Origin of the sequence: Sinomonas gamaensis, from assembly GCF_005876955.1 — a bacterium.
GTDB lineage: Bacteria > Actinomycetota > Actinomycetes > Actinomycetales > Micrococcaceae > Sinomonas > Sinomonas gamaensis.
Window position 1 is genome coordinate 286,061 of sequence record NZ_SSCL01000002.1, and the last position, 211,428, is coordinate 497,488.

At 68.3% G+C, this 211,428-nt stretch carries 188 protein-coding genes, 7 tRNA genes, 1 rRNA gene and 1 riboswitch (1 of these 197 running past the window's edge); of the genes, 70 read left to right on the forward strand and 126 right to left on the reverse strand.

Translation table 11 applies throughout. The features are described 5' to 3' along the window. The 10 genes from pyk to hisI form a co-directional block, all read right to left on the reverse strand. Nucleotides 1-1,469, reverse strand: the 5' portion of a protein-coding gene (gene pyk / locus E5679_RS03830) for a pyruvate kinase (RefSeq protein ID WP_138413755.1). The gene continues 16 nt to the left of window position 1, outside the view; the window shows 1,469 of its 1,485 coding nt (coding positions 1-1,469); its start codon is at nt 1,467-1,469; the stop codon falls past the left edge of the window. Between the two features lie 141 nt (nt 1,470-1,610). After that, nucleotides 1,611-3,068: a glutamate synthase subunit beta gene (locus E5679_RS03835; protein ID WP_138413756.1), complete on the reverse strand. Its 1,458-nt coding sequence runs from the start codon at nt 3,066-3,068 to the stop codon at nt 1,611-1,613. After that, the gene (gltB, locus tag E5679_RS03840) at nt 3,061-7,671 is read right to left on the reverse strand and encodes a glutamate synthase large subunit (RefSeq protein ID WP_138413757.1); all 4,611 of its coding nucleotides are present in this window, start codon (nt 7,669-7,671) and stop codon (nt 3,061-3,063) included. The genes E5679_RS03835 and gltB overlap by 8 nt, the downstream gene beginning before the upstream one ends. Nucleotides 7,672-8,146: 475 nt before the next feature. Beyond that, on the reverse strand, nt 8,147-8,983 hold the full coding sequence (gene trpA, locus E5679_RS03845; RefSeq protein WP_138413758.1) for a tryptophan synthase subunit alpha: 837 nt from the start codon (nt 8,981-8,983) through the stop codon (nt 8,147-8,149). Continuing rightward, a complete protein-coding gene (trpB, locus tag E5679_RS03850; protein ID WP_138413940.1) occupies nt 8,980-10,350 on the reverse strand; it encodes a tryptophan synthase subunit beta in 1,371 nt (456 codons plus the stop codon). Before trpB ends, trpA begins: the two co-directional genes overlap by 4 nt. 94 nt (nt 10,351-10,444) lie before the next feature. Further along, a complete protein-coding gene (gene trpC / locus E5679_RS03855; RefSeq protein ID WP_138413759.1) occupies nt 10,445-11,275 on the reverse strand; it encodes an indole-3-glycerol phosphate synthase TrpC in 831 nt (276 codons plus the stop codon). Beyond that, nucleotides 11,275-11,538, reverse strand: coding sequence for an HGxxPAAW family protein (locus E5679_RS03860; RefSeq protein WP_138413941.1), 264 nt, complete (start codon nt 11,536-11,538; stop codon nt 11,275-11,277). Before E5679_RS03860 ends, trpC begins: the two co-directional genes overlap by 1 nt. Before the next feature lie 63 nt (nt 11,539-11,601). After that, complete coding sequence (locus E5679_RS03865; protein ID WP_138413760.1) at nt 11,602-12,294, reverse strand: Trp biosynthesis-associated membrane protein; 693 nt, start codon at nt 12,292-12,294, stop codon at nt 11,602-11,604. Next, the gene (locus E5679_RS03870) at nt 12,294-13,850 is read right to left on the reverse strand and encodes an anthranilate synthase component I (protein ID WP_138413761.1); all 1,557 of its coding nucleotides are present in this window, start codon (nt 13,848-13,850) and stop codon (nt 12,294-12,296) included. Before E5679_RS03870 ends, E5679_RS03865 begins: the two co-directional genes overlap by 1 nt. Before the next feature lie 59 nt (nt 13,851-13,909). Continuing rightward, on the reverse strand, nt 13,910-14,311 hold the full coding sequence (hisI, locus tag E5679_RS03875; protein ID WP_138413762.1) for a phosphoribosyl-AMP cyclohydrolase: 402 nt from the start codon (nt 14,309-14,311) through the stop codon (nt 13,910-13,912). A 77-nt stretch (nt 14,312-14,388) separates the two neighbouring features. On the opposite strand from hisI, the gene E5679_RS03880 reads away from it, so the two are divergent. Further along, nucleotides 14,389-15,033, forward strand: coding sequence for a TIGR03085 family metal-binding protein (locus tag E5679_RS03880; RefSeq protein WP_138413763.1), 645 nt, complete (start codon nt 14,389-14,391; stop codon nt 15,031-15,033). A gap of 42 nt (nt 15,034-15,075) precedes the next feature. Then, nucleotides 15,076-15,513: a hypothetical protein gene (locus E5679_RS03885; RefSeq protein ID WP_138413764.1), complete on the forward strand. Its 438-nt coding sequence runs from the start codon at nt 15,076-15,078 to the stop codon at nt 15,511-15,513. Between the two features lie 40 nt (nt 15,514-15,553). On the opposite strand, the gene hisF is transcribed toward E5679_RS03885, so the two are convergent. The 8 genes from hisF to ribD form a co-directional block, all read right to left on the reverse strand. Further along, nucleotides 15,554-16,327 (reverse strand): imidazole glycerol phosphate synthase subunit HisF, encoded by a 774-nt coding sequence (gene hisF / locus E5679_RS03890; protein WP_138413765.1) that lies wholly within the window; start codon nt 16,325-16,327, stop codon nt 15,554-15,556. A gap of 29 nt (nt 16,328-16,356) precedes the next feature. Then, a complete protein-coding gene (gene hisG / locus E5679_RS03895; protein WP_138413766.1) occupies nt 16,357-17,202 on the reverse strand; it encodes an ATP phosphoribosyltransferase in 846 nt (281 codons plus the stop codon). Nucleotides 17,203-17,289: 87 nt separating this feature from the next. After that, entirely contained in the window at nt 17,290-17,553 is a 264-nt protein-coding gene (locus E5679_RS03900) for a phosphoribosyl-ATP diphosphatase (RefSeq protein ID WP_138413767.1), read from the reverse strand. Nucleotides 17,554-17,612: 59 nt separating this feature from the next. Further along, nucleotides 17,613-18,086: a 6,7-dimethyl-8-ribityllumazine synthase gene (gene ribH, locus E5679_RS03905; RefSeq protein ID WP_138413768.1), complete on the reverse strand. Its 474-nt coding sequence runs from the start codon at nt 18,084-18,086 to the stop codon at nt 17,613-17,615. Nucleotides 18,087-18,159: 73 nt separating this feature from the next. After that, a complete protein-coding gene (gene ribA, locus E5679_RS03910) occupies nt 18,160-18,843 on the reverse strand; it encodes a GTP cyclohydrolase II (RefSeq protein ID WP_138413769.1) in 684 nt (227 codons plus the stop codon). 1 nt (nt 18,844) lies between these two features. After that, entirely contained in the window at nt 18,845-19,492 is a 648-nt protein-coding gene (gene ribB, locus E5679_RS03915; protein ID WP_138413770.1) for a 3,4-dihydroxy-2-butanone-4-phosphate synthase, read from the reverse strand. Next, a complete protein-coding gene (locus tag E5679_RS03920) occupies nt 19,489-20,106 on the reverse strand; it encodes a riboflavin synthase (protein WP_138413771.1) in 618 nt (205 codons plus the stop codon). Before E5679_RS03920 ends, ribB begins: the two co-directional genes overlap by 4 nt. Beyond that, a complete protein-coding gene (gene ribD, locus E5679_RS03925; protein WP_138413772.1) occupies nt 20,106-21,236 on the reverse strand; it encodes a bifunctional diaminohydroxyphosphoribosylaminopyrimidine deaminase/5-amino-6-(5-phosphoribosylamino)uracil reductase RibD in 1,131 nt (376 codons plus the stop codon). The genes E5679_RS03920 and ribD overlap by 1 nt, the downstream gene beginning before the upstream one ends. A gap of 144 nt (nt 21,237-21,380) precedes the next feature. Continuing rightward, a riboswitch (FMN riboswitch) is annotated at nt 21,381-21,522 on the reverse strand. A gap of 81 nt (nt 21,523-21,603) precedes the next feature. On the opposite strand from ribD, the gene E5679_RS03930 reads away from it, so the two are divergent. Beyond that, on the forward strand, nt 21,604-21,924 hold the full coding sequence (locus E5679_RS03930) for a hypothetical protein (protein WP_138413773.1): 321 nt from the start codon (nt 21,604-21,606) through the stop codon (nt 21,922-21,924). Nucleotides 21,925-22,161: 237 nt separating this feature from the next. Here the strand turns inward: E5679_RS03930 and rpe are convergent, their stop codons facing one another. The 6 genes from rpe to E5679_RS03960 all read right to left on the reverse strand — a co-directional run bounded on the left by rpe (nt 22,162) and on the right by E5679_RS03960 (nt 26,933). After that, the gene (gene rpe, locus E5679_RS03935) at nt 22,162-22,830 is read right to left on the reverse strand and encodes a ribulose-phosphate 3-epimerase (RefSeq protein ID WP_138413774.1); all 669 of its coding nucleotides are present in this window, start codon (nt 22,828-22,830) and stop codon (nt 22,162-22,164) included. Further along, nucleotides 22,831-24,363, reverse strand: coding sequence for an RsmB/NOP family class I SAM-dependent RNA methyltransferase (locus tag E5679_RS03940; RefSeq protein WP_138413775.1), 1,533 nt, complete (start codon nt 24,361-24,363; stop codon nt 22,831-22,833). It lies immediately after the preceding gene. Then, on the reverse strand, nt 24,318-25,241 hold the full coding sequence (gene fmt / locus E5679_RS03945) for a methionyl-tRNA formyltransferase (protein ID WP_138413776.1): 924 nt from the start codon (nt 25,239-25,241) through the stop codon (nt 24,318-24,320). The genes E5679_RS03940 and fmt overlap by 46 nt, the downstream gene beginning before the upstream one ends. Next, nucleotides 25,238-25,834 (reverse strand): peptide deformylase, encoded by a 597-nt coding sequence (gene def, locus E5679_RS03950; protein ID WP_138413777.1) that lies wholly within the window; start codon nt 25,832-25,834, stop codon nt 25,238-25,240. The genes fmt and def overlap by 4 nt, the downstream gene beginning before the upstream one ends. Before the next feature lie 76 nt (nt 25,835-25,910). Beyond that, complete coding sequence (locus E5679_RS03955) at nt 25,911-26,762, reverse strand: cytochrome (protein WP_138413778.1); 852 nt, start codon at nt 26,760-26,762, stop codon at nt 25,911-25,913. 99 nt (nt 26,763-26,861) lie between these two features. Next, nucleotides 26,862-26,933 (reverse strand) — tRNA-Val (locus E5679_RS03960). 197 nt (nt 26,934-27,130) lie between these two features. On the opposite strand from E5679_RS03960, the gene E5679_RS03965 reads away from it, so the two are divergent. The 5 genes from E5679_RS03965 (at nt 27,131) to E5679_RS03985 (ending at nt 27,615) form a co-directional block, all read left to right on the forward strand. Then, nucleotides 27,131-27,203, forward strand: a tRNA-Gly gene (locus E5679_RS03965). A gap of 40 nt (nt 27,204-27,243) precedes the next feature. After that, nucleotides 27,244-27,314, forward strand: a tRNA-Cys gene (locus E5679_RS03970). A 36-nt stretch (nt 27,315-27,350) separates the two neighbouring features. Then, nucleotides 27,351-27,422: transfer RNA gene (locus E5679_RS03975), tRNA-Val, on the forward strand. 22 nt (nt 27,423-27,444) lie between these two features. Beyond that, a tRNA-Gly gene (locus E5679_RS03980) sits at nt 27,445-27,517 on the forward strand. A 26-nt stretch (nt 27,518-27,543) separates the two neighbouring features. After that, nucleotides 27,544-27,615 (forward strand) — tRNA-Val (locus E5679_RS03985). A gap of 354 nt (nt 27,616-27,969) precedes the next feature. On the opposite strand, the gene zapE is transcribed toward E5679_RS03985, so the two are convergent. Beyond that, nucleotides 27,970-29,013, reverse strand: a complete 1,044-nt coding sequence (gene zapE / locus E5679_RS03990) for a cell division protein ZapE (RefSeq protein ID WP_138413779.1) — start codon at nt 29,011-29,013, stop codon at nt 27,970-27,972. A gap of 214 nt (nt 29,014-29,227) precedes the next feature. Between zapE and E5679_RS03995 the strand changes: the two genes are divergently transcribed. The 3 genes from E5679_RS03995 to ybaK all read left to right on the forward strand — a co-directional run bounded on the left by E5679_RS03995 (nt 29,228) and on the right by ybaK (nt 31,210). Beyond that, on the forward strand, nt 29,228-30,142 hold the full coding sequence (locus E5679_RS03995; protein WP_138413780.1) for a sulfurtransferase: 915 nt from the start codon (nt 29,228-29,230) through the stop codon (nt 30,140-30,142). A gap of 76 nt (nt 30,143-30,218) precedes the next feature. Further along, nucleotides 30,219-30,689 carry a SufE family protein gene (locus E5679_RS04000; RefSeq protein WP_138413781.1) on the forward strand — a complete coding sequence of 157 codons (471 nt, stop codon included), beginning with the start codon at nt 30,219-30,221 and terminating at the stop codon, nt 30,687-30,689. A gap of 77 nt (nt 30,690-30,766) precedes the next feature. Then, nucleotides 30,767-31,210: a Cys-tRNA(Pro) deacylase gene (gene ybaK / locus E5679_RS04005; RefSeq protein WP_249335935.1), complete on the forward strand. Its 444-nt coding sequence runs from the start codon at nt 30,767-30,769 to the stop codon at nt 31,208-31,210. Here the strand turns inward: ybaK and E5679_RS04010 are convergent. After that, nucleotides 31,184-32,524 (reverse strand): alpha/beta hydrolase family protein, encoded by a 1,341-nt coding sequence (locus E5679_RS04010; RefSeq protein ID WP_138413783.1) that lies wholly within the window; start codon nt 32,522-32,524, stop codon nt 31,184-31,186. The two genes, ybaK and E5679_RS04010, sit on opposite strands and share 27 nt — an antisense overlap. 33 nt (nt 32,525-32,557) lie before the next feature. Here E5679_RS04010 and E5679_RS04015 point away from each other — a divergent pair, with 33 nt between their 5' ends. The 8 genes from E5679_RS04015 to E5679_RS04050 all read left to right on the forward strand — a co-directional run bounded on the left by E5679_RS04015 (nt 32,558) and on the right by E5679_RS04050 (nt 41,223). Continuing rightward, complete coding sequence (locus E5679_RS04015) at nt 32,558-33,046, forward strand: hypothetical protein (RefSeq protein WP_138413784.1); 489 nt, start codon at nt 32,558-32,560, stop codon at nt 33,044-33,046. 14 nt (nt 33,047-33,060) lie between these two features. Next, a complete protein-coding gene (msrB, locus tag E5679_RS04020) occupies nt 33,061-33,519 on the forward strand; it encodes a peptide-methionine (R)-S-oxide reductase MsrB (RefSeq protein ID WP_138413785.1) in 459 nt (152 codons plus the stop codon). Nucleotides 33,520-33,643: 124 nt separating this feature from the next. Continuing rightward, entirely contained in the window at nt 33,644-35,068 is a 1,425-nt protein-coding gene (locus E5679_RS04025) for a DUF6421 family protein (RefSeq protein WP_138413786.1), read from the forward strand. After that, nucleotides 35,065-35,826, forward strand: coding sequence for an SDR family oxidoreductase (locus E5679_RS04030; RefSeq protein ID WP_249335936.1), 762 nt, complete (start codon nt 35,065-35,067; stop codon nt 35,824-35,826). The genes E5679_RS04025 and E5679_RS04030 overlap by 4 nt, the downstream gene beginning before the upstream one ends. 33 nt (nt 35,827-35,859) lie before the next feature. Beyond that, entirely contained in the window at nt 35,860-36,948 is a 1,089-nt protein-coding gene (locus tag E5679_RS04035) for a threonine aldolase family protein (RefSeq protein ID WP_420821041.1), read from the forward strand. A 68-nt stretch (nt 36,949-37,016) separates the two neighbouring features. Continuing rightward, nucleotides 37,017-37,634 carry a DUF3000 domain-containing protein gene (locus tag E5679_RS04040; protein WP_138413788.1) on the forward strand — a complete coding sequence of 206 codons (618 nt, stop codon included), beginning with the start codon at nt 37,017-37,019 and terminating at the stop codon, nt 37,632-37,634. A gap of 27 nt (nt 37,635-37,661) precedes the next feature. Next, nucleotides 37,662-39,032: a ribonuclease D gene (locus E5679_RS04045; protein WP_138413789.1), complete on the forward strand. Its 1,371-nt coding sequence runs from the start codon at nt 37,662-37,664 to the stop codon at nt 39,030-39,032. A gap of 61 nt (nt 39,033-39,093) precedes the next feature. After that, the gene (locus E5679_RS04050) at nt 39,094-41,223 is read left to right on the forward strand and encodes a 3-hydroxyacyl-CoA dehydrogenase NAD-binding domain-containing protein (RefSeq protein ID WP_138413790.1); all 2,130 of its coding nucleotides are present in this window, start codon (nt 39,094-39,096) and stop codon (nt 41,221-41,223) included. An 18-nt stretch (nt 41,224-41,241) separates the two neighbouring features. Here the strand turns inward: E5679_RS04050 and E5679_RS04055 are convergent, their stop codons facing one another. The 12 genes from E5679_RS04055 to E5679_RS04110 all read right to left on the reverse strand — a co-directional run bounded on the left by E5679_RS04055 (nt 41,242) and on the right by E5679_RS04110 (nt 56,847). Beyond that, on the reverse strand, nt 41,242-41,853 hold the full coding sequence (locus E5679_RS04055) for a hypothetical protein (protein WP_138413791.1): 612 nt from the start codon (nt 41,851-41,853) through the stop codon (nt 41,242-41,244). Next, nucleotides 41,853-43,397 carry an ABC transporter ATP-binding protein gene (locus tag E5679_RS04060; protein ID WP_138413792.1) on the reverse strand — a complete coding sequence of 515 codons (1,545 nt, stop codon included), beginning with the start codon at nt 43,395-43,397 and terminating at the stop codon, nt 41,853-41,855. The genes E5679_RS04055 and E5679_RS04060 overlap by 1 nt, the downstream gene beginning before the upstream one ends. Then, complete coding sequence (locus E5679_RS04065; RefSeq protein WP_138413793.1) at nt 43,394-44,209, reverse strand: energy-coupling factor transporter transmembrane component T family protein; 816 nt, start codon at nt 44,207-44,209, stop codon at nt 43,394-43,396. Before E5679_RS04065 ends, E5679_RS04060 begins: the two co-directional genes overlap by 4 nt. 1 nt (nt 44,210) lies before the next feature. Further along, entirely contained in the window at nt 44,211-45,062 is an 852-nt protein-coding gene (locus E5679_RS04070) for an ECF transporter S component (RefSeq protein WP_138413794.1), read from the reverse strand. Nucleotides 45,063-45,171: 109 nt separating this feature from the next. After that, nucleotides 45,172-46,182 carry a nucleoside hydrolase gene (locus E5679_RS04075; protein WP_138413943.1) on the reverse strand — a complete coding sequence of 337 codons (1,011 nt, stop codon included), beginning with the start codon at nt 46,180-46,182 and terminating at the stop codon, nt 45,172-45,174. Nucleotides 46,183-46,244: 62 nt separating this feature from the next. Next, entirely contained in the window at nt 46,245-47,222 is a 978-nt protein-coding gene (locus E5679_RS04080) for an aldo/keto reductase (protein ID WP_138413795.1), read from the reverse strand. A gap of 30 nt (nt 47,223-47,252) precedes the next feature. Beyond that, on the reverse strand, nt 47,253-47,810 hold the full coding sequence (locus E5679_RS04085) for a hypothetical protein (RefSeq protein ID WP_249335938.1): 558 nt from the start codon (nt 47,808-47,810) through the stop codon (nt 47,253-47,255). Next, nucleotides 47,807-48,412, reverse strand: a complete 606-nt coding sequence (locus tag E5679_RS04090) for a DUF402 domain-containing protein (RefSeq protein ID WP_249335939.1) — start codon at nt 48,410-48,412, stop codon at nt 47,807-47,809. The genes E5679_RS04085 and E5679_RS04090 overlap by 4 nt, the downstream gene beginning before the upstream one ends. Continuing rightward, nucleotides 48,409-50,391 (reverse strand): 1-deoxy-D-xylulose-5-phosphate synthase, encoded by a 1,983-nt coding sequence (gene dxs / locus E5679_RS04095; protein ID WP_138413797.1) that lies wholly within the window; start codon nt 50,389-50,391, stop codon nt 48,409-48,411. The genes E5679_RS04090 and dxs overlap by 4 nt, the downstream gene beginning before the upstream one ends. A gap of 133 nt (nt 50,392-50,524) precedes the next feature. Then, the gene (locus E5679_RS04100) at nt 50,525-53,374 is read right to left on the reverse strand and encodes an aconitate hydratase (RefSeq protein ID WP_138413798.1); all 2,850 of its coding nucleotides are present in this window, start codon (nt 53,372-53,374) and stop codon (nt 50,525-50,527) included. 171 nt (nt 53,375-53,545) lie between these two features. Beyond that, nucleotides 53,546-54,877: a class I SAM-dependent RNA methyltransferase gene (locus E5679_RS04105; protein WP_138413799.1), complete on the reverse strand. Its 1,332-nt coding sequence runs from the start codon at nt 54,875-54,877 to the stop codon at nt 53,546-53,548. Continuing rightward, nucleotides 54,874-56,847 (reverse strand): APC family permease, encoded by a 1,974-nt coding sequence (locus E5679_RS04110; protein WP_249335940.1) that lies wholly within the window; start codon nt 56,845-56,847, stop codon nt 54,874-54,876. Before E5679_RS04110 ends, E5679_RS04105 begins: the two co-directional genes overlap by 4 nt. 78 nt (nt 56,848-56,925) lie before the next feature. Here E5679_RS04110 and E5679_RS04115 point away from each other — a divergent pair, with 78 nt between their 5' ends. Further along, a complete protein-coding gene (locus tag E5679_RS04115; RefSeq protein ID WP_138413800.1) occupies nt 56,926-57,600 on the forward strand; it encodes a potassium channel family protein in 675 nt (224 codons plus the stop codon). After that, a complete protein-coding gene (locus tag E5679_RS04120) occupies nt 57,597-58,316 on the forward strand; it encodes a potassium channel family protein (RefSeq protein ID WP_138413801.1) in 720 nt (239 codons plus the stop codon). The genes E5679_RS04115 and E5679_RS04120 overlap by 4 nt, the downstream gene beginning before the upstream one ends. A gap of 27 nt (nt 58,317-58,343) precedes the next feature. Here E5679_RS04120 and E5679_RS04125 read toward each other — a convergent pair whose 3' ends face one another. The 4 genes from E5679_RS04125 to dut all read right to left on the reverse strand — a co-directional run bounded on the left by E5679_RS04125 (nt 58,344) and on the right by dut (nt 60,654). Further along, the gene (locus E5679_RS04125) at nt 58,344-59,039 is read right to left on the reverse strand and encodes a DUF3159 domain-containing protein (protein ID WP_138413802.1); all 696 of its coding nucleotides are present in this window, start codon (nt 59,037-59,039) and stop codon (nt 58,344-58,346) included. Beyond that, nucleotides 59,040-59,351: a single stranded DNA-binding domain-containing protein gene (locus E5679_RS04130; RefSeq protein WP_249335941.1), complete on the reverse strand. Its 312-nt coding sequence runs from the start codon at nt 59,349-59,351 to the stop codon at nt 59,040-59,042. Next, nucleotides 59,344-60,054, reverse strand: a complete 711-nt coding sequence (locus tag E5679_RS04135; RefSeq protein WP_138413803.1) for a DUF3710 domain-containing protein — start codon at nt 60,052-60,054, stop codon at nt 59,344-59,346. The genes E5679_RS04130 and E5679_RS04135 overlap by 8 nt, the downstream gene beginning before the upstream one ends. Before the next feature lie 63 nt (nt 60,055-60,117). Next, nucleotides 60,118-60,654 carry a dUTP diphosphatase gene (gene dut, locus E5679_RS04140; protein ID WP_138413804.1) on the reverse strand — a complete coding sequence of 179 codons (537 nt, stop codon included), beginning with the start codon at nt 60,652-60,654 and terminating at the stop codon, nt 60,118-60,120. Between the two features lie 24 nt (nt 60,655-60,678). Here dut and E5679_RS04145 point away from each other — a divergent pair, with 24 nt between their 5' ends. Next, entirely contained in the window at nt 60,679-61,161 is a 483-nt protein-coding gene (locus E5679_RS04145) for a DUF3093 domain-containing protein (protein ID WP_138413805.1), read from the forward strand. A 25-nt stretch (nt 61,162-61,186) separates the two neighbouring features. Here the strand turns inward: E5679_RS04145 and E5679_RS04150 are convergent, their stop codons facing one another. After that, a complete protein-coding gene (locus E5679_RS04150; protein WP_043122976.1) occupies nt 61,187-61,486 on the reverse strand; it encodes a DUF4193 domain-containing protein in 300 nt (99 codons plus the stop codon). Between the two features lie 233 nt (nt 61,487-61,719). Between E5679_RS04150 and sepH the strand changes: the two genes are divergently transcribed. Then, a complete protein-coding gene (gene sepH / locus E5679_RS04155; RefSeq protein WP_249335942.1) occupies nt 61,720-63,045 on the forward strand; it encodes a septation protein SepH in 1,326 nt (441 codons plus the stop codon). A 2-nt stretch (nt 63,046-63,047) separates the two neighbouring features. Here sepH and E5679_RS04160 read toward each other — a convergent pair whose 3' ends face one another. The 4 genes from E5679_RS04160 to E5679_RS04175 are packed head-to-tail and all read right to left on the reverse strand — an operon-like array spanning nt 63,048 to nt 68,329. Then, a complete protein-coding gene (locus E5679_RS04160; protein ID WP_138413806.1) occupies nt 63,048-63,704 on the reverse strand; it encodes a thymidine kinase in 657 nt (218 codons plus the stop codon). Beyond that, a complete protein-coding gene (locus E5679_RS04165) occupies nt 63,697-64,914 on the reverse strand; it encodes an alkaline phosphatase family protein (protein WP_249335943.1) in 1,218 nt (405 codons plus the stop codon). Before E5679_RS04165 ends, E5679_RS04160 begins: the two co-directional genes overlap by 8 nt. After that, nucleotides 64,911-65,669, reverse strand: coding sequence for a DUF5998 family protein (locus E5679_RS04170; protein ID WP_420821042.1), 759 nt, complete (start codon nt 65,667-65,669; stop codon nt 64,911-64,913). The genes E5679_RS04165 and E5679_RS04170 overlap by 4 nt, the downstream gene beginning before the upstream one ends. Then, nucleotides 65,609-68,329, reverse strand: coding sequence for a bifunctional acetate--CoA ligase family protein/GNAT family N-acetyltransferase (locus E5679_RS04175; RefSeq protein ID WP_138413807.1), 2,721 nt, complete (start codon nt 68,327-68,329; stop codon nt 65,609-65,611). Before E5679_RS04175 ends, E5679_RS04170 begins: the two co-directional genes overlap by 61 nt. Before the next feature lie 51 nt (nt 68,330-68,380). Between E5679_RS04175 and E5679_RS04180 the strand changes: the two genes are divergently transcribed. Continuing rightward, nucleotides 68,381-70,897 (forward strand): DNA gyrase/topoisomerase IV subunit A, encoded by a 2,517-nt coding sequence (locus tag E5679_RS04180; protein ID WP_420821036.1) that lies wholly within the window; start codon nt 68,381-68,383, stop codon nt 70,895-70,897. Nucleotides 70,898-70,926: 29 nt separating this feature from the next. Here the strand turns inward: E5679_RS04180 and E5679_RS04185 are convergent, their stop codons facing one another. Further along, nucleotides 70,927-72,603, reverse strand: a complete 1,677-nt coding sequence (locus E5679_RS04185) for an MFS transporter (RefSeq protein ID WP_138413808.1) — start codon at nt 72,601-72,603, stop codon at nt 70,927-70,929. Nucleotides 72,604-72,872: 269 nt separating this feature from the next. Here E5679_RS04185 and E5679_RS04190 point away from each other — a divergent pair, with 269 nt between their 5' ends. Then, complete coding sequence (locus E5679_RS04190; protein ID WP_138413809.1) at nt 72,873-73,391, forward strand: DinB family protein; 519 nt, start codon at nt 72,873-72,875, stop codon at nt 73,389-73,391. Between the two features lie 3 nt (nt 73,392-73,394). Here E5679_RS04190 and cydD read toward each other — a convergent pair whose 3' ends face one another. From cydD to E5679_RS04205, 3 genes are read right to left on the reverse strand one after another with little or no spacing between them, the layout of a single operon-like run. After that, nucleotides 73,395-76,799: a thiol reductant ABC exporter subunit CydD gene (cydD, locus tag E5679_RS04195; protein ID WP_138413810.1), complete on the reverse strand. Its 3,405-nt coding sequence runs from the start codon at nt 76,797-76,799 to the stop codon at nt 73,395-73,397. Between the two features lie 4 nt (nt 76,800-76,803). Then, nucleotides 76,804-77,907, reverse strand: a complete 1,104-nt coding sequence (gene cydB / locus E5679_RS04200; RefSeq protein WP_138413811.1) for a cytochrome d ubiquinol oxidase subunit II — start codon at nt 77,905-77,907, stop codon at nt 76,804-76,806. A gap of 10 nt (nt 77,908-77,917) precedes the next feature. Then, on the reverse strand, nt 77,918-79,489 hold the full coding sequence (locus E5679_RS04205; RefSeq protein WP_138413812.1) for a cytochrome ubiquinol oxidase subunit I: 1,572 nt from the start codon (nt 79,487-79,489) through the stop codon (nt 77,918-77,920). Between the two features lie 169 nt (nt 79,490-79,658). On the opposite strand from E5679_RS04205, the gene E5679_RS04210 reads away from it, so the two are divergent. Together E5679_RS04210 and E5679_RS04215 are read left to right on the forward strand one after the other, a co-directional pair. Then, on the forward strand, nt 79,659-80,021 hold the full coding sequence (locus E5679_RS04210; protein ID WP_138413813.1) for a BlaI/MecI/CopY family transcriptional regulator: 363 nt from the start codon (nt 79,659-79,661) through the stop codon (nt 80,019-80,021). A gap of 25 nt (nt 80,022-80,046) precedes the next feature. Beyond that, a complete protein-coding gene (locus E5679_RS04215; protein WP_138413814.1) occupies nt 80,047-81,024 on the forward strand; it encodes a M56 family metallopeptidase in 978 nt (325 codons plus the stop codon). Between the two features lie 12 nt (nt 81,025-81,036). On the opposite strand, the gene E5679_RS04220 is transcribed toward E5679_RS04215, so the two are convergent. Next, entirely contained in the window at nt 81,037-83,145 is a 2,109-nt protein-coding gene (locus E5679_RS04220) for a DNA gyrase/topoisomerase IV subunit B (RefSeq protein WP_138413815.1), read from the reverse strand. A 268-nt stretch (nt 83,146-83,413) separates the two neighbouring features. Here E5679_RS04220 and E5679_RS04225 point away from each other — a divergent pair, with 268 nt between their 5' ends. Further along, nucleotides 83,414-83,635 carry a DUF7455 domain-containing protein gene (locus E5679_RS04225; RefSeq protein WP_138413816.1) on the forward strand — a complete coding sequence of 74 codons (222 nt, stop codon included), beginning with the start codon at nt 83,414-83,416 and terminating at the stop codon, nt 83,633-83,635. Between the two features lie 201 nt (nt 83,636-83,836). Here the strand turns inward: E5679_RS04225 and E5679_RS04230 are convergent, their stop codons facing one another. From E5679_RS04230 to E5679_RS04245, 4 genes are all read right to left on the reverse strand, one after another. Then, nucleotides 83,837-85,144 (reverse strand): RNA polymerase sigma factor, encoded by a 1,308-nt coding sequence (locus tag E5679_RS04230; protein ID WP_138413817.1) that lies wholly within the window; start codon nt 85,142-85,144, stop codon nt 83,837-83,839. Nucleotides 85,145-85,435: 291 nt separating this feature from the next. Next, nucleotides 85,436-86,722: a DUF4192 family protein gene (locus E5679_RS04235; protein ID WP_138413818.1), complete on the reverse strand. Its 1,287-nt coding sequence runs from the start codon at nt 86,720-86,722 to the stop codon at nt 85,436-85,438. A 116-nt stretch (nt 86,723-86,838) separates the two neighbouring features. Beyond that, on the reverse strand, nt 86,839-88,170 hold the full coding sequence (locus tag E5679_RS04240) for an MFS transporter (protein WP_138413819.1): 1,332 nt from the start codon (nt 88,168-88,170) through the stop codon (nt 86,839-86,841). Between the two features lie 10 nt (nt 88,171-88,180). Continuing rightward, nucleotides 88,181-89,170 (reverse strand): proteasome assembly chaperone family protein, encoded by a 990-nt coding sequence (locus E5679_RS04245; RefSeq protein WP_138413820.1) that lies wholly within the window; start codon nt 89,168-89,170, stop codon nt 88,181-88,183. Nucleotides 89,171-89,347: 177 nt separating this feature from the next. On the opposite strand from E5679_RS04245, the gene E5679_RS04250 reads away from it, so the two are divergent. The 5 genes from E5679_RS04250 to E5679_RS04270 all read left to right on the forward strand — a co-directional run bounded on the left by E5679_RS04250 (nt 89,348) and on the right by E5679_RS04270 (nt 95,587). Continuing rightward, complete coding sequence (locus E5679_RS04250; protein ID WP_138413821.1) at nt 89,348-90,913, forward strand: leucyl aminopeptidase; 1,566 nt, start codon at nt 89,348-89,350, stop codon at nt 90,911-90,913. 322 nt (nt 90,914-91,235) lie between these two features. Further along, nucleotides 91,236-92,618, forward strand: coding sequence for a dihydrolipoyl dehydrogenase (gene lpdA / locus E5679_RS04255; RefSeq protein WP_138413822.1), 1,383 nt, complete (start codon nt 91,236-91,238; stop codon nt 92,616-92,618). A 57-nt stretch (nt 92,619-92,675) separates the two neighbouring features. Then, nucleotides 92,676-94,493 (forward strand): 2-oxoglutarate dehydrogenase, E2 component, dihydrolipoamide succinyltransferase, encoded by a 1,818-nt coding sequence (sucB, locus tag E5679_RS04260; protein ID WP_138413823.1) that lies wholly within the window; start codon nt 92,676-92,678, stop codon nt 94,491-94,493. A 142-nt stretch (nt 94,494-94,635) separates the two neighbouring features. Further along, nucleotides 94,636-95,004 (forward strand): hypothetical protein, encoded by a 369-nt coding sequence (locus tag E5679_RS04265; protein ID WP_138413824.1) that lies wholly within the window; start codon nt 94,636-94,638, stop codon nt 95,002-95,004. A 154-nt stretch (nt 95,005-95,158) separates the two neighbouring features. Then, nucleotides 95,159-95,587, forward strand: a complete 429-nt coding sequence (locus E5679_RS04270; protein WP_138413825.1) for an OsmC family protein — start codon at nt 95,159-95,161, stop codon at nt 95,585-95,587. A 107-nt stretch (nt 95,588-95,694) separates the two neighbouring features. On the opposite strand, the gene E5679_RS04275 is transcribed toward E5679_RS04270, so the two are convergent. Together E5679_RS04275 and E5679_RS04280 are read right to left on the reverse strand one after the other, a co-directional pair. Then, entirely contained in the window at nt 95,695-99,189 is a 3,495-nt protein-coding gene (locus E5679_RS04275; RefSeq protein ID WP_138413826.1) for a S41 family peptidase, read from the reverse strand. 22 nt (nt 99,190-99,211) lie between these two features. After that, nucleotides 99,212-100,654 (reverse strand): serine/threonine-protein kinase, encoded by a 1,443-nt coding sequence (locus E5679_RS04280; protein WP_171042238.1) that lies wholly within the window; start codon nt 100,652-100,654, stop codon nt 99,212-99,214. Between the two features lie 146 nt (nt 100,655-100,800). Between E5679_RS04280 and lipB the strand changes: the two genes are divergently transcribed. The 3 genes from lipB to E5679_RS04295 all read left to right on the forward strand — a co-directional run bounded on the left by lipB (nt 100,801) and on the right by E5679_RS04295 (nt 103,306). Then, nucleotides 100,801-101,493 carry a lipoyl(octanoyl) transferase LipB gene (lipB, locus tag E5679_RS04285; RefSeq protein ID WP_138413828.1) on the forward strand — a complete coding sequence of 231 codons (693 nt, stop codon included), beginning with the start codon at nt 100,801-100,803 and terminating at the stop codon, nt 101,491-101,493. Beyond that, nucleotides 101,490-102,500, forward strand: a complete 1,011-nt coding sequence (lipA, locus tag E5679_RS04290; protein WP_138413829.1) for a lipoyl synthase — start codon at nt 101,490-101,492, stop codon at nt 102,498-102,500. Before lipB ends, lipA begins: the two co-directional genes overlap by 4 nt. A gap of 86 nt (nt 102,501-102,586) precedes the next feature. Further along, on the forward strand, nt 102,587-103,306 hold the full coding sequence (locus tag E5679_RS04295) for a DUF4191 domain-containing protein (protein WP_138413830.1): 720 nt from the start codon (nt 102,587-102,589) through the stop codon (nt 103,304-103,306). Between the two features lie 66 nt (nt 103,307-103,372). On the opposite strand, the gene E5679_RS04300 is transcribed toward E5679_RS04295, so the two are convergent. Continuing rightward, nucleotides 103,373-103,807, reverse strand: a complete 435-nt coding sequence (locus E5679_RS04300) for an RDD family protein (protein WP_138413831.1) — start codon at nt 103,805-103,807, stop codon at nt 103,373-103,375. 240 nt (nt 103,808-104,047) lie between these two features. On the opposite strand from E5679_RS04300, the gene glnA (E5679_RS04305) reads away from it, so the two are divergent. Further along, nucleotides 104,048-105,472, forward strand: coding sequence for a type I glutamate--ammonia ligase (gene glnA / locus E5679_RS04305; RefSeq protein ID WP_138413832.1), 1,425 nt, complete (start codon nt 104,048-104,050; stop codon nt 105,470-105,472). Between the two features lie 463 nt (nt 105,473-105,935). On the opposite strand, the gene E5679_RS04310 is transcribed toward glnA (E5679_RS04305), so the two are convergent. The 3 genes from E5679_RS04310 to glnA (E5679_RS04320) are packed head-to-tail and all read right to left on the reverse strand — an operon-like array spanning nt 105,936 to nt 110,687. After that, nucleotides 105,936-106,262: a cupin domain-containing protein gene (locus E5679_RS04310; RefSeq protein WP_138413833.1), complete on the reverse strand. Its 327-nt coding sequence runs from the start codon at nt 106,260-106,262 to the stop codon at nt 105,936-105,938. A 33-nt stretch (nt 106,263-106,295) separates the two neighbouring features. Beyond that, nucleotides 106,296-109,325: a bifunctional [glutamine synthetase] adenylyltransferase/[glutamine synthetase]-adenylyl-L-tyrosine phosphorylase gene (locus tag E5679_RS04315; protein ID WP_138413834.1), complete on the reverse strand. Its 3,030-nt coding sequence runs from the start codon at nt 109,323-109,325 to the stop codon at nt 106,296-106,298. A gap of 21 nt (nt 109,326-109,346) precedes the next feature. Then, on the reverse strand, nt 109,347-110,687 hold the full coding sequence (gene glnA, locus E5679_RS04320) for a type I glutamate--ammonia ligase (protein WP_138413835.1): 1,341 nt from the start codon (nt 110,685-110,687) through the stop codon (nt 109,347-109,349). A 72-nt stretch (nt 110,688-110,759) separates the two neighbouring features. Here glnA (E5679_RS04320) and panB point away from each other — a divergent pair, with 72 nt between their 5' ends. Beyond that, the gene (gene panB, locus E5679_RS04325) at nt 110,760-111,650 is read left to right on the forward strand and encodes a 3-methyl-2-oxobutanoate hydroxymethyltransferase (protein WP_138413836.1); all 891 of its coding nucleotides are present in this window, start codon (nt 110,760-110,762) and stop codon (nt 111,648-111,650) included. A 25-nt stretch (nt 111,651-111,675) separates the two neighbouring features. Here the strand turns inward: panB and E5679_RS04330 are convergent, their stop codons facing one another. Continuing rightward, complete coding sequence (locus E5679_RS04330) at nt 111,676-111,864, reverse strand: SPOR domain-containing protein (RefSeq protein WP_138413837.1); 189 nt, start codon at nt 111,862-111,864, stop codon at nt 111,676-111,678. 38 nt (nt 111,865-111,902) lie between these two features. Between E5679_RS04330 and map the strand changes: the two genes are divergently transcribed. Together map and ppgK are read left to right on the forward strand one after the other, a co-directional pair. After that, nucleotides 111,903-112,781: a type I methionyl aminopeptidase gene (gene map / locus E5679_RS04335; RefSeq protein ID WP_138413838.1), complete on the forward strand. Its 879-nt coding sequence runs from the start codon at nt 111,903-111,905 to the stop codon at nt 112,779-112,781. Nucleotides 112,782-112,825: 44 nt separating this feature from the next. Next, entirely contained in the window at nt 112,826-113,623 is a 798-nt protein-coding gene (gene ppgK / locus E5679_RS04340; protein WP_138413839.1) for a polyphosphate--glucose phosphotransferase, read from the forward strand. Nucleotides 113,624-113,662: 39 nt separating this feature from the next. On the opposite strand, the gene nrdR is transcribed toward ppgK, so the two are convergent. From nrdR to dinB, 26 genes are all read right to left on the reverse strand, one after another. Further along, the gene (gene nrdR / locus E5679_RS04345) at nt 113,663-114,130 is read right to left on the reverse strand and encodes a transcriptional regulator NrdR (protein WP_138413840.1); all 468 of its coding nucleotides are present in this window, start codon (nt 114,128-114,130) and stop codon (nt 113,663-113,665) included. An 85-nt stretch (nt 114,131-114,215) separates the two neighbouring features. Further along, nucleotides 114,216-115,595: a histidinol dehydrogenase gene (gene hisD / locus E5679_RS04350; RefSeq protein ID WP_249335945.1), complete on the reverse strand. Its 1,380-nt coding sequence runs from the start codon at nt 115,593-115,595 to the stop codon at nt 114,216-114,218. Nucleotides 115,596-115,623: 28 nt separating this feature from the next. Next, nucleotides 115,624-116,103: a hypothetical protein gene (locus E5679_RS04355; protein WP_138413842.1), complete on the reverse strand. Its 480-nt coding sequence runs from the start codon at nt 116,101-116,103 to the stop codon at nt 115,624-115,626. Continuing rightward, nucleotides 116,096-119,632, reverse strand: coding sequence for a DNA polymerase III subunit alpha (gene dnaE, locus E5679_RS04360; protein WP_138413843.1), 3,537 nt, complete (start codon nt 119,630-119,632; stop codon nt 116,096-116,098). Before dnaE ends, E5679_RS04355 begins: the two co-directional genes overlap by 8 nt. 29 nt (nt 119,633-119,661) lie before the next feature. After that, a complete protein-coding gene (locus tag E5679_RS04365; protein WP_138413844.1) occupies nt 119,662-120,585 on the reverse strand; it encodes an RluA family pseudouridine synthase in 924 nt (307 codons plus the stop codon). Then, nucleotides 120,582-121,196 carry a signal peptidase II gene (gene lspA, locus E5679_RS04370; protein WP_138413845.1) on the reverse strand — a complete coding sequence of 205 codons (615 nt, stop codon included), beginning with the start codon at nt 121,194-121,196 and terminating at the stop codon, nt 120,582-120,584. Before lspA ends, E5679_RS04365 begins: the two co-directional genes overlap by 4 nt. Before the next feature lie 52 nt (nt 121,197-121,248). Continuing rightward, a complete protein-coding gene (locus tag E5679_RS04375) occupies nt 121,249-121,875 on the reverse strand; it encodes a DivIVA domain-containing protein (protein ID WP_138413846.1) in 627 nt (208 codons plus the stop codon). A 133-nt stretch (nt 121,876-122,008) separates the two neighbouring features. After that, nucleotides 122,009-122,296 (reverse strand): YggT family protein, encoded by a 288-nt coding sequence (locus E5679_RS04380; RefSeq protein ID WP_138413847.1) that lies wholly within the window; start codon nt 122,294-122,296, stop codon nt 122,009-122,011. A gap of 5 nt (nt 122,297-122,301) precedes the next feature. Beyond that, complete coding sequence (locus tag E5679_RS04385) at nt 122,302-122,832, reverse strand: cell division protein SepF (protein ID WP_138413848.1); 531 nt, start codon at nt 122,830-122,832, stop codon at nt 122,302-122,304. A gap of 75 nt (nt 122,833-122,907) precedes the next feature. Next, nucleotides 122,908-123,639, reverse strand: coding sequence for a YggS family pyridoxal phosphate-dependent enzyme (locus E5679_RS04390; protein ID WP_138413849.1), 732 nt, complete (start codon nt 123,637-123,639; stop codon nt 122,908-122,910). Then, nucleotides 123,632-124,372, reverse strand: a complete 741-nt coding sequence (locus E5679_RS04395) for a purine nucleoside phosphorylase YfiH/LACC1 family protein (RefSeq protein WP_249335946.1) — start codon at nt 124,370-124,372, stop codon at nt 123,632-123,634. Before E5679_RS04395 ends, E5679_RS04390 begins: the two co-directional genes overlap by 8 nt. Then, entirely contained in the window at nt 124,369-125,562 is a 1,194-nt protein-coding gene (gene ftsZ / locus E5679_RS04400) for a cell division protein FtsZ (protein ID WP_138413850.1), read from the reverse strand. Before ftsZ ends, E5679_RS04395 begins: the two co-directional genes overlap by 4 nt. Before the next feature lie 196 nt (nt 125,563-125,758). Then, nucleotides 125,759-126,838 carry a cell division protein FtsQ/DivIB gene (locus tag E5679_RS04405; protein WP_138413851.1) on the reverse strand — a complete coding sequence of 360 codons (1,080 nt, stop codon included), beginning with the start codon at nt 126,836-126,838 and terminating at the stop codon, nt 125,759-125,761. Next, the gene (gene murC / locus E5679_RS04410; protein WP_138413852.1) at nt 126,828-128,255 is read right to left on the reverse strand and encodes a UDP-N-acetylmuramate--L-alanine ligase; all 1,428 of its coding nucleotides are present in this window, start codon (nt 128,253-128,255) and stop codon (nt 126,828-126,830) included. Before murC ends, E5679_RS04405 begins: the two co-directional genes overlap by 11 nt. Next, entirely contained in the window at nt 128,252-129,388 is a 1,137-nt protein-coding gene (gene murG / locus E5679_RS04415; protein WP_138413853.1) for an undecaprenyldiphospho-muramoylpentapeptide beta-N-acetylglucosaminyltransferase, read from the reverse strand. The genes murC and murG overlap by 4 nt, the downstream gene beginning before the upstream one ends. Nucleotides 129,389-129,408: 20 nt before the next feature. Continuing rightward, on the reverse strand, nt 129,409-130,665 hold the full coding sequence (gene ftsW, locus E5679_RS04420) for a putative lipid II flippase FtsW (RefSeq protein ID WP_138413854.1): 1,257 nt from the start codon (nt 130,663-130,665) through the stop codon (nt 129,409-129,411). A 3-nt stretch (nt 130,666-130,668) separates the two neighbouring features. After that, complete coding sequence (gene murD, locus E5679_RS04425; protein WP_420821037.1) at nt 130,669-132,234, reverse strand: UDP-N-acetylmuramoyl-L-alanine--D-glutamate ligase; 1,566 nt, start codon at nt 132,232-132,234, stop codon at nt 130,669-130,671. Continuing rightward, a complete protein-coding gene (gene mraY, locus E5679_RS04430; RefSeq protein ID WP_138413856.1) occupies nt 132,216-133,325 on the reverse strand; it encodes a phospho-N-acetylmuramoyl-pentapeptide-transferase in 1,110 nt (369 codons plus the stop codon). Before mraY ends, murD begins: the two co-directional genes overlap by 19 nt. Further along, nucleotides 133,322-134,821 carry a UDP-N-acetylmuramoyl-tripeptide--D-alanyl-D-alanine ligase gene (locus tag E5679_RS04435; RefSeq protein ID WP_138413857.1) on the reverse strand — a complete coding sequence of 500 codons (1,500 nt, stop codon included), beginning with the start codon at nt 134,819-134,821 and terminating at the stop codon, nt 133,322-133,324. The genes mraY and E5679_RS04435 overlap by 4 nt, the downstream gene beginning before the upstream one ends. Next, complete coding sequence (locus E5679_RS04440) at nt 134,814-136,463, reverse strand: UDP-N-acetylmuramoyl-L-alanyl-D-glutamate--2,6-diaminopimelate ligase (RefSeq protein WP_249335947.1); 1,650 nt, start codon at nt 136,461-136,463, stop codon at nt 134,814-134,816. Before E5679_RS04440 ends, E5679_RS04435 begins: the two co-directional genes overlap by 8 nt. Nucleotides 136,464-136,551: 88 nt before the next feature. Then, the gene (locus tag E5679_RS04445; protein ID WP_249335948.1) at nt 136,552-138,366 is read right to left on the reverse strand and encodes a peptidoglycan D,D-transpeptidase FtsI family protein; all 1,815 of its coding nucleotides are present in this window, start codon (nt 138,364-138,366) and stop codon (nt 136,552-136,554) included. 50 nt (nt 138,367-138,416) lie between these two features. Continuing rightward, a complete protein-coding gene (ftsL, locus tag E5679_RS04450) occupies nt 138,417-139,088 on the reverse strand; it encodes a cell division protein FtsL (protein WP_138413859.1) in 672 nt (223 codons plus the stop codon). Continuing rightward, complete coding sequence (gene rsmH / locus E5679_RS04455; RefSeq protein ID WP_138413860.1) at nt 139,085-140,086, reverse strand: 16S rRNA (cytosine(1402)-N(4))-methyltransferase RsmH; 1,002 nt, start codon at nt 140,084-140,086, stop codon at nt 139,085-139,087. The genes ftsL and rsmH overlap by 4 nt, the downstream gene beginning before the upstream one ends. A gap of 159 nt (nt 140,087-140,245) precedes the next feature. Then, nucleotides 140,246-140,677: a division/cell wall cluster transcriptional repressor MraZ gene (gene mraZ / locus E5679_RS04460; RefSeq protein ID WP_138413952.1), complete on the reverse strand. Its 432-nt coding sequence runs from the start codon at nt 140,675-140,677 to the stop codon at nt 140,246-140,248. Nucleotides 140,678-140,984: 307 nt separating this feature from the next. After that, on the reverse strand, nt 140,985-141,344 hold the full coding sequence (locus E5679_RS04465) for a DUF3040 domain-containing protein (RefSeq protein ID WP_138413861.1): 360 nt from the start codon (nt 141,342-141,344) through the stop codon (nt 140,985-140,987). A gap of 230 nt (nt 141,345-141,574) precedes the next feature. Continuing rightward, nucleotides 141,575-142,819 (reverse strand): DNA polymerase IV, encoded by a 1,245-nt coding sequence (dinB, locus tag E5679_RS04470; RefSeq protein ID WP_249335949.1) that lies wholly within the window; start codon nt 142,817-142,819, stop codon nt 141,575-141,577. 263 nt (nt 142,820-143,082) lie between these two features. Here dinB and E5679_RS04475 point away from each other — a divergent pair, with 263 nt between their 5' ends. Together E5679_RS04475 and E5679_RS04480 are read left to right on the forward strand one after the other, a co-directional pair. Beyond that, on the forward strand, nt 143,083-143,481 hold the full coding sequence (locus E5679_RS04475) for a hypothetical protein (RefSeq protein ID WP_138413863.1): 399 nt from the start codon (nt 143,083-143,085) through the stop codon (nt 143,479-143,481). Nucleotides 143,482-143,483: 2 nt separating this feature from the next. After that, entirely contained in the window at nt 143,484-144,584 is a 1,101-nt protein-coding gene (locus E5679_RS04480) for a polyprenyl synthetase family protein (protein WP_138413864.1), read from the forward strand. A gap of 8 nt (nt 144,585-144,592) precedes the next feature. On the opposite strand, the gene E5679_RS04485 is transcribed toward E5679_RS04480, so the two are convergent. After that, nucleotides 144,593-144,946 carry an Rv2175c family DNA-binding protein gene (locus E5679_RS04485; protein ID WP_138413865.1) on the reverse strand — a complete coding sequence of 118 codons (354 nt, stop codon included), beginning with the start codon at nt 144,944-144,946 and terminating at the stop codon, nt 144,593-144,595. 166 nt (nt 144,947-145,112) lie between these two features. Here E5679_RS04485 and E5679_RS04490 point away from each other — a divergent pair, with 166 nt between their 5' ends. Next, complete coding sequence (locus E5679_RS04490) at nt 145,113-146,261, forward strand: lytic transglycosylase (protein WP_138413866.1); 1,149 nt, start codon at nt 145,113-145,115, stop codon at nt 146,259-146,261. Between the two features lie 85 nt (nt 146,262-146,346). Continuing rightward, a complete protein-coding gene (gene pknB, locus E5679_RS04495; protein WP_138413867.1) occupies nt 146,347-148,335 on the forward strand; it encodes a Stk1 family PASTA domain-containing Ser/Thr kinase in 1,989 nt (662 codons plus the stop codon). Between the two features lie 17 nt (nt 148,336-148,352). Here the strand turns inward: pknB and E5679_RS04500 are convergent, their stop codons facing one another. Together E5679_RS04500 and E5679_RS04505 are read right to left on the reverse strand one after the other, a co-directional pair. Then, nucleotides 148,353-149,744 carry a class II 3-deoxy-7-phosphoheptulonate synthase gene (locus E5679_RS04500; RefSeq protein WP_138413868.1) on the reverse strand — a complete coding sequence of 464 codons (1,392 nt, stop codon included), beginning with the start codon at nt 149,742-149,744 and terminating at the stop codon, nt 148,353-148,355. Between the two features lie 52 nt (nt 149,745-149,796). Continuing rightward, the gene (locus E5679_RS04505) at nt 149,797-150,537 is read right to left on the reverse strand and encodes a lysophospholipid acyltransferase family protein (protein ID WP_138413869.1); all 741 of its coding nucleotides are present in this window, start codon (nt 150,535-150,537) and stop codon (nt 149,797-149,799) included. A 61-nt stretch (nt 150,538-150,598) separates the two neighbouring features. Between E5679_RS04505 and E5679_RS04510 the strand changes: the two genes are divergently transcribed. Genes E5679_RS04510 through E5679_RS04520 form a run of 3 tightly spaced genes read left to right on the forward strand, consistent with a single transcriptional unit; the run spans nt 150,599 to nt 152,707 of the window. Then, nucleotides 150,599-151,354 carry an alpha/beta hydrolase gene (locus tag E5679_RS04510; protein ID WP_138413870.1) on the forward strand — a complete coding sequence of 252 codons (756 nt, stop codon included), beginning with the start codon at nt 150,599-150,601 and terminating at the stop codon, nt 151,352-151,354. Between the two features lie 19 nt (nt 151,355-151,373). Beyond that, nucleotides 151,374-152,141, forward strand: a complete 768-nt coding sequence (locus tag E5679_RS04515) for an alpha/beta hydrolase (protein ID WP_249335950.1) — start codon at nt 151,374-151,376, stop codon at nt 152,139-152,141. Beyond that, nucleotides 152,138-152,707 carry a hypothetical protein gene (locus E5679_RS04520; RefSeq protein WP_138413872.1) on the forward strand — a complete coding sequence of 190 codons (570 nt, stop codon included), beginning with the start codon at nt 152,138-152,140 and terminating at the stop codon, nt 152,705-152,707. Before E5679_RS04515 ends, E5679_RS04520 begins: the two co-directional genes overlap by 4 nt. Before the next feature lie 45 nt (nt 152,708-152,752). Here E5679_RS04520 and E5679_RS04525 read toward each other — a convergent pair whose 3' ends face one another. Continuing rightward, on the reverse strand, nt 152,753-153,781 hold the full coding sequence (locus E5679_RS04525) for an ROK family glucokinase (protein WP_138413873.1): 1,029 nt from the start codon (nt 153,779-153,781) through the stop codon (nt 152,753-152,755). Between the two features lie 156 nt (nt 153,782-153,937). Here E5679_RS04525 and E5679_RS04530 point away from each other — a divergent pair, with 156 nt between their 5' ends. Further along, nucleotides 153,938-155,752, forward strand: coding sequence for an AMP-dependent synthetase/ligase (locus tag E5679_RS04530; protein ID WP_138413874.1), 1,815 nt, complete (start codon nt 153,938-153,940; stop codon nt 155,750-155,752). A gap of 92 nt (nt 155,753-155,844) precedes the next feature. Here E5679_RS04530 and E5679_RS04535 read toward each other — a convergent pair whose 3' ends face one another. Then, entirely contained in the window at nt 155,845-159,246 is a 3,402-nt protein-coding gene (locus E5679_RS04535) for a pyruvate carboxylase (RefSeq protein WP_138413875.1), read from the reverse strand. A 214-nt stretch (nt 159,247-159,460) separates the two neighbouring features. Between E5679_RS04535 and E5679_RS04540 the strand changes: the two genes are divergently transcribed. Further along, complete coding sequence (locus tag E5679_RS04540) at nt 159,461-160,285, forward strand: ParA family protein (RefSeq protein WP_138413876.1); 825 nt, start codon at nt 159,461-159,463, stop codon at nt 160,283-160,285. A 105-nt stretch (nt 160,286-160,390) separates the two neighbouring features. Here E5679_RS04540 and E5679_RS04545 read toward each other — a convergent pair whose 3' ends face one another. The 5 genes from E5679_RS04545 to gcvH form a co-directional block, all read right to left on the reverse strand. Further along, a complete protein-coding gene (locus tag E5679_RS04545; protein ID WP_138413877.1) occupies nt 160,391-160,987 on the reverse strand; it encodes a MerR family transcriptional regulator in 597 nt (198 codons plus the stop codon). Between the two features lie 206 nt (nt 160,988-161,193). Beyond that, entirely contained in the window at nt 161,194-161,700 is a 507-nt protein-coding gene (locus E5679_RS04550) for a bifunctional nuclease family protein (RefSeq protein ID WP_138413878.1), read from the reverse strand. Continuing rightward, complete coding sequence (ftsR, locus tag E5679_RS04555; RefSeq protein WP_138413879.1) at nt 161,700-162,425, reverse strand: transcriptional regulator FtsR; 726 nt, start codon at nt 162,423-162,425, stop codon at nt 161,700-161,702. The genes E5679_RS04550 and ftsR overlap by 1 nt, the downstream gene beginning before the upstream one ends. Before the next feature lie 9 nt (nt 162,426-162,434). Continuing rightward, on the reverse strand, nt 162,435-162,920 hold the full coding sequence (locus E5679_RS04560; protein ID WP_249335951.1) for an FHA domain-containing protein: 486 nt from the start codon (nt 162,918-162,920) through the stop codon (nt 162,435-162,437). Nucleotides 162,921-162,951: 31 nt separating this feature from the next. Next, nucleotides 162,952-163,338 carry a glycine cleavage system protein GcvH gene (gene gcvH / locus E5679_RS04565; protein ID WP_138413881.1) on the reverse strand — a complete coding sequence of 129 codons (387 nt, stop codon included), beginning with the start codon at nt 163,336-163,338 and terminating at the stop codon, nt 162,952-162,954. A gap of 195 nt (nt 163,339-163,533) precedes the next feature. Here gcvH and E5679_RS04570 point away from each other — a divergent pair, with 195 nt between their 5' ends. Continuing rightward, nucleotides 163,534-164,442, forward strand: coding sequence for an Fpg/Nei family DNA glycosylase (locus E5679_RS04570; protein WP_138413882.1), 909 nt, complete (start codon nt 163,534-163,536; stop codon nt 164,440-164,442). Between the two features lie 76 nt (nt 164,443-164,518). Here E5679_RS04570 and E5679_RS04575 read toward each other — a convergent pair whose 3' ends face one another. The 3 genes from E5679_RS04575 to E5679_RS04585 form a co-directional block, all read right to left on the reverse strand. Next, entirely contained in the window at nt 164,519-165,934 is a 1,416-nt protein-coding gene (locus E5679_RS04575; protein ID WP_138413883.1) for an MFS transporter, read from the reverse strand. A 123-nt stretch (nt 165,935-166,057) separates the two neighbouring features. Continuing rightward, nucleotides 166,058-167,107: an LLM class flavin-dependent oxidoreductase gene (locus E5679_RS04580; RefSeq protein ID WP_138413884.1), complete on the reverse strand. Its 1,050-nt coding sequence runs from the start codon at nt 167,105-167,107 to the stop codon at nt 166,058-166,060. A gap of 46 nt (nt 167,108-167,153) precedes the next feature. Then, a complete protein-coding gene (locus E5679_RS04585; RefSeq protein WP_138413885.1) occupies nt 167,154-167,699 on the reverse strand; it encodes a DinB family protein in 546 nt (181 codons plus the stop codon). Nucleotides 167,700-167,772: 73 nt separating this feature from the next. Here E5679_RS04585 and E5679_RS04590 point away from each other — a divergent pair, with 73 nt between their 5' ends. From E5679_RS04590 to E5679_RS04610, 5 genes are read left to right on the forward strand one after another with little or no spacing between them, the layout of a single operon-like run. After that, on the forward strand, nt 167,773-169,068 hold the full coding sequence (locus tag E5679_RS04590; RefSeq protein ID WP_138413886.1) for an SWIM zinc finger family protein: 1,296 nt from the start codon (nt 167,773-167,775) through the stop codon (nt 169,066-169,068). Then, nucleotides 169,065-170,516 (forward strand): DUF5691 domain-containing protein, encoded by a 1,452-nt coding sequence (locus tag E5679_RS04595; protein ID WP_138413887.1) that lies wholly within the window; start codon nt 169,065-169,067, stop codon nt 170,514-170,516. Before E5679_RS04590 ends, E5679_RS04595 begins: the two co-directional genes overlap by 4 nt. Beyond that, entirely contained in the window at nt 170,513-171,631 is a 1,119-nt protein-coding gene (locus tag E5679_RS04600) for an ATP-binding protein (protein ID WP_138413888.1), read from the forward strand. Before E5679_RS04595 ends, E5679_RS04600 begins: the two co-directional genes overlap by 4 nt. A gap of 4 nt (nt 171,632-171,635) precedes the next feature. Continuing rightward, the gene (locus E5679_RS04605) at nt 171,636-173,909 is read left to right on the forward strand and encodes a DUF5682 family protein (protein ID WP_138413889.1); all 2,274 of its coding nucleotides are present in this window, start codon (nt 171,636-171,638) and stop codon (nt 173,907-173,909) included. After that, a complete protein-coding gene (locus tag E5679_RS04610; protein ID WP_138413890.1) occupies nt 173,902-175,089 on the forward strand; it encodes a VWA domain-containing protein in 1,188 nt (395 codons plus the stop codon). Before E5679_RS04605 ends, E5679_RS04610 begins: the two co-directional genes overlap by 8 nt. Before the next feature lie 81 nt (nt 175,090-175,170). Here E5679_RS04610 and E5679_RS04615 read toward each other — a convergent pair. Both E5679_RS04615 and E5679_RS04620 read right to left on the reverse strand, forming a co-directional pair. Continuing rightward, nucleotides 175,171-175,247, reverse strand: a tRNA-Pro gene (locus E5679_RS04615). A gap of 106 nt (nt 175,248-175,353) precedes the next feature. Next, nucleotides 175,354-175,950 carry a TetR/AcrR family transcriptional regulator gene (locus E5679_RS04620; RefSeq protein WP_138413891.1) on the reverse strand — a complete coding sequence of 199 codons (597 nt, stop codon included), beginning with the start codon at nt 175,948-175,950 and terminating at the stop codon, nt 175,354-175,356. A gap of 104 nt (nt 175,951-176,054) precedes the next feature. Here E5679_RS04620 and E5679_RS04625 point away from each other — a divergent pair, with 104 nt between their 5' ends. Further along, a complete protein-coding gene (locus E5679_RS04625) occupies nt 176,055-177,173 on the forward strand; it encodes an ABC transporter permease (RefSeq protein WP_138413892.1) in 1,119 nt (372 codons plus the stop codon). Nucleotides 177,174-177,176: 3 nt separating this feature from the next. Here the strand turns inward: E5679_RS04625 and der are convergent, their stop codons facing one another. From der to E5679_RS04665, 8 genes are all read right to left on the reverse strand, one after another. Further along, a complete protein-coding gene (gene der, locus E5679_RS04630) occupies nt 177,177-178,712 on the reverse strand; it encodes a ribosome biogenesis GTPase Der (RefSeq protein ID WP_138413893.1) in 1,536 nt (511 codons plus the stop codon). A gap of 41 nt (nt 178,713-178,753) precedes the next feature. Beyond that, on the reverse strand, nt 178,754-179,554 hold the full coding sequence (gene cmk, locus E5679_RS04635; protein WP_138413894.1) for a (d)CMP kinase: 801 nt from the start codon (nt 179,552-179,554) through the stop codon (nt 178,754-178,756). After that, nucleotides 179,536-180,636, reverse strand: coding sequence for a prephenate dehydrogenase (locus tag E5679_RS04640; protein ID WP_138413895.1), 1,101 nt, complete (start codon nt 180,634-180,636; stop codon nt 179,536-179,538). Before E5679_RS04640 ends, cmk begins: the two co-directional genes overlap by 19 nt. 3 nt (nt 180,637-180,639) lie before the next feature. Then, a complete protein-coding gene (locus tag E5679_RS04645) occupies nt 180,640-181,647 on the reverse strand; it encodes a pseudouridine synthase (RefSeq protein ID WP_138413896.1) in 1,008 nt (335 codons plus the stop codon). Between the two features lie 161 nt (nt 181,648-181,808). Then, the gene (scpB, locus tag E5679_RS04650; protein ID WP_138413897.1) at nt 181,809-182,360 is read right to left on the reverse strand and encodes an SMC-Scp complex subunit ScpB; all 552 of its coding nucleotides are present in this window, start codon (nt 182,358-182,360) and stop codon (nt 181,809-181,811) included. Further along, a complete protein-coding gene (locus tag E5679_RS04655; protein ID WP_171042239.1) occupies nt 182,350-183,219 on the reverse strand; it encodes a segregation and condensation protein A in 870 nt (289 codons plus the stop codon). Before E5679_RS04655 ends, scpB begins: the two co-directional genes overlap by 11 nt. Then, entirely contained in the window at nt 183,206-184,105 is a 900-nt protein-coding gene (locus E5679_RS04660) for a ParA family protein (RefSeq protein WP_138413899.1), read from the reverse strand. The genes E5679_RS04655 and E5679_RS04660 overlap by 14 nt, the downstream gene beginning before the upstream one ends. Before the next feature lie 225 nt (nt 184,106-184,330). After that, entirely contained in the window at nt 184,331-185,722 is a 1,392-nt protein-coding gene (locus E5679_RS04665; RefSeq protein WP_138413900.1) for a cation:dicarboxylate symporter family transporter, read from the reverse strand. Between the two features lie 112 nt (nt 185,723-185,834). On the opposite strand from E5679_RS04665, the gene E5679_RS04670 reads away from it, so the two are divergent. The 7 genes from E5679_RS04670 (at nt 185,835) to E5679_RS04690 (ending at nt 190,411) form a co-directional block, all read left to right on the forward strand. After that, nucleotides 185,835-187,463, forward strand: a complete 1,629-nt coding sequence (locus E5679_RS04670; protein WP_138413901.1) for a sensor histidine kinase — start codon at nt 185,835-185,837, stop codon at nt 187,461-187,463. After that, nucleotides 187,460-188,155 carry a response regulator gene (locus tag E5679_RS04675; RefSeq protein ID WP_138413902.1) on the forward strand — a complete coding sequence of 232 codons (696 nt, stop codon included), beginning with the start codon at nt 187,460-187,462 and terminating at the stop codon, nt 188,153-188,155. Before E5679_RS04670 ends, E5679_RS04675 begins: the two co-directional genes overlap by 4 nt. Before the next feature lie 94 nt (nt 188,156-188,249). After that, nucleotides 188,250-188,399, forward strand: a complete 150-nt coding sequence (locus E5679_RS20760; RefSeq protein ID WP_171042240.1) for a hypothetical protein — start codon at nt 188,250-188,252, stop codon at nt 188,397-188,399. Between the two features lie 33 nt (nt 188,400-188,432). Beyond that, nucleotides 188,433-188,573: a hypothetical protein gene (locus E5679_RS20765; protein WP_171042241.1), complete on the forward strand. Its 141-nt coding sequence runs from the start codon at nt 188,433-188,435 to the stop codon at nt 188,571-188,573. A gap of 190 nt (nt 188,574-188,763) precedes the next feature. After that, complete coding sequence (locus E5679_RS04680) at nt 188,764-188,967, forward strand: cold-shock protein (protein ID WP_138413903.1); 204 nt, start codon at nt 188,764-188,766, stop codon at nt 188,965-188,967. Nucleotides 188,968-189,043: 76 nt separating this feature from the next. Further along, nucleotides 189,044-189,679: a nucleotidyltransferase family protein gene (locus tag E5679_RS04685; protein ID WP_212746904.1), complete on the forward strand. Its 636-nt coding sequence runs from the start codon at nt 189,044-189,046 to the stop codon at nt 189,677-189,679. A 48-nt stretch (nt 189,680-189,727) separates the two neighbouring features. Continuing rightward, nucleotides 189,728-190,411 carry an SGNH/GDSL hydrolase family protein gene (locus E5679_RS04690; RefSeq protein ID WP_138413904.1) on the forward strand — a complete coding sequence of 228 codons (684 nt, stop codon included), beginning with the start codon at nt 189,728-189,730 and terminating at the stop codon, nt 190,409-190,411. An 11-nt stretch (nt 190,412-190,422) separates the two neighbouring features. Here E5679_RS04690 and E5679_RS04695 read toward each other — a convergent pair whose 3' ends face one another. Both E5679_RS04695 and E5679_RS04700 read right to left on the reverse strand, forming a co-directional pair. Beyond that, nucleotides 190,423-191,268: an NAD-dependent epimerase/dehydratase family protein gene (locus E5679_RS04695; protein WP_138413905.1), complete on the reverse strand. Its 846-nt coding sequence runs from the start codon at nt 191,266-191,268 to the stop codon at nt 190,423-190,425. Nucleotides 191,269-191,430: 162 nt separating this feature from the next. Next, complete coding sequence (locus E5679_RS04700) at nt 191,431-191,988, reverse strand: NADPH-dependent FMN reductase (protein WP_138413906.1); 558 nt, start codon at nt 191,986-191,988, stop codon at nt 191,431-191,433. Nucleotides 191,989-192,090: 102 nt separating this feature from the next. On the opposite strand from E5679_RS04700, the gene E5679_RS04705 reads away from it, so the two are divergent. Both E5679_RS04705 and E5679_RS04710 read left to right on the forward strand, forming a co-directional pair. Next, nucleotides 192,091-192,630 (forward strand): MarR family winged helix-turn-helix transcriptional regulator, encoded by a 540-nt coding sequence (locus E5679_RS04705; RefSeq protein ID WP_138413907.1) that lies wholly within the window; start codon nt 192,091-192,093, stop codon nt 192,628-192,630. 9 nt (nt 192,631-192,639) lie between these two features. Next, a complete protein-coding gene (locus E5679_RS04710) occupies nt 192,640-194,046 on the forward strand; it encodes a DUF1731 domain-containing protein (RefSeq protein ID WP_138413908.1) in 1,407 nt (468 codons plus the stop codon). Between the two features lie 13 nt (nt 194,047-194,059). Here the strand turns inward: E5679_RS04710 and E5679_RS04715 are convergent, their stop codons facing one another. Beyond that, nucleotides 194,060-195,889, reverse strand: coding sequence for a gamma-glutamyltransferase family protein (locus tag E5679_RS04715; RefSeq protein ID WP_249335952.1), 1,830 nt, complete (start codon nt 195,887-195,889; stop codon nt 194,060-194,062). Nucleotides 195,890-195,989: 100 nt separating this feature from the next. Between E5679_RS04715 and E5679_RS04720 the strand changes: the two genes are divergently transcribed. Genes E5679_RS04720 through E5679_RS04735 form a run of 4 tightly spaced genes read left to right on the forward strand, consistent with a single transcriptional unit; the run spans nt 195,990 to nt 200,297 of the window. Continuing rightward, nucleotides 195,990-196,676 (forward strand): GntR family transcriptional regulator, encoded by a 687-nt coding sequence (locus E5679_RS04720; protein ID WP_138413909.1) that lies wholly within the window; start codon nt 195,990-195,992, stop codon nt 196,674-196,676. Beyond that, entirely contained in the window at nt 196,669-198,189 is a 1,521-nt protein-coding gene (locus tag E5679_RS04725) for an MmgE/PrpD family protein (protein WP_138413910.1), read from the forward strand. The genes E5679_RS04720 and E5679_RS04725 overlap by 8 nt, the downstream gene beginning before the upstream one ends. Before the next feature lie 4 nt (nt 198,190-198,193). Further along, complete coding sequence (prpB, locus tag E5679_RS04730) at nt 198,194-199,111, forward strand: methylisocitrate lyase (RefSeq protein ID WP_138413911.1); 918 nt, start codon at nt 198,194-198,196, stop codon at nt 199,109-199,111. Between the two features lie 34 nt (nt 199,112-199,145). After that, nucleotides 199,146-200,297 carry a bifunctional 2-methylcitrate synthase/citrate synthase gene (locus tag E5679_RS04735; RefSeq protein ID WP_138413912.1) on the forward strand — a complete coding sequence of 384 codons (1,152 nt, stop codon included), beginning with the start codon at nt 199,146-199,148 and terminating at the stop codon, nt 200,295-200,297. Between the two features lie 4 nt (nt 200,298-200,301). On the opposite strand, the gene E5679_RS04740 is transcribed toward E5679_RS04735, so the two are convergent. From E5679_RS04740 to E5679_RS04780, 10 genes are read right to left on the reverse strand one after another with little or no spacing between them, the layout of a single operon-like run. After that, nucleotides 200,302-200,778 carry an 8-oxo-dGTP diphosphatase gene (locus E5679_RS04740; protein WP_138413913.1) on the reverse strand — a complete coding sequence of 159 codons (477 nt, stop codon included), beginning with the start codon at nt 200,776-200,778 and terminating at the stop codon, nt 200,302-200,304. After that, on the reverse strand, nt 200,778-201,740 hold the full coding sequence (gene xerD / locus E5679_RS04745; protein WP_138413914.1) for a site-specific tyrosine recombinase XerD: 963 nt from the start codon (nt 201,738-201,740) through the stop codon (nt 200,778-200,780). Before xerD ends, E5679_RS04740 begins: the two co-directional genes overlap by 1 nt. Next, nucleotides 201,740-202,390, reverse strand: a complete 651-nt coding sequence (locus E5679_RS04750) for an NUDIX domain-containing protein (protein WP_138413915.1) — start codon at nt 202,388-202,390, stop codon at nt 201,740-201,742. Before E5679_RS04750 ends, xerD begins: the two co-directional genes overlap by 1 nt. Before the next feature lie 9 nt (nt 202,391-202,399). Then, entirely contained in the window at nt 202,400-204,154 is a 1,755-nt protein-coding gene (locus E5679_RS04755) for a CTP synthase (RefSeq protein WP_138413916.1), read from the reverse strand. Continuing rightward, nucleotides 204,151-205,959 (reverse strand): DNA repair protein RecN, encoded by a 1,809-nt coding sequence (gene recN, locus E5679_RS04760; RefSeq protein ID WP_138413917.1) that lies wholly within the window; start codon nt 205,957-205,959, stop codon nt 204,151-204,153. The genes E5679_RS04755 and recN overlap by 4 nt, the downstream gene beginning before the upstream one ends. After that, nucleotides 205,956-206,999 carry an NAD kinase gene (locus tag E5679_RS04765; protein ID WP_138413918.1) on the reverse strand — a complete coding sequence of 348 codons (1,044 nt, stop codon included), beginning with the start codon at nt 206,997-206,999 and terminating at the stop codon, nt 205,956-205,958. The genes recN and E5679_RS04765 overlap by 4 nt, the downstream gene beginning before the upstream one ends. After that, nucleotides 206,996-207,820, reverse strand: coding sequence for a TlyA family RNA methyltransferase (locus E5679_RS04770; protein WP_138413919.1), 825 nt, complete (start codon nt 207,818-207,820; stop codon nt 206,996-206,998). The genes E5679_RS04765 and E5679_RS04770 overlap by 4 nt, the downstream gene beginning before the upstream one ends. A gap of 3 nt (nt 207,821-207,823) precedes the next feature. Continuing rightward, nucleotides 207,824-207,967, reverse strand: coding sequence for a hypothetical protein (locus E5679_RS20770; protein WP_171042242.1), 144 nt, complete (start codon nt 207,965-207,967; stop codon nt 207,824-207,826). A gap of 36 nt (nt 207,968-208,003) precedes the next feature. Beyond that, nucleotides 208,004-209,005, reverse strand: a complete 1,002-nt coding sequence (locus E5679_RS04775; RefSeq protein WP_138413920.1) for an HAD-IIA family hydrolase — start codon at nt 209,003-209,005, stop codon at nt 208,004-208,006. Next, nucleotides 208,998-209,819, reverse strand: coding sequence for a tetratricopeptide repeat protein (locus E5679_RS04780; RefSeq protein ID WP_212746905.1), 822 nt, complete (start codon nt 209,817-209,819; stop codon nt 208,998-209,000). Before E5679_RS04780 ends, E5679_RS04775 begins: the two co-directional genes overlap by 8 nt. 6 nt (nt 209,820-209,825) lie before the next feature. Between E5679_RS04780 and E5679_RS21025 the strand changes: the two genes are divergently transcribed. Next, entirely contained in the window at nt 209,826-211,223 is a 1,398-nt protein-coding gene (locus E5679_RS21025; protein WP_212746906.1) for a hypothetical protein, read from the forward strand. A 130-nt stretch (nt 211,224-211,353) separates the two neighbouring features. Here the strand turns inward: E5679_RS21025 and rrf are convergent. Continuing rightward, nucleotides 211,354-211,428: ribosomal RNA gene (rrf, locus tag E5679_RS21680) — 5S ribosomal RNA — on the reverse strand; the annotation flags it as partial.

A 211,428-nucleotide genomic window follows, 5' to 3' on the forward strand; every position in this document is an offset into this window, starting at 1 on the left:
GGACCGACCTGCTCGCGCACCGGCTTCGTAGCGCCGTCGAGCAGCTGCCCTGCATCCGCCAGGTCTCCGACCTTGTGGACCCGGAGCATGTTGGTGGAACCGGCCACACCGGGAGGGGAACCGGCGGCAACGACGACGAGGTCGTTGGGCTCCGCCATGCCCGCACGGAGGAGGTACTCGTCCACCTGGGCGATCATCTGGTCGGTGTGCTCCGCGAACTCGACCATGCGCGGCTGGATGCCCCAGCAGAGGCTCAAGATGTTGAGAGTCGAGCTCAGCGGCGTGAAGGCGAAGATCGGCTTCTGCGGGCGGAGGCGGCTCAGGCGGCGAGCAGAGTCGCCAGACTGCGTGAACGTGCAGATGTACCGCGCGTCGAGCTGGTCCGCGATCGTGACGGCTGCGCGGGTGATGGCGCCGCCGCGCGTCTTCGGCTGGGTGCCGAGCGCGGGAACCCGCTCAAGACCGTGGTCCTCAGTGGACTCGATGATCTTGGCCATGGTCCGGACGGTCTCGATCGGGTAGGCACCGACGCTCGTCTCGCCCGAGAGCATGACCGCGTCCGCGCCGTCGAGCACCGCGTTGGCACAGTCCGAGGCCTCAGCGCGCGTGGGGCGAGGATTCTCGATCATCGACTCGAGGACCTGCGTGGCGACGATGACCGGCTTGGCCCACCGACGAGCGAGCTCGATGGCCCGCTTCTGGACGAGAGGCACTTCCTCGAGGGGCAGCTCGACGCCCAGGTCACCGCGGGCCACCATGATGGCGTCGAACGCGTCGATGATCTCGTGCAGCTGCTCGACGGCCTGCGGCTTCTCGATCTTGGCGATGACTGGAACGCGCCGGCCTTCCTCGTCCATGATCTCGTGAACGCGCTCGATATCCTTCGCGTCGCGGACGAACGAGAGGGCGATGAAGTCCACACCCCGCCTGAGCGCCCACCGGAGGTCGCCTTCGTCCTTGCCGCTGAGGGCAGGAACGTTGACGGCGACGCCGGGCAGGTTGATGCCCTTGTTGTTCGAGACCATGCCGCCGATCACCACCTCGGTGACGACCTTCACGTCGTCGACGGCCGTGGCCCGCAGGCTGACCTTGCCGTCGTCGATGAGGAGCGTGTCGCCGACGGCGACGTCCTCGGTGAGGCTCTTCAGGGTGGTGGAGCAGATCTCCTTCGTGCCCGGGACGTCCTCGGTGGTGATGGTGAACACATCACCCGGGGCCAGCTCGTAGGGCCCGTCCTCGAACCGGCCCAGACGGATCTTGGGACCCTGGAGGTCGGCCATGATGCCGACGGCCTTGTGGAGTTCCGCCGACGCCTTGCGCACATTCTCGTAGGTGGCGTCGTGCACGGAGTGGTCTCCGTGGCTCATGTTCAGCCGGGCCACGTCCACACCCGCCTCGATGACTGCGAGGGTCTTCTCATAGCTCGAGATCGCGGGGCCGAACGTGGCAACGATTTTCGCTCGTCTCATATACCTCACCCTAGGGGTTGTGTGGGGAACGGGGATGTCCGGGGAATGAACTTTCGTGCTGTGTGAAAGCTGCTGCGAGAGTCCGGCCCCTCACAGCACGCAGGGCCCCCGAGCTGTCGTTCGGGGACCCTGCAGAGCGGATCAGAGGACCGCGATCGCGCGGTCCGTCGGCGCAACCGGCGCCGGCAGGATCGTGCTGCCCATGAGGTACTTGTCCACCTCTGAGGCGCAGGCGCGCCCTTCGGCGATGGCCCAGACAATGAGCGACTGGCCTCGCCCCGCGTCGCCCGCGACGAAGACGCCCGGCGTCGCCGTCATGTACTCGCCGTCGCGCGCGACGTTTCCTCGTTCGTCGAACGGCGCGTTGATCTGCTCGGGAAGGCCCGACTCCTCGGCACCGGTGAAGCCCAGCGAGAGCAGGACGAGGTCCGCGGGGATGATCCGCTCGGTGCCCGCCTTGGGAAGCCTCTTGCCGTCGACGTATTCCGTCTCCGCCACTTTGAGGCCAGTCACCTTGCCGTTCTCGCCGATGTACTCGACGGTGGAGGCGAGGTAGGTCCGCTCCCCGCCCTCCTCGTGGGCGCTCGCGACCTCGAACAGCGTCGGGAACATGGGCCACGGCTGATGACCGGGGCGTTCCGACGGCGGCTGCTTGCCGATGGCGAGAGTCGTCACCGACGCCGCCTGCTGGCGATGAGCGGTGCCGAGGCAGTCGGCGCCTGTGTCACCGCCGCCGAGGATCACCACGTGCTTGCCCCGCGCGTCGATCTGATTCTCGACCTCGTCGCCGGCGACCACCCGGTTGCCCTGCACGAGGTACTCCATGGCGAAGTGGACGCCGTCGAGCTCCCGACCCGGGATCTTGAGGTCGCGCGGCTGGGTTGCGCCAGTGGCCACCACGACGGCGTCGTACCGCCGGCGAAGCTGGTCCCAGCTGACGTCGCGGCCCACGTCGACGCCGGCGCGGAACCGCGTGCCCTCGGCCTTCATCTGCTCGAGGCGGCGGTCCAGGACCTCCTTCTCCATCTTGAAGTCGGGGATCCCGTACCGAAGGAGGCCGCCGATCCGGTCATCGCGCTCGTACACGGCGACGGTGTGCCCGACGCGCGTGAGCTGCTGCGCGGCGGCGAGCCCCGCAGGGCCGGAGCCGACCACGGCGACTGTCTTGCCCGTGAGGCGCGCGGGAGGAAGCGGCTCAACTAGCCCGCCCTCGAACGCCTGCTCCGCGATCGACACCTCGATCTGCTTGATGGTCACGGCCGGCTGGTTGATGCCGAGGACGCAGGCCGACTCGCAGGGAGCAGGACACAGACGCCCCGTGAACTCCGGGAAGTTGTTCGTCGCGTGGAGACGCTCGCTCGCGTCCGCCTCCTTGCCGCGCCACGTGAGGTCGTTCCACTCGGGGATGAGGTTCCCGAGCGGGCAGCCGTGGTGGCAGAAGGGGATCCCGCAGTCCATGCACCGGCTGGCCTGGCGCTTCAGAACGCCGTTCTCCTGGGCCTCGTACACTTCCTTCCAGTCCATGATGCGGACGGGGACGGGACGGCGCGGCTGCGTCTCACGCTGCCGAACCTTCAGGAATCCGCGTGGATCAGCCACCGGTCACCTCCAGAATGCGAGACCAAACTTCCTCCCCGTCCGGATCAAGGCCCTCTTCGAGGGCTCCGAGACGGGTTTGCTGCACCGCCGCGTAGTCACGCGGCAGCACCTTCGTCATGCGGGCAGCGGTGTCGTCGAAGTTGTCGAGCAGGCGCTCTGCGAGCTGCGAGCCCGTTTCCTCGACGTGCGTTGCGATGAGGTTCCGCACGATGTCGCGGTCCTCGTCGTCGAGCTCCAGCAGCAGAAGCTCCCCGGAGTCGACGGCCAGCGTGTTGACCCTCGTGGGCTCCAGGTCGAGCACGAAGGCCGTGCCCCCGGACATCCCCGCGCCGAAGTTGCGGCCCGTGCGGCCCAGGATCACCGCCTGGCCACCGGTCATGTACTCACAGCCATGATCGCCGATGCCCTCGACCACGGCTGTCGCGCCCGAGTTCCGAACGAGGAACCGCTCGCCGACGGTTCCGCGGAGGAAGATCTCGCCGCTCGTTGCGCCGTAGCCGATGACGTTGCCGGCGATCACGTTGTCTTCCGCCGCGAACACGTTCGAACGATCCGGGCGAACGATGACGCGGCCACCCGAGAGGCCCTTTGCGACGTAGTCGTTCGAGTCGCCGAAGAGCCGCAGGGTGATCCCCGCGGGCAGGAACGCCCCAAGGGACTGCCCGGCCGTGCCCGTCAGGGTCACGTCGATCGTGTCCTTAGCCAGGGTGTCCGTCCCAAAGGTGCGCGTGACCTCGTGCCCGAGCATTGTGCCCACAGACCGGTCGGTGTTCACCACCGGGAGGCTGATCTTGACCGGGCTGCGGTCGGTGAGCGCCTCCTGCGCCATCTCAATGAGCTGAACATCGAAGTGCTTGTCGAGCTCGTGGTTCTGCCCCGTGAGGTTCCGGAGCGGCGCATCCTCGTCGAAGTCCAGGCCCGCCAGGATCGGCGAGAGGTCCAGTCCATCGGCCTTCCAGTGGTCGATCGCGTCCTTGGTGTCGAGGAACTCGGAGCGGCCGATCGCCTCCTCGAGCGACCGGAAGCCGAGCTGGGCGAGGATCTCCCGGATCTCCTCCGCGATGAACTCGAAGAAGTTCACCACGAACTCGGGCTTGCCCGAGAAGCGCGCACGGAGCTCGGGATTCTGCGTCGCGACGCCAACCGGGCACGTGTCCAGGTGGCAGACGCGCATCATGATGCAGCCTGACACCACGAGCGGAGCCGTCGCGAAGCCGAACTCCTCGGCCCCCAGCAGCGCAGCGATCACCACATCGCGCCCGGTCTTGAGCTGCCCGTCGACTTGGACCACCACGCGGTCGCGGAGACCGTTGAGCATGAGCGTCTGCTGCGTCTCGGCAAGCCCAAGCTCCCAGGGGACGCCCGCGTGCTTGAGCGAGTTGAGCGGCGAGGCGCCGGTTCCGCCATCGTGCCCCGAGACGAGGACGACGTCGGCCTTCGCCTTGGTCACGCCAGCGGCGACCGTGCCGATCCCCACCTCGGAGACGAGCTTCACGTGGACCCGCGCGCTCGGGTTGGACCGCTTGCAGTCGTAGATCAGCTGCGCAAGGTCCTCGATCGAGTAGATGTCGTGATGCGGAGGCGGAGAGATGAGCGTCACGCCCGGGGTCGAGTGGCGCGTGCGCGCCACCCACGGGTAGACCTTCTGGGCCATGAGCTGGCCGCCCTCGCCGGGCTTCGCACCCTGGGCCATCTTGATCTGGATATCGGTCGCGTTCGTGAGGTACAGGCTCGTGACGCCGAAACGTCCCGACGCAACCTGCTTGATCGCCGAACGCCGCTCAGGATCGAGCAGGCGGTCCACATCCTCGCCGCCCTCGCCCGTATTCGAGCGCGCTCCGAGACGGTTCATCGCGATGGCGAGCGTCTCGTGGGCCTCCTTGGAGATCGAGCCGTAGCTCATGGCACCCGTCGAGAACCTCTTGACGATGCTCGAGACCGGCTCAACCTCGTCGATCGAGATCGGAGCCCGCAGTCCCTCGCGGAAGGCGAGGAGGCCGCGGAGAGTCATCAGGTTCTTCGACTGGTCGTCGACGCCCTGGGTGTACGCCTTGAACACGTCGTAGCGGCGCTCGCGCGTGGAGTGCTGGAGCCGGAAGACGGTCTCGGGATTGAACAGGTGCGGCTCGCCGTCGCGGCGCCACTGGTACTCGCCGCCGTTCATGAGCGGCCGGTGCGGCTGCTCGATCCCCGAGGGCGGATACGCCATCTCGTGGCGCGCGGCTACTTCGGCGGCAATGACGTCGAGGTCCACACCGCCGAGCTGGCTGTGGGTCCCCGCGAAGAACTCGTCCACCAGGTCCTGGGACAGGCCGAGCGCCTCGAAGGTCTGCGCTCCGCAATAGGAGGCCACAGTCGAGATGCCCATCTTGGACATGATCTTGAGGACGCCCTTGCCGAGGCCCTTGATGAGGTTGTAGACGCCGTCCTCTGGCGTGACGCCCGGCAGGTCGCCCGAGCGGATGAGCTCCTCGACCGACTCCATGGCCAGGTAAGGGTTCACCGCCGAGGCGCCGTATCCGATCAGGACCGCGACGTGGTGCACTTCGCGCACGTCGCCAGCCTCGACCACGAGCGCACACTTGGTGCGATTGGCACTGCGGAGCAGGTGATGGTGGACGGCGGAGACGAGCAGCAGCGACGGGATCGGGGCCCACTGGGCATTCGAGTCGCGATCCGAGAGCACCACGTACTGGACGCCCCGGTTGATCGCACCCGAAACCTGCTCGCAGATCTCGGTGAGACGGGCACGGAGGGCCGCCTCACCGCCCTCCGGACGGTAGAGGCCGCGGATCTTGACGGCGATCCTGTCGCCGTCCTGATTCTCGATGTTCGCGACCTTCGCCAGCTGGTCGTTGTTGATCACGGGGAACGGCAGGATGACCTGCTTCTCCTTGACCTGGCCCATGCTGAGCAGGTTTCCGTTCGGGCCAATAGCGCCGTTGAGGCTGGTGACGAGCTCCTCGCGGATCGCGTCGAGCGGCGGGTTCGTCACCTGGGCGAAGGACTGCACGAAGTAGTCGAACAGGAGCCGCGGCCGCTTCGACAGCACCGCAACCGGCGTGTCCGAACCCATGGCACCGATCGGTTCCGCGCCCGTGCGGGCCATCGGGCCGACCAGGATGCGGAGTTCCTCCTGGGTGTAGCCGAAGGTGCGCTGGCGCACGTTGACGGACTGGGGGGTGTGGATGACGTGCTCGCGCTCGGGCAGGTCGGCGAGGCGGATGACGTTCTGGTCCACCCACTCCTGCCACGGGTTCGAGCCGGCGATCTCCGCCTTGACCTCGGAGTCGTCGATGATCCGACCGGCCTCCGTGTCCACGACGAACATCTTGCCGGGCGAGACGCGGCCCTTCTTGACGATCTTCGAGGGCTCGACGTCCACGACGCCGACCTCGGAGGCGAATACCACAAGGCCGTCTTCGGTAACCCAGTACCGGCACGGACGCAGGCCATTGCGGTCGAGCGTGGCCCCGACGAGCGCGCCATCCGTGAACGAGACGGCGGCGGGCCCGTCCCAGGGCTCCATGAGAAGGGAGTGATACTCGTAGAACGCACGCCGGGCAGGATCCATTGTCGCGTGGTTCTCCCACGCCTCAGGGATCATCATCATGATCGCGTGCGTGATCGGACGGCCGGAGAGCCACAGCAGCTCCGCGACCTCGTCGAACGAAGCCGAGTCAGAGGCACCGGGCGTGCAGATCGGGAAGAGCTCCTCGGGAACGTCGCCCAAGAGCGGGCTCGAGAGCTGGGACTGCCGGGCCCGCATCCAGTTCCTGTTGCCCTTGACCGTGTTGATCTCGCCGTTGTGGGCGATGGTGCGGAATGGCTGGGCGAGGGGCCAGGAGGGGAACGTGTTCGTCGAGAAGCGCGAGTGGACGATCGCGAGCTTGGTGGTCAGGCGGTCATCGGACAGGTCCGGGTAGAACGGCTCGAGCTGTGCCGTGGTGAGCATGCCCTTGTACACGATGGTCCGCGACGACAGCGACGGGAAGTAGACCCCGTGCTTGTTCTGGGCCCGCTTGCGTATGCGCCAGACCCGCGCGTCGAGGTCGTTCCGCTCGAGCTGCTCGCCGGTCGCGGAAGCGAAGAACGGCTGGGCGAAGCGCGGCATGCAGGCGCGGGCCATCGAGCCGACGAGCTCGGCCACGACGGGTACCTCGCGCCAGCCCAGAACGGCAAGGCCTTCGGCCTCAGCCAACGCCTCGATGCCGGCGCGCGCTGCAGCGTCCTCGCGATCCTCGGCGGGGAGGAACGCGATGCCGACGGCGTACTGGCCCAGAGCGGGCAGCTCGAAGTCCACGACGGCGCGGAAGAACCCGTCCGGGATCTGGAGCAGGATGCCCGCGCCGTCGCCCGTCCCCTCGTCGGCGCCAACGGCACCGCGGTGCTCGAGCGCCCTCAGGGCGTGCAGGGCGGCGTCGACAATGTCATGCCCGCCTTCGCCCCGGAGGGTCGCAACGATCGCGAGACCGCAGGCGTCCTTCTCCTGGTCCGCACGGTAGAGACCTGCCGAGGGCGGAAGGGCTGAGAATCGCTCGAAGGGCGAGACAGCTCCTCCAGTCGAAGGGTCGACGGCGGTGCCGTGTGTCGGGTGAGTCATGACGAAACGTCCTTCCTCCTGATCGATTCGCGACAGGGGACAACGCTGGCCCCGCGTTGCTCGGCCACGACGGGACCCAGCACGGCGCTGATTACTGGAAATTGTAGGGTCGGCCCCGCGCCGTCGAACAGCGTCGGACTCCCGCCTACGTGGGCCTGGGGAAGGGGTCCCGCGGCCGGTAGTCCACGCCATTGTGGTGCGAGCTTCGCTTGCGGGCGGTGGCCCGGAGCGTGGCTAGCGTGGCCTAAGCCCTACTTGCCGTCGTACATCGCTGAGTGCCTCGCGTCCTGAGATGCGGGACGCGGATCATCGAGTTCGGCTCGGAGGGCAACATTACCATGGCCGTCGTATTTCGAGACGGAAGCGTCCACATGCTGAACCGGCATGGCCTTTCCTGCATCTTCTGTTACCGTGGCCCGAATTCGCAGATGGTCAACCCTGACGAGAAGGGGTGGCACGAATGCCACCCCTTCCGTCACGACGCGGCTGCCGCCCTTGGGAGTCCCCTGCTCAGTTCCGCGGCAAGCTGCCCAACGGCGTCGGGACCACCGTCCCGGAGCGCTCCCACGATCGCGGTGCCGACGATCACGCCGTCAGCGTAGGCGGCGATCTCGCGCACGTGCTCGGCATTGGATACCCCAAGGCCCACGCACACGCGCTCGGCCCCTGCCGCGCGGGCCTCCGCGACGACGCGCTGGGCGCTCTCGTCGACTGCCGCCCTCGCACCGGTGACGCCCATGAGCGAGACGGCATACGTGAAGCCGCGCGTGGCCCCGACGGTCATGGACATCCGTTCAGGGGTCGTCGACGGGGCCACGAGGAAGACCCGGTCCAGGCCGTACTTCTCCGAGGCCTCGAACCACTCCGACGCCTCGTCAGGGATCAGGTCGGGCGTAATGAGGCCTGCGCCTCCGGCCTCCGCGAGACGGCGCGCGAAGTCGTCCACGCCCATGCGCATGACAGGGTTCCAATACGTCATCACCAGGACGGCCGCATCAGTCGCCTCGGTCACGGCCTTCACGACTTCGAACACGCTGGCGACGCGGAAGCCGTTGGCCAATGCCTCCGTGGTCGCGGCCTGGATCACGCTCCCATCCATGACCGGGTCCGAATACGGGATGCCGATCTCGATGATGTCTGCACCGTTCCGTGCCAGCTGGATGGCCGCCTCGATGCTCTCCGGAACGCTCGGATATCCAGCCGGGAGGTAGCCGACGAGGGCCGCTCGACCCTCGGCCTTGGCCCGGTCGATGGCTGCCGCCGCCTTGCTCTCCGTCGCCCTGCCCACGGATGCCTGACCGATGGCGCTCATGCCTGCTCCTCCGTTCCACCGTGCTCCTGAACGAAGCCCTTCGGGCGCCGCGTGGACAGTGTGGTGCCCTTGACCTGGCCGTTCTCGTCCAGCATGCCGAACCACTCGGCCGCCGTCTGGACGTCCTTGTCCCCGCGCCCTGACAGGTTCACGATGATGACGCGTTCGGCGGGGTCGCCGCCCTCGGCTGCGAGCCGCTGCCCGACCTTGATCGCGCCCGCCAGAGCGTGCGAGGACTCGATGGCTGGGATGATGCCCTCGGTCCGGCACAGGACGCTGAAGGCGTCCATGGCTTCCGTGTCTGTAATCGGCTCGTAGGTGACGCGGCCGATGTCGTGGAGGTAGGAGTGCTCCGGGCCGACGCCGGGGTAGTCCAGTCCCGCCGAGATGGAGTGCGATTCGATCGTCTGACCGTCATCGTCCTGCATGAGGTAGGACCGGGCGCCGTGGAGGACGCCGGGGCGGCCGAGCGTGATCGTCGCTGCGTGCTTCCCCGTCTCGACCCCTTCGCCGCCGGCCTCGAAACCGTACAGGCGCACTGATGCATCGTCGAGGAAGCCGTGGAAGATCCCGATGGCGTTCGAACCGCCGCCGATGCACGCGCAGACGGCGTCGGGCAGCCGGCCGGTCTGGGCCAGGACCTGCTCGCGCGCCTCCTCCCCGATGACCTCATGGAAGAAGCGGACCAGAGCCGGGAAGGGGTGGGCGCCGGCCGCGGTGCCGAGCAGGTAGTGCGTCGTGTCCACGTTGGCGACCCAGTCCCGGAGGGCGTCGTTGATGGCGTCCTTGAGGGTCTGCGAGCCATTCGTCACCGGGACTACAGTGGCGCCGAGGAGCTGCATGCGGGCTACGTTGAGGGCCTGCCGCCGGCAGTCCTCAGCCCCCATGTACACCACGCATTCGAGCCCGAGGAAAGCGGCCGCCGTCGCACTGGCTACGCCGTGCTGGCCCGCCCCGGTCTCCGCGATGATGCGGGTCTTGCCCATGCGCTTGGCCAGCAGGGCCTGTCCGAGGACGTTGTTGATCTTGTGCGAACCGGTGTGATTGAGGTCCTCGCGCTTGAGGAAGACCCGAACCCCGCCCGCGTGCTGTGAGAAGCGCTTGGCTTCCGTGAGGAGCGAGGGGCGGCCGGAGTAGTTCCGGTTGAGCTCCGCGATCTCCGCGAGGAAGTCGGGGTCCTGCTTCGCCTTCTCGAAGGTCTCCTCGAGCTCGTCGAGTGCTGCGATGAGCGACTCGGGCATCCATCGGCCCCCGTAGGAGCCAAAGTACGGCCCGGCGGCGTGGCGGAGGCTTCCCGCGAGGAACGCGTCGGCCGGCTGGCCGTTCGCTTCATTCGTTTCCGTGCTCGGGGCCTTGGCTCCCGTCACGGCTGCTTCTGGCACATTCTCGGACACCAGTTTCACCGTCCTTGTTGAGGTCTGCCGGCGGGGGTGCCCGGGTGACCGGGCATGGTTGGCCGGCTCAGTGCGCCGCAAGGCGCCCGGCGATTGCCGCGGCTCCTGCGCGCTGGAATTCTTCGATCCGTTCCCGGGGGGAGCCGTGAGTCACGAGCGCCTCCCCGACGAGAACGGCATTGGCGCCCAGGCCCGCGTACTCCGCGACATCCTCGGGGCTCCGGACGCCGGACTCGGCCACGATCACCGGCCCAGTCGGAATGCGGCTGGCAAGGCGGCCGAAGACTCCGCGGTCGACGTCGAGCGTCTTGAGGTTCCGCACATTGATCCCGAGGATGCGGGCGCCGGCCGCAAGGCCGCGATCGATTTCCTCCTCGGTATGCGTCTCTACGAGAGCGTTCATGCCGAGGTCGTGCGTGAGCTCGAGGAAGCCCTTGAGCTCGGCGTCGTCGAGCGCGGCGACGATGAGCAGCACGAGATCCGCCCCGTGGGCACGGGCCTCGTGGATCTGGTACTCGTCGACCGTGAAGTCCTTGCGCAGGAGCGGGGTCGGGACAGCGGCGCGCACGGCGTCGAAGTCTGCGAGGCTCCCGTTGAACCGCCGCTGCTCGGTGAGGACGCTGATGACGGCAGCTCCCCCGTCGGCGTACTGCCGGGCAAGCTCGGCTGGGTCCCCGATCGCCGCCAGGTCGCCTTTCGACGGGCTGCGGCGCTTGACCTCGGAGATGACCTTGAGCTCGGTTCGAGGGTTCGCGGCCCCACCGAGGGCGGCGAAGGCATCCAGAGCCGGCTGACGGTCCGCCGCGGCTTCCCTGACCTCGTTCAGCGAGAGGGTTCGCCGCCGTGTCTCGAGGTCTTCCCGGACGCCCGCGATGATGTCATCGAGGACCGTCGCCATCAGTGGCTGTTCTTGAGCTTGCTGCCGCCCACGCCGTAGCCCGCGCGACGCATGGCCCAGCCCACAATGAGACCGATCACGACGATCACGACGCCAGCCCAGAAGATCGGGGAGTTCGCGATGACGAACGCGATGCAGGAGACGAGCGAGCCAATCAGCATGATGAAGACGCACGTCCACGCGGCCGGGCTGTTCCCGTGTCCGAGGTCCTCGCCGTGGAGGACCACCTTGGTGCTGCCCTGGGAACCGCTCGCGTTGCTCATGTCCTTCTTCTCCTCGATAGGGGTTCTAACGGCCATTCTGCCATCTTCCGATGGCTGGCCGGCTCAGGTGGTCGGATCCTCGCCCTTGGTGAGGCGGTCCCACCCGTCGATCTCGTCCACGCGGCCTGAGGTGGAGGCAGGCTCCGCGCCGTCGCCCTCGGCGACCTTCGACTCCCTGCCGGGGCGTGGAGAAGCCCCCTGGCCGGCGTCGTACTTCGTTCTGGTTGGCCAGCGGCGGGAGGCGACCAGGGCGAGGACGCCGCAGAGGGCCAGGACGATTCCTGCGGCGGCGGCAGCGGCGGGGAACCAGGTGAGCGTCGTGGAGGCGGGGCCGCCGGACACACCGGTTGCCTTGGCGATGGAGCTGTCTGCCGCTCCACGCGGGTCCGCGATCACCGCAAAGCATGCGGCCGCGACGCCGAAGCCGGCAAGGACGACGACGGCGCTTGAGACCGCGCGCCCGATCCTCCCAGCCACTGCGGCGGCGAGTGTGCCCGCGAGGCCGACGAGCGCGAGAGCGGTCACCGCGGTGGCCGCCTGGCTTCCCGGCACCGTGACAGGCGCGGTCCTCACCGCAGCACCTTGGACTTCCGCATCCACCCACGTCTGGGTCGTTGCGCCAAAAGCGAGCAGCGCGAACAGGACGCTCAGCCCGACCACCGTCGATTTCCGGGCCCACGGCGGGACCGTCCGGGGCTCGACGCGAGGCGGCTCCTGAGCGGGCAGGGATCCGCTGCCGCCGGCTTCGGCCGTCATCAGATCCCGCTCCCGATGCCGGGAAGTGTCGCCGCAGATCGCAGCGCGGACGCGGTGTGCACGGCACGCAAGGGAGCGGCCGCCTTGTTGACGGATTCGAGCGCCTCGGCCACCGGATCTGAGTCGGCCACGATCCCACCTCCGGACTGGACGTACGCCCGGCCCTCGCGCAGCAGCGCTGTCCGGATCGCGATGGCCATGTCCATGTCCCCTGCGAAGTCGAAATACCCCACCACGCCGCCGTACACGCCCCGCCTCCGGGGCTCGACTTCGTCGAGGAGCCGCAGGGCACGGGGTTTGGGGGCACCCGAAAGAGTTCCAGCAGGGAACGCCGCCGCCAAAACGTCGTAGGCCGTGGCGTCCGGCCGGAGGTGGCCGTCGACGGTCGAGACGAGATGCATGATGTGGCTGAAGCGTTCGACCTCCATGAACTCGCTGACCTCGACCGTGCCCGGCCGGCAGACCTTCGACAGGTCGTTGCGAGCGAGGTCGACGAGCATGAGGTGCTCGGCCCGCTCCTTGTCGTCTGCTAGCAGCTCCTCGGCCAGTGCGCGGTCGGCTTCGACGGTCGCACCGCGAGGACGCGAACCGGCAATCGGATGGGTCACCACCTGATCGCCCTTCACGGTCACGAGGGCCTCGGGAGAGGAACCGACGATCGAATACTCGCGGCCGTCGGCGTCTGCGAGGCTCAGCAGATACATGTAGGGGCTCGGGTTCATAGCCCTCAGCACCCGGTAGACGTCGAGCGGCGGCGCGTTGAAGTCGAGCTCGAACCGCCGGGAGATGACCACCTGGAAGACTTCGCCGTCGACGATTGCCTCTTTGCCCCGGGCAATCGCGGACAGGTATCCCGACTCCTCCCAGTTCTCCTCGACCTTGTCGCGGTAGTCCACGATCGGTCCGAGGATGGACACCGCCGACGGCGCAGGCTCGAGGACGCGCTCGACCATCCGGGAGAGCCGCTCGACGGCGTCGCGCCAAGCCTCGTCGACGCGCTCGCTGCTGTTGTCGAAGTTGATCGCGTTGGCGACGAGCGTCACTGTCCCGTCGACGTTGTCGTGGACCGCCAGATCGGTGACCAGGTTCATGGCGAGCTCGGGCAGCTCGAGGTCGTCCTCTGGGGGCGAGAGCAGCTTCTCCCACCGGCGGACCGCCTCCCAGCCCACGAAGCCCACCATCCCCGAGGTGAGGGGCGGCAGCCCGTCGAAACGCTCGGTGCGGAGCGCGGCGACGGTGTCGCGGAGGGCCTCAAGCGGATTTCCGCCGGTGGGGACCCCCACAGGGGGCTCCCCGATCCAGTAGGCCTCGCCGCCTCGGCTCGTGAGCGTGGCCCGCGACCGCGCGCCGATGAACGAATAGCGCGACCACGAACCGCCCACTGCCGCCGACTCGAAGAGGAAGGTGCCGGGGTGCCCGTCTGCGAGCTTCCGGTAGAGGCTGATCGGCGTCTCTGCATCAGCGAGGAGCTTGACGCGCACGGGGATGACTCTTCGGTCCGCGGCAAGCCTGCGGAACTCGCCGAGCGTCGGTTCGATGACTCCAAGGTCCAGCATGGCTTGAGTGGGGTGCCTTTCTGGGGCGGGCGGTGGATGGGAGCTGGAGCTGGCGCCGGTCAGGCCGTTCCGACGACGGCGGGGAGCTCCCGGCCGTCGAAACAGGTCCGAGTGCCGGTGTGGCACGCCGCACCCACCTGATCCACTTGGACGAGGAGGGCGTCGCCGTCGCAGTCGAGCGACACTGCCTTGACCCACTGGACATGCCCGGACGTGTCGCCTTTGCGCCAGTATTCCTGTCGGGACCGCGACCAGAAGGTCACACGCCCGGACGTCAACGTCCGTCGGAGGGCCTCGTCGTCCATCCAGCCCACCATGAGCACTTCGCGACTGTCGAACTGCTGGACGACGGCAGCAACCAGCCCAGCGTCGTCGCGCTTGAGTCGGTCGGCGACGTCAGCTGGGAGGCTCACGGGCGCGCCGTCAGCTTCACGGAGGGAGGGGTCATTCTGTTCAGGCATCCCCACAAGTCTAGTGGGGTCGGGATGTACATTTCGCCCGCGCGCGTGCGCCCGCCCGCATGCTAGTTTCGCTTGTGATGCACTTCGTTCCGCCCTCCCGGGAAGTCTTGGCCGAGACCCTGCTCGCGGCCGGTCCTGCCGCGCCCACCCTCTGCGAAGGGTGGAGCACGAAAGAGCTCGCCGCGCACCTGTATCTGCGCGAGCGAAGTGCGCGGGTGGGGTTCGGCCTGCTGGTGCGAGGCCTTCGAGGCGTCTCGGACGCGGCAGCCTCGCGCCTCGCCGCCGAGCATGCGACGACCGAGAAGTACGGGCAGCTCGTCGCGTCGTTCCGGGCGGGTCCCCCGAAGGCCTCGCCGCTGCGCATCCCGCGGCTCGACGAAGCCGCCAACCTCGCGGAGTTCTTCGTGCATACGGAGGACGTCCGGCGGGCGACGGAGCGCTGGGCGCCCCGCGCGCTCGACGAGGCATATGCGGACGCGCTGTGGGAGCACCTCGTGCGTCAGGCCGCGATCCTCTACCGAGGGGTGGACCTCGGCATCGTCCTCGTGAGCCCGCATGGGCCCAGGCACGTCGCCAAGCGGGCGCCGGTCTCTGTCGCGATTGTCGGAGAGCCCGGCGAGCTTCTGCTGCACGCCACCGGCCGAGGATCGCACGCACTCGTGACGTTCGAAGGCCAGCCCGACGCCGTCGCCCTCCTCACAACGGCCGACGTCGGCCCCTGAGGCTCCGCCCCGCGAGTCCCTGAGGCGTGGCAGGATGAGGTCATGCCCGCCTTCGACGAAGTCTGGAAGTCCGTGGCCCCGTTGTGGCTTGCCGTGAATGGCGAAGAATCCCCTGCCGACGGCGAAGCCACGGTCTTCGCGATCCCCACCTCCGACGTCGACCAGACCGCCAAGCTGCCCGAAGGCGGCGACGTCGTGGGGGCACCGATGGGCGACTTCGACGTCGTCGAGGTGACCCAATTCGGCCGCCCAGCAGGCAGGGCGAGAATCGCGTTCGGGGAGAGACTCGCCGTCGTCGGCCGCTTCGAATTCGAGGCGGGTTTCACCCCCGAGGACTTCGGGCCGGCGCTGCTCGCCGCCCTGGCCGAAGAGGCGTTCCTCGAAGGAGCCGAGACGATCTACACGGTCGCGGACCGCAGTGAGCTGCCGTCGTTCCTCGGCGATCGGTGGTCGGAGTCCGGTCCGGTTCCCCAGGCCTAATCGCGCCTACTCCGCCCAGTCGAGCTCGGCGGGGTCGGCCTCACCGGACGTCGAAGCCAGCCGCGCGAATGGCAGACTTGACCTTCGCAATCATGTCAACGGGGCCGAAGTGGAAGACGGAGGCCGCGAGCACGGCGTCCGCACCCGCCTCGATGGCAGGCGGGAAGTGCTCGGGGGCGCCAGCGCCGCCCGATGCGATGAGCGGAACCGTGACGGCCGCCCGGATCAGGCGGATGAGCTCAAGGTCGAACCCTTCCTTCGTGCCGTCCGCGTCGATGGAGTTGAGGAGGATCTCCCCCACACCCCGATCGGCGGCCTCCTTGGCCCAGGCCACCGCGTCGATGCCGGTTCCGCGCCGACCGCCGTGCGTGGTGACCTCGAAGCCAGAAGCGGTCCTCGTATCGCCCTGCACGCGGCGCGCATCGACTGAGAGGACAAGCACCTGCGACCCGAAGTGACGCGTGATCTCGTCGATGACATCGGGACGCGCGATAGCCGCCGTGTTGATCGACGCCTTGTCCGCCCCATCGCGCAGAAGCCTGTCCACTTCAGCGACCCCGCGGACCCCGCCGCCTACGGTCAGCGGGATGAAGACTTCCTCGGCTGTGCGGCGCACGACGTCGAACGTCGTCTCCCTTTCGGAGGAGGACGCGGTGACATCGAGGAACGTGAGCTCATCGGCGCCGGCCTTGTCGTATCGGTGGGCCAGCTCCACAGGGTCTCCCGCATCGCGGAGGCCCTTGAAGTTGACTCCCTTGACGACGCGTCCCGCATCGACATCGAGGCACGGGATGACGCGGACTGCGACGCCCATGGCTGGCCCCTCCTTCTCAGACTTCCGTGCTAGATCCGGCACGCGTGGATGCTGCTCACCAGGATGGCGCGGGCGCCGAGGCTGTACAGCTCGTCCATGACCCGGTTCGTGTCCTTCTTGGGGACCATCGAGCGCACGGCGACCCACTCCGAGTCGCGCAGCGGCGACACGGTCGGCGACTCGAGTCCTGGAGTGAGGGCAGACGCCTGCTCGACGAGTTCCTTGCGGACGTCGTAGTCCATGAGGACGTACTTGCGGGCCACGAGCACCCCGGTAAGGCGCCTGATGAGAACCTCGATCGCGGGGAGTTCGTGCCCCTTCCGCCCGATGAGGACTGCCTCCGACTGCAGGATCGGCTCTCCGAAGACCTCCATCCCGGCGGCCTTGAGGGTGTTGCCGGTCTCGACGACGTCTGCGATCGCGTCTGCAACGCCGAGGCGGACGGAAGATTCGACTGCTCCGTCGAGGCGCACGATCCGAGCAGGCTTCACGCCCTGGTCGGCGAGGTAGGTCCGCAACAGACCGTCGTAGCTGGTCGCAACACGACGGCCGTCCAGCTCCGCGACCGACGTGAACTCCCCCGCCGGACCGGCGAAGCGGAACGTCGACGAGGCAAAGCCCAGCGGGAGGAGCTCCTCTGCCTCGACCTCGGCATCGATCAGCAGATCACGGCCGGTGATGCCGACGTCAAGCGTTCCCTGCCCCACATATACGGCGATGTCCCTCGGGCGGAGGAAGAAGAACTCGACGTCGTTCTCCGGATCGAGCATGACAAGCTCGCGGCCCTCGCGGCGCTGGCGGTACCCAGCCTCCGAGAGCATGGACGAGGCGGCCTCGGAAAGAGATCCCTTGTTCGGGACGGCTACACGGAGCATGGTGGTCTTTCTGGTTTCGAAGGGTGCAGGACGGCTTCTGGCCGCGGGACGCGCAAGTCCACCGGGGAACAAGCGCAAGCGCCGCGGCTAGAGATGCGTGTACACGTCCTTGAGCGTGAGCCCCTTCGCGATCATGAGCACCTGGACGTGATAGAGGAGCTGGGAGATTTCCTCGGCGGCGGCGACATCGGATTCATACTCTGCCGCCATCCAGACCTCGGCCGCCTCTTCCACAATCTTCTTCCCGATGCCATGGACTCCCGAGTCCAGCTCGGCGACGGTACGCGAGCCCTCCGGACGGCTCTCGGCCTTCTCGCTGAGCTCGGCGAACAGCGACTCGAAATCCTTCACGGGGTCAAGACTACTGGAGCTTGGAGCCCCATCCGGTCGTCGGGGAGGCGTGTGACCTGTCACAGCCCGCGGAGCGTCGCGGCGGTGAGGAGCGCCGCCGTCGTTGCTTCATGCCCCTTGTCCTCGCTCGACCCCGGGAGGCCTGCACGGTCGAGGCCCTGCTGCTCGTTGTCGCACGTGAGCACCCCGAAGCCGACCGGGACGCCTGTTCGGACGCTGACTTCGGTGAGCCCCACCGTCGCGGCCTGGCAGACGTAGTCGAAGTGCGGGGTGCCGCCGCGGATGACCACACCGAGGGCGACGACGGCGTCATGCGCCGTCGCGAGACGCTCGGCGACGACCGGCAGTTCGAAGCTGCCGGGGACGCGCACTACGGTCGGGGCGTCAATGCCCGCATCCTTCGCCGCGCGGAGGGCGCCGTCGAGCAGCCCGTCCATGATCTGGGTGTGCCAGCTTGCGGCGACGATGGCGAGCCGCAGCTCGGCAAGCTGGGGGTCATCGAGGGAAAGGGTGGGTGCGCCGTGTCCGCTCACGAGTCGATCTGGTCCTTGTCTTTGTGGTTGCCTGAGCTGTCTTGCCGGATTGCCGAACCTTGAGGGGCTCGGGTCAGTCGTTGTCCGAGTGGTGGACGGTCGGGAGGGCCGCCTGCACGTCGAGCGTGAGGAGGTGGGACATCCGCTCCTTCTTGGTCTGCAGGTAGCGGATGTTCTCGGCGCGCGAGGGCACCTCGGTCCGCACCATTTCGACGACGTGCACGCCCGCCTGCGCGAGCCGATTCTGCTTGTCAGGATTGTTGCTCAGCAGCCGGATGCGCGTCAGGCCCATTTCCGCCAAGATCTGGGCGGCAGCATGGTACGAACGGGCGTCCACCGGAAGTCCGAGCTGCTCGTTCGCCTCGACCGTGTCGAAGCCCGCCTCCTGAAGGGCGTAGGCCTTGATCTTGTTGGCCAGGCCGATTCCGCGGCCCTCGTGGCCCCGAAGGTACAGGAGCGTGCCGCCTTCCTCACGAATGCGGCCGAGCGCGTACGCGAGCTGTTCGCCGCAATCGCAGCGGTACGAGCCGAAGACATCGCCTGTAAGGCACTCGGAATGGAGGCGCACAAGCGGTGCAACGCCGTCGGCAGGAGGCTCCGGCGCGCTCACGGCGAGGTGCTCGGAACCGGTCTCCTCGTCCACCCACGCCTGCGCCACGAACTCGCCGAACGCCGTCGGGAGTTTGACGATAGGACCTGCAGAGACGGGATGTTTGCGCGGCCTCGCGCCGTTGGCAGGGGCGGTGCTGGTGGTCATATCATTCCTCCCCGGCGCCCGAGCGGGTCGCCACGAACTGTGCCAGGTCCTCGATCGAGATGAGGGGGCATCCGTGCTCGTCAGCGAACTCCCGAAGGGCGGGAAGCCTCATCATCTCTCCGTCGTCATGGACCACTTCTGCAATCACTCCTACAGGAGCCAAGCCTGCCAGACGGCAGAGATCGACGGCCGCCTCGGTGTGGCCCTGGCGAGCCAGCACACCACCATCAACCGCACGCAACGGGAATATATGCCCCGGGCGGGAGAAGTCCGCCGCCGTCGAACTCGCGTCCGCCAAGGCCACCACAGTCTTGGAGCGGTCCGTCGCGCTGATGCCCGTCGAGATGCCAGACCGCAGATCGCACGAGACGGTGTAGGCGGTTCCCTTCGCGTCCTGATTGTCCACGACCATCGGCGGCAGGAGCAGACGGTCCGCGATCTCGCCGGCGAGCGGAACGCAGATCACCCCGGACGTGTGCCTGATCGTCCAGCCCATGAGCGCCGGAGTGGAGAACTGTGCGGCGAAGATGATGTCGCCTTCGTTCTCGCGGTTCTCGTCGTCCACGACGACGACGGCCCTGCCGGCGCGGAGCGCGTCCACGGCGGCCTGAACCGGCTCGAGCCGGATTGCCTGCGCTTGAGCGCTCACGCCGTCACCCCCTGAAAGGCCATCAGGCGTGCGGCGTACTTGGCCATCACGTCCACTTCGAGATTGACCGCCGCCCCGACCGGCTTGCTCCCCAACCCCGTCTCCGAGAGCGTTGCCGGGATCAGCCCGACCTCGAACCACTGGTCGCCCTCCTCTGGGGCGCTCACGGCAGTCACGGTGAGGGAGACGCCGTCGACCGCTATTGATCCCTTCTCTGCGATATAGGGAGCAAGATTCCCGGGCACCGAGAACCGGAGCCTGTGCCAGTTCTCCAGCGGTTCACGTTCGGCAAGGATCCCGACCCCGTCGACGTGCCCCTGCACCACGTGCCCGTCGAGACGGCCGCCCGCGGGGACGCAGCGCTCAAGGTTCACGGTGTCTCCCGCCTGGAGGCCGCCAATCGTGGTCCGCGCGAGGGACTCCCCCATGACGTCTACGGTGAAGGTGTGTCCGTCGTTGCTCGTCGCCGTGAGGCAGCAGCCGTCGACGGCGATCGACCCGCCGAGCGGGAGATCCGCGGCGAGTGTAGGGGCAGAGAGCGTGATGACGGCGCTCTTTCCGGTCGAATCGACCGCGACGACGGTGCCGCGCTCGGCGATGATCCCTGTGAACATCAGTGGATTCCTTCCGCGAGGGGATGGATGTGGTCGGGGGTGACGGATGACGCTGAGGTGACGACGGGTCGGAGGTGGAGGCGAAGATCGTCTCCGAGGCGGCGCACCGCACCCCCGCCGCTCTCGTCCCAGTCCCACCGCTGGGCGTCGGCGAGTGTTCGGATACCGAGGTCCGCGATGGTGTTCTTGCCGGAGCCGAGGATCAGGGGTGCCTGGTAGACGATGAGCTCGTCGACGAGTCCCGCTGCGAGGAACGCGGCAATGATGCGGGAGCCTCCCTCGACCATGACGTGCCGGACGCCTACATCGAACAGCGCCGCGAGTGCCTCTGCCGGGTTCTGGGTTCGCAGGTGGCGGAACCGGCCGTCGTCGCCTCGGACGGCCGCGCCTTCCGGCACGTCACGGAGTCCCATCACCGCGCGCAGGGGCTGATGCTCATGGGGCGTTCCGTCGGAGGATCGCGCGGTGAGCCGCGGATCGTCGATCACGACAGTCTGGCTGCCGACGAGGATGGCGTCGATGCGGGCGCGGAGCGAGTGGTTGTCCGCGAGCGACTCGGGGCACGTGATCCATTGGCTCGTGCCATCCTCTGCCGCGATGCGGGCGTCGAGCGTCTGGGCCATATGGAGCGTCACAAAAGGACGTCTTGCCCTGACCGCTGCGAACCAGCGCTCGTTGAGCGCCTCGGCCTCGTCCGCGAGGAGTCCGGGTTCGACTGCGACCCCTGCTGCCCGCAGAGTACGGGCTCCGCCGGACGCGATGTCGTGCGGGTCATCGACGGCGTACACAACCCGAGAGATGCCTGCCTCGATGAGGGCCTGTGCACACGGCCCTGTTCGCCCTACGTGATTGCACGGTTCGAGAGTGACGTACATCGTTGCCCCAGCAAGCTCCACGCCGTCGCGTGCCGCATTGGCAATCGCATCCGCCTCGGCGTGGGCAGTACCGGCACCCCGGTGAAAGCCTGTGGCGAGAATCGTGCCCTGAGGGTCGACCGCGACCGCTCCGACGAGCGGGTTAGCTCCCCGGACGCCCTGCGTCGCGAGTTGGAGCGCGACGCGCATGAACGACGCGTCGGGTTGCGACCACGACGGGCCAGCTGCTCCTTGAGAGCCTGCGGGATTGCTCATCCGCGGACCGCCGTGGCGGGCGTGGGGTAATTAAGGCTTGAGCAGAGCCACTGCTGAGAGTCCATCGCAACCTTCCTTTCCGGACCGCAGCGGCTCCGGGGTTGCGACAGAGGCGGCACACCGCTGACGGTGCACCGCTGACTGCACGTGCTTCTCCCATCCAGACTTTGACTGTCGGTACCGGAATTCCACCGGTTCAACCGGAAGCCCAGTTCACATCGAGCTGGACCGCCGGGTCGCGGACTGTTACCGCCGGTTCGGACTTTCACCGACCCCGGAGCACGTTCATTCGTGGTGGTCGATGGCTCCCTATCCGAGGACGGAGGACCACGGCCAATGACATTGTGGCATACCCTGAGGCAGGCTCGTGACGTTCGGCGTCACGAACGTCATCTGCGCTGTTGACGTCGGGGCCCCCACCGCCCACATCGGGTCTCCCACCGCCGACATCGGGTCTTCCACCCCCGACATCGGGTCTTCCACCCCCGACATCGGGTCCCCCACCGCCGACATCGGGTCCCCCACCCCCGACATCGGGTCCCCCACCGCCGACATCGGGTCCCCCACCGCCGACATCGGGTCCCCCACCGCCGACATCGGGTCTCCCACCGCCGACATCGGGACTTCCGGGCGCACGAAGACCGGGGGCGGATTTCTCAATGATGCCGCCACCCGTCGTCGGACTTAACCTGCACTTAACCCGCAAGGCCCGACCTCAGCGCCACCAGACCCGACCTCAGCGCCACCAGACCCGACCTCAGCGCCACCAGACCCGACCTCAGCGCCACCAGACCCGACCCTCAGCGCCGCCAGACCCGACCTCAGCGCCGCCAGACCCGACCTCAGCGCCACCAGACCCGACCTCAGCGCCACCGGGCCCGACCTCAGCGCGACCGGGCCCGACCTCGGCGGGGGCGCGGCTGATTCAGGCGCGGACGGTGCCCTCTGCCGCGGCCCGCAGCGCCTCGACGGCGCCTGCGGGGTCGTCGGCGCCGTACACGGCCGAGCCGGCAACGAAGACATTCGCCCCTGCCTCGGCCGCGCGTTCGATCGTCGAAGCCGAGATGCCGCCGTCGACTTGGATTGCCACCTTTGCGCCGCTGCCGTCGACGGCGGCGCGCGCACGACGAATCTTCGGAAGCATCACGTCGAGAAAGGCCTGGCCGCCGAATCCGGGCTCGACGGTCATGATGAGCAGCATGTCGAGTTCTGTCAGCATGTCGAGGTAGGGCTCGACGGCGGTTGCGGGGCGGAGCGCCATCCCGGCTTTGGAGCCGCGGGCGCGCAACTCTCGCGCGAGCTTGATGGGGGCGGCAGCTGCCTCTGCATGGAACGTCACGGACGCGAGCCCGAGGTCAGCGTAGAGCGGGGCCCACCGATCCGCCTCCGAGATCATCAGGTGGGCGTCGAGGGGAACCGGACTCACTTCCTGGATCCGCTCGACAACAGGAAGGCCGAGGGTGAGGTTGGGGACGAAGTGGTTGTCCATGACGTCGACGTGCACGGCATCAGCGGTGGAGATGCGGGCGAGCTCGGCCTCGAGGTTCACGAAGTCAGCGGACAGGATGCTGGGGTGGATGCTGCAGCGGCTCACTCAGGACTCCTCGGTGGGTAGCTTGCGGAAGAGGGCGAGGAACATGGCGTCTGTTCCGTGGACGTGCGGCCAGAGTTGGGCGGTTCCGTCGTGGGCGGCCTCCAGCGGACGGAGCGCCACCGCGTCGAGGACGACGCCGGCGTCGAGCGTCTCCACGTCCCCTCGCCTGCGCAGGGCGTCGGCAACAACGGCGACGGTCTCTGCAGGATGGGGCGAGCACGTCACATAGCCGACGACTCCGCCAGGCGCCGCCGCATCGATGGCGGCGTCGAGCAGCTGCCGTTGGAGCGGTACGAGCTCAGCCACGTCCCCGGGCGTCCTGCGCCAGCGCGATTCAGGACGACGGCGGAGCGCGCCGAGTCCGCTGCACGGCACATCGACAATCACCCGGTCGAACGTTCCTTTGAGCTCGGGCGCGAGAGTCCGCCCGTCTCCGGTTCTCACCGACCAGACATTCTCCGGTACCGGGCGCAGTGCGCGCCGGACGAGCTCGGCCCGATGCTCGGCTGGCTCGTTCGCCAGCAGCGTCGCCCCTCGCTCGGCTGCGAGAGCACCGAGGAGGGCAGCCTTGCCGCCGGGTCCCGCGCAGAGATCGAGCCAGCGTTCGCCGGAATTGCGCGTTCCCTCGACGGGCGCCGCAGCCACCGCCCGCGCCACCAGCTGGGAACCGACGTCCTGGATGCGGAGGGTGCCCCCGCGCACGGCATCCCATCGGCCCAGGTCCCCTCCTGCCGAGAGGGCGGACCCTTCGACGAGCTCCCCCGGCGTCGCGCCGTCCTGCAGGGCCTCGTCGAGCGTTCCTATGCCTGGAAGTGCCACCAGATTGACCACGGGGGCGGCGTTGTCCGCCTCGAGCAGGTCCTCGATCTCGTTCGCTGCCCGGCCGTGCGCGACCAGTGACTGCCGCAGGGCGCGAACGATCCACGATGGGTGAGCGTGGCGCAGCGCTGCCGCCTCGACCTCGTCGCTAGCGCCTGCGACCAGCTCGGCAAGCCAGTCCTCGAGGTCATGCTCGCTCACGCGGCGCAGCACGGCGTTGACCAGAGACGCGGGTCCGGCACCCACCACCGCGCGCGTCAGGGCGACCGTCTGGTTGAGGGCCGCGTGAGGCGGGACGCGCATGCCCAGAAGCTGGTGGGCCCCGAGGCGGAGGACATCGAGCACCGCCGGGTCGAGTCGATCGAGGGGACGGTCGACGCAGCGCGCAAGGATTGCGTCGTAGGTTCCCTGACCACGCAGCGCTCCGTAGGCGAGCTCGGTGGCAAAGCCTGCGTCCCGCCGGTCGAGGCGGTGGTGGCGGATACTCGCGGGCAGCACCAGATTCGCGTAGGCGTCGTCACGCGAGACAGCGCGTAGCACTTCGAACGCCACGAGCCGGGCCGGGTCTGCGAAACGAGACCGCTGACTGGGCGCCTGTTGGCTGAATTGGCGACGAGCCGCTGTGCCGCGATTCCGTTCGCGTCCGCGCTCATTGCGGCGTGAGCCGTTCACGAGAACCTCATTCCCTCGCTGGTCCAGGAGCCCCTGGCCCAATCGGCGGCTGCCATCATCTTCTTCCCTGCCGGCTGGACGCGCATCAGTTCCACCGGATGCGTCGCCGTGCCCACAAGCAGGACCTTCCCATCCCAGGCCAGCTCGCCCATCGGGAGGTCGCCGACGTCGGGGCGGAGCCTTGGTGGCTCAAGCTTGAACCGCTGCCCGTCGAGCACCGTCCAGGCCCCCGGCTCGGGCGTGACCCCCCTCGCGCGCCGGTGGATGGCGACGGCGGGCTGGCTCCAATCGATCCGTCCGTCCTCGATCGTGAGCTTAGGAGCGTACGTAGGTTCCCCCTCTTGCGGGCGCGGCACGAGGCTGCCGTCGGCAATGCCCTCGAGCGTGCGCGCGAGAAGCTCGGCGCCGCTGGCCGCGAGCTCCTCCAGGAGCTCCCCGGAGGTGGCCTCCTGTTCCGGCGTCACCGCCATCGTGCCGTACACGGGCCCTGTATCCAGACCTTCTTCAAGCTTGAAGGTGGACGCTCCTACGACGTCGTCGCCGTGGATCACGGCGTGCTGGACGGGAGCCGCCCCACGCCACGCGGGCAGCAGCGAGAAGTGGAGGTTCACCCATCCGTGCGGGGGGACGGCGAGCGCGGCAGGCGGCACGAGCCCGCCGAACGCGACGATCGCGGCCACATCCGGCTCGAGGTCAGCGATCTCTTGCGTGGTCTCGGCCGTGATGCGGCTTGCCTTGATCACCGGCAGTCCCAGCGCGGCGGCACGAGCGGCGACGGGCGACGGCGTGAGGACGCGTTTGCGTCCAATCGGCGCGTCGGGCCGGGTCAGCACCCCGACGACGTCCATCCCGGGGTCCGTGACGAGCCTTTCCAGGGAGGGGACTGCGACGCGCGGGGTGCCCGCGAACAGGACCCTCACGCGGTCGAGTCCCGGCTGAAGGAAGCCCCGGAAGAGGATCCTCCCGTCCCAAACGCAGAGCCGACGTGCGCGGACCGCTTGGTCACGGTCTGGTCGGCGATCGAGGAGTAGTTCAAACCACGAATGGCGCGGTACGCCGCGCGACGATCATCGCCCTCGAGCCGATCGACAAAAAGGACTCCGTCCAGGTGGTCCGTCTCGTGCTGGAATGCACGGGCAAGCATGCCCTGCGCTTCGATTTCAACCGGATTCCCCTGCAGGTCGAATCCCCTGACGACGACCGAACGCCGCCGACGGACGGGGAACGCAACGCCCGGAATGCTGAGACACCCCTCGACCACGTCATCCTGGAAGTCATCAGACAGCGTCAGCTCCGGGTTGACCACGTGCCCCCGCTGCCCGTCGATCTGGTACGTGAAGACCCGCTGTCCAACGCCAACCTGGGGAGCAGCAAGGCCCGCGCCGTCGACGTCCTCCATGGTCTCCATCATGTCCGCCACGAGCCGTTCGAGCTCCGGCCCGAACTCGGTCACGGGATCCGCGGGCGTCCGCAGCACGGGGTCACCGATGATCCGGATGGGCAGGACTGCCATGGCGAGATGAGCCTTTCGACGAAAGAGGGAAGCAAGAGGGAAGGACGGGGACGAGTCTAGTCGGGAGGGGTTGCTGCTAGGCGATCGGCGGGGGCGGCAGGGGAAGAAGGGTTCGGCCGGCCGCCGCCGTCTCCACCCGGGCGTCCCAGACACGGCGAAGCCTGCAGAAGGTGAGCCAGTGATGACGGCGGACATCCGGGTTCACGCGCACTGCCGCGAATTCGGTCTCTCCCACGGCCACCGCAATGAGCAGGGGGTCCTCGCCGTAGCGCCATGGCTCCCACTCCCCTGCCTCGGCATCGAGAAGGCCTTCTTCGGCTTTCATCCCGGCCACGAGCTGCATGGCGACCTTCTCGTCCGGCGGCTTGACGCGCCCGTCCCGCGTGGTCCCCTTGGTCTTGTAGTCCACGAGGCAGACACGGCCGTTGATGCGCGCCACGAGGTCGAGGGTGCCTGCGTAGCCGAGCGTCGTGTTCCAGACCGTCTGCTCTGCGGCGACCGGCTCGACGGAGAACGCCTCCCACCAGCGCTCGACGTTGAGCGCGAAGGCCTCCTCGCCGTGGGAGCGCAGGAGTTCACGCGCTTCCGCGAGCTGATGTGGACGGCCCAACGCCCGCAGAGCGAGCTGTTCGGCGAACGCGTGAACCCGGTCGCCACGCTGGGCGGCCGCGCGGGCGTACTCCTCCGACGCGTCGACGGCGGTGCGCACGAGCTGGCGAATCCTCGCTGGACTGTCGAGGGCGGTTCGAAGCTCGGGATGATCCGCGAGATGGCGTGCAGCCATATAGCTGCGCCACCCGTCGAGGTCGAGCGGCTGTTGGGCGATGACGGTGGTGATCGACGGAACCGTCGGCTCATCCGAGAGTGAGCGCCTGTACATCCGCCCGAAGCCGTCAGGGGAATCTGCGGCGAGGCCGGGGACTGTCATGCGTGCACCCTCTCACAGGGGTCTGACATCATTAGCGCTCCTCATCGGGGCCCGGGCAACGAGAAAGGACCCCCGGACATAGTCCGGGGGTCCCGCGGGTGGGCGATACTGGGTTCGAACCAGTGACCTCTTCGGTGTGAACGAAGCGCGCTACCACTGCGCCAATCGCCCTCATCTTTCATACGAACACCCGTCGCCGAGCGCTCTCCGACTTTAGCCCACAGCACGGCCGGATCTCAAATCAGGAGGGGGTTGGCTGGGCGCGATGCGATTTGTGCATTGCCCTCCGGTCCTATAGAGTCTTTACTCGTTGAAGCGCGGCCCGAAGCCATCTTCCAGAGGCAAAGTCGGAACGTGCAGAAACCCCCGCGGACGTAGCTCAGTTGGTAGAGCACCACCTTGCCAAGGTGGATGTCGCGAGTTCGAATCTCGTCGTCCGCTCGCAGGACACTGTCGGAAGCATCCTCACGGGTGCCAACACGGTGGGGTGGCCGAGAGGCGAGGCAGCGGCCTGCAAAGCCGTATACGCGGGTTCGAATCCCGTCCCCACCTCGGTGAAACCTGACTCCCAGCACTGTCTGGGAATCCGGGCGATTGGCGCAGCGGTAGCGCGCTTCCCTGACACGGAAGAGGTCACTGGTTCGATCCCAGTATCGCCCACGGAGAGGCCAGCGCCTCCCCTGCGGACGTAGCTCAGTTGGTAGAGCACCACCTTGCCAAGGTGGATGTCGCGAGTTCGAATCTCGTCGTCCGCTCTCTTCTCGTTAACCGGGACAGACCCGGGCGATTGGCGCAGCGGTAGCGCGCTTCCCTGACACGGAAGAGGTCACTGGTTCGATCCCAGTATCGCCCACCCTTGAGATGGCGCCCCTTCGCGGGCGCCATTCGCGTATCCGGGACTCCTCCGTTCGCTCGCGGAAAAAGGGTGTTGGCTTGCGCTCCGTGCGTGGCTACCATCGTTCGTGGTGGAGCGCACTGGCTCCCTGAGGGAAAGGAGGTGGCCGTGTCCTTAGTCGACGCCATCGCGGCCAGTCACGGTAGGAGCGCCCGGGAACTCGATCGCATCGAGCTGCCCGCCCGAGTTGTCGGGGACCAACCCTAGAAACTCAGCCGGCGCCAGGCCGGACTGACCAAGATACGTCACAGGGATGCCGGTACCGCTGAGAGGCGGGACCGGCATTTCTGCGTCCGGAGTGGGCCCGCGTGCCTACGACGCCTCGTGCGTCTGGGCTTCCCGCGCAAGTGCCGTCAGGCGGGAGACGGCACGGAAGTACTTCTTGAGATAGCCCCCCGACATCATCTCTTCGGTGAAGAGCTTGTCGAAGGGCACGCCGGAGGCGAGAATCGGCACGTCCTTGTCGTAGAGGCGGTCGGCCAGCACCACGAACCGGAGGGCCACTGCCTGCTCCTCGATCGTGTGGACGTCCTTCCACACGATTCCGTCCACTCCGTCGATGAGCTGCCGGTAGCGACTCGGGTGGACACCGGCGAGGTGCTTCATGAGCGCACCGAAGTCATCCACGGCGACCACACCGCCGTCGAACTCCGCATTCATGCGCGCATCGAGCTCGTGGTTGTCGAGTGGAGCCGGCGCCTCGGGCAGCCCGCGATGGCGGTAGTCCTCGCCGTCGATCCGGATGACGTCGAATTGGTCGGCGAGCACTTGGATCTCGCGCTGGAAGTCCACTGCCGCGAATCGCCCCTTGCCGAGGGAGCCGGGAAGGGTGTTGGACGTTGCGGCGAGCTTGACGCCGGCGTCAGCGAGCTCGCGCATGAGCCGCGACATGAGCACGGTGTCCCCCGGATCGTCGAGCTCGAACTCATCGATGCACACCAGCCGGTAGGAGCTGAGTGCCTCCACGGTCTTGCGGAACGAGAGGGCCCCCACGAGGTTGGTGTATTCGACGAACGTGCCGAACGCCTTGGGACCGGGGACGGAGTGCCACAGCGAGGCGAGGAGGTGCGTCTTTCCGACGCCGAAGCCGCCGTCGAGATAGACGCCCGCGCGCGAGGCCGGCTTCTTCCCCCCGAACAGCCGCGAGAACACACTGCCTCGGCCCCGCTGCCCATCCATCGAGGCCCCGAACGCCTGGAGGGCGCGCACTGCCGCAGCCTGGGAGGGCTGTGCTGGGTCGGGCCGATAGCTCTCGAACGAGACCTCCCCGAAGCGCGCGGAGGGGTGAAAGCCTGCCAGGAGTTCCTCCACGGAGACTTTCGGCGTGCGGGTGGTCAGGTGTGCGACAGTCGCCAAGGATTCCGTCCGTCATAGGGCCCGAAGGCATTTACATCGGTGTGCGGGGCAGTGGCAAGGATATCGCGGAGCGGGCCCGTCATGTTTCGCCTCATGACAAGGCACGACGGCGGCACTCACCCCCGGGGCGTCCCGTGGCTACGCTGGAAGGGACATCTCAGGAGCGCGTCGTCATCGGCGCACGCCCTGGCTCAGCCGAGCGAAAGGCCTCACCATGAGCTATCCCCTCGATCAGAACGAAAAGTTCGCCGCCTACGCACACCCGGAGCGCCTCGTCTCCACTGAATGGCTTGCCGCGCAGCTCGCCGACGGCGCCCTCGAGGGCGGCAAGCTCGCCGTGGTGGAGTCCGACGAGGACGTCCTGCTCTACGAGACCGGCCACATTCCCGGCGCGGTCAAGATCGACTGGCACACCGACCTGAACGATGAGGTCTCCCGCGACTACGTCGATGGCCCGGCCTTCGCCAAGCTCCTCTCCTCGAAGGGCATCTCGCGGGACACGACCGTGGTCATCTATGGCGACAAGTCGAACTGGTGGGCCGCGTACGCCCTCTGGGTCTTCACCCTGTTCGGCCACGAGGACGTCCGCCTCCTCGATGGCGGACGCGACAAGTGGATCGCCGAGGGCCGCGAGCTCACCACCGACGTGCCCACGCCCATCGAAGGCGACTACCCCGTCGTCGAGCGCAACGACGCCCCGATCCGCGCCTTCAAGGACGACGTCCTCGCGCACCTCGGAAAGCCGCTCATCGACGTCCGCTCCCCTGACGAGTACACCGGCAAGCGCACCCACATGCCCGCCTACCCGGAGGAAGGCGCCCTCCGCGGCGGCCACATCCCCACGGCGGCGTCCATCCCGTGGGCCCGCGCTGCAGCAGAGGACGGCACGTACAAGTCGCGCCAGGAACTCGAGGACCTTTACCTCGGCGAAGCCGGCCTCACTGCCGGCGACGAGGTCGTGGCTTACTGCCGCATCGGGGAGCGCTCGAGCCACACGTGGTTCGCGCTCAAGTACCTCCTCGGCTTCGAGAACGTCCGCAACTACGACGGCTCGTGGACCGAGTGGGGAAATGCGGTGCGGGTTCCGATCGTTAAGGGTGAAGAAAGAGGCACTTGGCCGCTCAGCTAAGTCACCTGCTGCAGCGCGGCAGTCTCAATCTGAGACTGCCGCGCCGTTGCACGGTCCGGCGTAGTCTGGAAGGGATATGACGACGAATACCACCACCCCTGCCGCGCTTGCGGGGATCATCGACGAATTCCAGGGGCTCGAGGAGCGCGAGCGGCTCCAGCTGCTGCTCGAGTTCGCACAGTCCCTTCCCGAGCTCCCGGACCGGTATCAGGACCACCCTGAGCGGCTCGAGCAGGTCGTCGAGTGCCAGTCGCCGGTGTTCATCACCATCGAGACCGAGCCCGGCGCGGATGCGGCGTCTCCGGTGGTGCGCCTGTTCCTCACGGCTCCCCGGGAAGCGCCGACCACGCGCGGCTTCGCGAGCATACTGTTCGAGGGACTCGACGGGCTGCCGGCGAACGAGATCCTGGCTGTTCCGGACGACATCGCGCATGAGCTGGGGCTCGACCGCGCCGTCTCGCCGCTGCGCCTTCGCGGGATGAGCGCGATGCTCGCTCGGATCAAGCGCAAGGTGGCCGGCGAGTGCCACCTCGGACAAACTGCCTGAGGGCCGTGGCAAAGGGAAAATCAACCGCTCTCCACGGGCCGGCAACGCCGGCGACTGCGGCGCTCGATGCAGCCGGGGTGACCTACGTGGCGCGTCCCTATTCGCACGATCCGTCGTCGTCGAGCTACGGGCTCGAGGCCGCGGAGGCGCTCGGCGTCGAGCCGGCGCGCGTCTTCAAGACGCTGGTGATCGACGTCGGGGGCGAAGGGTCCGCGAAACTGTGTGTCGCCGTCGTTCCTGTGAGCGGGTCGTTGGATCTCAAGGCGGCAGCCGCGGCCTTCGGCGCGAAGAAGGCCGCGATGGCGGATCGCGCCGCGGCCGAACGGCGGACCGGGTACGTGCTGGGAGGGATTTCCCCACTGGGGCAGCGCCAGCCGTCGCCCACGGCGATCGACGAATCGGCGCTCGAGCACGAGAGCATCCTGGTGTCAGGCGGACGCCGGGGCTTCGACATCGAACTGTCCCCCGCCGATCTCGTCCGCCTCACCCACGCCTCAGTGGCCCGGCTTCGCAGCACCTGACGACGGAGCAGCACCTGAAGACGTAACAGACGACGACGTCGATCCCCCGGGTGCCGGACGCGGAGCGAGGACATCTCGCAGCCAGGCGACGATGGTTGCTTCCCACCGGTCGGGGTCGACGTTCCACTCCTTCGTGTGCCTGGCCTTCCGGAACGTCTCGAGCGTGACCATCTCAGGATTGCGGCCCGCCAGCAGCGCAGAAGGACCGAAGGGAACGAACTCGTCATCCGCGCTGTGCAGGATCAGCGTGGGGGTCCGGAGCTCCACCGCCCGCGTGACCCAATCCATGGCCCGGAAGTCGAGAGGCGCGGCGAGGCCCGTCAGCCGCCGCCCCAGGGGATGGGCGAGCAGAAACTGCCCGAAGCGCCCGATTCCCCGCGGAATGCGATTCTTCTGCGCCTGGTGCGCGAGCACATCCACCCAGTCCACAACGGGAGCATCCAGCACGAGGGCGCGAATGTACTGACGCAGGCTTGAGCGGTCTGCCGCCGCAAGGCTGATTGCGCCGCCCATGGACCAGCCGAACAGGACGACGTCGGAAGCGCCGTGCTCGAGCGCGTAGGAGATTGCGTCCTCGACGTCCCGCCACTCGGTCATCCCGAGGCCGTAGCGGCCGTCTGCGGTCGCGGGGGCCTCGCCGTCGTTCCGGTACGAGACGACCAGGCTGGTGAGGCCAAGACGCTGGGCAGGCAAGAGCCCTCGCAGGCCCTCCAGACGGGTCGCCCCGCGACCGTGCACCATGATGGCCCAGGTCCGCGAACTGCCGCCCTCCCCCGCCGGGACGAGCCAGGCAGGTGCGGGGCCGAGCGAGGTCTGGATGGCAACGTCCTGCGACTCGTAGCCCACGTCCGCCGGTGAGTTGAAGACGACGCCGCTCCATCTGCCCTTCACCGCGCTGTCCAGGTCGCCGCTGTACTCTGCGACGACCCTCCGCGTGACCGTCTCGTCTCCCGGCTGATAGTCCTCGAGGGGCCCGAGCCGCACGTGGCCGGTGCCGCCGGCGAAGACGAAGCTGTACTCGCCGTCGACCACCGTCTCCGGCGTGGCTTTCAGGATGACCCGCCGTTCGTCGCCGCGGCCCTGAACCGCAAGGAGTTCCTGGTCTTCGACGCGGACTCGCTCGGGAGTGACGATCCGCCGGGCGAAATAGGCGGCGAGGGCCGAACTGGATGCGGCGACCGCTGAGGCCGCCCCGAGGCCGAGGCCAGTGCCAAGGAGAGCCCAGAAGCTCCGAGGCAGGGGTTCGTCCGCGTGCCGGCGGTCGACATGGGCAACCGGGAAGTCCGTGTCCTCGATTATTCGTCTGCGGGGCATGAAACCATTCTTGCAAGCGTCTAGTCTGAACCCATGACGGCGCCGATCCTCATCCTGACCGAAGTCGCCCTCGGCCCTGCCGAACGGAAGGCACTCTCCGAACTCATCGAGGGGACGGACACGCCACTCAACGTCTTGGTTCCGGTGGGCCGCAAGCGCCGGCTCGTGGTGGACTTCCTGGACCATCTCTCCATGCTCGAGTTCCGCAAGGCCGTGGGGGACCTGTCGTCGAAGACGAGCCCAGAGAACGAGCAGGCCGTGGCCCAGACTGCGCTCACCGGCTCCCTCGCAGCCCTCGAGGGCATTGGGGGGCCGCGCTCGGGTGAACTCATCCAAGGGGATCCCGTCGCGGTGCTCGCGGACCGCGCCGCCGAGTCCGGGGCGTCCCAAGCCATCGTCGTCACGCTGCCACACGCCGTCGAGGACACACTTCACACGGACTGGGCCAACCAAGCCCAGCGGAAGCTCGGGATTCCCGTGCTCCACCTCTACGCGGGGACGGGATTCATCGGAGACTCCTGAGCGTTGTGGTGGGTATGGAAGCTTCATTCGAGCCCACAACTCCCCGGCAGCAGAACCCAGACCTCGAGCGGCCCGCAGCGTCCCTCACCGAGGAGGAATGGCGTGAACGCTTGACGCCTGAGGAGTACCACGTCCTCCGGCAGGCGGGCACGGAGCGCGCCTTCACTGGCGAATACTGGGACACCCACACCAAGGGGAGCTACCGGTGCCGCGCGTGCGGGGCTGAGCTCTTCACCAGCCGGGAGAAATTCGACTCGCACTGCGGCTGGCCGTCCTTCTGGGCGCCTCTCGCCGCGGACTCGGTCGTCTACCTGCACGACCGCACTTTCGGCATGGACCGGGTGGAAGTGCGCTGCGCCACCTGCAACTCGCATCTCGGCCACGTGTTCGAGGGCGAGGGCTACGACACCCCAACGGATCAGCGCTATTGCATCAACTCCATTTCGCTGACCCTCGTCCCCGACGAGACCTGATCCACCGTGCCCTCTGAAAAGCCCGGAGCAATCGAGTTCCTATTGCTCAGGGCTTTTCAGCTCCAGCTCAACTTTTGCATGGCTACGCTCATCTCAGTCTTCCGATCGAGAGAAAGCGAGTGCCATGACCACCGTCGCTCCCGCGCCCGAATCCTCCGCGCGTTCCCTTGCCCATGATCCCGCTTGGCTTGCCCTCAAAGACGGCGTGGTGGCGCTGCGGCCCCTCCAGGCCCACGATGGATCGCTTGCCGAAGCCATCGACATTCCGCTGGCAGCCGAGCTGGTGGAGCAGATCATCGGCAGCATTACGGCTCTCGCGCCGGCCTTCCCGCACGATGCGGAGTACCTGAGCCTGCTCGTCGAAGATTTCCGGAAGTGGGCTCAGGCCGGCTTCGGGGTGCCCGACTTCCTCGACTCGCTCGTGGCGTTCCAGCCCCAGCTTCATCGGGTGAACGGCCTCCTCCATCTCGTCGTGTTCCCGATGTACACGCAGAACGGAAGTCGCGATCGGCTGGTGGAGGCGGTTCTCGTCGAGGTCGTGTGGCCAGACTTCATCGCCGAACTCGAGTCCGGGGCGTACAGCAACAAGCTCTTCGTCCCGATCCGCTTCCTCGACTTCACGCCGGGCTACGCGACGAACTCGGCCGTCCTGTTCCCCGAGACCGTCGCTATGCGCGAGGTCCCCACCTTCACGTGGGGCGCCATCTTCGCCGACCGGGAGGCAGCACGCTTCCGGCGGGTCCTCGACGCAGCGGCGAAGGTCACCAACCTCGCGCTCCCGGCGGAGGCCGCCGAACTGGTGGCAGATCAGAAGCTCGCCCAGGAGACGTTCGTCATGTGGGACCTGATCCACGACCGGACCCACATGCGCGGGGACCTGCCGTTCGACCCGTTCATGATCAAGCAGCGGATGCCGTTCTTCCTGTATTCGCTCGAAGAGCTCCGCTGCGATCTCACCGCCTTCCGGGAGTCGGTCAAGATCGAGCGCGATGAATCAGCCGACGCGGAGGCTCGTCGCCACGCCAAGCTCGTCCAGTACGCCGTCATCTTCGACCGGATCTTCCGCTTCGCCATCACCGGCAGCCGAGTCCGGAACTATGACGGGCTGGGAGGGCAGCTGCTGTTCGCGTGGATGCACCAGCACCGGGTTCTCCATTGGACCGACACGAAGCTGACGATCGACTGGGCGGAGGTGCCTGACGTCGTCAGTGCACTCGGCGACGCGATCGACGAGCTGTACTGGCGTTCCATCGACCGGCCCAAGGTGGCACACTGGCTCGCAGCGTACGAGCTCGTCTCCGGGACCGTGACCCCGCATCCCGCCTCCGTGTGGGCCAAGGGGCCCGATGCGCTTCCCCTCGCCGGCACGCCGCGCGAGATCACGGACCAAGTCCTCGATGACGAGTTCCCGCTGTCCATGTTCTACGAGGCACTGGAGAAGAAGATGCGGCACGTCATCGAGTCGACGGCGGGAATCACAGGCGAGACGCCCTTAGTCGAAGCAGCAGGGCCGGTCGGAGCAGCAGGGCTGAACGGGGCATCTGAGTGAGCCCCAGCCCAGGGGACGGCGCCCAGGGTGCGGTTGTCGTCGTCGCCGGCGCCAGCTCGGCCGCCGGCACGGCGATGGTCCGCGCCTTGCGCGCAGCGGGGGCGACAGCGATCGCCGTGGGCAGCAACGCGGAGCGCCTTGCCGCAGCCTTCGGCCGCCCAGCAGGAGCGGACGACGGCGGCGTCCCCCAGCGCGAGTGCGACCTCACCGACTATGCGGGCGTCCAGGCGCTCGCCGAGGACCTGCGGGAGAGCTTCGGAGCGGTCGACGGCGTGATCCACCTCGTCGGCGGATGGCGGGGCGGGCACTCGCTCACCGACCAGTCCGACGAGGACTGGGACTTCCTCGCCAAGACGGGCATCACGACCGTCCGCAACACGAGTCGGGCCTTCTACGATGACCTGCTCGCCTCGCGGCGCGGACGCTTCGTCATCGTGTCCTCGACCCTCATCGAGCATCCTCGGGCGGGGTACGCCAATTACGCGGCGGCGAAGGCCGCCGCCGAAGCATGGACGCGCGCGATGGCCCGCGGCTTCGCCTCCGACCAGGCCGAACGCTCCGGTGACCCCTCGCCTCTGACGAGCGCTGCCGTCGTCCTCGCCGTCAAGGCCCTCCTCGACAATGAGATGCTCGCGGCGCAGCCGGGGCGCCGCTTCCCCGGGTACACCCATGTGGACGCCCTCGCGGCGCGTACCGTCGCCCTGTTCTCGGAGAACGCCGCAAGCGTGAACGGCGCACGCTTCGACCTGACCACCTGAGAAGCCCTGAGGAATACTGTGACAGTGACTTCGATCCACCCTGCCCCGACAACTCCAGCACACGCTCCGGCCGACTGGCCGCTGCACGATCCGAACCGCCGAGGCTTCGCCTCCGACAACTACTCGGGCGCGCATCCGGAAGTCCTTGCTGCCCTCGCTGCCGCCAACGAGGGCCACGTGACCTCATACGGCGGCGACCCATACACGGCCAGGCTGCAGTCCGAGATGGAGCGGCTGTTCGGCAGCGGGGTGCAGGCCTACCCCGTCTTCAACGGGACGGGCGCGAACGTCCTCTCGCTCCAGGCGCTGCTGCCCCGATGGGGAGCGGTCGTCTGCGCCCGGACCGCCCACATCAACGTCGACGAGAACGGCGCGCCCGAGCGTGTGGGTGGCATGAAGCTCCTCTCAGTAACGGCGGACGACGGCAAGCTCACCCCCGAGCTCATCGACCGCGAGGCGTGGGGCTGGGGCGACGAACACCGAGCCCAGCCACTCGCGGTCTCCATCACGCAGACCACCGAGCTCGGAACCCGCTACTCGGTGGACGAGATCCGGACGATCACCGAGCACGCCCACACCCTCGGGATGGCGGTGCACATGGACGGTGCCCGGCTCGCCAATGCGGCAGCCGGACTCGGCCTCCCGGTGCGCGCGTTCACGCGCGATGCGGGGATCGACATCCTCTCCTTCGGTGGGACCAAGAACGGGATGCTGTTCGGCGAATGCGTGGTGGCCCTCAACCCGGAGGCCGCCCCCGGGCTCGAGTTCCTGCGCAAGATGAATATGCAGCTCGCGTCCAAGATGCGCTTCGTCTCGGCTCAGTTCCTGGCGCTCCTCGAGGACGACTTGTGGCTCCGCTCGGCGGCCCACTCGAATGCCATGGCAGCGCGCCTGCGTGCCGCGGTCGAGGGGCTCGACGGCGTGGAGCTCACGCAGGAGACGGAGTCCAACGGGGTCTTCGCGATCCTGCCCGAGGGGGTGGCCGACCGTCTGCGCGAGCGCTTCGCGTTCTACGACTGGGACGCCGCCCGCCGCGAGGTGCGATGGATGTGCTCGTTCGATACGAGCGAGGCCGATGTTGACTCGTTCGCAGCCGCGCTGCGCGAGGAACTCGCCCGCTGACCTGCGGCGACACCGAGGGTCCCGGCGCGCCACGAGGGGCACGCCGGGACCCTCGGACGTACCCTGTGATGGTGACCGCATTAGCTCAGCTGCCTGCGGAGTTCCTGAGTGCCCTGCGCTCGCTGCGCGCCGCCGTCGGCCGCCCCGAGCTGAGGCTCCAGGAGATCCCTGCCCCCGCCAGGCTTGCGCCGTACGCCGTTGCCCTCGAGGCCGAGGTCCTCGACAGCGCTGCACCCTCGGCGAATGATGCGGGACGAAGCGACGACCCCGGCGCGGGGCCCGAGCTCGCCACCGGCCGGTTCATTCTGCTGCACGATCCGGAACCACCCGCAGTGTGGCAGGGGACGTTCCGGATCGTGACGTATATCCGCGCGCGCCTCGAACCCGAGATGGCGGAGGACGCCCTTCTCGGATCAGTGGCCTGGACGTGGCTCGTCGAAGCGCTCGAGAAGCACGGAGCGGACTACACGGCCGCGGGCGGCACTGCCACGCGCGTCCTCTCGGAGAGCTTCGGGACCCTGGAGGGTCGGCGGGAGTCGATCGATATCGAGCTGCGAGCCTCGTGGACGCCCATGAGCTCAGGGGTGAAGACGCATCTCGAGGCGTGGGCGGACATGGTCTGCGCCTTCGCCGGCCTCCCGCCCCTTCCCGACGGGGTCTCGCCGCTGCCGCGCCGCAGAGACTGACCCCTTCGGGCGTAGACTCAGGAAATCATGACCGCACAGTCTCAGGACTCTCCCAGGGCCGGTTCGGAAGCCGACCCTTCCGCAGGTTCCGCATCTCAGACCACGCCAGAGCAGAACGGCGAGCAGACCCACGTCCACGTCCCGGGTTTCGAGGACCCGATTCCCGCCGTCGTGGAGCTTGATGCCCCGCGCGACGGCGTCCCCCTCGTGATCGAGACGCAGGAGGGTCTTGAGCGTGCTGCGCGGGCCATCGCCCGGGGCACCGGCCCCGCCGGAGTCGACGCCGAAAGGGCCTCAGGATTCCGGTACGGGCAGCGGGCGTTCCTCGTGCAGATCCGCCGCGATGGGGCGGGGACCTGGCTGATCGACCCCGAGCCGTTCGCCGATCTGTCGATCCTGGGTGAGGCGCTTCGCGGCGTCGAATGGGTTGTGCACGCCTCAACGCAGGATCTTCCGTGCCTTGCAGAGCTCGGAATGTGGCCGGACCGGCTCTTCGATACCGAGCTGGCCGCCCGGCTCGCCGGCCTTCCCCGCGTGGGGCTCGCCGCCGTCGTCGAGCAGCTCCTCGGGTTCGGCCTCGCGAAAGAGCATTCGGCCGCGGACTGGTCCACCCGCCCGCTCCCCGAGCCGTGGCTGCGGTACGCGGCCCTCGACGTCGAAGTCCTCGTCGAGCTCCGCGACGAGCTCGCCGACCTCCTCGAGGCCCAAGGCAAGCTGGGCTTCGCGGAAGAGGAGTTCGCGGCGATCCTCGCCGCCGGACTCCCCGAACCAAAGCCGGACCCCTGGCGACGAACGTCGGGCGTACACCACATTCGGGACCGCCGCCAACTGGCAGCCGTCCGCGAACTGTGGACCGAGCGGGACGCCTTGGCGCGCAAGCGCGACATCGCGCCGGGCAAGCTCATCCCCGATTCGGCGATCGTCGCCGTCGCCCGCGCCATGCCCTCCACGGTGCCCCAGCTGCTGGCCACAAAAGGCTTCCATGGGCGTGCGGCCCAGCGGGAGGCGCCGCGCTGGCTACGAGCCATCTCCGCCGCGCGCTCGCTCCCAGTCGGCGAGCTGCCGCCCCTGCATCTTCCGACGAATGCACCACCGCCGCCTCGGGTCTGGGAGGACCGCGATCCTGAGGCGGCCGCACGGCTCCAGACGGTGCGACCCCGCATCGCGGCGCTGGCGGAGGAACTCGGAATGCCATCCGAGAACCTTCTGACGCCCGATCACCTCCGGCGTGCGGCGTGGCGTCCGCCTGATCCGCTCAACGCCGAATCGCTTGCCGCCGCGCTCCGCACGCTCGGCGCACGGCAGTGGCAGATCGATCGTGTGCTCCCCACCGTTCTCGACTCGTTCGAGCATCCAAATGAGTTGAGTCCCCGGAAGAAGGCGGCGGCGGAATCCTGAACATTGCCCGCCAAGTTACCGGCCAGTAACATAGGGCGCGGAACTACAGGAAGGGCCAAAGATGACGCCGTCTGCTTTCGATCAGTTCGACCTCCTCGCCTCGCGGGTGCCCGACGAGGCGGTCACCCACTCCCTCGCCGAGGACATCGCGGTACAGGGCGCGAGGATCGCGCTGATCACTCTCGACAACCAGCTCGGGGCATCGAAGCCCACCACTCTGGGGCCGAACACGCTCATCGAGCTCGGCAGGACGCTCGAGACTCTCAGGGATCGTGCGGCGGCCGGTGAGATCGACGCGGTCGCAGTGACGGGCAAGCCCTCGTACTTGGTTGCGGGCGCCGACCTGACGACGGTGAAGCAGCTGGGCGAACCGGCGCTGGGCACCCAGATGGCCCGGCTCGGTCACACCGCCTACGACCTCCTGGCCGACCTCGGCGTGCCGACCTTCGCGTTCATCAACGGAGTCGCCCTCGGCGGCGGCCTCGAGATCGCTCTGGCCTGCACGTATCGAACCGTCTCAGCCGCGGCGCAGGGCATTGGCCTGCCCGAAGCCTTCATCGGGCTCATCCCCGGCTGGGGCGGGGTCTACCGCCTGCCGCGCCTCATCGGCCCCGAAGCCGCGCTCAGGATCATGATCGAGAATCCCCTGAGCAACAACCGGACGATTGGCGGTCGCGAGGCCTTCGACCTCGGAATCGCGGATGCCCTGTTCGGCGCCGAAGACTTCCTCGCCGAGTCGCTCGCCTGGGCCCGCGACGTCCTCGCGGGGAGGACCTCGGTCCAGCGCCCGCACGCCGTTGACCCCGCGTCGGGCGACCCGGATGTGCTCAGCCGGTGGGACATGGCGGCGAAGGCCGCCCGTGCCCTCGTGGCCGTGAAGACGGGCGATGCAGCCCCAGCCCCCGCGAAGGTGCTCGACGTCTTCGAAGCCGGGAAGCTCGCGACGCAGAAGGAGTCGGCCGAGCTCGAGGTCAGAACCCTGACAGAGCTCATGCAGACCCCGCAGTTCCGCGACACCGTCTACGCGTTCCTCGACGTGGTCCAGCGCCGGGGCCGGCGTCCTGCGGGGGCGCCGGACGCAAGGCTCGCCCGGCCGGTGACGAAGGTCGGGGTCGTGGGTGCGGGGCTCATGGCCAGCCAGCTCGCGCTGCTGTTCGCGCGCCAGCTCGGGGTGCCCGTGGTCATGACCGACATCGACCAGGCGCGCGTGGACAAGGGCGTGGCCCACGTCCACAGCGAGGTGGACAAGCTCGTCGCGCGGCGGAGCCTGTCAGCCGATTCGGCGGATCGAGTGAAGGCTCTCGTCACCGGATCCGTGTCGAAGGAGTCCTTTGCAGATGCCGACTTCGTGATCGAGGCCGTGTTCGAGGAACTCTCCGTCAAGAAGCAGGTCTTCGGCGAACTCGAGGCAGTGGTCTCGCCCGAATGCATCCTGGCCACCAACACGTCTTCCCTCTCGGTCACCGCGATGGCCGAGGACCTCGCGCACTCGGAACGGGTCGTCGGCTTCCACTTCTTCAATCCCGTGGCCGTCATGCCGCTCGTGGAGATCGTGCGCGCTCCGAGGACCGACGACGCGGTGCTGGCAACCGCCTTCGTCCTCGCGACCTCGCTCAAGAAGACCGGCGTGCTCGTGCGTGACGCGGCCGCCTTCGTGGTCAACCGGGTCCTCCTCCGCCTGATGGGCGAGGTCACCGCGGCCTTCGACGAGGGAACGCCAGCCGAGGTCGCCGATTCCGCCCTGGCTCCCATGGGCCTCCCCATGACGCCCTTCACACTCGCCTCGATGGTGGGACTCCCGGTCGCGCAGCACGTCTCGGAGTCGCTCCAGGCGGCCTTCGGGGCTCGCTTCCACGTCTCTGCGAATCAGCAGGCCCTCATCGACGCAGGAATCAAGGGGCTCTGGGCCCCCACAGCAGATGGCGGGAAGGAGATCCCGCCATCGACGATGGACCTCCTGAGTTTCGGGGATTCGCCCTCGAGCGCCGAACAGGTGCTGCGGCGCTGCCAGGACGCCTTGGCGGAGGAGATCGGGCTCATCCTCGAGGAAAGCGTGGTTGCCGCACCCGAAGACGTAGACCTGTGCATGATCCTGGGTGCTGGGTGGCCCATGCACCTCGGCGGGATCACGCCGTACCTCGACGGGGTTGGTGCCTCCGAGCGCGTGAACGGGCGCAAGTTCCATCCCTGAAGCCAGCGCGTTCCCCCGTCATTCGGGCCCGAAGCCTCCAATCAGGAAGTCCGTCAGCTGACTGCCGAGGCCAGCCAGGGCTCGGGGGTGCTCGCACGCAAAGGTGAGCACCCCTCCCCACGCGCTGCGCACCGTCACGCCGTCGCGGACCCAATGGATCCCGGCGCGCACGCCGCCCGCCACGACGTCGTAGCGCTCAGCCCGGACTGACCGGCCGTCAGGCGCCTCGACCGATTCAAGCCCCGCACGGCGGATCTCCGCCGGGGCCGGCGGCGCATCGGGCTGAGCTTCATCCACACGGCTGAAGCTCGCCCGGCGCCGCTCCGAGCGCGAGAGCCGCTCGAGCAGAAGGTGCTCGCCCGTAGCCGGGAGGGTGTCCACACCGAGACCAGCCGACTCCCGCCAGACACCAGCAGAAAGCGCCCCGGGTTCCATCCGGTAGCGGAACCCGGCCCACGTGGCCCCCGACGATTCCAAGCGCAGGAGGGTCTCGGACGCAAACGCGGAGCCGCCGCCGTCGTCGAAGGCCACGCGCGTGATGAGAAGTTCGCCGTCGAACCCCCGGAAGACAGCTCCGCGGCGCACCCCTCCGACCCAGAGGCTCTCCCACCGCTCCCACGTCGAACGCACTACCCGACCCGCAGTTCCCTGAGACGTCCGCCGGACAGGCCCACCATCCGATCGGCATGCCTGCGCGCCCAAACGAGGGCGTGCGTCGAGAGGACGACGGCGGCGCCCCCCTCGGCTGCGGACCGCACCACAGCTTCGAGCTGGGTGAGACCGTGCCGGTCCAGGCCCACGGTCGGCTCGTCGAGCAGCAGCACCTTCGGTGCTCGTGCCAAGGCTGTCGCAAGGGCGAGGAGCCTCTGCTCCGAAGCTGAGAACTCGTACGGATGCCGACTGGCCTGAGAGGCGAGGCCGACCGCGTCGAGTGCAGCGAGCGCCCGATCGCGGGAGGACTGCTTCGTCAGCCCGAGTCTGCGCAGTCCGAAGCCGACCTCCCGGAGAGCACTGCGCTCGAAGAGCTGGTCCCGGGGATCCTGGAACAGGGTCCCTACGGTCTCGGCTACCAGCCCGGCAGGAGTGAGGCTGATATCCCGCCCATCGATCCGGACGGTTCCGCTGATCGGGCGGAGCAGACCGGCAAGATGGCGAAGCAGCGTCGACTTCCCCGCTCCATTCGGACCCGTGAGGGCCAGTACTTCACCCGGCCAGACGGAGAAGGAAGCGTCAGCGAGGACAAGCCCATCCCTCCGGTCCACCCCATGGCCCATCGGGTATGAGAAGGTCACGCCGTCCATCTCCGCCGCCGGAGAACCGCTGCTCACGGGATCCCCGCCGGCAAAAGCCGGTGACGAGGGCGGGCAGTTCCCGTCGTCGGGGCGCTGCACGCCCGACCGTGTGAAGGCCGGCGAGGCCAGGACGTCCGCCGGAGCTCCTTCCGCCACGCCGGTTCCCGCCTCGAGGAGAAGGCAATGCGTAGCCCGGAGAGCGAGGCTGTGGGCTGCGGCGGCAAACAGGACGACGGCGGTGCCCGAGGCGCGCAGCTCGTCGATCAGCTGAGCGAGGGCTTCCTCGCCCTCGGCATCGAGTGAGGCCGTCGGCTCGTCGAGCAGCACCACGTCCGGGCGACCAATGATCGCGGCGCCCAGCGCCAACCGCCTCTGCTCACCCCCCGAGAGGCCCTCCGGGCGCCGCCCCAGAAAGGCCTCGAGGCCAACCGACCGGGCCGTCGACCGCACGCGGGCCGTCATCTCCTCCCGCGGCACGCCCTGCTGCTCGAGGGAGAAGGCGAGCTCCTCCCCCACCTCCGAGGCGGCTCCCGTGAGCAGATCCGACGGCCGCTGCGGAACATACGCGACTCGCGCTCCCCATGCCCCGAGGTGAAGGCGAGGATCGGCGTCCGAGCCGGCGAACTCGAGCCGCGCTCCGGGCCCATCGCCAGCAGCAAGGTGGAGCGTTCCCGCGAACCGCGCGTGGCCGGGTGCCACCGCCCAGCCAGCGAGCACTTTGGCGAGTGTCGACTTGCCGCTCCCCGAGGCGCCCAGCACAGCCGTGAGCGAGCCGGGCCGTAGCCCAAGCCGCACGCCGTGGAGCACAGGGGGCGCGCCGTCGTCGTACGAGAAGCTCTTGATGTCCGCGGAGAGGACAGGTCCGGCAGCAGCACCAGTCACCCGGCGCTCCCGAAGATCCCGAGGATCGCCGGGACAACCACCGAGGCGACCACTGCGAGGCTTGCCACGGCGAGGAACCAGCGGGCCGAGCGTTGGAGCCGCGAGTCCGGCTCCTCGACATAGAACGTTCGGCGACCGCGGAGGGAGGAGCCGCGGGCTTCGAGTGCGGTGGCCCGTTCGCCCGCCTCGTCCACCAGCTGAAGGACAAGCGGCACCACCTGGAGCCTCGCGGCGACCACGCGCCCCACGATCCCTCGGCGCACCACGAGACCCCTCGCCTCCTGCGCCTCGCGGATCCTGACGAGGCGCGCGCTCACGTGAGCCGCGAGTCCCAAGGCCGAGGCGAGGACGTACCCAAGCTGTGCGGGTACGCCGCGCCGCACCAGGGCGACACGCAGCGTCGCGACGTCCACCCACAGCGAGAAGGCGAGCATGACGACGACGAGAGTCGCCGTCCGCAGAACGAACAGCGCCGCGTAGACGAGGCCCTCGGTGGTGACCCGGGCGGGGCCGAGCTCGGCAAGTACCGTTCGGCCCTCGGGGAAGAACAGGCCGTGGATCGCGAGCGCCCACAGCGCGAAGGGGACCACCACAACGGAGGCTGCCGCCGCCACCCGCGACAGGATGCGCCCCCGCGACGCAGCCGCGAGGGCGGCGCCCAGGACGGCAAGCCAGACTGCCCAAGACGCCCACGCGAGGCAGACCACTACGGCAGCCCCCGCAAGGACCAGCCCGGTCAGCGGGTTGAGACGACCGTGGGCGGCGGGTCCGTCGTCGGGGCGGTCCGGGCCCGGGGGCTGCGGAAGGGTCACGTCAGGCGGCCGGTGCGGCCTCGCCGTCGGTGCCCCTCGCGGTGCTCTTGGCTCCCGCGAGCACGCGGTGCTTGCGCACGAAGGGGAAACGCTGGGTACTGCGGCGGGGCAGCGCGTAGGCCAGCGCGGCGGCCACGACGAACGTCACAAGCTTGTCGGAGAGGTCCGAGATGATGGCACCCTTCGTGACCGAATCGGCGAGGCTGTCGCCGGCGGCCCGGAAGACCGCGATGACGGCGCCCGTAGCGCCGGTTGCGGTTCCGCCGAACACTGCGACCGCCACCGGCGCGGCGATGAGCGCTGCAATGAGACCCGTCACGATGCCAGCCAGCGGCAGCACGTAGAACCGCCGGACTAGGCCCAGACGCGCTGTGAGTCCCGCCAGAGCACCGATCGCAGCGGCGCCTGCGGCAAACGGGAGGACCGTGGGGTTGAAGAACGACCACACGAGCGTGCTCAGGAGCCCTGTGGCCGCGCCCGCGGCCGGACCTGCGAGGAACCCGACGAGGACGGTCCCGATCGAGTCGAGGTAGATGGGCACAAGCGTGGTGCCGACGAACTGGCCGAGCACGATGTTGAGGACGAGCGCCACGGGGATGAGGGCGAGAGTCGTCGTGGGAAGCGTGGGCAGGATGCCGACGAACAGGAACACCATGGCCAGGCCATAGCCGGTGAGGGCAACGAGCGCCGATGCGGCGGTCGGGCCGTTCACGACGTCGGCCGGCTGGGACACGATGAGGAAGGCGTAGGTCGCGACGACGGCCAGGGCCCCGAGGACGGTGAGCGTGATCCTGAGGGGTGAACGGCCGGGCGCGTCAACCGTCAGCGGATGCGACGTCAGGGGATGCGACATGGGAAGGCGCTGTCCTTCGATGGTGGGAACGTTCTGATGTTGCCCGCCTATGTCACCTCGACGGGGGCCCTGCAAGGCCGTACTTGATTCTAGTCGAGCCGCCGGGATTCTAGTCGAGCCGCCGGGCGAGCGCTCCGAGCGCGGACACCAGTTCCGCAAACGCCTCGGCCGGCCGGTTGTCGCTGACGATCCGCGCATTCGGCGGCTCGCCCCAGAGCCCCCGGTAGTCCGCGACCGTGGTTCCCAGCAGCCGCGGCGCCTCAGCCTCCACGTGCACCGTGGCGGTCCTCGCGGCGTACCAGGCCGTCCCGGCCGCGACGCTCGCGGCGAAGTAGTCGTGGACGTGGGCCACGTAGCCTTGGTCGTAGTCGCGGTGGAACTCGAAGTAGAAGCGCAGCATGTCGCTCACCTGCCGCACCAAGGCGCTGTTCGCGGCGCTTCGCTGGCCTCGCGGCTGCTCGGGGAGCACGAGCTCGGGCGCGCTGCACCCCGCAGCCTCGGCCAGGGCGGCGACGTGCTCGGGACGCATCTCGATGCGCTCCGTCGTCTCGAGCGAGCACACGATCGGCAAGCGCTCCTCCGGCTGCCCTGCGAAGGCCGCGAACACCTCGGCCGCGGCGTGCGGGTCGACGTGGCTGTTCCATTCCGCCGTCGGCGTGGTGTTGCCCTGGTAGTAGTAGGCCCCTCCCATAATGACCACGGACTTGAGCAGCTGGGGAAGCCTGGGCTCCGCGCGCAGAGCAAGAGCGAAGTTCGTCAGCGGCGCCGTCACCAGCGCCGTGAGCTCGCCGGGCCGAGCGCGCGCCGCCTCGACCCACAGCTCGACGGCGTCCGTCGGCTCACACTCTCGCCCGGCTTTCGGGAGTTCCGCGTATCCCATCCCCTGAGGACCGTGGGTCTCAGGAGTGGTGACCAGCGGGATCTGGAGGGGCTTCCGGGCGCCGATGGCGACGGGCACGTCCGTGCGCCCGCACAATTCGAGCAGGGCGAGATTGTTCTGCGCCACCTGGTCGGCATCGACGTTTCCGGGCGTGCTGGTCACCGCGACGAGCTCAACCTGCGGCTGGCTGCAGAGATAGACGAGTGCGAGCGCATCGTCGATGCCCGTGTCGCAGTCCATGAGGATTGAGACCGGCTCGCGGCGCTGCTCGTGGACAACGGGTCGGGAGGCCTCGTGCACGCCTAGAACAGCGCCACTTTGGGCGTGCGCGGGAAGATGTCGTCGAGCTCGTCGAGATCCTCACGGCTCGGCCGCCAGGAGGCCGCCTGGGCGTTCTCGCGGATCTGCTCCGGTTTCGTTGCTCCAGCGATGACGCTCGACACGGACGGCTGCGCAGCGAGCCAAGAGAAGGCCACCTGCAGTTCCGTGAGGCCTCGCGCCTCGGCAAACTCAGAGAAGCGGTCGAGCTGGTCCCAGTCCGCGTCCTGCACGAGGTTGGTGCGGGTATGCGAGAGCCGTGATCCCTCCGGCGCCGTGCCGCGCGAGTACTTGCCCGTGAGCAGTCCATTCGCGAGCGGGAAATACGGCAGGACGCCCAGACCGAACGCCTCCGCGGCCTGCGTCACCTCGAGTTCCGCGCGCCGGTCCAGGAGGTTGTAGTGGTTCTGGCTCGAGACGAACGGAGTGTAGCCGCCCATCCGTGCCACGTATTCAGCTTCGGCGATCTGCCAGCCCGCCCGGTTCGAGTGCCCGATGTAGCGCACCTTGCCCTCGTGGACGAGGTCGTCCAAGGCCGAGAGGGTCTCCTCAACCGGGGTCTGCGGGTCCGGCGTGTGGAACTGGTAGAGATCGATCCACTCCGTGTCGAGCCGTCGCAGCGAGGCTTCCACTGCCTGGGTGATGTACCGCCGCGATCCTCTCGCGCCGAAGTCTTGGCCATTCGCGCCATGCATGTCCATGCCGAACTTCGTGGCGATCACCACGTCATCCCTGCGGCCTTTGAGTGCTCGGCCCAGCATCTCCTCGCTCAGGCCGGGCGTCTTGCCATAAACGTCAGCCACGTCGAAGAGGGTGATGCCCGCGTCGATCGCCGCCTGCACCACGGCATCGGTGCCTTCCTGGGTCTCGGTTGGGGTGTTGGCCCTGCCGAGGTTGTTGCAGCCGAGGCCGACGGTGGACACAGTGAGGCCAGACCGGCCCAAACGGCGGTAGTCAGTCATAGCGCCAGCCTACGCCCGCGAGGAGCGTGGTCAGAGTGAGAAGCTGTGGACTCCGGCCGGGGCGTGCTTGAGCTTGAAGGTCTCCGGCGAATCGGGCGCTGCGGCGGCGATGGAGAGCTTGGTGAAGTCGCTCGTCGCCTCCCGCAGGCACGATTTGATGGCGGTCACGGCCTTGTTCACGTCGACACAGCGCGTGAAGATCGTGAGCTTGCCCTCGTCGATCTGGCTGCCCTCGACCGTGCCGAGGCCACGCCAGGCGAGGTGGGCGGTGAGAGCACGGACGGCTTGTCGCTCGAGGAAGCGATCCCGGTCCGTCCCGGCCTGGGACTTGAGGGCGAACTGGGCGACCACCCGGTGCTGCGCATCCTCGGGGATCTCCACGAAGCCGTCGGCTTCGCACTGGGCCGCGAAGGCGGCGATCAGCTCTTCGCCGGCAGCAGCATCGACGTCGTCCGTCGCGTTCGACGCCGAGAGGTGCCCCACCGTCCCGTGGTTGACCACGAACTGCCTGGCGTCGTCGTCGTGCCAAGCCTCGCGGAACTCCAAGGTGCCGTCCTCTCGACGGCGATAGACGCGCACGTAGCTCACCGGATCTCCTTCCGTCCCCTGGCCATCCATTGGTCGGCTGTGCCGTCGAAGGGCCCTGTAGCGTCCCGGACCGCCGCGAGGATGCGCGCGCACTCCTGTCGGACCGCATCCACCAGGGCCTGCGGATAGTGCATGCTGACGCGATGCTCCTCGAACTCGTCCTCATCGTCGACGAACACTCCCCGCGAGGATGACTGGATGACGTCGAGGTCCATGTCGACCATATGGAATTCCACCGCGCCGGAGGCGTTGGCAGAAGGGTCCCGGATGCGGTGCCAGGACAGATCCCACGCGAGGTCCACATAGACCCGGAATTCCCCCGGGTTCTCATCGTCGTAGAAGGTCGCCGCGTACGCGCCCTGACGCGGGACCAGGAGGACCGCGTCGGTGAGAGTGTGCAGTGCCATCCCCGGTCGGGAAATGAACTCCCCGCGTCCCTGATAGATCCACCAACCGTGCCGGTCCTCGCCGAGGTGCACACCCGGCACAACCCAGTGGGCTCCGCCGTCCCACTTCCGGTTCCGCGCCACGACGAGGTCCCCCGGGCGCGGGAGATCGCTGGGCAGCGGCGCCACGGCTGGTGCGAGGGTCTCGGGAATCACAGCTGCGGGAGGCTCCCGGTGCTTGGCGCAGGCTGCCCGGGGAGCGGGCGCGCGAAGGGGACCTTGGTGCCGAGGACCTGCGCGACGATGTCGTGCGTGACCTGCCGGGCGGTGAGGCCCACTCGTGCGAGCACCTCGGATCGCGTGCCGTGATCGAGGAACTCGGCCGGCAGCCCCACTTCGTTCAGCGCGGTGTCCACCCCCGCGGCCCGCATCTCCTGGCGGATGCGCGAACCCACTCCCCCGGCCCGCACTCCGTCCTCGAGGCACACCACGATCCGGTGCTGGGCCGCCAACCGGACGACGCTTGCCGGGACCGGCAGGACCCAGCGCGGGTCGACGACGGTCGAGCTGATGCCCTGGTGGTCCAGGCGCTCGGCCACCTCGAGTGCGAGGTCGCTCATCGCGCCGACCGCAACGAGGAGGACGTCTGGGCCGCTCCCATCGCTCTCGGAACCAGCCGCCCTGCGCAGGACGTCCACGCCGTCGTCGAGGCGTTCCAGCGCCTCGGTCTCGGGGCCGACCGTGCCCTTCGAGAACCGGACGACCGTCGGGGCGTCAGACACCGCGACCGCCTCCCGGAGCTCTTCCCTCAGACGCGTCGCGTCCCGCGGTGCGGCAAGATGCAGGCCGGGGACGCTCTGGACGAGCGCCATGTCCCACTGGCCGTGGTGGCTGGCTCCATCAGGTCCCGTGACGCCGGCCCGGTCGAGCACCACGGTCACGCCGGCCTTGTGCAGCGCGACATCCATGAGCAGCTGGTCGTACGCGCGGTTGAGGAACGTCGAGTAGACGGCCACCACGGGATGGAGGCCGCCGAAGGCCATGCCCGCGGCGCTGGTCATCGCATGCTGCTCAGCGATGCCGACGTCGAACACCCGGTCTGGGTGCCGCTCTGCGAACTTGTGGAGGCCCACGGGAATGAGCATCGCACCCGTGATACCGACGACGTCCGGCCGCTCGTCCGCGATCGCGGCAATCTCATCTGCGAAGACACTGGTCCACGACGCCGCCCCGCCCGAGCTCACGGGCTCGCCGGTGAGCGGATCGATGACCCCTACGGCGTGGAACTGGTCGGCCTCGTTCGCCCGCGCCGGAGCGTAGCCGCGGCCCTTCTCGGTGATCGCATGCACGATCACCGGCCCGGCGAAGTGCTTCGCGGCTGTGAGCGCGTTCTCGACCGCCCTCTCGTCATGTCCGTCGACGGGACCGAGGTACTTGAGGCCGAGGTCCTCGAACATGCCTTGGGGAGCCCACCAGTCCTTGACGCCCTTCTTGGCCGCATGGAGGCTCTTGTACGCGAAACGGCCCACAGCGCCGCCCTGCTGGAGGCGCTGCTTCCAGAACTCGAGAGTGCCCTCGTAGGCGGGGGCTGCGCGCACGGCGTCGATGGCCGGCCTCAGCGAGGCGAGGTAGTCCGCGAGTCCCCCGACCGTCGGGGCGTACGACCGCCCGTTGTCGTTGACGACGATCACCACGCGGCGGTCCTTGTCCGCGGCGATGTTGTTGAGGGCCTCCCAGGCCATACCGCCGGTGAGGGCACCGTCGCCGACCACCACCACCGTGTACCGGTCGCCCTGGCCCGTGAGCTTGCGGGCCTTCGAGATGCCGTCCGCCCAGGACAGAGACGAGGACGCGTGCGAGGACTCCACGACGTCGTGCTCGCTCTCGGTCCGCGAGGGGTAGCCCGAGAGCCCGCCCTGCTGGCGGAGCGTCGAGAAGTCCTGCCGTCCAGTCAGGAGCTTGTGCACATACGACTGATGGCCGGTGTCGAAGATCACGCTGTCGCGCGGCGAGTCGAAGACCCGATGGATCGCGAGCGTGAGCTCGACGACTCCCAGATTGGGGCCGAGGTGGCCCCCCGTCTGCGCGACGTTGCGAATGAGGAACCGGCGGATCTCTTCGGCCAGATCCGCCAGCTCTTGGGAGGTGAGGCGATCGAGGTCTTTCGGTCCGCGAATGCTCTCCAGAATGCCCAAACGGCGGCTCCTTGCTCGATACATGCTCAACCCACTGTAGCGCCTCGCGCGCCGGGGCCCGGATCCGCCATGGATGCGGGAAGGGCCCCCACCCTTGGGTGGAGGCCCTTCCCGTCAGCCTGTCAGCTGGAGATCACTTCGCCGAGATCTGGCGAAGGACGTACTGCAGGATGCCGCCGTTGCGGTAGTAGTCCGCCTCACCCGGCGTGTCGATGCGGACGACGGCGTCGAAGGACTTGGTGCCACCGTCCTCGGCCGTCGCGGTCACCTTGACGGTCCGTGGGGTGGAGCCCTCATTGAGCCCCGTGATGCCCTGGACCGAGAACACCTCGTTGCCTGTGAGGCCGATGGTCGCGGCGGACTCGCCCTCCGGGAACTGGAGCGGCAGGACGCCCATGCCGATGAGGTTCGAGCGGTGGATGCGCTCGTAGCTCTCGGCGATGACGGCCTTGACGCCGAGGAGGGCCGTGCCCTTGGCGGCCCAGTCGCGGGACGAACCCGAGCCGTATTCCTTGCCCGCGAGGACGACCAGCGGCGTGCCTGCCTTCTGGTAGTTCATCGCTGCGTCGTAGACGTAGGCCTGCGGCGCTCCGTCCTGGGTGAAGTCCTTCGTGAACCCGCCCTCGACGCCGTCGAGGAGCTGGTTCTTGATGCGGATGTTCGCGAAGGTGCCGCGGATCATGACCTCGTGGTTGCCGCGGCGCGAGCCGTAGGAGTTGAAGTCCTTGCGCTCCACGCCGTGCGAGAGGAGGTACTGGCCCGCAGGAGTCTCCGACTTGAACGAGCCGGCCGGAGAGATGTGGTCGGTCGTGACCGAGTCGCCGAGCTTGAGCAGCACACGGGCGCCGTCGATGTCGGCGACAGGCTCCGGCTGTGCCTTCATGCCCTCGAAGTACGGGGGCTTCCGGACGTACGTCGACTCGTCGCTCCACTCGAACGTCGAACCGGTCGGCGTCGGAAGGGACTGCCAGCGCTCGTCGCCGTCGAAGATCGTTGCGTAGGACTTCGTGAACATGTCCTGGTCGATCGAAGCGTCCATGACCTGTTGGACCTCGGTCGGGTTCGGCCAGATGTCCCGGAGGAACACGTCGTTGCCGTCCTGATCCTGGCCGAGGGCCTCCGTCTCGAAGTCGAAGTCCATCGTGCCGGCGAGGGCGTAGGCGATGACGAGCGGCGGGGACGCAAGGTAGTTCATCTTGACGTCCGGGTTGATGCGGCCCTCGAAGTTGCGGTTGCCCGAGAGGACGGACGTGACCGAGAGGTCGTTGGCCTGGATGGCTTCGGAGATCTCGGCTTCGAGCGGGCCCGAGTTGCCGATGCAGGTGGTGCAGCCGTAGCCGACCGTGAAGAAGCCGAGCTTCTCGAGGTACGGAACGAGGCCGGACTTCTCGTAGTAGTCGGTGACGACCTTCGACCCGGGGGCCACGGAGGTCTTGACCCACGGCTTCGAGGTCAGGCCCTTCTCCACGGCGTTGCGGGCGAGGATCGCGGCCGCGAGCATGACCGACGGGTTCGAGGTGTTGGTGCAGGACGTGATCGAGGCGATCGTGACGGCGCCGTGATCGAGCTCGAATTCGCGGCCGTCCGCCATCTTCACGTGGATCGGCTGCGACGCGCGGCCGAAGGCGCCGCTCGCGGCCGACTCGATCGGGTTGGCAAGCCGTGCCGTCTCGTGCACGTGGCTGTCCGCCTGCGTCGTCGACGGCGAATCGGAGGCAGGGAAGGACTCGTCGATCGTCTCGTCGACGGTGCCGGCCTCGGGGTGGCCATTGGAGATCTGGACGTAGTTGTGCAGGTCCTTGCGGAACTGCTCCTTGGCGTCCGAGAGCTCGATGCGGTCCTGCGGACGCTTCGGGCCGGAGATCGAGGGCACCACGGTCGAGAGGTCGAGCTCGAGGTACTCGGAGAAGCGCGGCTCCCGTGAGGGATCGTGCCAGAGGCCCTGCTCCTTGGCGTACGACTCGACGAGGGCAATGCTCTCCTCGGCGCGGCCCGTGAGACGCAGGTAGTCGAGCGTGACCTGGTCGATCGGGAAGATCGCGGCGGTCGAGCCGAACTCGGGGCTCATGTTGCCGATCGTGGCGCGGTTCGCCAGCGGAACCTCCGCCACGCCCTCGCCGTAGAACTCGACGAACTTGCCGACCACACCGTGCTTGCGGAGCATCTCGGTGATGGTGAGGACGACGTCCGTTGCGGTGGCGCCGGCCGGGATCGAGCCGGACAGCTTGAAGCCGACCACCCGCGGGATGAGCATCGAAACCGGCTGGCCGAGCATGGCAGCCTCAGCCTCGATACCGCCCACGCCCCAGCCGAGGACGCCGAGGCCGTTGACCATCGTGGTGTGCGAGTCGGTGCCGACGAGCGTGTCGGGGTAGGCGCGCAGCACCTTGCCCTCGGGCGTCTCGACCTCTCGGGTCATGACGGTGCGGGCGAGGTACTCGATGTTGACCTGGTGCACAATGCCCATGCCCGGGGGGACGACCTTGAAGTCCTCGAACGCGGTCTGGCCCCACCGGAGGAACTGGTACCGCTCGCCGTTGCGCTGGTACTCGATCTCCATGTTCCGCTCGATCGCGCCGGCGTTGCCGAACACGTCGATCTGCACGGAGTGGTCGATGACGAGCTCGGCGGGCGCGAGCGGGTTGACGCGCTCGGGATCGCCGCCGAGGTCCTTGATGGCCTCGCGCATGGTCGCGAGGTCCACGACACATGGCACGCCCGTGAAGTCCTGCATGATGACGCGGGCAGGGGTGAACTGGATTTCAATGCTCGGCTGGGCATTCTGATCCCAGCCAGCCAGCGCACGCACATGCTCGGCAGTGATGTTGGCACCATCTTCGGTGCGGAGAAGGTTCTCGAGCAGAACCTTGAGGCTGAACGGGAGGGTCTCCGAGCCCTCAACCGCGCCCAGACGGAAAATTTCGTAATCGGTTCCTCCGACGTTCAGTACGCCCTTGGACCCGAAGCTGTCCACAGTGCTCAATGCACCACTCCTCTCGCAACATTGCCATCTTTGCCGCGCTCCAAGACCGTTGCTAGTTAGGGAAGCCTAAGCTGGCTTGCGTTGAGCGCGCACAGGCTCACGGCGCCAGCACCATCCTAGTGCGGACGGAGCGAGGAGGAACCGGCCGCTTAGGAAAGGGCCGCAGCTGGCTCAGCTGCCGGGCCGCAGCAGCGCGACAGTCTCTACGTGGTGCGTCTGCGGGTACAGATCGAACGCTCGCAGCCACTCCAGCGTCCACCCGCCATCGCGGAACCAGCCGAGATCGCGGGCGAAGGAGGCAGGATCGCAGGCCACGTAGGCGATGGCGCGCGGGGCGAGGTCGACAAGACCGCGCACGACCTCGCGCCCCGCCCCGGCGCGGGGAGGGTCGAGGACGACGGCGTCGAAGCGAGTCCCAGCATGACGCCGCAGCACCCGCTCGACTCGCCCTTGGACGACGTCGACCTGCGGCTGCCGCTTGAAGGTCCGCCGCGCGTCGCGGCTGGTGCCGGGGGCTCCCTCGACCGAGAGCACGGCGCCCGAGGGACCGACGGCCGCGGCCAGGGGAGCCGTGAACAGGCCGGCCCCAGCGTAGAGGTCGGCTGCCACCGAGCCCTTCAAGAGCACGGGCTCGACCGCCTCAAGCGCCGCGCGCATGAGGGTTTCAGCGGCACGGCGGTGGATCTGCCAGAACCCCTCGCCCGTCACGGTGTAGTGGAAGCCCTCGACCTCCTCTGTGACCGAGCCGCGCCCTCGGAGTGTCAGGGGCGCTCCGCCCTCGGGTCCCACCGCACTCACCGAAGCGCGCGGATCCACGGCCTCGACGAGCCTGGCCAAACGCGAAGAGTCCACGCCGTCCTGCAGCGTGAAGATGACAAGGGGCGCACCGCCGGCGGCCGGAGCGGCCACCTCCACCCGCTCGACGCCGGAGAGGTCCGCGTCCCACAGGCCGAGGTCCTCGATCTCCTCGACGGCGAGTGGCATGTCCCAGATCGGCACCACGGTGTCGGAGCGGTGGGCATGCATCGCGAGCCGCCCCTCGCCGTCGACCGCAAAGCTGCAGCGCGTCCGCCAGTGCAGCCCGTCGCCGGGAGAACTCCCGCCGTAGACGGGCACCGGCTCGACGACGACGTCGAGCTCCACATGCGCAAGCCGCGAGAGCTGCTCACGCACCACGGCGGCCTTGAGCCGGCGCTGCTCGGAGAGCTCGATGTGCCCGAACTCCGCCCCGCCCACCGGAAGAGTCCCGGCGGCATAGGCAGAGGGCGAGTCCGCCGGGGCCCAGACATGCGGACGCCGAGAGGGCGCCGGTTCGAGGACCTCGACGACGTCCGCCCGCCAGAACTTCTTGCCCTCCTCCGCATCCGTGAGCTGCACACGGACGAGCTCTCCGGGAATGCCATGGCGGACGAAGACGACGCGCCCTTCGTGCCTCGCCACGGTGTGTCCCCCGTGGGCGATGGGCCCGAGCCGGAGCTCGAGCAAGGTCGGGGAGTCGCTCACAGTTCCTGCAGCCTCCTCGACGCCTCTGAAGACTTGAGCTGCCACGGCACGCTCGCCACCATCACGCCCGGTTCGAAGTGCAGCCGCGCCTTGATGCGCAATGCCGTCTGGTTGTGGACCAGCTGCTCCCACCATTTGCCCACCACGTACTCGGGGATGTAGACGACGATGAGATCGCGCGGCGACTCGCGCCGCATGCTGTCGATGTACTCCAGCAGCGGCGTGACCGTCTCACGGTAGGGGCTGGCCAGGACGGTCAGGGGAACTGGAATATTGAGCTTCTCCCAGTCCGCAATCGTCTGGGCGGTCTCCTCCGGGCTGATGTCGACCGTCACCGCGTCGAGCCGGGAAGGCCGTGACGCTCGGGCGTACGCGAGGGCGCGGAGCACGGGCTTGCGCACGTGTGAGACGAGGAGGACGGCGTGCACGCGGCTCGGCAGCGCGCGGGCCGAGGCGTCGTCGCCGACCGCGAGCTCGCGGGCCACGCTGACGTAATGCGCCCGGATGCTCCACATGATGAGGAACAGGACGAACATCGCCAGCAGCGCGATCCACGCGCCATGCTCGAACTTCGTGATGAGGACGATCACCAGGACCGTGGCCGTCATGCCGAAGCCAATCGAGTTGACCACCCGGGACCGCTGCATCCTCTGGCGCACACTGCGGTCCTTGACGCGCTTGAGCTCCCTGGTCCAGTGGCGGATCATCCCGAACTGGCTCGCAGTGAACGAGACGAACACTCCGACGATGTAGAGCTGGATGAGTCGGGTCACGTCGGCGTTGAAGGCGACGATGAGCACGAGCGCGCCGGCCGCGAGGAGGATCACACCGTTGCTGAAGGCGAGGCGGTCGCCGCGGGTACGCAGCTGACGCGGAAGGAACCCGTCTTGGGCCAAGATGGACGCGAGAATGGGGAAGCCGTTGAACGCGGTATTCGACGCGAACACCAGGATGACGCCGGTTGCGGCCACCACGATGTAGAACGCAACGCTTCCGTTGCCGAACACGGCATCGGCGATCTGCCCGATGGCCGGCGTCTGGACGTAGTCGGACGGCAGCGGCGCGCCGCCCACCCGGAGCTCGCCCGCGGGGTCCTGGACGATGTGGACGTGGGTCGCGTTGGCGAGGAAGAGGATCCCGGCGAGCATGCTCGCCGCAACGACGCCGAGCAGCAGCAGCGTCCTGGCCGCATTGGCGCTCTTCGGCGGCCGGAAATTGGGGACGCCGTTGCTGATTGCCTCGACGCCCGTGAGCGCGGCAGCGCCGGATGAGAAGGCGCGGAGCAGGAGGAAGGCCCCGGCGAGCCCCACGAGCCCCTGATCGAATTCACTCGACGGGACGATCTCGAAGCCAGCGCTCACGGCAGGCCGGAGGCTCCCCGTGAGGAACTGGAACAGGCCGATGAGCGTCATGCCGATGATCGAGGCCATGAAGATGTAGGTCGGCGCGGCGAACACTGTTCCCGCTTCCTTCACGCCTCGCAGATTGACGAGGGCCAGGATGAGGACGCCGACCACGGCGATCGACGCCTGGTCGCCCTCGAGGGACGGAACAGCCGTCGTGAGGTAGTTCGCTGCGGAGGACATCGACACGGCGACGGTGAGCACGTAGTCGACAAGGAGCGCCGATGCTACGGTGAGGCCGGCGAACCGGCCGAGGTTCGTCGTCGCGATCTCGTAGTCGCCGCCGCCCGAAGGGTAGGCGTGGACGTTCTGGCGGTAGGAGGCTACGACGGTGAGCAGGACGAGCATCACGGCAATGCCCACCCACGGCGAGAGGGCGACGGCGCTCACCCCGGCGAGGGCGAGGGTCAGCAGGATCTCGTCAGGCGCATAGGCCACCGAAGAGAGCGCGTCGGAGGCGAAAATGGGAAGTGCGATCCGCTTCGGGAGGAGCGTGTGGCTCATCCTGTCGTTGCGGAAGGGCCGCCCCACGAGCACCCGTTTCACCGCGTTGAATATCTGCAGCACGAAGACACGGTATGCGCTGGGCGCGGCAAGTCATAGTCGCGCGCAGCTGAGAGGCTGTGGATTCGGTAGATTGAACCTGTGGCTCATTACGTCATCATGGGATGCGGGCGCGTCGGCGTGACCCTCGCCCACACACTCGAGGACTCGGGCCATTCGGTGGCCATCATCGACCAGGACGACCGCGCCTTCCGTCGTCTCCGGCGCACTTTCGGCGGCCGGAAGGTCACGGGCATCGGCTTCGACCGTGACACCATGCGCCAGGCCGGGATCGAAGAGGCCTATGCCTTCGCCGCAGTGTCCAGCGGCGACAACTCCAATATCCTCGCCACGCGCGTAGCACGCGAGACGTTCCACGTGCCGCACGTCGTGGCCCGCATCTATGACCCCGGCCGTGCGGAGATCTACCAGCGGCTCGGCATCCCCACGGTGGCTGCGGTGCGCTGGAGCGCCGACCAGGTCCTGCGGCGGATCCTGCCCGAGGCCGGAATCGCGGGAGACTTCCGCGACGCTTCCGGCAGGCTCGTGCTGACGGAAGTCGACCTCGATGCCGGGTGGCTCGGCGAGCCGATCACGTCGATCGAGAAGGCAGCTCCGGTCAGAGTGGCATATCTCACGCGTTTCGGAGAGGGAATTGTCCCTGCCCCGAGCACGAGCTATCAGGAAGGCGACACCGTCCACGTCATGATGCGGCTCGAAGACTCCTCGGAAGTCAGCCGCATCCTGACGGCGCCGCCGGTGAAGGAGGGGCTGTGAAGGTCATCATCGCGGGCGCGGGCAGCGTCGGCTCATCGATCGCGCGGGAACTCCTCGCCCACCGCCACGATGTGCTGCTCATCGACCCCAAGCCCGAGGTCATCGGCCGCAGCGGACTCCGAGGCGCGAAGTGGCTCGTTGGAGACGCGTGTGAGATTTCGACGCTCAAGGAAGCCCGTGTCGACGAGGCCGACGTCGTGGTATCCGCAACGGGAGACGACAAGGTGAACCTGGTCGTCTCCCTCCTGGCCAAGACCGAATTCGGGGTGGGCCGCACGGTCGGCCGCGTGAACAATCCCAAGAACGACTGGATGTTCGACGGCTCGTGGGGTGTCGACGTGGCCGTCAACACGCCGCGCCTCATGACCGCGCTCGTCGAGGAGGCCGTCGAGATCGGCGACGTCGTGCGCCTTCTGACCCTGCAGACCGGCGTCGCGTCCCTCGTCGAGTTCACCGTCCCGCAGCACTCGGAGCTGATCGGCCGGACGGTCGGGCAGGTCGAGTGGCCTGCCGACGCCGCACTCGTGGCAATTTTGCGGGACCAGTCGCCGATCGCGCCGAGCATCGACGACGTCATCGAGCACCGCGACGAGCTGTTCTTCGTCACAACCCTTCCCGCCGAGGACGAGCTGCGAGACCTGCTGGCCCCGGGCAATGGACAGGAGTCCGAGGAGCTGCCCACAGATGAGAACGAGGACGACCTGTTCGACGGGTGATCCGAAGGCTCGAGCGCTCCGCGCGGCCTAGCGTTCCGCGGCTGAGACGGCTGGCCGCGTGACAAGCCACGCGAGCCAGAGGCCGAGCGCATAGAGCGGCACCCCCAGGATGAGCCGCATGGTTCCGAGGGCCACGAGCCCCGGATCGCCCATGAGGTAGAGGGGAACCTCGACGACGAGCCGCAGGGCGAGGACGGCGACCATGATCCATGTGCCGATCCGATACTGCCGAGACCGCTGGGCGTCCTGGCGCCAGTGGACACCCTCGCTGCGGAGGAATCCGAACACGACGCCCATGAGCGGCCATCGGACTGCGATCGAGATGACGAGAGCCAGGATGTACACGGCGTTCGTGAGGAACCCCGAGACGTAGAAGTTCTCTGCCTTCCCTGTGAAGAGCGCGAGGGCGGCCGAGACCGCGATTCCGACAACGCCTGCGAACGCTTGAGTCAACGGAGTCCGCGTCACAAGGCGCGCGACAACGAAGACCGCCGCGACCACGAGGGAGAAGACGGTCGAGAGCACGAGGTCCCGCAGGACCGTGAAGGCGACGAGGAAGACAACGCCCGGAACCACGCTCTCGAGGACTCCCCTGACGCCGCCGGCGCTCTTGAGGACGTCGATTCGGCCGTCGTCGTGCCGGTGGACCCCTGCCTTCGCAGCGTAGGCCGCCGCCAGCTCGGCGGCGGTCGGCTCTTCGCGGGGCTGTCCCTCGGTGCCCATTCAGTCCTCCTTGGCCAGGATCTCGTACCGTGGGTTGTAGATGGTCGGCTCACCGTGGGGTGTCGAGAGCATTCCCGAGAAGCGGAGGGGAGTCCCCGCTTCGATGCCGCGGATCCGCCTGCGACCGAGCCAGAACAGGCGGATAGCCGGCCCCCGGCCGGGGCGTTCAGCGTCCGGGGACTCGATCATCGCGCTGAAGCTCGGTGGCTGGCTTGGCGGCACAAACGTCACCGACCGGATGACTCCTTCGCCCTGGACCACGCCGCGGTCGGGGATCCGGGAGAAGTCGAGCGATGTGCCCCGATCAGCCAAGATGTGTGATCTCCGGCCCTCGCTCGGGGGCCGCGAGTCCGGGGTCGGCCCCCTGCTCGGGCTGGGCCTGATCGACCGGCAGACGCAGCGGCAGCAGCTCGCTCGGAGGCAGCGGAGCCTCTCCGCGGTCAACGACGACGGAGCGGAAGAGCTCCTTGAGCTCCTCGGCTGCGGCTGGATCGGTCACGGCGTTGCCCGACATGACACCGCGGAGGAACCACCGAGGTCCGTCCACGCCCATGAAGTGCGCCACCCTGTAGCCGCGGCGCCCATCCGCCGTGGAAGTCGGGAGCTTGGCGATCAGCTCGGGACCGAAGCTGCCCTCCACCTCTTCTACCGTGCCGCCCTGGCTCGCCACAGACTGGGCGATCTGGGCGCGGATCTCCCCCCAGAGCCCTTCGGTCCGGGGAGCGGCGAAGGCTTGAACTTGGAGGCTTGAGCCGTTGAGGTCCATGGTGACCGCCACCACGCGGCGCGTTGCCTCTTCGACTTCGAGCCGGATCTGCAGGCCCTCCACGGGCCGGATGAGCAGTGCCCCCAGGTCGACGTAGCCGACCGTCGTGTCCTTCTCGCTCGCGTCGAAGGGCCCGGTGGACGACCTCCCGTAGCCGCTCTTGTCCGGCTCCTGGACTCGCTCGGGCGTGCCGAGCACCGAGGGATCCTCAGCCGTCAGCTTGGCGTTCTTGCCACGTCCGAACAGCACGTCAACAACTCCTTCAGTCAGCCGTCCGGGGCGTGCGCTCAGCGGTCCCCGGCCGTGCAGGCGCTAGTGCGCCCCGAATCCCCCGGTGGAGCCGAAGCCGCCGGTCCCCCGCGCCGACTCGGAAAGCGAGGCGACGGGGACGAAGCGCGCGTACTCGACGCGCTGGATCACCATCTGGGCAATTCTATCGCCGCGGCGAAGCGTAAGTGCCTCGTGCCGGTCCGTGTTCAGCAGGGTCACCGCAATCTCGCCGCGGTAGCCCGCGTCCACGGTGCCGGGCGCATTGACCACCGTGAGTCCGTGTCGCGTGGCGAGGCCGGACCGGGGGTGGATGAGGGCCACGAATCCGAACGGGAGGGCGATGCTCACTCCGGTTGGTACGAGCCGCCGCTCGCCGGGCTCCAGCGTGACATCGATCCGCGAGCAGAGATCGGCGCCCGCGTCGCCGGGGTGGGCGTACGACGGCGGCGGGAGGCCGTCATCGAGCATCACCACTTCGACGTCGAGGCTGGGCTGCCAGGCGAGGGCGAGCCCTGGAGCTTCCGCTGCGGCTTCTAGCGCTGCGGCGTCTGATGAGGAGGTTGTGGCGTCTGAGGTCACCCCACCACTCTATAAGCTGGAGCCATGCCTGAATCGCCCTCCACCGGTCCGCTGCCCCGTGACACCACGGCCGCCGTCTACAACGAGAAGCTGTGGCCGGCCGTGTGGGTCTGGATCGTCGTGGTCGGCATCTCCGGTGCGTGCATCCTTGTGCTCGCCCCCATCAGCATCGCGGCCGGCATCATCGGTGCGATCATCGTCTTCCTCGTCCTGGTCGGAGCCTTGATCGCCACCACGCCCGCCGTCGTCGTCACCCCGCGGGAACTGCGCGCCGGCCGCGCGGTGCTGCCGCGCGAATTCATCGCCTCCGCCGAGCCGTTCACCGGTGACGAGGCCACCGCCGAACGCGGGACACGCTTGGACGGGCGCGCCTATCTCTGCCTGCGCGGCTGGATCTCCCCCGTGGTTCGGATCGAGCTCGACGACCCGGACGATCCGACGCCGTACTGGCTCGTTTCAACACGACGGCCAGCGCAGCTGGTTGCCGCGCTGGCCGAAGGGCGCTGAACGGGACTGCATCAGCAGTCCCCGATCAGCCCTCGCACTCCTTGCAGTAGTAGAGCCCGTTCTTCTCACGGGCAATCTGCGACCGGTGGCGCACGAGGAAGCAGGACGCACACGTGAATTCGTCTGCCTGAGCAGGCAGGACGCGTACGAGCAGCTCCTCGCCGGAGAGGTCAGCGCCGGGCAGCTCATAGCTGTCCGCGGCCTCAGCCTCATCCTCGTCCACCGAGGCGGACTGCTTGTCCGTGCGCCGCGTCTTCAGCTCCTCGATGGAATCCTCGTTGAGCTCTTCTTCATTCTTGCGCGGCGCATCGTAATCGGTCGCCATAGTTATTCGTTCACGCTCCGGTTAGTCACATCAGTCACGTGGACACTCCACGTGGTCCACTCTCTAACGCACTCGGCCCCCATTTTGTGCCCAGTGACGGGGAGATTGTTCCCGATCGGGCGCGGAATTGCCACTCGGGACGCCAGAAGTCGCGGCACACCGAGGGATTGCCCGGAAATCCGGGCTCGAGGATGGCACAGTTCTCGGAGGACTAGGCAAAGCTGGAGGCTTCAATGCGGGAGCAACCGCAGGACAATCTGCAGGACCTTCGCCTCGTCGGCGTGCACGACGACGGGCAGCATCTTCTGCTGAGCGCCAACTCGGGCGAGCTCTTCCGCCTTCGCCTCGACGAAGCCCTGCGCCGCGCAGTCGCCCGTCCGGCTCCCCAACGCCCCATGCTCAGCGACGGCGCCACGATGTCGCCACGCCAGATCCAGGCAGAGATCCGGGCCGGCGCGACTGCCGAGAGCATCGCCGAATCCTCCGGCATCCCCTTGGACCGCGTCCGCCGCTACGAATCACCCGTCCTCGCGGAACGAGAGCACATCGCCCGGCTGGCCCAGGCCGCCGAGATCGGGCCGCCGCCGCCCACCCATTCCGCCTTCGCCGCCGAATTCGGGACAGGCCCTGCCCGCCTCGGAGACATGGTCTCCCACCGTCTCGCCGTCCACGGGATCGATCCGTCGACCGTCGAATGGGACTCGTGGCGGCGCCGAGACGGCATGTGGACCGTGGTCGCGCGGTTCACGCTCCCGGAGGGCGCTCCGGCGTCGATCGGCGAGGAGCCGCCGGCCATGTGGACCTTCAACCCGGTGAGGCGCGGCGTGACGAACGCCAACCGCTGGGCCCAGCAGCTCAGCGAGCTCGAACCGCTCGACGGCCCCATCTCCCCACGCCGGCTCTCCGTGGTGGACAGGCCGTTCGACGTCGAGGCGGCCCCTGAGCCCCTTCCCGAGCCTCGCGACGCGGAGTCCGAACTCCTCGACATGCTCCGGGCGCGCCGAGGCCAGCGCCTGGGTGTGGACGAGAACGGGGACGACGCGCTTGCGCTGCTCCTGACCCAAGGGATTCCTGCTGCCCATCCGCGCCCGGCCGAGACGCCGGCCGAACGCCAACGGCAGGGCGAGGAGCGGGACTCGGAGCCGCAGCGGCAGAGGCGGCTCGAGCCGGTGCGCGACGCGGCGTCTTCGAGGTTTCCGGACCCCACACTGAATGACGACGGCCCGGGCCGCGAGGACAGTCACCTGCGGCTTGCGCCGGGGCTGGGGTCTGCGACGCGGGAGATTACTATCGTCCCGCGGCCGACGCCGCAGCCGGCTGCCCCGACTGAGGATCGGTCCGGGGTCACGCCACGCGAGGATGCCGAGAAGCCGACCCCGCCTACCGCCCCCGACGAGGCGCCTTCGGAGGCAGTGCAGCCAGATGTGGCGGACGGATCCAAGGCTGAGCAAGAGCGACCCTCACTCGGTGCCCCCGAGCCCACGCGGCGTTCGTCGCGGCCCAAGCGATCGTCGATTCCGAGCTGGGACGAGATCGTCTTCGGCACGAAGAGCGAGTAGCCTCACTCCTCGAACGGCAGCAGCTGGTCCTCCTCGTGGAGGATGTTCGCAAGGGCTGCGGTGCGCCTCTCCCGATAGTGGCGACGGCAGAGCGTCTCATACCCGATCTCGGGCGCCGGGAGGCGTTCGGTGCGGACATCGGCGACGAGGACCTGGGCGCCTTCGACGACCATCCGGCCATCCAGCGTGCGGGCATTGTGCGTGGCCCGTCGCCCGCACCAGCAGAGGGTCTCAACCTGCAGGAGCTGGATCCTGTCGGCAAGCTCGACGAGCCGCTGAGACCCCGGGAACAGCTCCGTGCGGAAGTCGGTGAGGATCCCGAAGGCGTAGACGTCAGCGCCGAGTTCGTCCACAACGCGGGCGAGTTCGTCGATCTGCGCCGGGAGGTAGAACTGCGCCTCGTCGCACACGAGATAGTCGACCTCGTGCCCTGTCGTCCTGAGCCGGACGACCTCGTCCCAGAAGCTGGTCTCCGTCGTGACCTCGGTTGCTTCGACCCTGAGGCCGAGGCGACTGGTGATCAGGGCTTCCCCGGCACGGTCGTCCTTGGTGAAGAGGACTCCGTGCCTCCCACCTGCCCGATGGTTGTAGTCCATCTGGAGCGCGAGCGTGGACTTCCCACTGTCCATCGTCCCCGTGAAGAAGACCAGCTCAGCCACGCCGCCGCCGTTTGGACTGTGTACGGCCGGTGGCGCGGAAGACCAAGAGGGGCACCTGCCGTTCGGCCTTGGTGAGCGATCCGTGCTGGCCCACCATCGAGAAGGCCGTGGGTCGGACGCGCCGACCGTCGTAGAGGGCGAGGTCGCCGTGAACGGCGATGAGCACGTCCCCGATCCGTTCGAGGACTTCCGGACGCACCTCTCCGAAGAGTCCGCGTCCGACGGCTTGGGCTTTGGTCATGACCCAGGCCTGGGTCCCGAAATGGTCCCGCCACGTCTCCATGAGGCGCTGAACGCCCGCCTCGTCCGCCGGGTCTTCGACATGGAGGTGGACCATGCGCGGCTCCCCCGCCGTGTGCCGAACGCCGTCGACCAGCTCTGCGTCGGCGCCGAAGTCCACGCGACGGTGCTCGGGGACATCGACCATGCCGTGGTCGCCGGTCACCACGATCAGCGTGTTCGCCGGGAGCTGGCTGTCGAGGCGACGAATGCACGCGTCCACTTCCTCGAGGGCTTCTTCCCATGCGGCGGAGTCACACCCGGAGAGGTGCCCCGCCTTGTCGAGCTCGTTGAGGTAGAAGTAGAGGAGCATGCGGGGCGTCGCGGCGAGCGCCTCGGCAGCCGCCGTCGTCCGCGCGTGAAGAGTCTCCGCGCCGACGAAGCTCCCGCCGCCCAAGGCGGCCCGGGTCATGGCAGAGCCCTCGAACTGCGGCAGGCTGACGGTTGCGACCGGGATGGCCTCGGCGATCCGCTCGAAGACGGTGGGGAACGGCTGCCAGCGCCGGGGGTCGACGTCCGGATCCCAACCGCCCAGCTGATTGACCACCCTCCCCAGATGCGGGGCCAGGACGTCATATCCGACCATCCCGTGCTGCCCGGGGGGCAGGCCTGTGCCGAAGCTCGCGAGCGAGGCCGCGGTCGTGGTGGGGAAAGCGGCATCGAGGGTGGTCGGGATGTTCCCTTGGCCGGTCTGGAGCTTCTCCCGCAGGAACGGGGTGTGGGCGGTGCGCTGGCTCAGAAGCGTCCGGCCCAGCCCGTCGACCATGACTACGCAGACGCGGGGCGACGGCGGAAGGCCCAGGACGTTCTCGAAACCCGACCCACCCAAGGCGGCCGCGCAGCTGGGCAGGACCTCGGCGATGCTGCGACGCCCGTAGGCGGGAGCAGCCGGAAGGGACTCGGTTTCGGCCGAGACGGGCGATCCCGTCACTCGCGGCTCCCGTGACCACGCGAGGGGCGACCGCCGAAGCCGGCGAGGCGAGGCCGCGTCGGAGAGGCGGTGCGCTCGGACACGCTCTGAGTGCGGAGCGGGCTTGCGGCGTTCGCCGCGCGGAGGCGGCGCGCGAAATGCTTGGCCCGAGTCACGGCCTCGGGGCCGTCGGCGTCCGAGCTGATCCGCAGCACAATGTCCTCCTGCGCGATGGTCCCCGTGTAGCCGTGGTCCGCTTCGCAGTTCGGGTCGCCGCACGAGGCGGGCAGGACGTCGATTCGCTGGCCTCCGGACCAGGCGATCGAGAGCGTGACCTCGCGGACCGGATCGCCAGGGGTGTAGCCGGCCGGTTCGGTGAAGACGTAGCTGAGGACGACTGTTGCGATCTGGGCGAGCGGCACGGACTCCGTCGAGACCTGGGCGGTCGTGCGCTGAGGATCGCCGTCGAGCGGGGCTTCGTCGACGTGCGTGATGACGAGCAGCTCGTCGGTGAGTGCCAGGACCGTGATGTGGCGGCGCACCTCGGCGCGTTCGAAATGGGTCTCCAGATGGACGAGGTGCGCCAGTGGAGCGGACCCGTCGAGGGCGTCGTCGACGACATCGGCGACAAGCCGTGGGTAGAAGCCGGTGCGCTCGAGGTCGGCGCTCAGGGGCGTGTGGCTCATAGATCCATTCTCCCAGACGTGTCGGGCGCCTATTGCTCGGACATCGCCCTGCGGGCGCTGTCGGTGCGATGCGCCGCGTTGCCGAGCCAGACGTCGGCCTGCAGGACCGTGAGGCCCTTCTCGCTCACGACGACGGGCTTGAGCTCGAGCACGGACACTTCGGGGTGGCGGTCCTTGAGAAGCGAGACCCGGCCCACGAGGTTCTCGAGGGCATCGACGTCGAGGGGTGGGAGCCCTTCGTAGCCGAAGAGCTTTTCGGCCGCGCGCGGGGTCCGCACCAAGTCGGCCACGTCCTGGAGGGTAAGCGGTGGAGCGCGGTGGGCCCAGTCGTCGAGCAAGGCCACCGCGTCGCCCGCGAGCCCGAACGAGATGACGGGACCGAGAAGGGGATCCTCGATCGCCCGCACCACGCACGCCTGGCCCAAGGGGGCCATGCGCTGAACCTCGAGCCTCGGCAGGCCGCCGGGACCCACGGCGAGCTCGCCGTACCCCTTGAGCGACTGCTCCATGACCTCGACAGCCGTTCGGAGGGACGCCTCGTCCCTGATGTCCAGCCGGACCGTGCCGAGGTCGAGCCGGTGGCGCAGGCTCGCCGACGTCGATTTGAGGGCCACGGGCCATCCGAGGTCGCGCGCCGCTGCGACGGCCTCATCCGCGGTGGCGACCGGTCGGGCAGGGAGCACCGGGATCCCGTAGTGCCCAAGCAGTTCGGCGGACTGCGCTGCGCCGAGCCGCTTGAGCTCGGCTCCGGCGAGCCCGGCGAGCGCCGCATCGATGAGCGCGTCCGCGGCGTCGTCGTCGTACTCCGCCTCGAACGGCTCGCTCGCCTCCCGCGCAAGCCAGTCGCCATAGCGCGCGACGGCGGCCAGCGCGGCCACCGCCGCGCCCGCACTCGTGAAGGCGGCCACCGGAGGGAGGGCGAAGCCCTCGCTTCCGCGATCGGGGATCATGCCCTCCGCACGCTCCGGGTGCACGAGAATCCCGGTGAATGCCGCCACAACGGGTGCCGAGCGCTGCGCCGAGCAGTCCGCAAGCACCTCGGCGATGGCCTCTGGTCGCACGCCCGCCGTGGGCACGAGCGCCACGACGACGGCGTCCGCGACACCCGAATCGATGAGGTCGAGCAGGCGTGAGCGCAACGCCGGCAGCGCGATGGAGGGGCCGGACAGATCGAGGTCGGGCATCGTCTCGGTGACGGTTAGCCCCTGGCCCTCCGCTCCGTCGGCCACAACGCGGGCGAGCGAGAGGGCGTTCGACATGACGGCGACCCGTGAGCCCTGAGGGAGGGGGCCGGAGACAATCTGGGCGACGTCGACGAGCTCCTCGAGCGTCGAGACACGGATGACCCCGGCCTGCCGGAGCATGGCGTCGAGGGCCTCGGGGGGGGCTTGCGACGTCCGGACGGCGTGCCCGGGAGGGAGCCGAACCCCGAGGATGTCGCTTTTGGCGACGATCACGGGTTTGCTGCGGGCGAGGCGGCGGGCGATCCTGGAGAACTTGCGGGGGTTGCCGAACGATTCGAGGTAGAGGGCAACTGCGCTGGTGGCCACGTCGTCCTCCCAGTACTGCATGAGGTCGTTGCCCGAGACGTCCGCTCGGTTGCCTGCGGAGACGAGGGACGAGAAGCCGAGGTGCCGACGGTGGGCGGCGGCGTAGAGTGCGATGCCGATCGCTGACGACTGGCTGAAGAGCCCGAGGCTCCCCTGCCGCGGCATCGACGGCGCCATCGAGGCATTGAGCCGGACGTCGGGGTCAGTGTTGGCGATGCCGAGCGAGCCCGGGCCCACCAGGCGCATGCCATGCGCCCGTGCGTGCCGCACGAGCTCGCGCTGGCGGGCGAGGCCCCGTTCGCCGTCCTCCGCGAAGCCCGATGAGGCCACCACCACGCCCTTGACCCCCGCGGCAGCGCACTCCGCCACGACACCCGCGACGTCGTCATACGGGACGGCGACGATGGCGAGGTCGATCGGGTCCGGAATCTCGCCCACGCTCGAGTATGTGAGCATGCCTCCCAGCTCGAGGGCCTCCTGATTCACGGCGCAGACTCGGCCCTCGAAGCCGCCTTCAACCACGTGGGCGAGCAGCTGGTGGCCGATCGAACCCCATCGGCGGCTCGCCCCGATAACCGCCACCGAGCGGGGCGCGAGGAGCCCTTGCACCGATCGGGCCTCGGCGCGGTGCTCCCGCGACTCCATGACGGCGCGCGACTTCTCCGTCGGATCGATTTCGAACTCCACGCTCACGACCCCGTCGTCGAAGCGCCGGTCGAGGGCGTAGCCGGCCTCCGCGAAGACTGCGAGCATCTTGCGGTTCTCTGGAAGGACCTCGGCGGTGAAGCGCCGGATCCCGCGCTCCCGTGCTGCCGCCGCGAGGTGTTCGAGCAGGATCGAGCCGATCCCGCGGCCCTGATGGCGGTCGGAGATGTTGAAGGCCACCTCGGCCTCGGCAGGGTCCGTCAGGCGGTCATAGCGGCCGACGCCGATGATCTCGTCCCCGATCGTGATGACGAAGGCGACTCTGCTGGAGTAGTCGACCTCCGTGAAGCGCTTGAGCTCGGCGTCGGTGAGCTTCGCCTTGTAGCTGAAGAAGCGCAGATAGATCGAGTTCTCGGACTGGCCCACGTGAAACGCCTGCAGCGCGGCCGCATCCGACGGCCGGATGGGCCTGAGGTGGGCGGTTCCGCCGTCACGGAGGACGACATCGGCCTCCCAGTGCTGGGGATATGCGCTGGCCGTGCCGGGATCCACCATAGGCTTAGGGTAGTTCAGGCCCATTCCCCCCACGTAAGGACTCAGCAAGCGTTGGCACGTCGCTCCAGCCCGTCCGGGAAGTCCTCCGATCTCCTTCCCCTCGGCGAGACCCTGGCCGAGAACATCACGGATATCGACGTCGCCTCGGAGATGGAGACGTCCTTCCTCGAGTACGCGTACTCGGTGATCTACTCGCGCGCGCTTCCCGACGCCAGGGACGGTCTCAAGCCGGTCCAGCGACGCATCCTCTACATGATGAGCGACATGGGGCTGCGGCCCGATCGCGGCCACGTCAAGAGCGCGCGCGTGGTGGGCGAGGTCATGGGCAAGCTCCACCCGCACGGCGACGCCGCCATCTACGACGCCATGGTGCGCATGGCCCAGGACTTCGCGCTGCGCCTGCCCCTCATCGACGGTCACGGGAATTTCGGCTCGCTCGACGACGGCCCGGCGGCGCCCCGCTACACCGAGGCCCGGATGGCCGCTGCGGCACTGGCCCTCACGGATGATCTCGACGAGGACGTCGTCGACTTCGTCCCGAACTACGACAACCAGATCATGCAGCCCGAGGTTCTGCCGGCGGCGTTCCCGAACCTCCTGGTGAACGGCGCCTCGGGCATCGCGGTCGGCATGGCCACCAACATGGCGCCCCACAACCTCGTCGAGGTCGTCGCAGCAGCGCAGCTCGTCATCGCGAACCCCGAGGCGACGCTGGAGGACGTCATGGAGCTGGTCCCTGGCCCGGACCTCCCCTCAGGTGGCCGGATCGTAGGACTCGATGGCATCCGCGACGCCTACCGCACGGGCCGCGGTTCCTTCCGCACCCGGGCAACAGTCGCCGTCGAACAGCTCTCAGCGCGCCGCACGGGCCTTGTGGTCACCGAACTCCCCTACATGGTGGGGCCCGAGAAGGTGATCGAGAAGATCAAGGACGCGGTCGGCTCGAAGAAGCTGCAGGGCATCAGCGACGTCATCGACCTCACGGACCGCAACCACGGCCTGCGGCTCGTCATCGAGCTCAAGAACGGCTTCAACCCCCACGCGGTCCTCGAGCAGCTCTACCGCTACACCCCGCTCGAGGACTCGTTCGGCATCAACAACGTCGCGCTCGTGGACGGTCAGCCGCAGACTCTCGGCCTCCTCGATCTCCTGCGTGTCTACGCCAACCACCGGCTCTCCGTGGTGCGCCGCAGGACGGCCTTCCGTCTCGGCAAGCGCAAGGACAGGCTCCACCTCGTCGAGGGACTCCTCGTTGCGATCATGGACATCGACGAGGTCATCCAGATCATCCGCACGTCGGATGAGGCCGCGGCCGCCCGCCAACGGCTCATGGCGGTCTACGACCTGAGCGAGATCCAGGCCAACTACATCCTGGAGCTGCGGCTGCGTCAGCTCACCAAGTACTCGCGGATCGAACTCGAGAAGGAACAGGACGAGCTGCGCCGCGAGATTGCCGAGCTCGAGGCGATTCTGGGCTCCGACCGGCTGCTTCGCGAGCTCGTGTCCCGCGAACTCGGCGACGTCGCCACCAAGTACGGCACCCCACGCCGAACCCTCCTGCTCGAATCGGAGCAGCAGGCGCCGGCGGCTGCCAAGGCCCTCGCGGCCGCGACGGACAATGGGAAGAAGGCCTCTGCCAAGGCGCCGGCGCTTGCCCTCGAAATCGCAGACGACCCGTGCTGGGCTATCCTCTCCGCGTCGGGCATCATGGCTCGCACGGCGAACGCCGATCCGCTCGTCGAGGACGGACCGCGAACGCGCCACGACGTCTTCCGATCGGTCGTGCCCACGACCGCGCGAGGCGAGCTTGGAGCCGTGACGTCGGCCGGGCGCATGATCAGGCTCCAGGCCGTCGATCTGCCCGCCCTCGCTCCCGCCGCGGGCCTTCCGAATCTCGCAGGCGGCGTGCCGGCGAAGGACTTCGTCACGCTCGAGAAGGGCGAGACGATCGTGGCCCTCGTTCCGCTGGACACGATCGTGGCCCTCGGGACCGAGCAGGGAGTCGTCAAGCGGGTGAGCCCCGACTACCCGCTCAACCGGGAGGATTGGGAGGCCATCACCCTCAAGCCGGGTGACCGCGTGATTGGCGCCGCTGCGGCATCCGACGACGATTCGCTCGTGTTCATCTCAGAGCAGGCACAGCTGCTCCACTACCCGGCCTCGACAGTGCGCCCGCAAGGGCGGCTGGCCGGCGGGATGGCCGGGATCAAGCTCGGGGACGGTGACCGGGCCCTCCACTTCGGCGTCGTCAAGTCCGGGGACGAGGCCGCCGTCGTGGTCACGATCGCGGGAAGCCGCAATGCGCTGCCGGGCACGGCGCCGGGAACAGCCAAGCTGACGCCCTTCGCGGAGTACCCCGCGAAGGGACGCGCCACAGGCGGCGTCCGCGCCCACCGCTATCTCAAGGGCGAAGACGTCCTCTTGGTGGCCTGGGCGGGCCATGGCCCCGCCAAGGCCTCCTCGAGCGCGGGCGTGGCTCGGTCGCTGCCGAACGAGCCGGGCCGCCGCGACGGCTCAGGCGTCCCCCTGTCGCAGGCAGTGGAAGAGGTCGGTCCGAGCTTCGGCTGACGGGCGACGCTCGGACCGACCTCCGGGATTCACACCTTGGCGATCGGGCCCGACGCCACCGGTTCTTCTCCCAACACCTCGGCCTCGAGCGCGGTCGCCTCGAGGTCCACGCCCTCATCCTCGGCGGCTGCGATTGCGGCGGGATGGTCGAGCGGGAGCTGGACGGCCAAGCCGTCCTCGGCCACGGCGACAGGCACCTCGGCGAGGGGCATGTGGTCCAGGTCGATGAGAGGGTCCTCATCCTGATGCTCGACGACGGCGCGCGCCTCCGCGTCCGATTCGACGCTGGGCATGGAGCCGGGGAGCGGACGGCGCGCTGACTCCTGCAGGAAGAACACGGCGGTCCCCCCGATGACTGAGGTTCCCATGAGGTAATAGGCGGGCATCATGTCATCGCCGGTCGCGTGAATGAGCGCGTCCACGATGAACGGGGTCGTCCCACCGAAGATCGCCACGGCGAAGTTGTAGGCGATGCCCATGGCCCCGTAGCGGTTCGCCGTCGGGAACTGGGCCGGAAGGGCGGAGGCGAGGTTGGCCACGTAGAACGTGACCGGGAACGCGATCATCGCGAGACCGCCAAGCGTGGCCGGGATGCTGCCGACGCCGATCAGCATGAAGGCCGGGATCGAGAGGACGATCGTGCTGGCCGCGCCGATCCACAGTACTGGTCGCCGGCCGATCCGGTCGGAGAGTCGGCCGGTGAGCGGGATGCAGAGGCTCATGACCACGAGCACCGGGATCGTCAGGAGCGTGCCGTGGACTTCGTCGTAGCCCTTCGACGCGGTGAGGTAGGTCGGCATGTAGGAGGTCAGGGCGTATCCGACGGTGTTCGCTGCGGCGACGAGCACCATCGCCACGAGGATGGGCCGCCAGTACAGCTTGAGGATCCCCAGAGGCCCCTTGGGTGCCGCCTCGTCGTTCGCGGCAAGCTCGTCAGTGGAGTTCTGCTGCGCGTCGAGCGCCGCCTGAAAGGTAGGGCTCTCCTCGATCCGGAGCCGGAAGTAGATGGCGATGGCGCCGAGCGGACCGGCCGCGAGGAAGGGGATGCGCCAGCCGTAGTCGCCCATAGCCGCCTGTCCGAGCGCCATCTGGAGGACAGAGACCAGCGCGGCGCCGATGGCGAAGCCGAGGTAGCTGCCCATGTCGAGGAAGCTCGCGAAGAACCCCCGTCGGCGATCGGCGGCGTACTCACTCACGAAGGTGGTGGCCCCCGCATACTCGCCACCGGTGGAGAACCCCTGCGCCAGCTTGACCGCCACGAGGAGGACGGCGGCCCAGATCCCGATTTGGGCGTACCCCGGCAGGAGTCCCAAGGCGAAGGTGGAGGCGGCCATCGTGATGAGAGTGGCAGCGAGAACACGCTGGCGCCCGATCTTGTCACCAAGCCAGCCGAAGAACACGCCGCCTGCCGGACGCGCAACGAATGTCGCTGCGAAGGTGCCCAGGAGGAACAGAGTCTGCACCGACGGATCGGCGTCGGGCAGGAACACCGGGCCCATTGTGGTGATGAGGTAGCCGAAGACGCCCACGTCGAACCACTCCATGGTGTTGCCGACGATCGTGCCGCCGATGGCTCGCCGGAGCATCGAGCGGTCCACGACATTCACGTCGTCCACCCGCAGGCGCCGCTTTCGGAAAGCGATACGGCGGCGGGGCGCGGTCTGCTCTGCTTGCTCTCCGGCGAAATGGCTGAGGTCTCTCGGCATTCTCACTTCTCTCGGTGTCTCGGCGAGTCGTTGTGCTGTGACTTCCCCGCTCTCGCGGGCAGCCACTAACTCTAGTTTCGGAAAGCGAGAGATTGCTCTTGGATGATGCGCGGCCCAGATGGCCTGAATCACACTCGGCGAGGACGCAATCAGCTCTTCACAAGGAAAGACGCGGAAAGTCCACTCCAGGTCAACGTTATTTATTTGTTACATCTGGGGCTTTGAAGCAGGCATGGGGCCAGTCGTTCTCCCGGACTAGACTCCCGGACATGGCGATCACCCCGGACACCAAGGACTGGACATGGGTTCTCGGGCGACGATGCCCGGAATGCGGCTTCGAAGCGGACAGCCTCACCCCTCAGGACGTCGCCCGGCGGCTGGATACCGCGCTGCCCCGATGGGACGCCGCCCTGCAGCGGGACAATGTGCTCGAGCGCCCGGATTCCTCGACGTGGTCGCCCCTTGAATACGGCTACCACGTCCGGGACGTCTTCGAGGTATTCCGGCATCGCCTCGAACTCATGCTGACGGAAGATGACGCGCGATTCGAGGACTGGGACCAGGATGCCGCCGCCCTCGAAAAGAGCTATGCAGACGCTGATCCCGTCATCGTGCGCTCCGAACTCGCCACTCAGGGAGCTCTCATCCGCGACGCCTTCGCAGCCGTTCCCGAACGCGCCTACGGACGCAAGGGCCTTCGCAGCAACGGCTCGGAGTTCACGGTGGTCACCCTGGCCCAGTACTTCCTGCACGACGTGGAGCACCACCTCCACGACGTGAACGGCTAGCTCCTAGCCCACGAGTTCAGGTTGCAGCGCATCCAGGCGCAGCAGCACATCACCCTCCCGGAGCTCGGATGCCCGGTGGGTCACCATGACGACCGTGCGATCGGCGAGCGCGGAGTGCAGCCCAGTGATGAGTTGTTGCGCGGCCTCGGGGTCGAGGTGCGCCGTCGGTTCGTCGAGGAGGACGACGGCGGCATCCGCCACGAGCGCGCGGGCGACGGCAAGGCGTTGGCGCTGCCCGCCTGAAAGCTGGGCACCGCGGCTGCCGATCCGGGCGTCCAACCCGCCGGGGAGCGCCTTGACGTGGTCCCCCAGGCCAACGCGATCGAGGACCTCCCAGAGCTCCTCGTCGTCCGGTGCGTCGTCGCGCTCCCTCGCCACGGCCAGATTCCCTCTCACCGTCGAGTCGAAGAGATGGGATTCCTGGGGGCACCAGGCCAAGCTGCCGCGGGCGGAGATGCGGCCTCCCCGTGGTGGGATGAATCCGAGCAGGGCCGCCAGGAGCGTTGACTTCCCGCTTCCGGATGGGCCGGCGACCACGAGCCACTCCCCGGGAGCTGCCGAGGCGGAGAGGTCGCGGAAAACGGAGGGGTGCCCCGGCCAGCCCGCCGCGAGCGACTCCACGGTCAGGCCCGGGGTGGCTTGAGGCGCCGGCGCAGACGGCTCACGGTGGGCCCCCTGTGCTTCGTGTCGGGCGAGGTCCGCACGGGAGAGGGCAGCGCGGGAGAGGGCAGCGCGGGAGAGGGCCGCACGGAGCGCAGGGATGCGCTGGACGGCGACGCTCGCGGCGGCGAAGGGCTCGGCGAGGGCGAGCTGCAGGAGCAGGACGGCGGCCGCGATGCTCGCCGGCGTGCCCTCGGCGGCGGCGGCGAGTGTCGCTACGGCGGCGAGTCCGGTGGCGGCGATGACGATGGCGCGTCCGAGCCCTTCCGCCGCCACGCCGCGCCGTTCGAGCGCAGTGAGCCGCCGGTCGTCCGCCGTGACCGAGCCGAGGACCCGTCCTGCGAGCCGGTTGGCGGCCAGGTCGGGGGCCGCGGCGAGGATCTGCCCGATGCGCTGAATGAGGAAACCGCGAGCCTTCTGGGCGTCCCGGGCCGATCGGCGGTCCGCCCACGCGGCGGCCAGCGGGGCGACCGCAACCGAGGCGATCACGGCAAGTCCGAAGACGGGCAGCTGTGCGGGCAGGAGGACTGCGACGGCCGCGAATGATGCAGTTCCGAGAAGGAGCGCGGTCGCCAGGGGCTGGACGATCCGCGGGAGCTCGTCGCGGACCGCCTCCGCGTCCCCGACGAGACTCTCGAGGGCCGCGCCCGGGACGAGCAGGCGCCGGGCGCTCAGGCCGCGGGAGGCGAGGTCCTGCCAGAGCCAATCCCGCAGGCGGGTGAGCGTCGCGAAGACCGCCGCGTGCGTGGACAGTCGCTCGGCGTACCGCAGCGCCGCGCGGGCGATGCCGAAGAAGCGCACTCCGACGATTGCGGCCAGCAGGTAGAGGATGGGCGGCTGCTCGGCTGCGCGCACGATGAGCCAACCCGACAGGCCCGCAAGGGCCGCCGCGGCGGCGGCGGAACCGAGTCCAGCGAGCGCCGCGAGGAGGTAGCGCGGCAGGTCGGGACGGACGAGGGCCCATAGGGCCCGCACCCACGGTCCCCCGTCGTGCCCGGTGCCGTCCGCAGAAGCGCTCTCGCGCGGCGGAACCGCGCCTGCGATAGCGTCCACAGGCGCGCCGAACCGCTGGGCGGGGGCGCAGAGGTCGTGAGCGGGAGCGAGCTGGACCCGAGTGTGGGCGAGGGCTGCGGTTTCGGGGTCGTGCGCCACCAGCAGGACTGTCGCCCGTCCGCGCAGGCCGGCGATCGCGGTCTCGACAGCGGCTGCCGACTGGGCGTCGAGATGCGCGGTCGGCTCGTCGAGCAGGAGCAGGGTCGCGCCGGCGGCCACGCGGAGGAGCCCGCGGGCGACGGCGATGCGCCGCTGCTGCCCGGGGCTCAGTTCGGCTGGGTTCGCCTCGGCGAGGTCGCCGCAGAGAACCGCGTCCAGGGCGTCACTAACGGAAGCGGATACCAGTCCGGCAGGCATCCCGTCGGCAGACAGCGTGAGTTCTGCGCGGACGGTCGGCTCGGTGAACTGAGGGTGCTGCGGGACGTAGGCGACGCGTTGGGGCGCCGCACCGGCGGCCACCCCGGCCACGCTGGCGCCGGCTCCGTCGCGCAGCAGGCCAGCGACTACGTGGAGCACGGTGGTCTTGCCAGCTCCGCTCGGCCCCTCGAGAAGAGTGATCTCCCCGTTCGGTGCCGTGAACGCCAAGCCGTCCAGCACGGGGCTCGGGCGCCCCGCGTACCGCACGGTGAGTCCCGCAATCCGGAGGTCCACGGGCCGGGCGAGGTCACCGACGTCGTCGGAGGAAAGCCGGCGGCCGCGCGGACGGGCGATCTCCTCCTCAGCGCGCCGGAGGGCCTCTGCCCCATCCTGGCTCGCGTGGTGTGCGGTTCCGAGGTCGCGCAAGGGCTGGAAGCACTCGGGCGCGAGGACGAGGGCCAGGATGCCGGCCTCGAGCGGCATCTCTCCGTGGACGAGTCGAACGCCGATGAACACGGCCACGACCGCGACCGAGATCGTCGAGAGGAACTCGAGCGCGAGCGAGGACATGAAGGCGACGCGCAGCGTGCCCATCGTCCGCTTGGAGAATTCCTCGGACAGCGCCCGGAGGGCGCGGCGCTGCTCGGCGGCCCGGCCCAGGCCCACAAGGACAGGCAGGCCCTGGGCGAGTTCCACCAAGTGCGCACCGAGGCGGGCGAGCGCCCGCTGCGCCGCAGAGACGCGATCCTCGGTGTGCTTGCCGATGAGGATCATGAAGACGGGCACGAGGGGCAGCGTGAGCGCGATGATGACGGCGCTCACCCAGTCCGCACCGAGAATGCGGGCACCGACGATGAGCGGAACGGCGCAGCATTGGACCAGTGCAGGAAGGTAGGCGGTGTAGAACGAGTCGAGTGCATCCAGCCCGCGCACGGCGAGCACCGCGGTCCCGGCGGCCGACGACGCGATCCGGTTGTCGCCGTCGTCCTTGTTGTCGCCGTCGTCCTTGTTGTCGCCGCCGTCCCCTTCCGTCGGCGCGGCGTTGCCGCCGCGCTCGAGAGCGGCCTGGACGAGGCGGGCCCGCAGCTCCTCCCGCACGCCGAGGGCGGCCCAGCGCCCGGTTTGAAGGGCGGCCCACTCCCCCAGGGCGCGGAGCAGGACGCCGAAGGCGGCCATGGCCGCCGGCCAGTCGCCGCCATGCCCGGCAAAGGCACCCGCCAGCCCGGAGGCGACGCCCTGCGCCACGAGGACGAGGGCAACGGCCTTGATGACTGCGAGGATCGTCAGGAACACGAGGGCGGTGCGGGTCGTCCGGCCCGAGGGGATGCTGGGGCGCATGGAGCTAGGCCTCTTTCGCGGGCGCCCGCTCGGCCCCGTGGGATCCAGTGACAAGCCGCGTCAGGAAGGCAGGGACCACGTTGTGGGCTGTGGGGATGCTGCCGACGGTGATGCGCCTCCGGAAGACCCAGTAGGTCCAGCTCTGGTACGCGAGGACGAGCGGGAGGCCGATGAGGGCGACGACCGTCATGAGGCCCAGGGTGTAGGACGAGGATGAGGCCGTCCCGACCGTCAGGCTGTTGGCTGGGTCGAGGGTGGACGGCAGCACCACGGGGTAGACAGCGCTGAAGATCCCCGCCGCCCCCGAGGAGAGGAAGGCGGCCATGAGGAGGAAGGCCCTCCCCTCGGAACCGCGGCGGGCGAGCTGCCACAAGACGAGCGCGGCCAGGGCTGCGAGAGCAGTGAGGGTCCAGCTCCACCACTTGCCGTTCCGCAGCTGGATGTCAACGGCCCAGACGACGAGCGGCAGGATTCCCAGCGGCATCCAGCGGCGGAAGGCGCGGTGGGCCCTGACCCGCACGTCGCCGTCGGTCTTCAGGGCGAGGAAGGCGAGGGCGTGGACGAGCGCGAACCCGACGACGGCGAGGCCGCCGAGCACGGCGTACCAGGTGAACCAGGCGAACGGGCCGCCCACGCGGTCGCCGTTCGCGTCCAGCGGCAGTCCAGTGGTAGTGAGCGCGAGCATCGCGCCGACGCAGAATGCCGCGAGGAAGGAGCCTAGGCCGATCGCCCAGTCCCATGCCGCCGTCCAGCGGGCGGAGGCGATCTTGCCGCGGTACTCGAAGGCGACGGCGCGGAAGATGAGCGCGACGAGCGCGAGCGTGAGCGGAAGGTACAGGCCGGAGAACAGGGAGGCGTACCACCGCGGGAACGCGGCGAAGGTCGCCCCGCCGGCAGTGAGGAGCCAGACCTCGTTGCCGTCCCAGACCGGCCCGACGGTGTTCAGCAGCACGCGCCGCTCGGCCTCGTCGCGGGCGAACAGCTTCATGAGCATGCCGACCCCGAGGTCGAAGCCCTCGAGGAAGAGGTAGCCGATCCAGAGGACGGCAACGGCGCAGAACCACACAGTCGGCAGTGGCGTGGACAGAGCAGTGGGCAGGGTCTCCATCAGTGCGCTCCTAGTAGGCGAAGGCCAGGACGTCGTCGGACTGCTTGTGCTCCCCGTCGTCGTGCTTTTCGGCGAGCTCCGGCATGGCAGAGGCGACGCCGCCGCGCGTGTAGCGCCACAGCAGCCGGACCTCCACGACCATGAGGGCGGCGTACACGAGAGTGAGGATGACGAGCGACGTCAGGATCTCCCCCGCGCTCACCCCCGGCGATACGGCGGCTGCGGTGAACATGAACACCTGGTCCACGCTGCCTGCCATCGACGGGTTCGGGGCCACGACGAACGGTTGGCGTCCCATCTCCGTGAAGATCCAGCCGGCCGCGTTGGCGCCGAACGGCGCAAGGATGCCGACCACGGCGAGGCGCATGAGCCAGCGGGCTTGAGGCACCGTGCCCTTGCGCGTGAGGTAGAGGGCGACGGCGGCAGCGAGGGCGGCGATGCCTCCGAACCCGATCATCATGCGGAAACCCCAATAGGTCACTTCCATGACGGGCACGTACTGGATGGACTGGCCAGCTCGATCGCCGTAGATCGGGTTGTTGGGGAGTGCGGCCCCGTAGGCCTGCTTGTACTCGGTCTGCAGGCTGTTCACGCCCTTGACGTCAGTCGAGAAGTCGCCTTTGGCGAGGAACGAGAGCAGCCCGGGGATCTCAATGACAGCGGCCACGTTCGAGCAGTCCTTCGAGCCGAGGTCGCCGACCGAGAGCACCGAGAAGCTCGTGCCGTCATGGCAAGCGGCCTCGGCAGCCGCCATCTTCATGGGCTGCTGCTCGAACATGAGCTTGCCTTGGAGGTCGCCCGTGATGGCCGTGCCGGCGAAGGAGATCATGGCGACGACGGCCCCGATGCGGAGGCTGCGCAGCCACACGGCGTGGTCCGCACGGTCGCGGCCGGGAAGCTCGGGGTTCGCGCCGGGCACCACCCGTCCGTTGGCGTCGACCGCGTCGATGCCGTCGTGCCGGCGCTGCCAGAGGTGGTACCACGAGATGCCGAGGAGGAAGGCGCCGGCCACGCCCAGTGCGCCGAGCAGCGTGTGCGGGACCGCAACCAGCGCCGTGTTGTTGGTGAAGACGGCCCACGCGTCGGTCATGACGGGCCGCCCGTTCACGAGGGTGACCCCGACGGGGTGCTGCATCCAGCTGTTCGCCACGATGATGAAGTAGGCAGAGACTGCCGAGCCGATGACGGCGCACCACAGCGCGACGAGGTGCAGGCCTGGCCGCAGGAGCTTCCAGCCGAAGATCCACAGGCCCAGGAAGGTCGACTCCACGAAGAACGCAAGGAGCGCCTCCATCGCGAGCGGCGCGCCGAAGACGTCGCCCACGAACCGGCTGTATTCGCTCCAGGCCATCCCGAACTGGAACTCCTGCACGATCCCGGTGGCGACGCCCATGATGAAGTTGATGAGGAAGAGCTTGCCCCAGAACTTGGTCATCCTGAGATACTCGGGCTTCCTGGTGCGGAACCAGACAGTCTGCATCACCGCGACGACGAGCCCGAGCCCGATCGTGAGCGGGACCATCATGAAGTGGTAGACAGTGGTGATCCCGAACTGCCAGCGGGCGATTTCCAAGGCGTCCATCTGCGCTCCTGTCGAGGGCTGAACCCCAATCTTCTACATCCCGTAGAAGACTCGGCTTCTACAGAGTGTAGAACATCTCCCTTTTGTCTTCTACCTCGCGTAGAATGGATACACGGACCCGCAGCGACCGCCTGCAGGAACCCGTTGGATTTCAGGGAAGGACAAGAAGATGGCAAGCCTGGGGGAGCTCGAGCGCTCGGTGATGGACCAGCTGTGGTCGACGTCGGAAGCGTCAACGGCGAACGAGCTGCGTGACCGCCTCGCGCAGAGCGAAGTGCAAAGCAAGGACCTTGCCGTGACGACCGTCCTCACCGTTCTGTCCCGACTCGAGAAGAAGGGCCTCGTCGAGCGTGAGCGCGGCACCCGCCCTCACCGCTACCGGGCGGTTTCGACGCGCGAGGACCACACCGCACGCCTCATGCATGAAGCCTTGGGCACCGCCCCGGACAGGGAGGCCGTCCTCGCCCGCTTCATCGGAAGCGTGACTGAAGCGGAGGCAGCCACGCTGCGCAGACTCCTCGCTCGGGGCTGACCGACCGGCCCACTGGGGAACGGCCGTGCTGCTCACCGCCTATCTCCTTGCGCTGCTGGCAATCCTGCTCGCGTGGCCGGTGCCAGTGGCGCTTTCGCGTGCCCGGTGGACCTCCCGCTCGCCGTTCGCGGCGATGGTGCTGTGGCAGTCGATCGCCCTCGCTGGCGGCCTCTCGATGATCGGCGCCATGCTCGTCTACGGCCTCGAGCCCCTTGGCGACAACCTCCTACAGGCGCTCCGGCGCGCCATCGGCATCGTGCTCGGGAATCGCGCGACGGACGAACTCCACTTCTGGCATCTCTTCGCCCTGTGCGCAGCAGCCCTCCTCGGCACCCACCTCATCTTCACGCTCGGTCTCACTTACGCGCGGATCACGACCCAGCGGCGTCGGCACCGTGCACTCCTCGAAGTGCTGAGCTCGCCCTCCGGAGCGATCGAGCGCACCCTCGTCATCAACCACCCCGCCCCCGTCGCCTACTGCCTCCCGGGTGGGTCCCGGTCAGTGACCGTCCTCTCCGACGGCCTCCTGGAGGCGCTCTCGCCCGCAGAGCTCGCTGCCGTCGTCGACCATGAGCGCGCCCACCTGACCCAGCGGCACCATCTGCTGCTGTGGGCCTTCGAGGCGTGGCGGCAGGCCCTCCCCTGGCTGCCGACCACACGCCTCTCCCGCGCCGCCGTGTCGTCGCTCGTCGAGATGCTCGCGGACGACATTGCGCGGCGGACCACACCCGACGAGACACTCGTCCGAGCCATCGCCCTGGTTGCCCTCGGCGGGGGGGCAGCCGAGGCGCCCCAAGGCCTGCCCGCCGTCGTCCGCCCCGAGCCCGCCATCGAACCTGGAATGCCCGACGAAGGCGAGGCTTCCCTCGCCGCCCGGGTCAGCCGGCTGCTCACCCCGCGCCCGCCGCTCGGCAGAGCGAGGACGACGGCGGTGCTCGCCGGCTCCGGGCTCCTCCTCGCCGTGCCCACCGTCCTCCTGCTGGCGCCGGGGCTCGTGGGGTAAAGCCCCCTCAGGTCAGGCGTCGATGCGCTCGCGATCGAGGTTCGCGCTGCCAGAGACGATGAAATCCTTCCGTGGCGCCACGTCAGAGCCCATGAGCAGCTCGAACACTTCCTCAGCGCGCTGCGCGCTTTCGATGGTCACCCTGCGGAGGCTGCGGTGGCGAGGGTCCATGGTGGTCTCAGCCAGCTGGTCGGCGTCCATCTCGCCGAGCCCCTTGTAGCGCTGGATCGGCTCCTTGTAGCGACGGCCCTCCGACTCGAGGCGCTTGAGCAGGGCGTGGAGCTCGCCCTCCGAGTAGGTGTAGACCATCTCGTTGGCCTTGCTTCCCGGGTTGACGACCTCGACGCGATGCAGCGGCGGGACCGCGGCATACACACGTCCCTCCTCGACCATGGGCCGCATGTAGCGGAAGAACAGAGTCAGGAGGAGCGTGCGGATGTGGGCGCCGTCCACGTCGGCGTCGGTCATGAGGATCACTCGCCCGTACCGGGCCGCCTCGATGTCGAAGCTGCGCCCGGAACCCGCGCCGACAACCTGGATGAGCGCCGCGCACTCGGCGTTCGAGAGCATGTCTCCCACCGAGGCCTTCTGCACGTTCAGGATCTTGCCGCGGATGGGAAGAAGCGCCTGGAACTCCGAGGACCGCGCGTGTCGGGCCGTGCCGAGTGCAGAATCGCCCTCCACGATAAACAGCTCGGAGCGCGTGACGTCGTCCGTCCGGCAGTCGATCAGCTTCGCGGGGAGGGTCGAGGACTCGAGCGCCGTCTTCCGTCGCTGCGTCTCCTTGTGGAGCCGTGCCGTCACCCGAGACTTCATCTCGTTGACGATCTTCTCGAGCAGCACCGAGCTCTGGTTCTTGTCCGCGCGTGAGGTGGAATTCAGCTTGGCGCCGAGCTCCTTCTCAAGGACTCTCGAGACGATCTGGCGCACGGGGGCCGTGCCGAGGATCTCCTTCGTCTGGCCCTCGAACTGCGGTTCGGCGAGCCGAACGGTCAGCACCGCCGTGAGGCCGGCAAGGACGTCATCCTTCTCGATCTTGTCGTTGCCCGCCTTGAGCTTGCGGGCGTTGGCCTCGACGGCCTTCCGGAACACCTTCAGCAGGGCCGTCTCGAAGCCCGCCTGATGCGTTCCGCCCTTCGGGGTCGCAATGATGTTGACGAACGTCCGCACGGTCGTGTCGTAGCCGACCCCCCAGCGCAGGGCGACGTCGACCTCGCAGTTCCGCTCAACCTCGGCGATCTTGCTGTGCCCGCGCTCGTCAAGGACGGGAACGGTCTCCTTGAACGTCCCCGAGCCGTGGAGGCGCCACGTATCCGTGACCGGGGCGTCGATGGCGAGGAAGTCCACGAATTCCGAGATTCCGCCGTCGTGGTGGAACACCTCTTCGTGCGGTCCGCCCTCTCCGGGGGTTCCGGGGAGGCGACGTTCGTCGCGCACCGTGATGCGGAGGCCGGGGACGAGGAACGAGGTCTGCCGCGCGCGGCCCGCGAGCTCGTCATAGGAGAATTTCGCGTCCGGGGTGAAGATCTGCCGGTCCGCCCAGTACCGGATCCTGGTTCCCGTCACGCCCCGCTTCGCCTTGCCGACCACGTCGAGGACAGAGTCGTCCACGAACGGTTCGAACGGCGCGTCTGGGCTCAGCCGCGAGCCCGTGTCCGCGAAGCGCCCGGGCTCTCCGCGGCGGAACGACATCTGATAGGTCTTGCCGCCGCGATCGACCTGGACGTCCAGGCGCGCCGACAGCGCGTTGACAACCGACGCGCCAACACCATGGAGGCCGCCCGAGGCCGTGTACGAGCCCCCGCCGAACTTTCCGCCCGCATGGAGCTTCGTGAAGACGACCTCAACACCGGTGAGGCCCGTCTTCGGCTCGACGTCCACGGGGATGCCGCGGCCGTCGTCGTGCACCTCAACCGACCCGTCCGGATGGAGGATCACCTTGATGTCGTGGCCGAATCCCGCGAGGGCCTCGTCGACGGAGTTGTCGATGATCTCCCAGAGGCAGTGCATGAGCCCGCGCGAATCCGTGGAACCGATGTACATGCCGGGGCGTTTGCGGACCGCTTCGAGCCCTTCGAGGACAGACAGATGTCTGGCGGTGTATTCAGAGCTCGGGGTCACGCTCGAGAAGCTCCTTCATGGCGCACGGGAGGAACGCGGCGAAGCGCGCAGTACACGAACAAGCCTAGTCGCACCTCCGCGACCCCGCGTTGACGCCACTCGCAACGTCTTCAAATCGAGGCCGCGGCCCACCTGAGGCTCGCACTCGTTATGGAACATTGATACGCCGCCAGCGAAAGTGGCCGTTTTGTGGGATTTCCGGCGAATGGCGGGGTGTTAGATGGGTAAGACCGAGGAAACCGCCCGGTACGAGTGAAGGAGGCCCGAGATGACTTCAGCCCTTGCGGACCGCACCCTGACCGCCGTCGACCGCTGCGACAGCTGCGGAGCCCAGGCCTACGTCCGAGTGGTACTCGAGGCGTCTGGTGGAGAGCTCATGTTCTGCGCCCATCACGCGCGCGCTGTCGAAGGGAAGCTTCGCCCGATCGCGTCGCACTGGCACGACGAGACGCGCCGGCTCACCGAGAAGGCAGCCCTCCCCGAAGCCTGAGGTCCAAAGAGGACCAACGTCGCGGGGATAGCCCGCCGACAAGGAGCACGAAGGCCCGGACACCATGAGTGTCCGGGCCTTTCCGTTGCCGGGCTCAACCCATTCGGTGCGGGTGCTCCCCCCGCGTCTAGGCACGAAGGCCCGGACACCATCGGTGTCCGGGCCCTTCCGTTGCCGGGCTGATCGGCGTCGTGCGGCTAATCAGTCCAGATAGTCCCGAAGAACCTGCGAGCGCGACGGGTGCCGCAGCTTCGACATGGTCTTCGACTCTATCTGCCGAATGCGCTCGCGCGTCACCCCGTAGACCTTGCCGATCTCGTCGAGGGTCTTGGGCTGGCCGTCAGTCAGGCCGAAGCGCATCGCCACCACACCGGCCTCCCGCTCCGAGAGCGTATCGAGCACCGAATGGAGCTGCTCTTGGAGGAGCGTGAAGCTCACTGCATCCGCGGGCACAACGGCTTCGGAGTCCTCGATGAGATCGCCGAACTCCGAGTCGCCGTCCTCGCCCAGCGGCGTGTGCAGCGAGATCGGCTCGCGGCCGTACTTCTGCACCTCGACGACCTTCTCCGGGGTCATGTCGAGCTCTTTGGCGAGCTCTTCCGGAGTGGGTTCACGACCGAGATCCTGAAGCATCTGCCGCTGGACGCGTGCGAGCTTGTTGATGACCTCGACCATATGGACCGGAATTCGAATGGTCCGAGCCTGGTCGGCCATGGCGCGCGTGATGGCCTGGCGGATCCACCACGTGGCATAGGTCGAGAACTTGAAGCCCTTCGTGTAGTCGAATTTCTCGACCGCACGGATGAGCCCAAGGTTCCCCTCCTGGATGAGGTCCAGGAAGAGCATTCCGCGACCGGTGTAGCGCTTGGCGAGCGAGACGACAAGGCGCAGGTTTGCCTCGAGCAGGTGGTTCTTGGCCCGCTCGCCGTCGTGCACGATCCGCTCGAGGTCGTGGCGGTACTGGACGTCGTAAGTATCGCCCTCTTCGTCGAGCTTGTGCTTGGCGAACAGGCCGGCCTCGATGCGCAGCGCGAGGTCGACCTCCTGCTCGGCGTTGAGGAGCGCGACCTTGCCGATCTGCTTGAGGTAGTCCTTGACCGGATCCGCGGTTGCACCGGCCGACGTCACCTGCTGGACAGGTGCATCGTCCTCATCTGCGTCCGAGATCACCATGGCGGCGGAGGTCGCCGGGGCTTCCTCCTTCTCGTCTTCCTCGACGTCCGTTTCGGCTGCGAGCTCCTCGTCGGGGGGCGTCACCGCGTCGAGATCGACCGCGTCGCCCTCGACCTCCTCCGCATCGGCGGCACCCTGAACCGCCGAATCCTTCACCGCCGTCTTGGCGCCGTTGGCTTGGCTGCCTGCGGACTTCCGCGCTGTCGGCTTGGCCTTGGTTGCGGTCGTGGTCTTGGAGCGGGAGCCCGCCGAAGCGCGCTTGCTGGATGCAGCCTTGGGCACCTCGGTTTCTACCGCGGCCTTCTCAGCTGTTTCCTTCTCCGTGGGGGGCGTCACGATCACCTTCCTGCCGCTGTCCTGGTGCCACCATGGGGGCAACACCACTATGACCCTGTCAAGTCCGTGCTCTGCGCCATGCGCAACCCGGACCGAAGGGTCTTATGTATCAACCCCTCGGCCGCCCGATTCGTTCCCGCTGATCGAACTGGGGAGAAAATCATGGCTTCCGGTGCTCGGACCCGACCGGGTCTGGCGTCTATTGTCGCACGGTTGCAGCACAGGTAAGCACTCACCGATGCAACATGCGGAACAACTGCAGCGGGATCCCCATCCACACACCCCTGCGCCCTAGGCCGCCTCCCCCACGGGACGCCACGCAGTCTCAGGCCGTCGAGCCCAACCCGCTACCTCGCCCGAGTCCACAATGCGCGCAAAGAGCTCAGCGAAGCGGTACCCGGGCACAGCGGACAGTGCACGGCGCAGATAGGCTGCCGCCCGCGATCCACGGCCGCGAACCCACGAGATCCAGCCGAGAAGAGCGAGGGCGGGGGCTCGCATCTCCGGCTCCTCCAGCTCTGACATCTGCCTGAGCAGTCGCTCGAAACGGCCAATCCGTCCCCAGTCTGGGCGCTCCCTCGTGCCGCCGAGCAGTACGGCGCCGTAGGTAAGGGCGGCTGCGGTGCCCGCTCCCCCACCTCCGGATCGCTCTCCTGCGAGCCAGCCTCTTACTGCTTCCCGCACTCGATGGCTGGCAGCGCCGGGAAGGTCGGACGGTTCGGGCTGGGACGCGAGCTCAGCCGGATCGACCGCGCCGACTTCGACACTCGCGGTCCAGGCTGTCGTGGCACCGACGGCCGCTGCAACGAGGGCGGCGTCCCTCAACGCCGGACGGGTCAAGGACGAGGCAAGGAAGAAGAGCCGCTCGGGTGGGACAGGAGCGCCGGAGAGGGCCTCCTCCCAGTAGGCCAGGGCGCTGGCAAACGCTGCGGCGCTCCACCAGAGTTCAGAGTCTGTCAGGCCCTGCTCACCGGCACAGCCGATCGCCTGATCCCGGGGATCCAGCCTTCGGGGATCGGGCTTCCGGGAATCGCGCCGGACTGGCTCTCCGAAGCTGCTGCCCCGGTACACCATCTCGGCGCCGAGCCTGCTCGATTCGATGGCTTCAATCAGCCGGCCGGGCCAGGGGCAGCACGAAGTGTCACTGCAGAGCATGCTGCGCCAGTGGGTGCTGCCGACGAGCCAGGCGTCGAGAACGGGGATTCCGGCGGCGGCCAGATCATCACCGATCGAAGTCACGAGGTCGATCCACGGAGGTGTACAGGGGTCGGTCCATGGCTGTGAGGTGAAGATGGCGAGCACACAGCTGTCGGCCAGCACATCGCTCGCGAGGTGATCGCGCAACGCGCCTCCAAGCTCTTGGGCGTTCGGGACGCGAGAGCCGTCAGCTGGCAGGTCCACCCGCACGGTTACCCCCACGCTCCCTCCGCCGACAGCGACAGCGATGAGGCTCTCTGTGGGCCACTCGCCGATCGTGTGGGGAATGAAGGCGAGGATGTCTTCGGGTTCGCGGATGCACAACCCGTCCGTGCCGGTTCCTTCTGATGGGCTGTCCTCGCACCCGGTGATCTTCTCCATGCCGAACAGCTTCGCCGCTCGGCAGCCTTGCCCTCGTGACAGGCGGAGCTTATGTGGACAACTCGTTCAATAAATCCCGTGGGGAGGACGAATCGCGAGGGAGAGGCGGTGACAGCTCAGCGCCGCACGAGCCGACGCGAGCGGAAATCCGTCCACGTCAGGAGCAGTGCATCGCGCAGCGGCGGAACCTTCACGCCGCCTGCGGCGAGCTGGCGGCGCACCTTTCGCCTCACTCTGAGGACCATCGCGGAGCCGAAGGCCATGACCACGAGCTGCACTGCCAGCGCGACCCTGAACGCGTCGAGGGAATAGAGGCCTGCGGGTGAGAGGCCGAGGGCATGCTGGAGATCGAGCAGGTAGCCGACGAGGAACATGGTCAGGAGCGCCGCGACGAAACCGCCCGAATTAACGATGCCGGTGGCCGTGCCGAGGCGATGCGAGGGATTGAACGTCCGCGCGAAGTCAAAGCCGATCATGGAGCACGGGCCGCCCAGGGCGAGCACCGCCACGAGGAGAACCATGAGCCACAGCGGCGTCTGGCCAGGATAGAGGAGCACCACCGCCCAGACCACGGCCGTGAGCGCCGTGATGAGGAGGACGAGGGTGGATCGCCGTAATGGATGCCGTGAGACGAAACGTCCCATCGGCGGTCCTGCGAGGAGGGAGACCACGACGAAGAAGGACATGAGCCCCGCCGCGGTGGCCGAGTCATAGCCCTGGCCGGCAACCATGAACGGGAAGCCCCAGGCGAGGGCAAACACGTTTCCGCTGAATTGAACTGTGAAATGGCTCCACATCCCCAACCGGGTTCCCGCCTGCCGCCAGGCGGAAGCGAGTACTGCGCGTGTGCCCTCGGCGGTCTCGCCCCCTCTGGGCGCAGCACCCGCGGGGGCGTTGCGCAGCAGGGAAAGCACGAGGACCACCACGAGCACCGACAGCGAGGCGAGGGAGAAGAACCCTGCGCTCCAGCCCCGGGCATGCAGGAGGGCCAGGAAGGGGATCACGCTCACGAGCTGACCCAGCATCCCGAGCATGCCGGTGAGCTGGGTGAGGAGTGGCGAGCGCTTCGGTTTGAACCACAGCGGGACCAGGCGCAGCACCGAGACGAAGGTCATGGCGTCCCCCATGCCCACGAGCATGCGCCCGATGATCCCCGTGACCACCGATTCGGCCACGGCGATCTGGAGCTGACCCAGCGCCATGAAGATCGCGCCGGTTGCCACCATGATGCGGGACCCGAAACGATCGACGAGCAAGCCGACCGGAACCTGCAGCGAGGCATACACCACGAGCTGGAGCACCGTGAAGGCCGAGAGGACGGCGCCACCGACGTGGAACCGGTCCGAGGCTTCAAGCCCGACGACCCCAAAGGAAGTCCGCTGGACCACAGCCACGAGGTACGCGAAGACCCCTATCCCCCATACGGTCCACGCGCGCCAGCTGTTCACTCCCCCGATCCTAGTCGGGGGGCGTGGCGCCACCCCTGGTGTCGTCGTCGTTTGCGTCAGTGTCCTTCGTCTCCTCCTGGGAAGCAAGGTAGGCCTCGACGGCCGCCCCGAGCTTCTCGGCGTCTGGCAGCTCCCCGCTCATCGCTGCGAGCAGCGAGCGGCGCGGCGCGTCCGCGGAGCGTTCGTCGAAGCGCTCCTCAAGGCCTTCCACGAGCTCTCGGACGTCCTCGGAAGCGGCGACCTGTTCGGCGATCTGGCGTTCGACCTCCCGGTTCGCCTCGCGCAGCCGATCAGTGGGGAGCATGAGAGCACCGGCTGCGCCGAGATGTTCAAGTCCCGCCACGGCGGACGCCGGGTACTCGGCCTCCGCCAGATAGTGCGGAGTGTGGACCACGAATCCGGCGACCCCGCGTCCCGCCTCCGACAGCCTGAGCTCGAGGAGGTGCCCGATGGCGGCCGGAACACTCACAATGGGCTTCCACCGGGAAATTCCCTCGACCAGCTCCGGCCGATTGCCGTGCACCGTCACTCCCAGCGGGCGGGTGTGCGGGACCGGCATGGGGATGGAGTGCGTCCACAGCACAAGGCGCACGTCCAGCCTTTCGACGAGGTCGACGACGGCGCGAGCGAAGCGTTCCCACTGGAAGTCGGGCTCGGGTCCGGCGAGGAGGAGGTAGGGCTGGCCGAGGCCGTCGACAAGTGCATAGAGCGCGAGCCGCGGTGGGCTGTAGTCCTCAAGGTGGTCCTCGACGAAGGTGACGCGGGGCCGTCGTGCGCGGTAATCGAGAAGCGCGTCGACGTCGAATTCCGCGACGGTCCGCGGCTCGCCCGAGCGCAGGAGCTCTGCCGTAATCTGCTCCACGGCGTGTCCGGCGTCCGCAAAGCCCGTGAATCCCATGAGCATCGGCAGCCCCTTGAGGGCGGCGTCGTCCAGCAGCTCCTGGGCGGCTGCGTAGAGGCCAGCTGGATCCTGAAGCGGCCCGCCCCAACGGTCGTCCATGTGAATGTCGCTCCTCTCCTGACGTCACCGGTCCTTGGCGCCTAGGTGTCGGCAACCGCGACACTGAGGTCAACGGCGCACGGCTTTCCATCATTCCATCTGCGGATACGATCGGAATTCGCACTGTCTTCCTACCCGCATTTCCTACCCGCACATGGAGAATTGAGGCCGCATTCCGTGTTCACCAATGCCGAAGCCGCGCTGAGCGCCGTCGCCCGAGACCTTCGCAAGACGCCGAGTGACGCCGTCGTCGTCGGGGTTGCACAGGGGGCTGACGGTCCCGTCCTCCTGGACAGTCCTCTGGGCGCCAGGAATGCGGAGGCGATCCAGAGCACCTTGAGGCTTCTCGGCGTCACGGGCGCGCCGGACTCGCTCGTGCGGCTTCCCGGCGTTCCGGAGCTGAGCACCCAGATCATTGCGCTCGCCGGAGTGGGGAAGGTCGCCGGGGCCAACGCCGAAACAGACAAGAACGACGGCGGAGCACCGTCGCTCGAGCAGCTGCGCCGTGCCGCCGGTTCGGCTGTGCGACAGCTGGCCGGCCTCGACACCGTGGTCCTCGCCCTTCCGGCACGCACGGCAGAGGAATTCGCCGCGGTTGCCGAAGGGGCGGCACTCGGCGCGTATTCCTACACGGAGCACCGCTCCCGCACGGCCGAGGCCGCGAAGCCGAACGTCAAGCGCGTCGTCGTCCTCTCGCCGATCGCAGGCAGCGCGGCCGCGGACCGCGCGCTCGAGCGTGCCGCCGTCGTCGGCCAGGCGGTGAACGCGACTCGGACCCTCGTGAACATGCCGCCCAGCCAGCTGTACCCGGCGTCATTCGCGGAAGCCGCGAAGGAACTCGGCAAGGGGACTTCCGTCAAGATCTCGGTGTGGGACGAGAAGCGGCTGGAGAAGGAAGGCTTCGGAGGCATTCTCGCCGTCGGCCAAGGCAGCTCACGTCTCCCGAGGCTCGTCAAGGTCGAGCACATCCCGGCGCAGTCCGCCAAACTCCCGTCCGTTCATCTGGTGGGCAAGGGCATCACCTTCGATACAGGCGGGATTTCCATCAAGCCCGCCGCGAAGATGGACGAGATGAAGAGCGACATGGCCGGAGCCGCGGCTGTCCTCTCGACGGTTCTGGCGGCTTCCCGCCTCGGCGTCCGCGCGAAGGTGACCGGCTGGCTCTGCATTGCCGAGAACATGCCGTCCGGGTCCGCCCAGCGGCCGGCCGACGTCATTGTGGCCCGGGGCGGCACGAGCATCGAGGTGCTCAACACGGACGCCGAAGGGCGCCTCGTCATGGCCGACGGGATCGCCGCCGCGAGCGAGGAGAACCCCGATGTGATCATCGACATCGCCACCCTCACCGGGGCCGCGATCATCGCTCTCGGAACGCGCACTGCCGGACTCATGGGCGACGCCGAAGTCACGGGCGCACTCAAGGACGCGGCGGACCGCGAAGGCGAGGCATCCTGGCCCATGCCGCTTCCTGAAGAGCTGCGCTCAGGCCTCGACTCCGCTGTGGCCGACATCGCGAACGTGGGCGACAGGGCTGGCGGAATGCTCACGGCCGGCATCTTCCTGCGGGAATTCGTGGGGACGCGGCCTGACGGCTCCCGCATCCCGTGGGCTCACATCGACATCGCGGGACCGTCCTTCAACACGGGCTCGCCCTACGGCTTCACGCCCAAGCAAGGAACAGGGGCGATGGTCCGCACGCTCGTCCGGTACCTCGAAGACGTTGCGCAGCGCGCCTCCTCCTGAGCGCCGTCGCCGTGGGGGGCGCCCGATCACACCCGGCGCCCCGCACAGCTCTCACTGACCGTGAGACTTCACGGAGAGACGGACGTCACACCTCCAACCCCTACGCTTCTTCTTCCACTTGGTGAGAAGATAAATCCGCTTTGCGAAACCAGTGTCGGACCGTGAGCCTTGCCACAAGCCCGAGACAAACGGCCGTAGGAAGGTGGAGCATAGTCCGTCGGGGCGATAGGGTTGCCCTGATACGGGGCCTGCCAGCGTACAAGCTGGCGGCACATTGTCACACGACGGCTTATCGCCGTCCTTCTATGCGAGGGAGCGTCACGTGGCCGACCAGCCTACTGCGCAGGAATTCGACATCTTGGTCCTCGGGGGCGGCAGTGGCGGCTACGCCGCCGCTCTGCGCGCCGTCCAGTTCGGCCTCCGCGTCGGGCTCGTCGAGAAGAACAAGCTGGGCGGCACCTGCCTGCACAACGGCTGCATCCCGACGAAGGCCCTCCTCCACGCTGCTGAGCTCGCAGACCACGCACGTGACTCCGCGAAGTATGGCGTCAACGTGAGCCTCGAAAGCATCGACATCAACGCGGTCAACGCGTACAAGAACGGCATCGTCGCCGGCAAGTTCAAGGGCCTCACCGGCCTCATCAAGGCCAAGGGCATCACGGTCATCGAGGGTGAAGGCCGCCTGACCGGTCAGGACACCGTGACCGTCAACGGGACGGACTACAAGGCGAAGAACATCATCCTCGCCACGGGCTCGTACTCGCGCACCCTCCCCGGCCTCGAGATCGGCGGCCGGGTCATCACTTCCGATCAGGCCCTTGAACTCGACTACATCCCCAAGTCGGCGATCGTGCTCGGCGGCGGCGTGATCGGCGTCGAGTTCGCCTCCGTCTGGAAGTCGTTCGGCGTGGACGTGACGATCATCGAGGGCCTCCCCTCCCTCGTTCCCAATGAGGACGACGCGATCATCAAGCAGCTCGAGCGCGCCTTCAAGAAGCGCGGCATCAAGTTCAACACGGGGACCTTCTTCCAGGGCGTCGAGCAGGACCAGAACGGCGTCAAGGTCACGCTCGTGGACGGCAAGACGTTCGAGGCCGAGCTCCTCCTCGTCGCCGTGGGTCGCGGCCCGGTCACCGCCAACCTCGGATACGAGGAGCAAGGCATCACCATCGACCGCGGATTCGTGATCACCAACGAGCGCCTTCACACGGGCGTCGGCAACATCTACGCGGTCGGCGACATTGTGCCCGGCGTCCAGCTCGCCCACCGCGGATTCCAGCAGGGCATCTTCGTGGCCGAGGAGATCGCGGGCCAGAACCCCATCGTGGTCGAAGACGTCAACATCCCGAAGGTGACCTTCTGCGATCCGGAGATCGCGACCGTGGGCTACACCGAGAAGGGCGCGAAGGCGAAGTTCGGCGAGGACCAGGTCCAGGCGCAGGAGTACAACCTCGCGGGCAACGGCAAGAGCTCCATCCTCGGCACCTCGGGCATCGTCAAGGTCGTCCGCCAGAAGGACGGACCCGTCGTCGGCGTGCACATGATCGGCGCCCGCATGGGAGAGCAGATCGGCGAGGCGCAGCTGATCGTCAACTGGGAGGCGTACCCCGAGGACGTCGCCCAGTTCATCCACGCCCACCCGACCCAGAACGAGTCCCTGGGCGAGGCGAACCTCGCCCTGGCCGGCAAGCCGCTTCACGGCTGATCGCCTCCGGCACCGACATCAATCGCACGAAGAGAAGCAAAAGGAGCACGGAGACAAATGTCTGAAGCCGTGAATTTGCCGGCCCTCGGGGAAAGCGTCACCGAAGGCACCGTCACCCGTTGGCTCAAGCAGGTGGGGGACCGCGTCGAGGTCGACGAGCCCCTGGTCGAAGTCTCGACGGACAAGGTCGACACGGAGATCCCCTCGCCGATTGCCGGCATCCTCGAAGAGATCCTCGTAGCCGAGGACGAGACCGCCGAGGTCGGCGCCCCGCTGGCGCGGATCGGTGACGGCACTGGGGGCGGCTCGGCTTCCGGACAGGCGGCGCCAGCCGAAGCTGCACCCGCTGAGGAGGCTGCGCCCGCCGAGGAGGCAACGGCTCAGCCGGCCGCGCAGGCCTCGCAGCAGGCAGCTCCCGTGGAGGAACCGGCCGAGCCCTCGGTCGATCAGGCTGCCCCCGACGGACATGAGGTCACCCTCCCCGCCTTGGGCGAGAGCGTCACCGAGGGAACGGTCACCCGATGGCTCAAGAGCATCGGCGATGCAGTCGAGGTCGACGAGGCCCTCCTCGAGGTCTCCACCGACAAGGTCGATACCGAGATCCCCTCGCCGGTCGCCGGCACGCTCCAGGAGATCCGGGTGAACGAAGACGAGACCGCCGAAGTCGGTGCCGTGCTCGCCATCATCGGATCAGGTGCCGCAGCACAGGCTGCCCCGGCCCCGGCAGCACAGCCGGCGCCCCCGGCAGAGCCTGAGCACAAGCCCAGTGAGCCGCAGGTCTCGGCTCCTGCCCCGGCTGAGAACGCCGACCGCGCGCTCGCCCAGTCTGCGCCCGCGCCGCAGGCCCCCGCCCAGCAGGCCCCGGCTCAGCAGGCTCCCGCGCCGCAGGCCCCTGCTCAGCCCGCCTCGACCGGTGCCGACGCCGGGTACGTGACGCCCCTTGTCCGCAAGCTGGCCAACCAGCAAGGCGTCGACCTCTCGACCGTCAAGGGCACAGGCGTCGGCGGACGCATCCGCAAGCAGGATGTCATCGCGGCTGCAGAGGCGAATGCCGCCAAGGCCAACGGCGCTGCGGCGACGGGCACGCAGGCTGCAACTCCGCAGGCTCCCGCCACCCCGGCGGCTCCCTCAGCCGCCCCTGCGGTCTCGTCGCTCCGCGGCAAGACCGAGAAGGCGCCGCGCATCCGTCAGGTCATCGCCCGCCGCATGCGCGAGTCGCTCGACACGTCGACGCAGCTGACGCAGGTGCACGAGATCGACATGACGAAGATCGCCAAGCTCCGCGACCGTGCGAAGGCCAACTTCCAAGCACAGAACGGCGTGAAGCTCACCTTCCTTCCGTTCATCGCGAAGGCTGTGGCGGAGGCGCTCAAGCAGCATCCGAAGCTCAACGCGGAGTACAACGAGGAAAAGCAGGAGATCACGTACCACGACGCAGAGCACCTCGCGATCGCGGTGGACACCGAGAAGGGCCTTCTCGTCCCGGTGATCAACAACGCAGGGGACCTCAACCTCGCCGGCCTCGCAAGCCGCATCGCCGACGTCGCGTCGCGGACCCGGAGTGGGAAGATCGGGCCGGATGAGCTCTCCGGCGGGACGTTCAGCATCACGAACATCGGCTCGGTCGGCGCGCTCTTCGATACCCCGATCATCAACCAGCCGCAGGTCGCGATCCTCGGCACGGGCGCGATTGTGAAGCGCCCCTGGGTCACGCAGAACGCCGAAGGTGACGACGTCATCGCCATCCGTTCGATGATGTACCTCTCGCTCACGTACGATCACCGTCTCGTGGACGGCGCCGATGCGGGGCGCTTCCTCCAGACGCTCCGTGCGCGGCTCGAGGCGGGTGCGTTCGAGGCCGACCTCGGTCTCTGACCACGCTGAAGCTAGGCGGAAAGGCGGCAGGCCCGGCCCGAAAAGGACCGCGCCTGCCGCCTTTCATTCGTTATCCACTTGGAATCCCGCGCCACCGCGCATCACACAGTTGGCGCGTACTTCCGCACTTAGAATCGGGACCATGACTGTCGTCTTCAGCATCGTCGTCTTCCTCCATATTGTCGGCGCGGCCATGATCGTTGGGCCGTGGATCGCGTCGATGAAGAGCCCCACGGTGGGAGCACGACAGTTCGACGGTGCCATGACCCAGCTCGTCACCGGAATCATCCTGGCCGGGCTCCTCCCGGTGATGGTGAATACAGTCCCCAACTGGCCCGCGCCCGATTACCCGAAGCTCATTGTGAAGTTCATCGTGGCGGTCGTGGTCGGCGCCCTCGCGTTCGTGGGCAATCGCCGGCGGAAGGCCGGAGAGCCGGTTGCCCCAGGCCTCGCCCACGCGGTCGGCGGCCTCGCCCTGCTCAATGTGGCCATCGCGACGATCTGGCCCTGACCCCGGCATGCCGGCCGCCCCGCCCGCTTAACCGTTGAGCGACCGGGGCTGTTTTGTGCCTACGATGGCCGGGCCAGTCCACCTTTCCACCAGCAACACGCAAGTCCGGCGTGCCCGAGAATCGGGACTCCGGATAGAACGCAAGGAGCAAAGCATGGCTACGATCCGCACTGCCCACACCGTCTGGAAGGGCAACCTCACCGAAGGCTCCGGCCAGACGACCCTGGACTCGTCGGGCCTGGACACGTTCGACGTCACGTGGAAGGCACGCAGCGAGGACGCGAACGGCAAGACCAGCCCGGAAGAGCTCATTGCCGCCGCTCACTCCGCATGCTTCTCGATGGCCTTCAGCAATGGCCTCGCAGGGGCTGGCTACACGGCGGAAGAGATCCGTACACAGGCCGAGGTCGACTTCGTCCCCGGCACGGGCATCACCACGAGCAAGCTCACGGTGTCGGCCAAGGTTCCCGGCATCTCCGAGGACGAATTCCAGAAGCTGGCCGAGGACGCCAAGACGGGCTGCCCGGTCAGCGGCGCACTCAAGGGCATCGACATCGTCCTCGAGGCGACGCTCGAGTCCTAGTCGACCCTGAATTCCTAATCGATGCCTGAGCCTTCATAGCTCGGGTGCGCAAGACCCCGCCCTGCGCCCAGAGAGGCGCGGGGCGGGTGTGTTTGCGCCAGAGGGACTTAGCCCTCGTACGCCACGGCCGCACCGGCCGCCGCAAGGTCCTGCGGGCGAGGTGGAAGAGGAGCCGGCTTCACCGAGGGGTAGCCCTCGCGGGCCGGCGGCCGCTCGGTGGGAATCTCCAGCAGCATCTCCTTCAGCACTCCGATGCCGCGCTCGAGCTGCGGGTCAACGCCCGCGACGTGCGCGTGCGGCGGATAGGCGACTTCGATGTCCGGCTCGACCCCGCGGTTCTCCACTCCCCAAGCGACTCCGCCGCCGAACCAGGTCGCGTACCGCGGCTGGCTGACCGCGGTTCCGTCGGCGAGGCGGAAGCGATTGTCGATTCCGACGACGCCGCCCCACGTCCGCGTCCCGATCACCGGGCCGATCCCCCGGAGCTTGCCTACCTGGGTGATGATGTCGCCGTCGGAGCCCGCGAATTCGTCGGCGAGGATGACCACAGGTCCCCGTGGTGCGTGCCGTGGATAAGTGCGGGGCTGTTCGCCACGGGGCATGCTCCAGCCCGTCACGCGGCGCCCGATCAGCTCCGCGACGAGCTGCGAGGTGTGACCGCCTCGGTTGCGTCGGACGTCCACGACGAGCGCATCAAGGGCAGTCTCCGTGTCGAGGTCGCGGTGCAGCTGCGCCCAGCCGCGCGCTGCCATGTCGGGGACGTGGAGATAGCCGAATCGCCCATCTGATGCCTCCCGCACGAGGCGCCGGTTCGCCTGCACCCAATCCTGATAGCGCAGTCGTTCCTCATCGCGGATCGGCACCACGGCGATCCTCCGCCGACGGCCCTCCTGGGTGCCGTGGGAAGGACCGTTCACCATCGTCAGCTCCACGGTCTTGCCGGCGGCCCCGACGAGCGCCATCGCCGGGCCGAGGTCGGGGGTGAGGGGCACGCCGTCGACCGCGAGCAGGCGATCACCAGCGCGGACACCAGCGCCCGGCGCCGCCAGAGGAGACGTCGCGAGGGGATCGGAGGACTCGCTCGCGAGCACGCGCCGGACCACCCACCCGCCGTCGTAGTCGAACTCAGCGCCGAGCCTCCCCTGCCCTCCCGCGCCCGGCTCCGAGACGAGCATCGGGGTGACGTAGGCGTGGGAGGTGCCCAGCTCGCCGTGGAGCTCCCAGAGAAGGTCTATGAGGTCGTCATGGGAGCCCAGCCGGTCGACGATCGGCTCGTAGCGCGTGCGCACCTCGTCCCAGTCCTGTCCCGCCATGTCCGCGGTCCAGTAGAAATCCCGCTGGAGCCTCCACGCTTCCCGGAATCCCTGGCGCCACACGGAGACCGGATCGAGCCGCACCCGGATCCTTTCGAGATCCACTGCGATGTGGTTGGGGGAACCCTCCTCGGCCTTCGAGCCACTCGGGACTGAATGCACCCGCCGCCCGTTCAGATACACCACACGGGTGCCGTCGCCGCTGAGGCGGTAGGCGTCCAGCGCATTCACCAGGGTCGAGGTGCTGCCGTCCGCGAGGTCGAGGCGTTCAAGGGTTGGCTGGGCATCCTTGTCCCCCGGCTTGGCCTTGCCGTCGCCAGTCGCTCCGCTGAGGTCATGCGACAGCCACAGGAGTGCCCCCGGAGCGGCGGTGAGCCGAGAATAGTTGCCCTGGCGCACGGGAAGCGCGACAACGCGCTGCTGCAGGCCCTCGAGGTCGACCTCCACCGCCTCGTCGGGGCTCGGCCGCTCCTCGCCCTCGGGGGACCCCGCCGCCGCGGGCTGCGCCTCGAAGTCGGCAACCCTGGGACCAAAGGGTGAAGCCGTCGTCGAGGAGAGGGGAAGGATGTAGGGCTTGATCGGGCTGGGAAAGGCGAGGTCGAACGAGTGGCCATCGTAGACCGGGTCGAAGCTGCGGCCCGACAGGAACGCAAGATACCTTCCGTCAGGCGTGAACACTGGCGAGGCGTCCCAGAAGCGTCCGTCCGTGACATCAGCGACCTCTCCCTCCGCGGCGTTCGCGATGCGCAGCTTGGAACGGGAGCCGAAGGCCGTCACAGGTTCGCTCCAGGCGAGCCACTGGGAGTCGGGGCTCCAGACGAGCTGCTCGATGCTGCCCTCGCCCACGCTGGAGAGAGTTCGCGACTCGCCGGACGCAGTGTCCACAAGGTGAACCTCACCGGACGCTGTACCGAGGGCCAGGAGCCGACCATCCGGGCTCGGCGCGATCTCTGCAACTCTGCTGGCCGACGGCAGGTTGTAACGGCGCGGGGCGCCCGATCCTTTCGCCTCACCGGCTGAGCTTCGACGGACGGGGACGACGTAGGAGCGCTGGAAAGTGCTCGCAATGGGCGAGACGGCGCGTTGCACTCCGCCGCCTCCACCGGCGGGAACCGGCGACGGAATGTCAGGGCCCGAAGCCGAACCTGGCATTACCGCCTCGGAGGACGTCTGCACGTCCGAGGCGTCTCCAGGCGCGGCGACATCGGACAGATGCCGGATGAACAGCGCCTCCTCGCCCCCATGGTCGGCGATGTACGCCACCCGGTCTGCTCCAATCGGGCGTGCAAGGCGGGCGCGGACGCCGGGTGTGGCCTCAAGCACTCGGGACGGGCCGTCCCGGTGGGTGAGCCAGTGCAGAGTGCCGTGCGACTCGACAACGCTCGCTCCGCCGTCGTGCGTCGGCACGACCTCGCCGAGGTGGCGGCCGACCGCGAGAGGCACCGCGCGGCGCGACGTCGACGCCGAACCGAGAGTGAGCTCGAGTCGCCGCGGCGTTGCGTCGAGGCCGTCGAGCAGCCACAGCTCCCCCGCGCACTCGACGACGATGCGCTTCCCGTCCGAGCCCGCATGCCTCGCATAGAAGCGGTCGAAGTCGGTGTGACGCCGCAGGTCCGATCCGTCGCGCTCGACGGAGTAGACGTTTCCGAAGCCCTCGTGGTCCGAGAGGAACGCGATGCGGCCGTCGATCCAGACTGGGTCGCAGACATTTCCGCCGAGCTCCGGTGTCAGCAGCCGGAAGTCTCCCCCGCCATCCGCATCGATCCAGAGCTTCCCCGCAGCGCCGCCTCGGTAGCGCTTCCATGAAGCCGGCTCGCGGGTGAGGACGCTCCCTACGACGACCGGCCGCTCGTCTCCGACGGAGGGGCCGTACGCCACCGAATCGACCGGGCCGAAGGGGAGCTCCTCAAGCCATCCGCCCTCGACAGGGATGGCGTAGGCGTGCGTATGACGCGCGTCGGGCTGATTGTGGGCGCTCGTGACAATGACCCGGCCTCGTGGATCGAACCCCTTGACCCGGGTTGTCTGGTGCCCGAAATAGGTGAGCTGCTGGAAACCGCCGCCGTCCACCTCGGCGGCCACGGCCTCGGGAGCGCTGCCCTGCACCACGCTCCACACAACTTTCGATCCGTCCGGAGTGAAACGCGGGTTGCGGGCAGGCAGCTGGAGGGCAGAGATCCGCCACGCTCGCCCTCCCTGCAAAGGTGCAAGCCACACGTCGTCCTCGGCGACGAAGGCCACGAGATCGGCATGCAGATGGGGGTACCGGAAGTAGCTGGAGGCGGTCACCCTCCGATCATAGGCAAGGCGCTCAGCCACTCAGGATCTGTACGACGCGCCACTGGCCGCCCGACCGCCCGAGCGCGATGCGCAGGCTCTGATCCGTCCCACCGCCGGGCGCACTCAGCTCCCTGCCATCTGGTCCATGCACGGCAAATCCAGACGTCACCACCCGCACGTGGACCACCGCTTCGCTCGCTGCAGGGTCACTGGGTGTGAGCAGTTCAGCCGTGAGGACGCTCGTCGAGAACCCATCCAGCGTCTTCCCCTCTGACGCCAGCCGGTCCATGACCGCCTCATCCGAGCTCTCGGCGCTCGAGCCCCGCACGTTCACCCGGCGGAGGAGGTCGCGGTCGCCCGTGGAGAAGGCCTGTGCCCTGATCACGGCAAGGGCTTGGACCGCCTGGACGGGATCGGGGGACTCCGCCCGGCGCCGCAGAGCATCGGGAACGCTCATCCATCCTCCGGATGCTGGCTGAGGGGCCGCCTGCTCACGACTGCTTTGCCACGCTCCGGGCAGAACACCGCCGAGGATCACGACGACGGCGCTGAGCGCGAGGAGGCCCGCGAGAGCGAACTGGACCCGCTTGACTCGGGCGCGCGTCCAGAGCCGACCGGGCACCGCTAGGCTGAACGGCAGCCGGGGTCGACGACTGCGCGAGTCCTCCCGGATCCGCGTCACCAAGTGGGGCAGCACCTCGGGCTCCACGGCCGGTGCCAGGTCAACGGGTTCGGGTCGTGCACTCCTCAGGACCGCGCGCGCGAACTCCGCAGCGGTCGGGCGCAGCCGTGGCTCCTCGTCCAGGGCCGCGGCCACCGCCGTGGCGAGCGATCGAGGCACGGTCGGGGCGACGAGCGTGAGCGGAGGACGCCGGATTCCCTGTTCGGGGGCGGTCCCCGTGAGACAGAACCAGGCCAGGGCACCCAACGCGTAGACATCCGAGGCGGGGCCGGCAATGTGCGACGAGTCATCTGCCGCGGGATCAGCAAACCCCGCGGTCTCCGCCCTCGGCGCCCTCTCCTCCCCCACCGTGCGCGCAGCCCCCAGATCGGCGAGGAGCGGCTTGCCCTCCGCAACGAAGAGCACGTTTCCCGGAGACACGTCGAGGTGGGACGTTCCGTTCAGGTGGAGGGCTGCTAGGGCTTGGGCGATGGGCGCGATCGTCGTGACGGTCTCGCCCACACTCAATCGACCCCGCGCCGACACAAGACGCGCGAGCGAGCCTCCCGCCGCATAGTCCATCAGGAGCACGACACCGCCGCCGTCTGGGAGCGGGACGCTCCCCAGGAAGTCGACGACGTGAGGATGCCGGTGGGAGCTCAGCCTCCGAGCCTCCTTGCGCGCGGCCAGGCGGCCTTGCTGATCACGCACGATCTTTCCGGCCGCGAGGCGACCGGAAGATCTCGCCCGCAGAAGCCAGACGTCCCCGGCTCCCCCACGGCCCAAGAGGCGGACGACGTCATACCCAGGCACTGCTGGCTCCCTTGGTTCCATGAGCCATGTCTATCCCAAATCGTCATGGGGCCTCCGAAGTTATCCACAGGCCTCACGCACTTGCAAAGCCGGTTGTGAGTCAGCTCATGGCGGCGCCTCCACCCTCTGCGACTAAGCTGGTCGGCATGACTCTTGCGTTCACCCGGCTGGGGTTCGCGCCTGACTACGTCGACTACACCGCGGGACTCGCGGCACAGCGGCAGCTCCACGACGAGGTGGCAGCAGGCACGGCACCCAGCACTGTCCTCCTGCTCGAGCACTCACCCGTCTACACGGCAGGCAAACGGACCGAAGATCACGAGCGGCCCCTCGACGGAACCCCCGTCGTCCCGGTAGACCGCGGAGGCAAGCTCACTTGGCACGGTCCGGGCCAGCTCGTCGGCTACCCCATCGTGCGACTCAAGGAACCGCGCGGCGTCCGCGCCTACGTCGAGCTGCTCGAGGACGTCATGATCACCGTCATCTCGGAATACGGAATCAAGGCAGAGCACGTCGATGGGCGTTCTGGCGTCTGGGTGCGCGCGGACGAACGGGGCGGAGACCGCAAGATCGCCGCAATCGGGATCAGCGTCCATGAGGGCATCACCGGTCACGGCTTTGCCATCAACTGCAGCAACAGCCTTGATCCGTACGAGCAGATCATCGCCTGCGGTATCACCGACGCGGGGACCACCACGATCTCCGCGGAGGCTGGCCGGGAAATCGGACCCCTCGACATCATCGACCGCATCACCGAGGAACTGGCCCGCCGCGCCGACGCCTTCGTCGCCGACACGACGGTGGGCTCCCCTTCCGAGACTGAAGGAGCATTGCTGTGACGCTCGCACCCGAGGGACGCCGGCTGCTGCGCATCGAGCAGCGCAATGCCGAGACGCCCGTGGAGCGCAAGCCCGAGTGGATCAAGGCCAAGGTCCACATGGGGCCCGAGTTCATCCAGCTCAAGAACCAGGTGAAGAAGGAGGGCCTCCACACGGTGTGCGAGGAGGCCGGCTGCCCCAACATCTTCGAGTGCTGGGAGGACAAGGAGGCCACCTTCCTCATCGGCGGCTCCGAGTGCACCCGGCGCTGCGACTTCTGCCAGATCGACACCGGCAAGCCCTCCCCGCTGGACCGCTTCGAGCCCACCAAGGTCGCCCGCTCGGTCCAGTCCATGGGGCTCCGGTATGCGACAGTCACCGGCGTCGCCCGCGACGACCTCGAGGACGAGGGGACCTGGCTCTACGCCGAGACCATCCGCAAGATCCACGAGCTCAACCCGGGCACCGGCGTCGAGATCCTCATCCCGGACTTCTCCGGAAAGCCCGAGCACATCACCGCGATCTGCGAGGCCAAGCCAGAGGTCTTCGCCCACAACGTCGAGACCGTGCCGCGGATCTTCAAGCGCATCCGCCCCGCGTTCCGCTACGAGCGCTCGCTCGACGTCATCACCCAGGGCCGGGACCAGGGCATGGTCACCAAGTCGAACCTCATCCTCGGCATGGGCGAGACCCGCGAGGAAGTCTCCCAAGCCATGCGCGACCTCCACGAGGCCGGCTGCGACCTCCTCACCATCACCCAGTACCTGCGCCCCTCCGAGCGGCACCACCCCGTGGACCGCTGGGTCAAGCCGCAGGAGTTCGTCGAGCTCTCTCAGGAGGCCGAGGAGATTGGCTTCCTCGGTGTCATGAGCGGCCCCCTCGTACGCTCCTCCTACCGCGCGGGTCGGCTGTGGGCGACGGCGATGCGCAAGAAGGGCTGGGACATCCCCGCCGAACTGGCCCACATCGAGTCATCGGGCAGCACCCGCCAGGAGGCCGCGTCCCTCCTGGCCGCTCAGGGGAACTGAAGCGCCACCAGAATCCTCCATCACGTTCAAGCGCCGCCCGCCCAGGACCTCTGGGCGGGCGGCGCTTCACTTAGAATGAAGGGACTATGGCCAAGAACCCTTCCACCTCGCCCTCGGACGGCACTCCGAAGAAGGCGAAGAAGCCGAACAGCTTCCAGCAAATGCTCCAGGTCTTCCAGATGACCCGTCGGGCCGACCCGAATGTGGTCTGGCTCATGGCACTGGTGTTCCTCGTCGTCGTCGCCCTCGGTCTCGTGGTAGGCCTTCTGCTCGACAATTGGATCACCGGCCTCATCGTGGGAATCCTTCTCGGTGTTCTCGGCGCTGTCCTGATCCTCAGCCGGCGGGCTGAGCGTGCCGCCTTCTCGCAGATCGAAGGGCAGCCGGGGGCCGCAGGAGCCGCCCTCAGCACTCTGCGCCGCGGGTGGATCGTCGAGGAACAGCCTGTCGCGGTCAACCCCCGCACGCAGGACGTGGTCTTCCGGGCCATCGGCCGCCCCGGCGTCGTCCTCGTCTCGGAAGGCCCCAGCAACAGGGTCCGCGCTCTCGTGGACGGCGAGCGGAAGCGCCTCGCCCGGATTCTCCCGAACGTCCCCATCCACGTGGTCGAAAGCGGGCGCGGTGATGGCCAGACGCCGCTCGACAAGGTGGCCAAGAAGCTTCAGAAGCTGAAGCCGGAACTCACGAAGGTCGAGGTGCAGGCCGTCAGCAAGCGCCTCGCGTCGCTTGGCCCCCGCCTGCCCATTCCCAAGGGCATCGACCCCACGCGAATCCGCCCCGACCGGCGCGCCATGCGTGGACGCTGAAACCCCTAACGTTTGAGGGCTCGGACAACTTGTCCGAGCCCTCAGGCATTCGTGCCGCCGCATCTGTCAACGCCGCAGGAGGACGGTCCTTGCGGCCTTGTCGTGGAGTCCGCGCTGGTCAGCGTCGAAGACGACTGCCGGAATGACCAGGCACAGGAGCAGCGCGCGGACGATTGCGGCGGGGATCCCTGCGGGTCCGCCGCCGAGGCGCTCGACCCGCAGCCCCAAGAGCCGGTGTCCGAGGCCGTAGCCGACGGTGCCCACGAGGGCCATCTGCTCGGCAGCGAAGATCGAGAGCGTCGCGAACGAATTGCCGTGGAAGAACGCCGTCGAGATGAGCAGGCATGCGGCCCAGTCAACGCAGAGGGCGAGGATGCGGCGTCCCGGCCGTGCGATGGAGCCGGAGCCCCCGCGTGGAAGGCCTAGCCCCTTCCCAGGGAAATGGCCCGGCTCGGTCGGTGGGCCGCTGATCCACGAGCCGATGTCTCTGCGATCGATCACCGCTACAGTCTAGTTGGCGGTGCAGTATCGCCCCGGCGTTGCGGCTCTGTCCCGGACACCCGTAGGGTGGGACAACTGGCGGCGTTGATGTAACCTCGCCGAAACAATCCGGACACTGCCGAGTAACGCCGCGTTCGTAGGCTAGGTCCAGTTGCAGCACGGTGCCGTCCGCGCGGCGATCACGCCTGCGCGCCCCCGTTCGTGCCCGGTGCGCGCCACCCCGACCTGTAAGGAGAACAGATGTTCAAGTCTGCGGAGGAAGTCCTCGCGTTCATCAAGGACGAGGATGTCAAGTTTGTTGACATCCGCTTCACCGACCTCCCCGGCGTCCAGCAGCACTTCAACGTCCCCGCGAAGACGGTGGACGAGGACTTCTTCGTCAATGGGCAGCTCTTCGACGGCTCGTCCATCCGCGGCTTCCAGGGCATCGCCGAGTCCGACATGCAGCTCATCCCGGACGTGACCACCGCCTACGTCGACCCCTTCCGGGTCGAGAAGACGCTCGCACTCAACTTCTCCATCGTGAACCCGCGGACCGGCGAGCCGTACCACCGCGATCCGCGAGGAGTCGCCGAGCGCGCCGAGGCCTACCTGGCCTCCACCGGCATCGCAGACACGGCGTTCTTCGCTCCCGAGGCGGAGTTCTACGTTTTCGACAACGTCCAGTTCGAGTCCTCCCCGCAGTCCTCCTTCTACAAGGTCGACTCCATCGAGGCCCCGTGGAACTCCGGCCGCGAGGAAGAAGGCGGCAACCTCGCCAACAAGACGCCCTTCAAGGGCGGCTACTTCCCGGTCTCCCCTGTTGACCACCAGGCCGATCTGCGCGACGCGATGGTCCTGAACCTCGACGCCGTCGGCCTTGAGGTCGAGCGCTCGCACCACGAGGTCGGTGCCGCGGGCCAGGCCGAGATCAACTACAGGTTCTCGACCCTCGTGCGGGCGGCCGATGACCTGCAGAAGTTCAAGTACGTCATCAAGAACACCGCGACCGAGTGGGGCAAGTCGGTCACCTTCATGCCCAAGCCCATCTTCGGCGACAACGGCTCAGGCATGCACTGCCACCAGTCGCTGTGGAACGGCGGCGAGCCGCTCTTCTACGACGAGAAGGGCTATGGCAGCCTCTCGGACCTCGCCCGCTGGTACATCGGCGGCCTGCTCAAGCACGCCTCGGCGGTGCTCGCGTTCACCAACCCGACCGTCAACTCGTACAAGCGCCTTGTGAAGGGTTTCGAGGCGCCGGTCAACATGGTCTACTCGCAGGGCAACCGCTCTGCCGGCATCCGCATCCCGATCACCGGCACCAACCCGAAGGCCAAGCGCATCGAGTTCCGCGCTCCGGACCCCTCGTCGAACCCGTACCTCGCTTTTGCCGCCCAGCTCATGGCCGGCATCGATGGCATCCGCAACCGCATCGAGCCCCCCGCCCCCATCGACAAGGACCTCTACGAGCTCCCTGCCGAAGAGGCCAAGGACATCCCGAAGGCGCCGGGTTCCCTCGACGAAGCCCTCGAGGCCCTCGAAGCTGACAACGAGTTCCTTCAGGCCGGCGGCGTCTTCACGCAGGACCTCATCGACACCTGGGTCGCCTACAAGCGCGAGAAGGAGATCGCTCCCCTCTCGCTCCGCCCGAACCCTTACGAGTTCGAGCTCTACTTCGGCGTGTAGCGGAAACACCGGGCTGAAGCGCCCTAGTCCGCACGAGCGGCCGATCCCGACGGGACGGCCGCTCGTGCGGACTCTTCTTCCCACAGGTTGCGGCTCCTTCGACACAGATCCGCCCGGACTCTCCTTGTGGGAGGTCCGGGCGGATTTCTGTGGATCAGCCTCCCCAGACGTCCCCGGCTGCCAAGCGGGTGAGCTGGGCTCTTGCTTCCTCTTCGCTAAGGCCCGCTCGGCGCAGTGCCTCGAGCTGCCATTCCTGGTGCAGGCGGCTGGGGAACTCCGTCTCCTGCCGGTTGCCGTGGGTGGGGGTTGGGACTCGTCGAGCAGGATCGCGGCGCATTCGGTCCAGTTTCTCCTTCGGCTCAGACTCTTCATCGAATCCAGACTTGTCCTCGAGGGACGCAGGTGCACAAAAGTATGCCCTACGCTGTCACGGACGTCACAGGGCCGAAAGTCCCAGAGGGGCTTAGCCCGCGATCGTCGTCAGGATCGCCACTGACTCACCGACCGCGGTCACGTCGTGGCGCGGGCCCGGAAGCGCCACAAGCTGCCCCGTCTCGACCCGCGTTTCGCCTTCGTCTGCCCTGACGATCATCGCGCCCGAGAGCACATGGAGGGTCGCCGCCTCAGGCTTCGGATGGTCGCCGAGGGCTTGGCCGTCCAGGAGAGCGATGAGCGTGTGCCGGAGCCGGCCGTCGTGCAGGAGCGCCCGCGCACTTCGACCGTGAGGGCTGAGCCTGGCCCGATCGAGCTCGAGGTCGGCCGCCGCTTCAAGACTGATCATCTCTGCCATCTCTGGCCTCCTTCTCTCGGGATCTGGCAACCCTCACGAACCGTTCGCGTAGAACCTCTCCTCGAACACGTGGCGTGTGCGCCGCGTGAGCTGCAAGTAGCGCTCCTCGAGGGCTGAAGCCTGACCTGGAGCGTATCCGCACCACCGTGCCACCGCCTCGAGGTCGCGGCGGGACGATGGCAGCATGTCGGACGCGCGACCTGTCCAGACGACGTTGGCGCTGCGGATGCGGCTCGCGAGCCGCCAGGCATCCGCGAGCAAGGCGGCCTCCCCGTCAGGGATGAGTCCGAGTCCCGCGGCGGCGCCGAGCGCGCCAAGCGTCGAGGTCGTCCTCAATTCCGGGTGGCGCGCCGCGTGCTGCAGCTGGAGGAACTGCACCAGCCACTCAACATCGCTGAGCCCTCCCCGACCCAGTTTGAGGTGTCTTGAGGGGTCAGCGCCGCGCGGAAGGCGCTCTGCCTCGACCCGGGCCTTGATCCGCCTGATCTCCCGGATGTCGGCTGGGGACAGTTCCTCGGGGTAGCGCACCGAGTCGACGAGCTCCATGAAATCCGTGGCCAGCCCGTCGTCGCCCGCCATCGGCCGGGCCCGGAGAAGGGCCTGCCACTCCCACACCAGGGCCCACCGCCGGTAGTACTCGGCGAAGGACTCGAGCGAACGCACGAGCGGACCCGATTTGCCTTCCGGGCGGAGATCGGCATCGAGTTGGAGGACGCGCTCGGCGAGCACCGCGGGTTTGAGGGGCTGGGTGAGCAGGCCGGACAGGCTGGTCACGATCTCCATGGCCTGCTTCTGGGCCGCCCGAGGATCCGCGTCAGGAAACGGTCGGTGCACATATATGACGTCGGCGTCCGAACCGTATCCGATCTCGCGCCCGCCCTGCCTGCCCATGGCGACGACGAGCACGTGCGTGAGGAGCGGACCCGAGGCCTTCACATGGTCCTCTGCGACTCGCAGCGCCCCCAGCACCGCGGCCTGATCCGCGTCGGCGAGGGCGCGCCCGACGGAGTCCTGGTCAAGCAGGCCTGCGCTGTCGGCGATGGCGACGCGGAGGATCTCGCGGCGCCGGATGAGCCGGACGAGACGCATCCGCGCCGTGGGCTCCTCGTGCCGCGAGATCTTGGACTGGATTTCCTGCCACTGGGCCTCGAGCGGAACCGGCGCCAGATCCCTCTCGTGGCCGAGCCAGGCGACGGACTCGGGGGACACCTCGAGCAGATCGGCCATGAGCCGGGAGTTCGAGAGAATGTGGCACAGGCGCTCGGCCGCGGCGGCGGAGTCCCGCAGCATGCCGAGGTACCAGTGAGTCGTGCCGAGTGCCTCGCTCACGCGCCGGAACGCCAGCAGCCCGCCGTCCGGATCCACTCCCTGGGCCAGCCAGTCGAGGAGGACGGGGAGGAGCTGTCGCTGGAGCGCGGCCCTGCGGCTCACCCCTGCAGTGAGCGCCTCGATGTGGCGCATCGCGCCCTTCGGGTCCAAATAGCCGAGCGCGGCGAGACGGCCTTGGGCGGCTTCCGGCGACAGAGTTGCCTCTTCGGGGCTGAGGTTCGCCACCGAGTTGAGGAGGGGGCGGTAGAAGATCCGCTGGTGCAGGTCGCGGACACTTCGCTTGGTCCGGTGCCATGACTCGAGCAGAGACTCGGGCGACGCCTTCGAGGAGTCCATGACGCCTTGGACGGAGCGTGCCAGCGCCCGAAGGGCATCCTCCTTGACGGGCATGAGATGGGTCCGTCTCAGGTGCGAGAGCTGGATGCGGTGCTCGAGGAGCCGCAGGCGCCGATACGAGACATCGAACTCCGCAGCCGCGCTCCGGCCGATGTAGCCGCCAGCCGCCAGAGCCGCAATCGCAGACGTGGTGTCACGGACCCTGAGCGTCTCATCGGTCCGGCCGTGGACCAGCTGGAGCAGCTGGACCGTGAACTCGACATCTCGGAGTCCGCCCGCACCGAGCTTGATCTGCCGATCGGCCTCTGCGGCGGGGATGTGTTCGGTCACGCGTCGGCGCATCGCCTGGACCGACTCGACGAACCCCTCCCGTCCCGCGGATGCCCAGACGAGCGGCGCCACGGAGGCCTCGTAGCGGCGGCCGAGTTCGCCATCGCCCGCAATGCAGCGCGCCTTGAGGAGGGCTTGGAACTCCCAGCTCTGGGCCCAGCGGTCGTAGTAGGCGAGGTGTGAATCCAGGGTGCGCACCAAGGGCCCATCCTTGCCCTCGGGACGGAGGTTCGCGTCCACCTGCCACAGCGCTGGCTCGCGCGCGGTGGCAGAGACCGCGCGCGTGAGGCCCGTGGCGAGGACGGTCCCGATCCGCACGGCCTCGGTGTCATCCGCGGCGTCGCTCTTGCCGTCGACCACATAGACGACGTCGACGTCGGAGATGTAGTTGAGTTCCCTCGCCCCGCACTTGCCCATGCCGATCACGCTGAGGACGACGGCGTTGACCGCCTCCGCCCCGAAGGCCGCCGAGGCTTCGGCGCGGGCGACGGCGAGCCCAGCCTCGAGCGCCGCAGAGGCGAGATCCGCAAGCTCTGCGGCGGCAGTGGGAAGGAAGTCGAGCGGAGAAGCCGCACCCAGGTCTCGAATGGCGAGCTCGCACAAGTGCCGTCGGTAGCGCACCCGAAGCGCTTCGTAGGCCTCGTTTCCCGTCCGCGCGGCGACGGGTTGCCTCGCGGACGGATCCGCTCCCACAGAGCGCAGGAGCGAGGCCCGGAGCATCGCAGGGTTGGCTCCTTGCGGCTCGGCGGACGGGGCCTGGTCGAACACGTCGAGGTGCTCGGGCCGCCGGATGAGGAAATCCGCGAGAGCCTCCGAAGCCCCGAGGAGGCGGAACAGGGGCTCGCTCCGGGAAAGTCCTGCTTGCACGACAGCGCGGAGCCCCGGGTCCCGGCTGAGCAGCCGCACCAGCGCGGTGATCGCGCCGTCGGGGTCCGGCGCGACAGACAGTCCCTCCAGAAGGATGTCCTCATCGATCCCCGCCAGCTCCGGCGCCCCCAGGAACCGTTCGGCCCGTTCGGGGTCCGACGATCCGAGTGCTATGAGCCGACGGGTGAGGCTGGGGGCCATGAGGGTCTGCCTGGTTCCCGGCTACAGGATGCCGAGATTGCGGTGCAGCTCGTAGGGCGTCACCTCGAGGCGGTACTCGTTCCATTCTTGGCGCTTGTTGCGCAGGAAGTACTCGAACACCTGCTCCCCCAGGATCTCGGCCATGAGCTCAGAGTCCTCCATCGTGCCGATCGCGTCGTAGAGGCTGGACGGAAGCGGCGAATGCCCCAGGACCCTGCGCTCGGCTGACGTGAGCGACGAGATGTCGTCCTCGGCCGCGGGCGGAAGCTCGTATTCCTCCTCGATCCCCTTGAGTCCCGCACCGAGGAGGACTGCATAGGAGAGATAGGGATTGGTCGCGGAATCGATGCCCCGGTATTCGACCCGGGCCGACTGCCCCTTGCCGGGCTTGTAGAGCGGGACCCGGACCAGAGCAGAGCGGTTGTTGTGGCCCCAGCTGAGGTAGCTCGGCGCCTCTCCCCCACCCCAGAGCCGCTTGTACGAGTTCACGAACTGGTTCGTGACCGCTGTGAACTCGTTGGCGTGCTTGAGGAGGCCCGCGATGAAATGGCGGGCGGTCTTGGAGAGCTGGAACTCCGCACCCGGCTCGTGGAAGGCGTTCGTATCCCCCTCGAAGAGGGAGAAGTGCGTGTGCATGCCGCTGCCGGGGAAGTCGGTGAACGGCTTCGGCATGAAGGTCGCGTAGGCCCCCTGCTGGATGGCGACCTCCTTCACGACCGTGCGGAACGTCATGATGTTGTCCGCCGTCTGGAGGGCATCCGCGTAGCGGAGGTCGATCTCGTTCTGGCCGGGCCCACCCTCGTGGTGGCTGAACTCGACCGAAATCCCGACGGACTCCAGCATGTTGACCACCGTGCGCCGGAAATCCTGCGCGACGCCGCCGGGGACGTGGTCGAAGTAGCCGCCCTGGTCAATCGGAACGGGCGCCCCCGTCGGGCCGAGGCGGTCGGACTCAAGCAGGTAGAACTCGATTTCCGGATGCGTGTAGCACGTGAAGCCCAGCTCAGCCGCCTTCGCGAGCGTGCGCTTGAGCACGTTGCGGGGGTCCGCCGGGGAGGGTTCGCCGTCGGGAGTCAGGATGTCACAGAACATCCGCGAGGTGGGCTCCGTCTCGCCGCGCCAGGGAAGGATCTGAAAGGTCGAGGGATCCGGCTGCAGCAGCATGTCCGACTCCGAGACCCGCGCAAGGCCCTCGATCGACGAGCCATCGAAGCCCAGACCTTCGTCGAAGGCGCCCTCGACCTCGGCAGGGGCAAGCGCCACGGACTTGAGCGAGCCGACGACGTCTGTGAACCACAGACGGACGAAGCGGACGTCGCGCTCCTCGATGGTCCGGAGCACGAATTCCTGCTGACGGTTCATGGGGAAGTCTTCCTTACGGTCACGGGCCCTACGCTTCCCCCACTCTACTCAGCTTGGACTAGTCTCGTCGGTATGGTCCCCACCACTTCTGACGAGTCTCCCGCGCCCTACGGAAGCGGTCCTCAGCAGGCTCGAGCCCGCGCGGTTCCGCCGAGCCCGGCAGGGCGGGTGCGCATCCATCACCTCGCCGCGGCGAAGGAACGAGGCGAACGCTTCGCGATGCTGACGGCGTACGACCAATACGCCGCGCAGATCTTCGACGAGGCCGGCATCGAGGTGCTCCTCGTGGGGGACTCGGCGGCCAACAACGTCTTCGGGCACGAGACGAGCCTCCCGGTCACAGTCGACGAGCTCCTCCCGCTGTGCCGCGCCGTGGCCCGCTCCGCACGCCGCGCCCTCGTGGTCGCCGACCTCCCGTTCGGCAGCTACGAGGTCTCCCCCGCCCAAGGGGTGGAGACCGGGGTCAGGTTCCTCAAGGAAGGCCTGGCCCACGCCGTCAAGATGGAGGGCGGCGCGTTCTACGCGGACACAGTGCGCGCCATGGTGCAGGCAGGAATACCCGTGATGGCCCACATCGGCTTCACACCCCAGAGCGAGCACGCCTTGGGCGGCTACCGCGTCCAGGGAAGGGGCGACGACGCCGCTCGCCTCATCGAGGATGCCAAGGCCCTCGAGGCGGCCGGGGCCTTCTGCGTCCTCATGGAGATGGTGCCCGCCGCGACCGCCGCCGCGGTCGACGCAGCCGTAAGGGTGCCCACGATCGGCATCGGCGCCGGCGCGACGACCACCGGCCAGGTGCTCGTGTGGCAGGACATGGCCGGCCTGCGCGGCGGCGAAGGCACCAGGATCGCCAAGTTCGTCAAGCAGTACGCCGACCTCAGGAGCATCCTCCTCGACGCCGCCCGCCGCTACGGCGACGACGTCCGGTCAGGAGCCTTCCCCGGACCCGAGCACAGCTTCTAGCCGCGACCCTATTCCTGCCCCGGCCCTAATCCTGATCGGCCCAGCCGTCCCCGTCCGCGTCGTCGGGGTCCCACGACTTGTTGCGCTCTTTGACCTTCTCGAGCGCGTGCTCCGCTTCCTCCCGGGTCGGATACGGGCCGATGAGCTGGGTCCAGTCGCTCATCGCGTCCTCTTCGACCTGATGGGTGCGGACGTTATACCAAAACTGCGTCATGCCGCTCGCCCTCCTTCCCGCACGAGTACACTCAGCCTATGCCTTCTCCGTCACCCGCGGCACCCGTGGGCACACTCGTGCCTGGGACCGTCTCTCCCATGCGCAAGGTCCCGGAATCCATCGCCCGGCCGAGCTATGTGGGAAAGGACGGGCCGGAGAAGTACGAGGGCAACGACGTCTACACGCCAGAGCAGGTCGATCGGATCCGGGCAGCCGGGAAGATCGCGGCGCAGGCGATCGTCGAGGTTGGGAAGCACATCCGCCCAGGGGTCACCACGGACGAGCTCGACCAGATCGGCCATGACTACGTGGTCTCCCACGGCGCCTACCCGTCGACGCTCGGGTACCGCGGCTTCACAAAGTCGCTCTGCACCTCGATCAACGAGGTCATCTGCCACGGCATCCCCGACTCAACGGTGCTCGAGGACGGGGACATCATCAACATCGACATCACCGCCTTCAAGGATGGTGTCCACGGTGACACCAACTACACGTTCCTCGTGGGGAATGTGGACGACGAGTCGAGACTGCTCGTGGAGCGGACGCAGGAGTCCCTCCGCAGGGCTATCAAGGCCGTCGCCCCGGGCCGCGAGATCAATGTGATCGGACGAGCCATCGAGTCGTACGCGAAGCGATTCGGGTACGGAGTCGTGCGCGATTTCACGGGCCACGGCGTGGGCGAGGCGTTCCACTCCGGGCTGATCATCCCGCACTACGACGCCGCACCGGCCTACCGCCGAGTGATGGAGCCGGGGATGGTCTTCACGATCGAGCCGATGCTCACCCTCGGCACGATCCAGTGGGACATGTGGGATGACGGCTGGACCGTCGTCACACGCGACCGCAAGCGGACGGCCCAGTTCGAGCACACCCTCGTCGTCACCGAGAACGGCGCCGAGGTCCTTACGGTCCCCTGACCGGCCCACCCCCCTTCCCCACAAGCGACCCGAGAGGCGAACGCATGTCCAAAAGCGACAAGAAGAAGTCCAGATATGTGATTGGGGTCGATATCGGCGGGACCGGGATCAAGGGCGGCATCGTCGACCTCAAGAAGGGCAAGCTCGTAGGCGATCGCGTCCGCATCGACACGCCTCGTCCCGCCGCCCCCGAGCCCGTCGCCGATGTCGTGGCGAAGATCGTCGAGGAGCTCACGGCCAGGGACGACGCCCCGGACCGCGACAGCCCCATCGGGGTCACGTTCCCCGGCATCATCCAGCACGGCGTCGCGCGCTCCGCCGCCAACGTGGACAAGTCGTGGATCGATTTCGGCATCAACGAGTACTTCACCGAGCATCTCGGCCGCCCCGTCGAGGTCATCAATGATGCCGACGCGGCTGGCCTCGCCGAGGTGCGCTACGGCGCCGGCAAGGGCGTCGACGGCACGGTTCTCGTCATCACGCTGGGCACCGGCATTGGCTCCGCGTTCGTCTTCGACGGGCAGCTCGTGCCGAACGCCGAGCTCGGCCACCTCGAGATCGACGGCTTCGATGCCGAGACGAAGGCATCCGCCGTTGCCCGCGAGCGGGACGGAATCGGCTGGGAGGACTACAGCGTGCGACTCCAGCGTTACTTCTCGCACGTCGAATTCCTCTTCTCCCCCGAGCTGTTCATTGTCGGGGGCGGCATTTCCAAGCGCGCGGACGAATACCTTCCGCTCCTCAAGCTGCGGACGCCGATCATTCCGGCTGAGCTCAAGAACGAGGCCGGGATCGTGGGAGCTGCGCTGCAGGTGGCAATCCACCACAAGCTCACCAAATAGCACAGAGACGCAGAGGGGCCCGGCACGCGCCGGGCCCCTCTACTCTGCGGCTGCGGTCTCCGCCCGCTCCGAACGCAGCAGAGCGATGGCGGCTTCGAAGTCCTCAAGGGATTCGAACGACTGGTAGACGCTCGCGAACCGCAGGTATGCGACGTGGTCGAGCTTGCGCAGCGGTCCCAGAATCGCTAAGCCGACCTCGTGCGCCTGAATCTCCGCTGCCCCGCTCGAGCGCACCGTCTCCTCGACCTCCTGCGCGAGCAGCGCGAGGTCATCCTCCGTCACGGGACGCCCCTGGCAGGCCTTCCGCACCCCGTTGATCACTTTGGTCCGGCTGAAGGGCTCACCCACCCCGGACCTCTTGACGACGGTGAGGCTCGTCGTCTCGATGGTGGTGAAGCGGCGGCCGCACTGAGGGCACTGCCGCCGCCGGCGGATGGCGGAGCCGTCGTCCTGGATTCGGCTGTCGACCACGCGAGAATCGGGATTGCGGCAGAACGGGCAGTACATCCCTCAATTCTAGAGGGGTCACGGTGATCACAACAAGCAGGCACCACAAGATGTAGTGGTAGGTGCTACTAGCTGTGGGATTCCCCTAGTTACGGGATTCGACGGCCCGCTCCACGAATCGGCGCTCGACTGCGTCCCCGTGTGCGGGAAGGTCCTCGGCGTCGGAGAGGCTGCGGATATGCTGCGCGACGGCGTCCAGAGCCGCCTCGCTGTAGTCGATGATCTGCACTGCCTTGAGGAAGGTGGCCACGTTGAGCCCCGAGGAGAACGCCGCCGTGCCGCTCGTGGGCAGCACGTGGTTCGATCCGGCGGTGTAGTCGCCGAGGCTGACCGGGCTGTAGTCGCCGACGAAGATTGCGCCAGCATTGCGGACCCGCGCGGCTACTGAGGCGGCGTCCTGCGTCATGACCTCGAGGTGCTCGGCCGCGTACGCGTCGCACACCGCGATCCCGGCGTCGATATCGTCCACGAGCACCGCGCCCGACTGGCGCCCCGAGAGCGCGGCGAGCACGCGTTCCCGGTGCTTCGTCAGCTCTGCCTGCTCCCCGAGCCGCTCGCGAACCGCGTCGATGAGCTCCGGAGAGTCGGTGACGAGCACGGAACCGGCGCGCGTGTCGTGCTCCGCCTGGCTGATGAGATCCGCCGCCACGAGCTCGGGGCGGGCACCGGCGTCCGCGAGGATCGCGATCTCCGTGGGCCCGGCCTCCGCATCGATCCCGACCACGCCCTTCACGAGCCGCTTGGCGGTGGCGACGAAGATGTTCCCCGGCCCGGTCACGACATCGGCCGGCTCAATGGCCGGTAGCGGACCCTCGGCGTCCTCGCCCGCCGCGATGCCGTAGGCGAAGGCGACGACGGCTTGGGCGCCCCCGATCGCGTAGACCTCGTCGATGCCGAGCAGCGCGGCGGCGGCAAGGATCGTGGGGTGCGGGAGACCCTCGTTGTCGTGCTGCGGCGGCGACGCGAGCGCAATCGATGCGACCCCTGCTGCCTGCGCGGGGACCACGTTCATCACGACCGACGACGGGTAGACGGCGAGGCCACCGGGAACATAAACGCCCACTCGTCGCACCGGCACCCAGCGCTGGGTGACTTTGGCGCCGTCGCCCGGGTGGACCGTGACGTCGGCGGGCCGCTGGGCCTCGGCGAACAGGCGAGCACGGCGGATCGACTCCTCGAGAGCCTCGCGGACCCTGGGGTTCAGGGATTCCAGCGCCTCGGAGATTGCCTCAGCGGGGACGCGGGGATGACGCTGCGTGACGCCGTCGAACTTCTCGGCCAGAAGCGACAGCGCTGCGAAACCGCCTGATCGAACATCCGCGATGATCCCTCGCACGGCGTCCTCGACGGCGGAGCCCTGCTCGGCCTCGAGCCGCGGCACGACCGCGCGGAGATCGGCGAGGCTGAGACTCCTGCCCCTGAGGTCGATGGTACGGAAGTCGAGGGCGGTAGCTGGCGATGTCACCAACCCAGTTTACGGGTGTGGGAGACGGTCAACCGCGCGTCGGCGGCGACCAGAAGATTGTCATGAGCCCGAGGATGACGACGGCAACGATGCCCGGCCACAGGGCGAGCGCGCTGAGCGCCTGAAGTCCGAACGCCGATCCGTCGACGCTGGGATCCGTGCGCAACGTTCCGAATGCCTGGCCGAGCCCGACGCCGGTCAGCCACATGAGCACACTGCCCACCCCTGACCCGATCAACGCAGACAGCTGCCGTGGCGCGAAGTCGCCCCGCGAGTTGGCGCGGACCACGAACACCACGACGACGAGTGCGGCAAAGGCGGCAAGGGCCGCGAAGACGAGGTCTCGCGCGAGCCACGCGTGGTAGTCCGATCCATCGCCTTGCAGGCGGCCCCCGGGCGCGGCAAGCCACCAGACGAGGCCCAGCGGAACGCCCGCGACGGCAGGAGCCGCGAGCCATGGGATGAGGGCCCTGACCTGTGAACGGTCGCGGACGCTGATGTCAGGCATCGAGGCACGCAGGGCCGAGGAGGACCTTGAGGTCCCCGAACAGGGCGGGATTCGGGTTGACGCGCAAATGCACCCCGAGCTTCATGACCTCGATGCTGCGGCTTCCGTGGAGCCGGAGCTGCACCTCGCTATGGCCAGGGTGGGTGCGGAGCACGTCGCCGAGCCGAGTCACGATCCGCTCGGTGGCCTTGTGGGTGGGCATCGAGATGACGACCGGCCCCGTTCCCGCCTGGCTGAGGTCGGGGACGCTGAGCTCCATCGCGCTGATCGCTACAGCGCCGTCGTCGCGGCGCTGGAGGCGCCCCTTGACGACGACGATCAGATCCTCGGCGAGAATCGATGCGATCGGGCCGTAGACCTGGCCGAAGAACATCACCTCTATCGACGCGCCGAGGTCCTCGATCTCAGCACGGGCGTAGGCGTTCCCACTCGATTTGGCGATGCGCCGGCTGAGGGATGTGATCATGCCGGCAATGGTGACGATCGCGCCGTCCTGGGGGCCGTCGTCGGAAATCACCTGCGAGATCGCATGGTCGGCATGCTCCTCGAGGACGCCCTCGAGACCTTGGAGGGGGTGGTCGGAGACGTAGAGCCCGAGCATGTCACGCTCGAACGCAAGACGGTCCTTCTTCTCCCACTCGGGCAGGTCCGGGATCTCCACGGCGAGGCCAGAGGCCATGCCACCGCCCCCGTCGCCATCGAACGCGCTGAAGAGGTCGAATTGGTTCGCCGCCTCGTTGCGCTTCAGCACGATGACGGCGTCGACCGCCTCCTCGTGGACCATGGCGAGCGCACGGCGCGGGTGCCCGAGCGAGTCGAAAGCGCCCGCCTTGATGAGCGATTCGATGGTGCGCTTGTTGCAGACGACGGCGGGCACCTTCTGGAGGAAATCGCCGAAGCCCGTGAAGGCCCCCTTCTCCTCGCGGGCCTCGACCATTGAATGGACCACGTTCGCGCCCACGTTGCGGATGGCTCCCATCCCGAAGCGGATGTCCTTGCCCACCGGGGTGAAGTTGAGGGCAGACTCGTTGACATCCGGCGGGAGAACCGTGATGCCCATGCGGCGGCACTCGTTCAAGTACATGGCGCATTTGTCCTTGTCGTCGCCCACCGACGTCAGGAGCGCCGCCATATATTCGGCGGGATAGTGGGCCTTGAGGTAGGCGGTCCAGTACGAGACGACGCCGTACGCGGCCGAATGGGCCTTGTTGAACGCGTAGTCCGAGAACGGCAGCAGGATATCCCAGAGAGTCTTGATCGCCTCGTCGGAGTAGCCGCGCTCGCGCATGCCGTTCGAGAAGCCCTCGAACTGCTTGTCCAGCTCGGACTTCTTCTTCTTGCCCATGGCGCGGCGCAGGATATCGGCCTGCCCGAGCGAGTAGCCGGCGAGTTTCTGAGCGATGGCCATGACCTGCTCCTGATACACGATCAGGCCGTAGGTCCCGCCCAGGATGTCCTCGAGTGGCTCTGCGAGCTCCGGGTGGATCGGGGTGATGTCCTGCTGCCCGTTCTTGCGCAGCGCATAGTTCGTGTGCGCGTTCGCGCCCATGGGCCCAGGGCGGTACAGGGCGAGCACGGCCGAGATGTCCTCGAAGTTGTCCGGCCGCATGAGCTTGAGCAGCGACCGCATCGGACCGCCATCGAGCTGGAAGACGCCGAGCGTGTCTCCGCGGGCCAGGAGCTCATAGGATGCGGCGTCGTCGAGTTCGAGTCGCTCGAGGTCGAGGTCGATCCCCTGGTTGAGCTTGATGTTGTCCAGGGCGTCCGTGATGATCGTCAGGTTCCTCAGCCCGAGGAAGTCCATCTTGATCAGGCCGAGGCCCTCACAGGTCGGATAGTCGAACTGCGTGATGACCTGGCCGTCCTGCTCACGACGCATGATCGGGATGATGTCGATCAGCGGGTGGGAGGACATGATGACGCCCGCCGCGTGGACGCCCCACTGGCGCTTGAGCCCCTCAAGGCCGAGCGCGGTCTCGAAGACGCGCTGAGCGTCGGCATCCGAGCGCAGGAGCTCGCGCATCTCCTCCGCCTCGCCATAGCGCTTGGCCTCTGGATTGTGGATGTCCGCAAGCGGCATGCCCTTGCCCATGACGTCCGGCGGCATCGCCTTCGTGAGCCGCTCCCCCACTGAGAACGGATACCCGAGCACGCGCGAAGAGTCCTTCAGGGCCTGCTTGGCCTTGATCGTGCCGTAGGTGACGATCATCGCGACGCGGTCGTCGCCGTACTTCTCGGTCACGTACTTGATGACCTCGGGGCGGCGGCGATCATCGAAGTCGACGTCGAAGTCAGGCATCGAGACGCGGTCCGGGTTGAGGAATCGCTCGAAGATGAGGCCGTGGGCGAGCGGATTCAGGTCGGTGATGCGCATCGCATAGGCAGCCATCGAGCCGGCGCCGGAACCGCGCCCCGGCCCGACCCGGATCCCGTTGTCCTTGGCCCAGTTGATGAAGTCCGCAACCACGAGGAAGTAGCCCGGGAACCCCATCTGGGTGATGATCCCGATCTCGTATTCGGCCTGCTTGCGGACCTCGTCCGGGATGCCCTGAGGAAAGCGGTAATGGAGGCCGCGTTCGACCTCCTTGACGAACCACGACTCCTCGTTCTCCCCCTCAGGGCAGGGGAAGCGGGGCATGTAGCTGGCCTTGGTGTTGAATTCGACGGCGCAGCGCTCGGCGATGAGCAGCGTGTTGTCGCAGGCTTCGGGATGGTCGCTGAAGATGGCCCGCATCTCCTGAGGGGACTTGAGGTAGAACTCGTCGGCGTCGAACTTGAAGCGCTTCGGATCTGCCAGAGTCGAACCGGACTGCACGCAGAGGAGCGCCGCGTGGCTCGACGCGTCCTCGGCGTGGGTGTAGTGGAGGTCGTTGGTGGCGACGAGCGGGAGCCCAAGGTCCCTCGCGAGCTTGATCAGGTCTGCCTGGACGCCGCGCTCGATGTCCAGCCCGTGGTCCATGACCTCGCAGAAGAAGTTGTCCGCGCCGAAGATGTCCCGGAACTCCGCTGCCGCCTCGCGGGCCTCCTTGTAGAGGCCCAGCCGGAGCTTCGTCTGCACCTCTCCCGAGGGGCAGCCCGTGGTGGCGATGAGACCTTCCCCGTAGGTCTGGAGGAGTTCGCGGTCCATGCGGGGCTTGTAGAGATAGCCCTCGAGGGACGCGAGGGAGGACATCCGGAAGAGGTTGTGCATCCCCTGGGTGTTCTCGGCCCACATGGTCATGTGGGTGTAGGCGCCGGCGCCAGAGACATCGTCTCGGCCTCCGTCGCCCCAGCGGACTCGCGTCTTGTCCCTCCGCGCCGTGCCGGGTGTCAGGTACGCCTCGACTCCCACGATCGGCTTGATGCCCGCGTCGTTCGCCTTCTTCCAGAAGTCGAACGCCCCGAAGACGAAGCCGTGGTCCGTCGTTGCGAGGGCGTTCATGCCGAGTTCCGACGCATGGCTGAAAAGGTCGCCGAGGCGCGCAGCGCCGTCGAGCATCGAGTACTCAGTGTGGTTGTGGAGATGGACGAACGAACCGCTGGAACTCACCGGTCCAGTCTAGGCTCCGAGCTGACCGCTCACCGGTCGCCGCGCAGCGTGTCGATCGCGTACTGCAGATCTCCCGGGTAGGGACTGGTGACCTGCACCCACTCCCCACTCCGGGGATGGTCGAAGCCCAGCCGGCGGGCGTGGAGCCACTGCCGGGTCAAGCCCAGCTCCGCCGCGAGCCGCGGATCCGCGCCGTATGTGAGGTCGCCCGCGCAGGGATGATGGAGCGCCGAGAAATGGACCCGGATCTGGTGCGTGCGCCCAGTTTCGAGGTGGATCTCGACGAGGCTGGCCCGACCGAAGGCCTCGAGCACCTCGTAATGGGTCACCGAAGGCCGTCCGTCCTCGATCACCGCAAATCGCCAGTCGTAGCCCGGGTGTCGCCCGATCGGAGCATCGATCGTTCCCTCGAGCGGATCCGGGAGGCCCTGGACCACGGCGTGGTACACCTTGTCCACGGTCCGCTCCTTGAAGGCGCGCTTGAGCACCGTGTAGGCGTGCTCGGTCTTGGCCACAACCATGGCGCCCGACGTTCCCACGTCCAAGCGGTGGACGATGCCGGCGCGCTCAGGAGCACCGGAGGTGGAGATACGAAAGCCATCGGCGGCCAGGCCTCCCACCACAGTGGGCCCCACCCAGCCCGGGGAGGGGTGAGCGGCGACACCGACCGGCTTGTCCACGACGACGAAATCCTCGTCGTCGAGGAGAATCTCTAGGCCGTCCACGTGCTCCACCACCACTTCCAACGGATCGCGCCGCTCGGGCGCATCGATTTCGACGACGCTGCCATGCGCGAGCCGGTCCGACTTTGCCACGGGCTTCCCCTGCACCGTGACATGGCCTCCGGCCAGGAGCTGGGCAGCTGCCGACCTCGAGACGCCCAGCAGAGCAGCAAGGCCCGCGTCCGCCCGCGAACCGGCCAACTCCTCGGGGACGGGGTGCCGGTCAGTCACCCTTCGAAGCCCTTATCCTCGCCGTCCCGTGACGGGCGGCGTCCACCATGGCGGAGGCCGTCGGCGCCGATGCCGAGCACCGTGAGCAGGCAAATCAGGACAACGCCGCTCACCACCGCGGAATCGGCCACGTTGAAGATCGCGAAGTTCGGCAGCTGGATGAAATCGACCACATGGCCCATGCCGAACGATGGCTCCCGGAAAAGCCGGTCCGTGAGGTTGCCGAGGGCCCCGCCCAGCACGAGCCCGAGCGCTATGGCCCACCCGAGCGAATGGACGCGTCGGGCGTAGACCAAGATAGCCAGGGACACCACCGTCATCACGATGGTGAAGACCCACGTCACGTTCTCTCCGATCGAGAACGCTGCTCCCGAATTGCGGATGAAGTACCAATGGAGGAGTGGCGGAAGCACGGGGATCCGCTCGCCTTCCAACATCGTGCTGGTCACCCAGAGCTTGGTGAGCTGATCGGTCGCGTACGCGACCACGGCCAGCAGCGCCAACACAGCTATGGCGCGGCCGGATGGCCGGCTTCGTCCGGACGACGGCGAGGCCTCGCCTCGAGGCGGAGTCACGGGCGATGAATTGTCCATGGTGCTTTCCGTTGGCATGCCGAAGCCGGCGGTCGCGCCACGCACGACCGCCGGCTCGGAAACTGCGTTGTCAGACCTCGGCGTTGTCGGGGATCTCGCTCGAGACCACGGAACCGCGGGCGTCCAGATCGCGGAGCTGACCCTCGATGTAGGCCTTGAGGCGAGCGCGGTAGTCCCGCTCGAAGCCGCGGAGCTGCTCCACCTTGCGCTCGAGCACCGATCGCTGCTGCTCAAGGGCACCGAGCGTCTTGCGAGACTTCTCCTGGGCCTCGTTCACAAGGCTGCTCGCCTCGATCTGAGCTTCCGCGATGATCTTGTCGCGCTGCTCGATGCCGTCCTGCACGTGCTTGTCGTGCATTTGCTGCGCCATCGCCAGCAGCCCGGCCGCCGACTCCGCGGTCTGCGTGACCGAGCCCTGTGCGGGCACCGCGGCGGGTGCCGGCTGCGGAGGCTCGGGCTTGACGACCTCGGCCGGCTTCGGCTCCGGCGCGGCGGCCGGCTTCTCAGCAGGGGCGCCGGGGCCCTTGGAGGTGAGCTCGGCGACCTTCTTCCGGAGCTCGTCGTTCTCCTGGTTCAGGCGGCGAAGCTCAATGACGATCTCGTCAAGAAAGTCATCAACCTCGTCCTGGTCGTAGCCCTCTCGGAACTTCGTCGGCTGAAACCGCTTGTTGACGACATCTTCTGGCGTCAGAGCCATCTGCTCACCTCATTTGATCTAGTCAGTCAGGGGCCTATCGCCACCTTGACTACCGTAACTGACGTGCGCCCGGTTGCTCCACTTGCACGGCATTCGCGCCGTCTGGGGGGAGCACCGGGACCTTTTCTAGAACCTACGCGAGATTCCTGACGATTGCCATAGCGATGCTGACGGCGATGGCCAAGACGATAAAGCCCAGATCGAGACTCAGTCCGCCGAGCCGGACCGGACGGAAAAGCCTCCTGGAGAGCCGCATCGGCGGGTCGGTCACCGAATAGATCGCACTCGCCGCGATCAGAGACACTCCGCGTGGTCGCCACGAGCGCGCGAACGACTGGACCCAGTCATAGACGAGCCGCCCCAAGAGCGCAACGAAGAAGAGCTCGAGAAGCAGATAGACGACGACCCACAGAATGCTCACGGTGCTCAGCTCTGGTTGAAGAAGGCGGTCTGCCCGTCGCTGACCTTCTTGTCCTCGCCGAGCACCTCAATGCTCGAAGGAGTCAGGAGGAACACCTTGTTGGTGACGCGCTCGATGCTTCCGTGCAGGCCGAAGACGAGTCCTGCGGAGAAGTCCACGAGCCGCTTCGCATCAGCCTCGCCCATGTCCGTCACGTTCATGATGACGGGGATGCCTTCGCGGAAGCTCTCGCCGATGACCTTCGCGTCATTGTAGGACCGAGGGTGAACGGTGGTGATCTGGCGCAGGCCGGCGTCATCGCGCACGGCGGCCGCTCGCTTGATGGGCGTCACGGGGGCGCGGTACTCCTCTACCTCGGCAGCTGCAGGCTCGCGGGTCACCAGTGCCTGACGTCGTTCTTCACGCTCGGTCTGCACCGGCTTGTCCTCTTCCGTACGTACGTGTTCCGGGCGGGCGTGCTCGGCTTCGGCCTCGAACTGCTCATCGCTGTCCGCGAGGCCGAGGTAAACCATGGTCTTGCGCATAACTCCGGCCATGCTCGACTCCTGTACTCGGGCCGCGCGGTCCTCGTGCACCGGGTCCCGGCCCTGATGGTCCCGACTGTTCCGAAGCTACAGCACACGTGGCCTCGGACCGAGCACATCGGTACCGATCCGTACGTGTGTCGCACCGGCCGCAACCGCCTGTTCAAGATCTTGGCTCATGCCCGCCGACACCATGGTCGCACGCGGATGGCTATTCCGCAGTTGCTGTGCGCATTCGGCGAGCCGAGCGAAGGCCGGGCCGGGATCCTCGCCGAGCGGCGCCACTGCCATGAGGCCTGCGAGGCGCAGACTGTGTGAGGACGCCACGAGCTCGGCAAGCGAGGCGACTTCTGCCGGCAGGGCTCCCCCGCGGCCGGTCGTCGCGTGGACAGCGAGATTCACTTGGATGAGGCAGTCGAGCGGGCGGCCGTCCCGAGTGGAGTCGGCCTCGACGGCCTTGGCCAACGCTGAAACGAGCGACGCACGGTCAACCGAATGGACCGCAGCGGCGTACCGGACCACGCTCTTGGCCTTGTTGGTCTGGAGCTGGCCGATGAAATGCCACGTGAGGCTCAGGTCAGCCAGTTCCGCGGCCTTCGCCGAGGCTTCCTGGTCGCGATTCTCACCGACGTCCGTCACGCCCAGCTCGGCGAGCAGCCGGACGTCGCCGGCCGGGTGGAACTTCGTCACCACAATGAGCTCGGGGAGGTCAGTCCGTCCCGCTGCCCGGGCGGCCGCGGCAATCCGCGTCCTGACCCGCTCGAGATTGGCTGACAACTGGTCGCGGCGGCGCGCGAGGAAAGCGTCCGACTCAGGCATGCGCCCACACCAGGCCGACAAACCGGCCCTCCCCCGGAGCGCGTCGATGGGAGAAGAAGCGAGTGTCCTCGAACGTGCAGGCTGCGGCCTCAGTGTGCACGGGAACCGCGGCTTCCCCGAGCTGGCGGGAGACGCCCGCCGGCAGGTCGAGCGCCGGAGTTCCCCACGCCGTCGTCGCCGCCGTTCCTGGAACGAGCTCCTCGACCTGTGCCCTCAGCTCTGCAGGAACTTCGTAGCAGCGGCCGCAAATGCTCGGCCCAATCCACGCTTCGAGCTCCTGCCCGCCAGCCTCGCGGAGGGCGGCGACGGCGGTCGACACCACGCCGGCGGCGAGCCCCACGCGGCCCGCGTGGACCGCTGCGAGGGCGGGGCGACCGTCCTCGAATCGTCCCGCCAGAAGGATGGGGACGCAGTCTGCCACCATGACGGCAACTGGTGCGCCGCGCGATAGCAGGGCATCTGCGACCGGCGCATTGCCTGCGTCTTCGGCCCACACAGCCGTCGAGCCGTGGACCTGTTCCATGTACTGGACCCGGTCGACGCCCGCCGCCTCGGCGAGGGCCGAGCGATGCCGGCGCACGCCGTCGTCGTCCGAGCCCACATGGAAGGCAAGGTTTCCGGCGGAGACCTGCGTGAACGCGCCAGTGACGCCGGGACGGATGTCCCGGCGCCACCAGAAGAGGTCCGCCGTGAGCCTGCGGTCAGAACGCGGCGTGTGGATGCCGGAGGTCACTTGAGGAAGTCGGGCACGTCAAGATCGTCGCGCGAGCCGGTGAGATCGTGTTCGACGACGGCGGGAAGCTCGACGTCGAAGCCCGAGTCGGCGGTCGCAGGGTGCGGCTGGTTCCACTGGCTCAGGCCGCTGTGACCGGCGGCCGGCTGGGCAACGGGCCGCGCCGCGGACGCCGGGGGCGTGGCGGGCGCTGGCGGAGTCGCCTGCTTGGCCTTCGTGTCTTCAAGGGACGGCGAGGTCGCCTTGACGTCATCGAAGCCAGCGGCAATGACCGTCACCCGCGCCTCGTCGCCGAGGGCGTCGTCGATCACGGCGCCGAAGATGATGTTCGCCTCGGGGTGAGCGACTTCCTGGACGAGCCGGGCCGCCTCGTTGATCTCGAAAAGGCCGAGGTCGCTGCCACCCTGGATCGAGAGGAGCACCCCGTGCGCGCCGTCGATCGACGCCTCCAGCAGCGGTGACGCGATGGCCAGCTCGGCGGCCTTGACCGCACGGTCCTCGCCGCGTGCCGAGCCGATGCCCATGAGGGCGGAACCAGCGCCCTGCATCACGGACTTGACGTCGGCGAAGTCGAGGTTGATGAGGCCCGGGGTCGTGATGAGGTCCGTGATTCCCTGGACACCGGAAAGGAGGACCTGGTCGGCGGAGCGGAACGCGTCGAGCACCGACACATTGCGGTCGCTGATCGAGAGCAGGCGATCGTTGGGGATGACGATGAGCGTGTCGACCTCGTCACGGAGGGCCTCGATCCCGTTCTCGGCCGAGGTGGCACGCCGGCGGCCCTCGAACGTGAACGGGCGCGTCACCACGCCGATGGTCAGCGCGCCAAGGGAACGGGCGATGCGAGCGACGACGGGCGCACCGCCAGTGCCCGTTCCACCGCCCTCGCCGGCAGTGACGAAGACCATGTCAGCCCCGCGAAGGACCTCCTCGATCTCGTCCGCGTGATCCTCGGCAGCCTGACGGCCCACCTCCGGGTTTGCTCCGGCACCGAGTCCACGGGTGAGCTCGCGCCCGACGTCGAGCTTGACGTCCGCGTCGCTCATGAGCAGCGCCTGGGCGTCAGTGTTGATGGCGATGAACTCCACACCTCGCAGACCGACTTCGATCATGCGGTTGACTGCGTTCACGCCACCGCCGCCAATGCCGACGACCTTGATGACGGCCAAGTAGTTCTGCGGTGCTGCCACGTTGAGTGTCCCTTGTTCGAAAGCCTGCTGGGTCTGCAAGAGGCTCGAAGCCCACAACCTTAACCCTCAGGTGGAAGGTTATAGTTATGTCAACTAGCTCTTGTGAAGACGGTATTTGGCGTGATTCGCCCGTGCAACGACCCTGCGGGCGTGTCGCGCGCATTGCGGTGCCATCGCGCAGAATGACGCTCGCGCCTCACCGCGTGACCGGATGCCGCGGGACGCTGACGTCGAAGATGTTCACGGGCGCCTGCCCCTTCACGCTGTTCTCGGCGTTCTTCATGAGCGCTTGGAGCACCTTGGCCTTGAGGTCGCGATCCTGCGAGTTGCCCCACACCACAGTCTTCCCGTCCGAGAGCTTGAGCTGGACCGAATCGACCGAGTCCGCCGAGGCCGTCGCCATCTGGCCGAGGACCTCCGCCGGAAGGGCCGAGAGCACACCCGTCACGGCGAGGAACGTCTCGTGAGACATATGAGCCCCTTGAGGATCGATGACCGGCACGGGAAAGGCCGACTGGTCCTTGGCGGTCGCGATCTGCACACCGTCGCCGTCCACGACAGAGAAGGCATCTCCCTGCTTCACGAGCGCCACGGGGACGCGCTCGACGACCGTCACATGAAGGGTGTTGGGCGGCACCGCCTGAGTCCGGACGGACTTCACCTGGACGATCGGCAGCACGAGACGGCTGACGTCGTCCGGCCCGACCTGCGGCAGCGGTCGCCCCACGAGCGGTGCAAGCGCCGCCTGCACCTGCGCGGGCGTAAGCATCTTGGTGCCGTCCACCGCGATGGTCCGGACGGCGAGCACCGGGGTGAACACGAGAACGGCCATGAGCCCCGCAACGAGGCCGACGACGGACCCCGCCACGAGCACGGCCCGCCGACGGAGGCGCTTCGCCCGCGGAACGGGGAACGCAACGACCTCGGCCGCGCCTCCCGGCCCAGGCGAGCCGGCCTTCGTCAGCGCGACGCTTCTCCTGCTTGGGAAGAGCTTTCTCTCAGGCTTCGGCTTCCTGTTCTCCGATGCACGTTCTTTCGCGGGTGCAGGCTCATGGGACGCACCCGCCGTCCCAGAAGGATTCGCCGGCGAAGTCTCGGGCTCGTTCACGGGACGAAGGACCGTGACTTTCGCCGAGTGCCCCAGCTGCCGGCGCTCGCCCAAGTCGTCAGCGACCTCGTCGAGGTCGAGGCGCGACGACGGCGGCTGAGAGGACGACTGAGAGGACGGCGGCGAAGCGACGCGCGGGACCCTCGGCTTCCTCGGGCTAGGTGACATGGCGTCCCTCCCCGCCCACCTCGCGCTCACGAAGCGCCTCGAGAATGGCCGGCCCCTGAGCTGTCACATCGCCCGCCCCGACCGTGATCACGATGTCGCCGGCAGCGGCATCCGAGGCGATCGCCCGGACGGCGTCGACGGGCGATGGCGCGTACGCCCCGGGAGGAAGGGCCGTGGTGATGAGCTCGCTCGTCACCCCGGGGATGGGATCCTCACGGGCGGGATAGATGTCGAGGACGCGCACGCTGTCCGCGGCGGAGAGCGCCTCAGCGAACTCTGCAGAGAACTCGCGGGTGCGCGAGAAGAGGTGCGGCTGGAAGAGCACGTGCACGCGCCCCGGCCCCGCGACACTTCGCGCGGCAGCGAGGGCGGCCCGAACCTCGGTGGGGTGATGCGCGTAGTCGTCGTACACGCGGACCCCACCCACCTCGCCCTTGAATTCGAAGCGGCGCGCGGCGCCGCTGAACGTCGCGAGAGCGGCCGCGGCACGCTCCGGGTCCACGCCGAGACCGAGAACGACCGCAGCGAAGGCGCCCGCCGCGTTGCGGGCGTTGTGAAGGCCGGGCACTGCGAGAGGAAGCTCGAAGCGTCGGTCGTCCCAGGCGAGGAAGGTTCCGCCGGAGTCGGACGCAAGACGCACGTCCGCATCGTCTGCCGTGCCGTAGAGGATGACGCGCGGTCCGGTGCCGCCCGCCGTCGAACGCCTCCGCTCCGCAACTCCGCGCGCGCCGTCGTCGTCTGCACACGCGACCAGCAGCCCCTCGTCGGGAAGGAGCCCCGCGAAGTCGTCGAAGGCGGCGTGGACTGCCTCTGCGGTGCCGTAATGGTCCAGGTGATCCGCCTCGACGTTCGTGATGACCTCGACGAGCGGGCGGTAGTTGAGGAAGGAGCCGTCCGACTCATCGGCCTCGGCCACGAACACGTCCGTGGTCCCGTGGGCGGCGTTGACTCCGAGGGCCGGCACGTTGGCCCCGATCGCGAAGCTCGGGTCCAGCCCCGCACCGCGCAGCATCCAGGTGGCCATCGACGTCGTGGTCGTCTTGCCGTGGGTCCCAGCGACGGCGAGGACTCGGTTCCCGGCCATGGCCGCGGCGAGCCCCTGCGAGCGGTGGAGGATCCGCAGGCCACGAGCGCGGGCTTCGCCGACCTCGGGATTGTCGGACCGGATCGCGGACCCCACGACGACCGTGTTCGCGTCCCCCACGTGAGCGGCGTCGTAGCCGACGGCAATTCGCGCGCCGAGCGCAGCAAGGTCACGCATGACCGGAAGGTCCTTGGCATCTGAGCCGCTGACGGGCACGCCCCGGGCGACCATGACCCGTGCCACCGCCGACATCCCCACGCCGCCCACCCCGACGAAGTGGACGCGTCCGAGCTCAGCGAGAGCCGTGCCGACCGCCTGTCCCTGACCGCTCACGCCGTTGCCGCCTCCATCACCATCGTCGCCATCGCCTCGTCTGCGTCGCGCACCCCGTGCGCTCGGGCCTTCTCCCCCATCTCCTCGAGCCTCCGGGGGTCCTTCAGAAGCGGCAAGGCCTCGCGTTCGAGCCATTCGGGCGTGAACTCGGCGTCCCGCACCAGCTTCGCCGCGCCGGCCTCGACGAGAGCCCGGGCGTTGAGCGCCTGCTCTCCGTTGCCGATCGGCAGTGGAACGAAGACCGCCGGGAGCCCGACCGCGGCCACCTCGCAGACCGTTCCCGCGCCCGCGCGGCACACGATGAGGTCCGCGGCAGCGTAGGCCTTCTCCATGCCATCGACGTAGGCGACCTGATGGTAGCCGGGGGCTGCGAGTCGGGTCCCGTCTCCTCGCGTGACTTCCTTGCCGCGCCCGGTGATGTGCAGGGTCTGGATCCCCGCCGAGGCGAGCGCGGGCAGGGACGCCGCCAGAGTGCGGTTGATGCTCAACGCACCCGAGGAGCCGCCCGTCACCACCAGGGTGGGGAGCTCCGGGTCGAGCCCGAGAGAACGCCGAGACTCGTCCCGCATCTTGGCCCTGTCCAGAGTCGAGACCTCGCGGCGCATGGGCATCCCGACCACGCGGGCGTGGCGCAGCTTGGTCTCCGGGAACGCGGTCCCCACTCTTGTGGTGAACAGGGCACCCACGCGATTTGCGAGGCCGGCGCGCGTGTTGGCCTCGTGGATCACGACCGGCGTTCCCCGACGACGGGCAGCGAGGTACATCGGAGTGCACACGTAGCCGCCGACACCGACGACGACGTCAGCCCCCGCCTGATGGAGGACCGCCTCAGCCTGGCGCACCGCGGCGGCGAGCCGTTTCGGCAGCCGGAGGAGGTCAAGACTCGGGCGTCGCGGAAGCGGGACGCGATCGATGACAGCGAGCTCGAACCCCGCCTCCGGCACGAGGCGGGTCTCCATGCCCGAAGCAGTGCCGACCGCGAGGATCCGTGATGTGGGATCGCGCCGGACGACGGCCCGCGCGATCGCCAGCAAGGGGCTGATGTGCCCGGCCGTGCCCCCTCCTGCGAGGACGACGGAGGGGCCGGAGCGGGGCTGGGGCGCGCTCGTTCGGACAGGGTCCTCGTTGGGCATCGGAGACCTCATGGGCATTGCTAGGTGCTGGCCTTCCGCTTTGTCGCCTTCTGCGCGGCGGCTGGCCTGCGCACTGTCCACCGGGGGCGCCCCGCCGAGGCGGGCCGCATCTCCTCCCGGGCCAAAGACAAGACTACGCCGACGCCGCAGAGGCAACTGACGAGCGCCGAGCCTCCCGAGGAGATGAACGGCAGAGGCACGCCGATGACGGGAAGGAGTCCTGTGACCATCGCCATGTTGAGAGCTGCCTGCCCGAGGAGCCATGCCATGATCGTCCCGGCCAGCACGCGCGGGAAGAGCTCCTTCTGGCGGATCACCACACGGAAGATCGCCACCGCGAGGACCGCGAACAGTGCCAGGACCAAGAGGGTGCCGAAGAGGCCGAGCTCCTCCCCCAGCACCGAGAAGATGAAGTCGTTCTGCGCTTCGGGGATCCAGTTGTATTTCTGCCGGCTCTGACCGAGGCCCACACCGAGCCAGCCGCCCGAGGCGAGTCCTTGGAGGCCGTTCTGGACCTGATAGGTGAAGTCGGCATCCTGGCTGCATTCGGGCGGAGTCTGGCCCACCCACGCGTAGATGCGGCACATGCGGTTGGCGCTCGTCACGGCGAATCCGATCGCGCCGGCCGTCATGATGGCACCGCAGACCGCGAAGATCCGTGTAGGGACCCCACCGAAGAACAGCGCGGCGGCCATGACGAGCAGGATCACGAGGGTCGTGCCGAGATCGTGGCCCCAGATGACGAGTCCCGCCACGCCGAGGCCCATGGGCACCACGGGCACGAGGGCGTGCTTCCAGTTGTGCAGCAGGTTCGCCTTCTTCGTCAGGATCGTGGCCATCCACAGCGCCAGGAGCAGTTTTGCGAACTCCGATGGCTGCAGGCTGAAACCCGCGACGTCGATCCAGTTGCGGTTGCCGAGGACCCGTTTTCCCATGAGCTGGACCAGCACGAGGAGCACGAGAGTGCCCCCGATGCCCGGCCAGGCCAGCCGTTTGAGCCACCGCACGTTGATCCTGGAGATGATGAACATGCCGATGACGCCGATGATGCCGAAAACCGTCTGCTTGAGTGCGGCGCTGTACGGACTATCCCCGAGCGAGATGCTCTCGACGCTTGAGGCGGACAACACCATCATGATCCCGATGGCGGTCAGGGCAAGGGTCGCCCCCAGAATGAGGTAGTAGCCGGCTCCGGAACCGAGCGGGCCGGGGCCCTCGAGACGCCGCCACAGCGACTGCGCGGTCCCTCCGGGCCGCTCCTGCTGCGCTGTGGCCATCCCCTACTCCTTGCTCTGGGCCCGCCCTTCGACGAGGTTCCGGACCGCATCGACGAATGCCTCGCCACGCTGGGCATAGGACGCGAATTGGTCCATCGACGCCGCAGCCGGAGCCATGAGCACGGTATCCCCGGCTCCCGCGGCCTCGGCCGCGAGCTCGACAGCCCGAGCCATGATCAACGCGCCGTCGGGGCGGTCCTCTCCAGTCTGGCCCGCCTCGACGGGGATCACCGGCACATTCGCTGCGTGTCGCGCGAGCGCTGCTGCAAGCTCGCTGCTGTCCACCCCGATGAGCACCACAGCTTTGAGACGCTTGGAGTTACCGGCGACGAGCTCGTCATAAGTGACGCCCTTGGACAGTCCGCCCGCGATCCACACGACGGATTCAAACGCGGCGAGCGAGGCACTCGCCGCGTGCGGGTTCGTCGCCTTGGAATCGTTGATCCACTCGACGCCGTCGACCGTGGCGACCGACTGGATCCGGTGATCGCCGGGCAGATAGGCGCGCAGGCCCTCGCGGACCGCAACAGGTTCGACGCCGTAGGCCCTCACGAGCGCGGCCGCGGCGAGGGCGTTGGCCACCATATGGCGAGGGGCTGTCCGGCCGAGGTCCTTGATCGACGCGAGCTCGGCCGCATGGTCCCGCCGCTCGGCGATGAAGGCCCGATCCACGAGCAGGCCTTCGACGACTCCCACCATGCTGATGGCGGGCGTCGTGGTCGTGAAGCCGATGGCACGACATCCCTCGATGACGTCCGCCTCTTCGACCATCCGTTCGGTCTCGATCTGCTCCGCGTTGTAGACGGCGGCCTTCTGCGTGTTGTGGTAGATCTTCGCCTTGTCGGCCAGATAGCTCGCGTACGAGCCGTGCCAATCCACGTGGTCCTCGGCAACGTTGAGCACGACCGACGCGATCGGCGAAAGGGACTCGGCCCAATGCAGCTGGAAGCTTGAGAGCTCCACGACGAACACGTCGTACTCGACGGGCTCACGGATCGCATCCAGGACCGGCTTGCCCACGTTGCCGACCGCGACGGCCTTCAGGCCAGCGGCCCGGAGCATCGACTCGGCCATGCCGACCGTCGTCGTCTTCCCGTTCGTCCCGGTGACCGCGAGCCAGTCCGCCGTCTTCTTCCCGCGGCGCGTGCGCACACGCCATGCGAGCTCCACGTCGCCCCAGACGGGGATGTCCTTGCGGGCAGCGGCAGCCAGGACGGCCTGATCGGGACGCCAGCCGGGCGAGGTGACCACGAGGTCGGGCAGCTCGCCGTCGATGAGCGGAAGCGACTGGACGGCCTCTGGACCGAGCAGGACGTCGAGCGCGCCGACGATGCGCAACGTGTCGGCCTGGGCTTGGGTGCGCTCGGTGACGGAGCCGTCGATGACGACGACGCACGCGCCCAGTTCGATGAGGGTGTCGGCGGCCGCGAAGCCGGAGACGCCGATCCCGGTCACGAGCACCCGGAGGCCGGACCAGTCAGCGTCCCACGACGTGAGGGAGGCAAGACGCTCTTGGACTCCGGCTTTGCCCCTGCTCTCTCCACGGCTCATCACAGTCCAGCCACCCATTCTGCATAGAAGACCGCCAGGCCGACCGCGACGAAGAGGCCGGCAAGGATCCAGAATCGCACCACGACAGTGACTTCGGCCCATCCCTTGAGCTCGAAGTGATGTTGGAGCGGAGCCATCTTGAACAGGCGTCTCCCCTTGGTGAGCTTGAAGAACCCGACCTGCAGGATCACCGAGAGCGTGATGAGTACGAAGAGGCCGCCAAGGATCCCGAGGAGGAGCTCCGTCCGGGACAGGATCGCGAAGCCAGCGATGGCAGCGCCGATAGCGAGCGAGCCTGTGTCTCCCATGAAGATCTTGGCGGGCGAGGTGTTCCACCACAGGAAGCCGACGAGTGCGGCGCTCATGATGGCCGCGAGCAGCGCGAGATCGAGGGGGTCCCTCACCTCGTAGCAGACCGAGCCGGGGACGCGCGCGGATCCGCACCGCTGATTGCTCTGCCAGATCCCGAGGAGCGTGTAGGCCCCGAAGACCATGATCGAGGCCCCCGCGGCGAGGCCGTCGAGGCCATCTGTGAGGTTGACACCGTTGCTTGCGGCGGTCACGAGGAAATTCGCCCAGATGACGAACAGGATCGCGCCCAGCACCGTTCCGGCGAAGGCGAGGTTCAGCCACGGGATATCACGGAGGAACGAGACCATGGTGGAGGCGGGCGTGCGCCCATGCTCGTCGGGGAACTGGAGGACCAGGAGCGCAAACGCGATGCCGATCGCCCCTTGGCCGATGAGCTTCGCCCGGGCGCTCAGGCCGAGGCTGCGCTGTTTGGAGATCTTGATGAAGTCGTCCAGGAAGCCGACCACGCCCATCCCGACCATGAGGAACAACAAGAGGATCGCCGACATCGTGGGCCCCGTGCTCTCCGGGTTCATGATCCACATGGCGAAATGGGCCAGGAAATACGACAGCACGGTGGCGAGGACGAAGACCGCTCCGCCCATGGTGGGCGTGCCGCGCTTGGTGTGGTGGCTCGTGGGGCCGTCATCCCGGATGAACTGCCCGTAGCCCTTGTGCACCAGCAGCCGGATGAACAGGGGCGTTCCGACGAACGCGAGGACAAGGGCGAGCCCGGCGCCGATCAGCAGTGCGATCACATGAGCTCCGTTCCCGCGGCATCAGTCGGCTGCGCCGCCAATGCTAGCCGATCCCCGAGATGCCGCAGGCCCACCCCGTTGGAGGACTTCACGAGGACGATGTCGCCGGGTGCGAGCTCTGCGCTCAGCAGCTCGAACGCCGCGTCGACGTCCTCCACGAACGTGCACTCGTCTCCCCACGAACCCTCGTTCACGGCGGAGACGTAGAGTGGGCGAGCCTCCCGGCCCACCACGACGAGACGGTCGATGTTGAGCCGAACCACAAGGGTCCCCACGGCCGTGTGCGCCCGGATGGACTCCTCGCCCAGCTCGAGCATCGCCCCGAGGACGGCCCACGTTCGGCGGCCGCGCCCGAGGCCGGCGAGGGTCTGCAGGGCAGCCCGCATCGATTCGGGATTGGCGTTGTAGGCGTCGTTGATGACCGTCACGCCGTCAGGTCGGTCGGTACGCTCCATGCGCCAGCGGCTGGCTGGCCCCTGGGCGCTCAGCGACGCGGCGATGGCTGCGGCTGGCACACCGGCGGCATAGGCGGCCGCTGCGGCAGCGAGCAGATTCGATGTGTGGTGCGCCCCGATCAGGCGGCTGTGAACTGGCAGCGGCTCACCGCCGTCGATCTGGAGATCGAAGACAGGGCGCCCCTCCTCGTCGGTCTGGGCGTTCAAAGCCACCACTGTTGTTCCGCGCTGGGCTGCCTCGCTCGCGCCGGAGGGGTCCGCTGTGAAGAAGGCCTTGCGGGCGATCGTGCGCGCCTCCATGGCACGCACGCGCGGGTCGTCGAGATTGATGACGGCGGTCCCGCTGGTATTCAGCGCCTCAACGAGCTCCCCCTTCGCCTTCGCGATGTTCTCGACGCCACCGAACTCCCCGGCGTGCGCCGTTCCGACGACGAGCACGACGCCGATATCGGGGACGACCATATCGGCCAGGTATTCGATGTGCCCGATGCCCGTCGCACCCATCTCGATCACGAAGAAGCGCGTTGACTCGTCGGCAGCGAAGACCGTGAGCGGGACGCCCACCTCGCCGTTGTACGAGCCCTGCGGTGCGATGACGGCGGTCGGCGCTGCCGCTCCCTCCTCCGTGGACCGGAAGATGCCGGCGAGCAGGTCCTTCGTGGTGGTCTTGCCCGCGGAACCCGTGATCCCGACGACGGTCGTCGCCTCGCGCCTCGACGCCCGCGCGGCTCGGATGCGGCTCACGGCCTCCTTCGCGAGCGCGCCCATGGCGAGCACTGCGTCGGGGACGATGACGGACGGAAAGGGGCGCCCGTCGTCGTCCGCCACCTCGCGCTCGCACAGCGCGAGGACGGCCCCGGACGCAAAGGCGGCAGCGATGAAGCTGTGGCCGTCCGCCCGCTCCCCGGGCTTGGCGACGTAGAGCGAGCCGCTGCGCGCTTCCCTCGAATCGGTGGTCACGTGGGTGGGAACAGTCTGCGGATCGCCCACGAGGCGTCCGCCGGTAATGCGGGCAATCTCGGCCGCGCTGATCTCAATCATCGGTTGTGGACTCTATCTGCTCGGTCGCGGCGCTGAGGAATCCACGGGCCGCGAGGGCTGTGCGCAGCTCTACGCGGTCGTCGAGGGCGTGGTTGACGCCGTGGACCTCCTGGAAGACCTCGTGGCCCCGCCCGGCGACCAGGACCACATCGTCCGGTCGGGCGAGTTCGACGGCGCGGCGGATCGCGGCGGCGCGGGGGGCGACTTCCTCGACGCGGCGCCCGAGCTTGCCGGATTCGTTCTCCTCGACGGCGCCCGCCATCACCTCCGAGCGAATGGCGGCGGCATCCTCGTCGTGCGGGTCATCGTCCGTCACGATCACGACGTCGGCCCCGCGGACCGCCACAGCTCCCATGAGCGGGCGCTTGCCCTGGTCGCGCTGGCCGGTGGCACCGAACACGAGGATGACCCTCCCGCCGGGCGTGGTGGGCCGCACCGCGACGAGGGCACGCTCGAGCGCGTCGGGGTTGTGGGCGAAGTCGACGATGGCGGCGGGCCTCTCACCAATCAGCTGCATCCTGCCCGGAACCTCGACGCTGAAGGGGTCCGAGTCGGCTACAGCCTCCTGAATGCGCGAGATCGGCTCCCCGGCAGCGTGGACCAAGAGAGCGGCGAGAGCGGCGTTGGCCACATTGAAGGCACCAGGAAGCCCGGTGCGGAGGCGGAGGACCGAATCCCCGGGGCCAGCGAGCTCGAACTCAGTGCCGAGTCCGGATGGTGCGCTGGCGGTCAGGCCCCAGTCGGCCGCCTGACCGGTGAGCGACAGCGTCAAGACCGGGATGGGAGCCTCCACCGCCAAACGGCGACCCCACTCGTCGTCGACCACAACAACTCCTCGGGCCGCCCGGTCCGGCGTGAAGAGCTTCGCCTTCGCCGCGAAGTACTCCTCCATCGTCCCGTGCAGGTCCAGATGGTCCTGGGTCAGATTGGTGAATCCGACCGCGTCGTAGCGCACGGCGTCGATTCTTCGGTACTCGATCGCGTGCGACGAGACTTCCATCGATGCCGCCGTGACGCCCCGCTCCCTCATGAGTGCGAGAAGAGCGTGCACGTCTGCGGACTCGGGGGTCGTGAGGCGGCTCGGGATCGCCTCGCCCCCTGCCACGATCTCGATGGTTCCGATCAGCCCGGTGCGATGGCCTAGCGCTGCCAGGAGCGCATTGGCGAAGTAGGTGGTCGTCGTCTTGCCGTTGGTTCCCGTGACGCCGATGAGCACAAGGGGGGCTTCGTCCATGGGCTGGCTGCGGAACACGAGTGCGGCGACCGGACCGACGGCGGCGCGCGCGTTGTGCACTACGAGCACCGGAACCTCGGTGAGCGAGTCGTCGACGGCGATGAGGCGCGCCCCGGCGTCGTCGGTCAGGATGGCGGCAGCCCCGGCGTCGACCGCCTGAACAGCGAACGAGGCCCCGTGCCGGCCTGTGCCCGGGACGCCGACATAGAGATCGCCCGGCTGCACACTCCTGGAATCGAGGGCCACGCCGGTCACCGACACCTCGTCGAGGCCTTCGTGAGGGAGGCCGAGGAAATCCGCGATGCCGGCGAGAGGGACGGGCTCGGTGTGCTGTGGACGGAAGACGGATGCCGCCGCCTGCGCTTCAGGCGCAGACTGCTGATCCGTGGGACTAGCGTGCTCGCTCACATTCACCTTCGTTGCTTGGACGGAGATTCCAACTCTAGCGGCTGGGCAGGCCCCTTCCCCGCGGTCAGAGCGCCTCACCGATGACCGTTCAGTTGCCGGTTCCACCCGTCTGGTCCGCATACTGCGGAAACTCTGCCGGGGTGCCCGTCGAGGGCGGAACGCTGTACAGGCGAAGGGTCTGGGCCATCACGGAGTGGAACACGTCCGCATTGCCGATGCCGAAGATGTCCCCCTTGGGACGCTGGATCACGACGGCAACGATGTACTTCGGATTCTCCATCGGCGCCATGCCGATGAGCGACGACGTCACGCCATCGAAGCCCGGCACGCCGTCCTCGCGGGGGGCTTCCGAGGTGCCCGTTTTGGCACCAATGCGGTAGCCGTCGATCGCCGCCGGCTTGACCTCGCCCTTGGTCACATCGCTTTCGAGCATGTCCTTGACCTGCTGGGCGGTCTCTTTGCTGATGACCTGCGACGTCGACTGCGCGGGACTGTGGTGTTCGACGCCGTCCCCGCCGATGTAGCCGTCGATGAGCCTCGGCTGGATCATCACGCCGTTGTTGGCGACCGCCTGGTAGGCGCGAACCGTCTGGAGGGTCGACTGAGTGAGGCCTTGGCCGAACAGCACAGTGTTCTTCTGCCGGTCATCCCACTTGTCCGGGGTCGCCAACGTACCGGTTGCCTCACCCGGAAGGCCGATGTCAGGGGCCTGGCCGATGCCGAACTTGGTCAGCCAGTCGTAGCGGTCCTGCACGGACAGCGCCTGACCCGCCATCACGGTGCCGGTATTCATCGAGTAGCCGAGAATGCCTGCGAGGGTCCGCTTCTCGGTGCCGTGCGTGAAGGCATCGGCAAACGTCTGACCGTCAATGGTCACGGTCGGCGGGATGGTGTACTCGCTCAACGGGTTGGCTTTGCCTTCCTGGATGAGCGCTGACATCGTGAGGGTCTTCTCCACGGACCCCGGTTCGTAGGCCGCCGTCACGGAACGCACTCCGCGGTCCTTCGGCGCCGACTTCCCGGGGTCGTTGGGATCCATGGCATTGGAGTCCGCCATGGCGAGGATGTTGCCGTTCGAGGCATCCATCACGATCGCGATGCCCCACTCCGCGCTGTACTTGTTCGTCTGGGCCTGGACGGCCTGCTGCGTGAAGTACTGGAGGTCCGAGTTGATGGTCAGCTTGACCGTCTGGCCGTTCTGGGCCGGCGTGAGCTCATCGGTGGCGACGGGAATCCGCAGTCCGTCGGCGCCGATCTCGTAGATCCGTTTGCCGTCCCTGCCCGAAAGCTGGCCGTTCTGCGTCTGCTCGATGCCCGCGAGGCCAGTGCCGTCGCTGCCGACAAACCCCACAAGGTTCCCCGCGACCGCCCCCTGCGGGTACACCCGTTGCGACGTGCCCTCGGAGTAGAGGCCGGGGAAGGCGAGGTCGGAGACGCGTGCCTCAACGTCGGGAGCGACGTTGCGCGCCACGTAGTTGAACGGCTTGTCCCCGGTCACCGCGGTCGTGACCGCATCCACAGACATGCCCAGCGCGGCCGCGAGCTCGGACAGCGCCTGGCCCCTGGTCACGGTCACGACGGTGGTCTCGTCGCCGTCCTTCTGACGCCGCTGGTAGTCCTTGAATCCGGTGGCCAGCCGCTGGTCCACGGTGATGTTGTAGCGGATGACGCTCTGCGCGAGGACCTTGCCGGAGGCGTCGACGATCTCCCCGCGCTCCGCGGGCAGGACCGTCGTCTGAAGACGTTTGTTCAGCGCTGCCTGGGCGTAGCCGCCCACATCGAGACCCTGGACGAGGAACAGGCGTCCCCCGATGACCAGCAGGAGGACGAGCATGACGCCCACGCCGAGGCGGAGGCGGGCAGTGGCCCGACTGGACTCGATGCGCTTCGTTGGAGTGGCCACGCTGTGTTCCTCGCTCGCCCCGCGGCTGGTCCGCAGTGTTCGTCTGTCTCCTACTGGCCGGGCACCTTCTGCTTCGGCGCCGGCACCGAGCCGCCGTTCAGCTGAGCCGGCGGCGCTGCCGGAGCAGCGGGCTGCGCGGCAGGGTGCGCCGGCGAGGCAGGCTGCCCGGCGACCGAAGCCGCCGGAGTCTGGCTCGCCTTGGCCTCCGGCTTGATGGCGTCAGCGGGCGCCGCCGAGGCCGCAGGGTTGGCCGCCACCAGCCCTGGAACCTCAGGCGCCGGGATGACTGCGCCCTTGTCCGCGCTCTTCTGGGCCGGCTTGGGCTGTCCGGTGACCAGAAGCGTCTTCAGGTCGATCTGACCCTTCGACGTTGAGGCGACCATGCCCAATTGTGCCGCGCGGGCAGCGAGATTCTGCGGAGCCTCGTAGTTCTGGACACGAAGTTGGAGCTCCTGGTTCTCCTTCTCGAGGCCAAGCTGCTCGCTGCGCAGCTGCACGAGCTGGTACTGGCCCGTGGAAACGGCGATGTTCAGGACCAGGACCGTGATGAGGGCCGTGGCGAGGACTCCCAGGCAGAAGATCGCGAACGGCGCGCGCCGGCGAACGGGGAGGGTGCGGACCAGGGAGAGAGGTGCACGCTCGCGCGGACTCGCTGGGGCCGGGCTCCCGACGACGGCTGAGGTGCCGAGGGTGACGTCCGTCCGCTGGGCGGCTGCGCTCATCGTGTGCTCCTGACCTTGATGCGTTCGGCGGCTCGCAGGCGGGCCGAGGCGGCCCTGGGGTTCTCTTCGATCTCTTCGGCCGTTGGGACCTCAGTGCCCCGCGTGACGATCTTGAGTTCGGGCTTGTGCTCTTCCAGCTCCACCGGGAAGCCCGGAGGCGCCGACGAGCGGGCGCGTGACTGGAGGGCCGTCTTGACGATCCGGTCCTCCAGCGAGTGGTAGGACATGACGACGATCCGGCCGCCAAGTCGCAGTGCGCCGATGGCGGCTGGCACCGCGCGCTCGAGGACATCGAGTTCTTCGTTGACCTCGATGCGGAGCGCTTGGAACGTGCGCTTCGCCGGGTGCCCGCCCGTCTTGGCTGCGGCAGCCGGGACCGCCGCACGGATCACGTCAACAAGCTGCCCTGTCGACTCGAAGGGCTTCGAGGCCCTCGCTTCGACGATGCGCCGGGCGATGCGGCCTGCAAACTTCTCCTCGCCCCACGCCCGGATGATCCTCGTGAGGTCCTCGACCGTGTACGTGTTCACGACGTCTGCGGCGGTGTGGCCCCGGCTCGTGTCCATGCGCATGTCGAGCGGCGCGTCGTAGGAGTACGCGAAGCCCCGCTCCCGCTCGTCGAGCTGAAGGGAGGACACGCCGAGGTCCATGAGGACCCCGTCGGCGCCCTCGAGTCCGAGTTCGGCCAGGACGGCGGCGATCTCGTCATAGACCGCGTGCACGAGACGGGCGCGTCCCCCGAAGGGCGCCAGCCGCTCCCCTGAGAGGGCGAGTGCCTGCTCGTCCCGGTCGATGCCCACGAGCGTCACGTCGGAGAAGCGCTCGAGGATCGCCTCGCTGTGGCCTCCCATGCCGAGCGTCGCGTCGACGACGATTGGCGCTCTCCCAGACGACCGAGCGGCCTCGACGCCGGGGGCGAGCAGGGAGACGCAGCGCTCCTTGAGCACAGGAACGTGCCGCTCAGACGTCGGCCGTCCGTCGTCGTCGTGCTGCGGCATGTCCCCTCCTTCGCTGCCGTCGTCATCCTGCTGGAAAGCGTCTTGCGGTCCGGTCTGCCGGGATCCCCCTCCGCACCGTGGGTCCCAGCCTGGCTCCGGGGAAGGTGAGCCAGGACGGGGCCGCGGGCGGCTGGAGATCTCGGCCAGCCGGCCTTGCCGTCAGAAGAGGCCTGGCAGGGCCTCTTCGTCGGTGTCCGAGAAGGAACCTTCCTTCTCGGCGAGGTAGTCCTCCCACGCTTGGGCGTCCCAGATCTCAGCCCGGGTTCCCACGCCGATCACGGCGAGGTCCCGGTCCAGACCTGCGTACTTCCGCAGGTTCTGGGGGATCGTGACGCGCCCTTGCTTGTCGGGCACCTCATCAGAGGCTCCAGACAGGAAGACCCGGAGGTAGTCACGGGACTGACGCGAGGAGATAGGGGCTTCTCGCATCTGCTCGTGAATCCGCTCGAACTCTTTCTGGCTGAAGACGTAGAGGCAGCGTTCCTGGCCCCGTGTCAGAACCAGCCCGTCAGCCAGTTCGTCTCGGTACTTCGCCGGGAGGATGAGCCGACCCTTCTCGTCCAGACGTGGCGAATGCGTACCGAGCAACACCGGCACCACCACCCGTCTGGTCCGAGGGGCAGCACGTCCCTATCCGCCCACTTCCCTCTTACTGCCCCCACTTTACTCCACTCTTCCCCACCGTCAACGCGACACGAGGTATTTTTCTCTGTCCTTTACATGTAAAAACCCCGAAATCTCGCGAGAGATCCGGGGTGGCGGGAAGTGGAGGGATCAGGAGACGCGGGGAGCGGTGCACGCCCTGCCGGAGCCTTAAACGCCGTGAGACCCGCCGCCGGCGGGCCTCACGAAGGCTGTGTGGGAGGAAAGTGGGGCTAAAAGGCGTCCACGCCTGGGGTCACCCTTGATCCCTCCGGCGCTCGTCCCAGCGCGCCTCGAGGCGGGAGAGGAAACCACTCTTCCCGCGTCCGGCCTTGGCCGCGCGCAGACGTCCCGAACCCCTGAGCGTTCCGTAGTAGACGCTCGCGCCCATGATGAGGAATCCCACGACGCCTACGAAGATGTTCGAGAACTGGACCCCACCCAGGAGCAGGACCAGGAGCCCGACGATGACGCCGAGCACGCCGAGCACAATGTGGCGCGTGGAGAACCGGCGTAGGGCGTCGGCCCCCATGGAGTCTGCGAATTTCGGGTCTTCCTCGTGCAGTTGCTTCTCAAGCTGCTCGAGCATCTTCTGTTCGTGCTCGGAGAGAGGCATCGCGACTCCTTCATGCTTGCTGCGCCGGACACCGTCCGCCATCAGCACAACGCATCGGACCGACGTCCAGTTCCGCGAGCATCGGTCGGGGCTTCAACGAGCCGCCCCGCCCGTCCGGCACCACTCCCCCGGCTGCCCGCCGATTCGATGCTTCACCGATATTCAAGGTCTTTTAAGGATAGGCTCTCGCCCCGTCAACCAAAAGAGGCCGGCGAACCACCCGCGCTCCCTCAGGACCCCGGATTTTCAGGCGGACGACGGCGGTCCTCGCCGTCGTCGAGCAGGCTCGCCGGGCGCAACGACGAGCGCCCGAACCGGGCGGTCACCGCGTCGAGCGCCTGCTCGGCCGTGCGCCAATTGTCGTCCCGCCGCTCAAGGCTCAGCTGGACGCCCCCGCCGCCACGGGTGAGGCGTTCGCCCCGGAGCCCGACGAGGCGAACACTCTGGGGCCGTGGCCCCAGAGCCGCGAGGAGACGCGCCGCCTCTTCGAAGAGCACCTGGGCGGAGTCGGTCGGCACTGTGAGGGAGCGCGATCTGGAAAGGGTGGAGAAGTCTGCGTACCTGAGCTTGAGGGCAACGGTGCCGGCCTCCATGTCGGCTGAGCGGAGGCGGGACGCGACCCGGTGCGCGAGGCGCAGCAACTCACGCCGGAGCACGCCGTCGTCCACCACGTCCTTCGCGAAGGTCTCCTCCGCCCCAATGCTCTTCTCCTCCCGGTGCGGGGTGACCCGGCGGTCGTCGAGCCCCCAGCTGAGGGCCTTGGCGTGAAGCCCCGACGAGCCCAGGGCCCGCTGGAGCGTCGAATCGGGGGTGTGTGCGAGATCGGCCACCGTGTGGATCCCGAGACGCGCGAGCACTTCCGCCGTCTTGCCGCCGATTCCCCACAACGCCGTCACGGGCAGCGAATGAAGGTACGCGACGGTCTCCTCCGGCCTGATGACCAGCAGCCCATCCGGCTTGCTGCGCGCAGAGGCGATCTTCGCGACGAACTTCGTCGCCGCGACACCCACCGACGCCGTGAGGCCAAGCCGCGATCGGACCTCCGACTTGATCGACAAGGCGATCCGCTCCGGCGCGCCGAGGCGGCGGACCGCACCTGAGACATCGAGAAAAGCCTCGTCGACGCTGAGGGGCTCAACGAGGTCGGTGTACTCGCCGAACAGGGCCATGAGCTCGCGCGAGACCTCGTAGTAGAGACGATGGCGGGGCTCGACAATGATCGCCGCGGGACACAGCCGTTGGGCCGTCGACATCGGCATGGCGCTGCGCACGCCGTACGCCCTGGCCTCGTAGCTCGCGGACAGCACCACGGAGCGTTCCGAGGGAAACCCGACGATGACCAGGCGCCCCCGCAGTTCGGGCCGCTCCCGCTGCTCGACTCCGACAAAGAAGGCGTCCATGTCCACGTGGAGGATCCCGCGGCGCCGCAGTTCATCGAGCGGTTCCGGCCTCTCCCGCGTTGCTCCGCTCTCCACCCCCTTATCGTAGGCGGGCCGAGCCTCCGCCTTGCGGCAACTACACTTGACCGGGGGCTCGGCCCGGCTCAGGGCGCGAGAAAAGTATTGACAGGCAGAGCGAGGCATTGCGGAGGATGCGAGTGGCAGTGGAGTTGTGGAACCGTCGAGGAAGCCTGATCTCTGTGGCCGCCGCTGCCGCACTTCTCCTTTCCGCCTGCTCCGGTTCCGGCTCTTCCGCCCCCTCGAGTCCGGCAGCTGCCGGCTCAAGCAGCCCCAGCGCCATGAGCACGGCGTCGTCTTCGGCCGTCCCCAGCGCCTCGGCGTCGGCTTCGGCTTCTGCCACCGTCAACGCCATGGTGGCCGGTTTTCCGACGAAGCTGATCCCCGTCATGCCGGGCTCGACTCCCCTCTCCACGAGCTATGACGCCACAGCCAACCCGTCGACGGCGTCGCTCGTCGCCTCGACGAACGCTGCGGCCAGTGACATCCTCGCCTTCTACGCCGGGCAATTCTCGGCACAGGGCTTCACCTCCGTGCCCGCCACCAAAGTCGGCTCAACCGACAGCCAGGATTTCGTGCGCTCCGGGGGCAAGGAGACGGTCAACGTGGCCGTCGTCGAGGTCAACGGCCGCACGACGTACACCGTGGGAGCATCCGTGGCCCCGGGGACCATCAAGTAGCCATGCCCGCCGACCCTGCTGGCACCCAGCTCGACGAACAGGACGCCTACCGGGGCGCCCTCGCCGAGGCGCTCGACAGCTTCCTGACGAGCCACAGCGCCGTGATGGCCGGCGTGTCCCCGGACGTGGCACCGCTGATGGAGGCGATCTCAGGCCTCGTCACCGGCGGCAAGCGACTCCGGGCCCTGCTGTGCTACTGGGGCTGGCGGGGTGCGGGTGGCGAGCCGAATGGTGCGGCCGCAGTCCAGGCGGGCGTGGCGCTCGAGCTCTTCCAGGCCGCGGCGCTCATCCACGACGACATCATCGACCGTTCGGACATCCGCCGCGGGGGCCCCAGTGTCCACCGGCGATTCGGGCAGCTTCATCAGGATCAGGGGTGGGCACTCGACGAGGAGCGCTTCGGCCAGGCGGCCGCCATCCTCACGGGAGACCTCTGCCTCTCCTTCAGCGAAGAGGCGTTCACCGGCATCGGATCGAGGGCCGCGTTCGGGACCGCGGCCCGGCGCATCTTCAATACGATGCGCGCAGAAGTGATGGCCGGGCAGTACCTGGACATCCTCGAGGAGGTCGTCGGGCCAGGGCGGCCGCGGGCGGAGGCGGTGCGCGCAGCCGCCAACGTGATCCGCTTCAAGTCCGCCAAGTACTCGACGGAGCACCCGCTCGCCATCGGCGGGGCGCTCGCCGGCGCAGATGAAGGCCTGCTCGAGGCGTACTCCGCCTTTTCACTGCCCCTCGGCGAGGCATTCCAGTTGCGGGACGACGTCCTCGGAGTCTTCGGCGATCCGCAGACGACGGGCAAGCCGGCGGGGGACGACCTGCGGGAAGGCAAGCGAACGGTGCTGGTCGCCTACGCGTTGGAGCGGGCGACGGCGGAAGGCGCCTCACTGCTCGAACGGAGCCTTGGGCGGCAGGATCTCGAGGACGACGACGTCGAGCGGCTGCGCGATGTGATCAGCACCAGCGGCGCTCTTGACGCGACAGAGGAGCTCATCGATCGACTCTCCACGCAATCCTTCGACGCCCTCGGGGACCTGCAGGTCCCCGAGGGCGTCAAGGCTGCGCTGCGGACGCTCGGCCTTGCCGCCGTGCAGCGGGCCGCCTGAGTTCTCGGCTACCAGGCCAGGATCTGCGCGCGGCGCCGGATCTCGGTCTTCCGGCCTTCACGCAGTGCATCGATGGGGCGGCCGCGAAGCGACTCATCGGGTGTGAACAGCCAGGCAATCAGTTCTTCGTCCGAGAAGCCGGCATCAGCCAGCACAGCGATGGTGCCCTTCAGGCTGTCCACGACATGGTCCCCGTCGATGAAGAGGGCAGGCACCGAGCGAATGCCCCGTTCCCCCACCCTCAGTGCCACCAGGGCTCGCTCGTCCAGAAGGCCGTGCACCTTCGTCACCTTGCAGCCCAATCGCTCCGCGACCTCTGGCAGGGGCAGCCAATCCGACACCAGATCTTCAATCTCACTCACGCGTCAAGCGTGCCATGGACGGGGCGATCGCTCCTAGTCCGGCAATGCTGCCGCCTTGTGCTGGTGGGTTATCCGTGAGAGATTCACTTTTGTCACAGAGGTATCTTCTGGTGTCAACTTCACCACTAGTCACATCAGGAACACTTGTCACAGGGAGGACATTCCAATGTCGGCCACCCGTCAGGCTCTGCCCGGGACCAAGTCGAAGCTTCCCGCCGTCGCGGTCACCACCGCGGCGCTCCCCGCAGTGGTCCTTTCCTCACTAGCCCTCGCGGAACCGGCCTCAGCGGCCCCCGCTCCCGCCCAGCTGCACGCCTCTGAGGCAGTGGAGACCGCGCCCCGTGCCGCGGTGGGTCAGACCTCGGCGGCCCAGGCGGAAGTCGTCCCCGCCTCCGCGATCGCGGCCCTTGTGCCCAGTCGCCTCGCCCCGACCGTGTCCTCCGCTCCGGACGTCTACACCGTGGCCCGCGGAGACACGGTGATCGGGATCGCCTCCCAGTTCGGACTTGACTGGCGGCACATCCTCGAGCTGAACGGACTTCAGGCCACCTCTCTCATCCATCCGGGCCAGAAGCTCCGACTCGTCGGAGATCCGTCCTCACCCTCGCCGACGGCGGCCCCGGCGGCTCAGTCGGCCGGGACCTACCGGATCAAGCCAGGGGACACGCTGTACGGCATCTCGGCCAAGCTCGGGGTCCCGCTCGGCGACCTCCTGTCAGCCAATGGTCTGAGCCTCACGTCCGTGATCTATTCCGGCCGCAGCCTCACGCTTCCGGGCGGCAGCCCAGCCCCCGCCGCGGTCTCGGCGTCAGCCACCAAGCCCGAGGCTCTCGTCAATGACAGCTTCCTCGGCTTCACGTATCCCGATGCCGTGGTCGCCTCCGCAAACGAGAACAAGCGCATTCTGAACTCGGCTCCGGTCCCGACTCGGGACCAGATGAAGCAGATCGTGGCGGACACCGCCAGGCGGATGGGCGTTGATCCCGTTCTCGCCCTTTCGCTCGCCTACCAGGAATCCGGCTTCAGCCAGCGGGCTGTATCCCCCGCCAACGCGATCGGCGTCATGCAGCTCGTGCCCTCCTCGGCGCAGTGGGCCTCTGACCTCGTGGGAAGGAAGCTCAACCCCCTCGATCCCCGCGACAACGTCACGGCCGGAATCGCCATCCTGCGCGCCCTTCTCGACGCCGGGCCGGACCAGGATGCGGCGATCGCCGGCTACTACCAGGGACAGACCTCCGTGGCCCAGCGCGGGATGTTCGACGATACGAAGGCCTATGTGAAGGCAGTGACGGCGAATCAGGATCTTTTTCGTTAGCCAAGCCCCCACACGCTGAGCGCCTGCCCTCTGATACCGGGTGGGCGTTCTCATGAGGGGCGGGCGTTCGGCATAGGATCGTAGGGTGAACGGACAGCACACTGACGGCCTTGTCGGCGCCCTCGTTGGCGGGCGCTACGAGGTCCAGTCGCTGCTCGGCACCGGGGGGATGGCCACGGTCTACCTGGCGATGGACACCATCCTTCGGCGCCGTGTCGCGCTCAAGGTGCTTCACCCGCATCTCGGCCGCGACCGTAGCTTCGCTGAACGATTCGAGCGCGAGGCAATTGCAGCCGCCCAGCTCTCTCACCCCCACGTGGTGTCGATGCTGGACCGCGGCGAGGACAACGGCGTCCTCTATCTGGTGATGGAATACGTCCCGGGCCGGACGCTCCGGGAACTCCTCGACGAGACCGGCCCGCTCGCGCCGAAGCAGGCCCTCGCCCTCATCGATGCAGTGGTAGACGGCCTCGCCGCAGCCCACGCGTCGGGAATCATCCACCGCGACGTCAAACCGGCCAACGTCCTCCTCGCCGACGATGGGCGGGTCAAGGTGGGGGACTTCGGCCTCGCACGCAGCCTTGCCTCCGCCAACGTCACGGACACCTTGTTCGGGACCGCCGAGTACATCTCCCCCGAAATGCTCACGGGGACGGTCGTGGACTCGCGCGCGGACCTCTATTCGGCAGGGATCATGCTGTTCGAGATGCTGACCGGCAGGCCCCCGTTCACGGGGGATGACCGCGGCCAGATCGCGTATCGGCGAGTGAGCGAAGACGTGCCCCCGCCCTCGGCCCTCGCGCCGGGACTCGCCCCCGAACTGGACGAACTTGTCGGCTGGATGACCCGACGGGACCCCGACGGGAGGCCCCCCAGCGCGCTCGCCCTGCTCAGCGAGATCCGCGACATCCGCCGCTCCCTCAGCGACGCCCAGCTGGACTATCTGCCGCCGGCCGCGCGCGGCCACGAAGCCCCGACGGAACACCTCGCATCCCTCAGCCGCCCCGCGCCAGCCGGAACGGAGATTCTCGCGACCGGCGGCCCAGGGCACACGAGCGTCATGCCACGGCCCCCCGCCCCGCCTCCGCTCACCCCGCGGGAGCAGCGCCGTCAGGACAAGGAAGCCGATCGCGCGGCGCGCTTTGCCGCAGCGCGCCCAACGCATCAGCTCGGGCGGGGCAATCCCCGGCGACGCGGCGCCCTGTGGCTGGTGATCGTCGTCGTCCTCGCCGTCCTGGCCGCCGCCGTCGGCTGGTTCTTCGGCTTCGGACCCGGGGCTCTCGCAACGGTGCCCCCGGTGAAGAACCTCACCGTCGCTCAGGCGCAGGCGCTCTTCCAGCAGGCAGGCCTCGCCTTCACGACGCATGACGTCTTCGACGACGCGATTTCGTCGGGGCTCGTGGTGAGCAGCGTGCCCGATGCGGGCACTCAGGTGCGGAAGTTCGAAGGCGTCCAGGTCATGGTCTCCAAGGGCCCCGAGCTCTTCCCGCTCGCCGACCTCACCTCCAAGAGCCTTCCAGACGCACGCACCGCGCTCAGCGACGCGAAGATGGTCCTCGGTCCTGTCACGGAGGCTTTCAGCGACACGGCTCCCGCAGGCGTCGTCGTCGCCCAGAACCCTGCCGCCGGCACTCCGCTCAAGCACGGGAGCACCGTGAGCCTCACAGTGTCGAAGGGTCCCCAGCCGATCCCCGTCCCCAAGGTGGTCGGACTGAAGCAGTCAGATGCGGTTGCAGCGCTCCAGGCCGCCGGATTCCGCCCGGTCATCGACGACGCCACCGTGTTCGACCGCAACGTCCCGGCCGGCTCGGTGTCGGTGCAATCGCCGGCGGCCGGACAGAACGCCACGAAGGGTTCCACCATCACACTGACCCTTTCCAAGGGGCCACGCATGGTTCACGTGCCCAGCTTCGTGGGTCAGCAGGTCAGCGTCGCCCAGGATGCTCTCCAGAAGCTTGGGTTCACCGTCAAGGTGGAGAACATCCTGGGCGGGTTCTTCGGCACCGTCCGCGCCCAGGATCCTGTGGACCGCGACGTTCCGGAGGGATCGACCATCACCCTCACCGTGGTCTGACCGGCCGTCGCCGCAGGTCAGCGCCGGGTGAGCGCCTCAGAGACGAGGAACGCCATCTCAAGCGACTGCATGTGGTTGAGGCGCGGATCGCACACGGACTCGTAACGATCCTCGAACGCCGCCTCGTCGATGGGGTCTGAGCCGCCGAGGCACTCGGCAACGTCGTCGCCGGTCATCTCCATGTGCAGGCCGCCGGGCACCGTGCCGAGCGCATGGTGCACCTCGAAGAACCCGCGCACCTCGTCCACGACGTCATCGAACCGGCGGGTCTTGTAGCCGTTGCGGGAGGTCACAGTGTTGCCGTGCATCGGATCCGTGACCCAAAGTACCTGTGCGCCCGAGGCGGTGACCTTCTCGACCACCGCCGGCAGCTTCTCGCGGATGTTCTTCGCTCCCATGCGGGTGATGAACGTCAGGCGACCCGGCTCCCGCTCGGGGTCGAGCCTGTCGATGAGCCGCAGCGCGTCGTCGCCCGTGACCCCAGGGCCGAGCTTGACGCCGATCGGATTGCGGACGCGGGATAGGAAGTCGACGTGCGCGTGGTCAAGCTCGCGCGTGCGCTCCCCGATCCAGAGGAAGTGGGCCGACGTGTCGTACGGGAGCCCGGTGCGTGAGTCAATGCGGGTGAGGGCCCGTTCGTAGTCGAGCAGGAGTGCCTCGTGGCTCGCGAAGAACTCCACGCGCTTGAGCGCCTCGAAATCGGCCCCGCACGAATCCATGAACTTCACGGCGCGGTCGATCTCGCGCGCGAGAGACTCGTAGCGCGCATGCGCAGGGTTCCTCGTGAAGCCCTGATTCCAGGCGTGGACGAGGCGGAGGTCCGCGAAGCCGCCCTGCGTGAAGGCGCGGATGAGATTCAGGGTGGCGGCCGAGGTGTGGTACGCCTGCAGCATCCGGCGGGGATCGTGGGCCCGCGACTCGGGGGTGAACTCATAGCCGTTGACGATGTCGCCGCGGTAGGCAGGCAGGGTCACGCCCTCGCGCGTCTCCGAGTCGGACGAGCGCGGCTTGGCGAACTGCCCGGCCATCCGCCCCATCTTGATCACCGGCATCGCCGCGCCGTAGGTCAGGACGACGGCCATCTGCAGGATGGTCTTGACCCGCGCGCTGATGCGGTCCGCGGTCGCGGCCTCGAACGTCTCGGCGCAGTCGCCGCCCTGGAGGAGGAAGGCCCTCCCCTGGGCGGCGTCCGCGAGACGATGGCGGAGGAGGTCGACCTCGCCGGCGAAGACGAGCGGCGGCAGGATCGAGAGCTCCGCGACGGATCGCGCGAACACGTCCGTGTCCGCCCACGAGGGCTGCTGGGACGCGGGGAGGGACCGCCAGTCGTCGAGCCCCGGGTAGTCCGCGGCACCGCTCTGGGACGTGCTCGTGAAGGGGGCCGGCGGAGGGGTGGAGAGTTGAGTCACGAGACAAGGCTAGCTCAGGGGCGCGGACCCCAGCGGCGAGCTGACGACGGCGTTACGCGGCCGGCGTCGTCCCCTCGCCAGAGGCCTTGCCCAGCGCCTGCCGCCCCTCCCGCTCCGCGGCCAGCTGGGCCTTCACGGCGGCGGCGTAGACGTCGGCATATTCCTGACCCGAGAGACGCTGGAGCTCCTGCATGATCCGGTCGGTGACAAGCCGTTGGACGGCCCGATCGTCCGCGCTGTCGTAATACTCGGAGAAATCCAGCGGGCGGCCGAAGATGATGCCGACCCGGCGGATGGAGGGGAACCGTTGCCCGATGGGCTGCACCTTCTCCGTGCCGATCATGGCCACGGGCACCACTGGGACCCGGGCCTCGAGGGCGAGCCGGGCCACGCCGACCTTCCCCCGGTAGAGCCGCCCATCGGGAGAACGGGTGCCCTCGGGGTAGATTCCGAGCAGTCCACCGCCCCGGAGGACCTCAGCCCCGGCACCGAGGGAGGCGCTCGACGCGGCACCCCCGGAACGGTCCATGGGGAGCTGGTTCGTGAGCCGGAAGAACGCGGCCGTGAGCCTGCCCTTGAGCCCCGTGCCCGTGAAGTACTCCTGCTTGGCGAGGAACACCACCGGCCGGCGCACCATGAGGGGCATGAAGATCGAGTCTGAGAACGAGAGATGGTTCGAGGCGAGGATGGCTGCCCCGTTCTCGGGTACATTGCTGCGGCCCTTGACCCAGGGCCGGAACAAGAGCTTGACGATCGGTCCGATGAAGATCAGCTTGAGGGCCCAGTAGATCAACGCTTGCCTTTCAACGCAGCGTGCCGCTTGCCATCACTCTAGTCAATGACACGATGGGGGCATGGGGACGCGCGAGCGGAATTCGGGCCAGCGGTGGGGTGTGGCGATGTGCCACGGCTTTTCGGGAACGCGTTCCTCGGTTGCGCCGTGGGCTGAGGGCCTCGCCGCCCGTGGGTTCGATGTGGAACTGCCGCTCCTGCCGGGACACGGCACCGACTGGCGGGACCTCGAGCGGAGGCGCTGGCGAGAATGGACCGAGACGTTCGAGGACGCCTACGCTCGGGTGGCCGCCCGGAATGACGTGGTCTTCGTGGCGGGGCTGTCGATGGGCGGAGCGATCGCCCTGCTCACGGCGAGCCGACTGCCGGTGGCGGGGATCGCCGTCGTCAACCCCGGTCTGGACTTCTATGACTGGAGGGTGCGCTACATCAGCGCGATCCGCCTCATCATGCGAACTGCCGCGCCGATCGAGGAGCCGTCCGCCCCGGAACCCGTGGGCGACGAAGGAGACTACTCGATCACCCCGCTCGCCGCGGTCCATGAGCTCAAGCGCCTCTTCCGCGCCGCCGACCGGGCTCTGCCGCGAGTCACCGCCCCGCTGCTCGTCTTCAAATCCGACGTCGACCCGGTGGTGCCGCCGTCCTCGGCACGGCGCATCTTGCGCCGCGCGGGCAGCAGTCATGTCGACTTCGTTCCGCTGCATTCGAGTTCGCACGTCGCCACGAGGGATGCCGAGGCCCCGCTCATCGTTGAGCGGACCGCCGAATTCTTCGCCCGCTGCGCGGCCAGCGCCGCGAGTCCGACGGTCGGAGCCTGATCGGGGCATAATGCTTGACATGAACAGCGTCACGGCGACGGTCGGTGTCGCCCTGAGCCATGGCTTCACGGGGAGCCTTGCGAGCGTGACCCCGTGGGCCGACGCCCTCCGGTCCGAAGGCTTCCGCGTGGAGACTCCCCTGCTTCCGGGTCACGGGACCAGCTGGGCTGACCTCGCGAAGCGGTCGTGGCGCGAATGGTATGAAACCTACGAGTCCGCATACCTCGAGCTCGCGGCGGAATGCCAGGTCGTCGTCGCTGCGGGGCTCTCCATGGGCGGCGCGCTGGCGCTGCGCCTCGCCGCGCTCCACCCCGTTGCCGCCGTGGCGGTCGTCAACCCCGCCCTGGTGGTCGACGATCCCCGGTCCTCGATGTCGGGGGTCATGCGGTACGCGGTGCGCTCGGTCCCTGCGATCGGCAACGACATCAAGCGCCCGGGCCAGGACGAGCAGGCCTACAGTCGCGTTCCCGTAACGGCCGCGCATCAGCTCAAGCTCCTCTTCAGGAACACGGTGTCCCTTCTCCCCCGCGCCACCGCACCGCTCCAGGTCTTCCGGTCCGCCGTCGACCACGTCGTCAAGAGCGAGCGCAGCATCGGGGCGATCACTAGATACTACGGCGGTTCCGACATCCGCTTCGTGCGCCTCCCTGACAGCTACCACGTGGCAACTCTGGACAATGACGCCGGAGCCATCTTCGCGCGGTCTGTGGAATTCTTCCGGGAGATCGCTGCGGCTTCTTCACCCGCTTCCGTCGGCGACGCCGAACCCACTGAGGAGCACGCATGAACGGCCGTCCGGACCCGGACCGCGCCGACCACGAGGCCGACGACGACGTATGGCGCGACCTGGTCGCGCGGCTTCGCTCAGACGACCCGAGGCTGGATCCCGGGTGGTCCGACGACGAGTTCGGACCGGCTCCGCTCGAGCCCTCCGCGGCCGAGCGGGCTGCGGCGTCCCAGCCAGGCGAGCGCTCCGCACCTCACCGAGAAGACGCCCGAGACCCCGGATTCGACGCCTTCGACCCGCTGGGCCTGGCCAAACCTCACGCCGAGCCGTCCCGCCGTGAATCCTTCGGCGAACCGTTCTCTCACGACGACGAGCCCGACGGCGACGGGGAGTTTGTCCCAGAGGAGCCCGAGCCCGTGCTTGCCGGCGCTGATCCGGCGAGCGTCGTGGCGTGGGTCGGCGCGCTCGGCGCCCCCGCGGGCCTGCTTCTGTCCGCCCTGTTCTGGCGGGGAATCCCCGCGTGGGCCATCGCCGCGCTGGTCGCGAGCTTCATCGCCTCCGTCGGGTACCTCATCATGCGCCTTCCGCGGGACAAGGACGAGGACGACGACGGCGCCCGCATCTGAGCGGGCGCCCTCACCCCAGCGGGAAAGAGCGCAGCGGGAAAGAGCTCAGCGGGCCCAGCCGGCTGCCCGCGCGTTGACGCGCGAGAGGTCGGCTGCCCCGATCAGCCCTGCCTGAGGACCGAGTTCGGCGCGGTCGATTCGCGCGGCTGGCCGGAAGCCCCGTCCAGTGAGGTTTCGGGCGAACGCCCGGCGAGCGGGGCCCAGAAGCAAGTCACCAGCGTCGCAGAGGCCACCGCCCACGACGAAGGTCCCGGGATCGAGGGCCGCGGCGAGATTCGCAAGGCCCAGTCCGAGCCATTCGCCCACGTCCTCGAGGAGTTCGCGCGAGGTCGGATCGCCCTTCCGGGCGAGATCGGTGACGACTGCTCCGGTGATGGCGTCGATGTCACCGCCCACAGCCTTCAGGATCTCTTGGGCGACGGGCGAATTTGCCCGCGCCAGCTCGCGCGCCTCGCGGCCCAGCGCGTTCCCTGAGGCGTACTGCTCCCAGCAGCCGCGATTCCCGCATTCGCAGCGATGCCCGCCGGGCATGATGATCTGGTGCCCGAACTCCCCGGCGACCCCGTACCGGCCGCGCTCGAGCCGCCCGCCGATGACCATGGCGCCGCCGATTCCGGTGCCCAGGGTGATGCAGACGAGGCGCTGTTCCCCTCGCCCGGCCCCGAAGCGCCATTCCGCCCAGGCAGCAGCGTCGGCGTCGTTCGTCAGGAGGACCCTTCGCCGGAGGAGCCGCTCGAGGTTGTCCCGGAGAGGCTCGTTCCGCCAGGCGAGGTGCGGGCTGAAGAGCACGGTCCCGCCCTCGAGGTCCATCCACCCGGCAGCCCCGATCCCCACGGTGGCTACCCGATGATTTCCGCTCAGCTCCTCGACGAGCTCGGCGATGACGCGCTCGACCTCCCGTGGCTGCGAACCCGGCGTGGCCCGGCGCGCCTCGCGGAGGATCTGCCCGTCGGCATCCACCACTCCAGCTGCGACCTTCGTCCCCCCGATGTCGATGCCGATGGCGAGGCCACGGCGACGAAGACGGGGGCCGGCAGGGCGTCGCGGAGGGAGGGGACGTCGCGGAGTGGGCACCGGGCCAGTTTAGTGGCGCGCGGCGGGCCGCCAGTCCACGCAGGGGACCCCAATGTTACTCACTAGTAGCATTGGGGACGTGGCGAGGGCCACAGTGGCCACCAGCTTGGCTAAGGTTGAGGTACGTACCCATGAGGGCACAGCAAAGGAGTCAACGTGCGCGAGAAGATCGTCCCGCCCCTCGTTCCCCACGCGGTAGCACGAAATATCACCGACTTCGTCATCGAGCAGGCCGAGAAGCCAGCCAACCCGGCCATCTTCGCGCGCCGTTCCGCGGGCGGGGAATGGCAGGACGTCCGTGCCGCCGAATTTCGCCGCGATGTCGAGGCGATCGCCAAGGGGCTCATCGCTGCCGGCATCAGCGCGGGCGACCGCGTGGGCATCATGGCTCGTACGTGCTACGAGTGGACCCTCGTGGACTTCGCCATCTGGTTCGCAGGCGGCGTCTCGGTTCCCATCTACGAGACCTCCTCGCCCTCGCAGGTGGCCTGGAACCTCGGGAATTCCGGGGCGGTCGCCGCGTTCGGCGAGGCCCCCCACCATGAGGACATCATTCGGCAGGCGGTCGATTCCGAGGGGCTCAACCTCGCGCACGTGTGGCAGATGACGCCCGCTGGCCTTGACCTGCTGCGGGCTGCCGGGAGCAGCGTGAGCGACGAACAGCTCGAGGCGCGGCGCTCCGCCGTCGGCCTCGACTCCCTGGCCACCATCATCTATACCTCGGGAACACTGGGCCGGCCCAAGGGGTGCGAGCTCACGCACCGCAACTTCGTCGAGCTGTCAGAGAATGCCGCGGCGGCCCTCAACGAGGTGGTCTCCCCCGGCGCGAAGACCATCATGTTCCTCCCGCTCGCCCACGTCTTCGCACGCTTCATCTCCGTGCTGACCGTGGCCGCCGGGGTGCAGGTGGGGCACACCCCGGACATCAAGCATCTGCTCGCGGACCTGCAGAGCTTCCAGCCGACCTTCATCCTCGCCGTGCCCCGCGTCTTCGAGAAGGTGTACAACTCCGCCGCCACGAAGGCCGAGAACGAGGGCAAGGGTCGCATCTTCGAGCTCGCGGCTGAGACCGCGATCGCGTGGTCCGCCGCCCACGACGACGGCGGGCGCCCCGGTCTGGGCCTTCGCCTCCGGCACAGCCTGTTCGACGTGCTCGTGTACCGCAAGCTGAGGGCGGCGATGGGCGGGCACATCCGCTTCGCCGTCTCGGGCGGCGGTCCCCTCGGCAAGCGGCTCGGCCACTTCTTCCACGGGATCGGCCTCCTCGTGCTCGAGGGCTACGGCCTGACCGAGACGACCGCGCCGATCAGCGTCAACACGCCGTCTCTGGTGAAGATCGGCACGGTGGGCGCACCGCTGCCCGGCAACGCCGTGCGCATTGCGGACGACGGCGAGATCCTCGCCAAGGGCGTGAGCGTGATGCGCGGCTACTATCGGCTTCCCGAGCTCCAGGCCGAGACCTTCACCGATGGCTGGTTCCACACGGGGGACATCGGAGAGCTCGACGCCGATGGCTACCTGACGATCACGGGCCGCAAAAAGGAGATCATCGTCACCGCCGGTGGCAAGAACGTGGCTCCAGCCCAGCTGGAGGACCAGATCCGAGCCGACGCGCTCGTGTCCCAGGTCGTCGTCGTCGGCGAGGGGCGGCCCTTCATCGCGGCTCTCGTCACGCTCGACGAGGAGGCCCTGCCCGGCTGGCTCGAGCGGCACGGCGAACCCGCCCTGAGCATGGCGGAGGCCGCGGAGAGCGAGACGGTGCGACGGCACGTTCAGGGCGTGATCGACCTTGCGAACTCGACAGTGTCGAAGGCCGAGGCGATCCGCGCGTTCCGCGTTGTGCCCACGGACTTCACCGAGGAGTCGGGTCATCTGACACCGTCGATGAAGGTCAAGCGCGCCCAGATCATGGCGGACTTCGGGCCAATCGTCGAGGAGATCTACGCCACGCCCAAGCCCAGCACCGTCTGAGTACCGTCCGAGAACGCCCAACGGCCGGTGGGGCAGCGTCTCCGCTGCTCCACCGGCCGTTTTCGGCGTTCGGTCGGCTTGTTCGCCGTCGGCTAGCCCTGAGCCACGACCAACAGGAGGTCCCCGCCTTGGACCTGCTGCACGCCATTCATGACGACGCGCGAGACGCGACCGGCGGACGGCGTGGTGATGGAGGCCTCCATCTTCATGGCCTCGATCGTCGCGACCGTGTCACCGGCCTTGACGACGTCGCCCTCCCTCGCGGTGACCGTCACGGCCCCAGCGAACGGCGCGGCAACGTGGCCCGGGTTCGAGGCATCGGCCTTCTCCGCCTGCTGCACGTTGCTCTCGACGGAGCGGTCGCGGACCGAGACCGGGCGCGACTGGCCGTTGAGCAGCGCGAGCACCGTCCGCATGCCCTTCTCGTCGGGCTCGGACACCGCCTCGAGCTGCGCGATGAGGCGCACGCCGCGCTCAAGCTCGATCACGTGCTCCTTGCCGCGCTGGAACCCGTAGAGGTAGTCGCGCGTGTCCAGCACGGACAGGTTCCCGTAGGTCTCGCGGCTCGTGAGGTAGTCCTTGGTCGGGCCGGGGAAGAGGAGCCGGTTGAGCGTGGCCCGGCGCGTCGCGGAGTCGCCCCGAAGAGCCTCCGAATCCTCGCTGCTCAGGGTCTCCTCGCGGACCTTCACGGTCCGGCCTTGCAGCGCCTTCGTGCGGAACGGCTCGGGCCAGCCCCCGGGCGGGTCGCCGAGTTCGCCGCCGAGGAAGCCGATCACGGAGTCCGGGATGTCGTACTTCTGCGGGTTCTCCTGGAAGTCCGCGGGATCCGCGTTGAGGCCCACGAGGTGCAGCGCGAGGTCGCCCACGACCTTCGACGACGGCGTCACCTTGACCAGGTGGCCGAGGATCCGATCCGCCGCGGTGTACATGTCCTCGATCGCCTCGAACCGCTCCCCGAGGCCGAGCGCGATGGCCTGCTGGCGCAGGTTGGACAGCTGGCCGCCGGGGATCTCGTGGCGGTACACGCGGCCCGTCGGCCCCGGGAGCCCCGACTCGAACGGCGCGTAGACGCGACGCACGGCTTCCCAATACGGCTCGAGGGCGCTCACTGCCTCGAGCGAGATCCCCGTATCGCGCGGGGTGTGCGCGAGCGCCGCGACGAGCGCGGAAGCCGGCGGCTGGCTCGTCGTGCCCGCGAGTGACGCCGAGGCGACGTCGACGGCGTCGACCCCTGCCTCAACTGCGGCGAGCAGCGTGGCGAGCTGACCGCCCGCGGTGTCGTGCGTGTGGAGGTGGACCGGGAGGTCGAACCGCTCCCGGAGCGCCGAGACGAGCTTCGCGGCGGCCGCCGGACGCAGGAGGCCCGCCATGTCCTTGATGGCGAGGATGTGGGCACCCGCATCCACGATCCTCTGGGCGAGATCGAGGTAGTAGTCGAGCGTGTAGAGCGTCTCCTCGGGATCCAGAAGGTCGCCGGTGTAGCAGAGGGCCACTTCGGCGACCGCAGTGCCGGTCTCCCGGACAGCGCGGATCGCGGGAGCCATCTGGCTCACATCGTTGAGGGCGTCGAAGATCCTGAAGATGTCGATGCCCGTCGCGGCCGCTTCCTTCACGAAGGCGTCCGTGACCTCCTCGGGGTACGGGGTGTAGCCGACCGTGTTGCGCCCGCGCAGGAGCATCTGGATGCAGACGTTCGGGATGGCCGAGCGGAGAGCCGCGAGGCGATCCCACGGGTCCTCGCCGAGGAACCTGAGCGCAACATCGTAGGTCGCGCCGCCCCACGCCTCGACGGAGAGGAGCTGCGGGGTCAGCACGGACACTGCAGGCCCCGCGGCCACGAGGTCACGGGTCCGGACGCGCGTGGCGAGGAGCGACTGGTGCGCATCGCGGAACGTCGTGTCCGTGACGGCGACCGCGGTCTGCTCGCGCAGGGCCTTCGCAAAGCCCTCCGGGCCGAGCTCGAGGAGGCGCTGCCGCGATCCGGCAGGGGCCTTGGACAGGTCAACCGCGGGGAGCTTGTCCCGCGGGTCGGCGTGGACCGTGAGCTCGCCGTGGGGCTTGTTCACCGTCACATCGGCGAGCCAGCTCAGGAGCTTGGTGCCGCGGTCGGCGGAGCTGCGGGCGTGCAGAAGCTCGGGCCGCTCGTCGATGAACGAGGTGGCTACGTTGCCAGCCACGAAGTCGCTGTCGTCAAGGACGGCCTGCAGGAACGGGATGTTCGTGGAGACCCCGCGGATCCGGAACTCCGCCAGGGCTCGCCGGGCGCGCTTGACGGCCGTGGCGTAGTCGCGGCCGCGGCACGTGAGCTTGACGAGCATGGAGTCGAAGTGGGGGCTGATCTCCGCGCCCTGGTACACAGTTCCGCCATCAAGGCGGACACCCGCGCCGCCAGCGGAGCGGTAGCCCGTGATCTTCCCGACGTCGGGACGGAAGCCATTCGCGGGATCTTCCGTGGTAATGCGGCATTGCAGGGCAGCGCCCTTGAGCTGGATCGTCTCCTGGGAAAGGCCGAGGTCCGCCAGGGTCTCCCCCGACGCAATGCGAAGCTGCGCCTGGACCAGGTCGACGTCGGTGACCTCCTCGGTGACGGTGTGCTCCACCTGGATGCGCGGATTCATCTCGATGAACACGTGCTGGCCGGCCCGCTCGCCGACCGTGTCCACCAGGAACTCGACCGTTCCCGCGTTGACGTAGCCGAGGGCCTTGGCGAACTTGACGGCGTCCGCATAGAGGGCCTGGCGGATCGACTCGTCCAGCTGCGGGGCGGGCGCGATTTCGATGACCTTCTGGTGGCGGCGCTGCAGCGAGCAGTCGCGCTCGAAGAGGTGCACCACGTTGCCCTCGCCGTCGGCCAGGACCTGCACCTCGATGTGGCGCGGGCGCAGTACGGCCTGCTCGAGGAAGACAGTGGGGTCACCGAACGCCGCGTCGGCTTCGCGCATGGCCGCACTGAGGGCCTCGGGGAGGGCCTCCCGCGTGTCGACGCGGCGCATGCCACGACCGCCGCCGCCCGCAACGGCCTTGACGAAGATGGGGAAGCCGATCGAATCCGCCGCAGCGATCAGCTCCTCGGCGTCCGCGCTCGGCGCGCTCGACTTCAGGACCGGGATCCCGGCCTTCCGGGCCGCCTCCAGCGCGTGGACCTTGTGGCCCGCGAGCTGCAGCACCTCTGCCGGGGGGCCCACGAAGGTAATGCCCGCCTCGGCGGCCGCGCGGGCGAGGTCCGGATTCTCCGAGAGGAAGCCGTAACCCGGATAGATCGCGTCCGCTCCGGCTTCCTTGGCGACGCGGATGATCTCGTCGATGTCGAGATATGCACGGACCGGATGGCCTTCCTCGCCAATGAGGTAGGCCTCGTCCGCCTTCTGACGGTGAATGGAATTTCGATCTTCATAGGGGAAGACCGCCACGGTCTTGGCACCAAGTTCGTAGCCAGCGCGGAACGCTCGGATGGCGATCTCTCCGCGGTTGGCCACCAAGATTTTCGAGAACACGTCGACTCCTGATCGGGGGCACTGAAAGGGGTCCGGCTAGGTGGTGCCTAGTCTCTACCGAAGCAAACTACCAACTCAACGCGGTGTGGCTGGAATCACGGCGTCAGGGGATGTAATGTGCCGCGCCATAAGTGGCAGGGCTGGACCTGAGTGCACCCGAGTGACCACTAGGATGGTGAAGGTCGGCCAGCGGATAGAGGTAGTGGATTCTCCAGTGCAAGTAGTCAGCATCAGCAGCCTCAAGGGTGGAGTCGGTAAGACCTCGGTCACCACCGGCCTCGCCTCCGCAGCCCTTGCCGCCGGCATCCCGACCCTCGTCGTCGATCTCGACCCCCACGCCGATGCGTCGACGGCCTTAGGCGTGGCCGCCGATGGCAAGGCCGAGATCGCGCGGATGCTGAAGTCGCCCCGCAGGACGCCACTCAGCGACAACGTGGTCAGCAGCAGCTGGGTTCGCCGCGCGGCCAGCTTGGAAGGACGCGGGCAGCGCAAGCTCGATGTCGCCTTCGGCGGTTCCCTCAGCAGCGTGTACGACCGGCCGGATCTGGGGCGCCGCGACCTCAAGCGGCTCTCCACGGTGCTCGAGGGCGTCGAGGGCTATGACCTGGTCCTCATCGACTGCCCACCCTCGCTCAACGGCTTGACGCGAATGGCGTGGGGAGCCAGCAACAGGGTTCTGCTCGTTGCCGAGCCCGGCTTGTTCTCCGTTGCCGGCACCGAGCGGACCATGCGGGCCATTCAGCTGTTCCGCCAAGAGTCGGCAACGAAGCTCGCCCCCGCGGGGATCATCGCCAACCGCGTTCGGCAGTCCTCCACGGAGCACGCCTACCGACTCGAGGAGATGAAGCAGATGTTCGGCCCGCTGCTCCTCACGCCCAACATTCCCGAACTCGCGAACTGGCAGCAGATTCAGGGTGCGGCCCATGCCGTGCACCACTGGCCCGGAGACGCCGCTCGCACCACCGCTGCCCTCTACGACGAGCTCCTCGACGCAGTCATGAAGCAGAACCGCGAGTTCCGCTCCCGATCGGCTCGCTGAGACCCACGAGCACACTGACAACCACAAACACACTGACAACCACAAAAAAGGGCACCCGCAAGGGTGCCCTTCGTGTGTGAGGCTGCGGACGCCGTCGTCCTCTGCTCAGCCGGTCTTCCGCGCAGCGCGGCGGCGGCTCAGCTCATCGCCCGGGAACGACTGATCCTCCGCGTGCTCGCTCGGGAGCTCCGCGAGGCTCCCCTCGACCTCCCGCCACACGCGACCCACGGCGATGCCGAACACGCCCTGGCCGCCCTGGACGAGATCGATCACTTCGTCAGCGGAGGTGCACTCGTACACCGATGCCCCGTCGCTCATCAGGGTGATCTGCGCGAGATCCTCGACCCCGCGCTCGCGGAGATGGCCCACGGCGATGCGGATCTGCTGCAGGGACACACCCGTGTCCAGCAGCCGCTTGACCACCTTCAGGACGAGGATGTCCCGGAAACCGTAGAGGCGCTGAGAGCCGCTGCCGGCCGCACCGCGCACGGTGGGCTCAACGAGACCCGTGCGGGCCCAGTAGTCGAGCTGGCGGTACGTGATGCCAGCTGCCTTGCACGCCGTCGGACCGCGGTAGCCGGCCTCCTCGTCGAGAACAGGAAGGTCCTCGCTGAACAGCAGGCCCTGCTCCCCGACGGGGACATCGACACCGGGGCCGCTGATCTGACGCAGCTGGCCTGGCTCGCCCTTGGTGGGACTCACGTCACCCTCCTTCTCTCGCTCCCCCTGAGGATGCTGCACCGCCCAAGAGGGGGCCCGGAAAGAGCAGCACTGTAATTACACCGATCAGCGCAACTACCAGTGTCGCCCCTAAAAGGCCAACGATGCAATGGGAGCGTCCACTCACGACGTTAGAGGGGGCGGGTCCCGAAATCAAAGACCCCGGCCTCGGGGCTTTCCGTGTCGGCCTATTCGTCGAAGTCCTCGGGCTCCACATCGGCGAGGAACTCCCGGAAACGTCGCATCTCGCGCTCCTCTTCCTCGGGGGTCGGGGCCGCCTCCTCGGTGCCTTCCTCGCTCCCCTCCGCTAGCTGCACCCCGGCCTCCTCGAGGACGGCGTCGGCACACCAGATGCGACAGCTCACCCGCAGCGCCACGGCAAGCGCGTCTGAAGCGCGCGACTCGATGACCGTTCCGTCGTCGAACCCGAGCTGAGCGTAGAACACGCTGTCCTGGACGGCCACGATCGTCGCGCTCACCACCTGACGTCCAAGGCCGTGGACCACGTTCACGAGGAGATCATGCGTGAGGGGGCGCGGAGGAACCACGTGCTGTTGGGCGAGGGCGATCGCACTGGCCTCCGCCGTGCCGATCCAGATGGGCAGGTGTCGCTCGCCGTGCTTTTCCTTGAGGAGCACGAGCGGCTGATTGGACGGCAGCTCGATCCGCACGCCCACGACCTCGACTTCGATCATCACCCCTCCATTCTGGAAATGCGGCCATGCACGAGCGCCCGATGCAGCGTCAGGCACAGGTCGCTGATCTCCCGGGCCGTCTCAGCCGTGCGGGCGCGCGCCGCTTCGTCACGGCGGGAGGCGACGGGTGCAACCGCACGCTCCACCAACCCGAATTCCCGCTCGGCGGCCGCGCGGAACAGGCCGAGGTGCCGCGGCTCGATCCCGTGGGACTCAAGCTGCACGCAGGCACGGGCCACCTGGAGCGCGTGCTCGTCGTAGCGGTCGTCCTCAGGGGCGATGAGCCCGAAGCTCCGAAGCGACTCGACGAAGGAGGCGCTTGCCCCGGACTCGGCACGGAGCTGCTCTTCGGTGAGCGAGCGGGGACGCGTGGTCTGCAGCTCCGCCGCGACCTCATCGCTCACCGCCCGGGGGGCGAGGCTCAAGCCCCCGGGGAGTTTCTCGGGGCGTTCGCCGCGGTCGATGGCGTCGAGATAGTCCTTGATGACCTTGAGCGGAAGGTACTGATCTCGCTGGAGGGCCAGAACGAACCGGAGACGTTCCACATCGCGCTCCCCGTATTGGCGGTAGCCTGCGGGCGTGCGCTGGGGCGAGATGAGGCCCTTCTCCTCCAAGAAGCGGATCTTCGACGCCGTCATGCCCGGGAACTCGTCGGCCAGGGCCGCGAGGACATCCCCGATGTTGAGGCTCGGCGCGCCCCTGCGCTCAGAATGAGCGAGTGCCATGCGCTCCCCCTAGGCGGACCTCGCCGTGTTGCGGGCAGGGCTCTGGTAGTAAGTCAGACGGAACTTGCCGATCTGGACCTCGGAGCCGGTCCGCAGCGTCACCCGGTCGACGCGATCGTGGTTCACGTAGGTTCCGTTCAGGCTTCCCGCGTCCACAACCTCGAATCCGCCGTTGTCGACACGGCGGAACTCGGCGTGGCGTCGCGAGACGGTGACGTCGTCGAGGAAGATGTCCGCGTTCGGATGCCGGCCCACGGTCGTCGATGCGGAGTCGAGCAGGAAGCGGGCCCCCGCGTTCGGGCCGGAATGGGCGATCAGCAGGGCCGAGCCGAACGGAAGAGCCGCAATGGCCGAGGCCTCCTCCGACGTCAGCTGACGGGTACGGAGGGGCTCCTGTCCAATGGGCGGCAGATGAATGGACGTCGTCTCCGACGCCGAGACATCGCGTTGCGTGGCCTCTCCCGCGTCCAGACCACGACGCTCCTCGCTGCCCATCATTCCTCCTCTTCGGTGTATCCCCAGATTTCTACCCTACCTGCTGTTCGTACTGGGATGCACTGAGCAGATCGTCGACCTCCGACGCGTCCTTGAGCCGGACATCGAAGAGCCAGCCCTCGCCGTACGGATCGCTGTTCACGAGCGCCGGATCGCCGTCGAGCGCCTCGTTGCGGGCCACGATCGTCCCACCGACCGGGGCGTAGATGTCACTCACGCTCTTGGTCGATTCGACCTCGCCGACGACCGCATTCGCGCTTACCTCAGTGCCGACTTCCGGCACCTGGACATAGACGACGTCGCCGAGAGCGTCCTGCGCGAAATCGGTGATGCCCACTCGCACCACGCCGTCCTCGCTGGACGTGGCCACCCACTCGTGCTCGGCGGTGTAGGAGAGGTCGGCGGGGACATTGCTCATGGTGCTCGCCTTTCGTCGAAGCGGTGCCCGGAAATTTCGTCGGCGGAAAATTCATCGCGACTGGGCGGTATCGCAGAAAGTATAGGCACAACGTTTCCCCTGCTCAGTGCGCCGTTTCCCCCTGTTCGGTGCGTCATTTTCTGGGACGATGGACGGTGGCAGGAGGGTTACCAAGCGCTGAGGAAAGGGATGGCAATGCCCGAACTCCCAGAGGTCACGGCACTCGCGGCGTATCTCGACGAGCGGCTCAAGGGCGCAACGATCGAGCAGGCACGCTTCCCGGCCATCCATGCCCTCAAGACGGCTGATCCCCCGTACACCTCCCTCGTGGGGCGTCGGGTGGAATCCGTGGGCCGGCGGGGGAAGTTCGTCGTCCTCAACACCTCCCCCGGCGGCGATGCAGACGAACCGAAGGACGACGACGAAGCCCGGATCTTCGTCGTCGTGCACCTTTCGCTCGCCGGGTGGATGCGGATCTCCGACCAGCTCCCTGAGCCGACTCCCGTCCGCGGGAAGGGCTACGTTGCGGCACGCTTCGGGTTCGTCCGCGACGACGAGGTCACCGGCATCGACCTCACCGAGGCCGGAACGTGGAAGCGCCTCGCCATCTTCATCGTGCGCAGGCTCGAGGACGTGCCCGCGATCGCCGACCTCGGCCCCGAACCGCTCGAGCCCGAGTTCACGCTCGAGCGGTTCCGCGGGCTCCTCAACCGCAGACAGCAGATCAAGGGACTCCTGCGGGACCAGAAGACCATCGCCGGGATCGGCAACGCCTACAGCGACGAGATCCTGCACGCGGCGAAGATCTCCCCCTTTGCCATCGCTTCGACTCTGGACGACGAGGAGACCTCTCGCCTCTACACATCGCTGCGGACGACCCTCGAGGACGCTGTCGGCGACGCGCTGGGCCACGCGCCGGACGAGCTCAAGGATGAGAAGCGCCGGACCATGCGAGTCCACCGTCGAACCGGCGAGCCGTGCCCCGTGTGCGGTGACACGATCCGCGAGGTGACCTTCTCCGACAGCGCCCTGCAGTACTGCCCGACGTGCCAGACCGGCGGCAAGATCCTCGCCGACAGGACCACGTCGAAGTTCCTCAAATAGGCACGTCGAAGTTCCTCAAATAGGAAGGAGCTCCTCGGCCAAGCCGAGGAGCTCCTTCCTATGAGGGGAGCGTGGATCAGGCCCGCCCGATCTCCGCCTTCTGTTCCTCGCGGTCCACGTAGCCGTACAGCTCCGGGAGGATGAGCCATGCCGAGAGGAAGCCGATCAGGGAGAGGATCGAGACGGCGAGCGTCGCCCCAACCTTGCCCCAGGAAGCGGTCATGATCGGGAACACGAACGCTCCGAAGAACGAAGCGCCCTTCACGAACACGTAGCCGAAACCCGAGGCCGTGGCCCGGAACCGCGACGGCGCGACCATCGAGGTGATCGTCATGCCGTTCGAGGCGTCCCAGTAGTGGCCCCACATCAGCACACACGCGCCGATGACGATGAGCCACTGGATGTTGGCCCCCAGGGCGAACGCGCCCACGATCAGGCCGAGGAAGGCCAGGCCGAAGCCCCACATCGCCACGCCCTTATGCCCGATCTTCGCGATCATGATCGGGGCCACGAAACCCGAGATCGTCGCGAGGACGTAGATCGCGGCCGTGACGAGGTTCGTTCCCGTGATGTTCGAGCTCGCGCCGCTGCCGGCAACGCCGACGCCCGCAGTGACGAGGATGACCGGAAGGTAGAAGCCGAACGCAGTGAACTCGGCACCCTGGCAGGCGTTCGAGATCCAGCCGAAGATCGTGGCCCGCCGCTTGATCGGGTCGGCCCAGATCACCCTGAGGAAGTCGCTCACCTTGGACTTCTCGATCTCGACGTCGTGGTTCGGGAGCATCTCGAGCGGATCGTCGAAGAGGCGCTGTGAGACTTCCTTGGCCTTGATGAACTGCCCTCGGTGGATCAGCGACATCGGGGTCTCTGGCAGGTTGAGCCGCGCGAGGAGCAGGATGAGCGCCGGGACGGCGCCAATGGCGAGCGCGACGCGCCACAGGATCTCGTGCGGCATGCCGGTCACGTACATGATGGTGATGACCACGATCGAGAAGACCTCGCCGAGGCCGAACATGAACTGCCAGCGGCTGCCCATGACCTCGCGGGCGCCCTTGGACATCGACTCCATGATGTAGGCGTAGCCGTTGGAGATGTCGCTGCCCAGCGGGATGCCGATGAGGAACCGGACGATGATCAGGTCCCACACGCTGACCGAGAAGCCTTGGACGATCGCCAGCACGATGAACAGCACCATCGTGAGGATGAAGACCGCTTTGCGACCCAACCGGTCTGCGACGTAGCCGCCGATCAGTGCCCCGATGAGCGCGCCGCCTTGGACGCCGGCGGTCACGAGCCCCAGCTCGGTGGGTGTCGGGTGGTATTCCGCAGTGATGAAGACCAGGACGAAGGAGATCGCGTAGAGATCCCATGCCTCGATGAGGATCGTGGCGATCATCATCCAGCCGCCTCTGAAGCTGGACGTGGTCCCGGGTTTGTTCAGGAGGACTTCGGTTGCCTCATCGGACAGCCGACGGATTGTGGCTTGGTCCATCTTCGCCCCTTGTGTCGTGGGGTCTTCGTGGCGCCTCACGAGACTCCGTTACCGTCCCGGTAGACCGGGCCCACTGGTCCGCTTACCCGGCTTCGCGAAGATTGAATCCAGAATGTGCCCGCTTCACGCGATCGGATCCCCCTGAACCGGGCCTTCGGTGTTGGACTTCCACCCGAGCGCGGGAGCGACGTGCTCCGCGAAAGCGCTGAGGATGTGCAGGTTGTACTCGACGCCGAGCTGGTTCGGGACGGTGAGCATGACGGTGTCCGCCGCCATGACCGCCGTGTCCTTCCTGAGCTGTTCGATGAGATCGTCCGGCTCGGCGGCGTACGTCTTGCCGAAGGTTGATCGGAAGCCGTCGATGATGCCCACCTGATCCCCTTCCGGACGAGAGCCGAAGTACATGGCGTCCCGCGAGGTCACGATCGGGAAGATGCTCCGGCTCACCGAGACGCGCGGCGCACGCGTATGCCCGGCCTCCTTGTAGGCGGCACGGTATCGGTCGATCTGCTCGCGTTGGAGTTCGTGGAACGGAACCCCCGCGTCCTCGGTGAGCAGCGTGGAGCTCATGAGGTTGAGCCCGAGCATGCCGGTCCATTCCGCGGTGCTCCGGGTGCCGCTCCCCCACCAGATCCGGTCCCTCAATCCGGGCGAGCGGGGTTCGACCGGCAGTTTGGTGCCGGTTGCGAACTGGTGGGGATCGGCGTCCGCCACCCCCTCGCCGTCGATCGCCCGAAGGAACAGCTCGAACTTCTCGCGCGCCAGATCTGCCCCGCGCGGATCCGCGGATCCGGTGTATCCGAAGGCCTCATAGCCTCTGAGGGCGGGCTCGGGCGAGCCCCGGCTGATGCCGAGGGCGATGCGATGACCGGCGATGATGTCGAGGGCAGCCGCCTCCTCGGCGAAGTAGAGGGGATTCTCGTACCTGAAGTCGATGACGCCGGTCCCCACTTCGATCCGCTGGGTCCGGGCCGCCATGGCACTGAGCAGCGGGATGGGCGAGGCCTGCTGGGGCGCGAAGTGATGGACGCGCACGTAGGCCCCGTTCACACCGATCTCGTCGGCCCCGACGGCGAGGTCGATGGTCTGGCGGATCATGTCCGCCGCGGTTGGCGTCTGCGAGCCGCGGAACGGTCCGTAGTGGCCGAACGAGAGGAATCCGAAGGCTTTCACATGAGCCCCTAACCCGCTGGAGCCCGCCGGCATTCCCGCCGTGGAATCACTCCCCTGTCGCGCCGTCGATGGATTCCCGGATCAGGTCGGCGTGGCCGTTGTGACGCGCATATTCCTCGATGAGATGGGTCAGGACCCAGCGCAGGGAGACCAGGCGGCGGCCGTCGTCGTCGAACACGTCCGCGAGCGCGCCGTCGCCGCGCGAGAGGAGCCCGCCGATGATCTCCCTCGACCGCGCGACCCGCTCTGCCCACAGCGCGCGGAGGCTCGCGCCGTCGTCGTCCTTCGCGCTGTGCCACTCCCAGTCGCGGTCCGCTTCCCAGTCCACGCTCGCCCAAGGTTCTGACATCGGCTGCCCGCCGAGCACCTCGGCGCACCAGCCGTCCTCGACGTAGGCGAGATGCTTGAGCAGGCCGCCGAGCGTCATGGTCGACGGCGGAAGGGTCGCCCGGAGCTGTTCGTCGCTGAGGCCGCGGCACTTCCTCTCGAGCGTGGCGCGCTGGTACTCGAGGAAGCCGACGAGCGTCTCGGCTTCGCTCCCCTTCAGGGGCGGCTCGAGACGGTCGTCTGCGTCAGGGGAAGGGATGCTCATGCGGGTACGCTACCGGGCCGCCGCGGAAAGGCCCCCTTGCGGCCCAGTTCCCTGACGGAAGAGGATGAGCGTCATGGGGCGGTGGACTGAGGACAGGGTGATCGCCGCCGCGCCCGATCAGGCGTCCGTCGCCGCGGCACGGAAACTCGCCCGCCCGGGACCGTGGTCGGACACCGGGAGCACCGAAGTCCTGGTGTGGGGCAAGTGCCAGGGCAGCGGAAAGGCCCCGTACCAGGTGAGCATTGACGTCGTCGCCCCCGCCTACCGCTGCTCGTGCCCGAGCAGGAAATTCCCCTGCAAGCACGCGCTGGCGCTGCTCCTCCTCTGGGCTCGGGGCGAGGCAGCGGAAGCCGGCGCACAGGCTTCCGACTACGCCGCGCAATGGGCTGGCGAGCGCACGAAACGGGCCGCCGCTCAGGAACGGCGGTCCGCAGGGTCCCCGGACCCTGCGGCGCAGGCGAAGCGGCTGGAAGACCGCCTCGCGCTCATGGACTCCGGGATGTCGGATTTTGCCCTCTGGCTCATGGACCTCGCGCGGACCGGGCTCGCCGCCGCCCGCACCCAGCCCTACTCGTGGTGGGACAACACCGCCGCTCGCCTCGTGGACGCTCAGCTCCCGGGCCTTGCGGAACAGGTGCGGGAGATGGGTTCCGAGGTCCATGCGCGGGTCGATTGGGCGGATCACCTGCTGCTGCGCGCCGGCCGGTGGTGGGCGGTCACGAAGGCATGGTCGCTCCGTGACGAACTGGGCCCCGCCGAGCTGGCGGACCTGCGGGCCACCATCGGGTGGGCCATGGCGTCGGCCGAAGTCGAGGCGGCTGAGTCCCTCCCGGGCCCCTGGCTCGTGCTCGGGGCACACCGCAGCGACGACGGGCGGCTCCAGCAGCAACGCACCTGGCTGCGGGGCCCGGAGGGCGAAATCGTGGTCGTCCTCGACTTCGCTGCCCAGGGGCAGACCCTCGCCGTGCCGCAGCTCGCGGGCGCGGTCCTCGACGTCACCGTCGCCAGATATCCCGGCTCGGCCCCCCGACGGGCCCTGTTCACCGGCCCCATTCTCCCTCGGGGCGTGGAGGCAACCCTGGGTGAGGGAGGCGGCATTGCCGACGCGCTCGAGGCGGAGGCGGCCGCCGTCGCCCGCTCACCGTGGCGAGACCGCCACCCCGTGCTGCTCGGCGGCGTGCGGGTGAGCCCGGGCAATCCGGGCTGGCTTCGCGACCGTGCCGGGGAAGCCCTCCCGATCCTCGGCGGCTCGCTCACCTCGCTCCTCGCGCTCACCGGCGGCCATCCCGTGGAGATCTTCGGCGAACTCGAGGATGGTCGGGTTCGGCCGCTCTCCCTGGTGGTCGACGGCGAGGTGGTCACCGCGTGAGCTGGCTCGCCGAGCTGCGGACGACGGCGGTCGTGGGCACCGCGCGCCGCCCCGCTCCCGCTCCGCCTCCCGGGTTGGAGGTTCATCCTCCTGAGGGGCGCCCTACTGAGGACTCGCTCTTGGATCAGGCAGCGCTCGCCGACGCCATCACGCGGGCGTCGCGCAGGGCCCAGCGACGGGACGCGGATGATGTCCCCGCAGCACCGCCCGACGACCTCCCACCCGCGCCCCCTGAAGCCGCACGGCTGCTCGAGCTCCTCCTGACCCAACCGCCCGTGAGCCGCGACCTGAGTCTCCGGCTCGTGATGGACTGGCTGGACCTCGCCGCGGAAGCCGCCCGGCGTGTGCCGCACGGGCTGCTCCCGCCGCTGATCGCGCTCGCCGACACCAACCCGGCCGTGGCGGAGCATCTCCACCCCGCGATCGGGGTCAGGGGCACATGGCTTCAGGGGCTCCTCGGCGAGCCGATCCGCCGCGAGCCTTCCGCCGGCCCCGGGACCGAGTGGGGAGAGCTCCCCAGCTCCGAGGCGACTGCGCACCTTGCGCGGCTCCGGGTCGCCGATCCCGCGGCCGCGCGCAACCTGCTCGGGGAGCACTGGGACTCCCTCGGCGCCCGCGAACGGGCCACACATCTTGGAGTACTCGCAACGAATCTCGGCCCCGAGGATGAGGATCTCCTTGAGCGGGCCCTCGACGACAAGGCCAAGGGTGTCCGCGAGACCGCCGCCGGTTTGCTCGACAGGCTCCCCCACAGCGCACGGGCAGGGCGCATGGCAGCCAGGTTGCGTCCCCTGCTGCGGGTTAGAGGCATCCTGCGGAAGCAGTTCGAGATCTCGCTGCCCCCGGAGCCCGATGCCCTGGCTGTTCGCGACGGCATTGCCCCACGCCCGCGCACGGGCGAACCAGATCTTCTCCAACGGCTCGACGCGATCATCCGTGGGGCGCCTCTAGACGTGTGGAGCGAGGCCGCGGGCGGCAGCCCCGCCTCCGCTCTGGCCCTGCTCAGTACCGAGAAGCGCGTGATGGAGACGATTGTCGCTACCGCAGTGCTCCGTGCCGACCTGGACTGGGTGCGGGCGCTCCTGGACGTCCGGGCCGACCTGCGCCTTGTTCGGTGCCTTCCGGCCGGCGAGCGCGAGCTCGCCATCCGAGGATTGCTCGGCAGGGGAACGGTGCAGCCGGTCGCGCTGGTGCCAGCCCTGAGAGACCTGCCGACTCCGTGGGGAGTCCCTCTGGCACAGGACATCCTCGAGGAGTTGATGGGGAAGAACGGCTCCCCTCTCGCGATGATGCTTGCACCCTTCCTTCCCGTGGCACTCCCGGCCCAGGCCGCCGAGCGCTGCCGTCGCCTCCTTGAGCGTGCCGACGACGACGCGCGGCGCCGCGTTCTCCGAGACGTTGTCCAGTACCAGTCGTTTCGTCAATCGATCACGGAGGCCTTCTTATGACCGATGCCCCAGACGCTGCGGTCGGCATTCTCCGCGCCCACGCAGAGGACGCCTACGCCTCAGAGCTCGCCGCGCTGGCCGCGGCCGACGACCGGCCGCGACCTCCTAGCTGGCGTCTGTCGCCGTGGGCTGTGATGACGTACGTGCTCGGGGGCGCACTCCCTGACGGGACGCAGATCAGCCCGAAGTACCTCGGGTCGGCCCGCTTGGTCGAGATCGCGGTGGCGACCCTGGCCACCGACCGGGCGCTCCTGCTGCTCGGCGTGCCGGGCACGGCGAAGACGTGGCTTGGCGAGCATCTGGCCGCGGCGATCTCGGGATCCTCGACGCTCGTGGTGCAGGGCACGGCTGGCACCCCCGAGGAGGCGCTGCGCTATGGATGGAACTATGCCCGGCTACTGGCCGAGGGACCCAGCCGTTCGGCCCTCGTGGCGGGCCCGGTCATGCGCGCCATGGAATCCGGGAGTCTGGTCCGGGTCGAGGAACTCACTCGCATTCCCTCGGACGTGCAGGATTCCCTCATCACCATTTTGAGTGAGAAGACGCTGCCGATCCCGGAACTCAATGCAGAGGTGCAGGCCCGGAAGGGCTTCAACGTCATCGCCACGGCGAACAACCGCGACAAGGGCGTCAACGATCTCTCCTCCGCACTCCGCCGTCGCTTCAACACGGTGATCCTTCCACTGCCCGACAGCCTCGAGCAGGAGGTCGAGATCGTGACGACCCGCGTCCGCAGCCTCGGCGCCGCGCTGGAGCTGCCGGCGGATCTCGCGGCGCTCCACGAGATCCGCCGCGTCGTGACCGTCATGCGCGAGCTGCGCGCAGGCAGGACGGAGGATCAGCGCACGAGTCTCAAGTCGCCGTCGGCCACGCTCTCCACCGCCGAGGCGATCTCGGTGATGACGAACGGCCTCTCGCTCGCGGCCCACTTCGGCGACGGGACGGTGCGGGCCGAGGACGTGGCGGCGGGCCTCGTCGGCGCGGTGGTCAAGGACCCCGTGCAGGACCTCGTGGTCTGGCAGGAGTACCTCGAGACGGTTGTGCGGAACCGGCCGGACTGGATGGACCTGTACCGGGCGTGCCGCGACCTCGAGACCTCCGACCGGTCCAGCTGACCGCATGGCCGACGTCCATCTCCTCGGCGTTCGCCATCACGGCCCGGGTTCCGCTCGGTCGGTCGCCGAGGCGCTCACGGTGATCCGCCCGGATCTCGTCCTGATTGAGGGGCCGACCGAACTCGACGGCGTTGCCCCGCTTGCTGCGGATCCCGGGATGACGCCGCCCGTGGCCGCGCTGATCTACGCCGTCGAGCAGCCCCACCTCGCCTCGTTCTACCCGCTCGCGAGCTTCTCCCCTGAGTGGGTCGCGCTTCGATGGTCCCTCGCGACCGCGACTCCCGTGCGGATGATGGACCTGCCCGCCGCGAACAGCCTTGCGCTGCACCTCACCCCGAAGGGGCCCGTCGCCGCGGCTTCCCCGGAGGACGACGGCGGAGGCAGCCGCTCGCTGTATCGTCCAGACGCGATCGGGATGCTCGCCGACGCCGCGGGGTATTCGGATGCCGAGCGCTGGTGGGAGGACGCGGTCGAGCATCGTGACGCCGGTCCCATCGAGCGCTTCGCCGCTCTGACCGATGCCATCGCCGAGATTCGAGCCGTGGATGATCGGCCCGACGACGACCCCGACGTCGTCCAGAATGCCGTGCGGGAAGCCGCGATGCGACGGGTGATACGGGGGGCGGTCCGTGAGGGACATGGACGGGTTGCGGTGGTCTGCGGCGCCTATCACGCTCCTGCGCTCGTCCCGGCGGATTTTCCTCCGGCCTCTGCCGACAACAAGCTCTTGGCGGGCCTTCCGAAGGTGAAGGTCGCCGCGACCTGGGTGCCGTGGACCTCTTCTCGGCTGAGCCTCTCAAGCGGGTACGGGGCGGGAATTGCTTCCCCGGGCTGGTACCAGCACCTCTTCGAGCACTGGCAGAACTCCTCCGCCAGCGGGGCTGACGTTGCGACGTCGTGGCTCGTCCGGGTCGCCCATGCCCTGCGGCGCGAGAATCTCGATGCCCCGCCGGCCTCCCTCGTGGAGGCCCAACGGATGGCCAGTGCCGTGGCCGCGATTCGCGGCCGGCCCGCGCCGGGGCTGGCTGAACTCGACGACGCCGTCCAGGCAGTCCTCTGCGAGGGCTCCACGGTGCCGCTCACCGTCGTGCACCGAGAGCTCACCGTGGGGCACGAGCTCGGGCGCGTGCCCGACGCCGCCCCGACAGTTCCCCTGGCGGCTGACCTTGCTGCGGCCCAGCGCAGGCTCCGCCTGACCCCGAGCGCAGTCGAAGAAGTCCTCACCCTCGACCTCCGCAAACCGAACCAGCTGGCACGCTCGGTGCTTCTGCACCGGCTGACCCTGCTCGGCGTGCCGTGGGGACGCCCCGTCGAGACCGGGCGGACCACGGGCACGTTCAAGGAGGGCTGGGCCCTGCGATGGCAGCCGGAATTCGCCGTCGAACTCGTCGACGCAAGCCGGTATGGCACGACCGTGGACTCGGCCGCCTCCGCGTGCGTGGCAGAACGGGCGCAGTCCGCCGACAGCCTGGCCGAGCTGAGCGAACTGCTCGGCGCTTGCCTCCTGGCGGACCTCCCCGCGGGAATCAGCCACGTCGTGTCCGTGCTCGCCGAACGGGCCGCCCATCAGGAGGACGTTGCTGCGCTGCTGATGACCATCGCCCCGCTCGCCCGGACCTGCCGGTACGGGAACGTCCGCGGGGTCGACGTCGCCGAGGTCCGGCGGATTCTCGACGCCACGGCCATCCGTGCCTGCGTCGGCCTCCCCACCGCCTGCGCCGGACTCGACGACGACGCTGCCGCCGTCATGCGTCGGGCCATCGACTCGGCCCAGACTGGTCTCACGCTGCTGCCCGAGATGCCTCACGACGACTGGCATCAAGCCTTGGCGGCCGTGGCGGGCTCAGACCGGATTCACGGTTCCGTGGCAGGCCGCGCCACACGCCTCCTCCTGGACGCCGGGCTGGTGGACCGCGAGGCGCTCGCAGCGCGGCTCAGCCGCCGGCTCTCCATCGCGACGCCCGGCCCCGAGGCCGCGGCGTGGCTGGACGGCCTGCTCTCCGGCAATGCCGTCCTGCTGATGCACGATCGCCGGCTCCTGGGCCTCGTGGACGAGTGGGTCTCGGCTGTTCAGGACGAGGTCTTCGATGATGTGCTGCCGCTGCTGCGAAGGACCTTCTCCGACTTCTCGCGACCGGAGCGTCGCGAGATCGGCGAGCAGCTCAGCAGCGGCGATAGCTCCCCGAATCGACCGGCGGAAGAGCTCGATCTGACGCGAGCCGGGCCAGCCATTCGCACGATGGCCCGATACCTCGGATGGGAGGCACACCGTGACTGATCCCGACCCCGGGGCCCGCGAGAGGCTGCGAAGGTGGCGGCTCATCCTCGGGGGTGATGACGCCGACGGGGTGTCTGGCGAAACCGGAGAGCCACTTGCCCTCTCGGCCGACGACGTGCGCCGGGACCAGGCCCTCGGCGCGCTGTACGACGCCCCGGCGAAGGGGCCCGGCGGAATGGGCGCCTCAAGCCCTCGAGTTGCCCGCTGGCTCGGGGACATCCGCACCTACTTTCCGTCGACGGTCGTGCAGGTGATGCAAGGCGACGCCATGGACCGCCTCGGCCTGCGCCAACTGCTGCTCGAGCCGGAGATGCTGCGGACGGTGCAGCCCGACATCGGGCTGGTGACGACTCTGGTCGGCCTGGGTCGGGCGATCCCCCAACGCTCGCGCGAGACAGCACGGCAGGTTGTCCGGCACGTCACGCGAGAGCTCGAGGAGCGGCTCCGTTCCAAGACAGTCCAAGCAGTCACCGGAGCTTTGAACCGCGCGGCCAGGACGCGTCGCCCTCGGCATCGCGACATCGACTGGAACCGCACCATCGCAGCGAATCTCAAGCACTACCAGCCCGAGTACCGGACCGTTGTGCCCGAACGGCTCATCGGCTACACGCGGAACACGAGCCAAGTGCAGCGAGAAATCATCCTCTGCATCGACCAGTCAGGGTCAATGGCGGAGTCCGTGGTGTATTCGAGCGTGTTCGGCGCGGTGCTCAGTTCGCTGCGGTCCGTCCGCACCCGACTCGTCGTCTTCGACACCGAGGTTGTCGATCTGACGGACGAGCTGGACGATCCCGTGGACGTCCTCTTCGGCGTGCAGCTGGGTGGCGGCACGGATATCAACCGGGCCCTCGCCTACTGCCAGAGCCAGATCGCGAGACCCGCCGAGACGATCCTCGTCCTCATCAGCGATCTCTACGAGGGAGGGATCGCCGAGGAGATGCTGCGACGAGCGGCTTCGATCGTCGGGTCAGGCGCTACCTTCATCGCCCTCTTGGCATTAGGCGACAGCGGCCACCCGTCCTTCGACGCCAATCATGCAGCCGCCCTCGCCGAGATCGGAGTGCCCGCCTTCGCGTGCACGCCAGATCAGTTCCCCGAACTCATGGCCGCCGCGATCGAGCGGCGCGACATCGGCGCTTGGGCGGCGGCGCAGGGTATCGTGACGGCGGGGCCGGCCTGAGCTCCTTACAGACGGCCGGGGCCCAACAGCCCAGGTCTCAGCAACAAAAGCCGCGGGAACCATATGGTTCCCGCGGCTTCATGGTCGGGCTGACAGGATTTGAACCTGCGACCCCTTGACCCCCAGTCAAGTGCGCTACCAAGCTGCGCTACAGCCCGAAAGTGCCTGCCCGTTCTCGCTGTTCGCGCCCGTTCAAGCAACCGCTTCAGCATATACGAGGAGCCGTCCCAGCGCGAATCGACGAGCCCGCCGGCGGGCCTTCGTTCACAGGGCCTGGAGCAGGGCGCGGACGGAGTCGAGATACCGCTCCTCGATGCCTCCGCCCGCGAAAGCGACTTGCACAATGTACCCCTGGACGAGGCCGACGACGGCGGGCGCGAGCCTTCGCGCTTCGGCGGCGGCGTCGTCGTGCTCGAGCGCGCGAGCCGAGGCGAGCCACGCCGCGAGATACCCCGAGATGTGGCTTGTCACTTCGGCGATGATGGTCTGCGCCACCTCACCGAGCTGCTCGCTGTGCACCGCCTCGCCCCACACCTGCAGAGCGATGCCGGGGAAGAACTGGGTCTTCGGCAAGCCCGCCATGATCGCGGGGATGACTTCATGCGGCGGGGGCACCGGCGTCGAATCCCCCAGCACATCCAAGATGGCGAGCCGCTCCTCGAGAACGCGCCGGCCGACGTCGACCGTCAACTGCTCTTTGCCCTTGTAGTAGACGTATACAGCGCCCGCCGAGAGCCCGGCCTCGGCGACGATGTCCGCCATCGACGCCGCCGCAAATCCCTTCCGGGCGACACAGGCCAGTGCGGCGTCCTGGATTCGACGGCGCATCGCCTCGCGATGCTCTTCGCTGACCTTCGGCATGCCCTCTCCTGAGAAAAACGAATATCCGTTCTTGACAGCCTACAGCGAGCGTCGACAATAGTGAATGAGCATTCGTTTTCTTGGAGACCTCGAGAGGACTCGTCATGTCCGCTGGCACCGTCGCGCAGACCCCAGCCCATTCCGACCGCCCGGCCGCGAAGGCCACCACCTCCCAGACTCCCTGGCTTCACGCGCTACGGGCGGCGATCCTTGCCGCCGCAGCGGTCTGCGTCGTGCTCCTTGCCTTCGCATGGCCCAACGTCACGGCGAAGGTGCAGCACCTCCCGATCGCCGCCGTCGGGAACTCGGACCAGATCAGCCAGATCGCGTCGAAGGCGCCGGAGGGAGCGCTCGACCTCCGATCGGCAGCGAACCGCGACGAGGCGATCGCGCAGATTCAGCGGCGAGAGATCTATGGGGCGATCGTTTTCGGGCAGAACCCCGAGATCCTCGTGGCGAGCGCCGCCAGCCCGGTCGCGTACCAAGCGCTGAACCAGATGGGCAGCCAACTGCAGCAGCAGATCGATCAACAGGTGATCGCCCAGTTGAAGCAGACATTGCAGCAGGCCCGGGGCGCCACTCCCCCGGCCGGCGCCCCGCAGGCAGGCGCCCAGCAGGCAGGGGCCGCCACGCCGACGGTGACCGTGACCGACGTCGTGCCTCTCTCCTCCGATGACCCGCGCGGGACGGGACTCGCTATCGCCGGCCTGCCGCTCGCCATGGGCGGCATGATCGGCGGCATCCTGATCTCGCTGTTCGTCTCGGGGACGTGGCGGCGGATCGGAGCCGTCCTCGCCTACGGCGTGGTGGGCGGTCTCGGGCTGGCCGGCATCCTCCAGGGCTGGTTCCATGTGCTCCAGGGCAGCTTCTGGATCAACGCCGGCGCGATCGGGCTCGGCATCGCGGCAACAGCCGCCTTCATCGCGGGGCTGAATGCGCTGATCGGCCGGGCAGGGATCGCGGTCGGCGCCGTCATCACCATGCTCATCGGCAACCCGCTTTCGGCGCTCACGTTGCCCAAGGAGTTCCTCCCCGCGCCATGGGGCGACGTCGGGCAATGGCTCGTCCCCGGCGCCTCAGGCACACTCCTGCGGAACCTCTCCTACTTCCCCTCGGCCGACTCGCTGCTCCCCTGGCTCGTGCTCGCTGGGTGGGCCGTGGCAGGCGTGGTGCTCATCGCCGTCGGCCGCCACCGCAATGAGCCCGCGCCGGTCGAGGTGTAGCTTCTACTTCTTCCGCGACCGCTTCTCGCGGACCCGCATGCTGATCTCGATCGGCGTCCCCTCGAAACCGAAGGTCTCGCGGAGACGACGGGTGATGAAGCGGCGGTAGCCGGGGTCGAGGAAGCCGGTGGTGAAGAGGACGAACTTCGGCGGCCGGCTCTGGGCCTGCGTTCCGAAGAGGATCCTCGGCTGCTTCCCGCCGCGCACCGGGTGCGGGTGGGCCGCCACGAGTTCGCCGAGGAAGGCGTTGAGCTTGCCGGTCGGGATGCGGGTGTCCCAGCCGGCGAGAGCCTTGTCGAGCGCGGGCACGAGGCGATCGCGGTGCCACCCCGTCTTCGCGGACAGGTTCACGCGGGGCGCCCAATCGACATGGGCGAGATCCTTCTCGATCTCGCGCTCGAGCCAGCGGCGCCGCTCGTCGTCCATGAGATCCCACTTGTTGAACGCGATGACAAGCGCGCGGCCGGACTCGATCGCGAGGTTGATGATGCGCACATCCTGCTCAGCGAGCACCTCGTCCGCTCCGAGCAAGACGACGGCGACCTCCGCCTTCTCGAGCGCGGCCTGCGTCCGCAGAGATGCGTAGTACTCGGCGCCCTTGGCCATGTGCTGCCGTCGGCGGATGCCGGCCGTGTCCACGAACCGCCACACCCGGCCGCCGAGCTCGATGTACTCGTCGACCGGATCGCGCGTGGTTCCGGCAAGTTCGTTCACCACGACGCGCTCGGAGCCAGCGAGCTTGTTCAGGAGCGATGACTTCCCCACGTTCGGGCGGCCGATCAGCGCAACGCGCCTCGGACCACCGGAACGCTCGAGCCCTGCGATCGCAGAGAACTCCGGAAGGACTTCCATGGCGGCGTCCAGAAGATCAGCCACGCCGCGGCCGTGCATCGCGGAGACCGGGTACGGCTGGCCGAAGCCAAGGCCCCACAGGACCGCAGCGTCGGACTCCTGCGCGAAGTCGTCGACCTTGTTGGCCACGAGCAGCACGGGCTTCTTCGCCTTGCGCAGCATCCGCACCACAGCTTCGTCCGTGGCGGTCGCCCCGACCGTCGAGTCGACGACGAACAGCACGGCATCCGCCATGCTCACCGCGATCTCAGCCTGCTCGGCGACGGAAGCGTGGATGCCGCGGGCGTCGTGCTCCCACCCTCCGGTGTCCACGAGCGTGAACTTCCGCCCGTTCCACTCTCCGGGATAGGAGACGCGGTCGCGGGTCACGCCCGGCACGTCCTCGACGACGGCCTCGCGGCGCCCGAGGATGCGGTTCACGAGCGTGGACTTGCCCACGTTCGGACGCCCGATGATCGCGAGGACCGGGTCCATCCGAGTGGGGGTGTCGGCGTCCCACTCCTCACCCTCTTCGGCGAGAAGGCGCGCGTCCTCCTCGTCGAGCTCGTAGTCGTCGAGCCCGGCGCGGAGCGCGGCGGCGCGCCGTTCGGCCTCGTCGTCGCCCATCTCTGCGAGGTGCTCGGCGATCTGGTCGCTGCCCTCGGGCTCGTAGTCCTCAGCGGCGATATCGCCGGTGGCTTCGCTCATGGGTGGGTTCTCCTTAATGCTTGTGCGGCCCGCACTGTGCTTCAGCGGCGAGCCGGGGGTGCGGCAACCGCCGCGTGGACGACCTCGAGGACCGCGCTCACGGTCTCCTCGAAGTCCAGGTCTGAGGAGTCGATGGTGTAGACGCCGTCCGCGGCCTGGGTGAAGCTCGCGACGGTCGAATCCTTCCGGTCCCGTTCGACCACCTGCTGGTGAAGGGCTTCTGCGCTCTGGGTGCCTCCGAGCTGCAGGCCACGGCGGCGCATGCGAGCTTCCTCGGAGGCGATCAGGAGGATGCGCACCTCGGCGTCGCGAGCGACGACGGTCGTGATGTCCCGTCCCTCGACGACCATCCGGCGGCCGTGGGCGGCAATGAGCGCGCGCTGGCGACGGATCAGCTCGTCGCGCACGCCGAGGTTGGTCGCGACGGCGCTCACGGACGACGAAATCTTCGGTTCGCGGATCTCCATCGTGACGTCGTGGCCGTGCACTCGCACGCGCTCAGAGTCAGCGCTCGTGCTGAGCTCCAGTTCGAGCGCGCGAGCAGAGGCCTCCACGAGCGCGCTGTCGGTGAGATCGAGCCCGCGGTGGAGGCAGTCCCAGGTCACCGCGCGATACATGGCACCCGTGTCGAGGTAGGCCAGCCGGAGCCGGCGGGCCACCTCCTTGGACACGCTCGACTTCCCCGAGCCTGAGGGGCCGTCGATTGCGACGACGAGCGGTCGCCCAACGCGGAGCGGTTCCTGCCCCGGGAGCGGGGTGTAGCGCACGCTCGTGCCCCGCGCCGTGCTCTCGGCGTTGATTCCCGAGCTGCGCTCAGAGTCCGTCACTGCAACACCCGCCATCCCCGCTCCTCCAGTTCAGCTACCAGTTCGTCGTGCTTGCTCGGCAGCACGGAGATCTCCGCCATGCCCACATTCCGCCCCGACGAGTGGTCGAGGCGCAGATCCTCGAGGTTGACCCCGATCTCGCCGATCTCGGTGAGGAGCTTCGCGATCTGCCCCGGCCGGTCGTCGACAAGGACGGTCAGCCAAGCGAATGCCTGCGGCGGCCCGCCGTGCTTGCCCGGGATGCGAGCCTGGCCCGCATTGCCCTCGCTCATGAGCTGCGCCAGGTCGAGGCGCGCCCCGGGCGCCGTGGGGGCCTCGAGCGTGTGGATCAGCCGTTCGACGTCCTCACGCACACCGTACAGGTGCTTGACCAGCTTGTCCGCGTTCGCCCCGAGGATCTGGACCCAGAGGCCGGGATCGCTAGCAGCGATGCGGGTCGTGTCCCGCAGGCCGTTTCCGGCAAGCGAGAGCAGCCGCAGGTCGGTTCCCTGGAGCCGGCTCGCAAGGAGGGACGACATGACCTGGGGCAGGTGGCTCACCAGGGCCACCGCCTCGTCGTGCTCGTCGGCATCGAACTCCAGCACGACCGCGCCGAGATCTGCCCCGAGCGCCTTGGCGAGCCGCAGCGCATCCTCCGATGCTGCACCGTGGGCGCACACGACCCACGGCATCGAGGTGAAGAGCTCGCCGCGCGCCGCGACCGGACCCGATTTCTCGCGGCCGGCCATGGGATGCGTCCCCACATAGCGTGACAGATCCACCTCGCGTGTGCGGAGTTCGGCGAGGATCCCTGACTTCACGCTTGCGATGTCCACGACGACGGCGCGAGGCCACCTCTTGAGCGAGCGGTCGACGACGTCGGCCGTCACGTCCGGCGGCGCCGCAACAACGACGAGCTGCGGCTGCACCCCGGGGTTCGCCTCGATCTCGGACACCGGGCGGCCCGCGCCGATGTCGACGGCGACGGCCTGGTTCGTGGGCGACGGGTCCTCCAGGAACACCGGAACGCCCCGGTGCTCGAGCCCGAGACCAATGCTCGTCCCGAGCAGCCCAGTGCCGATGACGACGACGGGCCCCGCCAAGTGGGTTGCTGGCATCGGCTAGAGCCCCACGGCCGCCATGAGATGCCCGACCTCCTGCTTGCCGAGCTTCCGGACGGTGCCCTGCTTCTGGTCGCCGAGGCCGATCGGCCCGATCTTGGCCCGGACGAGCCGCTGCACCGGGAAGCCGACGGCGTCGAACATCCGGCGTACGATCCGGTTCTTGCCGGAGTGGAGGACGACCTCGACGAGGACGAAGCCGGGCGTCGAATCGACGAGCTTGAACGAGTCCACCTTCGCGAGCCCGTCCTCGAGCTCGATGCCGCGGCGCAGCTGAGCGCCGACGCCATGCGGCATCGGGCCGCGCACCTGGACCACATACGTCTTGGGCACCTCATAGGAAGGGTGCGTCAGGCGGTTGGCCAGCTCGCCGTCGTTCGTCAGGAGCAGCAGACCCTCGGTGTTGGTGTCCAGCCGGCCAACGTGGAAAAGCCGCTCGGGCGTGCCCGGGCGGAGGTAGTCCGAGATGCAGGGCCGCCCCTCGGGATCGTCCATCGTGGAGACCACCCCGCGCGGCTTGTTGAAGGCCATGTAGACGAGGCTCTCGTTCGTCTGGACCCGCACGCCGTCCACGTGGATGACGTCGGTCTCCGGGTTGACGCGCGAACCGAGCTCGGTGACGATCTGCCCGTTGACTTCGACACGACCCTGCTCGATGAGCTCTTCGCACACCCGACGCGACGCAACGCCCGCGTTCGCCATAACCTTCTGGAGGCGAACGCCGTCCTCCTTCATCTGCTCGCGAGTGCGCGGCTTGTGGGGCGGCAGCGGCGTGGGTGTGCGCCTGGCGCTGTCGCGCACGGGCCCCAGATTGCGGCCGAAGCGCTCGTTAGCGAAGGGAGCGCCCGATCCCTTCGCCTGCGGCCGCTCGCCGCGCTTGCGCTGCGCTGCCTTGGGCGCGCCCTTCGCGCCCCCGCGGGCGGAGTTTCCTCGCGCTCCTGCGTTGTTCTTCTGGGTGCCGCGCGGCCCCTTGTTGCTTGGTGAACCCTGGCGTCCCGCCTGTGTCATGACCCGGCCTCAAGTATGTGGTTGGAGATTCTCTCGGCCCGCTTTCCGCGGGCAGGGGCCCGAATGGCCCCCATCAACGATACCGGATAGTCCGATCCCGCTTCGGACCGGCGTGAGCCAGCTCTCTCTCCCCTACGGCTCGAGCCACTACCGCTCGAGCCCTACCGCTCGAACTCGATCGCTCCGAGCTCGTCGAGTCCCGGCAAGTGAGGCGAGAGCCGCGGGAGCTCGGCGACCGATCCGATTCCGAGGCGTTCGAGGAAGTACGACGTCGTCTGGTACAGGATCGCTCCCGACTCCGGATCCGTCCCGGCCTCCTCCACGAGCCCTCGGGAGACAAGGGTGCGCACCACCGAGTCGACGTTGACACCGCGAATCGCGGCCACCCTCGAGCGAGGCACGGGCTGGCGGTAGGCGATGACGGCCAAGGTCTCCAGAGCGGCCTGGGTGAGGCGAGAGGTCTGGCCTTCGAGGACGTAGTGGGACACGATTTCGGCGAATTCGGGGCGCGAGTAGAACCGCCACCCCCCGGCAACCGACCGCAGCTCGAATCCCCGCCCGGCAGCGTCGTACTCCGCCGCCAGCCCCGTGAGCAGCTCCTCGACTTCGGGTTCGGGAAGTTCAAGGGTCGCTGCAAGCTCGGCGGAGCTCACGGGCTCGTCGACCACCATGAGCACGGCCTCGAGCGCGGCGGCCCTTCGATCACCCTGCATGCTGCTCCTCCCGTTCCTCCTGTGGTTCGTCGTCGTACTCCTCGCTGAGCCGCTCGGCGGTCCAGTCCTGGCCTGCGGTCCAGCGCACGCTGAGCTCGCCAAGGGGCGCCGCCTGCTCGAAGGCGACCGCGCGGTCGCGGAACATCTCGAGCAGCGCGAGGAAACGCGCCACCACCACGAGCCGCGACTCCGCGTCCGCCGTCAGCGCCCGGAACGTCTGCGCCCCTCCGACGCGAAGCCGGGCGCCGATGATGGCGGCCTGCTCCCGCACGCTGACGGGCGGGGCGTGGAGGTGGGTCAGCCCGACTTCCGACGGCGGAGCCTCCTTGGGCGCGAAGGCCTTCGCCGCGAGGGCGGCGAACTGCTCGGGAGTGTGCTGCCAGACAAGCTCCGGCAGGAGCGCGGCAAACGAAGGCTCAAGGCTCACGGCCCGCGGGAAGCGGCGGCCCTCAGCCTCAAGCGTTTCCCCGAAGATCCCGGCGATCTCCTTGAATGCCTTGTACTGGAGCAGCCGAGCGAAGAGGAGGTCGCGGGCCTCGAGCCGGGCCACGTCCTCCTCGTCCTCGACTTCGCCTTGGGGCAGCAGCCGAGCCGCCTTGAGGTCTAGGAGAGTGGCCGCGATGACCAGGAACTCGCTCGCCTCATCGAGGGCCCACTCCTCGCCGCGCTCCTGCATGGCGCGGATGTAGGCGATGAAGTCGTCGGTGACGGTCGCCAACGCGACCTCGGTGATGTCGAGGCGCCGCTTGGTGATGAGGCTCAGGAGCGCATCGAACGGTCCCGTGAAGTTCTCGAGCCGAACCTCGAAGCCGGAGGCAGAGCCGCTCTCGCCCTCGGGCGGGTGGCTAAGGTGCTCCACCGCGGGCCACGAGCTCGCGCGCGAGCCTGCGGTAGGCCTCGGCGCCGGCGTGATTCGCGGCGTAGCGCGTGATGGGCTCGGCCGCCACGGTCGCGTCCGCGAACTTGATGGTGCGCTTGATGACCGAATCGAAGACCTTGTCGCCGAAGGCCTCGATGAGTCGGGCGAGGACCTCGCGGCTGTGCAGGGTGCGGGCGTCGTACATCGTGGCGAGGACGCCGTCGACCACGAGACGCGGGTTGAGGCGGTCCTGGACCTTCTCGATCGTCTCCACGAGGAGAGCCACCGCGCGCAGGGCGAAGAACTCGCAGATGAGCGGGATGATCACGCCGTGCGCGGCCGAGAGGGCGTTCACGGTGAGGAGCCCGAGGGACGGCTGGCAGTCGATGAGCACCAGGTCGTAGTCGTTCTCGACCTTCCGGAGGGCACTCGCGAGGACCTGCTCGCGAGCCACCTCGGTCACGAGCTGCACCTCTGCGGCAGAGAGGTCGATGTTGGCGGGCAGGAGATCGAGGTTCTCGATCTCGGTGTGGCGGATCGCATCGCGGATGTCCACCTGGCGGTCCATCATCACGTTGTAGACCGTGAGGTCGAGCTCATGGGGATTGGTTCCCAGGCCAGCGGAGGCAGCGCCCTGCGGATCGAAGTCGACGATGAGCACTCGGCGTCCGTAGTCGGCGAGCGCAGCCGCGAGGTTGATGGCCGAGGTGGTCTTGCCCACGCCGCCCTTCTGGTTGACCATAGCGATGATGCGCGCCGGGCCGTGGGAGGCCAGAGGGGCAGGCACCGGGTACTCGCGCTCCGGGCGGCCGGTGGGGCCCAGCACGACGTCGGTGAGGTCTTCCGTGATGCTGTCCAGAGTCGCTGCGCTCTGCTCTGTGCTCACTTATCCATCCACACTTTCGAATCGCTGACTGCGGCTTCCTGAGTCCCCAGCCTACACAGGGACGACACGCATCTTCGGGACCTTGACACATCGCTTCGGCTGAGCCTTGACCCTCAAGTAGAGCCTCAAGGTTTGGGTTTTTCGCAGAACAAGGCCGCCACCTCCGCGCTTGGGGGCGACGCGGAGGTGGCGGCAGTCAGGGGATGGATGCGGTGGGGCTAATGCTCAGGCGTGCGTGGCCTGGGCGCGGGCGCGAGCGGTCTCGGCGTCCACGGGCTCGACCTCCTGGGAGGTCCCGTGATCGTGGTCGGAGAGCATCGTCGACTCATCGAAGGGACGGCGTCCGGAGAGGACCTCGCCCACCTGCTGCCGGTCGATCTCGCTCGTCCACACCCCCATGAGCACCGTCGCCACGGCATTGCCCGTGAAGTTCGTGAGCGCTCGGGCCTCGGACATGAAGCGGTCAATGCCGACGATGAAGGAGACGCCTCCGACGAGCTGCGGCGCGTGGGCCTGCAGTCCGCCCGCGAGGGTGGCGAGGCCCGCCCCGCTCACGCCGGCGGCGCCCTTCGACGCGATGATCATGAACACGAGGAGCGCGATCTGCTCGCCGAGGCTGAGGGGCTGTCCCATGGCGGTCGCGATGAACAGCGAGGCCATGGTCAGGTAGATCGCGGTGCCGTCGAGGTTGAAGGAGTAGCCGGTCGGCACTGTCACGCCGACGACCGGCTTGGACACGCCGAGGTGCTCCATCTTCGCAATGAGGCGCGGGAGCGCGGCCTCGGACGAGGACGTCGAGACGATGATGAGGTACTCGCGGGCCAGGTACTTCATGAGCTTGAAGATGTTCACGCCGGCAACGGCGCGCAGCACGCCGCCCAGGATCACCACGATGAACAGGATGCAGGTGATGTAGAACGCGAGCATGAGCGTCAGCAGGCTCAGGACGGCCTTCCAGCCAGTGGCGCCCACGACGGCGGCAATCGCACCGAAGGCGCCGATGGGGGCAACCCACATGATCATCACGAGGATGCGGAAGACGAGCACCTGCGCCTGGCGGATGAACTCGAGGATCATGCCGCCGGTCTTCCCCATGCGCTGCAGGGCGAAGCCGACGAGAAGGGCCACGAAGAGCGTCTGGAGGATCTGGCCCGAGGTGAGCGATGAGACGAGGGTGTTCGGAATGATCCCGAGCAGGAAGTTCGTCGTGTCAGTGGCCTCAGGCGCTTTGTAGGTGGCGTCCTTGAGGTTGAGGCCCTCGCCGGGGTGGATGAAGTTGCCGACCACGAGGCCGATGCCGAGGGCGAAGGTGCTCATGATCAGGAAGTACACGAGGGCGAGGCCGCCCACCTTGCCGACCGTGGTGGCCTTCGCGATGGAGCCGATGCCGAGCACGATCGTGCAGAAGATCACCGGCGCGATCATCATCTTGATGAGGTTCACGAACGCGTCGCCGAGCGGCTTGAGGTTGGCCGCGACGCCATCCTTGCCCGGGAACACGAGGCCGACGACCACGCCGAGCACCACCGCCACGATCACGGCGATGTAGAGCCAGTGCGTCCGATCGACCTTCTTCTTGGCCGGCTGACCCGCCGACGTGTGTGGCACCGTTGCCATTGGTCCTCTCCCTCACTCCGTGCCGCTTCCGAACCGCGGCTCTTCAACCTTCCAATACCCTGTGAGGAAGGCCACTATTGCGGTCATATTGGTCACGAGGAACGGGAACTCAATGCGGCAACTCAGCCTCGCGCGGCGGCTGTTCCTCCTCCTGGTGCTGGCCGTCGTGCTCTTCACTGCATTCATCGGCACGGCGTTCTTCCTCGACGCACGAGACCAGCTGCGCCAGGCCGCCGGGGAGCGCACGCTCTCGGTGGCCGAGGCCATCGCAGACAGCCCCGCCGTCGTCCAGGCCGCCCGCGGTGCGGCGACGACCAGCCCCACTCCGGCGCTCCAGCCGTACGCGTCGAAAGTCAGCGCAGACGCGGGCTTGGACTTCATCACGATCATGTCGCCGCAGGCCATCCGCTGGACCCATCCGAATCCGGCCGAGATCGGAGGAACGTACATTGGCTCGACGGCGCAGGCCCTGGCCGGCCAGCCGTTCACTGAGACGTACACGGGCACCCTGGGGCCTTCCGTGCGGAGCATTGTGCCGATCAAGGATCCCGGCGACGGCAAGGTGCTCGGCATGGTCGCCGCCGGCGTCACCGTGACAACCCTCGACGTCGCCCTCGCCTCCCGTCTGCCTGCGGTTGTCGTCGTCGGCCTGCTCGTGCTGCTCCTCGGCTCGCTCGGGGCGGCGATCCTCGAGCGCCGCCTCGCGGCGGCAACCCACGGCTACGGCCTCGAGCAGCTCAGCCAGCTGTTCGCCTATTACGAGTCGGTGCTCCATTCGGTCCGGGAAGGCGTGGTGATGGTCGACCCGCGGGGACGCCTCGTCATCCGTAACGATCAAGCCTCCGAGCTGCTGGGACTCCCGCCTGAGAAGGCGGCGTCCCCCGCCCCGCTGCTCGACGACGTCGACCTTCCCCCGAGCCTGCGGGACCTGCTCGCGAGCGGTCGCACGGCCCACGACGAAATCCACCTGACGCGGGACCGGATGCTCGTGGTCAACCAGGAGCCGGCATCGACTCCTGCTGGGCGGCGGACTCGCCGCCTCGGTTCGGTGGCGACCCTGCGCGACCGAACCGAGATCGAGGCCCTGGGCACCGAGCTCGAGACCATGCGGACGCTCTCCGACGCGCTCAGGAGCCAGACGCATGAGCACGCGAACCGCCTCCACACCATCGTGTCGCTCCTCGAACTGGGCCGGACCGAGGAGGCGAGGGAATTCGCGACCGAGGACCTCGCGCTGAGCCAGTCAATCGCGAACGAGCTCGTGGTATCTGTGGAGGAGCCCGTTCTCGCGGCGCTCGTCATGGGGAAGGCAGCGCAGGCCCACGAACGCGGGGTCCGTCTGGACGCAGAAGCCGCGGGAGACCTCGCCGCGGCGGGACTCGAGGCGAAGCACGTGGTCACGATCGTCGGGAATCTGCTCGACAATGCCATCGATGCGGCGGCCGCGGCTCCCCCGCCGCGCTGGGCGTCGCTGGAGATCCAGGAGGAAGGTGAGAACGTGCTGATCGAGGTATCCGATTCGGGCCCGGGGGTTCCCGCGGCCGAACGCGACCGCATCCTGCAGTTCGGATACTCGACCAAACCCCAGAGCGCCACCGGTCGAGGACTTGGGCTGGCCCTCGTCCGCCGGTCGGTGGAGGCACTCGGCGGCACGCTCACGGTGTCCGGCGCCCGCGGCGCCGTGTTCACGGTGTCGATTCCGGCCCGAAAGGCGCGAGAGAACTCAGAGGGCAGGGTGTGAGCGTTCTGCGCGTGCTCGTGGTCGAGGACGAGCCGATTGCGGCGGACGCCCACGCCGCCTACCTCGGCCGGCTCGAGGGATTCGCCCACGCGGGCACGGCGCACGACGGGGCATCGGCGCTCCGGCTCGTCAATCAGCTCGCAGCCGCCGGCACGCCCGTCGATCTCGTGCTCCTGGACATGAACCTTCCCGACCTCCACGGCCTCGACGTCGCGCGGCGCCTGCGGGCGGCGGGCCATCACCCGGACATCCTCGCGATCACGGCGGTGCGAGAGCTTCCAGTGGTTCGGAGAGCGATCTCCGCAGGCGTGGTGCAGTACCTCATCAAGCCGTTCACTTTCGCGGCCTTCGCGGAGCGGCTCGAGCACTACCGCCAATTCCGGGAATCCCTCGCGGGAACAGGCGGAACGGCTTCGCAGGACGCCGTGGACGAGGCGCTCGCCGCGCTCAGGACGCCCGTGGGAACCCCGCTTCCCAAGGGCCTCTCACTGGACACCCTTGAGGCCATCCGCGCGTTCGTGCGAGACCGCGGCGCGGCCGTCTCCGCGACGGAGGTCACGGAGGCCGTGGGGGTCTCGCGCGTGACGGCCCGCCGCTACCTCGAGCACCTCGCCGACGCCGGCGTCCTCACCCGATCGGCCCGTTATGGCACCCCTGGCCGGCCCGAGAAGGAGTACCGCTGGGCGGGATGAAAAGCGCATTGTCTGGGCTAGTGCCGTCGGAACCCTCGAGGAATACCGTTGTGGTGAGGGGTTGTCCCCTCGTGACAGGACGGCAGGAGGAGCTATGAGCGAGTCGAGCGAGCCCGCACCCGCTGAGGACAAGACCCTCAGCGCGCCGGCGCGGAAGACGGTGGATGTCTCCGCGCTCCCCGACGGGTCGGGCAATGACCGTGACGACGACGAGCAGGACGACGAGCGCTTCGACGCCGGCTGATCCTGACTCAGACGTTGAGGAGAGGAGCACGTCATGACGCACGGGATTGACGACAGCCGTCTTCAAGATCTCACCGGGCCCGACGACGGACGCGACCGCGAGGCGTCTGCCGCGGACTCCCAGGATCTGGAGGACGAGGAGCCGAACCCGGACATCGATCTCGGCTACGACTGAGGAGCGCCGGGGGCTGCGGACTGGGCAGAATCGGCCTCGGACCACTATTCTGGATGTTGTAGTTCGAGTGTTTCGTTTTGTCTTTGCAATGATGGCCTCCGCCGGAAGCCCGAGTTGACTCTGATAGGCGGTTACGACACCGCTGCACTGCGTTCCCGAGAGGCGGGGACGCACGTCCGAGGAGGGCAACATGGCAACCGGAACAGTCAAGTGGTTCAACGGCGAAAAGGGCTTCGGCTTCATCGCCCCCGATGACAACAGCGACGACATCTTCGTCCACTTCTCCGCCATCGAGGCGAAGGGCTTCCGTGAGCTTCACGAGGGCCAGAAGGTCGAGTTCGAGTCGCAGCAGGGCCCCAAGGGCCTTCAGGCCGCAAAGGTCCGCGCTCTCTGATCCCTGAGGATCACCACTGAAGGCCGGCAGCGTCTACGCTGCCGGCCTTCAGTTTCTCTAGCCGTAGGCTGGTGGCGTGCAGCCCTCCCAGGACCGGCCCGTCGTCGACCGCCCGGTCGCCGGCGTGCTCCTGGCGGCGGGTGCCGGTCGTCGATTCGGGAAGCCCAAGGCTCTCGCGGGCTCGCCAGAAGAAGGAAGCTGGCTCGAGCGCGGCGTGAGCCTGCTGCTCGACGCGGGGTGCGCGCCCGTCGTCGTGGTTCTCGGCGCCGGAGCCGAGGAAGCCCGCGCATTGATTCCGGCAGGCGATGCCCGCGTGGTGCCCGTCGTCGCCCCCGATTGGGAGGACGGCGTCGGCGCCTCGCTGCGCGCCGCCTTCGACGCGCTCGAACTCGAACCTGCCCCTGTCGCGGCCCTCATCACGCTTGTTGACCTTCCACACCTGACGGCATCCGCGCTGCGACGCGTGCTCGACGGCGGAGCCGCACCATCGATGCTGCGGCGCGCGGTCTACGCGGGGAAGCCCGGGCACCCCGTGCTCATCGGCCGGGACCACTGGGATCGCCTCCGGCCCGGGCTCAGTGGAGATGTGGGTGCAGCCCCCTACCTCAGGCAACATGGTGCGGAACCGATCGACTGCACGGGGCTGGGTGGGGACGACGACGTCGACACGCCCCCCGAGCCCACGGCACCGTCTCAGCGCCGCGACGCGTAGGCCCGGCAGGGTTGGCCGGCCCCCTCCCCTGAGGAATACTGGGGCCTCGTGGAGACCAGCGAAAGCCCGACGGCGGCCCAGCAGCGCTCGCGGCGGGTCGCTCTCCTCGTTGCGCTCGGGGTCGCGCTGGTCGTGCTGCTCTCCGTGGCGAGCTCTGGTCTCGTGCCGGTCCGAGCCCAGCTGGTGGTGATCGGGGACTCGCTCAGCACCGGGTTCGGCACCTCCGCCGCCGACGCTTGGCCCGTCCTCGTGGAGCGCGACGAGGAGCACGGCGGAAATCTCGAGGTGCTCAATGCCGCCGAGAACGGCAGCGGCTACGTTGCCCACGGCGAGAACGACTCGACATTCCTCACGGAGGTCGAGCGCTACGTAGGGGCGGATGCCAGCATCGTCCTGTTCTTCGGCTCGGACAATGATCTGGGCACCGCCCCCACGGAGATCACCGACTCCGCGGTCCTCGCCTTCGAAACGGCGAAGGCCAAGGCCCCCGAGGCGAGGATCGTCGTCATCGGCCCTCCGTCCTATTCGCCGGCTCCCGCACCCGACCTCACTGCCGTTCGCGATGCCCTGCAGAAGGCGGCGGGCATGGCGGGGGTGTCCTTCGTCGATCCCATTGCCGACGGCTGGATCGCCGGCGACGCCCGCGAGCTCATCGGGCCCGACGGCGAGCACCCCACCGCCCAGGGCCACGTCCGCCTCGCCCAGCTCATGGAGAACGTGATCCGGGGCTGAGGGGGCCGCGGCTAAGCCTGCTGCCGCCAGCTGTACTTCGGCTCGTAGCCGAGCAGCCGACGCGCCTTGTCGATCCCGAGCATCGTCTCCTGCTCGCCGAGCTCCTTGGTGACCGTGACCTTCGGGAACACCTCGGCGGCCAGGGATGCGGACGAGCGGCTCATCACGGTGTCGGCCGCCGCAATGATGTAGGCCTCGAAGCCCGGACGCGCCGTCGTGAGGGCCTTCTCGATGGCCTGGGATCCGTCGCGGGCGTCGATGTAGCCCCAGAGATTCCACTTGCGGCCACGTGGATCGGCCTCGAAGGACGGGAAGCGGTCGTAGTCCGCCGGCACCATGACGTTCGAGAACCGAAGGGCCGAGACGCTGAGTTCGGGGTTCCACCGGCACAGCTGCCGCGCCATCTGCTCCTCGAGGTGCTTGACGAGCGAATACGTGCTCTCGGGGCGCGCCTCATATTCCTCGTCGACGGGAATGTAGGGGGGATCGATGTCGAACGGGAGCCCGAGCACCGTCTCGCTCGAGGCGTAGACGATGCGGTTGATGCCGAGCTTCCGTGCCGCCTCGAAGATGCTGTAGGTGGAGAGCATGTTGTTGCGGAAGGTGGCGGCGTCCGGCGCGAGCCCGGGCGCGGGGATCGCGCCGAGATGCACGACGGCGTCGATCCCGTCGTAGCGGTCGTCGACCCCGCCGAGGGCGTCGATCACCTGGCCGAAGTCGGTCAGATCGGTCTGGATGAAGCCGCGGTCGCGCTCCCCCACCCGATCCAGGTTCCACACCTCGTGGTTCGCCGAGCGCAGATACTCGACGGCCACCCGTCCGAGCTTGCCGCTTCCTCCGGTGAGTGCAATCTTCATGGAGCTCCCTTCGGACCGCGGCGAGGCGGCCCATCCATTGTCTGGTCAGACCTCACCCTGCTTAGCAGAAGCGGCCCCGCGGCGTGAAGGGGTTGCCACGAGTTGCGCCGTCACGTCCGCAGGGTCGGGACCCTGCGGACGTGACGGCGCAAGCAGAGGGGATCAGGCGACGGCTGCCTCGGCGCGCACGGTCTCGAGTGCCTTGGCCCAGAGCACCACCTGATCGAACACGGGAAGCACCGAGGCGGCCTGGAGCTCGCTCGGGGCAAAGGCGCCGTCCTTGAAGTCGACGAACAGCGAGAACAGGCCGGTCTTCTGCACGTGAGCGACCTGCAGCTCCGACAGGATGCCGCGCAGGTGCTCCACGGCGCGGGCCCCGAATGCGGAGCCGTAGGAGACGATCCCGGCCGCCTTGTTCGCCAGCTCCGGCTTGAGGTAGCTCAGCGCATTGGCGAGCGCAGGCGAGACCGAGTGGTTGTACTCGGGCGTCACGAAGATGAAGCCATCGAACTCGTCCATGCGGGCGGAGAATTCCTTGACCGAGGCCACCCCCTGCTCGCGGGCGGGCTCACCGAGCAGCGGAAGGTGATAATCCGCGATATCGACGAGATCGAACTCTGCGTCGTCGCGCTCCTGCGCCTTCGCAAGCACCCATTCGGCCACCTGGCGGTTCTTCCGGCCGTCTCGCGTGCTGCCCGTGACAATGGCAATCTTGGTCACGCTTCCTCCTAATTGACGTATCAACCAAACCTTGGTGATTTCAGGGATACACCGATATGATTGATGCGTCAAGTTAAGTTACGCATCACCCGGGGGGACCTCATGGAGGCACACGCGTCAGCAGAGGGCATCGCTGCCGTGGACGACGCGGTGCGCGAGCCGCAGTGGCTTGATGCCCGCGAGCGCGAGGTGTGGCTCGCCCTCCGGCACCTGCTCTGGGGGCTCCAGCCTGCCGTCGACCGCCAACTCCTGCGCGACTCCGGCCTCTCCGGTCCCGAGTACTCCGTCCTCGCAACGCTGTCGGAAGACCCGGACGGCGTAGTCCGAGCAGGCGAGGCGGCCCGGAATCTGGGGTGGGGGCGAAGCCGCCTCTCCCATCTTCTCCGCCGGATGGAGGCCAAAGGACTCATCTCCCGCGCCTGTTCGCCCGAGGACGGCCGGGGCCAGGACATCGCCCTCACCCCAGCCGGCCGAAGCGCCATCATCGACGCCGCGCCCGGCCACGTCGAGTTCGTCCGCAGCGTGGTCTTCGAACCGCTGACCTCTGATCAGCAGGACGCGCTCCGCGACGCATGCCAGCGTATCTCGGCGGCGATCGAGGCCAGCGGCGAGTGTGACATCGCCTGCGGGGAGGAGCCCTAGACTGGCCGGGTGACTTGGCAGCGCACCACCTCGCAATGGTTCCGCCTCCCCGCGGAGCGCCTGTGGGAGGTCCTCGAACAGCTCGACCGCTGGCCCGAGTGGAACCCGGCCGTGGGCGCCGCGAGCCTCGACGGCCCCCTGCGGGAAGGGATTGCGGGCCATTACGCCCCCTCCCACCGCCTCCTGGGCCCGCTCCACCGCCGAACCGCCCCTGCGTTTCAGGTGGCCGCGGCGGAGCCGGGCCGCCGTCTGATGCTCCGCCAGCCCCAGCCGGGCGGAACGCAGAGCATCGAATGGATTCTCGACGAGCGCCACGGCGGAACTCTGTTCACCCAGAGGGTGACGCTTGAGGGTCCGCTCGCCCAGCAGTTCGGCCTCACGGCCGGCGAACCCCTCGTGCGCGGCTTCGCAGCCCAATGCGCGCGCCTCTACCGGCTCGCCTCGCCAGAGACAGCAGCGGGCGACGGCGGCTCCCCCGACCGTGCTCCCCTCACCGTTATCGCCGGCGGCTCTGGCTTCCTCGGCACGCTGCTGGCCGCGGACCTCGTCTGCGACGGTCGGCGCGTCGCGCTCTTGACCCGCAGGCCGGAGGCGTCGCCCTTCGATCAGCTCCCCTGGGATGGCCGGAGTCCCGGCGCCTGGAGTGAGCGCCTGGCAGCGGAACCGGCGCTCGACCTCGTCAATCTCTCCGGAGTGAGCCTGGACATGCCCGGGACTCCCGAGAACCTGGCGAAGCTCGAGGCGTCCCGCGTGGAGCCCACACGAGCACTCGTCGAAGCGAGCCGCTCGTGGCCCACGCCGCCCCGCCATTGGCTCCAGCAGAGCGCGGTGGGCATCTACGGCGATTCGCCGGAGGAGTTCGACGAGGCGACGCCGCCACCGCCCCACGCTCCCGGCCTAGCTGCCGTGGTCCGCGCCTGGGAGGATTCGGTCCGCGGAGCTCCAGCCGAGAAGCTCACCGTGATGCGCACGGGCGTCGTGCTCGCTCGCGAGGCGGCGATCATGGAGAGGCTCGCCGCGGTCGCACGCATGGGCGGCGGCGGCCCGCTGGGGACGGGACAGCAGTGGTTCAGCTGGATCCATGCCGCCGACTGGCTGCGGATCGCGAGGGCTGCTCTGGGAGTGGTTCCGTCCCCGCGCGAGGTCGCCGTGTCCCTGCCGGGAGGCGTCGTCAACGCGACTGCCCCCTATCCCGCCCAGAATCGCGAGCTCATGGCGCATCTCAGGGAGTTCGTGGGGGTGCCGGTGGGCATCCCCGCGCCGGCGGGCCTCCTGCGGGTCGCTGCAGTGGTCCTGCGCACCAACCCGCAGCTCGCGCTCGACAGCGTCCGCGCCGTGCCGGGCGTGCTCCGGCGCGCGGGCTTCCAGTTCGACTATCCCCAGCTCGCGAGCGCCTTCCGCGAGCTCAAGGCCTAGTAGCGGGGCCCCCTCACCGCCCCATGGCGTAGGCGGACATCCCCCTCGGGTCGGCTCCCGCCCGAAGAACCGTGGTGGCCGGGTCGCGCGCGACGGCGCAGAGGCGTCCGATCTGCCACGGGCCAGTGACGCCGATGCGATGACCACGGTCGCGGAGCCCGTCGATGACAGCTTGGGGGAAGCGGTCCTCAAGCAGCGCGACCCCCGGCTGCGCCTCGTGCGGGTAGAAGCTCGAGGGCAGGTGCACCGAGTGGAAGGCGGGAGCATCGATGGCCTCCTGCAACCCGGCACCGCGGAGGGCGACCTCGAGGAAGAAGTGGGGCTGCCACTGATCCTGCTGGTCGCCGCCGGGAGAGCCGAACGCAAGAACGGGTTCGCCCCCGCGGGTGGCGAGCGACGGTGAGAGGGTGGTTCGCGGGCGGCGTCCGGGGGCGAGGGTGTTCGGGAGCCCTTCCTCGAGCCACGCCATCTGAAGCCGGGTGCCGAGCGGGAATCCGAGCTCCGGGATGACCGGCGAACTCGAGAGCCATCCCCCGCTCGGCATCGCGGAGACCATCATGCCCCACTGATCGACGACGTCGATGTGGACGGTATCGGTGCGGGACTGCCCGTCCCCTCGAGGGAGCGACTGGGCTTCAAGCAGCGCGCGAACCGCATTCGGTTCGCCGAGTCCGTTCACCCCCGCCGCCTCGAACGCACCCCGGACGCGGAGGTCGGGGAGCCGGGGGCTGCGACCTCCGGGCGTGCCCGGACGAACGTCGAGGGATGCGGCTGCTCCGATCAGGCGAGCGCGCTCGGCGGCATACTCGGGCGAGAGGAGTTCCGCCCCCGGAATCTCTCCCCCATCCCCGTACCAAGCGTCCCGATCCGCGAACGCGAGCTTGGTCGCCTCGAGCACGGTATGCACGTACTCCTCGGTGCCGGGCGCGAGGCGGCCCTCCCCGAAACCCGGGATGGCGTCGAGGATCGCCAGCTGCTGGAGGAAGACCGGGCCTTGGCTCCAGAACCCGCACTTGTGCACGGTCCAGCCGCGAAAATCGAGCGAGACTGTGGGCTCGTAGTGCGGGCGCCACCCGGCGAGGTCGTCCGCCGTCATGAGCCCCGTGTGGGAGCGCCCGCTCGAGTCCCGGTGCGGGAGCTGGCAGAACGCCTCCATGGTGTGGGCGACGAAGCCTTCCGCCCATGCACGGACGACGGCGTCAATCGCCTCCGCGCGCTGCGCTCCGCGGGCGTCGGCGGCGTGCTCCTCCGCACAGAGGCGCCGCCAGGATTCTGCGAGCGGCAGATTGCGCAGAATCATGCCTTCCGCAAGGGGCTTACCGTTGGGGGCGTAGAGCTCCGCAGAACTGGGCCAGTGCGCGATGAAGTGCGGAGCCATGCGGTCGAGGACCGCGGCGAGGCGGGCAGTGACTGGGAGCCCTTCCTCGACGACGCGCAGCGCCGGCTCGACGACCTCGCGGAAGCTGAGCGTGCCGTGGTCGGCCAGCAGCGTCAGCCAACCCAGCGTTGAGCCCGGGATGGCGGCCGCAAGGAGTCCCGTACCCGGCACGTGGTCGAGGCCGAGGGCACGGAAGGCAGCAACACTCGCGCTAGCGGGCGCGGGCCCTTGGGCACAGAGGACCTGAGGATTCCCACCGGGCCTGGCGAGGATGAGCGTCATGTCCCCTCCGGGCCCGTTCTGCTGGGGCTCTGCCGCCTGCAGCGCAAAGCCGGCGGCAGCAGCGGCGTCGACCGCGTTGCCACCGCGCTCAAGCATGGCCATGCCCGCTTGGGCGCCCACCCAGTGAGTGGCTGAGACCGCCCCGAAGGTGCCCGCCAATTCGGGCCGAGTCGTGAAGCTCACGTCCCCACGCTAACCCCCTCGTGACCGTTGTATACACAAGGTTCAAGACGACCGGGTTTTCGTCTTGATTCTGCGGCGTTCGCCTGCCACTGTATACATTGTGAAAGCGAGCGACCGCGCCTATGCGTCCCTGAGGGACGACATCGTGGAGTGGCGCCTCCCGCCCGGGACGGTGCTGGGCGAGGTCGAACAGGCGGAGCGCCTGGGGGTCTCGCGGACTCCCCTCCGCGAGGCCCTCGCCCGCCTCACGGCAGACGGGCTCGCGACAGCGCAGCGGGGGCGCGGCGTGGTGGTCAGTGACATCTCACTGGGTCGGCTCGGCGAGCTCTTCGAACTCCGCGAAGCGCTCGAGTGCAAGGCCGCCGCCCTTGCTGCCCGGAGAGGCAGCCGCCAGCGCTTCAGCACGATGCGGGAACGCCTGGCCGCGGCTTCGGCGCTCCTGACGGACCACGACCCGCAGCGCCACGAGTACTACGCCCTCGTCGCCGAACTCGACGAGGCCATCGATGAGGCCATGGAAAACGACTATCTTTCCCAGGCGCTCGAGGGCCTGCGCGTGCATCTGGCACGGGTGCGCAGACTCGCCAGGGACGACGCCCCTCGGCTGCGGCAGGCCGCGGTCGAGCACGCCTCGATTGCGGGGGCCATCGCCGACGGCGACCCCCAGCTCGCCGCGGCTGCGACGGCGGTGCACCTGAGCAACAGCCTGAACCACATCAGATCCACCCAGAGCTTGAATTCCGAGAACAGCCTGAATTCCGAGAAACGAGAGGCCAGCCATGGTTGAGCTGCACAAGGTCCGCGTCTACCGCAGCGAGGAGAAGCTCCCGCGCCAGGAGCAGCTCGCGTACAAGATCGCCGAGGTCGCCGCGGACCCGGTCGAGGTCACCCCCGAGGTGACCGAGATGGTGGTCAACCGGATCATCGACAACGCCTCAGTTGCCATCGCCTCCTTGAACCGTGCGCCGATCGTCTCCGCCCGGGCCCAGGCCCTGTCGCATCCGGCCTCCACCGGCGGCCGGGGCGCCCTCGTGTACGGGATCGGCGACCGCGTCTCCCCGGAGTGGGCGGCGTGGGCGAACGGGGTCGCGGTGCGGGAGCTGGACTACCACGACACGTTCCTGGCCGCGGAGTACTCCCACCCTGGGGACAACATCCCGCCGATCCTGGCCGTGGGCCAGCACGCCGGCTCGAGCGGGCGTGACCTGATCCGCGGGATCGCGACCGGGTACGAGGTCCAGGTCGACCTGGCCAAGGCCATCAGCCTGCACAGGCACAAGATCGACCACGTCGCCCACCTCGGCCCCTCCGCCGCCGCCGGGATCGGGACCCTGCTCGGACTCGACGTCGAGACGATCTTCCAAGCCATCGGGCAGGCGCTCCACACCACCACCGCCACCCGGCAGTCCCGCAAGGGCGAGATCTCCACGTGGAAGGCCCATGCTCCCGCCTTCGCCGGGAAGATGGCCGTCGAGGCGGTGGATCGGGCGATGCGCGGGCAGACCTCCCCCGTGCCGATCTACGAGGGCGAGGACGGGGTCATCGCCCGGCTCCTCGACGGCCCGGACGCCGCCTACGAGGTCCCGCTCCCCGCCCCCGGCGAGGCCAAGCGCGCCATCCTCGACACCTACACGAAGGAGCACTCTGCCGAGTACCAGGCTCAGGCCTGGATCGACCTGGCCCGCAAGCTGCACCGCGAGCACCCCGAGATCACGGATCCCGAGAACGTGCAGAGCATCCTGATCCGCACGAGCCACCACACCCACTACGTGATCGGCTCCGGGGCGAACGACCCGCAGAAGTACGACCCCACCGCCTCCCGGGAGACCCTGGACCACTCGATCCCGTACATCTTCGCCGTCGCCCTGCAGGACGGGGCCTGGCACCACGTGGACTCCTACGCCCCCGAGCGGGCCGCCCGGGCCGACACCGTGGCGCTGTGGCACAAGATCACCACCGAGGAGGACCCCGAGTGGACCCGCCGGTACCACTCCCTGGACATCGCCGAGAAGGCCTTCGGCGGCTCGGTCGTGATCACCCTCGCGGACGGGTCCGTGATCGAGGACTCGATCTCTGTCGCGGACGCGCACCCGCTCGGCGCCCGGCCCTTCGGCCGCGAGCAGTACATCGCCAAGTTCCGCACCCTGGCCGCCGATGCCGTCGCCCAAGAGGAGATCGAAAGGTTCCTCGAGACGGTCCAGCGGCTGCCCGAGCTCGCGCCCGGCGAGCTCGATGCGCTGAACATCCTGGCCAAGGACGGGGTCATCGACCTCGCCAAGGGACCGAAGGGACTTTTCTAAAACCATGCTGTACTCCAAGACCACCCCCGAACAGAAGCGGATCCGCCTTCGCGACGCCCTCGCCTCCGGGCGCATCCAGCAGTTCCCCGGCGCGTTCAGCCCGCTCTCCGCGCGCCTGATCGAGGAGAAGGGCTTCCCCGGGGTGTATATCTCCGGCGCTGTCCTGGCCAACGACCTCGGCCTGCCGGACATCGGGCTGACGACCCTGACCGAGGTCGCCACCAGGGCCGGGCAGATCGCCCGCATGACCGACCTGCCCGCGATCGTGGACGCCGACACCGGCTTCGGTGAGCCGATGAACGTCGCCCGCACCGTCCAGGAGCTCGAGAACGCCGGCCTGACCGGCTGCCACATCGAGGACCAGGTCAACCCCAAGCGCTGCGGGCACCTCGATGGGAAGGCCGTCGTCGACCTCGACACCGCCCTGAAGCGCATCCGCGCGGCCGCCGACGCCCGCCGCGATGAGAACTTCCTCATCATGGCCCGCACCGACATCCGCGCCACCGAACCCGGCGCCGCGGGGCTCAAGGCAGCGGCCGAGCGAGCCAGGGCCCTCGTGGAGGCCGGGGCGGACGCGATCTTCCCCGAGGCCATGGGCACCCTCGAGGAGTTCAAGGCCATCCGCGACGCTGTCGACGTCCCCGTTCTGGCCAACATGACCGATTTCGGCAAGAGCCGCCTCTTCACCACCGACGAGCTCCAAAGCGTCGGCATCAACATCGTCATCTACCCGGTGACCCTTTTGAGGATTGCCATGGGCGCGGCAGAACGTACGCTGGAAGCAATTGCGGCGCACGGCACTCAGGAGGCCCAAGTCGAGAACATGCTGACGCGCACTCGCCTCTACGAACTGGTCGATTACGAGGCGTACAACCGATTCGATACCAGTGTGTTCAACTTTCAGGTTCCGGGCCGATACTGAGCCCTGAGGCAGCCACCACCGAAGGAGTCCTGCTATGACGCAGCAATCGAACACCGACGAGATCAAGAAGGGCCTTGCGGGCGTGGTGGTGGACTACACCGCCATCTCGAAGGTCAACCCCGACACCAACTCGCTGCTCTACCGGGGCTACCCCGTGCAAGAGCTCGCGGCCCGTTGCTCGATGGAGGAGGTCGCCTGGCTCATCTGGAACGGCGAACTCCCCTCCCGTGACCAGCTCGCCGCGTTCGAACGGCAGGAGCGCGCCGGCCGCGCGCTCGACCCCGTCGTGAAGCGGGTCATCGACGAGCTGCCGACGACGTCCCACCCGATGGACGTCTGCCGCACCGCCGCGTCGGTCATCGGCGCCCGAGACCCCCGCGCCTCGGACTCCTCCCGGGACGCAAACCTCGCCAAGGCCGTCGACCTGTTCGCGGCCATGCCCGCCGTCGTCGCCTACGACCAACGCCGTCGGCGCGGCCAGGAGCCCATCGAGCCGCGGGAGGACCTCGGCTACTCGGCGAACTTCCTGTGGATGACCTTCGGCGAAGAGGCCGCCCCCGAGGTCATCCGGGCGTTCGAGGTTTCGATGATCCTCTACGCAGAGCACTCCTTCAACGCCTCCACCTTCACCGCCCGCGTCGTCACCTCCACGCTCTCCGACCTCCACTCCGCCGTGACCGCCGCGATCGGCGCCCTCAAGGGCCCTCTCCACGGCGGGGCCAACGAAGCGGTCATGGAGACCTTCGAGGAGATCGGGATCGACCCGAACGAATCCCACGAGGACGCCAAGGCCCGCGCCAAGGCCTGGATGGACAACGCCCTCGCGGCCAAGAAGAAGGTCATGGGCTTCGGGCACCGCGTCTACAAGCACGGCGACTCCCGCGTCCCCACCATGAAGGCCGCCCTCGACGACCTCATCACCTACTACGGGCGCCCCGAGATCCTCGGCCTCTACGACGGGCTCGAGCAGTCCATGGACGAGGCCAAGGGCATCAAGCCCAACCTCGACTACCCCACGGGGCCCGCGTACCACCTGATGGGCTTCGACATCCCCACCTTCACACCGCTGTTCGTCGCCAGCAGGATCGTCGGGTGGACCGCCCACATCATGGAGCAGCTCGAGAGCAACTCCCTCATCCGGCCGCTCAGCGCCTACAACGGCCCCGACGAGCGGCACATCGACTAGTCAACTAGCCGAGGACAGCGAACTGGGCCACGGTCTCGTTGTCCTCGGCCATGACCACGAGGAAGTCCGACGCCACGCCCGAGAGGACCACGGGCAGCCAGTGGTCCGCGTCCTGCCACATGTCCGTGATCGGGAGCGACTCGACGGGGTACCACGCGGGGGCGATCTCCTCCGTCTCGATGACCTCCCCCGACCACGACCGGCACGTGAACATGACGCATTCCATATCCCATTCGGGACGCGCTGGAAACCTGAAGTCGATCGTGCCGGCCGGGCAGACGGCGGAGACCTCGAGCACCACGCCCGCCTCCTCGAACAGCTCTCGCACAGCGGCCTCCGCCGGTGACTCCCCCGGTTCGATGTGGCCGCCGAGGCCGACGATCTTGCCGCGCCCGAAGCCGCGCTTCTTGCGGCCGAGCAGAACCTGGGATCCTTCAGGGGAGTCGCGGAGGAGGAAGCACAGCGCGATGGGCGCGCCCATTACCCGCGGGCCCTGGGGTGCGCCGCGGCGTACACCTCGCGGAGCGTCTCGGCCGTGACCAGCGTGTAGACCTGCGTGGTGGTCACGGACGCGTGGCCGAGGAGTTCTTGGACCACTCGGACGTCGGCGCCGCCCTCGAGGAGGTGGGTCGCGAACGAGTGGCGGAGCGTGTGCGGGGAGACGTCGCGGTCGATCTTCGCGCGCTCGGCTGCATCCTTCAGGATGGTCCACGCGCTCTGGCGGCTGAGCCTGCCGCCTCGGGCGTTGAGGAAGAGCGCGGGCGTTCCGGCGCCCTTACCGGCCAGAGCCGGCCGTCCCCGGACGAGGTAGTCGTCGACGGCGCGTGCCCCATACGAACCTAGGGGGACGAGCCGGGCCTTCGAGCCCTTGCCGAAGAGGCGCACGACGGCAGGTCCGTCGTCGTCCGCGCCGCCGAGGCGGATGTCGTCGACATCCAGCCCCACGGCCTCGCTGATGCGCGCGCCCGTCGAGTAGAGGAATTCGAGGAGGGCTCGATCGCGGAGTCCGGTCGGGGTGTCCACCGAGGCGGCGTCGAGGATGCGGGCCACGTCGTCGACCGGGATCGCCTTGGGCAGGCGCTGCCCCGGCAGGGGCGGGTGGACATCGGCGGCGGGATCTCCCGCCGTCGTCCCTTCGAGGGCCCAGAAGCGGTGCAGGCCGCGGACCGCGACCACGGTGCGCGCCGCCGAGCGCACGCCCAAGGGGGTGCCGCCGTCGGCTCCGTCCCGAAGCGCCTCCGCGAACCGGGAGACGTGCTGCCGGGCGACGTCACCCGGCGACTCGAGGCCGCACGACGCGAGGTACTCGAGATAGCGCCGGAGATCCCGGCGGTAGGCGGCAAGGGTGTTCGCGGCGAGGCCGCGCTCGACGGCAAGGTGCCGGAGGTAGTCGTCGACCCCGGACGCGAGCGCCCGCGCCGGTTCGAGGCGCCCGTCTGCCATCAGCGCTGCGCCGGATGCGCGGGCCAGGGCTCGTCTCCGGGCCGGAGGCCCTGGAAGTCCCGGCGACTCGCCTCCCGCGCCGCGAGGATGGCGACGACGGCGCTCGGGTTGTGCAGGCGGCCGTCCAGAACCGCTTCGGCCGCCTCGTCGAGGCTCACCCAGGCGAACTCGATCTCCGACTCCTCGGCCGTCCGCTCGTGCCGCTCGTGGTGTGGGATCACCGAAAGCCGCCGCGCAAGGTAGATGCGGATGGCCTCGCTCGAGGATCCCGGGGAGTTGAAGAAGTCGACGAGGACGTTCCACTCGCCAGCCGCGAGATCTGCCTCCTCGGCGAGCTCCCGCGCCGCGGCATCCAGGTTCGATTCGCCGTCGACATCGAGAATGCCCGCTGGCACCTCCCACAGGAGCATGCCCACGGGGTGCCGGTACTGCCTCAGCAGCAGCACTCTGCCGTCCTCGTCCATCGGAAGGATCGCAACGGCGCCCGGATGCTCGATGAACTCCCGGCGGAGGGGCTCCGACCCGGGCGAGAGCTCGAAGGTGTCCGAGCGGACGTCCCAGATCTTGCCCTTGTAGACAGCCTCCGAGGAGAGCACGCGCCGCGGGCTCAGCGCATCCTCGAGGTGCGGCCGCGGCGCGTGCGTCGTCATCGCGGCTTCCTACTCGGACTTCTGGGCCGCAGACGCAGCCTTCGCGGCGCGTTTGGGCTCGTACTTGCCCGAAGAGCTCTGGGACCGGCGATCGAGCGCGGCCTTCACGAGCCCCACGAAGAGCGGGTGCGGGCGGGTCGGCCGAGAGCTGAGCTCCGGGTGAGCCTGCGTGGCCACGTAGTACGGATGCGTCTCGCGCGGGAGCTCGACGAACTCGACGAGCTTGCCGTCCGGAGACGTTCCCGAGAAGACGAAGCCGGCCTCGCCGAGCTGATCCCGGTACGCGTTGTTGACCTCGTAGCGGTGGCGGTGGCGCTCGGAGACCTTCGTGGCCCCGTACGTTTCGGCGACAACCGAGTTGTCCTGAAGGACGGCGTCGTACAGGCCCAGGCGCATCGTCCCTCCCATGTCGCCCTTGCCCTCGACAATGTCGAGCTGCTCGGCCATGGTCGCGATGACCGGGTACTTCGAATCCGGCTCGAACTCGGTCGACGACGCTCCCTCGAGCCCTACGACGTTGCGCGCGTACTCGATCACCATGCACTGGAGGCCGAGGCACAGGCCCAGCGTGGGGAGCCCTCGCTCGCGCGAGAACGTAAGCGCCCCGAGCTTGCCCTCGAGCCCGCGGATGCCGAACCCGCCCGGCACAACGATGGCGTCAACGCCTGCAAGGGCCTTCTCAGCGCCTTCCGGCGTCTGGCACTCGTCCGAGGCCACCCAGCGGATGTTGACCTTCGTATCGTTCGCGAAGCCGCCCGCGCGGAGGGCCTCGGTGACCGAGAGATAGGCGTCCGGCAGGTCGATGTACTTGCCGACGAGTGCGATGTTCACCTCGTGCGCCGGCTCGTGGACCGCTTTGAGGAGACGGTCCCACTTGGTCCAGTCGACGTCCTTGAACGGCAGGTCGAGCGCGCGGACGATGTACGAATCGAGGCCCTGCGCGTGGATGACCTTCGGGATGTCGTAGATGCTCGGGGCGTCGGGGCAGTTCACCACCGCGTCCGTGTCCACGTCGCACATGCGGCCGATCTTGTCCCGCATCGCTTCCGGGATCTGGCGATCAGAGCGCACCACGATCGCCTCGGGCTGGATGCCGATCGAGCGCAGGGCCGCGACCGAGTGCTGCGTCGGCTTGGTCTTGAGCTCCTGGGACGGGCCGATGTACGGCACGAGGGAGACGTGCAGGAAGAAGACGTTGCCGCGGCCGATGTCCTGACGGACCTGACGCGCCGCCTCGAGGAACGGCTGCGACTCGATGTCCCCGACCGTTCCGCCGATCTCGGTGATGATGACGTCCGGCGCGTCGGGGCCTTCGGAGGGAAGCCGCATGCGCCGCTTGATCTCGTCGGTGATGTGCGGGATGACCTGGACGGTGTCGCCGAGGTACTCGCCGCGGCGCTCCTTGGCGATGACCGTCGAGTAGACCTGACCGGTGGTCACGTTCGCCGAGCCGTCGAGGGACTCGTCGAGGAACCGCTCGTAATGCCCGATGTCGAGGTCGGTCTCAGCACCGTCGTCGGTCACGAAGACCTCGCCGTGCTGGAAGGGGTTCATTGTGCCCGGGTCCACGTTGAGGTACGGGTCGAGCTTCTGCATCGTGACGGAGAGACCGCGTCCTCGCAGGAGGTGCCCGAGGCTCGACGCCGTCAGACCCTTTCCGAGCGAAGAGGCCACGCCTCCGGTCACGAAGATCTGCTTGGTCGTCTTGTCGGCGTCTGAGAATCGGGAATGAGAGCGATGCACCACGGAATTCGAGCTTATCATCTCTTCGGCGACCGGGAACGGGTTGCCCCGCGCGCCGCAGCTGCTTTTGCCGGAACCTTCTCGCGCTCCGATCGCGCGTCGTCGAGGAGCTCTTGGGCGTGGGCCCTCGCGGAAGCCGAGTCCTCCTGCCCGGCCAGCATGCGGGCCAGTTCGATTACGCGCTCGTCCTCTGCGAGGAGCGCCACATCGCTCGAGGTGAACCCTGCGACACCCTCGCTCCCGTCGTCCCCGCGTGCGCCCGATGCGACAGAGGTCTTGGTGACCCTGATATGGCGGTCAGCGAACGCTGCGACCTGCGGCAGGTGCGTCACCACGAGCACTTGGACGTGCCGTGCGAGCATGGCCAGCCGCCGTCCGATCTCGACCGCCGCACGGCCGCCGACCCCGGCGTCCACTTCGTCGAAGACAAACGTCGGCACAGGGTCCACGGCGGCGAGCACCACCTCGATCGCGAGCATGACCCGCGAGAGCTCTCCGCCTGAGGCGCCCTTGCCGAGTGCCCGGGCCGGAGCCCCGGCATGGGGACGGAGGAGGATCGCCACCTCGTCGGCTCCGAGGGGGCCGAGCTCGGCCGTCTCCTCGACCGTCACTTGAAGGGTCGCATCCGGCATCGCGAGCGCGGTGAGCTCGTCGCTCACCCGGAGCGCGAGCTCGGCGGCAGCGTCCCTGCGGCGTACGGTGAGCTCCGTGGCCAGCGCCCGGAGCTTCTCCTCGTCGCGCGCGACCTGCTCGCCGAGGACCTCGATGCGGCCGCCGTCGTCCTGCAGCTCGTAGAGTCGCTTCTGGCCGGCCTCGGCCCAGGCGATGACCTCGTCCACGCTGGGGGCGTACTTGCGGATGAGGCCACCGAGTGCTGCGCGCCGCTCCTCGACTTCCGCGAGCCGCCCAGGTCCGTCAGCGTCGAGCGATGCACCGTAGCTCGCGAGCTCGCCCGCGATGTCCGCGAGCACGTAGCCGACCTCGGTGAGCCGCTCGGCTGCCGCGGCCAGCGCAGGGTCGTGCTCGGAGACCTGGTCGAGCGCCCGCTTGGCGGCGTCCACGAGCGTAGTGGCATCGCCGGCGTCACCGAAGTCCTCTGCGACGAGCGCCTCGTGCGCCTGCTGCGCAGCGAGCCTCAACGCCTCCAGATTGGAAAGCCTGAGGGACTCGGTTCTGAGCTCCTCGTCCTCGCCCGGCTGAGGGTCGACGGCGGCGATCTCCTCGAGCGCCGCCTCAAGCGCCTCCGCTTCTCGGATCCGCTCCCGCGACGCCGAGGTCAGTTCGGCCAGCTCCCGCTGCGCCGCGGTCCAGCCCGCGTACAGGGAGGTGTACTCCCCCAATCTGGCCGCGAACTCGTCGCCCGCGAAACGGTCGAGCGCCTCCCTTTGGGCGGCCGAGCTCTTGAGCCGCAGCTGCTCCGATTGGCCGTGGATCACCACGAGCTGCTGTCCCACCTCGGCGAGGGCACCGACCGGCGCCGCGCGGCCGCCCAGATGGGCCCGGCTCCGCCCATCCGCACTCACGGTGCGGGCGAGCAGCAGGTCCGCAACGCCGTCGTGCTCGTCAACCTCGGCCCCCGCATCAAGCGCGCGCTCGACGGCGGCGTGCCCGGGCGCAAGTCTCACGCTCGCCTCGGCGAGGGCGGACTTCGCGCCCACCCGGACGGCCCCAGCATCGGAACGACCGCCGAGGAGGAGGCCGAGCGCAGTGACCACCATCGTCTTGCCCGCTCCGGTTTCACCCGTGACCACGCTCAAGCCCGGTCCGAGGGGCAAGGCGGCGTCGGCGATGACGCCCAAGTCGCGGATCCGAAGTTCTTCGATCACTGGTCGCTGTCCTTCCCGATCTCTGCCTTCGCCTCTGCGCCGGTAGCCTCTGCACTGGCGTGGATGCTTCCGATCTTCCTGCCCGACCACGGCTGGGCGGGGAGCTCCGCCACCGCGCCGCCTCCGTTGCTGCCAAGAGGTGCGGGCCCGCGCCAGCCGTGAATGGGAAGCTCGAACTTCCGGACCAGTCGGGCGGAGAAGGGCGTTGCGCTGATGCGGGCGAGCCTCACCGGACGTGGCGATCTCGTCACCTCGACGCGCGCGCCCGGCGGCAGGTCCACGCTGCGCCTGCCATCACACCACAGGACCCCTTGGGCGTCGGTGCGGTTGAGGATCTCGATCGCCAGCCTCGAATGCGGGGAGACGACAAGGGGCCGCGCGAAGAGCGCATGGGCGCTGATGGGGGCGATGAGCAGCGCCTCGACCTCCGGCCATACGACGGGACCACCCGCGGAAAACGAGTACGCGGTGCTCCCCGTGGGCGTCGCGAGGACCACGCCGTCGCATCCGAAGGACGTGAGCGGCTTGCCGTCGACCTCCGTGACCACTTCGATCATGCGCTCGCGGCTGGCCTTCTCGATGGCCGCCTCGTTGAGGGCCCAGCTATGAGCTACCTTGCGTCCGCGGATCCACACCGTGACGTCGATGGTCATGCGCTCCTCGACGGAATAGCTCCGGCTCGCAATCCACTCGACGGTCTGGGCGAGGTCTGCCCGCTCGCTCTCAGCGAGGAAGCCGACATGGCCCAGATTCACCCCCAGGAGCGGCACGTCGACCTCGCGGACGAGCTCCGCGGCCCGCAGGATTGTGCCATCTCCGCCGAGGACCATGACGAGCTCCACATCCGCCAGCTCCACGTCGCGGCCGAGGATCTCGGTGGGGTGGTCGAGGCCCCCGAAATGGGCCTCGAGGTCCTTCTGCTGCTGGTCCGCCATCACCGGCACAAGGCCTGAGCCGTGGAGCTGGGCGCAGGCCTCCTGGGCCGCGATCATCGACTCCTCTCGGCCAGTGTGCGCCAAGACAAGCACGCGTCTGTTCATGGCGTTCCCCTTCCTCGGGCCGTCGGATCAGGCCACACGGTGTTGAGGAGTTCTTCGACTCCCACCGGGTCATCGAGGTCATCCCCTCCCGGACGCCTCAGCCACAGGAAGTATTCCACGTTGCCGTCTTGGCCGGGCAGCGGACTCTCGGCGAGCCCGCGCAGGGCGAGGCCGGATTCGACGGCGGCCCGCGCCACGCCTTCGACGGCGCGCCGACGCTCGGCGTCGGAGCTGACGACGCCGGTCTTCGCCAGCCGCTCGCGGCCCACCTCGAACTGTGGCTTGACCATGAGGAGGAGGTCGCCGCCGGGCTCAGTGCTGCCGGCCAGAGCGTCAATGACAAGCGTGAGCGAGATGAACGACAGGTCGGCCACGGTGAGGCCCACCGTGCCTCCGATCAGGCCTGGCGTGAGGTCCCGGACGTTGAGTCCTTCGTGGACGGCGACCCGTTGGTCCGCCCTGAGCCGCTCGACCAGCTGGTCGTGGCCGACGTCCACTGCGACGACGCGCGCCGCCCCCGCTTCCAGGAGGACATCCGTGAAGCCTCCCGTCGACGCGCCGGCGTCCAGGCACACGAGGCCTTGCGGCCGGACCTCCGGAAAGCGCGCAAGGGCCCCGGCGAGCTTGTGGCCGGCCCGGCTTGCGTAGCGATCGTGCTCGGAAGCCTCGACGTCGATCGAGTCGTCAGAGGACACTGCGAGGGAGGGCTTGGCCACCGTGTGACCGGCGACGGACACGTGCCCGTCCGCGATGAGCTTGGCGGCATGGGTACGAGAGCGGGCCAGTCCGCGGCTGACGAGTTCGAGGTCCAGTCGCGGCACGCGCTAGTCCCCCGGCTCCTCATCGAGTGCAGTGGCGAGAGCGTCATGGAACTGTTCGAAGGCCTCGGCCCGCTCCACGCCGCCGAGGGAGCTCGCCTGCTCCAGCAGCGCCAGAGCACGGTCCATCACGGGCGTTTCCTCGCTCATATCCCCCAGCTTATCGATGGCTCGGTGGACTGGGCGTCAGCGCTCCCAGACGAGTTCGGGGGCGGTCGGCTCTTCGCTGTCCGGCTGGGCCTCCCACCACGCTGCGCACGCTGCACGCCACGCGTCGAGGTCCTCAGGCTGGCCGCTGACGCGAATGGTCCTGCCCTCGACCCTGGCCTGAGAACGCCCAGCCCGCCACCCGCCGTCGAACGCCTCGGGGAACGCGTAGGGGGCGTAGAGCTCGTCCAGCGTCGCGAGGATGTAGGTGGGTCGCTCCTCGGTCCTCGCGGCGAGGATGCTCTGTCTCGTGTCGACCCCCGTCAGAACCGCCGCCGTTTCGAACCCAGCCCGGTTGCCGCCGAGAATATCGGTGTCCAGCCGGTCGCCGACGACCAGCGGCCGCCGGGCCCCGAGGCGTTCTGCCGCGGTAAGGAACAGCGGCGCTTCGGGCTTGCCCGCGACGAGCGGCTCCTTTGCCGTGGCCGCACGGACTGCATTCACGAGACTCCCGTTGCCCGGCGCGATCCCGCGGGCCTGCGGAATCGAAAGGTCGGTGTTCGTCGCGATCCAGAGTGCGCCCCCGGCCACTGCGTAGGACGCTTCCGCGAGGTCACGCCATCCCAGATCCGGGCTGAAGCCCTGGATGACCGCAACGGGCTCGTCCTCCGCCGAGTGGACCGGAACGAGCCCACGAGCTTCGACTTCGCGGCGCAGCGCGGGGCTTCCGGTCACCAGAACCTTCGATCCCGCTGGCACCTTGCGGGCAAGCAGCTCGGCGCCCGCCTGTGCGGAGCTCACGACGTCGTCCGTCTCGGCGGGCGCGCCGAGCTCGCGCAGGTGGGCGGCGACCTCAGCTGTGGAGCGCGAGGCGTTGTTGGTCACGTAACCAAGGCGCACGCCGCGGCCAGCGAGCCCCCGCAGCGCCTCCGGTGCTCCGGGGATCGCGTGGGGGCCCGCATATACGACACCGTCCAGATCGGACAGAACCGCGTCGAAGGCGTCGATGAAGACGGTGGTTCCTTGCAGCGACTCAGGCATCGTCCGAGCCGGCAGTGCCGGGAGCTTCGCCTTCACTGTCGCTGCCGACCAGCTCCGACTCGTCGCGCTCGGTCACGCCGATCTCGTCCTCGGCCAGAGCCGACTCCTCGGCCGCCGGACCCTCGTCGTCCGCTCGGCTGCCAGTCTCGTCCGCGCTCTCGTCGGCTTGGGCGTCGCTTTCTTCCTCCGCGTGGCTCTCGTCGGCCTGAGTTTCGTCGTCTTCATCGGAGCCGACATAGAGATCGGCCTCGTCCTCTTCGTCCTCGCCGAGGTCGAGGATGTCCGGCTCACTGAACTCTCCGACGCCGAGGGCGCTCTCTGCCACCCCGATCTGGCGATACCACTTGGCTGCCTCGTCCGCGCGCCCCGCAGCGCTCAGCGCGTCGGCATAAGCCTCGAACAGCCGGGGGCTGAACGAGAAGGCGCGATTGAGGTCGAGCTGCGGAATCTCCAGCTCCTCCACTGCGCCCGCGAAGTCGCCCATGTCTGCCCGCGCGCCTGAGGCGACGATGGCCAGTTCCACTTTGCTGGCCGTATCGAGCATGTCGCGCTCCTCGGAGCGCGCCAGCTCGAGCGCCTTCTCCGGCCGCCCGAGCCCACGCTCGCAATCGGCCATGTGAGGAAGGTGAATGCTCGACCCCGTAATCCGGCGGAACGTCCGGAATTCGCGCAGGGCGTCGTCATAGTGACCAGCGGCGTACGCCGTCATTCCCACGGCTTCGCGCACAGCGCCGATCCGGCCGCCACGACGGCTTGCCGCCAGGGCATGCTCGAACGCCAGCTCGGGGTTGATGTCAATCAGGCGCCCTGCCATGACAAGATGCTTCGAAACCCATTCCGCGTTCCGGCCATCGAGCGTCCGCAGCTGAGCCATCGTGCCGCGGTCGAGCTCCTTGCCCGTGACGTCCGGGTCGATCTCGGGCGACCGCTCGCGATCCGGTCGGTTCGAAGCACGCAGGTCCCCTGCATTGTGCTCGCGCCTGAAGCCCTCTTCGCGGTGCTCGTGGCCGCCTTGACGCTCAAAACGCGGCCGCTCGGATCGCTCGCCACGGTCGGGACGGTCACCGTACGGACGACGCTCACCACGATCGGGACGGTCACCGTACGGACGACGCTCACCACGGTCCTCACGGTCAAACCGCGGGCGCTCACCACGGTCACCGTACGAGGTGCGCTCACCACGGTTCGGTCGGTCACCATAGGGCCTGCGCTCGCCACGGTCCTCGCGGTCGCCATACGGGCGCCGCTCACCACGATCGGGACGATCGCCATACGGCCGACGCTCACCACGGTCCTCACGGTCAAACCTCGGACGCTCACCACGATCACCGAACGGACGCCGCTCACCACGATCGGGACGCTCACCATACGGGCGCCGCTCACCACGATCACCGAAGGAACGCCGCTCACCACGGTCAGGGCGGTCACCATACGGCCGCCGCTCACCACGATCAGGACGATCACCATACGGCCGACGCTCACCCCGGTCACCATAAGGACGACGCTCACCACGGTCAGGGCGGTCACCATACGGCCGACGCTCACCCCGGTCACCATAAGGACGACGCTCACCACGGTCAGGGCGGTCACCATACGGCCGCCGCTCACCCCGATCGCGACGATCACCATAAGGACGCCGCTCACCACGATCCTCACGGTCAAACCTCGGACGCTCACCACGATCACCGAAGGGACGACGCTCACCACGATCAGGACGATCGCCGTACGGGCGGCGCTCGCTGCGATCGCCGAAGGGACGGCGATTGTCGCGATCCCCGCGATCGCCGTAGGGACGACGATCCCCGCGGTCATCCTGGCCGTAGCGAGGGCGATCGCCGCGGTCACCGAACGGCCGGCGTTCGCCCTGCCCGGCAGGACGGTACGACCGGCGCTCGCCACGATCGTCGCGACGATCCCCGCGGTCGCGCTCATCGCGGGAACGGTCACGCTCACCACCACGTGCGCCCCACGAAGGATTGTCCTCGTCACGTCGACGGTCGCGGAAGCCGCGAGGTTCACCGCCAGAATTGTTCGCACCGCGGAAGGCACCACCAGACCGATCAGAGCCCCGGCCTCCGGCGCCACGACGCGGGCCACCAAACCCCCGTCCGCCTTGGCCGCGCCTGAAGTCCTCTGCCATGTGGTTCCTTTCCTTGTGCAGACGCATCTGGCGGCTGCAGCTGTTGCGGCTCGAAACCGCAGATTAACAAGTTCTTGAAGTCCGCCCTACGAGGGCAAATCCGACATCAAGTCTAGTTCGTCGGTGCGGGCCTCGATGCTCGCATAAGGTATGGCTTGTTAAATGGGGGTGGGCCCCACTGCGTTGTGGGGCCCACCCGTGTGGTGTGTTCCGGCGGTGTCCTACTCTCCCACACCCTGGCGGGTGCAGTACCATCGGCGCTGTGGGGCTTAGCTTCCGGGTT

Coding starts and splice junctions, on each gene's coding strand:
- murD (WP_420821037.1), bottom strand. CDS start 132,234: ATGGGTGGCTGGACTGTGATGAGCCGTGGAGAGAGCAGGGGCAAAGCC.
- E5679_RS04605 (WP_138413889.1), top strand. CDS start 171,636: ATGGCCGACGTCCATCTCCTCGGCGTTCGCCATCACGGCCCGGGTTCC.
- sepH (WP_249335942.1), top strand. CDS start 61,720: ATGCGGGAGCAACCGCAGGACAATCTGCAGGACCTTCGCCTCGTCGGC.
- cydD (WP_138413810.1), bottom strand. CDS start 76,799: ATGCGCCCCAGCATCCCCTCGGGCCGGACGACCCGCACCGCCCTCGTG.
- E5679_RS04645 (WP_138413896.1), bottom strand. CDS start 181,647: ATGACACAGGCGGGACGCCAGGGTTCACCAAGCAACAAGGGGCCGCGC.
- E5679_RS04010 (WP_138413783.1), bottom strand. CDS start 32,524: ATGCCCCGCAGACGAATAATCGAGGACACGGACTTCCCGGTTGCCCAT.
- trpC (WP_138413759.1), bottom strand. CDS start 11,275: ATGGCGACGGTCCTCGATGACATCATCGCGGGCGTCCGGGAAGACCTC.
- hisI (WP_138413762.1), bottom strand. CDS start 14,311: ATGCCTGAACAGAATGACCCCTCCCTCCGTGAAGCTGACGGCGCGCCC.
- E5679_RS04740 (WP_138413913.1), bottom strand. CDS start 200,778: ATGGGCGCGCCCATCGCGCTGTGCTTCCTCCTCCGCGACTCCCCTGAA.
- E5679_RS04480 (WP_138413864.1), top strand. CDS start 143,484: ATGCCCGCCGACCCTGCTGGCACCCAGCTCGACGAACAGGACGCCTAC.
- E5679_RS04390 (WP_138413849.1), bottom strand. CDS start 123,639: ATGCCTGAGTCGGACGCTTTCCTCGCGCGCCGCCGCGACCAGTTGTCA.
- E5679_RS04125 (WP_138413802.1), bottom strand. CDS start 59,039: ATGGGCACCGAGGGACAGCCCCGCGAAGAGCCGACCGCCGCCGAGCTG.
- E5679_RS03920 (WP_138413771.1), bottom strand. CDS start 20,106: ATGTTCACAGGGATCATCGCCGAGCGCGGCACCGTCGTCGCGGTCGAT.
- E5679_RS03885 (WP_138413764.1), top strand. CDS start 15,076: ATGCCCGCCTTCGACGAAGTCTGGAAGTCCGTGGCCCCGTTGTGGCTT.
- E5679_RS04330 (WP_138413837.1), bottom strand. CDS start 111,864: ATGACGCAGTTTTGGTATAACGTCCGCACCCATCAGGTCGAAGAGGAC.
- rsmH (WP_138413860.1), bottom strand. CDS start 140,086: ATGCCGCAGCACGACGACGACGGACGGCCGACGTCTGAGCGGCACGTT.
- ribD (WP_138413772.1), bottom strand. CDS start 21,236: ATGAGCAATCCCGCAGGCTCTCAAGGAGCAGCTGGCCCGTCGTGGTCG.
- E5679_RS04640 (WP_138413895.1), bottom strand. CDS start 180,636: ATGCCAGCAACCCACTTGGCGGGGCCCGTCGTCGTCATCGGCACTGGG.
- xerD (WP_138413914.1), bottom strand. CDS start 201,740: ATGGCAGACGGGCGCCTCGAACCGGCGCGGGCGCTCGCGTCCGGGGTC.
- E5679_RS04000 (WP_138413781.1), top strand. CDS start 30,219: ATGACGACGAATACCACCACCCCTGCCGCGCTTGCGGGGATCATCGAC.
- E5679_RS03870 (WP_138413761.1), bottom strand. CDS start 13,850: ATGCTGGACCTTGGAGTCATCGAACCGACGCTCGGCGAGTTCCGCAGG.
- map (WP_138413838.1), top strand. CDS start 111,903: ATGCCTTCTCCGTCACCCGCGGCACCCGTGGGCACACTCGTGCCTGGG.
- E5679_RS04205 (WP_138413812.1), bottom strand. CDS start 79,489: ATGGACGCCTTGGAAATCGCCCGCTGGCAGTTCGGGATCACCACTGTC.
- E5679_RS04075 (WP_138413943.1), bottom strand. CDS start 46,182: ATGGACTGCGACACGGGCATCGACGATGCGCTCGCACTCGTCTATCTC.
- E5679_RS04695 (WP_138413905.1), bottom strand. CDS start 191,268: ATGAAGATTGCACTCACCGGAGGAAGCGGCAAGCTCGGACGGGTGGCC.
- E5679_RS04680 (WP_138413903.1), top strand. CDS start 188,764: ATGGCAACCGGAACAGTCAAGTGGTTCAACGGCGAAAAGGGCTTCGGC.
- E5679_RS04490 (WP_138413866.1), top strand. CDS start 145,113: ATGTCGGCCACCCGTCAGGCTCTGCCCGGGACCAAGTCGAAGCTTCCC.
- E5679_RS04575 (WP_138413883.1), bottom strand. CDS start 165,934: ATGGACCAAGCCACAATCCGTCGGCTGTCCGATGAGGCAACCGAAGTC.
- E5679_RS04735 (WP_138413912.1), top strand. CDS start 199,146: ATGACGCAGCAATCGAACACCGACGAGATCAAGAAGGGCCTTGCGGGC.
- E5679_RS04225 (WP_138413816.1), top strand. CDS start 83,414: ATGACTTCAGCCCTTGCGGACCGCACCCTGACCGCCGTCGACCGCTGC.
- ftsL (WP_138413859.1), bottom strand. CDS start 139,088: ATGAGCGCAGCCGCCCAGCGGACGGACGTCACCCTCGGCACCTCAGCC.
- E5679_RS04070 (WP_138413794.1), bottom strand. CDS start 45,062: ATGTCGCATCCCCTGACGTCGCATCCGCTGACGGTTGACGCGCCCGGC.
- E5679_RS04570 (WP_138413882.1), top strand. CDS start 163,534: ATGCCCGAACTCCCAGAGGTCACGGCACTCGCGGCGTATCTCGACGAG.
- ftsW (WP_138413854.1), bottom strand. CDS start 130,665: ATGGCCACAGCGCAGCAGGAGCGGCCCGGAGGGACCGCGCAGTCGCTG.
- E5679_RS04385 (WP_138413848.1), bottom strand. CDS start 122,832: ATGGCCGGAGTTATGCGCAAGACCATGGTTTACCTCGGCCTCGCGGAC.
- E5679_RS04175 (WP_138413807.1), bottom strand. CDS start 68,329: ATGGTGGATCCCGGCACGGCCAGCGCATATCCCCAGCACTGGGAGGCC.
- panB (WP_138413836.1), top strand. CDS start 110,760: ATGGTCCCCACCACTTCTGACGAGTCTCCCGCGCCCTACGGAAGCGGT.
- E5679_RS04515 (WP_249335950.1), top strand. CDS start 151,374: ATGAACAGCGTCACGGCGACGGTCGGTGTCGCCCTGAGCCATGGCTTC.
- E5679_RS04145 (WP_138413805.1), top strand. CDS start 60,679: ATGCCTGAATCGCCCTCCACCGGTCCGCTGCCCCGTGACACCACGGCC.
- E5679_RS04355 (WP_138413842.1), bottom strand. CDS start 116,103: ATGCCTGACATCAGCGTCCGCGACCGTTCACAGGTCAGGGCCCTCATC.
- ftsR (WP_138413879.1), bottom strand. CDS start 162,425: ATGGCACTCGCTCATTCTGAGCGCAGGGGCGCGCCGAGCCTCAACATC.
- E5679_RS04765 (WP_138413918.1), bottom strand. CDS start 206,999: ATGAACAGACGCGTGCTTGTCTTGGCGCACACTGGCCGAGAGGAGTCG.
- E5679_RS04600 (WP_138413888.1), top strand. CDS start 170,513: ATGACCGATGCCCCAGACGCTGCGGTCGGCATTCTCCGCGCCCACGCA.
- E5679_RS04625 (WP_138413892.1), top strand. CDS start 176,055: ATGTCCGCTGGCACCGTCGCGCAGACCCCAGCCCATTCCGACCGCCCG.
- glnA (WP_138413832.1), top strand. CDS start 104,048: ATGTTCAAGTCTGCGGAGGAAGTCCTCGCGTTCATCAAGGACGAGGAT.
- hisG (WP_138413766.1), bottom strand. CDS start 17,202: ATGCTCCGTGTAGCCGTCCCGAACAAGGGATCTCTTTCCGAGGCCGCC.
- gcvH (WP_138413881.1), bottom strand. CDS start 163,338: ATGAGCAATGTCCCCGCCGACCTCTCCTACACCGCCGAGCACGAGTGG.
- E5679_RS04185 (WP_138413808.1), bottom strand. CDS start 72,603: ATGCCGAGAGACCTCAGCCATTTCGCCGGAGAGCAAGCAGAGCAGACC.
- E5679_RS21025 (WP_212746906.1), top strand. CDS start 209,826: ATGCTTCGAAACCCATTCCGCGTTCCGGCCATCGAGCGTCCGCAGCTG.
- murG (WP_138413853.1), bottom strand. CDS start 129,388: ATGCCCAACGAGGACCCTGTCCGAACGAGCGCGCCCCAGCCCCGCTCC.
- trpA (WP_138413758.1), bottom strand. CDS start 8,983: ATGAGCGCCATCGGTCAGGCATCCGTGGGCAGGGCGACGGAGAGCAAG.
- E5679_RS04705 (WP_138413907.1), top strand. CDS start 192,091: ATGGAGGCACACGCGTCAGCAGAGGGCATCGCTGCCGTGGACGACGCG.
- E5679_RS04315 (WP_138413834.1), bottom strand. CDS start 109,325: ATGGCCCCCAGCCTCACCCGTCGGCTCATAGCACTCGGATCGTCGGAC.
- E5679_RS04045 (WP_138413789.1), top strand. CDS start 37,662: ATGACCGCACAGTCTCAGGACTCTCCCAGGGCCGGTTCGGAAGCCGAC.
- E5679_RS04670 (WP_138413901.1), top strand. CDS start 185,835: ATGCGGCAACTCAGCCTCGCGCGGCGGCTGTTCCTCCTCCTGGTGCTG.
- E5679_RS04210 (WP_138413813.1), top strand. CDS start 79,659: ATGGCAAGCCTGGGGGAGCTCGAGCGCTCGGTGATGGACCAGCTGTGG.
- E5679_RS04775 (WP_138413920.1), bottom strand. CDS start 209,005: ATGCCTGAGTCGCTGCAAGGAACCACCGTCTTCATCGACGCCTTCGAC.
- scpB (WP_138413897.1), bottom strand. CDS start 182,360: ATGCAGGGTGATCGAAGGGCCGCCGCGCTCGAGGCCGTGCTCATGGTG.
- E5679_RS04510 (WP_138413870.1), top strand. CDS start 150,599: ATGGGGACGCGCGAGCGGAATTCGGGCCAGCGGTGGGGTGTGGCGATG.
- E5679_RS04270 (WP_138413825.1), top strand. CDS start 95,159: ATGGCTACGATCCGCACTGCCCACACCGTCTGGAAGGGCAACCTCACC.
- E5679_RS04310 (WP_138413833.1), bottom strand. CDS start 106,262: ATGGCAGAGATGATCAGTCTTGAAGCGGCGGCCGACCTCGAGCTCGAT.
- E5679_RS20760 (WP_171042240.1), top strand. CDS start 188,250: ATGAGCGAGTCGAGCGAGCCCGCACCCGCTGAGGACAAGACCCTCAGC.
- E5679_RS04750 (WP_138413915.1), bottom strand. CDS start 202,390: ATGACGACGCACGCGCCGCGGCCGCACCTCGAGGATGCGCTGAGCCCG.
- nrdR (WP_138413840.1), bottom strand. CDS start 114,130: ATGTACTGCCCGTTCTGCCGCAATCCCGATTCTCGCGTGGTCGACAGC.
- cydB (WP_138413811.1), bottom strand. CDS start 77,907: ATGGAGACCCTGCCCACTGCTCTGTCCACGCCACTGCCGACTGTGTGG.
- hisF (WP_138413765.1), bottom strand. CDS start 16,327: ATGGGCGTCGCAGTCCGCGTCATCCCGTGCCTCGATGTCGATGCGGGA.
- E5679_RS04475 (WP_138413863.1), top strand. CDS start 143,083: ATGAGCACGGCGTCGTCTTCGGCCGTCCCCAGCGCCTCGGCGTCGGCT.
- sucB (WP_138413823.1), top strand. CDS start 92,676: ATGTCTGAAGCCGTGAATTTGCCGGCCCTCGGGGAAAGCGTCACCGAA.
- E5679_RS03995 (WP_138413780.1), top strand. CDS start 29,228: ATGAGCTATCCCCTCGATCAGAACGAAAAGTTCGCCGCCTACGCACAC.
- E5679_RS04465 (WP_138413861.1), bottom strand. CDS start 141,344: ATGCCTCTCTCCGAGCACGAACAGAAGATGCTCGAGCAGCTTGAGAAG.
- gltB (WP_138413757.1), bottom strand. CDS start 7,671: ATGACTCACCCGACACACGGCACCGCCGTCGACCCTTCGACTGGAGGA.
- E5679_RS03880 (WP_138413763.1), top strand. CDS start 14,389: ATGCACTTCGTTCCGCCCTCCCGGGAAGTCTTGGCCGAGACCCTGCTC.
- E5679_RS20770 (WP_171042242.1), bottom strand. CDS start 207,967: ATGAGCGAGGAAACGCCCGTGATGGACCGTGCTCTGGCGCTGCTGGAG.
- cmk (WP_138413894.1), bottom strand. CDS start 179,554: ATGGCGGGTGTTGCAGTGACGGACTCTGAGCGCAGCTCGGGAATCAAC.
- msrB (WP_138413785.1), top strand. CDS start 33,061: ATGGAAGCTTCATTCGAGCCCACAACTCCCCGGCAGCAGAACCCAGAC.
- E5679_RS04755 (WP_138413916.1), bottom strand. CDS start 204,154: ATGATAAGCTCGAATTCCGTGGTGCATCGCTCTCATTCCCGATTCTCA.
- E5679_RS03955 (WP_138413778.1), bottom strand. CDS start 26,762: ATGACAGTCCCCGGCCTCGCCGCAGATTCCCCTGACGGCTTCGGGCGG.
- E5679_RS04025 (WP_138413786.1), top strand. CDS start 33,644: ATGACCACCGTCGCTCCCGCGCCCGAATCCTCCGCGCGTTCCCTTGCC.
- E5679_RS04590 (WP_138413886.1), top strand. CDS start 167,773: ATGGGGCGGTGGACTGAGGACAGGGTGATCGCCGCCGCGCCCGATCAG.
- ribA (WP_138413769.1), bottom strand. CDS start 18,843: ATGACCACCAGCACCGCCCCTGCCAACGGCGCGAGGCCGCGCAAACAT.
- ppgK (WP_138413839.1), top strand. CDS start 112,826: ATGTCCAAAAGCGACAAGAAGAAGTCCAGATATGTGATTGGGGTCGAT.
- E5679_RS04375 (WP_138413846.1), bottom strand. CDS start 121,875: ATGGCTCTGACGCCAGAAGATGTCGTCAACAAGCGGTTTCAGCCGACG.
- E5679_RS04190 (WP_138413809.1), top strand. CDS start 72,873: ATGGCGATCACCCCGGACACCAAGGACTGGACATGGGTTCTCGGGCGA.
- E5679_RS04080 (WP_138413795.1), bottom strand. CDS start 47,222: ATGACTGACTACCGCCGTTTGGGCCGGTCTGGCCTCACTGTGTCCACC.
- lipB (WP_138413828.1), top strand. CDS start 100,801: ATGACTCTTGCGTTCACCCGGCTGGGGTTCGCGCCTGACTACGTCGAC.
- E5679_RS04015 (WP_138413784.1), top strand. CDS start 32,558: ATGACGGCGCCGATCCTCATCCTGACCGAAGTCGCCCTCGGCCCTGCC.
- E5679_RS03865 (WP_138413760.1), bottom strand. CDS start 12,294: ATGACGGCCGAAGCCGGCGGCAGCGGATCCCTGCCCGCTCAGGAGCCG.
- E5679_RS03860 (WP_138413941.1), bottom strand. CDS start 11,538: ATGAGCAACGCGAGCGGTTCCCAGGGCAGCACCAAGGTGGTCCTCCAC.
- E5679_RS04620 (WP_138413891.1), bottom strand. CDS start 175,950: ATGCCGAAGGTCAGCGAAGAGCATCGCGAGGCGATGCGCCGTCGAATC.
- E5679_RS04150 (WP_043122976.1), bottom strand. CDS start 61,486: ATGGCGACCGATTACGATGCGCCGCGCAAGAATGAAGAAGAGCTCAAC.
- E5679_RS04585 (WP_138413885.1), bottom strand. CDS start 167,699: ATGAGCATCCCTTCCCCTGACGCAGACGACCGTCTCGAGCCGCCCCTG.
- prpB (WP_138413911.1), top strand. CDS start 198,194: ATGCTGTACTCCAAGACCACCCCCGAACAGAAGCGGATCCGCCTTCGC.
- E5679_RS04725 (WP_138413910.1), top strand. CDS start 196,669: ATGGTTGAGCTGCACAAGGTCCGCGTCTACCGCAGCGAGGAGAAGCTC.
- E5679_RS04780 (WP_212746905.1), bottom strand. CDS start 209,819: ATGGCAGGGCGCCTGATTGACATCAACCCCGAGCTGGCGTTCGAGCAT.
- E5679_RS04520 (WP_138413872.1), top strand. CDS start 152,138: ATGAACGGCCGTCCGGACCCGGACCGCGCCGACCACGAGGCCGACGAC.
- E5679_RS20765 (WP_171042241.1), top strand. CDS start 188,433: ATGACGCACGGGATTGACGACAGCCGTCTTCAAGATCTCACCGGGCCC.
- E5679_RS04040 (WP_138413788.1), top strand. CDS start 37,017: ATGGTGACCGCATTAGCTCAGCTGCCTGCGGAGTTCCTGAGTGCCCTG.
- lspA (WP_138413845.1), bottom strand. CDS start 121,196: ATGCCAACGGAAAGCACCATGGACAATTCATCGCCCGTGACTCCGCCT.
- E5679_RS04560 (WP_249335951.1), bottom strand. CDS start 162,920: ATGGGCAGCGAGGAGCGTCGTGGTCTGGACGCGGGAGAGGCCACGCAA.
- der (WP_138413893.1), bottom strand. CDS start 178,712: ATGAGCGAAGCCACCGGCGATATCGCCGCTGAGGACTACGAGCCCGAG.
- E5679_RS04050 (WP_138413790.1), top strand. CDS start 39,094: ATGACGCCGTCTGCTTTCGATCAGTTCGACCTCCTCGCCTCGCGGGTG.
- E5679_RS04235 (WP_138413818.1), bottom strand. CDS start 86,722: ATGGAGAAGATCACCGGGTGCGAGGACAGCCCATCAGAAGGAACCGGC.
- E5679_RS04550 (WP_138413878.1), bottom strand. CDS start 161,700: ATGATCGAAGTCGAGGTCGTGGGCGTGCGGATCGAGCTGCCGTCCAAT.
- def (WP_138413777.1), bottom strand. CDS start 25,834: ATGGCAGTCCTGCCCATCCGGATCATCGGTGACCCCGTGCTGCGGACG.
- E5679_RS04665 (WP_138413900.1), bottom strand. CDS start 185,722: ATGGCAACGGTGCCACACACGTCGGCGGGTCAGCCGGCCAAGAAGAAG.
- E5679_RS04435 (WP_138413857.1), bottom strand. CDS start 134,821: ATGATTGAGATCAGCGCGGCCGAGATTGCCCGCATTACCGGCGGACGC.
- E5679_RS04245 (WP_138413820.1), bottom strand. CDS start 89,170: ATGGACGACCGTTGGGGCGGGCCGCTTCAGGATCCAGCTGGCCTCTAC.
- glnA (WP_138413835.1), bottom strand. CDS start 110,687: ATGAACCGTCAGCAGGAATTCGTGCTCCGGACCATCGAGGAGCGCGAC.
- E5679_RS04405 (WP_138413851.1), bottom strand. CDS start 126,838: ATGTCACCTAGCCCGAGGAAGCCGAGGGTCCCGCGCGTCGCTTCGCCG.
- E5679_RS04295 (WP_138413830.1), top strand. CDS start 102,587: ATGGCCAAGAACCCTTCCACCTCGCCCTCGGACGGCACTCCGAAGAAG.
- E5679_RS04265 (WP_138413824.1), top strand. CDS start 94,636: ATGACTGTCGTCTTCAGCATCGTCGTCTTCCTCCATATTGTCGGCGCG.